This window comes from Leisingera sp. CC-HEC093, from assembly GCF_059429195.1.
Genome location: NZ_JCAIJR010000001.1, coordinates 613,946 through 835,073, shown reverse-complemented (window position 1 = coordinate 835,073; position 221,128 = coordinate 613,946). Strand labels below are relative to the sequence as shown.

Sequence of the window (221,128 nt, the reverse complement as noted above, 5' to 3'; positions counted from 1 at the left end):
GCTGAGGCCCGCGGGCAGGCCCATGCCGCCGCCAAGACCGGGGAGGCCGCCGGGCAGGCCGCCTTTGCCGCCCATTGCCTTGGCCGCGGCTTCCAGTGCCTTGGGATCCATCTGGCTGGGGTCCATGCCGCCCATGTCCGGCATGCCGCCCTTGCCGAACATGCCCTTCATCGCCTGTTTCAGCATCTTGCCTTTGCCCATCTTGCCCATCTTCTTCATCACATCGGCCATCTGCCGGTGCATTTTCAGAAGCTTGTTGAGGTCGGAGACCTCCATGCCGGAGCCGGCCGCGATGCGTTTCTTGCGGGAGGCCTGCAGCAGGGCGGGGTTGGCGCGTTCTTTCTTGGTCATCGACTGGATCATGGCGATCTGGCGCTTCAGCACCTTGTCGTCCATGCCGGCGTCTTGCACCTGCTTGGCCATTTTGCCCATGCCGGGCATCATCTGCATCATGCCCTCCATGCCGCCCATTTGGAGCATTTGTTCAAGCTGCATCTTCAGGTCGTTCATGTTGAACTGACCCTTCATCATGCGCTTCATCATCTTTTCGGCCTGTTCGGCCTCGATGGTTTCCTGGGCCTTTTCGACCAGTGCGACGATGTCGCCCATGCCCAGGATGCGGCCGGCGATCCGGTCCGCCTCGAAGGTTTCGAGCGCGTCCATCTTCTCGCCCAGGCCGACAAAGCGGATCGGCTTGCCGGTGACAGCGCGCATCGACAGGGCCGCACCGCCGCGGCCATCGCCGTCCATTCGGGTCAGCACCACGCCGGAGATGCCGATCTTGGCGTCGAATTCTTCCGCAACTTCAACGGCGACCTGGCCGGTCAGACCGTCGACGACCAGCAGGGTCTCGCGCGGGGAGACCACGTTGCGGACGTCCTCGACCTCCTGCATCAGGGTTTCGTCGATGTGCAGGCGGCCGGCGGTGTCCAGCATATAGACGTCATAGCCGCCCAATGTCGCCTGCTGTTTGGCGCGTTTGGCGATGTTGACGGGTTTCTGGCCGGGCACGATCGGCAGGGTGTCGACGCCGATCTGGGTTCCGAGGACGGCCAGCTGGTCCATCGCCGCCGGGCGGTAGACGTCGAGCGAGGCCATCAGGACCTTCTTGCCCTCTTTCTCCTTGAGCCGTTTCGCCAGCTTGCCGGTGGTGGTGGTCTTACCGGAGCCCTGCAGACCGACCATCAGCACCGGGGCAGGCGGGTTGTCGACCTTGAGCCTGCCGGGGTCCTCGTCGCCGCGCAGCACGTCGACCAGCGCGTCGTGTACGATCTTCACCACCTGCTGGCCCGGGGTCACCGATTTGGTCACCGCCTGGCCGGTGGCCTGTTCCTGCACCTTCTTGACGAAGTCGCGGGCAACCGGCAGCGAAACGTCGGCTTCCAGCAGGGCGACGCGGACTTCGCGCAGGGCGGATTTGACGTCTTCTTCGTTGAGGGCGCCCTGTTTGGTCAGCCGGTCAAAGACGCCGGAAAGGCGTTCGGATAGATTTTCAAACATGCCTGCGGCCTCCTGATGCCGGTTTCATTGTGTGGCGCCCCCGTATGTAGGGGACATGCGGTCCATGCGCAAATGCCCGCCTGTCCTGGTGTCTGTCGCGGGGGCAAACCAAACGCGTTTGCCCCCACGGGCGTAACACGCTGGTGGGGGGCGATCCCTGGCACGGGCAGGGACCGGAAGACTCGGGTTCTTCCGGATGCTGGGCAGGCGTTACGCGGAATGGGGGGCGGAGTCAACCTTTGCGGGGTCTGCGGCTGGCAGCCATGCATTGATTGCATCTGCCAGCCGTTGCGGGCCGCGGCCATTGGTGTAGGCCTCGACCACCGGGTGGCGGCCTGCGCTCATGCCGTTGTCCAGCACCAGCACGGGGCGGTAGAGCGTGCGGGTGCGGCCCTCGCTGCGGCTGGTGGTGCTTTCCGCCTCGGCGTGGGAGAGGTCGGCGAGGCGGTGCTCCGCCTGCCTGTAGCCGAACACGGACTGGCGCCGGATCACGATGCTGCCGCCCGGCCGGTCGAGGATCACCTGCACCCGGCGCACGAAAAGGCAGAAGGCGGCAAAGCCCATACCGCCGCCCGCGAGGGCAAAGAAGATGCCGAACCAGAGGTTCGCGCCGCCCGTGCTGGCCGCGCCAAGACCTGCGCCAACAAAGACTAGGATAAACAGGGTAAGGGCGATGCCAATGAACCAAGGGTTATCGGCCAGGATCAGCTGTTCAGGCGTGTTGCGGGTGATTTTCATGTCGTCAGCTTACCCTAGGGAATGCCGGAGGAGAGGGGAAATCGGCGCGGATTGCATCAAATCCGTGCGCAGGAGGGGCGCCGCTACACCCTCTGTGCGCTTGACTCGGGGGCGGGTGGTTGGCCAACATCACACGGTGGCCCCATACCGATCACTCAGCGGACGGGCTGCTCAAAAGAGCATCGAGGCAGATCTTCAGCGCAGGCAGGCAGCGCGAACCTCAGGGTCCGCGGACCTTGGCGGGCAGCCGCATCAGCTAAGGGAGGATCTGGGAACATGCGCGTTTTCACTATTCTGGGACCGTCGCAGTCCGGCAAATCAACGCTGGCCTCGGCGCTGGCCAATCTGGACGGCGCTGCGGGCAAGCGGCAGGAGGTTGCAGGCGTCGCCGCTTTGCAGCCTTTTTCATTCATGGGGGAGGACTGGGCCGCGATCGATATCGCGGGCGGCGCCGATAATCTGGCGCAGGCGGGGCCGGCCTTGGCTGCCAGCGATGCTGCCGTCCTCTGCGTACCGGCGGATGCCGGCGCTGCGGTGCTGAGCGCGCCGTATCTGCGCAAGCTGGAGGAGGCGGGGGTTCCCGCCTTTATTTTTGTCAACCGGATGGACCAGGCGGCGGACCGGGTGGCGGAAATCGTTGCCGCGCTTCAGGCCTATTGCAGCCACAACATCATCCTGCGGCAGGTGCCGATCCGCGAGGAAGGACAGGTTGTGGGTGCTGTGGATCTGATCTCCGAGCGCGCCTGGCAGTATCAGGAGGGCAAGCCCTCGGCGCTGATCGAGCTGCCGGTTGCTATGTACGCGCGCGAGCAGGAGGCGCGGACCGAACTGCTGGAGGCGCTGGCGGATTTCGATGACACGCTGCTGGAAGAGCTGATCGAGGACCAGAAGGTGATGCCGGATGAGGTCTATGACGTGGCCACCAAGGTGCTGCAGCACAACGACCTGATCCCGGCGCTGATGGGATCGGCGGAGCACAAGAACGGGATTATGCGGCTGATGAAGTCGCTGCGCCACGAGGCACCGGATGTGGGGGCGGCGCTGGAGCGGCTGTCGCAGGGCGGCAAGGTGGTCGCGGTCGGCTGCATGGCCGATCTGGTCAAGCATCTGGGCAAAACGGTGATGGTTAGGGCCTTGGACGGCAATGTTGCCAATGGCGTCCCGGTGGGCGGTGCCGCGGTTGGCTCGCTGACCGGTGTCGGGTCGCAGGCGAACACCAGGCTGACGCCCGGCGACCTGGGGCAGGCGGTGAAGTCGGACCATCTGAACCTTGGCTATGCCTACCGGCCGGACGGTGCGGCGCCGCTGCCGGACTGGGCGCAGCCGCGGCCCTCGACCTTCCGGCGGGTGATCACGCCAGTGAATGAGCGCGACGATGCCCGGCTGTCGGGGGCGCTGGAGCGGCTGGCGGAGATCGATCCGGGGCTGGAGGTGGGGCAGGATGAGGCCAGCGGCCATGTGCTCTTGAACCTGCAGGGGCCGCAGCATATGCGCCGGATCAAGCAGACCCTGAAGGATGAGTTCGGGGTCGAGGTGGACGAGGCGCCGGTGCCGCCGGCCCTGCGCGAGACCATAAAGAAATCCGTGCAGGTGCATCACCGCCACCGCAAGCAGTCCGGCGGTGCCGGACAGTTCGCCGATGTGGTGATCGGGGTGAAGCCGCTGCCGCGCGGCAGCGGTTTTGTGTTCGAGGAAACCGTGAAGGGCGGCGCAGTGCCCAAGAACTACATCCCCTCGGTCGAGGCTGGCGCGCGCGAGGCGCTGGCGCAGGGGCCGAACGGCCACCCTGTGGTGGATGTCTGCGTGACCCTGAAGGACGGCAAGCACCATTCGGTGGACAGTTCCGACTATGCCTTCCGGACCGCGGGGAAAAACGCGGTGAAGGAGGCGCTGGGCGAGGCCGGGCTGACCCTGCTGCAGCCGATCATGCGGGTGCATATCCATGTGCCGTCGGTGTTCACTGGCGGGCTGGTGCCGGTGGTGAGCGGCATGAAGGGGCAGATCCTGGGCTTTGAGGCCGAGGAGGGGGCCGCGGGCTGGGACGTGTTCGAGACTTTGCTGCCGATGTCGGCGCAGGATGAGCTGTGCAGCACGCTGGCAAGCCACACCCGCGGCACCGGCTGGTTCAGCACCGATTTCGACCACTACGAGGAGGCGCGGCGGGCGGACTTTGCCGAGGCGTGATATGGCCGGGGGCGGGCCTTAAGGTCCGCCCTGCGGTGCTATGGCGCAAAACGGGGCGCAGGGGGCGGAACAGCTCTTGCGCCCCGCTGCTGTTTGGCGTGATCTGCGCAGCAAACCGGAACCGCTTGCGGAGAAAGATCATGGATGCGTCATCGGCCTATCAGGACAGCCTGCCCATTTCCTCGGATGCGCTGCTGAAGCAGCTGGATGAATGGGGCATTGCCTACCGGCTGTACAGCCATGTTCCGCTGCGCACGGTGGAGGACTCCAAGGCGGTTGAGGAACAGTTCATGGTGCCGGGCGAAAACGCGCTGCGGCTGAAGAACCTGTACCTGCGCGACAAGAAGAAGCGAAACTATCTGGTGACGCTGCAGCAGGACCGCGAGATCGACCTGAAGGCGCTGGGCGCGGAGATCGGCGCGGGCAACCTGTCATTCGGCTCGGCCGACCGGCTGTTGGAGAACCTCGGCATCCGCCCCGGCGCGGTCAGTCCGCTGGCGATGATCACCGGCGCGGAAAAGGGCGTCACATTCTTCATGGATGCGCAGGCGCAAGAGGCCGGCGTGATTTATATGCACCCGCTGGTCAATGACCGCACGGTGGCGATGAAGCGCGATGATGTGATGGCGTTCTTTGAGAAGGCCGGCGTTGAGGTGCGCTGGGTCTAACCCGTCTTTTCCTCAGCCAGCGCCAGGTCCAGCACGGCGGCCACATGGGCGGCTGAGGGGTTCACGAACAAAAAGCCGCCGGCCTCAAAGCTGACGTCGTCGATATGATCCGGGAAGGCTAGCGGCAGCTCGGTGCAGGCCAGTAGGATGGCGGTGCCGGGCTGCGCGTGTTTCTTGCAAAACCGCAGCAGGCGGTCCTGGGCTGCGGCCGAGGCGCCGCCGTAGAAATCCTCATCGATCATTGCCTGCATTTCGGCAATCTCGTCCTGCGGCAAGGGTTCATTTGCTTTGACGCCCTGTGCGGCAAGCAAGTTGGCATAGTTGCGGGCCTGCATGGTGACCGCGGTGCCCAGCACCAGTGCGCGGGCGGCGCCGGTTGCCGCGGTGGCTTTTGCGGTGGCGTCGAAGATACTGAGGATCGGCATCATCACGCCTTCGCGGATCGCGTGCAGGCGGGCGTGCGGGGTGTTGGAGGCAATAATTGCAAAATCGCACCCCGCGCGCTCCAGCGTCAGCATCGCCTCGCGGAAGACGGCATCAAAAGCGGCCCAGCTGGCCTCATCCCCCGGGCGGCCGCGCAAGGCGCGGGTCTGCGCCTGCACCACGGATTCGATGGTGATGGGCGGCACCGGCAGCGGCGAGCCCGCGCCGCGGTCTGCGAAGAAGCGGCCGGCGCCCTCGCAGATGGCGCGGTAGTAGTCGAGGGTGGAGGCCCAGCCGACGCCGCCGAGAATGCCGATTTTCTTCATGGGGATGCTCGCATCTGGATAACCAATGTAGGCAGAGTGGCACAGGCCTGGCGGTGCTGCCAAACGTTAAAAGGCCGCCAGCCGGGTAGGGCTGACGGCAGGTGCGCGGGGCGGTGCTGGGGATCAGGCCGCCAGCGCTTGGATCTGGGTCCGGGCCTTGGCCAGCGCGCCCTCTGCGTCGATCGACATGGCGTCGGCGGCCACGATCTCGACATCAGTGATGCCGATAAAGCCCAGCACATGGCGCAGGTAGGTGGTGGCAAAGTCGATGTCGGACCCGGCCTGGGTGCCGCCGGAGGCCACCGCGATAATGGCGCGCTTACCTTCCAAAAGGCCGATGGGGCCGGTGTCCGTATAGCGGAAGGTGACGCCGGCGCGGGCCACCAGGTCGATCCAGGCCTTGAGCGTGGAGGGCACCGAGAAGTTGTAGATCGGGGTGCCGATCACGATGGTATCGGCCTTTTTCAGCTCCTCCACCAGCGCGTCGGAGAGGGCGAGCAGCTGCTTGTCTTCCTCGCTGCGCTGGTCTGCGGGGGTGAAGTTGGCCCCGATCCAGGCGCCGTCCAGCAGCGGCAGCGGCGCGGCGAGGTCGCGGCGGATCACATTGCCAGCGGCAAGGCGGCTGACGATCTGCGCGGAGAGGTCCCGGGTTACCGAACCTTCGGTGCGGGCGGAGGAGTCGAGGTGCAGAACGGTGCGGGTCATTTTGGTATTCCTGTGCTTGTTGCTGACAGGAATCTGGGTTATTGCATTTTCGAACGCAACGCCGCAAAATTCACATCAGTTGTGCGCATGTGCGCATAGAGCGCGGATTGGCAAGGAGGCAGCCATGGACAACTGGGATGAGGTTCGCACCGCCTATCAGGTCGCCCGGATGGGCACGGTCAGCGGTGCTGCTGAGGTTCTGGGCGTGCACCATGCGACGGTGATCCGCCATATCGACGCGATCGAGGCGCGGCTGGGGGTGAAGCTGTTTCAGCGCCATGCCCGCGGCTACACCCCGACGGAGGCCGGCCAGGACCTGTTGCGGGTGGCGCAGGCCACCGATGACCAGTTCAGCCAGCTGGTCGGGCGGCTGAAGGGGCACGGCGACGATGTCTCGGGAGAGCTGGTGGTGACCTCGCTGGCGTCATTCGCGCCAATGCTGGTGCCGGCGCTGAAAGAGTTTCAGGACATGCATCCCGGGCTGATCATCCGCTATCTGACCGGCGACCGGCTGTTCCGGCTGGAATACGGCGAGGCGCATGTGGCGGTGCGGGCCGGCAATGCGCCGGATCAGCCGGACAACGTGGTGCAGCCGTTTATGAAGCAGCAGGTGGGGCTCTATGCCGCCAAATCCTATGTCGAGAAATACGGCGTGCTGCAGGGGGTCGAGGACATGGCCAATCACCGGTTCATCGGTAATGACGATGAAAGCAGCCGCGCGCCGTTTTCGCGCTGGCTGCGGGCCAATGCGCCGGCCGAGGCGATTTCCTTCCGCTGCTCCAACGGTTTCACCATGCAAAACGCGGTGCGCAGCGGCGCGGGCATCGGCTTCATGGCGGCCTGGGAGGCGCGGCAGCAGCCGGATATGGTGGAAATGATGGCGCCTCAGGAGGAGTGGGAGGGCACCCTGTGGCTGGTGACCCATGTGGACCTGCATCGCACCACCAAGGTGCAGACCTTCCTGAAATTCCTGAAGGATCAGGCCAAGGACTGGCAGCTGTGAGCGAGGCTCTGCGCGGGCATCTGGCGATGCTGCTGTTTTCGGCGCTAGTGGCGGGATCGTTCTCGCTGGGTGTGATGGTAGCCAATGAAATTGCGCCGGCGGCGCTGAACGCGGCCCGGTTCGGCATTGCCGCGGTGGTGATCGGCGTGGCCGCTCTGGCGACCACCGGGATGCAGCGCGTGCATTTTCAGGCGCCCTGGCGGTTTGCAGTGCTGGGCGGGTTGTTCGGCGGCTATTTCGTGCTGATGTTCTATGGGCTGCAGACGGCAGAAGCGGTCAGCGCGGCGGCGGTGTTCACGCTGGTGCCGGTAATGAGCGCAGGCTTTGGCTGGCTGCTGCTGCGGCAGGTGACCACCCGCTGGATGGCGCTGGCGCTGTCAATCGGCGCTGCCGGCGCGGTCTGGGTGATCGTGCGCGGCGATCCGGGCGCCCTGGCGGTGTTCCAGGTCGGCCAGGGGGAGATCATATATTTCTGGGGCTGCGTGCTGCACGCCATCTATACCCCGATGGTGCGCAAGCTTAACCGCGGCGAGCCTGCGGTGGTGTTCACCTTCGGGATGCTGCTGGCGGGGGGCGCGCTGCTGGCGGCATTCGGCTGGCAGGACATTCTGGCCACCGATTGGGCGCAGCTGCCGGGCATTGTCTGGATCGGCCTGCTTTACCTTGCGGTCTTTGCCAGTTCCGCCACCTTTGTGCTGCTGCAGTATGCGACCCTGCGACTGCCGTCGGCCAAGGTGATGGCCTATACCTACCTGACTCCCAGCTGGGTGATCCTGTGGGAGATCGCGCTGGGCCGCGGCGCACCGCCGGGCATGGTGCTGATCGGGGTGGTGATGTCGGTGGCCGCGCTGGTGATGCTGCTGGAAGGGGATGCCAAGCCGGTGCGCGCCTGAACGCGCTTGCGGCAGGTCAACTATAGACCCTTGTTTTCCTGTATACTGGTCCTGAGCGAGGGACGCGTTAGGAAAGGGAGGGAAGAATGTTCAAACATATCATGGTGCCCGTCGACCTGCACATGCCCCCGGCGGTTGAGAAGGCCCTGGAGGTGGCGGCGGATTTCGCCAGGAACCACGGCGCGCGCGTGACGCTGGTTCATGTGACGGATCAGCAGGTCAAGGGCGCGCATACTGTGGGCTCATCCGGTGATGAACTGGCAGAACTTACCAGCAGGGTTGCCGAGAGCAGCGGCGCAAGGGTCGAGGGGCTGCCGATCCATTCCGTCGATGTCGGGTCAGAGATCGACTCCATTTTGACCCGGACCGCGAAAGAACTGGAGGTGGATCTGATCGTGGTCGCGACGCATATGCCAGGAATCCTGGACTATGTGTTCTCCTCCCACGCCAGCCATCTGGTGCTGCATTCCGAAATTTCGGTGTTCGTCGTCCGCTAGGAGCCAATGGCTCCAGGGTCATGACCCTAATTGCCGGTCTGGCTGTCCTCAGACAGGTGCTCTGCCACCAGGAAGCGTTCGAAGGCATCCAGGTTCACCGGCTCGAACTGGCCGAAGCCCTGCATCCAGACAGAGGCGGCCCGCATTGCGTCGGGCTGCAGCTTGCACCATTTGACCCGGCCGCGCTTCTCCTGCGCGATCAGCCCGGCGCGGGTCAGGATGGTCAGGTGCTTGGAGATTGCCGCCAGCGACATCTCAAACGGCTCTGCCACATCGGTGACTGCCATGTCATCTTCCAGAAGCATGGTCAGGATGGCCCGGCGGGTGGGGTCGGCCAAGGCTGCAAAGACGGTGTCGAGGGTGTCGCTCATGGCTGATACTCCTAAAGGGCAAGAACCGGGTCGACAATCCTGCAAAAACTGCAATGGATGGGCGCGGGATATCTTGAAGGGGCAGCAGATATGGCATTGCGGTATTGGGCAGTGATTTTCATTCTCGGCATCGGCTGGGGCATGTCGTTCATGTTCAATGCCATTCTGCTGCGCGAGCTGGGGCCGCTGTCGGTATCTATGGGCCGTGTGGGCTTTGGCGCGCTGGGCTGCTGGATCTACGTGCTGGCAGCGAGGAAAAAGGTGCCAGCGGACGCCCGGCGCTGGCTGGCGCTGTTTGGGTTCGGCGTGCTCAGCTATGCCGCGCCCTTTGCGTTTTATGCGCTGGGACAGCAGCATATCGCCAGCGGTGTGGCGGGGATTGTCAATGCGACCACTCCGGCGCTGGCGGTTGTGGTGTCGCATTTCTGGCCCGGCGGCGAGCGGGCGACGGTGCTCAAATCCCTGGGGGTTCTGTGCGGCTTCCTGGGCATTGTGCTGTTGTCGCTGCCAATTCTGGAGGGCGGTCAGTCCTCGGAAGCATGGGCGGTTCTGATCACCCTCTGCGCGCCGCTGTGCTATGCCTTTTCCGTCAATATCGCGCGCGGTTTCCGGGACATGGAGCCGGTCGTTCTGGTGGCGATAGCGCTGACCGGAGCAACCGCGGCGATTGCACCGCTGGCGATCTGGAGCGAGGGGGTGCCGGTGATCACGCGGATGGAAACCTGGGCGTCGCTCTTGATGATCGGCTTTGTGCTGACCTCTGCCGCTTTCATTGCCTTTTACTGGGTGCTGCCCAAAGTGGGGCCGACCAACATAACCATGCCGACGCTGATTGCGCCGGTTTCGGCGCTGTTCCTGGGCACCTGGATCCTGGGGGAAACGCTGCTGGCAGAGCATCTGTGGGGCATGGCGGCAATCCTGGCGGGGCTGCTGCTGATTGACGGGCGGATCGTGCGCCGGCGGCTGGCAAAACAGCCGCTCGGCTAAAATCAACCTTTCGGTTGAATATGGAATCTGGGGCGGTTTGGCGTTAACGGCGGCTGCGGCAGTGTGGCGCGGTGCGCGGTGCCGGTGTAAATATATCTTGAAAACAAAGCGTTACGTATATCTTGAATCTTCAATCCTTGTAATTGACTCCTAAGCCCCGTGGCCTTAGCACCCTGCATAGAAATTCGCGTGAGGATGGCGCCCGTGACCGACGACGACCAAAAGCAGCGCATGGCGCAGCTGGAGGAGAAGCTGGCAGCGGCGCGTAAGGCCCAAGAGCCCAAGCCGCGCGCGGATGAGCACTATTCTCTGGCCAATCAGGCTTGGCGGATGGTGATCGAATTGGTTGCCGGTCTCGCGATCGGCTTTGGCATCGGATACGGGCTGGACCATCTGTTTGGAACCCTGCCCATCTTCATGGTGCTGTTCATAATGCTGGGCCTGGCGGCTGGGGTGAAAACGATGCTTCGCACCGCGCAAGAGATCCAGAAAGAGAAACTGGCCGAAGAGGCCGAAAAAAATGCGCAAGACCGGGACTGATCCGACGGGATCAAACACCGGCGACAGGAGAAGCGGACCGATGGGCAAAATTTTCTTTTACGTGGCGTTGGCGCTGGTACTGGTCTCCGGCCTGATCTTTGCGCCGGAGAAGGCTGAGCTGGCAATCCACCCGATGGACCAGTTCAACGTCTCGGCGCTGTTTGGCGATCATATCTCCTGGTACACCCCGACCAACGTCACCCTGTGGATGGCTCTGGCCGTTGCCGCCGTGTTCGCGCTGCTGGTGCTGGGCTCCTCGCGCCGGGCCATCGTGCCGGGCCGCGCGCAGTCGGTCGCGGAGCTGGCCTACGGCTTCATCTACAAGATGGTTGAGGACGTGGCCGGCAAGGACGGCGTCAAGTTCTTCCCCTACATCATGACCCTGTTCATGTTCATTGTGATGGCCAACTTCCTGGGCCTGATCCCCGGTTCGTTCACCACCACCTCGCACATCGCGGTGACCGCAGTTCTGGCGGCGCTGGTGTTCCTTACCGTGACCATCGTTGGATTCGTCAAGAACGGCGCCGGTTTCCTGGGCCTGTTCTGGGTGTCGAGCGCGCCGCTGGCGCTCCGCCCGATCCTGGCCATCATCGAACTGATTTCCTACTTCGTGCGCCCTGTCAGCCACTCCATCCGTCTTGCCGGTAATGTGATGGCGGGCCACGCGGTTCTGAAAGTGTTCGCAGGCTTTGCCGCAGCACTGGGCATGTTCAGCTTTCTGCCGATCTTTGCCATCACCGCGGTTTACGCACTCGAAGTTCTGGTGGCCTTTATCCAGGCCTACGTGTTCACCATCCTGACCTGCGTGTACCTGAAGGATGCGCTGCACCCGAGCCACTAAGGCCAGGATCTGAAAGTTTACCGGGCGGCGCCATGACCGGCCCCGCCCAACCTAGAAATCACCACATTCCATCGTAAGGAGAGAAATCATGGAAGGCGATATCGCACAACTCGGTCAGTTCGTCGGCGCAGGCCTGGCAGCAATCGGTTCCGGCGCAGCCGCAATCGGTGTGGGCCACGTGGCTGGCAACTTCCTGGCAGGCGCTCTGCGCAACCCGTCGGCAGCCGCCGGCCAGACCGCAACCCTGTTCATCGGCATCGCGTTTGCAGAAGCACTGGGCATCTTCTCGTTCCTGGTCGCTCTGCTGCTGATGTTCGCCGTCTAAGACCTTAGGAACCTATTTCCTTACGGCCGGGCAGTGCGGCTTAATCCTGCACTGCCCGGTGTAACGGCAAGTTCCCAAGGAGGACGACATGGCATCTAATACGCAAGACGCAGCACACGGCGCCGCAGACGCAGCGCACGGGTCTGCTCCGGGCATGCCGCAGCTGGACTTCTCGACCTTCGGGAACCAGATTTTCTGGCTCGTGGTCGCCCTGGTCGTGATCTACCTCATTCTGTCGCGCGTCGCGCTGCCCCGCATCGCTGCGGTGCTGGCGGAGCGTCAGGGGACCATCACCAATGACCTCGCCGCGGCTGAAGACCTGAAAGCCAAGGCTGTCGAGGCCGAAAACGCATACAACAAAGCTCTGGCGGATGCCCGTGCGGAAGCGCAGCGCATCGCTGCCGAGACCCGCGCAGAAATTCAGGCCGGGCTGGACGAGGCAATTGCCAAAGCAGACGAACAGATCTCTGCCAAGGCTGCTGAGTCCGAAAAGGCTATCGCCGAGATCAAGGCCGGCGCGCTGGAAAGCGTGAAGGCAGTTGCAACCGATACCGCAGAGGCGCTGGTCGCAGCACTGGGCGGTTCGGCAGACAAAGACGCAATTGCCGCGGCAGTTGCCCAGCGGACGAAAGGATAAGGACATGCGCAATATTCTCGCTCTTGCCCTGACCTTTGGTGCAGCTTCGCCTGCATTTGCAGCTGGCGGCGGCTGGACCGTGGCCAACACCAATCTGGTTGTGGGTCTCGGCTTTGTGCTGTTCATCGGCATTCTGCTGTTTGCCAAGGTGCCGTCGCTGCTGGCTGGCCAGTTGGACAACCGCGCCGAAGGCATCCAGAAGGAACTGGACGAAGCCCGTGCCCTGCGTGAAGAGGCCCAGACCGTTCTGGCGTCCTATGAGCGCAAGCAGCAGGAAGTTCAGACCCAGGCAGACCAGATCGTGGCTGCTGCCCGGGACGAAGCTGCCCGCGCAGCTGAGCAGGCCAAGGCGGATCTGCAAACCTCCATCGCCCGCCGTCTGGCGGCCGCTGAGGATCAGATCGCTTCGGCAGAAGCTTCGGCTGTGAAAGAAGTGCGCGATCAGGCGATCACCATCGCTGTGGCCGCTGCGGATCAGGTGATCTCCAAGCAGATGACCGCCGCCGAGGCCAACAAGCTGATCGACGCTGCGATCGCGGATGTGGACGCCAAGCTGCACTAAGCTCTGGCTGATACAGACAAGTTAAAAGAACCCGGTCCTGAGCGGCCGGGTTTTTTGTCGCTGCGCCTTTCTTGGATCCGGTCTGCGGGTGCAGCGGAATGCAGGTATTTGTTTTGGAAACAGACTGGCACCCCGGTTGTTCTGACTGGCAGGCTTTCGCCTTAACGGTTATTGAAGGGCATAGTTTGCGGCCTGGCCGGATATGCAGAGCGCGGCCGGGATTTTATTGGAGACATTAGTAAATGAATACAAACACCACCGGTTTTGTGTTTCGCGGCAACGCGAAAGAATGGTTCGGGATCTGGATTGTAAATCTTCTGCTGAGCATCGTGACGCTGGGCATTTATTCGGCCTGGGCCAAAGTGCGGCGCCACAAGTATTTCTACAACAATACCTCTCTCGAAGGACGCAACTTCGACTATCACGCGACAGGCGGCCAGATCTTTGTCGGGAGGCTAATCGTTGTCGGGGCCTTCTTTGTCTACAATCTGATTCTGACGATGGTGCCTGCCCTGGCACCTGTCCTGCTGCTGGGCTTGGTCTTTATCTTTCCCTGGCTGATCATCCGGGCGATGATGTTCAATGCGCGGATGACAAGCTTTTCCAACGTCCGCTTCGGTTTCTCGGCCGGGTACGGGCAGGCACTGCTCGTTTACCTGATTTACCCGATCCTGACCGCTCTTACGGCCTATCTGACCTTCCCGCTGCTGGACCGGGCGGTCAGGCGGTTCGGCATTGAAAACCACCGCCTGGGCACGGCTGGATTTAAATTCGAAGCGCCGCTGGGGCCGTTCTACAAAGCGTTCCTGGCTGCGTTTGCGTGGGTCGCAGCAGTGGGTGCAGCGGTCTATTCCGTGCTGGGTTCGGCATTGCTCCTCTCATTCCAGGATGCGTTTGCATCACAGAACCCGGATCCGAGTGCGGTGCTGCTGTTCATGGGGGGCTTTTACGCTGTCTTCTTCCTCGCGTTCCTGCCGGCGGTGCTGCTGTATCAGGCGCTGACCTGGAACGTTGTGTTCAACAGCACAACTTTGGAAGGCGGCCACCAGTTCCGGTCTGAGATTTCTGCAGGACGGTATCTGTGGATTGCAATCTCGAACATGGTGGTTGTTGTCTGCAGCCTGGGTTTGTTTCTGCCGTGGGCGCAGATCCGCATGGTGCGCTATCTGACCGGGTGTACCGGGGTTGTGCTGGGAACGTCGCTGGACAGCTTCGTCGATGTTCAGAGCAGCCGTGCCTCTGCTGTGGGCGATGCCTATGCCGATTTCGAAGGCATTGACGTGGGGCTGCCGGTCTAAATGGCGGCGAATTACCCTTTGCCAGGAAAAATCGAAGGGCGCGCCTATGCGCGCCTTTCTTCGCGCCTGCAACGGGCGGAATTGGTTTTGCACCGCGACGCACAGGGCAGCGCGGTGATGAGAGTGGAGGTCGTCGATCCGGATGGAAAGACGCTTGGCAGTGCGCCCTGGGGCGAAATCACGCTGGACCCGCCGCTGGGACGCCAGCCGCGCCGCCTGACCCTGCCGGACGGCACATTATTCGAAACTGACGATCATGAGGCCGTGCTGGCATTGACCGGTCGCACGCGCGGCACCTGGCTGCACACACTTGAACAGTTCCGGCCGCGCCTGGCAGTATTCACGGTCATGGCGGTGTGTGCGGCATTTCTGGTTTGTAAGTATGGTCTGGACATACTGGCTTCGGCTGCTGCAGCGGTGACCCCGCCTGTCGTCCTGGAGCAGATGGATCGCGGCACAATCGAAGCCATCGATTTTGCGCTGATGGAGCCTTCGGAACTGGAGGCAAAGGATAAAGAGCGCGCCCGCAAGGTGTTTCAACGGCTGCTGAGCCAAGCAGGGGACGCCCCCAGGGGTGTCAGCTTCCAGCTGCTGTTCCGCGAGATGCCTGGAATGGGCCCCAATGCCATGGCTTTGCCCGGCGGAACGGTTATTGTGTCAGACGACTTGATGAACCGGTTCCCGGAGGAGGACGTTCTGGCCGGGGTTCTGGGGCATGAAATCGGCCATGTTGTCGAGCAGCACGGGCTGCGCCAGGTGTACCGGTCGCTCGGGCTGTATGCCGTTGTCGCATTTGTGGCCGGGGATACTGGTCCTTTGCTTGAGGATATTCTGCTGGAGGGCAATGTGCTGCTGTCGCTGCAGTACGGCAGGGAGCAGGAGGCATTGGCGGATGAATTCGGTGTGCAGCTTGCGTCGCGCGCTGGTTTTGCACCTGGCGGGCTGATCAGCTTCTTCGAAACGGTCCAATCCGAATTGGCAGGGCCGCCGGAATGGATGTCATCGCATCCGAACTCCGAGACCCGTATTCAGGCTATAGAAAACACAATCCGGGGGCTGGAGCGCTGACAGTCAGCCTTTCCCGGTTTCATGCTCCAGCCGCTGTCTGGCCACCTCGGCGTTGCGTTCGGCGCGCTGGTGGTCGGTGAGGGCCTGTTTCACATAGTCCAGATGCGCCTCGACTGCGGTGCGGGCGGCCTGCGGGTCGCGGGCTTGCAGGGCGGTGTTGATGGCGCGGTGCTGCTCCAGCAGCGCCTCATAGGTGGTGTGCTGCTGGAACATGATGCGGCGGTTGTAGAACACGCCCTCTCGCAGGAGGTCGAACATTGACCGCATCATGTGCAGCATGATCACGTTGTGGCTGGCGTCCATGATGGCGGAATGGAACTGTGCGTCAAGCTGTGCCGCTTCCTCGGATACGGCGGGGTTGCCGGCTGCCTCCATCTTGTCAAAGATCGCCTGGATCACCTGCAGGTCATAGTCCGACCCGAACCGGGCTGCGCGTTCCGCGGCCAGCCCCTCCATGTCGCGGCGGAATGAGAGGTAGTCGAACACCGCCTCATCATGGGTGGCAAAAAGCTGGATCAGGGCAGGGGAGAAGGCGGAGCCCAGAACATCCGCCACAAACACGCCTGACCCGGCCTTGGAGGCCAGCAGGCCGCGTGCCTGCAATTCGCTTATGGCGTCGCGCAGAGACGGGCGGGAGACGCCGAGGCGCTCGGCCAGCTCCCGTTCGGCGGGCAGCCGTTCGCCGGGCGAAAGGATACCGCGCAAGATCAGCTGCTCGATCTGCTTAACAACGGAGGCGGAGAGTTTCTCGGGCTGGACTTTCTGAAAGGGCATCTTGTCGCTCTGGCGGATTGGTCAATTTATATGACCACGCGGTAGCGCCAGCCGCAAGGGCTGGCGGTATCACGAAGGCTGTAACAACAGGTCAGCATTGTTGACTTTAATTTGCGCCCGCCTACCGTGATCCTGGATCACAAGCCAGATGAGCCAGACAAGCCAAAGAGCCAGGAGACAGGCATGCAGTTGGACCAGATCTTTGCCACCCGCAACAGCCGGATGAAGGCGTCGGAAATCCGCGAATTGCTGAAGCTGCTGGACCAGCCGGACATCATCTCCTTTGCCGGCGGGATACCGGATCCGGCGCTGTTCCCGGCCGATGAATTTGCCGAAGCCTTTAGGAACGCACTGACACCGGAGCGGCAGGCGCAGGCGCTGCAGTATTCCGTCAGTGAGGGCTATCTGCCGCTGCGGCAGTGGATTGTGGCGGAGATGGTGAAGATAGGCATCGTTTGTGAGACGGAAAACGTGCTGATCACCTCCGGCTCTCAGCAGGCGCTGGATTACCTGGGCAAACTGTTTCTCTCGCCGGGCGACACCGCGCTGGTGGGCTGGCCCACGTATCTGGGGGCGCTGGCGGCCTTCAACGCCTATGAACCGCGCTATGACCGGCTGTCGCTGCGGGGCAACCGCACGGCAGAGAGCTATGCCGAAGCAGCGGCAGAGGCAGGCAGTGCAGTAAAATTTGCCTATCTCTCGCCGGACTTTGCCAACCCGACCGGAGAGACGCTGGACCGTGCCGGGCGGCTGCGGCTGCTGGATGTCGCTGAGGCGCTGGACTGTGCCATAATAGAAGACGCGGCCTATCAGTCGCTGCGCTATGATGGGGAACCGGTGCCGCCTGTGCTGGCGCTGGAACTGGAACAGAAGGGGTCGATCGAGGATTGCCGGACTGTCTACTGCGGCACCTTCAGCAAGACGCTGGCACCGGGGGTGCGGATCGGCTGGGCGGTGGCGGCCACGCCGGTGATCTCGCAGATGGTGCTGCTGAAACAGGCGGCGGATTTGCATACTTCGTCGATCAACCAGATGGCGGTGCACGGCGTTGCGGAGGCCTGTTTCGACGAACACGCCGGCCAATTGCGCGCGGTCTATCAGCGCCGCCGCGACGTGATGCTGGCGGCCATGGCGGAGCATATGCCGGAAGGCGTGGAGTGGACCCGGCCCGAGGGCGGCATGTTCATCTGGGTAACCCTGCCGGAGGGTATGGAAGGCGCGCAGCTGCTGGCCCGTTCGTTGGAGACGGAGCGGGTGGCCTTTGTCCCCGGCCAAGCGTTCTTTGCTGATGGCAGCGGTCAGAACACGATCCGGCTGAGTTTTTCCAACTCCAACCACACGGCCATTGAGGAAGGAATTGCGCGGCTGGGGCGGCTGTTGCGGTCAGCCTGACGCCCATTGTCCCGCAGCTTGGCAAAAGATTGCCGGATCCTGCGGGTTATCCACAAGATATGGTGTGAATTGAGCCCAGTTCGCCCCGATTTGGGGGTGCGGAGCGTTGACTCACAGGATAGGAACCGCTGAACTTTCTCGATACGGAATCACGAAGGGGCAGCTTTGCGGTTTTCCAAGCTCAGGCTGAACGGCTTCAAAAGCTTTGTTGATCCTACCGAACTGGTCATTGCCGATGGGCTGACAGGGGTTGTGGGGCCAAATGGCTGCGGCAAATCCAATCTTCTGGAGGCATTGCGTTGGGTGATGGGGGAAACCCGCGCCAAGGCAATGCGCGGCGGCGGCATGGAGGATGTCATCTTTGCCGGCACCTCGTCGCGGCCTGCGCGCAACTTTGCCGAGGTGAGCCTCAATATCGACAACTCAGAACGGCTGGCGCCCTCGGGCTTCAACGATGCCGACGGTTTGGAGATCGTGCGCCGCATCACCCGGGATGTGGGCAGCGCCTATAAATCCAACGGCAAGGACGTGCGGGCGCGCGATGTGCAGATGCTGTTTGCCGATGCCTCCACCGGCGCGCATTCGCCGGCGCTGGTGCGGCAGGGGCAGATCGCTGAGCTGATCAATGCCAAGCCCAAGGCGCGGCGGCGCATTCTGGAAGAGGCGGCAGGGATCTCCGGCCTTTATCAGCGCCGTCATGAGGCAGAGCTGAAGCTGAAGAACACCGAGGCCAACCTGCTCCGCGTCGATGACGTGATTGAGCAACTGGCAGGGCAACTGGCGCAGCTGGCCAAACAAGCGCGGCAGGCGCAGCGCTACCGCGAGATCGGCGAGAAGCTGCGGCTGTCCGAAGGGATGCTGCTGTACCGCCGCTGGCGCGAGGCGGATGAGGCGCGGCTGGCCTCAGAGGATGAGCTGCGGGTGCGGGTCGAGCAGGCCGCCAAAGCGGAGGCGCTGGTGCGTGCCGCAGCGGCGCAGCGCGGCACCTTTGAGGAAAAGCTGCCCCCCTTGCGCGAGGAGGAAGCGATTGCCGCTGCCATCCTGCAGCGGCTTGTGGTGCAGCGCGACTCGCTGAGCGACCAGGAGGCGCAGGCGCGCCAGAGCATCGAGCGGCTGAGCAGCCGGATCCTGCAGTTGGGCAATGACATCGAGCGTGAGACTGGCCTGAACAAGGACGCGGGCGAAACCATCGAGCGGCTGGAATGGGAGCAGCGCGAGCTGTCCAAGGCCGGTGACGGGCATGACGGCAAACTGACGGAGGCGGCGGAGCTGGCACGCGATGCAGGCTCGATCCTGCAGGCGCGCGAGGATCACCTCGCACAGGTGACTGAGGATGTGGCCCGTCTGGCCGCCCGCCACCAGTCGGCGCGGCGCGCCGTCGAGGATTGCCAGCGCGCTTTGGGCCGGTCTGAGGGCGAGGCAGAGAAAGCCCGCGCTGCCCAGAGCGAGGCGCAGGACGCGCTGGAGCTGGCGGCAGAGAAATTCGAAACCGCGGTGACCGCAGAAGAAGAGGCCCGTGAGGCCTCTGAGATGGCGGAAGAGGCGCTGGAAGCCGCAGACGAGGCGCGGACCGAGACCCAGAGCCGCGAGGCGGAGGCGCGTTCGCAGCGCTCTGAAGCTGAGGGTGAGCTGGGTGCGCTGCGCGCCGAAGTGACGGCACTGGCCAAGCTGGTGGAGCGTGACACTGCCGAGGGCGGCCAGGTTCTGGATGAGCTGACCGTTTCGCCGGGCTATGAGAAAGCTCTGGGCGCAGCGCTGGCGGATGATCTGCGCGCGCCGCTGGCGGATGCGGACGGGCCGACCGGCTGGGTCGCTTTGCCGGGCTATGACCGTGATGCGGCGCTGCCGGAGGGCGTGCAGCCCTTGGCGCTGTTTGTCTCCGGCCCTGAGGCACTTGCCCGCCGGGTGGCGCAGATCGGCCTGGTGGACGGCGATGCGGCAGCAGCCCTGCAGGCGCAGCTTTTGCCGGGCCAGCGGCTGGTCACGGTCGAGGGCGACCTGTGGCGCTGGGACGGCTACCGCGCCTGGGCCGAGGACGCGCCGAGCGCCGCGGCCCTGCGGCTGGAGCAGCTGAACAAGCTGGAAGCGCTGAAGCAGGAAATGGAGCGCGTCAGCGCCACCGCGGACGGTGCCCGCGCCGCGCATGAGATGCTGTTGCAAAAACTGGAAGAGGTGACGCTGGCCGACCAGAACGCCCGCCAGGCGCGGCGGGTGGCGGATCAGCGGGTGGCCGATGCCGCCCGTGCCCTCAGCCGGGCAGAGGCCGATCGCAACCTGGCGGAGGCCAAGCTGGAAACCCTGGGCATCGCGGTGTCGCGCCATGCGGAAGACGCGCTGAACGCAGGCCTGCAGCTGAAAGAGGCGGAGAAGGCGCTGGGGGAACTGGGCGACCTGGATCAGGCCCGCAGCGCGGTCGAGGACATCAAACAGTCGGTTGAGGCGGCGCGGATTACCATGCTGACGCACCGTTCCAGCCACGATGAGCTGCGCCGCGAGGGTGAGGCCCGCACCAAGCGCGCGCAGGAAGTGACCAAGGAATTGTCTGGCTGGCGCCACCGCCTGGAAAGCGCCGAGGCGCGGATAGAGGAGCTGGCCGAGCGCCGCGAAGCCTCGCAGGAGGAGCTGGAAGAGGCCAACGCGGTTCCGGCAGAGATTGCCGAGAAGCGTGAGGAGCTGAACGAAGCGATTTCTGATGCCGAAGCGCGCAAATCCGCTGCCACTGAGGCGCTGATTGCGGCTGAGGCCGAGCTGCGCGAGGCGGTTCACAAGGAACGCGAATGCGAGCGGCTGGCCTCCGAGGCGCGGGAGGCACGGGCCCGTTCCGAGGCGCGCAGCGATGCCGCCAAAGAGGCGGTGACCCAGGCCGCGGGCCGCATCATCGAGGCGCAGCAGATCACCCCGCAGGCGCTGTTGGAGAAGCTGGGCGTATCGCCGGATGAGATGCCGGCCTCGGATGATCTGGAACACGACGTGGACCGCTGCAAGCGGCAGCGCGATGCCCTGGGCGCGGTCAACCTGCGCGCGGAGGAAGATGCCCGCGGCGTGCAGAACGAGCATGACACGCTGGTGGCCGAGAAGCTGGACCTGGAGGGCGCGGTGAAGACCCTGCGCGACGGTATTGCCAGCCTCAACCGTGAGGGCCGGGAGCGGCTGCTGACCGCGTTTGAGCAGGTGAACAACAGCTTTGCGATGCTGTTCACCCATCTGTTCGGCGGCGGCGAGGCCAATCTGGTTATGGTCGAGAGCGACGATCCGCTGGATGCGGGCCTGGAGATCATGTGCCAGCCGCCGGGCAAAAAGCTGTCGACCCTGTCGCTGCTGTCGGGCGGCGAGCAGACGCTGACCGCGATGGCGCTGATCTTTGCGGTGTTCCTGTCGAACCCGGCCCCGATCTGTGTGCTGGACGAGGTCGACGCGCCGCTGGATGACGCCAACGTCACCCGTTTTTGCGACCTGCTGGACGAGATGTGCCGCCAGACCGACACCCGCTTCCTGATCATTACTCACCACGCGGTGACAATGGCGCGTATGGACCGGCTTTTCGGCGTCACCATGCAGGAAAAGGGTGTCAGCCAGCTGGTTTCGGTTGACCTCAAGAAGGCAGAGGCGATGGTGGCCTGAGGCCCGGTGCAGGGGGGGATCTGCGCCGGCCTCCTTTTGCAACGGCGAAGTTTTGTGGAGTTAAAAATGAATATGCTGAAAGCAATTGCCGCATCAGCGGTACTGATGGTGCCGGCTGCCGCGATGGCTGAAAATGTGGTGGCAAAAGACGGTAACAGCGTCGCCAATTTCTTTAAGGACGAAGGCGCAGAGGTTGAAGTAACCACCGACAGCGTCGGCGATCCGAACCTCAAGGTTGAATACTACGGTAACGATTTTTCGGTCTACTATTACGGCTGCGAAAACAATATCGACTGTGACGCGATCCAGTTCTTCTCTGGCTATCAGACCGACGGCAGTGTGCGCCTGTCCAAGATCAATGAGTGGAATACCGAAAACCGGTTTGCCCGTGCATATGTCTCTGATGAAGGCTCTGCGCGGATTGAGATGGACGTTTTGCTGGGTGACAAAGGCATGAGCGCAGATGACTTCGCCCAGACCGTGGGCATATGGAACCGCGCTGTGCAGGATTTCGAGGAATTCATCGACTGGTGATTCTGCCTGTCACCGGATCGTGACAACAGGCTGCAGGATCAAACGCTAAGGTGGGGCATGAGATGGATCATGCCCCTTTTCTTTTGTCTGATGGCAGGCAGTGCCCTGGCCGGCGAGTGGGACTTGCGCACTGGCGACATACCCTTTGCCCAGGAGGAACTGGAGGCGCTGCCGGGGCGCTCTTTCCGCTTCTATGACGGCGGCGAGTCGCAATACGGCAACAGCGGCGCCTATGCCTATACCTATTCCGCGGAAAACGGCGGCGGCACCGCCTGGGGAACTTTCCGGATTGCCGGGGACGGCAGCGTTTGCGTGGATTTCGCTAATGGGTTCGCACGCTGCGACCTCTATGTCCGCAACGGCCGCCGGGTCATCCTGATCACCGAAAAGGGCGATCGCTTCCCGGTGCGTTAGAGCTCTGTGTTAGAGCCTTTTCAGCAGCGCAGGTGTCGGCCAGGCATCGGCGGGCAGGCCGAGACGGGCTTGTTCCTTTTGCACGGCGACACGGGTGCGGGCGCCGAGGATGCCGTCGATGTCACCCACATTGTGGCCGCGGGCCTGCAGTTTCTGCTGCAGCTGTCTCATCTGAGTGCCGGTCAGACCATTGTCGGGTGCGCCGGCTTCATAGATATCCGCCCCTTGCAGCCGGTTGGCAAAATAGGCGGCGGTCAGCACATAGGTGAAGCTCTGGTTCCACTCGAAAAAGACATCGAAATTCGGATAGGCGAGGAATGCAGGCCCCTTGTGGCCCTGCGGCAGAAGCAGCGAGGCGCGCATCGACGGCTCCGGCAAAGCGCCGTCCCGCGCGGCCACGCCCAGCGTGCGCCACTGGGCCACAGATTTCTTATGCGCGGTGCCGCTGAGCGACAGGTCGAGGTCTTCGGGGAGGGTGACCTCTTGCAGCCAGGGCTGACCCGGCTGCCAGCCCATGTGCGACAGCATCCGCGCACCTGACATCAGCGCATCCGGGGCAGAGGTTTTCAGGCTGACTTTGCCGTCGCCATCGGCATCGACACCATGCTGCAGGATATCGCCCGGCAGCATCTGCACCATGCCGATTTCGCCTGCCCAGGCACCGGTGCTGCGTTCCGGGTCAAAGTTGCCCTGTTTGTACAACTCCAGAGCTGCAAACACCTGCGGCCGGAACAGCTCAGGGCGGCGGCAGTCATGCGCCAGGGTGACCAGCGCGTTGCGGGTGCTGAAATCGCCCTGATAGCCGCCGTAGTCTGTCTCAAACGCCCAGAAGGCCAGCAGCACGCCGCGGTCGATGCCGTAGGTGCTTTCGATCCGCTGGAAGGTGGAATCGTGCTTCTGCGCCATCTGACGGCCGCGCTGGAGCCGCTGCTGCGAAATCAGGCGGCGGGAGAAGTCGATAAAGGGTTTCTGGAAGACACCCTGGCCGCGGTCGGCCTGAAGCACGCGGGAATCCTGGCGGGCGCCGGCAAAGAAGGTATTGACCGTGGCGTTGTCATACCCGGCCTGGATGGCCTCGTCCTTCATCAGGTTCACAAAGTTCTGAAAACCGCCGCCGCATTGGGCTGATACCGCAGCAGGCAGCAGGGCCGCTGCGAGGACAAAGGGCATTAGGCGCATGATTCTGGCGCTCCTTGGTCTTACCGCTCCCACTGGGTCTATGTGCTAGAAAATCGCGGCAATGGCAACAGTCAGCACCAGCGCGAGGCCCCATGCCTGCCAAAGCAGCGTAACGGAACGGCCAATGGTTTCGGCGCTGGCGCTTTTGGCACCAGTGACATGAACCCAGGGAAAGTCGCGCATCTGCCCGTCATAGGAACGCGGTCCGGCCAGGGAGGTGTTCAGTGCCCGCGCCATTGCGGCCTCGGGCCAGCCGGCGTTGGGGGAGCGGTGCTTGCGTGCATCCTCTGCAATGGCACGCCAGGAGCGCAGCTGGCCGCTGGCAGCAGCGATCAACAGTCCGGTCAGCCGCGCCGGGATCAGGTTCAGCAGGTCATCCAGCCGGGCAGAGGCCCATCCGAATTCCTGATACCGCTGGTTGCGGTAGCCGATCATGCTGTCGGCGGTGTTGACCATCTTGTAGACGAGCAGCCCCGGCAGCCCTGCGATCAGGAACCAGAAAGCCGGGGCTATGACGCCGTCCGACATGTTCTCGGCGCCGCTTTCAATGGCAGAGCGCGCGGCCTGGGGGGCGGTCATGCTGGCGGTGTCGCGGCTGACGATCATCGCCACCGCCTTGCGCCCTTCATCAAGGCCGCTGCGCAGGCCTTGGGCCACGGCTGCAACATGGTCGGTCAGGGACCGCTGGGCGATCAGAATGGCCGCCACCAGAATTTCTGCCAGCGTGCCGGGCAGGGCCAGCAGATTGCCAGCAATCAAGCCTGCCAGAATCAGGGCCGCCGCTGCCGCCACGCCCTTGGCGCGGCGATTGGGGCCGGTGTTGAGTCTGCGGTCGAGGAAGCCGACCAGCCTGCCCATGAGCACCGCCGGGTGGGTCAGGCGCGACCAAAGCCATTTCGGCTCGCCAAAGATCGCATCAAGCAGCATGGCAACGGCGAGCATTCCGGCGGTGGTCATAGCGCGGCCTCCAGCCGGTCCCAGCCATCCGCGGGCGGCAGGCCGAGGCGCAGGAAGGTCCTAGAGTAGGGGAAGATGCGGCTCCAGATATGGGCACGGGCAAGCTTCTCCTGCCAGGCGGCTGCATTATCCACATTGTAAAGCCGGAACAGATCGGTGCCGCCTGCCAGACTGGCGCCCTTGGCAAGCACCAGTTCGTCCAGCCGCGCGGCGTCCTGATGCAACCGGGCACGGGTGGCATTTGCCCAGGCGTGATCCTGCAAGGCCAGCGCACCGGTGCGCAACGCCGGGCCGGACACTGCCCAGGGGCCTTGCCAAGTGGCCAGCTGCGCAATCAGCCTGGGGTCGCCGATGGCGAAACCCAGCCGCAGGCCGGCAAGCCCCCAGAATTTGCCAAAGCTTTTCAGCACGATCACGCCGGGGCGGGCGGCCAAGCGGATCAGGCTCTGGTCCGGGCAGATGTCGCAGAAACTCTCATCGATGATCGTCATCGGGGCTGTCAGCTCATCTTCGTGCCACAGGCGTCCGTCGGGATTGTTGGGATGCACCGCAACCCTGGCTTCGGCCGGCCCGTGGACCCTGACGATCCAGCCGCGGGCCTCAAAGGCGGCGGCGTGTTCGTTATAGGTGGGTTTGCTGATCTGCACCCAGCGCGGTTCAGCCAGGGCTGGCAGCGCCGCGATCAGGGCAGAGGCACCGGGCGCGGCCAGAACCGCCGCCCCCTCAGGAATGTTCCAGAAGGCGCGGGCGGCCCGTTCCAGATCCGCGAGCGCATCCGCATCGGGCAGGGCGCCCCAGTCACCCGCGGTGAAATCCGGCAGCGGGTAGGGGTGCGGGTTGATACCGGTGGAAAGGTCGATCCAGCCGCTGCGGCTGCCGCCGAACGCGGCGATGGCGGCGCTCAGATTGCCGCCGTGGTCGCGGGGCTGGGGGGCCGGGTCGTGAGAGGAAACATGCATCGCGGTCGCCACCGGTGAGAGTTCGCTCCGGCCAAGGCCGGCTGCCATGTGAGGCACTGCGCGTATTACCCTAAGCGGCGCGGTGCGTGAACTCCCTATTTACGCGGGGAGGGCGGAACAGCCCGGTGTCAGCCGCGCCGGTGCGGCTCCTGCCAGTTGATCTCGGGATTGATCGGAATGATCCGGTGCGGATTGATGGTGTCGTGGCTGTAATGATAGTGGCGCACGATATGCTGCATTCCCACCGTCTCAGCAACCCCCGGCCACTGGTACAGCTCGCGGGTGTAGGCCCAGAGGTTCGGGTAGTCCATCAGCCGCTTGCGATTGCATTTGAAATGCGTGTGGTACACGGGGTCAAAGCGCAGCAGGGTGGTGAACAGCCGCCAGTCGGCCTCAGTGATGCGCTCGCCCAGCAGGTAGCGGTGCTGGGACAGCAGGTCCTCCAGCCAGTCGAGGCTTTCGAACAGCGGTGCTACGGCGTTGCCGTAGGCCTCCTGCGACGTGGCAAAGCCGCATTTGTAGACGCCGTTGTTTATGGTGCTGTAAACACGGGCGTTCACCGCTTCGATCGGCTCGCGCAGCTCCTCCGGCCAGTAGTCATCGCTGTTGCCGGTGAGGCGGTCGAAGGCCGCATTGAACATGCGGATGATCTCGGCGCTTTCGTTGGAGACGATGGTGGCTTGCGCCTTGTCCCACAGCACCGGCACTGTCACCCGCCCGGTGTATTCCGCGTCCGCGCGGGTATAGACCTGATGCAGGTGGGAGCTGCCGAAAAGGGCGTCGCCGGTGGCGCCGTGTGCGTCCGTCTCGAAGGTCCAGCCTTCGTCCAGCATGTCGGGATGCACGGCAGAGACGGCGATGTGGTCCTCCAGTCCCTTCAGCTTGCGGAAAATCAGCGTGCGATGCGCCCATGGGCAGGCCAGCGAAACATAAAGGTGGTATCGTCCGCTTTCGGCTTTGAAGCCGCCTTTGCCTGAGGGGCCGGCACTGCCGTCGGCGGTGATCCAGTTGCGGAACTGCGATTCGCTGCGCTTGAAGGCGCCGCCGGTGGATTTGGTGTCATACCACTGGTCGTGCCATTTCCCGTCGATCAATAGGCCCATCGCATCTGCTCCTGCTGCTGTGCTTGGCAAACATATGCAGGCAAGGCGCGCACGCCTATGCAAGCCAGCGCGCAGGCCGTCTGCACCCCTGCACAGGAGCAACAAAATTGCGCGGCCGTCAAATTTTCGAAAATGTTCACTTGATTTTATATATTTGTGACGCACCGTTGAAAGAAGGGGTTCGTGTAAACCCACGCATTTGGAAGGCCGCTGCTATGAATACCTATGTACCCAAAGCTGTGCAGGAAGCGCTGGACACCGCACGCCTGCAGGGGATGCGGCGCAAGAGCCGCCTGCGGGTGATGGCGGACAATGAGCTCTATCCGGTGCTGCGGCTGTGGAAGACTGGATTTGCTGTCGAGGCAGAAACCGCCCCGATGCTGCGCGGTCTAGTCGATATCTATGACGGTGCCAGGCACGTGTCGCAATGCCTGATCGTGGCCGGCGAGGAAGAGGGCGGCGAGATGCGCTATGAATTCAAGCGCTCCACCCCTGCTGCGGACAAGGCGCCCCTGGATTTCTACAAATCTCCGGACGGGCCGGCGGGGCTGATTCCCTTTGACCAGTCGCAGGGCAAAGTCTGAACCGCTAAATCAGGGGCGGATTTCGACCTCGGTGCCGATCTCTGCCAGTCGCCACAGCGTTTCCATCTGCTGATTGCTGACAGCGATGCAGCCGGCGGTCCAGTCACCGGGCAGGGTGATCAGATTGCCCACCGCGTTCGGCTGCCCGTGAATGAAGATATCGCCGCCCGGGCTGACACCCGCGGCCTGCGCGCGGGCGCGGTCCTGGGGCTGCGGATAGTCGATCCCCAGCGACAGATGATAGGCGCTGTTCGGATTGCGCCGGTCGATGCGGAAAATGCCTTCGGGGGTCTTGCCGTCGCCTTCCTGCTGTTTGCCGCCCGCGGGCGCAAAGCCAAGTGCGATGGGGAATTCCAGCACGGTCTCGCCATTCCGGCTGGCGGTGAGGCGGCGGGCAGATTTTTCGATCAGGATGCGGTCGACCCGGTCCACCGCCACGGATTGCGGCGGCGGCACGGGGGGCGGGGCGAAGGCCTGCCATGCCATCCAGGCGGCTACGGCCAGAACAACCAGCGCCAGCAGACGCAGCAGGCGCTTCATGTTTACTGCAGGTCTGAAAATGCTGCGGTGAGGCGGCGGCAGGCTTCCTCCACCCGCGACCGCTGGGTGGCGAGGTTGAAGCGCTCCATGAACTCGCCGCCGGAGCCGAAACCGTCGCCGGGAGACGTGGCGATTTTGGCGTCTTCGCGCAGGCGCTTGATAAATTCCTCGCGGCTCATGCCCGTCCCGGAGAAATCAACCCAAGCCAGGTAGGTTGACGCCAGCGGAAGGGATCTGAGACCGGGCAGCGCATTGACAGTCTCGTCAAACAGCTTCCGGTTGCCTTCCAGATGCGCAATCTGGGCATCGACCCAGTCCGCCCCTTCGGGCGAATAGGCGGCGGTGATCATCGCCACGCCAAGGGCGCTCGGGTCATAGTCCAGCGTGGCCTGGCGATGCCGCATCGCCGCCCGCAGATCCGGGTCTGGAATGATCATGTTGCCGGTGCGCTGGCCTGCGATGTTGAAGGTCTTGGAGGGCGCGGTGAGGGTGACAGTCCAAGGGCCCGCATCGGGTGCGGCCACGTCCATCGGCACGAAGGTGCTGCCCGGGTAGACCAGATCATGGTGGATTTCATCCGACACCAGGATCAGCCCGTTGCGTTTGGCGAACTCAGCCACCGCACGCAGTTCTTCCGGTGTCCAGACCCGGCCTGAGGGGTTCTGCGGCGAACACCACAAGAGCAGCTTCTCTGTCCCGTTCAGTCGCGACTGGGCATCGTCGAGGTCCAGATTGTAGGTATCGCCGTCCCGCGCCAGCGGGCATTCGGTTACCTTGCGGCCCGCCTTGTTCACCTTGTGGGCAAACTCATGATAGACGGGCGAGAAGATGACCACTCCGTCGCCGGGCTGGCTCCAGACATCGAGGCACAGGGCGATGGCGTTCCCCAGACCTTGCGATGTCAGGATCCAATCGGTCTCGACCTCCCAGCTGTGCCGGTTTTTCATCCACCATTGAACCGCCTGCAGATACTCCGGGTGCTGCCAGGAATAGCCGAACACGCCGTGCTCGGCCGCCTTCCTGACAGCCTCGATCACGCAGGGCGCGGTTTCATAGTCGGAGTCCGCCGTCCACATCGCCAAACCGTCCTCCGGGGAGACGCCGAACAGCTTCTCCATCTTGTCCCATTTCGAGCTGTGGGTGCCGCGGCGGTCGGTGGGTTTGTCAAAATTCATGTGGTGGATTCCCGTGTCGTTGCCCGTAACTTCGCATGCGAAGCTAATCGCTGCAGCGGCATGCGCAAGGGGGCGTTGCGATGGGGCGGCTGATCGCATACATGAAACGCATGAAACGACCGATCCTGATCCATCCCGATCCCCGCCTGAAAAAGGTCTGCGTGCCCGTGCCGGACCTGAGCGATGACTTGCGCGTGCTGGCGGATGACATGCTGGAAACCATGTACGCGGCCCCCGGCATCGGCTTGGCGGCGCCGCAGATCGGCATTCTGCAGCGGCTGATCGTGCTGGATTGCGTCAAGGAAGAGGACGGCGAGCCGCGCCCGCTGGTGATGTTCAACCCTGAAGTCATCTCTTCCTCTGACGATACCAGCGTATATGAGGAAGGCTGCCTGTCTATCCCGGATCAGTATGCCGAGGTGACCCGCCCCAAGGTGGTGGAAGTCGAATGGATGGACCGCGACGGCACTGCGCGGCGCGAGACCTTTGATGGTTTGTGGGCCACCTGCGTGCAGCATGAAATCGACCACTTGAACGGCAAGCTGTTCATCGATTACCTGAAGCCGCTGAAGCGCCAGATGATCACGCGCAAGATGCAGAAGCTGAAGCGCGAACGCGCCCGCGCCTGAGGGAACACCAGATATGACCGTCCGCACCTGCCTGCCCTGGCCCGACAAGCGCCTGCGCACCAAGGCTGATGAGGTGACAGAGATCACCGACGAGATCCGCGAAATCTGGAACGACATGGTCGACACGATGGAGGCGATGCCGGGTGTCGGCTTGGCCGCCAACCAGATCGGCGTGATGCTGCGGCTGGCGGTGGTGGATGGCTCGACTGAGCGCGGCCGCGCTGTGAAGCTGGCGAACCCGGAGATCCTGCATTCCTCTGTTGAGCTGCGCGAGCATGACGAGGCCAGCCCGAACCTGCCCGGGGTTTCGGCCAAGATCAAACGCCCGCGCGCAGTCACCGTCCGGTTCATCAACGAGCAGGGCGCGGTGGATCGCAAGGATTTCGTCGGGATTGAGGCGACCTCGGTTCAGCACCAGATCGACCACCTGAACGGCAAGTTGTATTTCGATCGCCTGAGCAAGGTGAAGCGCGACATGCTGATCCGCAAGGCAAAGAAGCTGACCGGCTGAGGCCGGATTTTGAGCTCCCGGGCCGGCAGCGGCCTGGTTCGCGCCCGGCTGCGAACAGCCAAGCACCCGGGCAGGGAATGGCGGGCAGATTGCCCGCCCTACGGAGGCATTGATGCGTATCATCTTCATGGGAACGCCTGATTTCTCGGTGCCGGTGCTGGATACGCTGGTGGAAGCCGGGCACGAGATTGCCGCCGTCTACTGCCAGCCGCCGCGGCCTGCGGGCCGCGGCAAGAAGGACCGTCCGACACCTGTCCACGCCCGCGCCGCGGCCTTGGGGCTGGAGGTGCGCCACCCGGTTTCGCTGAAAAGCGCGGAGGAGCAGGAGGCCTTTGCCGCGCTGAAGGCGGATGCGGCTGTGGTGGTCGCATACGGTCTGATCCTGCCGCAGGCCATTCTGGATGCGCCCCGGCACGGTTGCCTGAATATCCACGCCAGTCTGCTGCCGCGCTGGCGCGGTGCGGCGCCGATCCACCGGGCGATCATGGCGGGCGATGCAGAAACCGGTGTCTGCATCATGCAGATGGAGGCGGGACTGGACACCGGCCCGGTTCTGCTGCGTGACGCCACTGCGATCGGGGCCGAGGAAACCACCGTCCAATTGCATGACCGGCTGTCGGAGATGGGTGCCAAGCTGATCGTTAAAGCCTTGTGCCGTCTGCCGGAGCTGACGGCGGAGGTGCAGCCCGATGAGGGCGTCACCTACGCTGCCAAGATCGACAAGGCAGAGGCGCAGGTCGACTGGTCGCGCCCGGCGGCTGAGGTGGACCGTAAGATCCGCGGGTTGTCGCCCTTCCCGGGTGCCTGGTGCGAGGTCGAAGGCCAGCGGGTCAAATTGCTGGCGTCCCGGCTGGCAGAGGGGCAGGGTGCGCCCGGGGAAGTTCTGGACGAGAGCCTGACCGTAGCTTGCGGCGAGGGCGCGGTGCAGCTCTTGCGCTTGCAACGGGCGGGCAAAAGCGCGCAGGATCCCGATATATTCCTGCGCGGCTTCCCGGTTCCCAAGGGCAGCCGCCTTTAACCGGAGGGTCTGATGCCCATCATTGCCCTGATCATCATCGGCGCCGCGGCAGGCTTTCTGGCAACCCGGCTGATGAAACTGGAAACCGATATCATCACCACGGTCTGCATCGGCATGGCCGGGGCGCTGGTGGGCGGTTTGGTGCTGCGCGCGCTGCTGGCGGTGATGGGGTTCATGGCAGGCTTCGCCGGGGCGGTTCTGGGTGCCCTGGTGCTGATCTGGATCTGGCAGCGGTACAGCAGGAAATAAACTCTCTGCGGCGCCGGCGCCACAGCCAGCGGCGGAGTGTGCAATTTCTGCTGCGCTGGGATGCTGGATGGTTAAGGTGGCTTAACTGCGCCACAAAAAGGCGAAAACCGAGGCAGAGAGCATTTGCAGATGACACAGGACAGCGGCCCGGCCGGCACGCCAAAGGTGGTGGTTGTCACCACCATGAAGGACGAGGGCGCCTATATCCTCGATTGGGTCAGCCATTACAAATCCATTGGCGTCAGCGATTTCGTCATCTTCACCAACGACTGCTCTGATCCCACCGACCACATCCTGCGCTGCCTGCACCGGATGGGGGTGGTCGAGCACCGTTTCAGCCGGGTGATGCGGCGCGGGCCGCATAAGAGCGCGCTGATGTGGGCGGAATACGAGCCCAAGGTGGCGGAGGCCGATTGGGTTCTGGTGGTCGATGTCGATGAATTCCTGCAGATCAACTCCGGCGACGGTACTTTGCCGGGTCTGCTGGCCGCGCGGCCGGATGCTGATGCGGTCTCCTTTGTCTGGCGGATTTTCGGCAATGCCGGCGTGGAAATCGTGGATCACCCCCCGGTGCCGCAGGCCTTTGTCCGGGCGGAACCGGCGGAGGGACGCCCGGACGAGCACCGCTTTTTCAAGACCGCCTTCCGCAACAACGGCAAGTTCGACCGCATGGGGGTGCACCGGCCATTCCTGGCGGTGCCGCCGGCGGAAGTAAACTGGCAGCTGGCCGATGGCACACTTCTGCCAGAGCAGGAGCTGGAGGGCGCCCTGCATGTGCGCGGCAGCTACGGTTATTCCGCGGCGCAGCTCAATCACTATGCCTTGCGTTCGCGTGACGGCTTTCTGAACAAGAAGGCCCGCGGCCGGGCGAACCATTTCACCTCCTCAATCGAGCCGGGCTACTGGCTGAAGTTCGACAAGAATGAGGAAGAAGACCGGTGCCTTGCCGACTGTTTCTCAGCGGCGCTGCAGATCAAGGAGGAGCTGCTGCAGGACGCCAAGCTGCGGGCGTATCATGAACAGGCATTGCTCTGGCACCGGAAGAGGGGACGCAAGGCCAGGATCAGCGCCGAGGGGCAGGCCTTTCTCCGGTTTCTGGAAAGCACCCGCAGCACCGCCTAGGCCGCGTTGCGCAGCTGCTGCCTAGCTGCGTGGCGGGCGGCTTTTGTAGACGGGCAGATGCCAGCCCAACAGGATGGAGCCGGCCCGCAGCCCCCAGCAGACCCCGGCGCAGGCCAGCAGGGCAAACTTCAGCTCAAATCCCAGCCAGATGGCTGCAACAGCGGTGATGGCGCCGGCCATGGCACAGGTGATGTAAAGCTCACCCTGTTTCAGCACCAGCGGCACCTCGTTGCAGACCACGTCGCGCATCAACCCGCCCATGGTGCCGGTTGCCATGCCCATCAGCACCACGATCACCGGCGGGCTGTCCAGCGAAATTGCCGCTCCGGTTCCGGCGGACACGGCAACCGCCAGGGCAAAGCTGTCGAGCCAGACAATCCAGCGCAGGCGGCTTTCCAGAAGATGCGCGGTGAAGAACACCGCTACCGCAGCCAGTGCGGCCAGCAGGATGTAATTGGGGTTGCCGATCCAGAACACCGGATTGCGGTCCAGAAGCAGATCGCGCAGGGTGCCGCCGCCAAGCGCGGTCAGGCAGGCGACAAAGGCAAATCCGACAATGTCCAGCTGCGCCCGGCTGGCGACCAGCGCACCGGAAAGGGCAAAGACCAGCACCGAGGCATAGTCCAGCAGCGCCAGAAAGGTCATGCGCGGCCCACGCGCATCATGCTTTTTTCTTCTTGAAGGGGGCCATGCCCGCCCGCGCCAGCTCATCCGCGCGTTCGTTCTCGGGGTGGCCTGCATGGCCCTTGACCCATTCCCATGTCACCTTGTGGCGGGCTTGCGCCTCGTCCAAGCGCTGCCACAGCTCCACGTTTTTCACCGGCTTCTTGCTGGATGTTTTCCAGCCGTTCTTCTTCCAGCCGAAGATCCAGCCGGTGACGCCGTTCTTCACATAGGCGGAATCAGTGACCACGGTAATCGTAGAGGGCCGCGCCAGGCTTTCCAGTGCGTTGATCGCGGCCAGCAGCTCCATCCGGTTGTTGGTGGTGTCACCCTCGCCGCCGCTCAGTTCTTTTTCTTTGACGATGGCGTCACCGTCCATGGCGCGCAGCAGAACGCCCCAGCCGCCGGGGCCGGGATTTCCCGAACAGGCGCCGTCGGTATAAGCAAACAATTCAGGCATGGGCGGTCAGGATCACGTAGGTTTCCACACCGCCGGCCAGGCCCTGGCCATTGCCGCGGCGGGTCCGGGTTACGGTGAAGCCCGCGTTTTGAAGCAGATTTTTCAATTCATCCTCGCTGTAGTAGGCATAGAAACGTCCCAGCTTGTCACGTCCCTCGCCGTCTCCGAGCTTCATGCCAATATGGAAGATGCCGCCGGGGTTCAAGGCGCGATGAATACAGGTCAGATGACCGGGAAGATCAGTCCGCGGGGCATGCAGCAGACTGAAATTTGCCCAGATGCCATCGTAGCCCCCTTTGTGCTCCAACACTTCGAAGGCAGCGACTTCCACCTCTATCCCGAAATCGGATTTCGCCAGCCCGGCCATTTCAGGTGAGGCGTCCATAGCAGAAACGGTGAAGCCCTTTTCTTTGAACCGGGCTGCCCAATGGCCCGGTCCGCAGCCCAGGTCGAGAATTCGGGCGCCGGCCGGCAGCCGCGATATGAAGGCTGCGAAGTCCGGATCGTGAAAACTGTCATCAGCGCGGGCAAAGCCATCCGCATAGGCCTGCGCTGCTTCGGCGTAGACCTCCAGTGTTTGCCGGTCGCTCATGTCTGACCTCTTTCCTGCAAATGGCGGCTCAGGCGCGTTCCGCTGCCAGCCGGGCTGCGAGGCCTGCGAAGACGGCGGCAAAGCCGCGGCTCATCCACTTCAGCGCGCGCTCGCTGTTCAACAGGTATGTGCGGGCCTGGGCGGCAAACAGCCCGTACAGCACGAAAATGGCAAAGGTCATCGCCATGAACACCAGCCCCAGGACGGACATCTCCAGTGTGGCGTTTGCAGGATTGCCGCTCAGGAACGGCGGCAGCAGCGCCAGGAAGAATACCGAGAGCTTGGGATTCAGGATATTGATCAGCGCGCCGCGCCAGGCGATTTTCCATGCCGGCTGGCTGGTCCGCTTGGAATCCACCGACAGCGCGCCGCCGCTGCGCAATGCTTGCCAGGCGAGGTACAGCAGATAGGCAACGCCTGCGGCCTTTACGATCTGGAACAGCAGGGCAGAGCTGTACAGCACGGCGGCCAGCCCCAGCGTGGCTGCTGCCAGATGCGGTACGATGCCGAAGGTGCAGCCGATTGCAGCCCAGATGGAGGCCCGCCAGCCTTGGCCAAGACCCAGCGCGAGCGTGTAGATGACACCCGTGCCGGGCGCGAGGACAACAACAAAGGCGGTGATCAGAAAATGCAGCGTGATCATGAAAGCGGCTCCAGAAATAAAGCTGTTGGAGTAATGCCTAGCACGATTAGTTCTTGGCGGCAGCGTTTTCTGTAACCTGGATTGCATCCGGTGGAATTATGCAGGCTGCCGCAGCACGCGGGGCACCTTGAACTCCACGGTTTCCACCGCGGTTTCCACGATCTCCACAGTCACCTCGTAACGCGCCCGGAACGCGTCGATGACTTCGTTAACCAGCAGTTCGGGGGCCGAAGCGCCGGCAGTGATCGCGACTGAGCGGATGCCGTCCAGCGCGCGCCAGTCAATGTTTCCGGCGCGCTGCACCAGCTGGGCGTAGCTGCAGCCGTTCTTGGCACCGACCTCAACCAGGCGGCGGGAGTTCGAGGAGTTCGGCGCGCCGACCACCAAGAGGGCATCCGCCTTGGGCGCCACCGACTTCACCGCCTCTTGACGGTTGGTGGTGGCATAGCAGATGTCTTCCTTGTGCGGACCGATGATGTTCGGGAAGCGGTCTTCCAGCGCGGCAACAATGCCCTTGGTGTCATCCACCGAAAGGGTGGTCTGGGTGACATAGGCCAGCCGGTCCGGGTCGCGCACCTCAACCGTTGCCACGTCCGCCGCGGTCTCCACCAGCAGCACCTCGCCCTCGGGCAGCTGGCCCATGGTGCCGATGGTCTCCGGATGGCCCTTGTGGCCGATCATGATCATTTGCAGACCTGCTTCGGCGTGGCGCTGGGCCTCGATATGAACCTTGGAGACCAGCGGGCAGGTGGCATCGACATAGATCATCTCGCGCGCCTCAGCCGCGGTGGGCACCGATTTCGGCACCCCGTGGGCGGAGAAGATCACTGGCCGGTCATCAGGGCATTCGTCCAGCTCCTCGACAAACACTGCCCCCTTCTCGCGCAAGCTGTCGACCACGAACTTGTTATGCACAATCTCGTGGCGCACATAGACCGGCGCGCCCCATTTGCCGATCGCCATTTCGACGATCTTGATGGCGCGGTCAACGCCGGCGCAGAAGCCGCGCGGCGCGGCGAGGTAGAGGGTCAGGGCTGGCTTGGTCATGGGCGTCTCCTTGCGCGCCAGAGGTAAGCGCTTCAGACCGCAAGGTCCAGTGCTGCGGGCCGCTCACGTGGATGTGATAGGAGCCTCCTGCGGCAGAAGGCGGCAGAGAGGTGCCCGGATGGCACCAGGTGCAAAGACAGAACGAAGCGGGTGTTTGCTGCAATGGACGCAGGGCTGGCGGGGGTATCCTTAGCTGGCCGGAGGGGATACTGCTCAACCGGGATCCGCGGGAGGTTACTGCCGGGCAGGAAGTCTATCTGGAGCATCGCGTCAGTTGCCTTGGCGCGGATCTGTCGGGGGGGCAGGCTGGCAGGTGCGGGACCGCAAGGGATATGTGCCGGCACTGCCGTGGAACGCAAGCGGCCATACCTGGCGTCAGCCCGATTCACTGCTGCAGGAAATTTTCAGGCATGGCGCAGTTCGTCGGCAATCGCTACCGCAGCCGGAGCAGGCACCACCCCATCTGGAGCCTGGTCCGGTCCAATATGCCAAGCGGCCCGGGATCAGCCGTGTGCGGCCGTGGCGGAACGCGGTTCGCTCTGTTCGCGCGGAGGACGGCCGATCACGTCGCGCAGTTCTTCCAGCTCAATGAAATTGTCGGCCTGCCGGCGCAGGTCGTCAGAGATCATCGGCGGCTGGCTGCGGATGGTTGACACCACCGAAACCCGCACGCCCTGGCGCTGCAGGCTGGCAATCAGCGGGCGGAAGTCCCCATCGCCCGAAAACAGCACGATATGGTCCACCCGCGGCGCCAGCTCCATGGCATCGACAGTCAGCTCGATATCCATGTTGCCTTTGACTTTGCGGCGGCCCATGCTGTCGGTGTATTCCTTGGCCGGTTTGGTGACCATGGTGAACCCGTTGTAGTGCAGCCAGTCAACCAGCGGCCGGATCGGCGAATACTCGTCATTCTCGAGCAGAGCTGTGTAATAAAAGGCCCGCAGAAGCTTGCCGCGGCGCATGAATTCCTGCCGCAGAAGCTTATAGTCGATGTCAAACCCAAGCGCCTTGGCCGCGGCGTACAGGTTTGACCCGTCTATGAACAGCGCGAGCCGTTCGTCCTTGTAAAACATAAAATTTTCCTTCCGGTATAACCGTCTCGTCCGGGGGTTCCGTGAGTGAGTATTTGAAAACGGCGAAACGGGTAGACTTAATGTAAGTTATTTGTCATTTGCCGCAAGTATACTGTCCCGTTGATATAGGGTGAAACATGGCCGCAAACAGGAAAACGGCGCTGATTGCGCTAGGCGGCAACCTGCCGGCCGACGCGGATGCGCCCCATGTGACGGTGGCAAAAGCGGTCCGCGCGCTGCAGTCGGAAGCAATCGCTTTGCGCAGCGTGTCCCGCTTCTTTCAGACCCCCTGTTTCCCGGCGGGCGCGGGGCCTGACTATGTGAATGCCGCGGTGGCGGTGGAAACCACCCTGTCCGCCAAAGATCTGCTAGCGCGGCTGCACACAGTTGAGGCGCAGTTCGCCCGGGTGCGCGAGCAGCGCTGGGGGATGCGGACGCTGGATCTGGATCTGGTGGATTATGACGGCGTGGTGCTGCCGGACGCAGCAGGGTACGCCCGCTGGCAGGGACTGCCCTTGGAAAACCAGATGCAGGAAGCGCCGGGGCAGCTGATCCTGCCGCATCCGCGCATTCAGGACCGCGCTTTTGTTCTGGTGCCGCTGGCCGATATCGCGCCCCGCTGGCGCCACCCGGTACTGCAGAAAACCGTGACAGAAATGCTGGCGGGGCTGCCAGAGCAGGACGTGGCTGAAGTGACCCCGTTCTGAGCCGCGCAATGCGTTGTTTTCCGCCCTTGTCAAGAGAAAGATATGGGCGTAAATGTCTGCCTTCTGGACCAGGAATGATATGGAGAGTCGCTGATGGCCCGCGTGACGGTTGAAGATTGCGTCGATAAAGTGCCCAACCGCTTTGAGCTGGTGATGCTGGCTGCGCATCGTGCCCGCGAGATCTCGGCTGGTGCCCCGATCACCGTTGAGCGCGACAACGACAAAAATCCGGTCGTGTCTCTGCGTGAAATCGCCGACGAGACCCAAAGCGCCGATGATCTGCGCGAGCGCCTGATCGAAAGCAACCAGACCCAGATCGAGGTTGACGAGCCGGAAGAAGATTCCATGGCTCTCTTGATGGGCGCGGACAACGACAAGCCGGCCGACGATGACATGTCGGAAGAGAAACTGCTGCGCGCACTGATGGAGGCCCAGGGCCAGGGCTGAGGCGCGCGTCTGGACTATTGAGGCTGCGGACCGGACATGATTTCCCCTGATGACCTGATTGCTCTGGTCCGCAACTACAATCCCAAGACAAACGCGGACAGGATCGCCGAAGCTTATGACTTTGGCGAGCAGATGCATAACGGGCAGTTCCGCCACTCGGGCGAGCCCTATTTCACGCATCCGGTGGCCGTGGCCGCCATCCTGACTGAGCAGCGCCTGGATGATGCAACCATCATCACCGCGCTGTTGCATGACACTATCGAAGACACCAAGGCAAACTACGAAGAGGTCGCCCGCCGTTTTGGCAACGAGGTGGCGATGCTGGTCGATGGTGTGACCAAACTGACCAACCTGCAGCTCAGCAGCCGCGAGACCAAGCAGGCAGAGAACTTCCGCAAGCTGTTCATGGCGATGTCCAAGGACCTGCGGGTGATCCTGGTCAAACTCGCCGACCGCCTGCACAACATGCGCACGATCAAGGCGATGCGCCCGGAAAAGCAGGCCCAGAAAGCGCGCGAGACGATGGATATCTATGCGCCGCTGGCAGGCCGCATGGGGATGCAGTGGATGCGCGAGGAGCTGGAGGATCTGGCCTTCCGCGTGCTTAATCCGGAAGGGCGCCAATCGATCATCCGCCGTTTTGTGACCCTTCAGCGCGAAACCGGCGACGTGATCCACCGGATCACCGGCGACATGCGGCTGGAACTGGAAAAGGCCGGGATCGAGGCTGAGGTCTTTGGCCGTGCCAAGAAACCCTATTCGATCTGGCGCAAGATGCAGGCCAAAGACCAGGGTTTCTCGCGGCTCTCCGATATCTACGGTTTCCGGGTGATCACCCTGTCCGAAGAGGACGCCTACCGCGCGCTGGGCGCCATCCACCAGCGCTGGCGGGCGGTGCCGGGCCGGTTCAAGGATTACATCAGCCAGCCGAAATCAAACGGCTACCGGTCGATCCACACCACTGTGTCGGGCCGCGACGGCAAACGGGTGGAGGTGCAGATCCGCACCCGCCAGATGCATGACGTGGCAGAAACAGGGGTGGCGGCGCATTGGTCCTACCGGGACGGGGTGCGCACCGAAAACCCCTTTGCCGTCGACCCGGCCAAGTGGATCGCCTCGCTGACAGAGCAGTTCGACGCTGAGGACGATCACGACGAATTCCTCGAAGCCGTGAAGCTCGAGATGTATTCGGACCAGGTGTTCTGCTTCACCCCCAAGGGTGACGTGATCAAGCTGCCCAAGGGGGCCACGCCGATCGACTTTGCCTACGCCATCCACACCCGTATCGGCCATGCCTGTGTCGGCGCCAAGGTGGACGGCATCCGGGTGCCGTTGTGGACCCGGCTTCGCAACGGCCAGTCGGTGGATGTGATCACCGCCGAAGGCCAGACCCCGCAGGTGAGCTGGCTGGAGATTGCCACCACCGGCAAGGCCCGCACCGCAATCCGCCGCGCCCTGCGCGAGGCGGACCGGGCGCGGTTCGTCAAGCTGGGCCACGAACTGGCGCGCTCGGCGTTTGAGCATGTCGGCAAGAAGGCCACCGACAAGGCGCTGGAAACTGCGGCCCGCGCGCTGCGCGCCAGCGGCGTGAATGAGCTGCTGGCACGGCTGGGCGCGGCCGAGATCACAGCCCATGATGTGGTGCAATCTGTCTATCCGGAACTGACCACCGGCGACGGTGACGAAATCTCTCCGCGCCGGGCGGTGATCGGCCTGGAGCCGGGGCAGAGCTTCGAGCGCGCGCCTTGCTGCCAGCCGCTGCCGGGGGAGCGCATCATCGGCATCACCTACCGCGGCCGCGGGGTGGTGGTGCATTCGGCTGATTGCGACACGCTGGGCGAGTTCGAGGACCAGCCGGAACGCTGGATGGACGTGCAATGGCACAGCGGCACCCACCCGGCAGCCTATGGCACCACGCTGGAACTGACCATCGGCAATGACGCCGGTGTGCTGGGGCGCATTTGCACATTGATCGGCGAGAAAAAGGCCAATATCTCGGATCTGGAATTTGTAGACAGGAAACCAGACTTTTACCGGCTTATGATCAATGTGGAACTGCGGGATGTGGAACAGCTGCACTCGCTGATGCTGACGCTCGAAGCGGAAAGCGATGTTGCCGCAGTGGCGCGGTTCCGGAATAAACCGGAAGAGCGCCGTTTTCCGGGATAAGCCGCCGAAACTCTGAGCCGGGAACTGGGAAGGACGGACAGCTTTGGTATTCAGGCGCCGGGACAGACGTCCGCCCCTCCGGGCGCTGGCGGACTTCCTCTGGCCGCGCGGCGGCTGGGGGCGGGCGTTCCTGTATGTAAAGCACCGGGTGCGGCGGCTGCCTGATTCGCCCGAACGCATCGCCCGCGGCATCTGGGCCGGGGTCTTCACCACATTCACGCCATTTTACGGCCTGCATTTCTTCATTGCGGCTTTCATTGCGCGGACGATGAACGGCAATATCCTGGCTTCGCTCAGCGCCACCTTCTTCGGCAATCCGCTGACCTATGTCCCGATTGGCGTTGCCTCGCTGCAAACCGGGCATTGGCTGCTGGGCACGGAATTCGATCAGGAGGTCGACAAATCCCTGGTGGGCAAGTTCCTGGCCGCCGGCGGTGATTTGCGGGACAACCTGATTGCGCTGTTCATGGACCGGCCCGCCGACTGGCAGGGCCTGCAGCTGTTCTATGACGAGGTGTTCTTTCCCTATATGATCGGCGGCATCATCCCCGGCATCATTTCGGCGACCGTCTGCTATATACTCAGCCTGCCAGTGATCCGGGTCTACCAGCAGCGCCGCCGGGCCAAGATTAAGGCCAAGTTCGAGGCGATCAAGAAACGCGCCGAAGTGGACAGCGGCGCCTGAACTGCCTGCTGGATTGTACCATTATCGCCTGCAGGCTTGCTCTTGCTGCCCGTCTGTCTGATCTTTGCGGCGCGGCTATGGCATCAGACGGATGAGGCATCTCTCATGACAGCAAATCAACTGCGGCTGGGCGTCAACATCGACCACGTGGCGACCGTGCGCAATGCCCGCGGCGGCACCAGCCCGGATCCGGTCCGGGCCGCAAAAATGGCAGAGGAGGCCGGTGCCGACGGTATCACAGCGCATCTGCGCGAGGACCGCCGCCACATCACCGACACCGACATCGATGCGCTGATGGAGGCGCTGAGCGTGCCGCTGAATTTTGAGATGGCGGCGACAGAGGAAATGCAAAAGATCGCCCTCCGCCACAAGCCGCATGCGGTCTGCATCGTGCCCGAAAAGCGCGAGGAACGCACCACCGAAGGCGGGCTGGAAGTGGCACGCGAGGAAAACCGGCTGGCTCATTTCATCGCGCCTTTGCGGGATGCCGGCTGCCGGGTGTCGATCTTCATTGCAGCTGACCGGAAGCAGATCGACGCGGCCCACCGGATCGGCGCCGAGGTGATCGAACTGCATACCGGCGCCTATTGCGACTATCACGCCGATGGCCGGTTTGCGGACCGCGACCGCGAGCTGGAGGCGCTGCGCGGCATGTCCGCCTATGCGCACGCGCTGGGGTTGGAAGTGCACGCAGGCCACGGGCTCACCTATGACACTGTGCAGCCGGTTGCAGCCTTCCCGGACGTGCGCGAACTGAACATCGGCCACTTCTTAGTCGGCGAAGCCATCTTTTGCGGACTCACCCCGGCGGTACAGGAAATGCGCCGCCTGATGGACGCGGCGCGGGGCTGACACGCGCCTGATGGCAATGGGCCAGGGCAAGGCAATAACCGCTGCCCCGGCCGCCCTGCTGCCCGCGCAGGTTGGCGGCTATTGCAGCTTGCCGGGCAGGCTCAGGTCGCCCGATGCGATGTCGAACACATCAGTCACGCACAGCAGCGGCGCATGAATGTTCGCATTGACCTGCAACCCTGCCGTCACCCCGTCAAACGCCAGCGCCTGTTCTGCCAGCGGCACCGTCAGGCTGACCTCCTTGCCATTCAGGACCGGAGAATACCCGGGGCTATCAATATAGAGCGGCAGACCCGGCCAGGTCTGTGGCAGCTCCGGGGCCGCGCCCTCAGGAATGTCCTTGACCGACAACATGCCCTCGCCGCAGCCGTCGTTGGGGGTCAGCACCACCCAATGGCTGTGCCAGCCGGCGCCGTCATTGGTCAGGTCGCCATCCCCGTTCTCGTCGAACAGCGGCGTGTCGTCAAAGTCCGGATGCGCGGTCGCCACCAGCGCCAGCGTGCCGCTGCCAGCCTCAAAGCCCGCTGCTGACGGATCCAGCGACAGCGGCCAGACATAGGCCTGCACCCCGGCACCTCCCAGCGCGCCGGTGGCGGCCGGCACGGTGCTGCCGGCATCGCCGCCGGTTTCCATCCGGAACGTGACGTGCCCGCCTTTGCGGCTGGCCTGCACGCTGTGGATATCGGTATCCGGCGCAATCCCTTCCTTGGCCCCGGACAGCAGCGGCTCCGCATGGGTGGCGGCGTGGCTGCCGCCCGCCTGTGCCGTTTGCCCGGCCGTCAGAGCTGCAATCGCCGCCGCAAAATATACGCGCTTCATTTCGACCTCCTCGGTTTCGACTCGATGTCACTTGATAGTAGCGAGTCGATAATATTGCAATGATAATTTTGACTCGCTATCAAGCTTGCATGACAGCGGCATATGAAATCTCCAGCCTGCTTGACCGGCTCTCGCGCCTGCATGGCACCGGGCGCCGGGCCGGCGGGCTGAACCCGGCGCAGGCCTCGGCGCTGGACTACCTGGCGCGGGCCAACCGGTTCTCCCGGACGCCGTCGGCGGTGGCTGATTACCTGTCTGCCACTCGCGGCACGGTGTCCCAGACGCTCAAGTCGCTGGCTGCCAAGGGGCTGGCCGAGGAAGGGCCGGGCGGCAGCGACCGGCGCTCGCGCCGCTACGATTTGACAGCGCAAGGCCAGGCGGCAGCCGAAGCCTTGGCCGCGTCACAGCCTGTGGATCTGCCCGACCGCCAGATGGAGAATGTGCGGGACGCGCTGCGGCTGCTGGCCAAGGGCATGATCGAGGCCCGCGGCGGGCGCAGTTTCGGCCTCTGCCGCAGCTGCCGCCATCACCGCGCTTCTGCGCAGGGTGCCTATTGCATGCTGCTGGATCTGCCGCTGCTTGACGAAGAAACAACAATGATCTGCCAAGAGCATGAGCCGGGCGGCGCGGAAAATACGCAGGCTAATGGCCGCAATGCGGGGGGAGGATAAATATGCAAGTCAATCTGATCCGTTACGGGATGTGGTGGATGGGGGCCTCTGTCGCGATGCTGCTTCTGGGTCTTCTGCTGGGGCAGTTCGGGGTCGCCATGCCCGCAGGGCTGGCGACGGTGCTGCCGCCTATGGTTGCCTCAGTTGTCGAAGGCATGCGCATCGCGCAGACCACGCGCGCGCCCCTGCCGGGCAGTGATGCCTGGACCTGCGCCGCGGCAATGACCGGTGTCGTGGCGGTGCTGACCATCATCCAGCTGCCGCTCTACTGGAACAGCCCGATGGTGACAGAGGCGCGGCAGACAATTCCCTTTATCTACCTGGCCGGAATATTCTTGCTTCTGCTGGCCGTCATCCTGATGGTCAACCGCCTGTTCCTGGGCCATGGCATCAAACTGGGTCTGAGGCGGCTGGAAGAATGATCTTGGGCATCGGAACCGATCTCGCCAATATCGAGCGCATCCAGCGCACCCTGGACCGCTTCGGCGACCGCTTCCGCAACCGCGTGTTCACCGAGATTGAGCAGCGCAAGGCCGAGCGCCGCCGCGACGTGGCCGGCACCTATGCCAAGCGCTGGGCCGCCAAGGAGGCATGTTCCAAGGCGCTGGGCACCGGCCTGCGCATGGGCATCGCCTGGAAGGACATGGCGGTCACCAACCTGCGCACTGGCCAGCCGGTAATGCATGTGACCGGCTGGGCCGAGGAGCGCCTGCGCGAAATGACACCGCCCGGCCACGAGGCGGTGATTCACGTGACATTGACCGATGACCACCCCTGGGCGCAGGCCTTTGTGCTGATCGAAGCGCGTCCCATCGCCGTGAACCCGGCGGAATTGCCCTCCGGAACTTGACTTGCCCCCTTCAGGCCCGCATGTAGCCCCGGACCCTGTTTCCAATCCGGAGAACCTGATGACGGCCAAAGCTAAGACCGGCAGTTCGATCATCGAGACGGTGAAAACCATTGTCTATGCACTGCTGATCGCCGGTGTCTTCCGCACCCTGTTCTTCCAGCCCTTCTGGATTCCGTCCGGATCGATGAAGGAAACCCTGCTGATCGGGGATTTCCTTTTCGTGAACAAGATGGCCTATGGCTATTCCTATGCGTCCTGTCCCAGCATCCGTTTCCCTGCGGTCGGGCTGAACATTGACGCCAAGAACATCTGCGGCTTCCTGGACGGCGACAACACCCGTCTTATGGGCGGCGAGCCGGAGCGCGGCGATGTCGCGGTGTTCCGCCATCCGGTGAACGGCAATGACTTTATCAAGCGGCTGATCGGCCTGCCGGGCGACAAGATCCAGATGAAGAACGGTGTGCTGTTCATCAATGGCGAAGCGGTAAAGCTGCAGGATGCCGGCGAGTTCGAGGAAGTGATGGAGCGCCAGGGGCCGCAAGGCTCAATGCCGCGCTGCGAAAACGCGCCGGTGGGCCAGGGCGCCATCTGCAAGAAGTCGCGCCAGGTCGAAACCCTCCCCGGCGGCAGCGAGCATGTGATCCTGAACATCACCAACCAGGGCATGGACCACACCAGCGTCTACCAGGTGCCCGAGGGGCATTACTTCTTCATGGGCGACAACCGCGACAATTCATCGGACAGCCGCCTGCCGCAGTCCGCCGGCGGTGTGGGTTTCGTGCCGTTTGAAAACCTGATCGGCCGCGCCGACAGGATCATGTTCTCCTCCGCCGGGCGTTCAATGCTCTACTTCTGGACCTGGCGGAGCGACCGTTTCTTCAAGGGGATCCAGTGAAGCTGTCCAAGGAACTGCGCGCGTTCGAAGAGCGGATCGGGCACAGGTTTGCCCGTCCCGACCTGCTGCAGCGCGCCGTGACCCATGCCTCCGTTTCTTCCTCCACCCGCAAGGATAACCAGCGGCTGGAGTTTCTCGGCGACCGGGTGCTCGGGCTGGTGATGGCCACCGCACTGCTGGAGCACGATAAAACCGCCACCGAGGGCCAGCTGGCGCCGCGCTTCAACGCGCTGGTGCGCAAGGAGGCCTGCGCCGATGTTGCCCTTGAGATCGACCTGGGCGCGGTTCTGAAACTCGGCCGCTCAGAAATGATGTCCGGCGGGCGGCGCAAACAGGCGCTGCTGGGGGACGCGATGGAGGCGGTGATCGCAGCGGTCTACAAGGACGCAGGTTTCGATGCCGCGGCCGAAATGATTCTGCGCCTCTGGGGCAGCCGCGTCCACCAGGTCGAAAGCGATGCGCGCGACGCCAAGACATCCTTGCAGGAATGGGCGCAGGCGCGCGGGCAGAAGCCGCCGGCCTATGTCGAGGTTACTCGCAGCGGACCGGACCACGCGCCGGTGTTCACCATCGCCGCGCGGCTGCAGGACGGGACCGAGGCGCAGGCGACCGCAGGCTCCAAGCGGCAGGCCGAACAGGCCGCCGCCAAGGCGCTGCTGGAGCAGCTTGGCTAGGGTCAGATCACGCGGATATAGCCCGCAAGCCCGGTCTTCTGGTGCTCGATCACATGGCAATGGAAAGCCCAGTCGCCCGGGTTGTCGGCGACCAGGGCAATCTCGGCCACCTCGTCCTTCAGTAGCAGCATTGTGTCCGTCACCAGCGGCGGCAGGCTGCGCAGGTTGGAGCTGATCGGGACAAACGCCAGCCCGTGCAAGTGGATCGGGTGCAGGTTCGGCGATTCGTTCCGCAGCCGCAGCACATAGCTTTTGCCACGCTCCAGCGTGGCCAGCGGCCCGACCCCCTTGGCAGCGTCCCCGGCCCAGGGCGTGCGGTTGATCGACCAGAAACTGTAGCCCATGGATCCGCAATAGCCGTCGTTCGGCGGCCCGCCTTCCGGTGTCCAGCCAAAGACGAAATCATGCACCTCAGCGTTTGACAGATCCGGCCGGGAAACCGGATTGGCGGGCAGCGGCCTCAGTTCCCGCAGATCCCGCGCCAGGTCTGCGCCAACGGACCGCAGCCGCGCCATGGTGCGGGTTGGCCGCCCCGGCAGCTCTGCCAGCAGATCCGCCGTCTGCCCCTCGCCGCCGGGCATCTGCACCGCAAAATCCACCCGCTGGCCGGGACCGACCAGCAAGGGTTCCCCGGCGGAGGGCAGAGGGATATCTATATCCACCGGATGCCCGTCCCAGGCCATGATCCGCGCCTGATCCGTATTCAGGTGCAGCTTGTATATCCGCGTGGTGTCCGAGTTCACCACCCGAAGCCGCACCAGCCCGCCCGCCGGATGGTCATAGACCGGCGCCTGCAGCCAGTTGGCGGTCAGCACGTTGCCATGCGTCCCGCCCCGCGCTGCTCCGCGCGCGGTGTAGTAAGGCAGGAACGCGCCCGCATCATCCAGCCTGAAATCCCGCAGATTGATCACCTGGTCAGCGTCAAAGCCGGGATCTTCCGCCTCCTTGATCACCATAACCCCGGTCAGGCCATGCGCCATCTGCGCCATGGTCATGCAATGCGGGTGGTACCAGTAGGTGCCGGCATCCGGCGGGGTGAATTCATAGTCGAACACCTCCCCGCCCGCGATCGGCATCTGGGTCAGATAGGGCACCCCGTCCATTTCATTGTTGATCCGCAGCCCGTGCCAGTGCATCGCTGTATAATCTTCGGTGCCATTCTCCACCCGCAGGTGCATGGGTTTGCCCTGGGTGCCATACAGGACCGGGGGCGGCGCATCCGGCGACAGGCTCACAAGCCCCTCAGTCGGAGTTTCACGGAATACGAAACGTGCAGGCTGGATGGCCAGCCGCTGCGCCGTGGGCGCGCCCGCCATTCCCCACCCGCCTGCGCCGAGCGCCCCGGCGGATGCAGCAGTCCCCAGCAGAAAGTCCCGGCGGTTCATCAGGCAGGCCCCTTTATGTGCATTCGAAGAAAGGCCTGGCTCGCGGACTGGCTCGGCGTTGCGGTTCTCCCATGGGATCTGCCACAGGTCTTTGACATAAGGCAAGCTTGCCGCAAAGCTGGGGTTGAGCCCTTTAAAAACGCCTCTGGCCCCTGTGGGTAAAATCCTGTAGGGGATCGGCTCTGCAAACAGGACCAGTACAGATGACCACACGCGCCGGATTCGTTGCCCTGATCGGAGAGCCCAACGCGGGCAAATCGACCCTTCTGAACCGTATGGTCGGGGCCAAGGTCTCGATCGTGACCCACAAGGTGCAAACCACCCGGGCCCGCATCCGCGGCGTGGCGATGGAGGGCGACGCGCAGCTGGTGTTTGTCGACACTCCGGGCCTGTTCAAACCGCGCCGCCGCCTGGACCGGGCGATGGTCGCCGCCGCCTGGGGCGGTGCCGCGGATGCAGATGTCGTCGTGCTGATGGTCGAGGCCCACCGCGGCATCACCGAGGGCGTCGAAACCATTCTCGAGGGCCTTGCCGAGATCGGCGAGGGCCGCACCGTGGCGCTGGCGATCAACAAGATCGACCGTGTTGCGGCGGAAAAGCTGCTGAGCCTCACTCAGGACCTGAACAGCCGCTACGCATTTGCTGAAACCTTCATGATCTCCGCCGAGCGCGGCCATGGCGTTGACGACCTGCGCCAGTGGCTGGCAGGCAAACTGCCGGAAAGCCCCTGGCTCTACCCCGAGGATCAGATCGCCGACCTGCCGATGCGGATGATCGCGGCGGAAATGACCCGCGAAAAGCTGACCCTGCGCCTGCATCAGGAACTGCCTTACCAGCTGACGGTCGAGACCGAGAAATGGGAAGAGCGCAAGGACGGCTCCGCCCGGGTTGATCAGCTGATCTATGTGATGCGCGACGGCCACAAGGGCATCGTGCTGGGCAAGCGTGGCGAGACCATCAAGTCAGTCTCCCAGGCTGCCCGCGCTGAGCTGGAGGAATTCCTGGGCCGCAAGGTGCATCTGTTCCTGCAGGTCAAGGTGCGTCCGAACTGGCTGGAAGAGGCAGAGCGTTACTCGGAAATGGGCCTCGACTTTAAAGACGGCAATTGACGCCGCCCATGCGCTTCACCTTTTTGCAAATACTCCCGCCGGAGGCTCCCGCACTATCGGAAGGCTTTGACGCAAACAGGGGTGCAGCATGACCCGCCTCACTGCGCGGTTCTGGGTTGATGCCTATTTGGCCCGCCTGCGGTTTCAGGACATACCGGCCTTCATCACCGCGCATGGCGACGACACCGCCGGCGCGGTGCTGGTCAAACTCAACACGCTCGACGGCCAGGCCTGCGCCTTTCACCGCACCTATGATCTGATGACCGGCAACCGCAAATGGGATGAGCTGGCCGAGGGGGCGGAGGCGGACGTGGATGCTTCCATAAACCGGCAGCGGAGCTTCGACCCGGACCTCTGGGTGATCGAGGTCGAGGATCGGCAGGGCCGCCACCTGCTGGACGAACCCGGGCTGGAATGACCCAGCCGCTTGCAGCCTGCCCGGCAATGCGCTCTGGTAAGGCGGACCGCAGGACAGGGAGGCTCGGTGTTGGAGTGGCGTGATCACGGCATATTGCTTTCGGTGCGCTGCCACGGTGAAAGCTCCGCTATCATCGATGTCTTCACCGAAGAGCACGGCCGCCACGCCGGAATGGTCCGCGGCGGTGCCAGCCGCCGAATGGCCCCCATCCTGCAGCCTGGCGCTCAGCTGGACGTGACCTGGCGCGCGCGTCTGGAGGATCACTTGGGCAGCTATCATGCCGAACCGCTGCGCAGCCGGGCGGCAGCGGCGCTTTCCGGGCGTCTGTCCCTGGCCGGGCTTAATGCGGTCACGGCGCTTTTGTCCTTTTGCCTGCCAGAGCGCGAGCCGCATCCGGATCTTTACACCCGCAGCGAACGGCTGCTGGACCTCTTGGGGAACGACGCGCTCTGGCCGCTCGCCTACCTGCGCTGGGAGATGGCACTGCTGGAGGAAATGGGCTTTGGCCTTGACCTCTCGGCCTGCGCCGCGACCGGCAGCCGCTTCGGGCTGGCCTATGTCTCGCCGAAAACGGGGAGGGCTGTTTCACGTGAAGGCGCCGGGGACTGGGCGGACCGGCTGCTGCCGCTGCCGCCGGTGATGCTGGGCCAGGGCGATGCAGAAGACGCTGAAATCGTGCTGGCGCTGCGCACCACCGGTCACTTCCTGGAGGCGCATCTGGCGCCGTCGCTGGGCAACCAGCCGCCGCCAGAGGCACGCGGACGGCTGCTGGACCAGCTTAGCCGCCGGCTCTGAACAGCATCTCGCGCCCCGCTTCATTGCTGAGGATCAGCACATTGCCCGCGACCTCTGCCAGGGTCATTTCCTGCAGCGCTTGCAGGAATGCGGCCTCAGCCTCCAGCTCCGGACAGGCCGCCCGCGTCACTGCCAGCGGGCCGGGGTCAAACCAAGGATAGGGAGCGCTCTGGCGGCCATGGAACCGGTTGCACGGCCCGCGCCCGGCGATTTTGCCGGCTTTTGGAAAGCTAATATGCGCGGAGGCAGAAAAGTGGGCGCCATCTATGCTCTGCAGCCGCCATTCCTTGCCGGCAGCACCATAGGCCGACAGCGTCTCATCTGCCATGCACGCGCTGGTCAGAAGCAGGGAACCGATCAAGGCGGCATTCCGCATCAAGACCCCTCCAAAGGTTGTTGCCCAAGCACTTTGAAATGCAGCCGCGTTCGGTGCAAGGCCAACCGGCCGCAAACGCTGCCGCACCGTGCGCAGCAAGGGGGCGGGAGAACGCCCTGTCAGTTGTCCCGTATGATGCCGGCGACCTTGCGGCCGATTTCGCTGCTGGCCTTGACCGACGGGTGGATCATGTCGAGCGCATGGTAGGAGCGGTCGCCAAAGGGCACCATGTCCTTGTTCGACAGGAAGAAGATGCCCTCATCCTGTGCCGCCATCCTGCCAATGCGCGCTTCCAGCTCGTTGCCCTCGTCCCGGCAATGCTCAATCATCGACCCCACGCCGGGGCTGCGCAGGTAGCCTACATAGATCACCCTGGCACCGGACGCGCGCAGCTCTGACAGCATGGACGGAATCGCCCCGCCGCGCCCGTCAGCCGCTATCAGCTTGTCCATCTTCCGGTCGCAAGCCATGCAGCCGCAGCCGAGCCACAGGTCGTTGCCGCCGCCATTAACGATCACCCAGTCCCATTCCCCGGGTGTGTACTGCTTGCGGATATTCATCCCGGCTGCACCCGAAATCGGCAGCTTGTAAATGATCCGCGCGGCAGAGACCGAGCGGTCCACCACCGGTTCCTGCAGCTCTTGCGCCACCGTGTCCGAAATGGATTTTCCTGCCAGGCTGTGCCACGCCAGGAGCGAATCCCCCATGGCCAGAATGCGCGAAGGCCGGTCCGCTGGCACCGCGTCTCCGCAGGCCGTCAGCAGCAACAGGAATGGAAGAAGGAGGCAGCGCACAAGGGTCATGGTTAACTCTTAGGCAAGAAATCTTAAGGATTGAATAACCAATATTGGAAACAGCCTCTTTCCTGTCCGGCATTGCAACGGTCGGATTCCCGGCTGCACTGAGTCAAGGAAAACCCGGCGCGGACGCCGGGCGATGTTAAGTGTTCTGCACGCGCATTCCGCAGCGGGTCAGCCCAGCAAACGCCGCGCAATGACCTGTGCCTGGATCTCGGCAGCGCCCTCAAAGATGTTGAGGATGCGGGCATCGCACAGCACGCGGGAGATCTTGTATTCCATCGCAAAACCATTGCCGCCGTGGATCTGCAGCCCGTTGTCTGCCGCCGCCCAGGCTACCCGCGCGCCCAAAAGCTTGGCCATGCCAGCCTCCAGGTCGCAGCGGTGGCCGTGGTCCTTTTCCCAGGCCGAGAAATAGGTCAGCTGGCGGGCAATCATGATCTCCACCGCCATCATCGCCAGCTTGCCGGAAACGCGCGGGAAATTGATAAGCGACTTGCCGAACTGCTTGCGCTCCTGCGCGTACTGCATGGCAATATCCAGCGCCGACTGTGCCACGCCGATGGCGCGGGCCGCGGTCTGGATGCGGGCCGACTCAAAGGTCTCCATCAGTTGCTTGAAGCCCCTGTTTTCCTCGCCGCCCAGCAGGTTTTCCTGCTTCACGTGGAAATTGTCGAAGCCCAGCTCGTATTCCTTCATGCCGCGGTAGCCCAGCACCTCGATCTCGCCACCGGTCATGCCAGGGGTGGGGAAGGGGGCCTCGTCGGTGCCCGGGGTCTTCTCCGCCAGGAACATCGACAGCCCGCGGTGGTCGGTGGTGTCCGGATCGGTGCGCGCCAGCAGGGTCATCACATGGGTGCGCGCGGCGTGTGTGATCCATGTCTTGTTGCCGGTGATCTTATAATCGCCATTCTCGTCCTTCACTGCACGGGTGCGCAAGGAGCCGAGGTCGGAGCCGGTGTTCGGCTCAGTGAAGACGGCAGTGGGCAGGATTTCAGCACTGGCCAGCTTCGGCAGCCAGTTGGCCTTTTGCTCCTCAGTGCCGCCGCACAGGATCAGCTCCGCTGCAATCTCAGACCGGGTGCCCAGGCTGCCAACACCAATATAGCCGCGTGACAGCTCCTCGGAGACCACCACCATTGAGGCCTTGGACAGGCCGAACCCGCCGTATTCCTCCGGAATGGTCAGGCCAAAGACGCCCATCTCCGCCAGTTCCTCTATGACTTCCATCGGGATCAGCTCATCCTTCAGGTGCCAGTCATGGGCGTTCGGCTCGACCTTCTCCACTGCATAGCGGCGGAACTGGTCGCGGATCATCTCCAGCTCCTCCTCCAGGCCGGAGGCACCGAACATGGTGGAACCGGCCTGTTCCTCCATCAGCTCCACCAATCGGGTTCGGGCGGTCTGGCTGTTGCCCTGCTCGCACAGCGTCATCACAGCAGGCACCATCAGCGCACGCTGGGCGTCCTGGCTCAGACCCAAATCCTGCAGGCGAATGATCTCGCCCTGGTTCATCTGGATGCCGCCATAGACCTGCCACAGATACTCGCCAAAGCCGATCTGGTGAAGCAGTTGCTCCATCTCGCCGAACTTGCCCTCACCCTGCAGCTTCTCGGCCCATTTCTGCATCTGCCGCAGCGAATAGACATAAGTGGCAAGCCAAGACAGCCCGTGCGCGGCGACTTGGTTTTCCTCGATCAGCTTGCCTGAAACGCGACCATCGCTGCTCACCATGCCCTTGACGGAGGCGCGTGCGGCCTCAAGCAACTGGTCCAGCGGTTCCAGCGCGGCGCCGGTCAGCGCCAGCAGGTCGGGAATGAGAGTCGGTTTCATATGCAAGTCCTGTCCGTCGTGGGCCATGAATCAGATCCTTATTCGGTCGCCCGGTGGTAAATCATTTTGCAGGTGCAGCGCAACAAAAATACTCACGGGTGCGTCGTTTGGATCAAATCTTGCGTGTTGATTTTGCCCGTGCAGCACGCTGCGGATGTGGTAGAGCGGAAGGATGACCGCATTGTTTTCGCTTCTTTCCCCGGCAGAGCTGGCAGCGGCCTTTGGCATTGCGCTGCTGGCCGGCACGGTCAAGGGCCTGGTCGGCTTTGCCATGCCGATGATCCTCATTTCCGGCCTCAGCATATTTCTGGCACCGGATCTGGCGCTGGCCGGGCTGATCCTGCCGACCCTGATCACCAACGGGATGCAGGCGCTGCGGCAAGGGCCGGGCGCAGCTATGGCCTCAATCCGCAAGTTCCGGGTGTTTCTGCTGATTGGCCTTGTCTGCCTGCTGCTCAGCGCTCAGATGGTGCGGCTGCTGCCGCAACAGGCGCTGCTGCTGGTTATTGGCCTGCCGGTCACGGTCTTCGCCTGTATCCAGCTGATGGGCAAGACATTCACCATCACCAACCCCTCCCGCCGCAGCGAGGCGCTGGTGGGCGGCATTGCGGGCCTGATCGGCGGTGTGTCCGGCGTCTGGGGCCCGCCGACCGTGGCCTATCTCACCGCCTTGAATACCGAGAGGACAGAGCAGATCCGGGTGCAGGGGGTGATTTACGGCCTCGGCGCCGTGGCGTTGCTGGTGGCGCACATCGGATCCGGTGTTATGCGGGCTGAAACCGCGCCTTTCTCGCTGGCGCTGATCGTGCCTGCAGTTGCGGGCATGTGGATCGGCGGGCAGTTGCACGACCGCATCGACCAGGTGCTGTTCCGGCGGGTGACACTGATGGTGCTGCTGATCGCCGGTCTGAACCTGCTGCGCCGCGGCGTGCTGATGTAGCACGGGGGCGAGGCACCATGCATCAACGGCTTAGCGCAGAACAGCTGGCAACTGGTTCCATCCTCATTGCCTTGGCGGTGATGGGGCTGAAGGTCGCGGCCTGGACAATGACTGGCTCCGTGGCGCTCTTGTCGGACGCGCTGGAATCGCTGGTGAACATCGGCGGGGCGGTGATGGCCTGGTTTGCGGTGCGCTATGCCCAGCGGCCCCCGGACGCAGACCACCCCTACGGCCACCATAAGGCCGAATATTTCTCGGCGGTGATCGAAGGCATTCTGATCGTGATCGCTGCCCTGGTGATCCTGCATGAGGCGACCAGCGCGCTGACCCGCGCGAATGATGCCGATTGGGGCGCTGCCGGCATGGTTGTGAACGCGCTGGCGATGATGGTGAACCTCGCCTGGGCACGGGTGCTGCTGCGCGCGGGCGCGCGGTTGAAATCCCCGGCGCTGTCGGCCGGCGGCCGCCATTTGATGAGCGACGTCTGGACTTCTGCCGGGGTGCTGGCGGGGCTGGGGCTGGCGCTTGCCACCGGCTGGGCGGTGCTGGACCCGCTGCTGGCGCTGCTGGTCGGCGTCAACATCCTGCGCGAGGGCTGGCTGGTGATTGCCGCCTCCGTCGGCGGCCTGATGGACACCGCCGCCCCGGCGGAGGAGCGCGCCCGGATTGAGGACATCATCCACCGCACCGCCAATGGCGCGATGCAGGTCCATGGCCTCAAAACCCGCCGCGCCGGCCGCGCGCTGTTTGTCGAGTTTCACATGGTGGTCGACGGCGCCATGACCGTGCGCGCCGCCCACGGCATCTGCGACCGCGTCGAAGCCGCCCTGCGCGCCGCCATTCCCGGCGTGCAGGTGGTGAGCCATGTGGAGCCGGAGCATAAGCTGGAACCCGCCGGGATCGCGCCGCGCTGAAGCGTTTGCATTTCCCTGCCGCCTCCCGTTTAACCGCACACAAACAGGCAAAGGAGCAGGCACATGGCAATGGAGTGGAACAGGCTGCTGAACCCGGGGCGGCTCTGCCGGCCGGGGTTCGAGGAACTGCCGGGACGTCCGGCCTACCTGCAGGATTACGACCGCATCCTGTTCTCGGAACCGTTCCGGCGGCTGGCGCAAAAGACCCAAGTGCATCCGCTGTATGAGCACGACCATGTGCATCACCGGATGATCCACAGCCTTGAAACCGCAAGCGTCGGCCGCTCTCTGGGCACGCTGGCCGGGCAGGCCATGCTGAAAGAAGGCTTCATCACGGAGCAGCAGCGCGACGCGATTGCCGGCACTATCCAATCCGCCTGCCTGCTGCACGACATCGGCAACCCGCCTTTCGGGCACTCCGGCGAAGATAGCATCGGCGCGTGGTTCGCGGCTCAATTCAGGGCCGGCACAGGCGCTGCCGGATCAGTGCCCCGGGCACAGCAGGCAGAGTTCACCGCGTTCGAAGGCAACGCTCAGGGGTTCCGCATCGCCAGCCGCCTTGAAATGGCGCGGCGGGACGGGGGCATGCGGCTGTCCTACGCAACGCTTGGGGCGTTTATGAAATACCCCTGTACAGCCGAGGCGCGCCAATTGGCCGACGGCGGCTATGTGGGGCTCAAGAAGTTCGGGGTGTTCGGCACCGAGGCTGGCCATTTTGCTGAGGTCGCCGAAGCGCTGGGGCTGCGCGCAGAAGGCAGCGGTGCGGCGCGCCACTGGCGCCGCCATCCGCTGGCCTTCCTGGTCGAAGCGGCGGACGATATCTGCTACCGCATTCTGGACCTGGAGGATGCCGCGACAGTCGGCGACCTGGACAGCCGGCTGGTGATTAATTGCCTGGAGAAGATTGCAGGCAAACCCAACCGGGCAGATGACCCGCTCGCCACCACCCGCGATATCGTTGCCTTCCGCCGGGCCAGTGCCATCACCAAGGCAATCGAGGCCGCGGTTGAGGCCTTCATGGCGCACTACGACGCCATTATGGCCGGACATTTCAACGAGGGGCTGATGGAAATCTCCTCCAAGCAGGAAGCCTTCGATGAAATGAAGGAGATATCCAACGCACGGATCTTTACTGCACTGCGCAAGACCGAGCTGGAGATCAAGGGCCGCCAAGTCCTCTACGCGGTTCTGGATCACTTCCATGAGCTTTTTACCGAGCTTGGCGGTTGCGGCTGGGACGCAGAAGAGCTGAAAGCCAGGAACGGCTATTGGGCCAAGCTGATCCGCGCTGTGGACCTGGACCTGCGCGGAGTGGAGGACGCCTATACCGCGATGCACTCTCTGGCCGATTTCGTCTCCGGCATGACCGATCGCTACGCAGTCAAGGTGCGGGATATGGTGGCGGGCAGCCTGACCGTTTGATCTCTTCAAGGCACCCAAACAAAAAACCCGGCCGCTGGCCGGGTTTCTTATTTCACAGCAGCGGAAAGCCTCAGCCGATGGCGGCGGCCTTCACGTCCTCGTCGATGAACGGCAGGTACTGCTCAAAGTTGTCAGAGAACATCTGCACCAGTTTGGCGGCCTGGGTGTCATAGGCGGACTTGTCGTCCCAGGTGCGGCGCGGGTCCAGCAGCAATTCCGGCACGCCCGGCACGTTGACCGGCACGTCAAATCCGAAATTCGCGTCCTTGCGGAACTCCGCATCCGCCAGCGAGCCGTCCAGCGCCGCGGTCAGCAGCGCGCGGGTGGCCTTGATCGGCATCCGGCTGCCGGTGCCATAGGCGCCGCCGGTCCAGCCGGTGTTCACCAGCCAGCAGGTGGCGCCGTGCTGGGCAATCTTCTCGCGCAGCAGGTTGCCGTAAACCTCCGGGCGGCGCGGCATGAAGGGCGCACCAAAGCAGGTGGAGAAGGTCGGCTCCGGCTCGGTCACGCCACGCTCGGTCCCAGCCACCTTGGAGGTGAAGCCGGACAGGAAGTGGTACATCGCCTGCGCCGGGGTCAGCCGCGCGATCGGAGGCAGCACGCCGAAGGCATCGCAGGTCAGCATGATGATGTTCTTCGGATGGCCGCCGCGGGCGCTGGACGATGCATTGGAGATGTAATGCAGCGGGTAGGCACAGCGCATGTTGGCGGTCAGGCTGTCGTCATTGAAATCCAGCTCTTTGGTTTCCGGATCGAACACCATGTTTTCGATCACGGTGCCGAACTTGGAGGTAGTGGCGTAGATTTCCGGCTCAGCCTCGGCATTCAGGTTGATGGTCTTGGCATAGCAGCCGCCTTCAAAGTTGAAGGTGCCGTTGTCGGCCCAGCCGTGCTCGTCGTCGCCGATCAGCACCCGGTCCGGGTCGGCGGACAGGGTGGTCTTGCCGGTGCCCGAGAGGCCAAAGAATACGGCGGTGTCGACCGGGTTGCCCTTGGCGTGGTTGGCGGAGCAGTGCATCGGCATGATGCCTTTTTCCGGCAGCAGATAGTTCAGCAGGGTGAACACGGATTTCTTGTTCTCGCCTGCGTATTCGGTGCCGCCGATCAGGATCATCTTGCGGTCAAAGTTCATCGCGATGATCGTCTCGCTGCGGCAGTCGTGCCGCTTGGGGGCGGCCTGGAAACTGGGGCAATTGATGACGGTGAAATCGGCGATGAAGTCATCCAGGTCTTCGCGGTCCGGACGGCGCAGCATGGTGCGGATGAACAGGTTGTGCCAGGCCAGTTCTGTGACCATGCGGACGTTGATTGCATGCGCCGGGTCGGCGCCGCCCACCAGGTCCTGGACGTAGTAGTCCTTGCCCTTCATGTGCTCCAGCATGTCGGCATAAAGCGCGTCAAAGCCCTCAGCGCTCATCGCTGCGTTGTTATCCCACCAGATGGTGTCGCGCACGCTGTCGGTTTTGACAACATGCTTGTCCTTGGGGGAACGGCCGGTGAATTTGCCGGTGGTGACCAGGAAGGCGCCGCCATTGCCCAGCGTGCCTTCGCCGCGCTGCAACGCAGCTTCGATCAGCGCCGGCTCCATGAAGTTGTAATAGACATTGCCCAGACCCTCGATGCCCTGATCTTCGAGGCGGAATTGCGGGTTAACCCGTCCAGATGTCATGCGTTTTTTCTCCTGTGGCGGCGCGGGCGGCACGCAGGCTGCGCGGCTGCGCCATTGGGGCAATAGAAACGGCATCGCTGCCGGTGCGAAGGTCTTAACATGGCGTTTTGGGCGGTGAACAGGCCGGTTTCATCTAGTTAGCGCCACCAAGCCAATGTTTAGCGCAACCATCGGTTTCGCCGCAGGCAGCTGCCTGAATGTTTGTCTCTGTTCAGCAGGCGCTAAGGTATTTTTGCCCTAATCGGGTCCAAAGATTGCCCCGATTCTTCAAATGGGATTGATTCGGCGCACTAGAACGGCGATGAAAGTGGTAAAAACAAACCAGAACAGAGCAGATTAGGGGCAATTCCGATGTCGAAGATTGCTTTGGTTGACGATGACAGGAACATCCTGACGTCGGTTTCCATGACGCTTGAGGCCGAAGGCTTTGAGGTCGAAACATATAATGACGGCCAGGCCGCGCTGGATGCCTTCAACAAGAAGCTTCCGGATATGGCCGTGCTGGACATCAAGATGCCGCGCATGGACGGTATGGACCTGTTGCAGCGGCTGCGGCAGAAAACCCAGATGCCGGTGATCTTCCTCACCTCCAAGGATGATGAGATCGACGAGGTGCTGGGCCTGCGCATGGGCGCGGATGACTACGTCAAGAAACCGTTCTCGCAGCGCCTGCTGGTGGAACGGATCCGGGCGCTGTTGCGCCGCCAGGAGGCGATCAGCAGCGATGCCGCCGGCACCGCCTCGCCCGAGACCAAGGTGATGGAGCGCGGCAACCTGCGGATGGATCCGCTGCGCCACGCGGTTAGCTGGAAGGGCAAGGACGTATCGCTGACGGTGACCGAATTTCTGCTGCTGCAGGCACTGGCCCAGCGGCCCGGTTTCGTAAAAAGCCGCGACCAGCTGATGGATGTGGCCTATGATGACCAGGTCTATGTGGACGACCGCACCATCGACAGCCATATCAAGCGCCTGCGCAAGAAGATGCGCAGCGCAGATTCTGATTTTGCGGCGATCGAAACTCTCTATGGTATCGGTTACCGTTATAATGAAGAATAAGCGGCACATCTAAGCGGGGCTCTGTGCCCCCGGCCAGGGGAGTGGCGCGGATGCGCGATACCAGTGTAATGCAACGCCAGCAGGACGGTGATGTGGTTCTGGGGGAGGACTGGGTCACCCCCAACCAATCTGTCACGCGGGAAATGCAGGACAAGCGCGCGCGCCGTGGGCTGCTGTCGCTTAAAGGCTCGCCGCTGACCCGCAAGATCATCACCTTCAACCTGATTGCTCTGATCATCCTGGTTGCGGGCATCCTTTACCTGAACTCGTCGCGGCAAAGCCTGGTGCAGCAGCGCGCAGGCGCGCTGGTGTCGGAGGCGATGCTGGCCGCAGATGTGTTTGAGGCTGAAATGCCGGCCGCTGGCGCCGTCAGCTTTGCCGCCGGCGACGGCATCCAAGTAGAGGACACGCTGGCCCGGCTCAGCCTGCGCGGCGGGGTCGAGGCCTTTGTGTTCGATACCACTGGCAATCTGATTGCCAGCGTTAAGGGCCTGGACCGCAGCGACGCCCTGAACGTGCTCAACGACAGCGGCAAGCGCCCGACGCTGATCAGCGATGCCCTGACGGGCCTGTGGGGGATCGCCGGCGGCGGCGCGCAGGACGCCGAGACCGCCGCTGTCGGCCTGTCGCTGGAGACCCGGCTCAGCGGGCTGGTGGACCGGGCGATGAACAATGGCACCGGTGTGGAAACCGTAGTGGACACCAGCGGCAGCCGGGTGATTTCCGCCGCCACCCCGATCATGCATAACGGAGCTGCGGTCGGGGTGATCGCGCTGGCCTCGCCCACCGGTGAAGTGGACGCGCTGGTGCGCGGCGAGCAGGAGCGTGTGCTGCAGATGTTTGTGGTGGCGCTCTTGGTCTCTGTCGGCCTCAGCCTGGTGCTGGCCTCCACCATCGCCAACCCGCTCGCCGACCTCGCAGAGGCGGCGGAGCTGGGCCGGGAGCGCGGCAGCCGCAAATCCAACCCCGGCCGCATCCGGATCCCGGACCTGTCGGCCCGCCCCGATGAAATCGGCCGTCTCAGCCGTGCCCTGCGCGGCATGGTCAAGGCGCTGTATTCCCGGATCGACAGCAACGAACAGTTCGCGGCCGATGTCGCGCATGAGATTAAGAACCCGCTGGCGAGCCTGCAGTCGGCGGTCGGCACCCTGCGCATGGTCCGCCGCGACGATCAGCGCGAAAAACTGATGGACGTGATTGAACACGACGTGCGCCGCCTTGATCGGCTGGTCAGCGACATTTCCAACGCCTCGCGGCTCGACGCCGAGCTGGTGAAGGAGGAGGAAGAGGATTTCGACCTGCTGGCGATGCTGGGCAACCTGAACCAGTACCTGGGCGAAGACGCCCGCGGCAAGGGGATCGACTACATCACCGATCTTCCCACCCAGCCGATCCTGCTGCAGGGGCTGGAGGCGCGCCTGGCGCAGGTCTTTGTCAACCTGATCACCAACGCCATTTCCTTCTGCGAGGAAGGCGATGCGATTCGCGTCTGGGCGCGCCGCCGCGCCAACCGGGTGCTTGTGGTGGTCGAGGACACCGGCCCCGGCATCCCCGATCAGGCGCTCTCCAAGATCTTCAAACGTTTCTACTCGCAGCGCCCGGTGGAGCATTTCGGCAATAACTCAGGCCTCGGCCTCGCAATCTCTAAGCAGATTGTAGAGGCGCATGGCGGCGTAATCTGGGCAGAGAACATCCGCCCGACCGAGGCTGACGTCACCTCTGAGCCGCTGGGCGCGCGGTTTGTGGTTGGTCTGCCGGTGTAAACAATGCCTGAACCTGAAAGCCTCATCCTGCATGCCTCCTGCGTCGCGCTGGAGGGGCGGGGGCTTTTGATCACCGGCACCTCCGGCCAGGGCAAATCCGCTTTGTCGCTGCAGCTGATGGCCTTCGGCGCCCAGCTGGTGGCCGACGACCGGGTGCTGGTCCAAGTCCTGGACGGGCATCTTGTTGCCAGTGCTCCGGAACCGATCCGGGGTTTGATTGAGGCCCGCTATATGGGCCTTCTTCAGGCGCAGATCCGCAGCCCGGTGCCGGTGACGGCGCTGGTGGACCTGGACGAGGCAGAGACTGAACGCCTGCCGGTGCGCCATACCACCCGGTTGCTGGGGCGGGAGGTGGCCCGTGTGAAAAGGGTGGACGGCGCGCATTTCGCCCCCGCCCTGATGCAATTCCTCAGATGCGGAGCGCTGGACCCGGATGCCTGAACAGCAGAACACTGCCGTTCCGGCGGTTCTGGTCACTGGCCCCTCTGGCGCCGGCCGGACCACCGCGATCAACGTGCTGGAGGATCTCGGGTTTGAGGCGATCGACAACCTGCCGCTGCGTCTGCTGCCCGGCTTGTTCGACGCCGCCGCCGCGCCCCGGCCGATGGCGCTGGGGCTGGACAGCCGCAACCGGGATTTCTCGCCGCGCGCGCTTTTGGATGTGATCGACATGCTGTCCGGCCGCCGTGAGCTGGAGCTGACCGTTCTCTACCTCGATTCGCACCCGGACGTGCTGCTGCGCCGCTACTCTGAAACCCGCCGCCGCCACCCGCTGGCACCCGCCGAATCCCCGTCCGAAGGGGTGCGGCGCGAACTGGATCTCATGGCGCCGATCCGCGACCGCGCCGACATCCTGCTGGACACTTCTGACATGAACGTCCACCAGCTGAAGGCGGAGATCGAGCGCTGGTTCGCCCCCGGCGGCCGCATCCTGGCGCTGTCTGTGCAAAGCTTCTCCTACAAGCGCGGCATGCCGCATGGCATCGACATGGTGTTTGATTGCAGGTTCCTGGCCAATCCCTACTGGAAGCCGGAGCTTCGCCAGCGCGACGGCACCGACACCGCGGTGCAGGACTACGTCAGGGCGGATGCCCGTTTTGCCCCCTTCTTTGACCGGGTTCTGGATCTTACCCGCCTGCTGCTGCCGGCCTACCGCGAGGAAGGCAAATCGCATTTCTCCATTGCCTTTGGCTGTACCGGCGGCCAGCACAGATCGGTGACAATGGCGGAATCCCTGGCCAAGGCCCTTGCGGAGGACGGCCTGCAAGTGTCAATTAGACACCGCGAGCTGCAAGGCCAGCAAAAGAAGTGAGAGGCCGGGTTGATCGGGATTGTGATTGTAGCGCATGGCGGACTGGCTAGGGAGTACCTCGCCGCGGTGGAACACGTCGTGGGTCCGCAGCCCAGCCTGATGGCCATCGCCATTGGACCGGACGACGACCGGTCCGGCAAACAGGACGAGATTTGCTCCGCAGCCAACAAGGTCGATACAGGCGGCGGCGTTGTGGTGGTGACCGACCTGTTCGGCGGGTCGCCCTCCAACCTCAGCCTCAAGGCCTGCGCACCCGCGGACCGCCGCATTCTCTATGGCGCCAATCTTCCCATGCTGATCAAACTGGCGAAATCCCGCCATCTGCCGGTTGCCGATGCAGTGCGGCAGGCGATGGAGGCCGGGCGCAAGTATATCAACGCCCAGAACGTAAACCCAGATGGGGAGCAGGCACACTAAATGGCTCTGAAGACGCTGAAAATCATCAATGAAAAGGGGCTGCACGCCCGTGCCTCCGCCAAGCTGGTGGAGGTGGTGGAAGCGTTTGACGCCACGGCAGAGGTGCTGAAGGACGGAATGTCCGCATCCGGCGACAGCATTATGGGCCTTTTGATGTTGGCAGCCTCAAAAGGAACGACTATTGACGTCGAGACTTCGGGGCCCGATGCTGATGCGCTGGCGCATGCGCTGGAGACCCTGGTGGCCGATAAGTTCGGCGAGGGCTACTAGGCCGCGCCGGCAGCGGAACGGGATAAGGCACATTGGCGGAAACCGCACACGACAGGAATACCGGCGTCGCGCCGGAGACTGCTGATCAGACGGGCGAGGTTTATGACCGGCGCACGCTGACCTATGCCAATTCTTTCGACGACCGCTGGACGTCGCTGGCGATCAAGACCATCGAATGGCTGACCGGCAAGCTGAAGATTCTGCGCATGGTCAACAAGTTCGAGAAGCGCAACGCCGAGTACCGCGGCCAGAAATTCTGGCGCGGCGCGCTCAACACCATGGGCATCGACCTGCAGACCCCGCAGGAGCAGATCGAAAACATCCCCGCGGACGGCCCGGTGGTGATCGTCGCCAACCACCCGCACGGGATGGTCGACGGCATGATCTTTGCCGACCTGATTGGCCGCCGCCGTACCGATTACCGCATCCTGACCCGCTCGGTGCTGACCGGTCTGGATGAGGCCGCGACCTCCTTCATGATCCCGGTGCCCTTCCCGCATGACCCGGAAGCGCAGCGCAAGATGGTCGACATGCGCGCCAAGACCATGGCCTTCCTCAAGGAAGGCGGCGCTGTGGCGCTGTTTCCCTCGGGCGTGGTGATGTCGTCCGACAGCTGGTTCGGCCCCGCGATTGAGCGTGAGTGGAACGTTTTTACCGCCCAGCTGATCCGCCGCTCCGGCGCCCGGGTTGTGCCGATCTTTTACCCCGGCTCGAACTCGCGCTGGTACCAGATCGCCTGTCAGGTCTCGCCGATCCTGCGCCAGGGCCTGTTGCTGCATGAAATCGTGCGCTCCTGCAACAAACCGCAGGCGCCTGTGGTGGGCAAGCCGCTGACCGATGAGCAGATGGCGCAGCTGCAAACCGACCCGCGCGGTTTCATGGCCTGGCTGCGCGAGCACACGCTGAGCCTCGGCAAACAGGGCTGAACCCGCAGAAACACTCAAACGCCGGAAACGAAAAAGCGCCCCGCAGGGCGCTTCTTTGTTCTGTCCGGGACGCCGTCACCGGGTCGGCACCGGAACCTCGCCGCGGTAATCATAGAACCCGCGCTGGGTCTTGCGGCCGAGCCAGCCGGCCTCGACGTATTTGGTCAAGAGCGGACAGGGGCGGTACTTGGTATCCGCCAAACCATCGTGCAGCACGTTCATGATCGCCAGGCAGGTGTCCAGGCCGATGAAATCCGCCAGTTCCAGCGGTCCCATCGGATGGTTGGCACCCAGCTTCATCGATTCGTCGATCGACTTCACCGACCCCACGCCCTCATAGAGCGTGTAAACCGCCTCGTTGATCATCGGCATAAGGATGCGGTTGACGATGAAGGCGGGAAAATCCTCAGCGCTGGCAGAGGTCTTGCCGAGCCGCGCCACCACGTCCTGGCAGGCCTTGAAGGTCGGCTCGTCCGTTGCGATGCCGCGGATCAGCTCCACCAGCTGCATCACCGGCACCGGGTTCATGAAATGGAACCCCATGAAACGTTCCGGCCGGTCGGTGCGGCTGGCCAGCCGGGTGATAGAGATCGAGGAGGTGTTCGAAGTCAGGATCGTATGCGGCTGCAGATGCGGATGCAGGTCTTCGAAAATGGCCTGCTTCACGGTCTCGCGCTCGGTCGCCGCCTCAATCACCAGATCGGTTGCGCCCACGTCAGCCAGCTTCAGCGAGGGCACGATGCGCGCCAGCGCCGCCTTCACGTCGTCCTCGGAAATCCTGCCCTTGCTGGCCTGGCGCTCCATGTTCTTGTGGATCAGGCTCAGCGCTCCGTCCAGCGCCTGCTGGTTGACGTCGTTCAGCACAACATCATACCCGGCCAGCGCCATGACGTGGGCAATGCCATTGCCCATCTGCCCGGCCCCGATCACTCCAACCTTCTGAATTTCCATGCCTCAGGCTCCTGAAATAGCTGCGGCAACCTTACTGGCCGGGGAAGGGCGGACACAAGGGCGGCTGGCCCGGATTTGAGGCAAATTCTCACTTTAGGGAAATTGCAATGCTTGCCCGCCAGAGTGAGTCTCGGGTGAAAAATTGGTGGTACTATGAGCTATGAACTCAAAAGCGCGGGGGCGCTTGCGGGGGAGCCAGTCAGGTATGGGCAATCCAGACTGCTGGTGCGGGGGCCGCAAAAGCCCTTGGAAGATCCCTACGTTGCCTTCCTTGGCGGAACAGAAGTCTACGGGCGATTCGTTGAATTTCCGTTTGTCGACTCGCTGCAGGCCCGGCTGGGCGTGGATTGCGTCAACCTGGGCAGCGTGAATGCGGGCCTGGACAGTTTCGCGCAGGATGAAACCCTGATCGAGGTGGCCGGCAGGGCCCGCCTGACCGTGGTGCAGATGCTGGGCGCGCAGAATATTTCTAATCCCTATTACCGGGTGCATCCGCGCCGCAACGACCGGTTTCTGCAGGCCCATCCGGCGCTCAAAGCGCTGTACCCTGAGGTCGATTTCACCGAATTCCACTTCAATAAGCACCTGCTGTGCACCCTGCGCGACATTTCCAGCCAGCGGTTCGAACGGGTCCGCGACCAGCTGCAGCACAGCTGGGTGGAGCGGATGACGGCGCTGATCGGCCAGCTGGACGGCCGCGTCCTGCTGTTGTGGCTCCGCTATGATCTGGACGCCGATGCCGGTTTCCCGGCGGAACCGGTGCTGGTTGACCGCGCCATGGCTGAGGCGCTGCGCCCAAAGGTGCAGGGCATCCTTGAGATCAAGGCCGCCTCCGCCGCCGCGGCGCAGGACATTTCCGGCATGATCTTCGGCCCGATGGAGCTGCCGGCCGCGCGCCACATGATCGGTCCCAAAGAACACCTGAGAATCGCTGAGGCGCTGGCCTGCGAATTGGACCCGCTGCTGCGCAGGTAAAGCTGCCCCGCCGCAAAATGGAAAAAGGCCCGCGAAACGGCGGGCCTTCCAATTTGCCGGCAGACCGGTTGGGCTCAGCCCAGTTTCGCGGTCAGGGCCGGGACGGCGTCGAACAGGTCGGCAACCAGGCCAAAGTCCGCAACCTGGAAGATCGGTGCTTCTTCGTCCTTGTTGATCGCTACGATGACCTTGGAGTCCTTCATGCCGGCCAGGTGCTGGATCGCGCCGGAGATGCCGATGGCGACATAAAGATCCGGAGCAACAACCTTGCCGGTCTGACCCACCTGCCAGTCGTTCGGGGCATAGCCCGAGTCGACGGCGGCACGGGATGCGCCAACCGCGGCACCCAGTTTGTCAGCCAGGTTTTCGATCAGTTTGAAATCTTCCTCAGAGCCAACGCCACGGCCGCCGGAGACAACGATGCCGGCCGAGGTCAGCTCGGGACGGTCGCTTGCGGCAACCTTGTCTTCGACCCACTCGGACAGGCCCGGGTTGTCAGCAGCCGAGATGGTTTCCACGGATGCCGAGCCGCCTTCGCCAGCTGCGTCAAAGGACGCGGTGCGGATCGAGACGACTTTCTTGGCGTCGTTCGATTTCACGGTCTGGATCGCGTTGCCGGCATAGATCGGACGCTCGAAGGTGTTGCCGTCGACAACGCCGGACACGTCCGAAATCACCATCACGTCCAGCAGCGCGGCCACGCGCGGCAAAACGTTTTTGGCGTCGGTGGTGGCGGGCGCAACGATGTGCTCAAAATCGGACGCCAGGCCAGCGATCAGCGCTGCGGTCGGCTCCGCCAGGCGGTGGCCCAGCGATGCGTCCTCGGCGACCAGCACTTTGGCAACGCCTGCGATCTTGGCGGCTTCTTCGCCAGCCGCAGCAGCAGAGGCGCCAGCGGCCAGAACGGTCACGTCGCCCAGCGGTGCGGCAGCGACAACGGCTTTTGCGGTTGCGTCCAGCGCCAGCGCGCCGTCGGTCACTTCAGCAAGGAGAAGAACAGCCATTACACAGCCCCCGCTTCTTTGAGTTTTTCAACCAGCTCGTCAACCGAACCGACCACGATGCCTGCGGCGCGTGCCGGCGGCTCTTCGGTCTTGACGATTTCCAGGCGCGGGGAGACGTCGACGCCGTAGTCGGCGGCGGTTTTCTCGTCCAACGGCTTCTTCTTAGCCTTCATGATGTTCGGCAGCGACGCGTAACGCGGCTCGTTCAGACGCAGGTCCACGGTGACGATGGCGGGCATCTTCACAGAGATGGTCTGCAGGCCGCCGTCGACCTCACGGGTGACCTTGGCGGTGTCGCCTTCGATGTCCAGTTCAGAGGCAAAGGTGCCCTGGGACCAGCCCAGCAGCGCCGACAGCATCTGGCCGGTTGCGTTCATGTCGTTGTCGATCGCCTGCTTGCCGCAGAGCACGACGCCCGGCTGCTCTTCCTCGACCACTTTGGCCAGGATCTTGGCAACGGCCAGCGGCTCGATGTCGGTGTGCACGTCGTCGGCAGCAATCACCAGGATGGCGCGGTCTGCGCCCATCGCCAGGGCGGTGCGCAGGGTTTCCTGGGCCTGCTTCACGCCGATCGAAACCGCTACCACCTCGTCAGCCTTGCCGGCTTCTTTCAGGCGGATGGCTTCTTCGACAGCGATTTCGTCGAAGGGGTTCATCGACATTTTCACGTTGGCGAGATCGACACCGCTGCCGTCCGCTTTGACGCGGACTTTCACGTTGTAGTCAATCACGCGTTTGACAGGCACAAGTACCTTCATTTTGCGTTCTCTCCTTAACAAACGGCAAGCCGCCCCAGGGCGACTCCCCCTCTATGCTCTCGCAGCGTTGATACCGGCTGGTGCGGGCTCGCAACAGGGCAAAATCGTCACGTTAGAGCACGGCGACGTCGCGTTTGCGCATTTGGAACATCATTTCCGCAAGAATGTTTCCGGTGGGAAATCTGCCTGCCGCAACGGCAGGGCAATGCGGCCGCGGATGACGTGTTTGGCGCCGGATTCGCAAAAATCCGGCGCCTCAGGGCGAATCACACCGGGATCAAACCGGCATCAGATTGGGGCAGGGGCCTTAGCGGTTGGCGCCCGGAACCCACAGAACGTCGTCCTTGCCGCCGTTGTTAGCGGTGCGGGCGGCGACAAAGAACCAGTCGGACAGACGGTTCAGGTATTTCACCGTCGCCGGGTTCACGTCCTCAGCGGTGCTGAGGTCGGTGGCCAGCCGTTCGGCGCGGCGCGCCACGGTGCGGCAGACATGCAGATGGGCCGCCAGCTTGGATCCGCCCGGCAGTATGAAGCTGCGCAGCGCCTCCAGATCCTTGTTCATGACGTCGATCTCGGCTTCCAGCCGCTCGACCTGTGCCACGACGACCCGCAGCGGCGGGTATTCCGCCTCGGCATCCTTTGCCATTTCCGGCCGGCACAGATCAGCGCCCAGGTCGAACAGATCGTTCTGAATGCGCGCCAGCGCCGCATCCATTTCGCCCTCGGCCTCCAGCCGCGCCACGCCGACAAAGGAGTTCAGCTCATCCGAGGTGCCATAGGCATTGACCCGCGCGGAATGCTTGGCAACCCGCTCGCCGTTCCCCAGGGCGGTTTCGCCCTTGTCGCCGGTGCGGGTGTAAATCTTGTTCAAAACGACCATCGCCGCTTATCCTCCCTGGTTGCGCAGATAGACGTAGGCCAGCACCAGCACCACCGCAATGAACTGAAACAGGATGCGCAGCCGCATCATCTTGTTTGCGTTGCGGCGGTTGAATTCACCGCCCTTGCCAAAGCCGCCAATGCCGATGACCAGCGCCACAACCACAGCCGCCACGGCTGCCAGTGCCAGATAATACAGCGGATCGAACATCTTGTCCCCCAAGCGCGTTTTTTACGTTGCCACCCATCTACCCCGCCGGGGCGCAGATGGCGACCCTATCCCAGCTTGACAAGGATGCGGTCAATTGCCCGGGTCGGCAGGATGCGGCGCAGGAAGCCTGCGATATGGGTCGGGGTGGTCACGTAATAACGCGGCCGCGGGCGGCGGGATTCGCAGGCATGGGCCAGCTTGGCTGTCACGGCAGAGGCCGGCAGCTCGAACCGGTCCGGTCCGCTGCTTTCGTACAGCCGTTTCAGCAGCCGGGATTCGTAGAGATCGCGCAGCGGCGACGCTTTCCAGTCGATGAAGCGCTCGAAATGCGGAATCGACTTCTCGCGGATCTTCGATGTGACAGGCCCCGGCTCGATCAGCACCAAATGGATGCCGGTGCCCCGCAGCTCCACCCGCAGGGTATCGGTCAGCCCTTCCAGCGCGTATTTCGTCGCCACATAGGCGCCGCGCCAGGGAAAGGTCACCAACCCCAGGATGGAGGAATTCTGCACAATCCGCCCGTGGCCCTGCCTGCGCATCACCGGAATCACCTGCCGGGTCAGCTCATGCCAGCCAAAGAAGTTGGCCTCGAAAATCGTGCGCAGGCCGTCCGTCGGCAGATCCTCCACAGCGCCGGGCAGCCCATGCGCGCCGTTGTTGAACAGCGCATCCAGGGTGCCGCCGGTCGCCTCCAGCACCTCAGCCAGGCCAGCGGTGATGCTTTCGGGGTCGGTGTAATCAATGCGAGGGCTCTCAAAACCCTCGGCCCGCATCCGGTCGCAGTCGCGCTGCTGACGGCAGGAGGCAAACACCCGCCAGCCGCGCTCCCGCATGCCGCGGGCCGCATCCAGGCCGATCCCGGAGGAGCAACCTGTGATCAGGATGGATTTTTTCATTCAGAACGCCTCTTGCCCGGATTTCTCCGGTGCAGTTATGGGCGTTTCTTGCTCACCAGGGAAGCGGCAATCCAGCCCACCTTGCCCTTGCCGGGTGCCCGCAGGTGCAGCCAGCCGGTGCCGCTGTCCTCGAACACGATCACCTCGTCACCGCCCAGCAAGCGGGTAATCACCGGATAGTTGGTTCCCGGCCCCTGGCGCATGTTCACGCGTGAGGCGCGGATCCGGCGGATGTCCTGTTCCGGCTCTGCCTGGGGTTCGACGGCCGGGGCGGCCTCAGCGGCGGCCGGCTCAGGCTCCAGTGTTTCAGGCAATTGCGCGCCAGAAGCTGTCTGAAGGCCGGCCAGCCCGCCGTCCAAAGACGCCAGCTGCACCTGGGCGCCTTGCTGCGCGACGGCTGGGAATACGGTGGTGCTGTCACCAAGGGCAAGGCGCGCCTGGGAAATCTGACGCAGCGCAACCCGCGACCGCAGCTCAGGGTCGGCGGCGGGGCGCTCCGGGGTGTCTGCAGCCTGTGCGTCAACTGCCGGGCGGAAGGTAACGTTGCGGACCAAAGTTCTGGCGTTTTCGCTGGCCCGTTCGCTGGCCCGTTCGCTGGCCCGGCGCGCCTGGTTTGAGCCTTCAGAACCGGAAAATGCGGCCTTGGCCACCTGAAGGGCGGCAGACGGCTCCTTGCGGGGTTCGAATCCCCCGCCTCCGCTCAGCTCGTAAAAGCCCCAGCCCAGAAAAGCGAAAGAGACAAAAATAAAACGCGACATAACCGGTCCCCCTAGTACCACCACACGGGCAGCTGCACGAAATTGCATTGGTTTGGAAAGATAACGCGCGGCGCTGCTGCCTGGTTCCCTACTATCTAGGGCAGGTTAACGCCGGGGAAATAGGGGAGAGTCTGACTTCTTCTCCCCGGCAATGCGTTGGCGCCGTGCAGCACCGTGCGAATTTCGCGCGCGCCCGCTTTACCAATTCCGACGGCGGCAGTATCACGAATTCATGACCGACTTGGTAGAAGATCCCGACATGCCGTCTGCCCCCGAACAGGGTGAAATCCTGGAACCGCTGCGCCGCGCCATTGGCGAGCGCTATCTGACCTATGCGCTCAGCACCATCATGCACCGGGCGCTGCCCGACGCGCGCGACGGGCTGAAACCGGTGCATAGGCGCATTCTCTATGCCATGAACCGCCTGCGGCTCAGCTCCACCGGCGGCTTCCTGAAGTCGGCCAAGATTTCCGGCGACACCATGGGTGACTTCCACCCTCACGGCGACGCCGCGATCTATGACGCGATGGCGCGCCTGGCGCAGGACTTTAACGTCCGCTACCCGCTGGTCGACGGCCAGGGCAACTTCGGCAACATCGACGGCGACAACCCGGCTGCCTCCCGCTACACCGAGGCGCGGATGACATTCGTCGCAGAGGCGATGCTGGAGGGCCTCAACGAGGATTCGGTTGATTTCCGCGATAACTACGACGGCCGTCTGACTGAACCGGCGGTGCTGCCCGCGACCTTCCCGAACATCCTGGCCAATGGTGCTGCCGGGATCGCGGTGGGCATGGCCACCAATATCCCGCCCCACAATATTGCCGAACTGATCGACGCCTGCCTGCACCTGATCAAAATCCCGGATGCCCGCGACGACACGCTGCTGAACTATGTGCCGGGCCCGGATTTCCCCACCGGCGGAATCATCGTCGAGCCCAAGGAAAACATCGCCAAGGCCTACAGCACCGGCCGCGGCTCCTTCCGCCTGCGCTGCAAGCATGAGGTCGAGGATCTGGGCCGCGGCCAGTGGCAGGTGGTCATCACCGAGATCCCCTATCAGGTCCAAAAGTCCAAGCTGATCGAGAAGATCGCCGAGCTGATCCAGACCAAGAAGGTACCGATCCTCGCCGACGTGCGCGACGAATCGGCGGACGACATCCGCATCATCCTGGAACCCAAGTCCAAAAACGTGGACCCCGAGGTTCTGATGAACATGATGTTCCGCAACTCGGACCTGGAAATCCGCTTCAGCCTCAACATGAACGTGCTGATTGATGGTGTGACCCCCAAGGTCTGCTCGATGAAGGAAGTGCTGCGCGCCTTCCTCGACCACCGCCGCGACGTGCTGCAGCGCCGCTCGCGCCACCGGATGGAAAAGATCGACCACCGGCTGGAGGTGCTGGAAGGCTTCATCATCGCTTTCCTGAACCTCGACCGGGTGATCGATATCATCCGCTATGACGAGGACCCCAAGGCAGCGCTGATCCGCGAGGACTGGAGCAAAGACCACCCCCGCGCCTTCAGCGAGGCTGAGTATGTCACTCCGGCCCCCGGCACCGGCGAGCTGACAGAGGTGCAGGCGGAGGCGATCCTCAACATGCGCCTGCGGTCCTTGCGCAAGCTGGAAGAAATCGAGCTGGTCCGCGAACGCGATGCCCTGCGCGAGGAGCGCGCCGGGCTGGTCGAACTGCTGGCCTCCGAGGACCTGCAATGGTCGCGCATTTCCGAGCAGCTGAAGGAAACCAAGAAGCAATTCGGCAAGGACTACGCCGGCGGCGCCCGCCGCACGCTGTTTGCCGAGGCGGGCGAAGTCGAAGACGTGCCGCTGGAAGCGATGATCGACCGCGAGCCGATCACCGTGGTCTGCTCCCAGATGGGCTGGATCCGGGCGATGACCGGCCACATCGACCTGAACCGCGAGCTGAAGTTCAAGGACGGCGACGGCCCGCGCTTCATTTTCCACGCCGAAACCACCGACCGCCTGCTGGTGTTCGGCTCCAACGGCCGTTTCTACACCCTGTCGGCGGCCAATCTGCCGGGCGGGCGCGGCATGGGCGAACCGCTGCGCCTGATGGTCGATCTGCCGAACGAGGCAGAGATCGTCGATCTGATGATCCACAACCCCGAAGGCCGCCTTCTGGTCGCGTCGGACGCGGGCAACGGCTTCATCTGCGCCGAAAAGGAAATCGTCGCCCAGACCCGCAGCGGCAAGCAGGTGCTGAACGTCAAGGATGACGAGCGCGCCAAGATCTGCATTCCGGTGGATGGCGACCACGTCGCCATCGTTTCGGAGAACGGCAAGTTCCTGGTGTTTGCAGTCGAGGAAATGCCCGAGCTGACCCGCGGCAAAGGCGTGCGCCTGCAGAAATACAACATGGCCCGCGGCAAGCAGGGCTCGCTGGAACTGGACGGCGGCCTTTCTGACATCACCACCTTCAACTGGGATGACGGCCTGCGCTGGGAAATGGGCGGCGGCAAGACCCGCCACGAGGCCGACCTCACCCAGTGGCTGGGCAAGCGCGCCGGTGTTGGCAAACGCCCGCCGCACGGCTTCCCGCGCAACTACAAGTTCAAGTAAGGCAGCAGAATCCTGCCGCCTGCCTGTGCCCCCCGCGCCACCCGCGCGGGGGTTGCTGTTTGTGCCCCTTTACCCTGCCTGCCGCCCCCGGCTATCTGGGCGGGACCGAATTTCTCTTGGGGGATTTCCATGATCCGCATTCTAACTATTCTGGCCGCGCTGACGCTGGTCACCGCCTGCGGTGAAACCCGCCTGGACGAAGCGCCGGAGGATCTGGGCGCCTTCCAGGCCCGCGTGACCCACGTCTACACGGAAAAGGCGCTGCAATGGCCGCTGTCGCGCGACGCCGAGCACAGCGAATGGACTGCCCCGATCGAAAACGCGCTGAACAGCCGCCTGCGCCGCTACGAGGGCGCGCAGGAATACGATGTCGCGGTGACGCTCGAAGGCTTCATGCTGGCGCCCGCCGGCGTGCCGGTGCTGCTTTCCCCCAAAAGCGTGGTGGTGGTGAACGTCTTTGTCTACGACGTGGCGGAAAAGAAATTTCTCGCCAAGAAGCACCAGATGGAAATCTTCGAAAGCACGACTGGCGAAAGCGCGCTCCTGGGCTCCGGCCATGCCCGCAGCAAGCAGGAGCAAATCCAGGGGCTGGCCGTCAATATCGCCGACAAGGTTGAGGAATGGATGGCCGAACAGCACAAGGCAGAGGGCTGGTTTTCCGCGCGCGCGGGGACCCGAACCGGCAGCGGCGCGGATGCGGGCGCTGCGGCAGCAGCACCGGCGGGCTGAAGCCTTCGAAAACCGCCCCTGTCAAGCAGGAACGGGTTGATTTTTGCCGGCAAACCAAATAATCCGCCGGCGCAGAGGAAACCGGGTCGACATCAGACCCCTCATTTCAAAAGGGCGCCTAAGCAATGGCTAAGGAAAAGTTTGAACGCAATAAACCGCACGTCAACATCGGCACCATCGGCCACGTTGACCACGGCAAGACCACTCTGACCGCGGCTATCACCAAATACTTCGGTGACTTCAAAGCCTACGACCAGATCGACGGCGCCCCGGAAGAAAAAGCCCGCGGCATCACCATCTCGACCGCGCACGTGGAATACGAGACCGACAACCGCCACTACGCGCACGTCGACTGCCCCGGCCACGCTGACTATGTGAAGAACATGATCACCGGTGCGGCGCAGATGGACGGCGCGATCCTGGTTGTGAACGCCGCTGACGGCCCGATGCCGCAGACCCGCGAGCACATCCTGCTGGGCCGCCAGGTTGGCATCCCGAAGATGGTCGTGTTCATGAACAAAGTGGACCAGGTCGACGACGAAGAGCTCCTGGAGCTGGTCGAAATGGAAATCCGCGAGCTGCTGTCCTCCTACGAGTACCCGGGCGACGATATCCCGATCATCGCAGGCTCCGCTCTGGCCGCAATGGAAGGCAACAAGCCGGAAATCGGCGAAGAGAAAATCAAAGAGCTGATGGCGGCTGTTGATGACTACATCGACACCCCCGAGCGCGCGGTTGACCAGCCGTTCCTGATGCCGATCGAAGACGTGTTCTCGATCTCCGGCCGCGGCACCGTTGTGACCGGCCGTGTCGAGCGCGGCGTGATCAACGTTGGCGACTCGATCGAAATCGTCGGCATCCGCGACACCACCACCACCACCTGCACCGGTGTGGAAATGTTCCGCAAGCTGCTGGACCGCGGTGAAGCCGGCGACAACATCGGCGCGCTGCTGCGCGGTGTCGACCGTGACGGCGTTGAGCGCGGCCAGGTTCTGTGTAAGCCGGGCTCCGTGAAGCCGCACACCAAGTTCGAAGCTGAGGCCTATATCCTCACCAAGGAAGAAGGCGGCCGCCACACCCCGTTCTTCGCGAACTACCGTCCGCAGTTCTACTTCCGCACCACCGACGTGACCGGCACCGTGACCCTGCCGGAAGGCACCGAGATGGTGATGCCGGGCGACAACCTGAAGTTCGACGTTGAGCTGATCGCGCCGATCGCGATGGAAAACGGCCTGCGCTTCGCCATCCGCGAAGGCGGCCGCACCGTCGGCGCCGGCGTCGTTTCCAAAATTACTGAGTAAGACGGCTTTGCCGTCTGGCGGGCGGCAGTTGGTTTTGCGCAGCAAAATCAATGAGAGCCCGCACCGGTGAGAAAATAGAAAGGGCCGCTCAATCGAGCGGCCCTTTTTCTATGCGTACCCGGAAACCGGCGCGGTTTCCGGCCATGAAAAATCGATTTTTCATGGCCGTTTTTTGCGTCAAAAAACGGCTGAGGCATCCAAACAGGGCAGGGCCCGGCCTGGGGCCCGAGGCCGTCTTGCAAAAGCTCCAGTGGAGCTTTTAAGGCCGCAGGGGGCGCCATCTCCGGTTGCGATGCTATCGCGCCTGCCCGTTTTTCCGGGGGCAAACTTCCAGATCGGCGCAGTCCGGGCGCGGCCCGAACGCGGGGCGTCCGGGCGGGTATAAAGCCGCGGTCTATTTGCCTCTTAAAGCACTAATGAAAATCAGCCTTGCAGGAATGTTCGTTAGGGAGTGGTTCGTGTTTTCCGGGGTTGCCTCTATCCGGTATCTTCCGATGGGCAGTTCGGCCGAAGCAACTTCCAGCCCGAATTCATCGTTAAGAATCATATGAAAACTTGGCAGCAGGTTCGATTGCTCAAAGACCAGCTCATCTTCGCCACTTCCCCATTCGTAGATCTTCACGGAAAAGGTGAGAAGGCCGGGATCATCCGATGTCTGATTGGGCGGGCCGACATCGTAACCATTCCGGGTAAGCTCCCAGTAAAGATCCGTGCTCTTCTGGAGCAGCAGATACAAGCCATACTCCTTTGGCCAGAGCACTTTTGTCTCTAAGGAAACCGTGTTGCGGGACCCAAGATCGATTTCCGCCTCCGCCCGGGCCTCGCCGCAGTTCAGGAAAGCGGCAGATATAGCAACGAATGCGGCGGCACGCAGAAGTTGGACGCTGATCGAATGCATTTTTGACCTGTAGAAGTTCAAACTGAAAAAATGAAAGCCGTGCCCCTCCAGAGTTCTGCATTCTGAGGTTGAGCGCAATCCGATACTTTTTTGAGCAGAGTGGAAAGCAAATCGACAGCCTTCGCAGCACTAGGGGGCCCGCAAAGCTGAAGGCCATTCTCCGATTGAGTGACCAGTCCGCCACTGGAAACCGCGTCGGAAAACGCCTGATCAACCCATCTGCGTCTTCGGACTCTCACCACCGCGCCCGGCCGCCGCATCCGCTGCGTTTGTAATGGCATCCAGCGATGCCTCCAGGCTTTGCCGCAGCATCTCCGCCTGCTCGTCGCTCGGCTTCTTCGGCACTTCATCCGTCCATTCCCGGCACATCAGCACGCCGCGGGAAAACGGCATTGGCAGCATCTGCTGGTCCCAGGTCGGCAGTTTCATCACCTTCTTCTCGGCAAAGGCCACGGTGAATACCCGGCAGCCGGTCATCCGGGCCCAGACCACCGGCACGGTTGAGGACACCCGCGCAGGCCCGCGCGGGCCGTCGGCGGCGATGCCGATGGAGCAGCCGTCTTTGGTGCGGCGCAGCACTTCGCGCGACAGCGCCACATGGCGCTTGTGGCTCGACATCGGGATGGTCTCAAAGCCCAGCCGCACCAGGATCTGCCCCGCCAGCCGCCCGGCACGGGCGGCGGAGGTCAGCGCGCAGATGCGGCCCAGCGAGGTGTCGAACAGATAGGGCGCCATGATCAGCCGCTGGTGCCACAAGACAAAGATCACCGGCTCGCCGCGGCGCACGCACGCGTCCATCTCCTCGAACCCCGTGCGGTTCCAGCGCGAGGTGCGGAAGGCGAATCGCACATAGGCGGCGAACAGCCCTTCGATGGTGCGGTTGACCCAGGGGCTGTCGGCGATTTTCTTTCTCAGACTCACGGTATCCGGCTCGCTCCTGCGGGTTTGCCAGGGCGCGCACCCCGGAATTTGCCCCCTCTTACTGCATGGGGCGGTCGGGGCAAAGCCTGCTGCCGGCAAAGCACCCGGGCAACGTAAGAAAATCCGCTTTTCCCTCTTGCCTATGATGCGCGGCTGCCGTAGGACATGCCGCACCACAGGGGTATAGCTCAGTTGGTAGAGCGACGGTCTCCAAAACCGTAGGTCGCGGGTTCGAACCCTGCTGCCCCTGCCATTTTCCGAACATTGCCGGTTCAGCGCTGCCCTTGCGGGCAGGCGCTTGTGTTTTTGCGTCTGCTCAGGCCTCGCCGAGATGGCCTGGCGGCAGGCCTTGCAGGCGGCGTTCGCAGGCGGCGTCAAAGGCATCCTCCACCTGACGGACCAGCCGCTTTGGGCTGAACAGCGCAGCGGTCTGCTGCTGGCGGCGGAGCTTTTCGCGCAGGCTTGCGGCAGCTTTGCTGTCTGCCGCGAGGCCGGCTGCCTTGGCCTCATAGTCCTCTGCGCTGGCGGCAATCAGCTCCGGCAGGCCGGCAGACTGCAACAGGCTGGCCGAGGTGCGGGCGGCCAGTTGCTGGCCGGGCAGGGTGAGCACCGGCAGGCCTGCGGCCAGAGCGCTGCGGGCGGCGGTGCTGGCGTTGACGGTAAAGGTGTCCAGGAACAGATCCGCCCGCGGCAGCCGGGCCAGATGCGCCTGCCGCGGGGCGGCGGGGGCAAAGACCAGGCGGTCCGGGTCAACTCCGCGGGCCGCCGCGCCGCGGCGCAGGTTGGAGACCGAATGGGCGCCATTGTCCAGCAGCCACAGGACGCTGTCCGGGGCGCCGGTCAGCAGCCGCATCCAGATATCGAATTCCTGCGGCGTGATCCGGCTGCCGGATGCGAAACTGCAGAACACGAAACCGTTGTCCGGCAGGCCGCAGGCGGCGCGGTCCGGGGGGGCGGAGGCCGCGGCGGGGGCGAGGGCCTGGCAGCCATCCGGCAGACGCAGGAGATGTTCATTGTGGTACCGCTCGCTGCCCGGCGGGCAGGCGGCGGCGTCGCAAATCAAATAATCATAGGCGGCGCTGCCCATGGTGCCGGGATAGCCGGGCCAGGCAAAGTGCAGCGGCGCAAGGCGGGCGGCGAACAGGTGCAGCGCATCGCCGCCGGAATAACCGGAGAGATCCACTGCGGCATCGAGCTGATCCGCCTTCACCGCGGCGGCCATCTGAGCGGGGGAGCTGCTGTCCAGAACCTTGAGCCCGCCAAACATCTGCGAGACGCTGCCGGGCAGGCCTGCGCCAATGGCGTAAATCCGGATCTCGAACCGCTCCGGGTCATGCGCGGCGATCATGGCGCCATGCTGATTCAGCACCTCCTCAGCGCTGCGGGCTGCAAAGAAATAGCCGATCCGCAAGCGTTCAGGGCGCTGTCCGGCGGGCGGGGCGGTGTGCAGTTCGGGGGCGGCAAACAGGCCGCTGGCATAGGACTGGGCGCGGGCGCGCAGAAGGTCGGGATTGTCCTCCATCAGCATCAGCGCGCTGGGGTCGCAGCCCGAGCCGCGCAGGCCCAGCTGACGGCGGTGGTCCGCATATTCCGGCAGCCAGCGCCAGTCATTGAGTTCCGCCAGAACATGCAGCCGCTGAGTGCGGGCGCGGTCATCGGACGGGTTGGTCTTCAGCACCTTGTCGAAACAGGGCAGGGCGGCTGCAAAGGCGCCTTCGGACTTCAGGATCAGGCCCAGCTGGTACTGCGCCTCTGTCAGGGCGGGGTTCAGGCGGGCGGCCTGGGCATAGTGCGCCTTGGCCTCAGTTGCGGCGCCCTGCTGATGCAGAAGGCCCGCCAGAGTGAAATGCAGCGCGGCGTCATTCGGGGCCAGTTTCACCGCCTTGCGCAGCATTATGGCAGCCTTTTGGCTCCGGCCCTGCTTGATCAGCACCTCTGCCTTGCCGTGCAGCGCCTGCAGGCACCCGGCGCTGAGCATCAGCGCCTTTTCAAACAGCGCCATGGCCCTTTCCAGATCGCCCCGCGCGGTCTGCACCCGGCCCATCGCGGCATAGGTGCCCGGGGCGCGGGCATTGAGGCCGATCGCCTTGTTCAAACAGGTGGCGGCATTGTCCAGATGTCCGGCTGACAGGTGGCAGCGGCCCAGGAAATCCCATAGGAAATGCGATTCCCGGAATGTCTTGAGCAGTGCGCCGCAGCTGTCCGCGGCCTCGAAATGGCGGCCCTCTGCCAGCGCGGCCTCCAGCCCGGCCTGATGCACCGGGGACGGGTCGCACTGGTTTGTCAGCTGCTTGCGCAGCCCCTCCAGCGCGGACTGGGCACGGCGGTTGCGGGGGTTGCGGGACAGAATGCCGGCATAGGCCATGGCGGCATCTTCAAGCTGGGCATCGCGTTCGAACTGTTCGGCCTGGGACAAGGAATATGCGGGCGTCATGGCATCCTATCTCAATTATTCACATGCTTTGGCCCCTGAGCGGCAGGCAAGGCCGCAGGGAACCGCTGGAGTCAATTTTGGCGGAAGTGGATTAAAATTGGATTGACCCTGCGTGCGCTGCTTGCGCAACGGGCGGGGCAGAGGCGGCGCAGGGCTTGAATTCGCGGACGCCACCGGTTACATCGCCCTGACTGCTAGCAGAGAGACACCCCCAGTATGGCGACTATTAACCCAGTACAGTTCATTCAGCAGGTCCGTGCCGAAGTGTCCAAGGTCGTTTGGCCGACCCGGCGCGAGGTGCTGCTGACCACCGTCATGGTGTTCATCATGGCGGCGCTGACGGCGCTGTTCTTTGCGCTGGTCGATCTGCTGATCCGCTATGGCCTGCAAGGGCTTCTGGGGATGTTCGGGTAAGCCCGCAGCGGTACTGAGGCTCCCTTCGCGGATGCTGCGCAGGCCTTGATCTTGGCGGCGATGGGCGGTAGGTGAACCGGAACTATTGAGGCGGGCGTGCGGCGATTCGGTTTGCACGCCGCTTTTTGTTGGAGAGCGCAGCCTTTGGGTTGCAGCGGGATGATCAAGCAGCGGCGCGGCACAGGCCCGCCCGGCAGAACAAGGACAACGGTTCATGGCGAAACGGTGGTATTCGGTCAGCGTTCTTTCGAACTTCGAAAAGAAAATCGCAGAGCAGATCCGCACCTCGGTCGCCGAACAGGGGCTTGAGGACGAGATCGACGAGGTTCTGGTCCCCACCGAAGAGGTGATCGAGATCCGCCGCGGCAAGAAGGTCTCGACCGAGCGCCGCTTTATGCCCGGCTACGTGCTGGTGCATATGGAAATGTCCGACCGCGGCTATCACCTGATTTCCTCGATCAACCGGGTCACCGGTTTCCTCGGCCCGCAGGGCCGCCCGATGCCGATGCGCGACGCAGAGGTGCAGGGCATCCTGGGCCGCGTCGAGGAAGGCGTCGAGGCGCCGCGCACCCTGATCCATTACGAGATCGGCGAGAAGGTCAAAGTCAACGACGGCCCGTTCGAGGATTTCGACGGCATGGTCGAAGAGGTCGACGAGGACAACCAGAAGCTCAAGGTCACCGTGTCCATCTTTGGCCGCGAGACCCCGGTGGAGCTGGATTTCACCCAGGTTACCAAGCAGGGGTGATAAGACCTCTCAGTGGAATTCGAGGCGCCGCGTTGGGTTCAACGCGGCGTTTTTCTTATTTGCGATTGGGGGGGGGCTTTGCGGGACAAAGCGACCGATTGATGAATCTCCGCTGCAAGAATCGCAAACCCGTGTTAGCTCTGGCGCATGGCAACGGCATCAACACACAGCAGACCAGCAATACCGTACGCGCTAGCGATTGCCGGTGTTCTGTTCGCATCAGTTTGTTTTGGATTGGTTCCCTACTTCAGCCGGGGGCTGACCGAGCAGGGCGTCGCACCATATGCCGTCGCATTCTATCGCTACATCGTAGCTGCAATTCTTCTGCTGCCTGTACTCTTCACGCACCGCCAAGCGTGGCGTGAGATTAGTTGGGGTCTTTCGGCTGGGGCGGTGATGGGGCTGGGGTGGATTGGCTATGTGACGGCTTTGGAGACACTGCCCGCGTCGACAGTGGGCGTGCTTTACATGACCTACCCGGTTTTCACGCTGGTCATTGCCTGGGCTTTCTTCTCCGATGCACCTACGAAGCGCGCTTTGACCGCCTCAGGTCTCATTACGGTAGCGGCCATTATAGCAGGCTCGCCTGCATCGGTGCCCTTGCAGCACATTCCTATGCTTTTGTTGTCGTTGGCAGCCCCATTCGGCTTTGGCTTCGGTATTTGTGTTTTGGTCCACAGGCTGTCCCGCATCCCGCCGCTTGCACGCATTGCCTCGGTTTCTCTGGGGTCGGTTCTTGGGCTCTTGCCGCTGATGGCGGGTGCGGACGTCGCAGAGTTGCTCCCGGAGGGGCGGTCCGACTGGGTTCTAATTGTCGGAATTGGATTGATCACGGCACTTGTGCCGCAGCTCGTATACACGATCTGTTCGCCCCTGATCGGCGCTTCCCAAACTGCGGTCGTCGGAAGCATTGAACTACCGACGATGTTTGCGGTTGGAGTTATTGCATTTGATGAAGTGATCACAACGCACCAAGCTGTAGCCTGTGTCTTGGTTTTGGGGGCGATAGCGATTACAAGAAGCCGGAAGACGCGTACCGTAACAACCGTTATTGCGCGGGAGCCCAAAAAGTAGGTTCGGGCTCGAAGCGGTTGTTCTAGGGCCCACTTGCTAACCCCGCCGTTCCCCTGTAAATGCCGCCCAATCGTCTTCGGGCGAGATTCTCTCGTGGGAGATGGTGGGATCGCGATCCCGGCATCCGACCACGCAACACTATCCGGGCAGGACGCGTCCTGTCCTCGTTGAAAGGAAAACCAAATGGCTAAGAAGCTTGTTGGTTCGATGAAGCTGCAGGTTCCTGCAGGTCAGGCAAACCCCTCTCCGCCCGTCGGCCCGGCCCTGGGTCAGCGCGGCATCAACATCATGGAATTCTGCAAGGCGTTCAACGCCAAGACCGCAGACATGGAGCCCGGCGCGCCGTGCCCGACCGTGATCACCTACTATCAGGACAAGTCCTTCACCATGGACATCAAGACGCCGCCCGCGTCTTACTACCTGAAGAAGGCGGCCAAGGTGAAATCCGGCGCGACCAACCCGTCGCGTGAAACCGTCGGCACCGTGACCGCGGCCCAGGTGAAAGAAATCGCCGAAGCCAAGATGAAAGATCTGAACGCCAACGACATCGACGCGGCAATGCAGATCATCCTGGGCTCTGCCCGCTCCATGGGCATCGAGGTGAAGTAAGATGGCAAAGCTCGGAAAACGCACCCGCGCCGCGCGCGAAGCTCTGGCTGGCAAAGACAATCTGTCGGTTGAAGAGGCTGTTGCCCTGATCAAGTCGAACGCCACTGCCAAGTTCGACGAGACCGTTGAAATCGCCATGAGCCTGGGCGTCGACACCCGCCACGCAGACCAGATGGTCCGCGGCGTGGTCGGCCTGCCGAACGGCACCGGCAAAGCCATGCGCGTTGCTGTGTTCGCCCGCGGCCCCAAGGCTGACGAGGCAACCGCAGCCGGTGCAGACATCGTCGGCGCCGAAGACCTGATGGAAGCGATTCAGGGCGGCAAGATCGACTTTGACCGCTGCATCGCAACCCCGGACATGATGCCCATCGTTGGCCGTCTGGGCAAGATCCTGGGCCCGCGCAACCTGATGCCGAACCCGAAGGTCGGCACGGTGACCATGGACGTGAAAGCGGCCGTGGAAGCAGCCAAGGGCGGCGAAGTGCAGTTCAAAGCGGAAAAAGGCGGCGTTGTGCATGCCGGCGTCGGCAAAGCGTCCTTTGACGAAGCCAAGCTGGTCGAGAACGTCCGTGCCTTCGTGTCGGCCGTGGCCAAAGCCAAGCCGACCGGCGCCAAGGGTGCCTACATGAAGAAAATCAACCTGTCCTCGACCATGGGTCCGGGCGTCACGGTTGATGTGGACAACGCTGTCACCGAGTAATACTTTGTGACCTTAGTCGCGTGAAACGAAAGGCGGAGCTGCAGCTCCGCCTTTCTTGTTTAGAAGCGCTATGAAATGAAGGCGCATTTTTAGGTGCCAACTTTATAAAGGCGGCAACGGCTCGCCTGCCTGCCATGGTGACAAGTCCCGGCCAGTCATGTCCGAAAGCCGGGCGATCTGTTCTTTGTAGATCGAATGAAGCTCTTGCCGCAATGATGCCGAGAGTTCCGGGCGGCCCTGCCACTCACCATCAATTCCAGCAAGCACGTGTTCCTTCCGTGCTTTCTTATCCGCATCGTTGATCCGGAACCGGAGTTGCTTGCGTTTTAGTTCCAAGTCTACGCCAAGGTAACGTCCTACGCGCCGCACGGTCTTGAGGGGGCGTGATTTGATGTCATCGTAGAAGATTACATGGATGTCCGGGAAAACACTGCGCCAATACGTCAATAGATCAGCATACATGCCGATCGACACCATGCGTTGCCGGTCGGAGAGTTCTTCCACCACGTGCACATAGGGAAAGCGGCCGCGCTGGATGTGGTGGGTGTAGGCCGATAGGTAGCGATCGACCGGGTTCCGCAGCGTTAGGATCAGTTTGGCATCGGGAATTGCAGTTTTGATGTTTTCGGCAACGTCGCGCTTGTCATTGGGGAGGCGGAAATAGTTTGGCGAACTTTCCAGGCGGATCGGGCGGTCCTCCCCATCAAAGTGGGCCGCGTACTCTTCCAGGGACGACAGGGCGTCTTCCCGGAGGAAGAAGTTGAGCTCTTTGCGCTTGGATGCGAGAACCATGGGCGATTTTTTGAGGCTGTGGTGGAGCCAGGTCGTGCCTGACTTCTGAGCGCCGAAAATGATGGTGTTGGCAAGCTTCACGGTGGTCCTCTTGGTTGGCGTCGGGGTGCGGCGTGTCTCTTTATGCACCAGTTGAGCTTCGCGCATAAATGTGTGCTCCGATGCAAGCAAGGGTACTCTCCGCTCGGGCTGTTGTCACGGAATGTGGCAAATATTCTGACCTGAAGAGCTTATGTATCTTTCTCGGTCTGCGCGTTGCTGTGTTCGCCCGCGGCCCCAAGGCTGACGAAGCGACCGCAGCCGGTGCAGACATCGTCGGCGCCGAAGACCTGATGGAAGCGATTCAGGGCGGCAAGATCGACTTTGACCGCTGCATTGCAACCCCGGACATGATGCCCATCGTCGGCCGTCTGGGCAAAATCCTGGGCCCGCGCAACCTGATGCCGAACCCGAAGGTCGGCACCGTGACCATGGACGTGAAAGCGGCCGTGGAAGCAGCCAAGGGCGGCGAAGTCCAGTTCAAAGCGGAAAAAGGCGGCGTTGTGCATGCCGGCGTCGGCAAAGCGTCCTTTGACGAAGCCAAGCTGGTCGAGAACGTCCGTGCCTTCGTGTCGGCCGTGGCCAAAGCCAAGCCGACCGGCGCCAAAGGTGCCTACATGAAGAAAATCAACCTGTCCTCGACCATGGGTCCGGGCGTCACGGTTGATGTGGACAACGCTGTCACCGAATAATCGGACGGCCTTGCCAGAAGTTGAAGCCCTGGGTGCCTGCGCGCCCGGGGCTTTTTCGTTGGGGGATTCCGGGTCCGCTGCAGGGCGTGGCTTTCCGGACGCTCTTGCGCTTCGGTTTTCCGCCGTCCGCAGCTGCGGGGCTACTCACGCGGATTTCATACGGTTAAACTTGGGTTTAATCTTTTGCGCGCCTCCCTGGAGGGTTATTTAAAGCATATGGCACTTCGCAGTTTCTTCGCTCAGGACAGTTCCAGCCTGGTTGTTGCATCGAGCTCCAGCGGCTCGATCGTTGGCAATCCGATCATCAACAATTCCGACACGCCGAACGGCACGGTCTTTACCTATTCCGGCGGAACCGGAACCACGGTGACGCTGGATGATACAGGCGGCCGGCGGAACCGGTTCGAAGATGACCGGGAGGATGGCCACGTCATCACGGACGGCGGCGGCATTGTTGCTGATGGCACAGAGGTGGAAGCCGAGTCCCATATCAGGGTGCGGCAGCTGGATAGTGGCGGCAATCCGACAGGCCCGGAAATCACCATCTATGTCTTTTCCCAGAACGGACAGACCTCCAACGTCTGGGGCTTTGCAACCAGCGCGCCGCTGGAAAGCGGCCTGTCTTATGTGAAGGTTGGCGGTAACAACACCGGCAGTGCCCGCTACAATAATTTTGTGACCTGTTTCGGGGGCGGGACCCTGATTGACACTGCCGGCGGCCCGGTTGCTGTCGAGGCGCTGAGCCTGGGGCAGCGTGTCTGGACACGGGATGGCGGATTGCAGCCTATCCGCTGGTTGTCATCTGCCGAGGTCAGAGGCGAGGGCGCGTTTGCGCCGGTGGTGTTTGCACCGGGCGCCATCGGAAACACCGGTGAGCTGGTGCTGTCGCAGCAGCACCGGGTGCATATCGAGCAGCCGGTGGCAGAGATGCTTTTCGGCGGGGCGGAGGTTCTGGTTGCCGCCAAGCACCTGTGCGGACTGCCGGGTGTCGCCATCCGCGAGCAGGAAACGGTCCGGTACCACCATTTCATGTTCGACCGCCATCACATCGTAAGGTCGAACGGCGTGCTGACTGAGAGTTTCTTCTTGTCGGCCGGCTCAGTCTCGGCCCTGGAGAGCGGCCCGCGCCGCGAATTGGCAGCGCTGTTTCCGGATCTTGCGCGCGCGGCTGACGCCTTTGGCGAAACGGCAGCCATGACGCTGACCTGCGCCGAAGCCCGGGTGTTCCTCGGCTCCCTGGGGCCGCAGGCGCTGGCTGCCGCGGTCTGAGGCCGCGGGAATTTGCCCGGCGGGGCGGTTTGCCCCTTGGAAATCCCCTCAAATACGACTAACTACGGCCTTGAGATAAAGCGTGCGATTCGTCGTGCGCTTTATTTCATTTCGTCCAAGATGGTGGGTGGCCTTTCGATCGGGCCTTAATTTCCCTCCTGAGACGGGTAAGACCAAGAAGATCGAGGGTTTTCATTCCCTCGGGCGGATTTGGCTCATCCCGTAAAACGGACCTGAACGCCGGGCCATCTGGTTCGGCAAATATGAGCCGGGATGCGCAAGCATCCCAAACTTGGAGAGAACTGTGGATAGAGCCCAGAAAGAGAAAGTGGTCGAGGAACTCGGCCAGATCTTCGAAAGCTCTGGCGTCGTAGTGGTTGCCCACTACGCCGGTCTGACAGTTGCCGAGATGCAGGATCTGCGCGCGCGTGCAAGCGACGCGAACAGCTCCGTGCGTGTTGCCAAAAACAGGCTCGCCAAAATCGCCCTCGAGGGAAAGCCGTGTGAAAGCATGTCTGACCTGCTGACAGGGATGACCGTTCTGACCTATTCCGAAGACCCCGTGTCCGCTGCAAAAGTGGCCGAGGGTTTCGCCAAGGATAACAAAAAGTTTGAGATCCTCGGCGGCGCAATGGGTGAGAATGCTCTGGACCGCGCAGGCGTCGAAGCCGTGTCGAAAATGCCGTCCCGCGACGAGCTTATTGCTCAGATCGCAAGCTGCATTGGCGCACCCGCTTCCAACATCGCCGGCGCAATTGGCGCACCTGCAAGCAACATCGCAAGCATCCTTTCGACCATCGAAGAGAAGGCGGAAGCTGCGTAAGCGGTTGGCACTGAATGACTGGCGTGGGGCAAAGCCTGCACGTTGGAACACACATACTGTAAACGGAAAGAGCTGATACAATGGCTGATCTGAAAGCACTCGCAGAAAGCATCGTGGGTCTGACCCTGCTGGAAGCACAAGAACTGAAAACCATCCTCAAAGACGAATATGGCATCGAGCCCGCAGCCGGCGGCGCAGTTGTCATGGCAGCTGGCGGCGACGCCGGTGGCGCAGCTGAGGAAGAAAAGACCGAATTCGACGTCGTTCTGAAGAACGCCGGCGCTTCCAAGATCAACGTGATCAAAGAAGTCCGCGGCATCACCGGTCTGGGCCTGAAAGAAGCCAAAGAACTGGTCGAAGCCGGCGGCAAGATCAAAGAAGGCGTGTCCAAGGACGAAGCCGAAGACGTCAAAGCCAAGCTGGAAGCAGCTGGCGCAGAAGTCGAGCTGGCCTAAGTCCTGCTCCTGGTGCATCTCCGATGCATCGGAAATTTGGCTGGGTCCGGAGTTTTCCGGGCCCAGCCGAACCTGTCTTAGAAAGGGCCTCATGAGAGGGGCGTTTTCTTAGGCGGTGTTCAAAGGATCGGGAGGCTGCCTTCGGGACGGTGGCCATGAATTGATCCGAACACGCTGTCTCGTATGGGCAAGGAGCCGGGGCCCGGCGGCTTCCTTGACCGGTGAGAACTCGAAAGGTGACATCTGACATGGCTCAATCGTTCCTTGGCCAGAAACGTCTACGTAAATATTACGGCAAAATCCGCGAAGTGCTGGAGATGCCGAACCTCATCGAGGTGCAGAAATCTTCTTATGACCTGTTCCTGCGCTCCGGCGATGCAGCTGAGCCGCTGGACGGCGAAGGCATCAAAGGTGTGTTCCAGTCGGTATTCCCGATCAAGGATTTCAACGAAACCTCCGTGCTGGAGTTCGTGAAGTATTCCTTCGAGAAGCCCAAGTACGACGTCGAAGAGTGCATGCAGCGCGACATGACCTATTCGGCGCCGCTGAAGGTCACCCTGCGCCTGATCGTGTTTGATGTCGATGAGGACACCGGCGCGAAGTCCGTGAAGGACATCAAGGAACAGGACGTCTTCATGGGCGACATGCCCCTGATGACCCCGAACGGCACCTTTATCGTGAACGGCACCGAGCGTGTGATCGTGTCCCAGATGCACCGTTCGCCGGGCGTGTTCTTCGACCACGACAAAGGCAAGACCCATTCCTCGGGCAAGCTGCTGTTTGCCTGCCGCATCATCCCGTACCGCGGCTCCTGGCTGGACTTCGAATTCGACGCCAAGGACATCGTCTTTGCCCGTATCGACCGCCGCCGCAAGCTGCCGGTGACCACCCTGCTGTACGCCCTGGGCCTGGACCAGGAAGGCATCATGGATGCCTATTACAACACTGTGCCGTTCAAGCTGGAGAAATCCCGCGGCTGGGTCACCCCGTTCTTCCCGGAACGCGTGCGCGGCACCCGTCCGACCTATGACCTGGTGGACGCTGGCACTGGCGAGATCATCTGCGAGGCCGGCAAGAAGGTCACCCCGCGCGCCGTCAAGAAGATGATCGAAGAGGGCACCATCACCGAACTGCTGGTTCCCTTTGACCACATCGTCGGCAAATATGTCTCCAAGGACATCATCAACGAAGACAACGGCGCGATCTATGTCGAGGCCGGTGATGAGCTGACCCTGGAATACGACAAGGACGGCGAACTGATCGGCGGTTCCCTGAAGGAGCTGCTGGACGCGGGCATCACCGACATTCCGGTGCTGGACATCGACAACGTCAACGTCGGCCCCTACATGCGCAACACCATGGCGCAAGACAAGAACATGGACCGCAACAGCGCGCTGATGGACATCTACCGCGTGATGCGCCCGGGCGAGCCGCCCACCGTCGAGGCAGCCTCGGCGCTGTTCGACACCCTGTTCTTCGATTCCGAGCGTTACGACCTGTCTGCCGTTGGCCGTGTGAAGATGAACATGCGCCTGGCGCTGGACGCCGAAGACACCCAGCGCACCCTGCGCAAGGAAGACATCGTCGCCTGTATCAAGGCGCTGGTCGACCTGCGGGACGGCCGCGGCGATGTCGACGACATCGACCACCTGGGCAACCGCCGCGTGCGGTCCGTCGGCGAGCTGATGGAAAACCAGTACCGTGTCGGCCTGCTGCGCATGGAACGCGCGATCAAGGAGCGGATGTCCTCTGTCGAGATCGACACCGTGATGCCGCAGGACCTGATCAACGCGAAACCGGCCGCAGCTGCGGTGCGTGAATTCTTCGGCTCCTCGCAGCTGTCGCAGTTCATGGACCAGACCAACCCGCTGTCGGAAGTCACCCACAAACGCCGCCTGTCGGCGCTTGGCCCGGGCGGTCTGACCCGCGAGCGCGCCGGCTTTGAGGTCCGCGACGTTCACCCGACCCACTATGGCCGGATGTGCCCGATTGAGACTCCGGAAGGCCCGAACATCGGCCTGATCAACTCGCTGGCGACCTTTGCGCGCGTCAACAAGTACGGTTTCATCGAAACACCGTACCGCGTGGTCAACGAAGGCCAGGTGAGCGACGAAGTGCATTACATGTCGGCCACCGAAGAGATGCGCCACACCGTTGCACAGGCGAACGCGACCCTGGATGAGAACGGCAAGTTCATCAACGATCTGGTCTCGACCCGCCAGTCCGGCGACTACACCCTGGCGCCGCGCGAAAGCGTGGATCTGATCGACGTGTCGCCGAAGCAGCTGGTCTCTGTCGCTGCCTCGCTGATCCCGTTCCTGGAAAACGACGACGCCAACCGCGCTCTGATGGGCTCGAACATGCAGCGTCAGGCGGTTCCGCTGCTGCGTGCAGAGGCCCCGCTGGTCGGTACCGGCATCGAGGAAAAGGTTGCGATCGACTCCGGCGCGGCCATCCAGGCCAAGCGTGCCGGCATCATCGACCAGGTTGATGCACAGCGTATCGTGATCCGTGCCACCTCCGATCTGGAGCTGGGCGACGCGGGCGTTGACATCTACCGTCTTCGCAAGTTCCAGCGTTCCAACCAGAACACCACCATCAACCAGAAGCCTCTGGTCAAGGTGGGCGACACCGTCGCCAAGGGCGAAGTGATTGCCGATGGCCCGTCGACCGATATGGGCGAACTGGCACTGGGCAAAAACGTGGTCGTCGCGTTCATGCCGTGGAACGGCTACAACTACGAAGACTCCATCCTGATCTCCGAGCGCATCGCGCGTGACGACGTCTTCACCTCGGTTCACATCGAGGAATTCGAAGTCGCCGCCCGTGACACCAAGCTTGGGCCGGAAGAAATCACCCGCGACATCCCCAACGTCGGCGAGGAAGCCCTGCGCAACCTCGACGAGGCGGGCATCGTCTACATCGGTGCCGATGTGGAGCCGGGCGACATTCTGGTCGGCAAGATCACTCCGAAGGGCGAAAGCCCGATGACCCCGGAAGAAAAGCTGCTGCGCGCCATCTTCGGCGAAAAAGCATCTGACGTGCGCGACACCTCGCTGCGCGTCAAGCCGGGCGATTACGGTACTGTGGTCGAAGTGCGTGTCTTCAACCGCCACGGTGTGGAAAAAGACGAGCGTGCGCTGCAGATCGAGCGTGAGGAAGTCGAACGTCTGGCCCGTGACCGGGACGACGAGCTGGCGATCCTGGACCGCAACATCTATGCCCGTCTGCGCGGCATGCTGCTGGGCAAAGTGGCTGTCAAAGGCCCGAAAGGCGTGCGTTCCGGCGCCCCGATCGACGAGGACATGCTGGACAGCCTGTCCCGCGGCCAGTGGTGGATGCTTGCCCTTGAGGATGAGCAGGACGCCCAGGTCGTCGAGGCCCTGAACGAGCAGTACGAGGCGCAGAAGCGCGCCCTGGATGCCCGTTTCGAAGACAAGGTCGAGAAGGTCCGCCGCGGCGACGACCTGCCGCCGGGTGTGATGAAGATGGTCAAAGTCTTCATCGCGGTGAAGCGCAAGCTGCAGCCGGGCGACAAGATGGCCGGCCGTCACGGCAACAAAGGTGTGATCTCGAAAGTGGTGCCGATGGAGGACATGCCGTTCCTCGCCGATGGTACCCCGGTCGACTTCTGCCTTAACCCGCTGGGCGTGCCGTCGCGTATGAACGTCGGTCAGATCCTGGAGACCCACATGGGCTGGGCCGCACGCGGCCTTGGCATCAAGGTGGATGACGCGCTGCAGGAATACCGCCGCTCGGGCGACCTGACCCCGGTCCGTGAAGCGATGCACCACGCCTATGGCGACGATGTCTATGACGAAGGCATCGCCAATATGGACGAGGCCGCGCTGGTCGAGGCCGCAGGCAACGTGACCCGCGGTGTGCCGATTGCGACCCCGGTCTTCGACGGCGCCAAGGAAGATGACGTCAACAACGCCCTGGTGCGTGCGGGCTTTGACCAGTCCGGCCAGTCGATCCTGTTCGACGGCCGCACCGGCGAGCAGTTCGCGCGTCCCGTGACCGTTGGCATCAAGTACCTGCTGAAGCTGCACCACCTGGTGGACGACAAGATCCACGCGCGTTCCACCGGTCCGTACAGCCTCGTCACCCAGCAGCCGCTGGGCGGTAAGGCGCAGTTCGGCGGTCAGCGCTTTGGTGAGATGGAAGTCTGGGCCCTGGAAGCCTATGGCGCCGCCTACACCCTGCAGGAGATGCTCACCGTGAAATCGGATGACGTCGCCGGCCGGACCAAGGTCTATGAGTCGATCGTCAAGGGCGAGGACAACTTTGAAGCGGGCGTTCCGGAATCGTTCAACGTTCTGGTTAAAGAAGTCCGCGGCCTCGGCCTGAACATGGAACTCCTGGATGCGGAAGAAGAGTAAGGGCCTTGGCCCTTACCCCCTGCTCCCTTCCGCACGAATTTGAGGTATCAAAATGAACCAGGAAATCACCAACAACCCGTTCAACCCGCTGACGCCGCCCAAGGTCTTTGATGAAATCAAAGTCTCGCTGGCGTCGCCGGAACGGATCCTGTCTTGGTCTTACGGCGAAATCAAAAAGCCTGAGACCATCAACTACCGGACCTTCAAACCGGAGCGCGACGGCCTGTTCTGCGCCCGGATCTTTGGCCCGATCAAGGACTACGAGTGCCTGTGCGGCAAATATAAGCGGATGAAATACCGCGGCGTCGTCTGTGAAAAATGCGGCGTCGAAGTTACCCTGCAGAAAGTGCGCCGCGAGCGCATGGGCCACATCGAACTGGCGGCACCTGTTGCGCACATCTGGTTCCTGAAGTCGCTGCCGTCCCGCATCGGCCTGATGCTGGACATGACCCTGCGCGATCTGGAACGGGTTCTGTACTTTGAAAACTACGTTGTCATCGAGCCGGGCCTGACCGACCTCAGCTACGGCCAGATGATGACCGAAGAAGAGTATATGGACGCCCAGGATGCCTATGGCATGGACGCCTTCACCGCCAACATCGGCGCTGAAGCAATCCGTGACATGCTGGCCCAGATCGACCTGGAATCGGAAGCCGAAACGCTGCGCGCCGAACTGGCCGAAGCGACCGGCGAACTGAAGCCCAAGAAGATCATCAAGCGTCTGAAAGTCGTGGAGAGCTTCCTGGAATCGGGCAACCGTCCGGAATGGATGATCATGACCGTGATCCCGGTCATCCCGCCGGAACTGCGCCCGCTGGTTCCGCTGGACGGCGGCCGCTTTGCGACCTCCGACCTCAATGACCTGTACCGCCGCGTGATCAACCGGAACAACCGCCTGAAGCGGCTGATCGAACTGCGCGCGCCGGACATCATCGTCCGCAACGAAAAGCGGATGCTGCAGGAATCCGTGGACGCGCTGTTTGACAACGGCCGCCGCGGCCGCGTCATCACCGGCGCCAACAAGCGTCCGCTGAAGTCGCTGTCCGACATGCTGAAAGGCAAGCAGGGCCGCTTCCGCCAGAACCTTCTGGGTAAGCGCGTCGACTTCTCCGGCCGTTCGGTGATTGTGACCGGTCCCGAGCTGAAGCTGCACCAGTGCGGCCTGCCCAAGAAGATGGCGCTGGAGCTGTTCAAGCCCTTCATCTACTCGCGTCTGGAGGCCAAAGGTCTTTCCAGCACCGTGAAGCAGGCGAAGAAGCTGGTCGAGAAAGAGCGTCCCGAAGTTTGGGATATTCTGGATGAGGTGATCCGCGAGCACCCGGTGATGCTGAACCGCGCACCGACGCTGCACCGTCTGGGTATCCAGGCGTTCGAACCCACGCTGATCGAAGGTAAAGCCATCCAGCTGCACCCGCTGGTCTGCTCGGCGTTCAACGCGGACTTTGACGGTGACCAGATGGCTGTGCACGTCCCGCTGAGCCTTGAGGCCCAGCTGGAAGCGCGCGTCCTGATGATGTCCACCAACAACGTTCTGTCGCCCGCCAACGGCGCGCCGATCATCGTTCCGTCGCAGGATATGATTCTGGGTCTCTACTATGTGACCCTGGAGCGCGAAGGCATGCCCGGCGAAGGCAAGATCTTTGGCACCATCGACGAGGTTCAGCACGCGCTGGACGCCGGCGAAGTGCACCTGCACACCAAGATCACCGCGCGGATCACCCAGATCGACGAGGAAGGCAACGAGGTTCTCCAGCGTTTTGAGACCACCCCGGGCCGTGTCCGTCTGGGCGCGCTGCTGCCGAAAAACGCCAAGGCGCCGTTTGAACTGGTCAACCGCCTGCTGCGGAAGAAAGAAGTGCAGCAGGTCATCGACACCGTCTACCGCTATTGCGGCCAGAAAGAGTCGGTTATCTTCTGCGACCAGATCATGACCATGGGCTTCCGCGAAGCGTTCAAGGCCGGCATCTCGTTCGGCAAGGACGACATGGTGATCCCGGACACCAAGTGGACCATCGTCGATGACACCCGCGACCAGGTTAAAGACTTCGAACAGCAGTACATGGACGGCCTGATCACCCAGGGCGAAAAGTACAACAAAGTTGTCGATGCCTGGTCGAAGTGTAACGACAAGGTCACTGACGCGATGATGGGCACTATCTCCGCTGACAAGCGGGACGAGAACGGCGCCGTGATGGAACCGAACTCGGTCTACATGATGGCCCACTCCGGTGCGCGTGGCTCGGTTACTCAGATGAAACAGCTGGGCGGCATGCGCGGCCTGATGGCCAAGCCGAACGGCGACATCATCGAGACCCCGATCATCTCGAACTTTAAAGAAGGCCTGACCGTTCTAGAGTACTTCAACTCGACCCACGGTGCCCGTAAGGGTCTGTCGGATACCGCGCTTAAGACGGCGAACTCGGGTTACCTGACCCGCCGTCTGGTGGACGTGGCGCAGGACTGCATCGTTCGCGAGATCGATTGCGGCACCGAGCGTGCGATCACCGCAGAAGCGGCTGTGAACGACGGTGAGGTGGTGGCCAGCTTGGGCGAGCGCATTCTGGGCCGTGTGGCTGCGGATGACATCAATCGCCCCGGCACCGAAGAGATCATCGTGGCCGCCGGCCAGCTGATCGACGAGCGCATGGCGGATGCAGTGGAAGAGGCCGGCGTGCAGTCGACCCGTATCCGCTCGCCGCTGACCTGTGAAAGCGAAGAGGGCGTCTGCGCCATGTGCTACGGCCGCGACCTGGCCCGCGGCACCCGCGTGAACACCGGCGAGGCCGTCGGCATCATCGCGGCGCAGTCGATCGGTGAACCCGGCACCCAGCTGACCATGCGGACCTTCCACATCGGCGGTGTTGCGCAGGGTGGCCAGCAGTCGTTCCAGGAAGCGTCGCAGGAAGGCAAGATCGTCTTCGAGAACCCCAACACCCTGGAGAACGCCAACGGCGAGACCCTGGTTGTGGGCCGCAACATGAAACTGATCATTCAGGACGAGCACGGCGAGGAACGCGCCAGCCACAAGCTGGGTTACGGTTCCAAACTGTTCGTCAAGGAAGGCCAGGACATTGCGCGCGGCGACAAGCTGTACGAATGGGACCCCTACACACTGCCGATTATCGCCGAGAAGCCGGGTACCGCGAAATACGTGGACCTGATCTCGGGGATCGCTGTGCGTGACGAGACCGACGAAGCCACCGGCATGACCCAGAAGATCGTGATCGACTGGCGTGCGGCTCCGAAGGGCTCTGACCTGAAGCCGGAAATCATTCTGGTGGACAGCGACGGCGAGCCGGTCCGCAACGACAACGGCAACCCGCTGACCTACCCGATGTCCGTGGACGCCATTCTGTCGGTCGAAGACGGCCAGCAGATCATGGCAGGCGACGTTGTTGCGCGTATCCCGCGTGAAGGCGCCAAGACCAAGGACATCACCGGGGGTCTGCCGCGTGTTGCGGAACTGTTCGAAGCCCGCCGTCCCAAGGACCACGCGATCATCGCCGAACTCGATGGCCACGTGCGTTTCGGCCGCGACTACAAGAACAAGCGCCGCATCGCGATTGATCCTGTGGACGAGTCGCTGGAGCCCGTCGAATACATGGTGCCCAAAGGCAAGCACATCCCGGTTGTGGAAGGTGACTTTGTCCAGAAGGGCGACTACATCATGGACGGCAACCCGGCGCCGCATGACATCCTGTCCATCATGGGTGTCGAGGCACTGGCGAACTACATGATCGACGAGGTTCAGGACGTCTACCGCCTGCAGGGTGTGAAGATCAACGACAAGCACATCGAGGTGATCGTCCGCCAGATGCTGCAGAAGTGGGAGATCTCCGACTCCGGCGAGACCACGCTGCTGAAAGGCGAACACGTGGACAAGCAGGAGTTTGACGCCGCCAATGAGAAGGCGCTGGCCCGCGGCAAGCGTCCGGCTCAGGGCGAACCGATCCTGCTCGGCATCACCAAGGCGTCGCTGCAGACCCGTTCCTTCATCTCGGCGGCCTCCTTCCAGGAGACCACCCGGGTTCTCACCGAGGCTTCGGTGCAGGGCAAGAAGGACAAGCTGGTCGGTCTCAAGGAGAACGTCATCGTGGGCCGCCTGATCCCGGCCGGCACCGGCGGCGCGACCCAGGCTGTGCGCAGCATTGCCCAAGGCCGCGACAACGTGGTTCTGGAAGCCCGCCGCGAAGAAGCCGAAGCCGCTGCAGCCCTGGCTGCGCCGGTGATGGACGAGGACGTGATGGGCGGCAGCGACCTGGACAACCTGGTCGAAACCCCGGAAAGCCGCGACTAAGCTGCGGCGCCTGACGAACAGTAAAAGCCCCCGCATGGTTGCATGCGGGGGCTTTTTCATTTCTGCGGCTGCGGCTATCTGTTGCCGGGCAGGGAGGGCGCAGTGATGGATGTCAGGCTGCAGATAATTACAGCGGGGCGGCGATGACCCCGAACCAGACCGGTGCGCTGCTGATGACCGGGGCGATGGCGGCCTATACGTTCAACGATGCGCTGGTAAAGCTGATCGGCGGCGCGCTGCCGCTGCCGCAGATCCTGACCATCCGGGGCATTGCGGCCAGTTTCCTGATCTATCTTCTGGCATTGCGGCTGGGCGGCCTGCGGGTCCGGCTGCCGGGCCGCGCCTGGGGGATGATCGCCCTGCGCTGTGCGGGCGAGGTGTCGGCCACCTATCTGTTCCTGACCGCGCTGATGCGCATGCCGATCGCCAATGTCACCGCGGTGCTGCAGGTGCTGCCGCTGGCGGTGACGCTGAGCGCGGCGCTGTTCCTGCAGGAGCCGGTGGGCTGGCGCCGGATGGCGGCGATTGCCGCGGGCTTCTGCGGCATGCTGCTGATCGTGCGGCCGGGGCCGGAGGGGTTCAGCGACGGTGCGCTTTATGCGCTGGCGGCGGTGGCCTGTATAACCGCCCGCGACCTGGTCACCCGCCGGATGCCGCCCGAGGTGTCGTCGATGACCGTGACCCTGGCGTCCTCAGTGTCGGTGCTGGTATTCGGGATCGCCGCTTCAGCGGTGGTGGACTGGCAGCCGGTGAGCGGCAGTGATCTTCTGATCCTGACGGGTGCGGCGCTGTTCATCTTCGGCGGCTACCTGTGCTCGGTTATGACCATGCGGGTGGGCGAGATCGCGGTGATCGCGCCGTTGCGCTATAGCGGGCTTTTGTGGGCGCTGCTGCTGGGCTGGCTGGTGTTCGGTGAATGGCCGGACGCGGTGACCCTGGCGGGGGCCGCCATAGTCGCGTGTGCAGGGATTTTCACCTTTTACCGCGAACGGCAGGTCAGCCGCAGGTCCCGCTCTGCTTTGCATTGAACGCTTCGCGGACCTTGCCGGCGCTGATGCCGAACAGGGTCGCAAACTCCCGTTCCTCCTTGACGGTCAGCGGCGCAACTTCCACTTCCTTGGCGCGCCGCTGCCGGGAATCGTTGTAGCCGTTGTGGCTGCGCACCCACATCGGCATATCGGTGATGGTGACCGTGGGCATGTGATGGTGGATGCGGTGGTGGGAGAAGTTCATGATTGAGCGGCGGGTGCCGCCGGCGGCATACATTCCCAGCGCCGGGGTGGCATAGGGGCTGATGGCGGGGGCGGCTGCAATGCCTTCGGGGCCGAATTGCGCGATATAGCCCCGGTTGAAGTCGATGGCAGCGGCGTGGGTCCTGGCAAACAGGGCAGCGCAGTCGCGCGCGGTTTCCCGCAGCCGCTCGACAAAATCGGTTGCCACCGCGTCGTCGTCGTCGGCCCGGAACTGCAGGCAAGGCTTGTCCCGGTCGGTGCGGGCGGCATTCAACAGGTTCTGCATGACTGAGCGGTGGCGGCCAGGCGGTTCAGCGCGGATCGTCACCTGGGGCATGCCGGCGGTCAGGTCGTGCAGCCGGTCCCGGTGCGCCCGGGGCAGGCTGTCGCCGATCACCAGGATGAAGTCGAAGTCCTGATCGGTTTGCTTCTGCAGGGCGGGCAGGGCGACGGTTTCAAACAGCCGGAACCGCTCTTGCATCCGTTCTTCGGCGTAGAGATAGGCGATCCGTTCCTCGATGGTTTCATGCTCGATCTGAAACCCGCCGAGCGCCGGGTAGGAAAACCGGCACAGCCCGATGACCTGCATAATGAAATCCGTTTGTTGCCAATGCCTGCAGCAGCGACTATGGCGGGCCGGGCGCCGCCTGGCAACTGCCGGAACACGGTAATCCGGCGGGCGCGCGGGCAGGGCGGCCCGGCTGCTGTTGACAACCTGCGCGACTCCCAATATATGCGCGCCTATCCGGCACCCGGAGTGTATTCTTCGAAAGCCGAATTCAAAATTGCAGTGGCTCAAGGTCCGGGCACTTTTACCACCCGGATCCTCTGTAAACACACCGCGTCGTCTCACCTCGGAATGGGAGCGATTGCGGTTTTTGCGCTTGTGGACGCACAGGTGCAGCGAAATCACCCGCACGCGCCGGCGTGCATGACAAGTTGCTAAACGGGGAATACCTGAATGCCAACGATCCAGCAGCTGATCCGCAAGCCGCGTCAGCCGAAGCGTAAAGTTTCGAAGTCCCAGCACCTCGAGCAGTGCCCGCAGAAGCGCGGCGTCTGCACCCGCGTGTACACCACCACTCCGAAGAAACCGAACTCCGCTATGCGGAAAGTTGCGAAGGTCCGCCTGACCAACGGTTACGAAGTGATCTCCTACATCCCCGGTGAAAGCCACAACCTTCAGGAACACTCTGTGGTTCTGATCCGCGGCGGCCGTGTAAAAGACCTTCCGGGTGTCCGTTACCACATCCTGCGCGGTGTTCTGGATACCCAGGGCGTCAAAGACCGTAAGCAGCGCCGCTCGAAGTACGGCGCGAAGCGTCCTAAGTAAGAAGGAGAGGCTGATATGTCACGTCGTCACGCCGCTGAAAAACGCGAAGTTCTGCCCGACGCCAAGTTCGGCGACCGCGTTCTGACCAAATTCATGAACAACCTGATGATCGACGGCAAGAAGTCGGTCGCAGAGCGTATCGTCTACAACGCGTTCGACCGCGTTGAGACCAAGATCAAGCGCGCTCCGGTTGAAGTCTTCCACGAAGCGCTGGACAACATCAAACCGTCCGTCGAGGTCCGCTCCCGCCGTGTTGGCGGTGCGACCTACCAGGTTCCGGTTGAAGTCCGCCCCGAGCGCCGCGAAGCGCTGGCCATCCGCTGGCTGATCACTGCCGCGCGCAACCGCAACGAAAACACCATGGAAGAGCGCCTTGCAGGCGAGCTGCTGGACGCTGTCCAGTCCCGTGGCACCGCGGTTAAGAAACGCGAAGACACCCACAAGATGGCAGAGGCCAACAAAGCCTTCTCCCATTACCGCTGGTAAGCTAGAGGACCTAGACCTATGGCACGCGAATATCCGCTCGAACTGTACCGTAACTTCGGTATCATGGCGCACATCGATGCAGGTAAAACCACCTGCTCCGAGCGCATCCTGTATTACACCGGCAAATCCCACAACATCGGTGAGGTGCACGACGGTGCAGCCACCATGGACTGGATGGAGCAGGAACAGGAACGCGGCATCACCATCACCTCGGCTGCGACCACCACCTTCTGGGAACGCACCGAGGACGGTCAGACCGCTGACTCGCCCAAGCACCGCCTGAACATCATCGACACCCCCGGCCACGTTGACTTCACCATCGAAGTCGAGCGTTCGCTGGCGGTTCTCGACGGTGCCGTCTGTGTTCTGGACGCCAACGCCGGTGTTGAGCCGCAGACCGAAACCGTGTGGCGTCAGGCTGACCGCTACAAGGTTCCGCGCATGGTGTTCGTCAACAAGATGGACAAGATCGGCGCCGACTTCTTCAACTGCGTTGAAATGATCGAAGACCGTACCGGCGCCCGCGCGGTTCCGGTTGGTGTGCCGATCGGCGCCGAGACCGAGCTGGAAGGCCTGGTTGACCTGGTCAACATGGAAGAATGGCTGTGGCAGGGCGAAGACCTTGGCGCGTCGTGGGTCAAAGCACCGATCCGCGAAAGCCTGCAGGACATGGCTGACGAATGGCGCGGCAAGATGATCGAAGCGGCCGTCGAAATGGACGACGACGCGATGGAAGCCTATCTGGAAGGCGAAGAGCCCGACGTGCCGACCCTGCGCAAACTGCTGCGCAAAGGCACCCTGGAACTGGCGTTTGTGCCGGTCCTGGGCGGTTCCGCGTTCAAGAACAAAGGCGTTCAGCCGCTGCTCAACGCTGTGATCGACTACCTGCCCAGCCCGCTGGACGTTGTTGATTACATGGGCTTCAAACCCGGCGACGAGACTGAAACCCGTGACATCGCCCGCCGCGCGGACGACGAAATGGCGTTCTCTGGTCTGGCGTTCAAGATCATGAACGACCCGTTTGTCGGCTCGCTGACCTTCACCCGCATCTACTCCGGCGTCCTGAACAAGGGCGACACGCTGCTGAACTCGACCAAAGGCCGTAAAGAGCGCGTTGGCCGGATGATGATGATGCACTCGAACAACCGTGAGGAAATCACGGAAGCGTTCGCGGGCGACATCATCGCGCTGGCAGGCCTGAAGGACACCACCACCGGTGACACCCTTTGCGCCGTCAACGACCCCGTCGTTCTGGAAACCATGACCTTCCCGGATCCGGTGATCGAGATCGCGGTTGAGCCGAAAACCAAGGCCGACCAGGAGAAAATGTCCCAGGGTCTGCAGCGTCTGGCTGCCGAAGACCCCTCCTTCCGCGTCGAGACCGACATTGAGTCCGGTCAGACCATCATGAAGGGCATGGGCGAACTTCACCTGGACATCCTGGTTGACCGTCTGAAGCGTGAATTCAAGGTTGAAGCCAACATCGGTGCGCCGCAGGTGGCCTACCGCGAGACCATCTCCAAAGAGGTCGAGCATTCCTACACCCACAAGAAACAGTCGGGTGGTTCGGGCCAGTTTGCCGAGGTGAAACTGATCATCTCGCCGACAGAAGCAGGCGAAGGCTACTCCTTCGAATCCCGTATCGTTGGCGGTGCGGTTCCGAAGGAATACATCCCGGGCGTCGAAAAAGGCATCCAGTCCGTCATGGACAGCGGCCCGCTGGCCGGCTTCCCCGTGATCGACTTCAAGGTTGCCCTGATCGACGGTAAGTTCCACGACGTGGACTCCTCGGTTCTGGCCTTTGAAATCGCCGCCCGCATGGGCATGCGTGAAGGCATGCGCAAGGCTGGTGCGAAACTGCTCGAGCCGGTGATGAAAGTCGAAGTGATCACCCCGGAAGAATACACCGGCGGCATCATCGGCGACCTGACATCCCGCCGCGGCCAGGTGTCCGGCCAGGAGAACCGCGGCAACGCAATCGCGATCGACGCGTTTGTGCCGCTGGCGAACATGTTCGGCTACATCAACACCCTGCGTTCGATGAGCTCGGGCCGCGCCCAGTTCACCATGCAGTTCGACCATTACGAACCGGTTCCGCAGAACATCTCGGAAGAGATCCAGGCGAAATTCGCGTAAGCGTCAGCAAATAAGGGGGTTCGCAAGTGTTGCGGACCCCTCTCGAAACAAAAGGAGGCCATCATGGCTAAGGAAAAGTTTGAACGCAATAAACCGCACGTCAACATCGGCACCATCGGCCACGTTGACCACGGCAAGACCACTCTGACCGCGGCTATCACCAAATACTTCGGTGACTTCAAAGCCTACGACCAGATCGACGGCGCCCCGGAAGAAAAAGCCCGCGGCATCACCATCTCGACCGCGCACGTGGAATACGAGACCGACAACCGCCACTACGCGCACGTCGACTGCCCCGGCCACGCCGACTATGTGAAGAACATGATCACCGGTGCGGCGCAGATGGACGGCGCGATCCTGGTTGTGAACGCTGCTGACGGCCCGATGCCGCAGACCCGCGAGCACATCCTGCTGGGCCGCCAGGTTGGCATCCCGAAGATGGTCGTGTTCATGAACAAAGTGGACCAGGTCGACGACGAAGAGCTCCTGGAGCTGGTCGAAATGGAAATCCGCGAGCTGCTGTCCTCCTACGAGTACCCGGGCGACGATATCCCGATCATCGCAGGCTCCGCTCTGGCCGCAATGGAAGGCAACAAGCCGGAAATCGGCGAAGAGAAAATCAAAGAGCTGATGGCGGCTGTTGATGACTACATCGACACCCCCGAGCGCGCGGTTGACCAGCCGTTCCTGATGCCGATCGAAGACGTGTTCTCGATCTCCGGCCGCGGCACCGTTGTTACGGGGCGTGTTGAGCGCGGCGTGATCAACGTTGGCGACTCGATCGAAATCGTCGGCATCCGCGACACCACCACCACCACCTGCACCGGTGTGGAAATGTTCCGCAAACTGCTGGACCGCGGTGAAGCCGGCGACAACATCGGCGCGCTGCTGCGCGGCGTCGACCGTGACGGCGTTGAGCGCGGCCAGGTTCTGTGTAAGCCGGGCTCCGTGAAGCCGCACACCAAGTTCGAAGCTGAAGCCTATATCCTCACCAAGGAAGAAGGCGGCCGCCACACCCCGTTCTTCGCGAACTACCGTCCGCAGTTCTACTTCCGCACCACCGACGTGACCGGCACCGTGACCCTGCCGGAAGGCACCGAGATGGTGATGCCGGGCGACAACCTGAAGTTCGACGTGGAACTGATCGCGCCGATCGCGATGGAAAACGGCCTGCGCTTCGCCATCCGCGAAGGCGGCCGCACCGTCGGCGCCGGCGTCGTTTCCAAAATTACTGAGTGATTTTGGAAACAGTGGCGGCAGGCGGTTTTCCGACGGAAAACCGCTGAGAGCCACTCGGTTCTGATCTAAGAAAGGGCCGCTCAATCGAGCGGCCCTTTTTCTATGCACCAACGCCAGGACATGACCGGGCGCGGCCCGAACGCGGGGCGTCCGGGCGGGGTAGTTCCATTCTCCAGTATTTGCATAAACCGGTTTGAATAGAGGGGCGCAGGACTATGGGTTGTGTTTTTTGCCCGAAGTTCTATTCATTTGATCTAGAAAGGTTAATTGAGCAGGTTGAGCTAGTGTCTAAAGAAAAAATCGAAGCACGCGAAAAATTGTTGAAGGACATGAAACGTACAAAAGGTGTCCGGTTCAACGCTGCTAAGCGTCTTGAGCGTAGTGAAAGGCGCTCAACTCGGAACATTGCCTATGCGTCTTCCTTGGTCGTTGTGATAACGTTGATGCCTAAGTTCATCGACATGGCTGCATACTTTGAGAGCTTCATTGCTTTGGTCACGGTAGGGCTATCGATTTTCATACTGTCGTCCTCCCTACTTCATTCCTCAAATTCAGGGATGGTGAAGGCCGATCAATTTCAAAGATGCGCCCTCGAGGTTAACTCGCTTCGGCGTGAACTCCTCGCAAAGGAAGAAGAAGACTTGGACTTGCCAGATTTCGCTCGAAGGTATGACGAGATCCTAGGTCGGTACAACATAAACCACGAAACCGTCGATTATGACCAATACCGGTTGGCGCACCCGGATGAGTTTCCTGATCTTAAGAATGAGGAAGTTCTGACAGCACGACTCAATGTCAAACGTACAAGCAAGTTTGAACGGGCCTTTCAGGATGCCGTTACAGCATCTGCGGTTATTCTTGTGGTTGGGACTGCTGTTCTGTCTTTTCTTGAGGTGGATTTTGTTCGTTCGTTCGTCGCTACGTTGGTTCAGGGAAAGCCGTGAAGCAATAGGATTGGAGACCTCGAGACTTGTGCTTCAAGTTGTTCATTTTGAAAGTGACGATAGGTAAACAAACCCCAAACGCACCGCCCGCCCCAAACGCAACGGTTTCGCCGCGAACCCCCTTGCCACTCGGGGCTGCAGGGCGTATAGGGCGCGAGTTCGCTGATGCGAATAGGGGCGGGATGATTCCCGCCTTTTGGGTTCGATGAGGGGTTGCGGTGGTCGCAGGCCCTCCTCTCAACCCCAACGCCTGAATAAAAGGCTGTACGATGCAAAGCCAAAACATCCGTATCCGGCTGAAGGCATTTGACTATCGCGTGCTGGATGCGTCCACGCAAGAGATCGTCAACACTGCCAAGCGGACCGGCGCGCAAGTGCGCGGCCCGATCCCGATGCCGAACAAGATCGAGAAATTCACTGTTCTGCGTGGCCCCCACGTGGACAAGAAATCCCGCGACCAGTTCGAGATCCGCACCCACAAGCGCCTTCTCGATATCGTCGACCCGACCCCGCAGACCGTGGACGCGCTGATGAAGCTCGACCTGGCTGCCGGCGTTGACGTCGAAATCAAGCTGCAGTCGTAAGATCGGAGGGTATAGATTATGCGTTCCGGTATTATCGCAAAGAAAGTCGGCATGACCCGGCTGTTCCTGGAAGACGGTAAGCAGATCCCTGTGACCGTTCTGTCCCTGGACGGCCTGCAGGTCGTTGCTCAGCGCACCGAAGACAAAGACGGCTACACCGCCGTTCAGCTGGGTGCAGGCTCCGCCAAGGCAAAGCGCACCAGCCAAGCCATGCGCGGTGTTTTCGCAGCTGCCAAGGTTGAACCCAAGCGCAAGCTGGTCGAATTCCGCGTTCCCGCGGACGGCCTGATCGAAGTCGGCGCCGAGATCTCGGCCGAACACTTCCTGGCTGGCCAGAAAGTGGACGTCACCGGCACCTCGATCGGTAAAGGTTTCGCGGGTGCCATGAAACGGCACAACTTCGGCGGCCTGCGCGCCTCGCACGGTGTGTCGATCTCGCACCGTTCGCACGGTTCGACCGGTCAGTGTCAGGACCCGGGCAAGGTCTTCAAAGGCAAGAAAATGGCCGGCCACATGGGCGCAGCCCGCGTGACCACCCAGAACCTGGAAGTGGTGAAAACCGACGCCGAGCGCGGCCTGGTCTTCATCAAGGGCGCCGTTCCGGGCCCGAAATCCGGCTGGGTTACCGTCAAGGATGCCGTGAAGAAGAAAGCCCCCGAGGGTCTGCCTTTCCCGGCCGCTCTGAAAACTGCGGAAGCTTCCGCGGAAGGTGGTGAAGCATGAAACTTGACGTGATCAAACTGGACGGCGGCAAAGCGGGCGACATCGAGTTGTCCGAAGACCTGTTCGGCCTGGAGCCGCGTGCGGACATCCTGCACCGTGTGGTCCGCTGGCAGCGCAACAATGCGCAGCAGGGCACCCACAAGGTGAAGACCCGCTCGGAGACCTCCTACTCGACCAAGAAGATCTACCGCCAGAAGGGCACCGGCGGCGCACGCCACGGTGACCGCAACGCGCCGATCTTCCGCAAGGGCGGTATCTACAAAGGCCCCGTTGTCCGTTCGCACGGCCACGAGCTGACCAAGAAGTTCCGCAAGCTGGGCCTGCGCCATGCGCTGTCCGCCAAAGCGAAAGCGGGCGAGCTGGTCATCATCGAGGACGCTGCTTCCGAAGGCAAGACCGCAGCTTTGGCCAAGCAGGTGAAAAACCTGGGCTGGAAGCGCGCGCTGATCATCGACGGCGCATCGGTCAACGAAGGCTTTCTGCAAGCGTCGCGCAACATCGAAGGTCTGGACATCCTGCCGACCATCGGTGCCAACGTCTATGACATCCTGAAGCGTGACACCCTGGTGCTCACCAAGGCGGGTGTCGAAGCACTGGAGGCTCGTCTGAAATGAGCGTGAAGGCAGAACACTACGACGTGATCCGCAAGCCGATCATCACCGAGAAATCCACCATGGCGTCCGAAAACGGCGCAGTGGTGTTCGAGGTGGCAATCGACTCCAACAAGCCGATGATCAAGGAAGCCGTCGAGGCTCTCTTTGGCGTCAAGGTGAAAGCGGTCAACACCACCGTCACCAAGGGTAAGGTCAAGCGTTTCCGCGGCCAGATGGGCAAGCGTAAAGACGTGAAAAAAGCCTATGTGACCCTGGAAGAAGGCAACACCATCGACGTGTCCACCGGACTCTGAGATCCCGTGTCTTTGACAAGATTGAGAGGCCCTCGCGCAAGCGGGGGCCTTTTTCGTCGGGGCTTGGGGCTTGCAGGCATGGCGGGGTCCTTGAGGAAGCGTTGCCTTAAGGTATAGCCGCTGCCGGTTAAGATCCGCGAAGCCCTGCGCACGGTAGGTGCGCAACGGCCATAAAAGCGCTGAGCTGTGATCTTGCTCTCGGCGCGGAACCAAGGGCGCGGTCCGCCGCGCCGTGATCCGAATGGCGGAGGTTAGGATTGGGCAGGTAGACCCAATTCCGGCCCAACCTTGTCTTTGACTGCCGTTCTTGCTTGGGCTGCGCCTGGGCTGGTTATTAGGACCCAGGTGGCGAAGGCAATTTTGCTATTTGCGTTAGCTGCAAGAAGTCGGTTTATGCTGACTTCCGCAATGGCTACCCACTGCAAGGCTTCACTCTTTGTGGGTCGACACGTGGGGTCATAGTCCACGCGCTTTCTGGCGTATTGCAGCTGTACAAAAATGTCTGCGAAGCCTTCAATCTCCTCTGGAAAGCCAATTGATTTGGCTTTCGAGCAGGCATCCTTACTGGACCCGTGTGACAAGCCTCTATAGACCTCGACCCAAGCTCGGTTGGGGCGACTAGCATGATCATCGCCAACTAGGCTGTCTGCTGACACCCGCGCCAACGCGTGAAAAGCCGCAAAGTAGGCAGTGCTAATTGCTCTCCTCAGATCTGCTTGTGAAATGTCAGCATGATCTTCGTCGAGTAGCTTCTTGGCAGTTTGAATGAGACTTTCAGGTAACTGAGAGTCAGGCATGCGCCTCATGCCCGATTGAAGGGGTAATAATGGGGAAAAACTTGCCCCACTTTTCACCTTCACGCGCGAGCGAACGGCGAACTTTACCCGTTAGGCCAAAATAACTTTCTGCAAACTGTGTAGGATCGACGCTTGTGCTCACCAACAGGGTGATGCGAATTTCTCCGGCATCTGCATCCGCGATGACTTCTTCTATTTTAATTTCGGTTACCAACTCTTCGGGAAAGGCTTTGAAGACGGCTGCCTCAAGGTGCTCCCGTACTTGCTCTGGAATATTCATTTTTTGTCTTCTCCCTGTACGTGTAGGTTGGCATGCCTGCGCCCGCACGCAAAGAAAAAAATGTCGTGACTCGTGCTGAGGGTTATGTAGTATCGTGCGCCGCCCTTAACAATAGCTTAGTTCAGCGCACGCATAGGCGGATTCTTGCTTGACGTGCCTAGCGGAAAAGTGTTGCTTGGATAGCGGATGCCCGTCGTCATCTCCATTCCTCAATGGCTTCTAAGGTGAAGACCTATGAGGGGTTTTCACGAGACGCAGACTTATCTCTGCATTCGTGAGAAGGAGAAATCCAATGGCGACATCATGTAGTTGGCCGAAACCGGTGCACGTTCGCGCGTACGTCCGGTTCCGGCATGGGCGCTGGGAACACGTTATTTCCCATTGCCGGAGTTATCCGTCATAAAGGCGCTGCAACGCCGATGAAATGACAAGTCACTGACAAGATGGCGGGCATCTACTAACAAAACCTTAGCGCGACAATAGAGGATAGCGTAAAAACTATTTTGTTAAAGTCACAAGTTGTTGCAGAGGCGCAGTCATAGCCCCCTAGACTCCCCTCTGCATCACTGCTAAACGCCACCCATCCTGCAGACCCCGGATTCGTTCCGGGGTCGTTACGTTTGTCAGGATGTTCGAACTTGGGGACCTTCGGGGCCCTATAACTCAGGCACCTACGGGGGCCTTAAACATAGCGGGTCCAAAGACAAGAACCTAAGGGCCTGCACGCTAAACGGAAGACAGAAAGCATGGCACTCAAGTCGTATAAGCCGACGACGCCGGGCCAGCGTGGGCTGGTTCTGATCGACCGTTCGGAGCTTTGGAAAGGGCGTCCGGTCAAATCTCTCACTGAGGGTCTGACCAAATCGGGCGGCCGGAACAACACCGGACGGATCACTGCACGCCGCCGTGGCGGCGGCGCAAAGCGCCTCTACCGGATCGTTGACTTCAAACGGAACAAATTTGATGTAGCGGCCACCGTTGAGCGGATCGAATACGACCCGAACCGGACCGCATTCATCGCGCTGATCAAATACGAAGACGGCGAACAAGCCTACATCCTGGCGCCGCAGCGTCTGGCTGTTGGCGACAAGGTCGTCGCGTCTGCCAAGGCAGACATCAAGCCGGGCAACGCAATGCCGTTCTCGGGCATGCCGATCGGTACCATCGTTCACAACATCGAAATGAAGCCCGGCAAAGGCGGCCAGATCGCCCGTGCAGCCGGTACTTATGCTCAGTTCGTTGGCCGTGACGGCGGTTACGCTCAGATCCGCCTGTCCTCGGGCGAACTGCGCCTGGTGCGTCAGGAATGCATGGCCACCGTCGGTGCCGTGTCGAACCCGGACAACTCGAACCAGAACTTCGGTAAAGCCGGCCGTATGCGCCACAAGGGCAAGCGTCCTTCTGTGCGTGGTGTCGTCATGAACCCGATCGACCACCCCCACGGCGGTGGTGAAGGCCGGACCTCCGGTGGCCGCCACCCGGTGACCCCCTGGGGCAAACCGACCAAGGGCAAACGGACCCGCAACAAAAACAAGGCGTCGCAGAAGCTCATCGTTCGCTCGCGCCACGCCAAGAAGAAAGGCCGCTAATCCATGGCACGTTCCGTATGGAAAGGCCCCTTCGTTGATGCTTACGTCCTGAAAAAGGCCGAAGCAGCGCGTGAATCGGGCCGCAATGAAGTGATCAAGATCTGGTCGCGCCGTTCCACCATCCTGCCGCAGTTCGTCGGCCTGACCTTTGGTGTCTACAACGGCAAAAAGCACATCCCAGTCAACGTCTCGGAAGACATGATCGGTCAGAAGTTCGGTGAGTACTCGCCGACCCGCACCTATTATGGCCATGCCGCTGACAAAAAAGCGAAGCGGAAGTAAGTCATGGGTAAGGAAAAGAATCCCCGCCGCGTGGCAGACAACGAAGCAATGGCAAAACTGCGCATGCTCCGTACCTCCCCGCAGAAACTGAACCTGGTGGCTCAGATGATCCGCGGCAAGAAAGTCGAGAAGGCCCTGACCGACCTGACTTTCTCCAACAAGCGGATCGCGCAGGACGTGAAGAAATGCCTTCAGTCCGCCATCGCGAATGCTGAAAACAACCACAACCTGGACGTCGATGAACTGATCGTCGCCGAGGCATGGGTTGGCAAGAACCTGACCATGAAGCGCGGCCGTCCGCGTGCCCGTGGCCGGTTCGGCAAAATCCTGAAGCCGTTCGCGGAGATCACCATCAAGGTGCGTCAAGTTGAGGAGCAAGCCTAATGGGTCAGAAAGTCAATCCGATCGGCATGCGCCTGCAGGTGAACCGCACCTGGGACAGCCGCTGGTACGCCGACACCAAAGACTACGGTGATCTGCTGCTCGAGGACCTGAAAATCCGCGAGTTCATCAAGGACGAATGCAAGCAGGCAGGCATTGCGCGCGTGATCATCGAGCGCCCGCACAAAAAATGCCGCGTGACCATTCACACCGCCCGTCCGGGCGTCATCATCGGCAAGAAAGGCGCGGACATCGAAGTCCTGCGCAAGAAGCTGGCCAAGATGACCGACTCCGAGCTGCACCTCAACATCGTTGAAGTGCGCAAGCCGGAACTGGACGCACAGCTGGTCGGCGAGTCCATCGCTCAGCAGCTGGAGCGCCGTGTGTCCTTCCGCCGTGCCATGAAACGGGCCGTGCAGAACGCCATGCGCATGGGCGCCCTGGGTATCCGGGTGAACGTCGCTGGCCGTCTGGGCGGAGCGGAAATCGCGCGTACCGAATGGTACCGTGAGGGCCGCGTGCCGCTGCACACCCTGCGTGCCGACATCGATTACGCACACTCCGAAGCGATGACTCCCTATGGGATCATCGGGATCAAGGTCTGGATCTTCAAAGGTGAGATCATGGAGCACGATCCTTCGGCGCGTGACCGTAAAGCACAAGAAATCCAGGACGGCCCTGCACCCCGTGGTGCTGGTGGCGGCCGTCGCTAAGGAGGATTTGAGATGCTTCAGCCAAAGCGCACTAAATTCCGCAAGATGCACAAGGGCCGGATTCACGGCCTGGCAAAAGGCGGCTCCGACCTGAACTTCGGCACCTATGGCCTGAAGGCGACCCAGCCTGAGCGTGTGACTGCACGCCAGATCGAGGCTGCCCGCCGCGCCATGACCCGCCACATGAAGCGTCAGGGCCGTGTTTGGATCCGTATCTTCCCGGACACTCCGGTGACCTCGAAGCCGACCGAAGTCCGTATGGGTAAAGGTAAAGGCTCCGTGGACTACTGGGCAGCCAAGGTTAAGCCTGGCCGCGTAATGTTCGAGATCGACGGCGTCACCGACGAAGTCGCACGCGAGGCCCTGCGCCTGGCCGCGATGAAGCTGCCGGTCAAGACCCGCGTCGTGGTCCGCGAAGACTGGTAAACGGCGGCTCAGCCGCCGCGTGCGCAGCAGCCGTTTTTGCCTGCAAAAGCGGTGAGAGCGCACCCGGTTCCAAAAATCAAAGCCCCCGCTGAGAGATCAGCGGGGGCTTTTTCGTGTTCTCTCTGATCGATGCTGGAATTCCTGTGCGGCACCGCAGCCCGGGGCACATGACTAATTGTCCGGCATTTTACTTGGCCATCCTTTGTTAACGGGATGTGCAGGTTTTGTTCTCATCATCAACCTCAGGCAGTGTGTGCCCCGGCCGCTTTCCCTGGAATGGCGAGCGGCGGGAATGGTTTGAGTAATAGTGAAAGGGGAAACCCGATGATGCGAATGATGCTATCAGCAGCCCTGTGTTTCGGCCTGCCGGCCTGCAGTGCGGTGGAAAATGATCCGAATGATCTGTCGAACATGTTCGGCCCGGCGACCAATTACCGAAACCCCGCGGCGCAGCGGGAGGCGGTGAACAGCTTTGTCTCCCAGGAAACCGTGTCGCGCAGCGGCGATGCCGCGCATTGGACATCGCCGGACAACTGTACCTATTCACGCACCCAGGCGCCGGGCCGCCCGCCTGTCTGGTATCTGGTGCAGAACCCGCACCATGTGGGGATGCCGAATGCGCACCGCGGCTGTGCGATGACCGTGGTGGACGGCTGACGCAGCGGCCGGGCAGCTGCGGGGCTGTGCCGCGCCAGCCCGGGGCAGGGCTGGTGCACTGGCGGTCTCTCCCTCAGCGCATACCTTATCCAGCAATACCCGCAGCTCTTAGTGGATCACGGCCAGCAGCAGCTTTGGCCGACGGGACCGGCTGTATGGCTTGCCGCAGCTTCGGGCCGCGGGGGTCTCGCGCTTGCCTGCTGGCTGCGCTAAGACGGCGCCATGGCCCAGATTGAATCGCTCTTCGTGACCCGCCTCTACCGCGCGCAACTGTCCGAATACGGACCATCGGTTGACGCGCAGGAAATGGAAAACTCCTGCCTTGTCATTGCGGGCGATGACGACGCCGGCCAGGACTGGTGCGAGGAGAACGGCTACCCCGGCTATACCTCCTATGCTTCGCTGACCGATCTGCCCTGGCGGTTCCCGATCTTTGCCGACCTGGTGAAATCGCTGGACCAGCACGTCGCCGCTTTTGCGAAGGATCTTGAGTTCGATCTGGACGGGCGCGAACTCAAGCTGGAAGACCTCTGGATCAACATCCTGCCAGAGGGCGGCACCCATTCCAGCCATCTGCACCCGCATTCGGTGATCTCCGGCACCACCTATGTGTCAATGCCCGACGGGGCGAGCGCACTCAAACTGGAGGACCCGCGCTCCGCCCGGATGATGGCGGCGCCGACCCGCACCAAACAGGCCCGGCGCGAGCTGCAGCCCTTTATCTACATGAAACCGGACGTGGGCGATGTGCTGCTGTGGGAAAGCTGGCTGCGCCACGAGGTGCCGATGAACATGGCCGAGGACGAGCGGATCAGCGTCAGCTTCAACTACCGCTGGGACTGAGCGCCGTCCTGAAAAGGGTCAAGGGTACCATATCAGGCGCAAACGGGCGGAGCCACGCCGCGCCGCAATTGTAAAAGCGCACAAGGTCGCTTAGCGTCCCGGAGCGGCACTGCGGGAGGTATTCATGGCGCGGCGTTCCCCTTTTGAAATCGGCGGCTTCCACATCCCGCCTGGCACCCGCCGCACCGTGGACTTGCCGGTGAGCGTGCTGTCGGACCACACGCCGGTCACCATGTCCGCCCATGTGATCCATGGCGCGGAGGCGGGGCCTGCGCTGTTCGTCTCTGCCGCCATCCATGGCGATGAGGTGATCGGGGTGGAAATCGCCCGCCGCCTGCTGCGCAGCCGCCAGTTCACGCGCCTGAAGGGCACCCTGATCGTGGTGCCGATCGTCAACACCTTCGGCTTCCTCAACCACTCCCGCTACCTGCCGGACCGGCGCGACCTGAACCGCTGCTTTCCCGGCAGCGAAGGCGGCTCGCTGGCCAGCCGCCTGGCGCATTTGTTCATGACAGAGGTGGTGGCGCGCTGCGATCTGGGCATCGACCTGCATTCCGCCGCCATACACCGCACCAACATGCCGCAGATCCGGGTGTCGCCCAAGTCGCAGGAGACGCTGGGTTATGCCGATGCTTTCGGCGCGCCGGTGGTGATCCGCTCCGCCCTGCGCGACGGCAGCTTGCGCAAGGAGGCGCAGAAGGCGGGCGTCGATATCCTGCTCTATGAGGCGGGGGAGGGGCTGCGGTTTGACGAGCAGTCAGCCCGCGCCGGCGTGGCCGGCATCCTGCGGGTGATGCACGCGCTTGGCATGATCCCCGAGGACGGCGTGCCGCTGGCGGAGGCGGTGCCGGTCAAGGCCAGCGACAGCAGCTGGGAGCGCGCGCCTGCAGGCGGGCTCTTGCGCGCCTACAAGTCGACGGGAGAGATGGTGGAGGAGGGCGACGTTCTGGGCATCGTCGCCGACCCCTTTGGCGAGGAGGAGATGGAGCTGACCGCCAGCCAGCCGGGCCTGATCATCGGCCGCGCCAACATGCCCATCGTCAACGAGGGCGATGCCCTGTTCCACATCGCCAAAGTGTCCGCGCCGGAGGAGGCCGAGGACCGCATCGAAAGCCTGAACGCGCAGCTGGACGGTGCGGCGATGTTCGATGAGGATGAGATCATCTGACAGCCCCCGGCGGCCGTCCAATCTTTCCCTTGCCCCTAACCCCCGTCTCCTCTATAGGGACCCATCGCTTGTCCCTAATCCGCTTTGGACCCGGGCCAAGTGATTCTTTTTTGCCGCGTCATCGGCGCGGTTGACATAACCCACCAGGTAACAAGGTGACCCGCTAGGGGCCTTCTGGTGCTTTGGACAAGGAACAAAGGCGATGAACGCCAATGATCTGCGCGAGAAGACCGTGGATGAACTCCGCGATATGCTCGCATCCCTGAAAAAAGAGAGCTTCAACCTGCGTTTTCAGCAGGCGACCGGTCAGTTGGAATCGACCTCCGGCATCAAAGCGGCCCGCCGCAATGCTGCACGCGTCAAGACCATCCTGAACGAAAAAGCTGCAGCAGCAGCTGAATAAGGAGCTACTCGAATGCCCAAACGTATCCTGTCTGGCGTCGTGACCTCCGACGCAAACGCTCAGACCGTAACCGTTTCCGTTGAGCGCCGCTTCACGCATCCGGTTCTGAAGAAAACCATCCGTAAGTCCAAGAAATACCGGGCTCACGATGAAAAGAACGCTTTCAAGGTCGGCGACTCTGTACGCATCATCGAATGCGCGCCGAAATCGAAAACGAAACGCTGGGAAGTTCTGGAAGCCTAAGAGTCTCATCCGAGACTCCTGGCGACTGGGCTGAAAAGCAAAGTCGAAACCCTGGGGGATCACGCCACGCATCGGCGCCCCATAGGTCGGGAGAAACCACATGATCCAGATGCAAACAAATCTGGATGTAGCTGACAACTCCGGCGCCCGCCGAGTTCAGTGCATCAAGGTTCTGGGTGGCTCCAAGCGTAAATACGCATCCGTAGGCGACATCATTGTCGTTTCGGTCAAGGAAGCCATCCCGCGCGGCCGCGTGAAAAAAGGCGACGTCCGTAAGGCCGTTGTCGTGCGCACCGCCAAAGAAGTCCGCCGCGAAGACGGCACTGCAATCCGGTTCGACCGGAACGCAGCCGTTATCCTGAACAACAACAACGAGCCGGTCGGTACCCGTATCTTTGGCCCGGTTGTTCGTGAACTGCGCGCGAAAAACTTCATGAAGATCATCTCGCTTGCTCCGGAGGTGCTGTAATCATGGCTGCTAAACTCCGCAAAGGCGACAAGGTCGTCGTGCTGGCCGGCAAGGACAAGGGCAAAGAAGGCACCATCGCCTCTGTTGACCCGAAAGCCGGCAAAGCCGTTGTCGAAGGCGTGAACATGGCGATCCGCCACACCCGCCAGTCGCAAAACGAACAGGGCGGCCGTCTGCCCAAAGCACTGCCGATCGACCTGTCGAACCTGGCACTGCTGGACAGCAACGGCAAAGCAACCCGCGTCGGCTTCCGCGAGGAAGAAGGCAAGAAGGTGCGCTTCGCCAAGACCACCGGGGAGACTGTCTGATGCTTGACGCTGCAACCTACACCCCGCGCCTGAAAACTCTCTACAAGGACACCATCCGTGGCGCCCTGAAAGAAGAGTTCGGCTACAAGAACGACATGATGCTCCCCAAGCTGGAGAAAATCGTTCTGAACATCGGCTGCGGCCGCGCTGCTGTCAAAGACAGCAAAAAAGCGAAATCCGCCCAGGCCGACCTGACCGCGATTGCGGGCCAGAAGGCTCTGACCACCGTGGCAAAGAACTCCATCGCCGGCTTCCGCGTTCGCGAAGGCATGCCGATGGGTGCCAAGGTGACCCTGCGCGGTGACCGGATGTACGAATTCCTCGACCGTCTGATCACCATCGCGATGCCCCGTATCCGCGACTTCCGCGGTGTTTCGGGCACCTCCTTCGACGGCCGCGGCAACTATGCCATGGGCCTGAAAGAGCACATCGTGTTCCCGGAAATCGACTTTGACAAGATCGATGAACCCTGGGGCATGGACATCGTGATCGCCACCACCGCGAATACCGACGCGGAAGCAAAGGCGCTGTTGAAAGCTTTCAACATGCCCTTCAACAGCTAAGCGCGGGAAGGATAGAGACCATGGCTAAGAAAAGCATGATCGAACGCGAGAAGAAGCGCGAGCGCCTGGTGGCTAAGTACGCCGCAAAGCGTGCCGAGCTGAAAGAAATTGCAAACGACGAATCCCGTCCGATGGAAGAGCGCTTCAAGGCGCGTCTGAAACTGGCGAAACTGCCGCGCAACTCGTCGGCAACCCGTTTGCACAACCGTTGCCAGCTGACCGGCCGTCCTCACGCTTACTACCGTAAGCTGAAGATCAGCCGTATCGCGCTGCGCGAGCTGGGTTCTGCTGGCCAGATCCCCGGCTTGGTGAAATCGAGCTGGTAAGGGAGAGACTGATATGAACGATCCTATCGGCGATATGCTCACCCGTATCCGTAACTCTCAGATGCGCGGCAAATCCACCGTCATGACTCCGGCTTCCAAGCTGCGGGCATGGGTGCTGGATGTGCTGGCGGACGAGGGCTACATCCGCGGTTATGAGAAGATGACTGGTGAAAATGGCCACCCGGCTATCGAAATCAGCCTCAAGTACTTCGACGGCGAACCTGTCATTCGCGAGCTCAAGCGGGTTTCCAAGCCCGGCCGCCGCGTTTACATGGGCGTCAATGACATCCCGTCGGTCCGCCAGGGCCTGGGCGTGTCGATTGTCTCCACCCCCAAGGGTGTGATGTCGGACGCGAACGCACGCGCAGCCAACGTTGGCGGCGAAGTGCTTTGCACCGTCTTCTAAGGAGGCCTCGCAATGTCCCGTATTGGTAAGAAACCGGTCGAACTGCCCAGCGGCGTGTCCGCTTCGGTATCCGGCCAGACCATCGAAGTGAAAGGCCCGAAAGGCGCCCGCACCTTCACCGCAACCGACGACGTCACCCTGTCCGTGAACGACAACGTTGTCACCATCGAGCCGCGCGGCAAGTCCAAGCGTGCCCGTCAGCAGTGGGGCATGTCCCGCACTCAGGTGGCCAACCTCGTGACCGGCGTGACCCAGGGCTTCAAGAAAGAACTGGAGATCCAGGGTGTGGGTTACCGGGCGCAGATGCAGGGCAACACCCTGAAGCTGAACCTGGGCTACAGCCACGACGTCGACTTCGTTGCGCCCGATGGCGTCACCATCACCGCACCGAAGCAGACTGAAATCGTTGTGGAAGGTATCGACCAGCAGCAGGTGGGCGAAGTAGCGGCGAAAATCCGCGACTGGCGCCGTCCCGAGCCGTACAAAGGCAAGGGCATCCGCTACAAGGGCGAATTCATCTTCCGCAAGGAAGGCAAGAAGAAGTAAGGACCAGCAAAATGGCAAACAGCAAACGTACCCTGTTTCTGAAGCGCCGGCTGCGCGTCCGGAACAAGCTTCGCAAAGTGAACGCGGGCCGTCCGCGTCTGTCCGTGCACCGTTCGAACAAGAACATCTCTGTTCAGTTGATCGACGACCTGCGCGGCGTGACAGTGGCCGCCGCTTCGACCCTGGAAAAAGATCTCGGTGTTGTCGGCAAGAACAACGTCGAAGCCGCGACCAAAGTGGGCGCAGCGATCGCCGAGCGCGCGAAAGCGGCCGGCGTGACCGAAGCTTACTTCGACCGCGGCGGCTTCCTGTTCCACGGCAAGGTGAAGGCTCTGGCCGACGCTGCGCGTGAAGGCGGCCTGAAGATCTAATCCCCTGCGGGCGGCCTTTCCCGGGCCGCCCCGATGATCCGGGAACCCGGACCCGTTCCGGGTTCACCAAGGATCGGAAAAAACAGGCGCCTAGCGCCCCATGAAAGGAATGCCTGATGGCAGAACGTGAAAACCGCCGCGGCCCCCGCCGCGAGCGTGAAGAGGCACCGGAATTTGCAGATCGCCTGGTTGCGATCAACCGCGTGTCGAAAACCGTAAAAGGCGGTAAGCGCTTTGGCTTCGCAGCCCTGGTTGTCGTTGGCGACCAGAAAGGCCGCGTGGGCTTTGGCAAGGGCAAGGCGAAAGAAGTGCCCGAGGCGATCCGCAAGGCGACCGAGCAGGCCAAGCGCCAGATGGTCCGCGTGCCGCTGAAAGAGGGCCGCACCCTGCACCACGACATGTCCGGCCGTCACGGCGCAGGCAAAGTTGTGATGCGGACCGCGCCTGAAGGTACCGGTATCATCGCAGGTGGTCCGATGCGTGCCGTGTTCGAGATGCTGGGCATCAAGGACGTGGTCTCCAAGTCGATCGGCTCGCAGAACCCCTACAACATGATCCGCGCCACCCTGAACGGCCTGTCCAAAGAGCAGAGCCCGCGTTCGGTGGCTCAGCGCCGCGGCAAAAAGGTCGCCGACATCCTGCCCAAGCGGGACGAAGCACCGGCAGCTGCCGAAGCTGAAGCGTAAGGAGTAGAGAGACATGGCAAAAACCATCGTCATCAAGCAGATCGGCTCGCCGATCCGCCGCCCCGCCAAACAGCGCGCAACCCTGGTTGGCCTGGGCCTGAACAAGATGCACAAGACCCGCGAGCTGGAGGACACCCCCTCCGTGCGCGGCATGGTCAACTCGATCCCGCATCTGGTTCAGATCATCGAAGAGCGCGGCTAAGCCTTCTTTTCGACCTGACTTTGGAAAACGCCTCCGGTCCGCCGGGGGCGTTTTTCGTTTCTGCAGGCCGTGGCTGTATGTCATGGCGGCCGCGCCCGGGGCGGTGCAGGAGTATTGTGCCGCAACCTGTGCGTGGTATGCCTGAGTGCAATCTACCAGAAGCCAGCAGGAAACCAGCAATGACCGATCCGGCCCGCGACCCCGTGAGAAGAAGCGCCAGACCGGCTGCATGTGCGCTTGCCGGCCTGTTCCTGCTGTGCGCCGGGGTCTTTGGCCTGTTCGGGCGCAGCGACTGGAACCCGCTTGTATCTGCGGCGGAGAGCACGGCAGAGGATATCGCGGCCTCCTCCGTCGCGGTTTATGTTTCGTTGCGTGCAATCAACGCCGCGCTGTCCACGGCGCAGGAAATCGAGGTGGGCGCGTCCGTCGTCGGGCAGGCGAGCCTGCAGCCGCTGAAGGTGCTGGAACCGGTTGACGACACGGTGGAGCGCGTTGCCGATGCAGTCTTTCTCGTCGCGGCAGGGGCCGCGTTGGCCACGGTTGGTTTGGCGCCCGTGGTTTCCGTTGGCCTGATTCTGCTGGGGGCCGGGCTGCTGGGCCGTGCTGCAGCGGGCCCGTATCCTGCTTTGGCCGGGGCGGTGACGCCGCTTTGCAACAGGGGGATTGCCCTGGGCTGTGCGGTTGGCCTTGCCATGCCGCTGGTCTTCGCCCTTGGTGTCTGGGCCGGAGAGCGGGCCACCGCTGCACAGATGAACGCTGCGATGGCAGAGTTGGACGCAATCGCGCAGCAGGCGAAAATTCTTATCGGAGCGGAGGAAAGTGCCGCTGCCGAAACCGCCGCGGATGTGGAGGGCGATGCCGGGGTGCTGGACTGGCTGAGCGGCCAGATCTCCGGTGTCAGCGAAGGTATAAGCGGGGTTTTCGAGCAGAGCGGCCGGTACCTTGAGGCAGCGCAGGTCTTTGTGGAGGAGGCGGACTCTATCCTGCGATCATCCCTGACGTTGATCGGCATCTTCACGCTCCGGATGCTCGTGCTGCCGGTCTTGATGCTCTGGGGCGCGCTGTCGCTGCTCCGGGCCGTTCAGCGCCCCGGCACCGGCGGCTGATACCCTGACCAGGCTGCGCAAGCGGAGAGGGCAGGGCCGCCAAGGCCCCTTGCAATGCCTGCATAGCGGGCAGTCCGATCCGGCAATTGTTATCGCCAACGGAGTTTCCTATTTCAGTGTCACAGCAAACGACCAAGCACGGACCGCCGGGAATAGGCCCGGCTGCACAGACAAGGAACGTTACCATGGCACATGTTATCAGCACCGCACACAGCTCCCACAGCCTCACCGCCCGCATCCGCGCGGCAGTTGACGGCGTGCTGGAGGCCTGGGCCCAGAACCGCGAATACAACCGCACCTTCAACGAGCTGAACAGCCTGAGCGACCATGAGCTCTCAGACATCGGCGTGCGCCGCAGCGACATCGCCGACATCGCGCGCCAGCACGTCTACGGCTAAGAATTCCCTTTTCCCGGGCGCTCCTCTCCTCCTCTCTTCATGCCCGGGCCAAAGCGCCTCTGCCCTGCCGGGCGGGGGCGTTTTCTTTTGGCAGGCATCAAGATCCCTCACGCAATCGTGCTATGCGTGCACCGCATAGCCGCCAGACCGAAGCGTGCGTTGTGCAGGTCCGGGGCCATCCTTATTTCCCTGTCACTTCAGACGAACAGATCAAGCGACGCGCCAGAGGCACGCTTTGGCAGCGCAGCAAGGAACAAGAACAATGGCTTATTCAACTCTCACCGCGCCGGTTTCCGCCGGCATCCCCGCCCGTCTGGCAGGCATTCTGTCCGGCCTTTACCGGAACTGGCAGCTGCGCCGCGAATACCGGCAGACCGTCCACGCCCTGCGTGCCCTGTCCCCCCGCGATCTGGCCGACATCGGGCTCAGCCGCTGCGCCATCCCTGGCGCCGCCCGCGAGCACGTCTACGGCAAGTGATCTCCCTGGCCGGCTGACGGATCCTCCTCCCTCTCCAACAGCCCGGCCCAAATGCGCCCCTGCCATCCCGGCGGGGGCGTTTTTGTTTCGTGAGCAAGAAAACACCGCCCGGCTGACAGGCCGGGCAGCGCCCGTCCCGCCCCCGTCAAACCGAAGGTTTGCCTCCGGCAAAACGGGGCGGGCGCTGCCCTTGAACATTGCCGAAGCCGGAGTGCCAGAATGGTTTCTGACTAGCCTGTTGCGCGCCTGCCGTATCCAGCGTACGCACCGCCTACGGGGCTTTAACCCGGCTCTGGCAATATCATCCCCGGTCATGATCACCCGCCGGACCTGACACCTCCGGCACCTGGAACTGGGCTCCGGACTGGCACCCGGAGCGCGCGATACGCGTATTCGCATGGGGGCACCCCCCATCCCATCTCCACCCCGGCGGCGCCGCCACCCTTTAACGGACGGCCCTTGACGGAACGGACACAGACAGGCAACGCGACACGCAACCGGCAGGGCAGGGGCCTTGGCGGCCCCGGTGCATGCCCAGTGGCCGGGCCTGGCCAATGGGCTTGATCCCGCTCCCCAACCCGTCTATAGGCACCCGGTGGCGTTCTGCGCCACGGAATCACCAATCAAGAAACGCCGCGTTTGGCCCATTCCGCTTCGGGGGCCACATCCGGCAAGGAGAAGCGACATGAAACTTCACGAACTGCGCGACAATCCCGGCGCCGCCAAGAAACGCACCCGTGTGGCCCGTGGCCCGGGTTCCGGCAAAGGCAAAATGGGCGGCCGCGGCATCAAAGGCCAGAAATCCCGTTCGGGTGTCTCGATCAACGGCTACGAAGGCGGCCAGATGCCGCTCTATCAGCGTCTGCCCAAGCGCGGCTTCAACAAGCCGAACCGCAAAGCATACGCCGTTGTGAACCTGGGCCTGATCCAGAAATTCATCGACGCAGGCAAGCTGGACGCAGCCTCCATCACCGAGGATTCGCTGGTTGAATCCGGCCTGGTGCGCCGCAAGCTGGACGGCGTCCGCGTCCTGGCCAAAGGCGAAATCACCGCCAAAGCAACCATCGCAGTCACCGGCGCATCCGCTGCTGCTGTTGACGCTGTTGCAAAAGCCGGCGGCACTCTGACTGTGGCAGCCCCCGCCGCCGCAGAGTAACGGCTTGTGAGCGGCGCAAATGCCGCTTACATAGTCCTCAGTTTTCCTAGAACGCCGCCCGAGCCGGAAAACGGTTCCGGGCGGCGTTTCGCTAAAGAAGAGACCTTTTCATGGTATCAGCAGCAGAACAAATGGCGGCAAACACCAGCTGGGCTGCCCTTGGCAAGGCTACGGATCTGCGCAACCGCATCCTGTTCACCATCGGCCTTTTGATTGTCTACCGCCTGGGCACCTTTATTCCGGTTCCCGGCATCGACGCAGCCGCCCTGCGCCAGTTCATGGAGCAGGCAGGCCAGGGCATCGGCGGCATGGTGTCGATGTTCACCGGCGGCGCGCTTGGCCGCATGGGGATCTTTGCCCTGGGCATCATGCCCTATATCTCCGCCTCCATTATCGTTCAGCTTCTGACCTCGATGGTGCCTTCGCTTGAGCAGCTCAAGAAAGAAGGCGAGCAGGGCCGCAAGAAGATCAACCAGTACACCCGCTACGGCACCGTGGCGCTGGCGACTGCACAGGCCTATGGCCTGGCCGTGTCGCTGGAGCAGGGCGACCTGGCGACCGATCCGGGCATGTATTTCCGCATGGCCTGCATGATCACCCTGGTCGGCGGCACCATGTTCCTGATGTGGCTGGGCGAGCAGATCACCCAGCGCGGCATCGGCAACGGCATCTCGCTGATCATTTTCGTCGGCATCATCGCCGAGGTTCCGGCCGCGATTGCCCAGTTCTTCGCCTCCGGCCGCTCCGGCGCGATCAGCCCCGCCGTGATCATCGGCGTGATCCTGATGGTGGTTGCGGTGATCATGTTCGTGGTCTTCATGGAACGCGCGCTGCGCAAGATCCACATCCAGTACCCGCGCCGCCAGGTCGGTATGAAGGTTTATGACGGCGGCTCCTCGCATCTGCCGGTCAAGGTGAACCCGGCGGGCGTGATCCCGGCGATCTTCGCCTCCTCGCTCTTGCTGCTGCCGACCACCATCTCGGCGTTCTCCTCGGGCGCGGCGACCGGTCCGGTGATGTCCTGGCTCCTGGCCAACTTCGGCCCCGGCCAGCCGCTGTACCTGTTGTTCTTCGTCGCGATGATCGTGTTCTTTGCCTATTTCTATACCTTCAACGTCTCCTTCAAACCGGATGACGTGGCAAACAACCTGAAGAACCAGAACGGCTTTGTCCCCGGCATCCGCCCGGGCAAGAAGACCGCTGAATACATCGAGTATGTGGTCAACCGCATCCTGGTTCTGGGCTCCGGCTATCTGGCCCTGGTCTGCCTCCTGCCGGAGGTCCTCCGCGGCCAATTCGCCATCCCCGTATATTTTGGCGGCACGTCCGTTCTGATTGTGGTATCCGTCACCATGGACACAATCCAGCAGGTGCAAAGCCACCTCCTCGCGCATCAGTATGAGGGCCTTATCGAGAAGAGCCAGCTGCGCGGGCGGAACAAGAAACGGACAAAACGGGGACCCTCTCGCCGATGACCAATATTATCCTCCTTGGCCCGCCTGGTGCGGGCAAAGGTACGCAAGCGCGTTACCTGGTTGAATCCCGCGGCATGGTGCAGCTCAGCACCGGCGACATGCTGCGGGAGGCCCAGACCTCCGGCACTGAAATGGGCAAGAAAGTTGCCGCCATCATGGCCGAGGGCAAGCTGGTCACCGACCAGATCGTGATCGGCCTGATCCGCGAGAAGCTGCAGGGCGGCGCCGAGGGCGGTTTCATCTTCGACGGATTCCCGCGCACCCTGGCCCAGGCCGACGCGCTGGCCAAGCTGCTGGATGAGATGGACCTCAAGCTCGACGCGGTGATCGAGATGCAGGTTGATGACGACGCGCTGGTCGCCCGCATCACCGGCCGCTCCACCTGCGGCGGCTGCGGCGAGGTCTACCACGATCAGACCAAGCCCTGGCCGGCGGACGGCAAATGCGCCAACTGCGGCAGCACCGACGTGCAGCGCCGGGCGGACGACAATGAGGACAGCCTCAAGACCCGCCTGATGGAATACTACAAAAAGACCTCGCCCCTGATCGGGTACTACTACGCCAAGGGCAACCTCCAGCGCCTGGACGGCCTCGCCTCGATCGGGGAAGTCCGCAAGAGCATGGCCTGGATCATGGGCGAATAAACCGCCCTGTTTACCGGATCTAAGTGCCCCGCGCTGCAAAGCTGCGGGGCATTTTCATTTCCGGAGGCCCCGATGCCCGCACGCCGACTGCAACTGACAACCACCTTTGCCGCAATAATTGCCCTGTCCGGCCCGCTGTCTGCACAGCAGCTTTACCTGGACGACGCCGCCGCCTGCGACCGGGTGCTGATCAGCGAGGACGGAATGCTGGATTATGCCGCCGAGGGCGGTTTGATTCTGGACAGCAGCGGCTTCAACTCGTTGGAGTATTTCTGCAGCTTCCAGCCGCCCATCCGGTTCGGCCAGCGCACGTACAGCGTAACCGACCATCAGGGCCGCTGCGAACTGCCCGGCCCGCAGTATTTTCCGCAGTTGTTCACGGTTGTTATGGATCCGGAGGACCCCGGCACGGTATCCATCTGGATGGGCGAGCCGGAGCCGCTGCGCTTCTTTGCCTGCAGCAGCTGACCGGGCACGGGGCAGGGGGGCGGGATTTCGCAGATCACGGGTTGACCCCCGCGGCAATTCCACATAGGCAACCCCATCCCTTCTGGGAATGATTCCCGGCGGATGGATTCGTCTGTCTGCCAAACCACCTCGAAATGCTGGACCCTCTGGCCACACTGCCACGGTCAAGTGTTGTGAAAAAAGGTTCCGGCGCTACGGAACCGCAACGAAAAGGAAAGTGACACGTGGCACGTATTGCCGGCGTTAACATCCCGACTGCAAAGCGGGTTCCCATCGCCCTCACCTATATCACCGGTATCGGCAACACCTCGGCGAAAGCAATCTGCGAAGCCGTTGGCATCGATCCGACCCGCCGTGTGAACGAACTGTCCGACGCTGAAGTCCTGGCCGTGCGCGAGCACATCGACGCCAACTTCACTGTCGAAGGCGACCTGCGCCGCGAAGTTCAGATGAACATCAAGCGCCTGATGGACCTCGGCTGCTACCGTGGCCTGCGCCACCGCCGCAACCTGCCGGTCCGCGGTCAGCGTACCCACACCAACGCCCGCACCCGCAAGGGCCCGGCAAAGCCGATCGCCGGCAAGAAGAAGTAAGGGAGGGTTCGATCAATGGCACGTGATAAGACTCGCGTTAAGCGCAAAGAACGCAAGAACATCGCCTCCGGCGTTGCTCATGTGAACTCTTCGTTCAACAACACCAAAATCCTGATCTCCGACGTGCAGGGCAACGCGATCTCCTGGTCGTCCGCCGGCACCATGGGCTTCAAAGGCTCGCGGAAATCCACTCCTTACGCGGCTCAGATGGCTGCTGAGGACGCGGGCAAGAAAGCCCAGGAACACGGTGTGAAGACCCTGGAAGTCGAAGTTCAGGGCCCCGGCTCTGGCCGTGAATCGGCTCTGCGCGCACTGGCTGCTGTCGGTTTCAACATCACCTCGATCCGTGATGTGACCCCGATCGCGCACAACGGCTGCCGCCCGCCGAAGCGCCGCCGCGTCTAATTCGAATTTTTTGCTGGGGCCCCGCTTGATTCGCAGGGCCCCAGTGCGTCATTTAAACCTCGGGCGTCCTTGGCCTTTTGGACATGGGGCAGGGACAGGAATGGAGGGAACGCATGATCCATAAGAACTGGGCAGAGCTGATCAAGCCGGCACAGCTGGAAGTGAAGCCGGGCAACGATCCTGCACGCCAGGCAACTGTCGTCGCAGAGCCGCTGGAACGCGGTTTCGGCCTGACCCTGGGCAACGCGCTGCGCCGCGTCCTGATGAGCTCGCTGCAAGGCGCCGCCATCACCAGCGTGCAGATCGACAACGTCCTGCACGAGTTTTCGTCTGTGGCCGGTGTCCGTGAAGACGTCACCGACATCATCCTGAACCTCAAGGGCGTGTCCCTGCGCATGGAAGTCGAAGGCCCCAAGCGCCTGTCGATCAATGCCAAGGGCCCGGCCGTTGTCACCGCTGGCGACATCGCCGAGACCGCCGGCATCGAGGTTCTGAACCGCGACCACGTGATCTGCCACCTGGACGACGGCGCCGACCTGTTCATGGAACTGACCGTGAACACCGGCAAAGGCTATGTCTCGGCAGACAAGAACAAGCCGGAAGACGCACCGATCGGCCTGATTCCGATCGACGCGATCTACTCGCCGGTCAAAAAGGTCTCCTATGACGTTCAGCCGACCCGTGAGGGCCAGGTTCTGGACTATGACAAGCTGACCATGAAGGTGGAAACCGACGGCTCCATCTCCCCTGACGATGCTGTGGCTTATGCCGCCCGCATCCTGCAGGACCAGCTGTCGATCTTCGTCAACTTCGACGAGCCGGAATCGGCCGGCCGCCAGGACGAAGACGATGGTCTGGAGTTCAACCCGCTTCTGCTCAAGAAAGTGGACGAGCTGGAACTGTCTGTCCGTTCGGCAAACTGCCTGAAGAACGACAACATCGTCTACATCGGCGATCTGATCCAGAAAACCGAAGCCGAGATGCTGCGCACCCCGAACTTCGGCCGCAAGTCGCTGAACGAGATCAAAGAGGTTCTGTCGGGCATGGGCCTGCACCTCGGCATGGACGTCGAGGACTGGCCGCCGGACAACATCGAAGATCTGGCCAAGAAGTTCGAAGACAGCTTCTAAGAGATTGGGCGGCCTTATGGGCCGCCCGAAATGCCCCGGCTGCGGGGGAAGTCCCGGGCATCTGCCCCAAGGAGAGCGGCTGACACGCATCAGCCGCCTGACAAAGCAAAACGCAAGATAAGGATTGAAACAATGCGTCACGCACGTGGTTACCGCCGCCTGAACCGTACTCATGAGCACCGCAAGGCCCTGTTCTCCAACATGGCCGGCTCGCTGATTGAGCACGAGCAAATCAAGACCACCCTGCCCAAAGCAAAAGAACTGCGCCCGATCATTGAAAAACTGATCACCCTGGCGAAACGCGGCGATCTGCACGCCCGCCGTCAGGCAGCTTCCAAGCTGAAAGAGGACAAGGACGTCGCGAAACTGTTCGAGGTTCTGGGCCCGCGCTACAAGGACCGTCAGGGCGGCTATGTCCGTGTCCTGAAGGCCGGCTTCCGCTATGGCGACATGGCTCCGATGGCCATCATCGAGTTCGTCGACCGCGACGTTTCCGCCAAGGGTGCTGCCGACAAGGCCCGCCTGGAAGCAGAAGAAGCAGCTGCTGAAGCAGACGAATAAGACGCACTGAACCTTTCGGGTTCACCTGTCTGGCCCCCGCTCCAACCAGAGCGGGGGTTTTTCTTTACGTGACGGCAGCACGGTGCGTTTCAGATTCACTTTCCAGGTGAAAGGGAATCGTAATTTTCTTCTGGCTTAACTTTGCCATCCGAAAACTCCGGGACAGATGTGATGGCAAAAAATCAGACTTCCGCGGCCAGGCGGTTCTCACTGGCAAACCTCAGCACCAAGGTGAAAATCGTCTCCGTTGCGGTGCTGCCGCTGTTTCTGGTGCTTGGGGTCGGGGTTCTGGCGGTCTTCAACCTGGGCCGGATGGATCAGTCCGCCAAAGCCGTGGACCACACCCAGGAAATCCTGACCGGTTCACAGTCCTTGGCAGAGGCTGCCTCGCAGATGGAGGCGGGGCTGCGCGGCTACCTTCTGGCGGGGCGCGAGGAGTATCTGGTCCCCTTTGAGGACGGCAAGGCCCGTGTTGCCGGAACCCTGGCCAGTCTTCGCAGCCTTGCCGGCGGCGATGCGGACATGCTTGCCACATTGGACGAGGCAGAGCAGATCCTGACCGGCTGGCAGGAAAACGTAGCCTCCGGCGCCATCGAATTGCGCCGGCAGATCGGCGACGCCATGAGCATGAACGACATGGCGGACGCGGTGAAGGAATCCAAGGGCCGGGTCCTGTTTGAGGAGTTTCGCGCCGAAGTCGGTAAAATCATTGAGGATGAGGAGGTGGAGCTCGCCAACCGCCGCAACATTTTCTCCTCGCTGGTGAATGCTGGCATTGCCGATCCCGACTATCTCAGCACCTCGCTGGGTGAAGTGGAACGCGCGCATGAGGTGATCAGCACCGCCAAGGACCTGCTAGCCGCCGCCGTTGATATGGAAACCGGCGTGCGCGGCTTTCTTCTGGCAGGCGACCGGGCGTTTCTCGATCCCTATATGGAGGGCAACGAACGCTTCAACGAGATTATGGCCGACCTGCGCGTGGCATTCACCGACAAGCTGATGCAAACCAACCGGCTGAATGCGGTGGCAGAGATTATCGGCAACTGGCGCAATGACGTGGTTGTGCCGATGCTGCAGCTGCGCCGGGTGATCGGCAGCGCGGCCACCATGGACGACATGGCGGACCTGGTGGCTGAGGGCCAGGGCAAGGCGTATTTCGACAGCTTCCGTGAAACCATGGCAGCCTTGCAGGCCGCAGGCACAACGGAAATGGCCGAGCGCCGCGCCGCGAATGAGGCGCTTGGCGCCCAAACCCGTACCATGATCCCTGCCGCCATCGGTGGCGCCATCCTGATCGGTGCGGTTATGGCCTTCCTGATCGCCACCGGCATCGCTTCCGGTATCCGCCGCATCGTGGTGTCGATGCGCGGCCTGGCAGAGGGCAACAACGCAGTGGAGATCCGCGGCCAGAACCGCGGCGACGAGGTCGGCGACATGGCCCGCGCGCTGGAGAAATTCCGTGATGAACTTGTGCGGATGCAGGAAGCCGAACAGCAAAAGGCGCAAAGCAAGGACGCTGAGCTGGCCGGCGTGGTCCAGCAGCTGAGCGAGCGGCTGTCGCGGCTGGCGCATGGTGATCTGACCGTCCGCATCGCCGAAGAATTCCCGGAAGAATACGAGCAGCTGCGCGCCGACTTCAACGGCTCGGTCGACAATCTGAACGCCACGGTGCAGCAGGTGATCACGGCCGCCGCCAGCATCCGCAGCGGCGCCGCCGAGATCAGCCAGGCCTCCGACGACCTGTCGCACCGCACCGAAAGCCAGGCTGCAACGCTGGAGGAAACCGCCGCGGCAATTGATGAGCTGACCGCCTCGGTGAAATCTGCGGCTGAGGGCGCGCGCAATGTGGAAAGCACTGTGCGCGAGGCCCGCCAGGAGGCTGAAAGCAGCGGTGAGGTTGTGCAGGAAGCAGTCTCCGCGATGAGCGGGATCGAGAACAGTTCCAACAAGATCTCCCAGATCATCAGCGTGATCGACGACATCGCCTTCCAGACCAACCTGCTAGCCCTGAACGCAGGCGTCGAGGCCGCGCGGGCGGGCGAGGCGGGCCGCGGCTTTGCGGTGGTCGCCTCTGAGGTCCGGGCGCTGGCGCAGCGGTCCTCCGATGCGGCGATGGAGATCAAGACGCTGATCTCCGACAGCTCCCGCCAGGTGGACCAAGGCGTCGACCTGGTCGGCCGGGCCGGCACCGCGCTGCAGTCCATTGTGGGCCGGGTCAGCCATATCTCGCAGCTGGTCTCGGATATCGCCGAAGGCGCAGAGGAGCAGTCCACCGGTCTGCATGAGATCAACACCGGCGTCACCCAGCTCGATCAGGTGACCCAGCAGAACGCCGCAATGGTGGAGGAAGCCACCGCCGCAGGGCATTTGCTGAACAGCGACGCGATGAAGCTCGCCGATCTGGTGGCGCGGTTCCAGGTCGACGGCAGCGCGGCTGCGCCTGCGGCCCCGGCAGCCCCCATGGCCCCGGCGGCGGCAGAGGCCCTGCCCACCGCCCACGGCGGCGAGGACTGGGAGGTCGAGGCCAGCCCGGTGTCAGTGGCAATGGCGCCGGCAGAGGGCAACGCCGCCCGCGATCTGTGGCAGGACTTCTGAGCCCCGCCCTCAGGATGATGCAAGAGGCCCTCCCGCGCGGAGGGCCTTTGTTTTTGGGGGCAGGGAATTCAGGGGTGACAGCTGGCCGAATCTCCGCTAGCGTCCGGCCCATGACCCGTAGCTATGCCGCATTCTGGTATTTCTTTTATCCGCGCCACATGGCGGACGGAGGGGTCAGCGCATTCCCGGGTTAGACAGACCGGAACGCACCAGGATACCACCAACCGCCCGCAGCCCGCAGGCGGTTTTTTTGTATCCGCCGCAGCGCCAAGGGCCTCCCGCCAAGGAAGCAGACCCATGACACCCCAGACCGAAAACCTCCGCATCACCGGCATGCAGGAACTGATCTCGCCCGAGGACCTCGCCGCGCAGCTGCCCAGCACCGCGGCGGCTACTGACACCGTGCTCGCCAGCCGCACCGCCATCCATGACGTGCTGCACGGCCGCGACGGGCGCGTGGTGGCCGTGGTCGGCCCCTGTTCGATCCACGACCCCAAGGCGGCGATGGAATACGCCGAACGGCTGGCACCGCTGCGCCAGAGGCTGGCAGGTGAGCTGGAGATTGTCATGCGGGTCTACTTCGAGAAGCCCCGCACCATCTCGGGTTGGAAGGGGCTGATCAACGATCCCGGCCTCGACAACTCCTTCCGCATCAACGAGGGGCTGGGGCTGGCGCGCCGCCTGTGCCTCGACATCAACGCGCTTGGCCTGCCGGTGGGGACCGAGTTCCTCGATACCGCGGTGCCGCAGTACATCTCTGATCTGGTAGCCTGGGCCGCCATCGGCGCCCGCACCACCGAAAGCCAGATCCACCGCGAGATGGCTTCCGGCCTCAGCTGCCCGGTGGGCTTCAAAAACGGCACCCGCGGCAATGTGCAGATCGCGGTGGACGCGGTACGCTCTGCCGCCCATCCGCATCATTTCATGGCGCTGGCCAAATCGGGCCGCGCGGCGATTGCGGCCACCAGCGGCAACCCGGACTGCCACCTGATCCTGCGCGGCGGCGGCGGCACCAACTATGACGCGGCATCAGTCGATGCGGCCTGCAAGCTGGCGGAAAAGGACGGCATCCGCGGCCATGTGATGATCGACGCCAGCCACGCCAACAGCGGCAAGGACCCCTTGCAGCAGCCCGCAGTGCTGCGCGATGTGGCGGCGCAAATCGCCGGCGGCGACAGCCGCATTACGGGTGTGATGGTGGAAAGCCATCTGGTGGCGGGCCGCCAGGACCTGGGCAAGGCAGATCTCACCTACGGCCAGTCGATCACCGACGGCTGCCTGGGCTGGGAGGACACCGTGGCAGAGCTGGAGCGTCTGGCCGCAGCGGTTGCCAAACGCCGCACGGTTGCGAAGCAGCCGGAGCTGGCGGAGGCCTGAGGCCGGCGCCGGGTCAGCGCTTCCGAGCGGAGGCGTTTGATCCTTTATTCTTCTGGCTGAAAATATCCCGGGGTGAATTGGCCGCCAGGCCAAGAGGGGCAGCGCCCCTCCGCCCCGCAGCGGTGAGGCTTGCCTCCAGCCTTGCAATCCGGGCGCGCCCTCCGCATATCCTTCGCACAGCAACAAACGGAGCCCGCATGATCCGCCCAGCCCTCACCGCCCTTGCCTTGTGTCTTGCCCTGCCTGCGGTGGCCTTGCCTGCCGCCGCCGAAACAAAGGTGCCGCAGAGCCAGGTGGAAATAGCGCTGGGATTTGCACCTCTGGTCAAGCAGGCCTCGCCGGCGGTGGTCAACATCTACGCCAAGGTGGTGCGCCAGGTGCGGCAGCGCCGCCGCTCTCCGTTCATGAACGATCCGTTTTTCGATGATTTCTTCCGCGGCTTTGCTGAGCCGCAGCCGCGGGTGGAAAACTCGCTGGGTTCCGGGGTGATCCTGTCGGGCGACGGCATCGTGGTCTCCAATTACCATGTCGTTGGCAGCGCCACTGAAATCCGCGTGGTGACCGCCGACCGGCGCGAATACAATGCGCGGGTGATCCTGGGCGACAAGGCCAGCGACTTGGCGATCCTGCAACTGGAGGAGGCCGAAGACCTGCCGTATCTGGACCTGCGCGACAGCGACGAGGTCGAGGTGGGCGAGCTGGCGCTGGCGATCGGCAACCCCTTTGGCGTCGGTCAGACCGTCAGCAGCGGCATAATCTCGGGCCTTGCGCGCACCGGCATGGGGGCGGGCGACGGCTTCGGTTACTACATCCAGACCGACGCGCCGATCAATCCGGGCAACTCCGGCGGGGCGCTGATCGACGTCAATGGCGGCCTCATTGGCATCAACACCCGCATTCTGTCCCGCTCCGGCGGTTCCAACGGCATCGGCTTTGCGATCCCCGCCAACCTGGTGCGGGAGTTTGTGCAGCAGGCGAAAACCGGCGCCGAGGAATTCCAGCGCCCCTGGGCCGGCATGGCCGGGCAGCCGGTGGACGCGGATCTTGCGGCCTCGATGGGGATGGAGCTGCCGGAGGGCATGGTGGTCTCTGACCTGCACCGGGAAAGCCCCTTTGCCAAGGCTGGCTTCAAGGTGGGCGACGTGATCACCCATGTGGACGGCGAGGTGGTGAATTCACCGTCTGAGATGGTGTTCCGCATGACGGTCTCGGGCCTGGGCGGCACTGCCGAGATCACCCGCCTGCGCGGGGCAGAGCGCGAGGTGATCGCGGTGCCGATGATCACCGCACCTGACCAGCCGCCCGCCAACCCGGTGCAGCTGGACGAGCGGACCGCGCTGCCCGGCCTGACCGTGGCGCAGATCAATCCGCAGGTGATTGCCCGTCTTGGCCTGCCGCTGGCGGCGGAGGGCGTGGTGGTGACGGATCCCGGTCCCTATGCCGGGCGCGGCGGGGTGCAGCCGGGCGATGCGCTCTTGGCGGTGAACGGCCAGCCCGTCACCGGGACAGGGGACGTCTATGACATTCTTGCCAACAGCGGCCGCTGGGTCCAGCTGGATCTGAACCGGCGCGGCCAGCGTGTCACACTGCGGTTCCGGACCTGATGGCGGACTTGTTCGGCAGCCCCGCGCCCGCGGACGGCGGTGCGCAGCAGGCCAGCAAGAACCGGCCGCTGGCCGACCGCTTGCGGCCGCAGTCGCTGGCGGACGTGATCGGCCAGCAACAGGTGCTGGGGCCGGAGGCGCCCTTGGGCGTGATGCTGGCCTCGGGCTCCTTGTCGTCGCTGATCTTCTGGGGGCCGCCCGGCGTGGGCAAGACCACCATCGCACGGCTGCTGGCGCAGGAGACCGACCTGCATTTCGTGCAAATCTCGGCGATCTTCACGGGCGTGCCGGAGCTCAGGAAGGTGTTTGAGGCCGCCAAGATCCGCCGCCAGAACGGCCAGGGGACGCTGCTGTTCGTGGATGAGATCCACCGCTTCAACAAGGCCCAGCAGGACGGCTTCCTGCCGCATATGGAGGATGGCACCATCCTTCTGGTGGGGGCAACCACCGAAAACCCCTCGTTCGAACTGAACGCCGCTGTTCTGTCGCGCAGCCAAGTGCTGGTGTTGGAGCGCCTGCAACTTGCTGATCTTGAGCGCCTGACCCAGCGCGCCGAAAAGGAGCTGGGCCGCGCCCTGCCGCTGAGCGGTGATGCCCGCGATGCGCTGCATGAGATGGCCGACGGCGACGGGCGGGCGCTCCTGAACCTTATTGAACAAGTCGCCGCCTGGAAGGTGGAGGCGCCCTTGGGGCGCGAGGCGCTGTCAAACCGGCTGATGCGGCGCGCGGCCAAGTTCGACAAGTCCGGCGACGAGCATTACAACCTGATTTCCGCGCTGCATAAATCGATCCGCGGCTCCGACCCGGATGCGGCGCTCTATTGGCTGGCGCGGATGCTGGAGGGCGGCGAGGACCCGCGGTTCCTGGCTCGCCGCCTGACCATGATGTCGACTGAGGACATCGGCATGGCCGACCCGCAGGCCAATACCGTCTGCCTGAACGCCTGGCAGACCTATGAGCGGCTTGGCAGCCCGGAGGGCGAGCTGGCGCTCGCGAATGCGGCGGTCTACCTGGCGCTGGCGCCGAAATCCAACGCGGTTTACGTCGGTATCAAGGCCGCCCGGCGGCTGGCCAAGCAGACCGGCAGCGCGCCGCCGCCCAAGCACATCCTGAACGCGCCGACCAAGCTGATGTCGGAGCAGGGATACGGCGACGGCTATGCCTATGACCACGACGCCGAGGACGGGTTTTCCGGCCAGAACTACTTCCCCGACGGGGTGAAGCGGCCGGTGCTCTATCAGCCGGTGGAGCGGGGTTTCGAGCGCGAGCTGAAGCGGCGCACGGATTATTTCGCGAACCTCAGGCTGAAGCGGAACAAGTAAAGCGGCTTTGCCGGCAAAGCCGCTGCCTCCGGCGGGAGTATTTGGGGAAAGATGAAGCGGAAGCTCTGCACCCCATGCAACACGGGCAAAACTTGACATCCCTGCCTGTGCCGGCGACAGGACGGGGATGATTTCTTCGGTTTCCATGGTGGCCCTTGGCGGCGCAATCGGGGCGGTGTGCCGTTACCTGGCCGGGCTGGGCATCATCCGGGTCATGGGGCATCACGACTTTCCGGTTGCGGTGATCACCGTCAACGTGATCGGCTCCTTTCTGATGGGGGTGTTTGTGGTCGCCGCCGCCATGCGCGGGCTGACCCACCTCAGCCCCTTGGTGATGACTGGGCTGCTGGGCGGGTTCACCACCTTCTCGGCGTTCTCGCTGGAGACCGCCAACCTGATCGAGCGCGGCGCCTTCGGGCAGGCGGCGCTTTATGTTGTTCTGTCCGTTGGATTGTCCGTGGGCGGTTTGTTTCTGGGCCTGATGGCCGCAAGGGGAGTGTTCGCATGAGCGGCGTTCAGATGATTACCGTCAGCGAAGACGACAGCGGCCAGCGCATTGACCGCTGGCTGCGGCGGCTGTTTCCGCATGTGAACCAGGGCCGCATCGAGAAGATGTGCCGCAAGGGCGAGCTGCGGCTGGATGGCGGCCGGGTCAAGGCCAATACCCGCGTTGAGGCGGGGCAGGTGGTGCGGGTGCCGCCGCTGGCGGACAGCGACCTGAAACCTGCCGCACCGCGCGAGATGAAGGTCTCGGACGCCGATGCAAAGATGATCCAGTCCTGTGTGATCTACCGCGACGATGACGTGATCGTGCTGAACAAGCCCGCAGGGCTGGCGGTGCAGGGCGGCTCCGGCACCACCAAGCATGTGGACGGGCTGGCTGAGGCGCTGAAGTTCGGGCTGGAGGACAAGCCCAAGCTGGTGCACCGGATCGACAAGGACACCTCTGGCGTGCTGGTGCTGGCGCGCAACCGCAAGGCGGCGCAGGGACTGACCGCCGCCTTCCGCCACAAGAACACCCGCAAGATTTACTGGGCGCTGGTCGCCGGTGTGCCGACACCGTACCTGGGCGAGATCAAGAACGGGTTGGTCAAGGCACCGGGCCACGGCAAGTCCGGCGAAGGCGAGAAGATGATCAACGTGCATCCGCACGATATTGACGGCACATACGGCGCCAAGCGGGCGCATACGCTTTATGCCACGCTCTACCGCGTCGCCAGCCGTGCCGCCTGGGTGGCGATGGAGCCCATTACAGGGCGCACCCACCAGCTGCGGGCGCATATGTCCGGCATGGGCCATCCGATTGCCGGTGACGGCAAATACGGCGGCTCCGGCCAGGAGAACCTGGGCGACGGTTGGGGCGCGCAGATCGGCGGGGTGATCTCCAAGAAGCTGCATCTGCACGCGCGCCGGATGGTGTTTGAACATCCGGTCACGCACAAGCAGGTTTCAGTGGTGGCGCCGCTGCCTGACCATATGAAGGAAAGCTGGGACACGTTCGGCTGGGCTGAGGATCTGGCGGCGGACGACCCGTTTGAGGATCTGAAGTGAACGCAGACCTGCGGCTGATCCTGTTTGACGTCGATGGCACCCTGGCCGACAGCCAGGGCGCGATCACCGGCGCTATGGCCGAGGCTTTTCAAGGGGTTGGCCTGGAAACACCGCCGCGCGAGAAGATCCTGTCCATCGTCGGCCTGTCGCTGCCGCTGGCTATGGCAGAGCTGGCACCGGAGCAGGATGCGGCAACTCTGGAGGCGCTGGTGGAAGGCTATAAATCCTCCTACATGCTGGCGCGTGAGGCGGCGGGTGCCGCGCATTCGCCGCTGTATCCCGGAACGCGGGAGATGCTGGCAGAGCTGAACGAGGTGCCGGAATACCTGCTGGGGGTTGCCACCGGCAAATCCCAGCGCGGTGTTGACGCGCTGATCGCGGCGCATGGGCTGAACTGTTTTGTGACCCGGCAGGTGGCGGATCACCATCCCTCGAAACCGCATCCGTCGATGGTTCTGACCGCGATGGCGGAAACCGGGGTGGAACGCGAAAACACCGTGATGATCGGCGACACGCGGTTTGACATTGAAATGGGGCGCGCTGCGGGGGTCACCACCATTGCCGTGCCCTGGGGCTATCACCCGGCAGAAACCTTGGGCGCCGATTATCTGATCCGCGATTTCGCGGAGCTGCGCTCGCTGCTGGCAGAAATCTGGAAGGGCTAAGGAATGAGCGGCTGGGCACAGAAACGGTTCTGGAAAGCGGTCACCGTGGCGGAGACCGCAGACGGGTTTGCGGTGGAGCTGGACAGCCGCCGGGTCAGGACGCCCGCCAAGGCGCCGCTGATGGTGCCGACCCGGGCGATGGGTGAGGCGATTGCCGCGGAGTGGGACGCCCAGGCCGAATCAGTAGACCCGAAAACCATGCCCTGCACCCGCTCTGCCAACGCTGCGATTGACAAGGTGACACATCAGCACAGCGAAGTGGCGGCGATGCTGGCCGAATACGGGGACACCGATCTTTTGTGTTACCGGGCGGAGTCCCCGGCCGAACTGGCCGCCCGGCAGGCCGCCGAATGGGACCCGCTGCTGGACTGGGCAGAGGCGGAACTGGGGGCACGGCTGCAGCCGCGCGCCGGGGTTCTGCACCAGCCGCAGGAGGCGGCGGCGCTGGCCGTTCTGGCAGAGAAGGTCCGCGCCATGTCACCCTTCCAGCTGGCCGCTTTTCACGACCTGGTAGGCATTTCAGGCTCTTTGATCCTTGGGTTTGCGGCGGCTTGCGGCTGCCGCAGCGCAGAGGAGATCTGGCAGCTGTCGCGCCTGGACGAGCGCTGGCAGGAGGAACTGTGGGGCGTGGACGAGGAAGCGCAGGCCGCCGCCGAAGTGAAACGGCTGGAGTTCCTGCACGCCAAGCGATTCTACGATTTTTCCTGAGCGGACAAGAAATTACTTTTCCACAGGGGGAAGCCGAAACAAAATTCCGTGCGCAGGCCCTGCGTGCGGAATTCGTACATCGAAATTCCTGATAGCGCCCTTGACGTTTGCTGATGAATGCGCCCAAACTCAGCCACGAATTAGGGGAGGACCCTTCTTCAGTCTCATATCCGGCGGGGGATCGCCGGAAAATAAGAACCGCCGAATGGCGGGCTATCAGGAAGAGGTAAATATGAAAAAATCCGTTATTTTGGGCGCAATGACCTTTGCCGGTCTTGCGGCTGGCGCTGTATCCGCCGGCACGCTGGACGACGTCAAGGCCCGCGGCAAGCTGAACTGCGGCGTCACCACCGGTCTGGTCGGTTTTGCGGCCCCGAATGCAAACGGGGAATGGGAAGGCTTTGACGTTGCCGTGTGCCGTGCTGTGGCTGCAGCCGTGCTGGGCGACTCGAGCGCCGTTGAATTCGTGCCGACCACCGGCAAGACCCGCTTTACCGCGCTGGCATCCGGCGAGATCGACGTGCTGGCCCGCAACACCACCTGGACCTTCAGCCGCGACGTCGACCTGAAGTTCGAATTCGTGGGCGTCAACTACTATGACGGCCAGGGCTTCATGGTCCCGAAAGAGCTGGGCGTGTCCTCGGCCAAGGAACTGGACGGCGCCACCGTCTGCATCCAGACCGGCACCACCACCGAGCTGAACCTGGCGGACTTCTTCCGCTCCAACAACATCTCGTATGAGCCGGTTCCGATCGAAACCAACGCCGAAGCGCAGCAGCAGTACCTGGCAGGCGCCTGTGACGTCTACACCACTGACGCCTCCGGCCTGGCCGCAACCCGCGCCACCTTCGACGATCCGGCCGGCCACGTGATCCTGCCGGAAATCATCTCCAAGGAGCCGCTGGGCCCGCTGGTCCGCCATGGCGACCACGAGTGGGGCGACGTTGTCCGCTGGAGCCTGATGGCGCTGATCGCGGCAGAAGAGCTGGGCGTGACCTCGGCCAACCTGAGCGAGATGGCAGCCGGCACCGAGAACCCGGAAATCAACCGCCTGCTGGGCACCGAAGGCACCCTGGGCGAAATGCTGGGCCTGCCGGCTGACTGGGCCAAGAACGCAATCGCATCGGAAGGCAACTACGGCGAGATCTTTGCCAAGAACATCGGTGAAGACACTCCGGTCGGCCTGGCCCGCGGCCTGAACGCCCAGTGGACCGAAGGCGGCCTGCTGTACGCTCCGCCGTTCCGCTAAACACACCACCGGGAGGGGCGCAGGAATTTCCTGCGCCCTTTTCCTATCATGAAAAAAGCTCCGGCCAGCTGCGGAGCGGGGACAACCCCGCCAGGATCACGACGCCGGAGTCAGGGGATCACAATATATGTCAACGTTGACTGACCCGCCGAACCAAAGCTTTCGGCTGTCTATGCTCATCAACGATACCCGCTACCGTTCACTGACGTTTCAGGTGATCGCGGCTATCGTTCTTGCCTTGTGCATCTGGTATCTCGGAAACAACCTTATCCAGAACCTTCGCGCTGCCGGGCTCAATATTTCCTACACCTTCCTGGGCGATCCGTCCGGCTATGACATCAACCAGCGCCTGGTTGAATACGACAGCCAGTCGAGCCACGCCAAAGCGGCACTGGTCGGGCTCTTGAACACGCTGCTGGTGGCCTTCCTGGCCTGTATCACCGCCACCGTGTTCGGGGTGGTCGCCGGGGTTCTGCGGTTGTCCAACAACTGGCTCGTGTCCAAGCTGATGGCGGTCTACGTTGAGATCTTCCGCAACATTCCGGTACTGATCTGGATCATCATCATCTTCACCATCATGACGGCGGTGCTGCCGGGGCCGCGGGCCTTCCGCGGCGACAATGCCACCTCCAGCATGCTGTTTGACGCCTTTGCCTTCACCAACCGCGGCATTTACACTCCGATGCCCTGGTTTGAGAACGGCATTTTCGCCAGCACGGCAATGAACTGGCTGCTGGTGCTGGCCGGATTTGCAGGCTCCTGGATTGCGGCGCATCAGATCAACGTCTGGGCCAACAACAAACAGGAAGCGACCGGTGTGCGGCCCAAGACCACGGCGCTGATCCTCGCGGCCTGGCTGGTGCCGTTCCTGGCGCTGATGCTGATCATGGGGCTGACCTGGGAATACCCTGAGCTGAAGGGCTTCAACTTCAGCGGCGGCATCAAGATCGGCGGCCCGCTGATCGCGCTGTGGTTCGCCCTGTCGATCTATACCGGTGCCTTCATCGCGGAGAACGTCCGGGCCGGTATCCAGGCGGTGTCCAAAGGCCAGACCGAGGCCGCATCGGCGCTGGGCCTGCGTCCGCGCCGGGTGATGAACCTGGTGGTTCTGCCGCAGGCGCTGCGGGTGATCATCCCGCCGCTCATCTCCAACTTCCTCAACATCACCAAGAACTCCTCGCTGGCGATTGCCGTGGGCTATGCGGATATCACCGCGACTCTGGGCGGGATCACCCTGAACCAGACCGGCCGCGCCATTGAATGTGTTCTGCTCTTGATGCTGTTCTACCTGACCGCTTCGCTGACAATCTCGATGGTCATGAACGTCTACAACGCATCGGTAAAGTTGAAGGAGCGCTGAGACATGAGTGATACACATGCACAAACCATCGCCTTTGTCCGCGAAACCGAGATCCCGCCGGCCCCGCCGCCGGCAGGGGAAACCGGCGCAGTCAAATGGCTGCGGGAGAACCTGTTTTCCAACGCGGTGAACTCTATCCTGACCATTGCGTCTTTGCTGGTCATCTATGTTCTGCTCAGCAAGACCCTGCCATGGCTGTTGAACGGGGTGTGGACCACCAGTTCGCTGGCGGAATGCCGCGAAGTGCTGGAGGGCAGGACCGGCGCCTGTTTTTCGGTCCTGACCGAGCGCTGGAACCAGCTTCTCTATGGTTTCAAATACCCGTCGGATCAGTACTGGCGGCCGAACCTGGCCCTGGTGCTGCTGCTGGTTGCGATCGCGCCGGTGCTGTTTTTTGACCTGCCGCGCAAGCTGCTGGCCTTCACCGCGATCTACCCGTTTCTGGCCTTCTGGCTGATCTGGGGCGGCACCATCCTTGCGCCGGTGGTGGCGATGGTGGGCTTTGCCGCGGGCGCGCTGGTGTTCCAGACCTATGGCAAGAGCAGCTTTGCAGCCGGTTTCTTCGGGGCGATTGCCGCGGCCTTTGCGGTGTGGTTCCTGGGCGGCTGGATGATCCCCGACGGGGCGTCTGACAACGCCATGCTGCAAGCGGTGCCTTCGCGCGATCTGGGCGGCTTCATGCTGAACCTGATGCTGGGCGTGACCTGTGTGTCGCTGTCGCTGCCGCTGGGCATCGCGCTGGCGCTGGGCCGCCAGTCGGACATGCCGCTGATCAAGTGGATGTGCGTCGTGTTCATCGAGTTCGTCCGTGGCGTGCCGCTGATCACGCTGCTGTTCGTGGCCTCGGTGATGCTGGCCTACTTCTTCCCGCCGGAAAGCACCGTCGACCTGTTCCTGCGCGTGGTGATCATGATCACCATGTTCTCGGCAGCCTATATCGCCGAGGTGATCCGCGGCGGTCTCGCGGCCTTGCCGAAGGGACAGTATGAGGCAGCAGACAGCCTTGGCCTGGATTACCCCCAGGCGATGCGGCTGATCATCCTGCCGCAGGCGCTGAAGATCTCCATCCCGGGCATCGTGAACGTGGCCGTCGGCCTGTTCAAGGACACCACCCTGGTTTCGGTCATTTCGATGTTCGACCTGGTGGGCATGATCCGCGGCCCGATCCTCGCCTCCACTGAGTGGAACGGGGTCTATTGGGAGCTTCTGGGCTTTGCTGCCTTGCTGTTCTTCGTCGTCTGCTACGGCATTTCTCAATACTCACAGTGGCTCGAGCGCCGTCTCGCCACCGACCACCGTTAAGGAGTTCAACATATGTCTGAACTTATGTCCGACCGTCAAATCGACCGCTCCAAGATGCAGGTGAGCGACGAAGTCGCCATCGAAATCAACAGCATGAACAAGTGGTACGGTTCGTTCCACGTGCTGCGCGACATCAATCTGACCGTCAACCAGGGCGAGCGGATCGTGATCGCGGGCCCGTCTGGCTCCGGCAAATCCACCCTGATCCGCTGCCTCAACGCGCTGGAAGAGCACCAGCAGGGCAAGATCGTGGTGGATGGCACCGAACTGTCCAACGACCTCAAGAACATCGATAAGATCCGTTCCGAGGTCGGCATGGTGTTCCAGCACTTCAACCTGTTCCCGCATCTGACCATCCTGGAGAACTGCACCCTGGCGCCGATCTGGGTCCGCAAAACGCCCAAGAAAGAGGCCGAAGAGCGGGCGATGCACTTCCTGGAGAAGGTGAAGATCCCGGAGCAGGCCCACAAGTACCCGGGCATGCTGTCGGGCGGCCAGCAGCAGCGTGTGGCCATCGCGCGCTCGCTTTGCATGATGCCGCGCATCATGCTGTTCGATGAACCGACATCGGCGCTGGACCCGGAAATGATCAAGGAGGTGCTCGACACCATGATCGAGCTCGCCGAGGAAGGCATGACCATGCTTTGCGTGACTCACGAGATGGGCTTTGCCCGTCAGGTGGCGAACCGGGTGATCTTCATGGACGCAGGCCAGATCGTCGAACAGAACGAGCCGGAAGAGTTCTTCAACAACCCGAAGAGCGACCGCACCAAGCTGTTCCTCAGCCAGATCCTGGGCCACTGAGGCGCCAGTACCGTGAAACAGAAAGGCCGGGCGTTTGCCCGGCCTTTTTCGTTCAGGGTTCTTTGGTCAGGAGTGGCTTGCGAACACCTCTGCCGTGCCATCCGCCAGGATCAACAGGGTATCGAACGCCTCCCGCTCATCGCCCATTTCCATCCCGGGCGAGCCGATCGGCATCCCCGGCACGGTCAGCCCCAGCGCTGCAGGCTGTTCCGCCAGCAGCCGCTGGATGTCTGCTGCGGGGACATGGCCCTCAATCACATAAGGCCCGGCCATCGCGGTGTGGCAGGAGGATAGATCGCCGCTGACGCCCAGCCGCTCCTTCATCGCCCACAGATCCTCGTCCGGCATATTGCGCACTTCGGTCTGGAAACCGGCGGCAGCCAGATGATCGGCCCAGGCGGTGCAGCAGCCGCAAGCCGGGGATTTCATGATGCGGATGGTCTCCGCCGCTGCGGCAAGGCCCGGCAGGGCGGCAAAGGGGAGGGCGGCTGCGGCCAGCAGCAGGGAACGGCGGTGCATGTCGGTCTCCAGTCCGGCAAATGTCTGTCCAGCTGACAATCTAGGCATGGCAGGGCGCGGGCGCCAGAGGCCTCCCGCGCAGGATGCGCTGCCTTGCCGCAGGGCTTACTCGCCCAGCAGCTCCCGCGGCACTGCGAAATCGATCACCCTGCCGCTGCTCCAGGCCAGGTCCTTCCAGCTGCCGATATCGAACTCCACCACCAGCGTGGCACCAGTCGGATAATCGTCAAATCGCGAATGATCCGGCGGGCTGGACACGATGGTGTGGGCAAAGGCGGCGATGCCGGGATTGTGGCCGATCAGCAGGACCCGCTTCTGCTCCGCCTCGCTCAGCACCTTGAAGATGATCTCGGAATTGGCGTGGTACAGCCGCTCCGTGAACCGGGCGGGCACCCCCAGTTCCATCAGCTCGCAGGTTTCGCGGGTGCGCTGGGCAGAGGAGGAGATCACCTGATCCGGCAGGTAGCCGTTGTCGCGCAGCCAGGCGGCGATGGCAGGGGCCGAGCGGCGGCCGCGTTTGTTCAGCGGGCGGGCGTGGTCGCTGGGCACATTGGTGTCCCAGGCGGATTTGGCGTGGCGGGTCAGGATCAGGGTACAGGTCATTGCGGGTGAAAATACCTCATGTGATGTGCGGTTTGGTCCGGGGGCCGGCGGGCGGTGCGGCTCAGCGGGCAGGCCCGCCGGGAAAGACAGCCGCCGGTCATGCAGCCGGCACCTGCGCTTGTGTCGAGATAGCCGTGGCAAGCCTCAAGATCGTAGGGGGCTCCGTCCGACAGCGCCGAAACCGGGCAGGCGGCAAGGCAGGGACGGGAAGGGCAGCTGTGGCAGGGTGAGTCTGCCAAAGGCGGAGGGGGAATGTCAAATTCCTGTTCAAAATGAATGGCCCCCCGCAAGGAAATCATCATGCCGGCCTGATCATGCACCATCATCTGTGACGGCGATGTGAAAAACCGCCCCGACGCCAGCGCCCAGTTGATGAAGGGGGTATAGGGCGGACCGCCGAACGGAAAATACGCGGTGCCGCCCAGAGTTTCTGCCAGTGCCCCGACCACCCGCGCGGACCAGCGGTCGACAGGGTCCGGGGCGCCATCCCGGTATTCCGGGCTGGTCGTCAGCAGCGGCCAGAAGGCGCTGTCCGTGCCCAGGAGCAGCAGGGTGCCGCTCTTCAGCGCCTGGACCGGCTGGCGGGCGGGGTGCAGCGCACCCTGGATAGCCAGCCCGGACTCGGCCGCGGCGGTTTCCGCAGCGGCATAAGACGGGGCGCCGCGGCGGCGGGGGGCGGTTGTGCCGGTCAGGCTCATCTCGGGGCTCCGGGGCTGGCGGGTTTGCTGCAGCCTAACAGCGGCGCAGGGGCGGTGCAGGGCAAAAACGCCGGGCTCTGGCCTGCCGGCGTCTTCCTGCCGCCGGATTTCAGCAGCGGCAGAATGGCCAGAGCAGGCTCCAGCCGGTTGCTCCAGCACCGCCTCCAACCAGCCGGGCGGCTGCAGGCGGGCCAGGCTTGCTCATATGCCGGAAGCGCGATCCGTGGTATGATCGGTGCGGGGCATGCAGGCCGGGCTATCCGGCATCTTGCCTGCGGCCGGCCTGCATCTTCCGCCCCAGGGAGAGACTGAATGCCAAGATTTATCGTGACCGGGAACTACACGTCTTCTGCGATGAAGGCGATGATCGACAGCCCCAGCGACCGCGAGGCTGCGGCCCGTGCCCTTGTCGAGGCAGCGGGCGGCACGCTGGAGAGCTTCTATATGACCACGGGGGACCATGATTTCGCGATCAAGGTTACGATTGACGATGTGTCGAGCCTGCTGGCGGGCCTGCTGGTAACAGGCGCCAGCGGCGCGGTCAGCAACCTCAAGACCGTCCGCGCCTTCACCACTGATGAATTTACGGAAATCCAAAAGAAAGCGGGGGCCCTTGCAGGGACCTATAAGGCGCCGGGAGGCTGACGGCCGGATTCCCTGTTCTTCTGGCTGAAAATATCCCGGGGTGAATTGGCCCGGGAGGGCCAAGAGGGGCAGCGCCCCTGCTGGCCTGATTGCACCGCGCTGTCAGGCCCGGATCATTGAGCCTGCGCCGTGGTCGGTATACAGCTCCAGCAGCACCGCGTTCTGCACCCGCCCGTCGACGATGATGCAGGCGCGCACGCCGCCCCGGACTGCGTCCAGCGCGGTTTCGGTCTTGGGAATCATGCCGCCGGCGATGACGCCGCTGGCGGTCATCTCCTCGACGTCCGCCGCCTTCAGCTCCGTCACCACTTCGCCCCCGGCATTTTTGACGCCGGCCACATCCGTGAGCAGCAGCAGCCGGTCGGCCGCAAGCGCCTTGGCGATGGCGCCGGCGGCAGTGTCGCCGTTGATATTGTAGGTTTCACCATTGCGGCCGCCGCCGATGGGGGCGATCACCGGGATCATGTTCTTCTCAAACAGCCCGTGCAGAACCTCGGGGTCCATTTCCGCAGGCGCGCCGACGAAGCCAAGGTCCGGGTCGGCCTGATCGCAGGTGATCAGGCTGGCATCCTTGCCCGACAGGCCGACGGCGCGGCCGCCCTGGCGGTTGATTGCCTGCACGATGCGTTTGTTGACGACGCCGGACAGCACCATCTCCACCACTTCCATGGTGGCGGCATCGGTTACCCGCTTGCCGTTCACGAACTCGGATTGGATCTGCAGCTTTTCCAGCATTGCATTGATCATCGGTCCGCCGCCATGCACGATCACCGGGTTCACCCCGACCTGGCGCATCAGCACGATGTCGCGGGCAAAGGTCTCCATCGCCTCGTCGCTGCCCATGGCGTGGCCGCCCAGCTTGATCACAACAATCGCCCCGGCAAAGCGCTGGAAATACGGCAGCGCGCTGGAGAGGGTTTCGGCGGTGGCAATCCAATCGCGGTTCATATCTTGTTTCTTCATTGCTGCATCATCCCTTGGCAGGGGAGTGTTACGAGGTTCCGGCGCGTCTGCCAAGGGGAGGCTTTGGCGCACCCCGTTGCAGATGGCGGCGCGGATGCTAGGCTCGGGCCAGATTCTCTCATCAGGAGGGCGCCATGCGCCAGAAGACATTACTGCTGACGGGCGCCAGCCGCGGTATCGGCCATGCCACAGTGCGCCGTTTCAATGCCGAGGGATGGCGGGTGATCACCTGCTCGCGCCAACCCTTTCCGCAGGAATGCCCCTGGGGCGGCGGCCAGGAGAACCATGTGCAGCTGGACCTGTCGGACCCATCGGACACCATCAACGCGGTGGGCCGGATCCAGGAGCTGCTGGATGGCCGCCTGGATGCCTTGGTCAACAACGCGGGCATCTCGCCCAAGGGGCCGGAGGGCGAGCGGCTCAGCACGCTCAACACCGACCTGATGGACTGGGGCAAGGTGTTTCACGTGAATTTCTTTGCCTCTGTGGTGCTGGCCCGCGGCCTGAAGGACGAGCTGGCGGCGGCCAAGGGATCGGTGGTCAACGTGACCTCGATCGCGGGCAGCCGGGTGCATCCCTTTGCCGGCGCTGCCTATGCCACCTCCAAGGCGGCGCTGGCGGCGCTGACGCGGGAGATGGCGCATGACTTCGGGCCGCTGGGGGTGCGGGTGAATGCGATTGCGCCGGGAGAGGTGGAGACCGCGATCCTGTCGCCCGGCACCGACAAAATTGTCGAGAAGCTGCCGATGCAGCGGCTGGGCCAGCCTGAGGAGGTGGCCTCGGCGATCTATTTCCTGTGCTCTGAGGGGAGTTCCTATATCTCCGGCGCCGAGATCGAGGTGAACGGCGCGCAGCACGTTTGATGGCGGGCATGCCACCCGGCCCAAAGGCCGGGCGGCGCTCTGTCAGCTTACCGCGCGTTTCAGTACCGGCAGGTTGCCGAGCAGCAGCACGTCAAAGGCCAGCACAGCCAGCAGCGCCAGGCCGGTGAGCGGAAAGGCCAGTGAGACGATGACGGCGATCAGTGCAGCACCCTTCCAGAACGGCATCTCTGCCGGTTCTGGCGGCGCAGCGAGGCGGGTAGCGCCCGCAGGGCGTCGCTTGACCCACATCACCAGGCCGGAGACGCAGACAAAGATCACCGCGAGGCAGAACACCACGTTCAGAAGGAAGCTCCATGTGCCCATCAGCCCCATGTGGAAGGGGATGCTGACGGCCATCGCCTTGCCAGCCCAGGAATAGTCGTCGTATTTCACGTCTGCCAGGATCTTGCCGCTGTACTGGTCCACATGCACGGTGCGGTCGATGAAGGGGCTGTCGCCGTCGCCGCTCATGCTGTCGCGGTTGAGGGTCCAGACGCCGGTCTCGCCGCCGGGATAGGCGAGGCGGAAGCGGCCCTCCATGCCCAGTTCCCGTCCCAAAGCAATCAGGCTGGCAGAATCCACCGCCGCGCCTTCGGCGACGCCGGTGATGCCTGCGCCCGAGCCGGAGGCGGGCATCGGGGTCTGTTCCAGCGCCCAGGGCACATCGTTGGTATGCCCGTGGTTCATGCTGGCGTGGATGTCATCGGATAAGGGTACTTTGTCCCATTTCGCCGCCGGGAAGGTGGACCACGCCTGCATCATTTGGCCGCCCCAGATCCCGGTCCACGACAGACCGGAGATCAGGAATATCACCAAGAGCGCCGACATCCAGAAACCGGAAACGGCGTGCAGGTTCTTCCACAAAGCGCGGCCGCGCGCGCGGACGTTGGGGACAAAGGCGCTGATGGCATTGCCGCGCGGCCACCACAGGTAAAGCCCGGTCAGCACCAGCACGATGCCCAAACCGGCGGCGATCTCAATCAGCCGGTCGCCGGTGTCGCCGATCAGAAGGGTGGAGTGGATATTGTCGGCCAGATCGTACCAGCCAGCGCGCCGGTCCCAGACCTCAATCACCTCGCCGGTGTATTGATCCAGCGCGACGAGGCGCTGGCCGTCATCGGTTTTCACCCGGAAGACGGCGGCCAGATCCGGAGCCTTGGGGCCGATCCATTCGGCGATGGTGCCGGGCTGGGCGGCCAGAACAGCGGCCTCCTGCGCGGGGATGCTCAGCTCAGCCGCGCCTTGGGCGACGGTGATCTTCTCGCCGTCGCGGCCGTCGAATTGGGTGATGAACATCATCATCAGGCCTGTGACGGCCAGCATGATCAGAAAGGGGATCACAAACAGGCCGGCATAGAAGTGCCAGCGCCAGACAGCGAAGTAGAATTTTTCAGTAAGCGGACGTGATTGGTCTGCGGATTGCGGTTGGCTTGGTGCCATGGTGTCTCTCCATACCGGAACGGGGCCGGGCGCGCGGGACGCCGGCTGAAATGTCAGAATTGTTCAGAAAATCAGGAGAGTGCGGGCGGGCCGCGGGCGTCATAGCGCCAGTGGAAGCCGGCGGTGTGATGGGTGAAAGCCTCGCGCGACCAGCGGTCGCTGAGAGGTGCGGCCAGGTTCAGGCCGATCAGACCGTCCGGCAGCAGCGCCACCGCGCCAAGACCGGCGAAAGGACAGCTGCGGTCCTCCATCTGCTCGGCCGGGGCATGGGATTCGCCGCCGTCGAGGTCAACCCAGGTTTCCACCGAGCCGGTGCCGGTACAGATAACCAAAAGCACCTTGCCGTCCTGTGCTGAGGCCGGCATCCAGCCGGAAGGGATCAGCCCGGCCACGGCCAGGGCGATTACAACCAGCAGCGAGGGCAGGCGGCTCAGCACGTTTGTTACAGCCCGGCGATGATGGAGCGCAGGGTGGCGATGCCATCGCCCTTCTCGGAGGATGTCAGCACGATCTCAGGGTAAGCGGCGGGGTGTTTCGCCAGCGCCCCCTTGACCTGCTCCAGCACCTTGGCGCGGTCCTTTTCCTTGACCTTGTCGGCCTTGGTCATCACGCACTGAAACGTGACGGCGGAGCTGTCCAGGAGCTTCATGATCTCGTCATCCACCGCCTTCACCCCGTGGCGGCTGTCGATCAGCACAAAGGCGCGGCGCAGGTTCTGGCGGCCGGACAGATAGCGTTTCAACAGCTTTTGCCATTGCTCCACCACCTTGAGCGGCGCGTTGGCATAGCCATAGCCGGGCAGGTCGACCAGATACAGCTCCGGCCCTTGGGTGAAGAAGTTGATCTCTTGCGTGCGGCCCGGGGTGTTGGAGGCGCGTGCGATGCCCTTGGTGCCGGTCAGCGCGTTGATCAGGCTCGACTTGCCGACGTTGGAGCGGCCGGCAAAGCAGACTTCCAGCCGGTCGGCATCGGGCAGGCCGTTCATCGCCACCACGCCCTTCAGGAATTCGGTCTCGCCTGCAAACAGCTTGCGGCCCGTCTCAGTGGAAATCTCGTCCGGCGCTTCGGCCAGGGAAAACTGCATCTGCATCACAGCACCTTAACCGCGTCGCCCAGGCGGATCTCGCCGCCGCGCACCACCTCGGCGTAAACCGAGAAATCCTGGTGGCCCCAATTGTTCTTGAGGGTCTTGAGCGTATCGGCGTCGCGTTCGCCGGTTTCGGGGTTGGCGGTGGTCGCCAGGCAGCGCACCACCCGCTCACGCACCGCAAAGACGGCTTCGCCGATCTGAACTTCGCGGCCGAGCCAGTCGTTTTCGGCCCAAGGATCATCCAGGTCGAACCAGATGTTGCCGCGCCAGCGCAGGGGCGAGAGGCCGTGGCCGATGGCCTGCTCCACCGCGCGGTGAGACGCCCGGTTGCACAGGGTGATCGATGGGAAATCCGTATCGGTCATGCCGCGCCCCGGCACCCGGACAATATGGGAGGATCCGGCCCGGTTCGCGGGCAAGAGCGGCTTTTCCCAGTCGAGGAAGCGCTGCAGATCCGCCGGGTTTTCCGGGTCGAAGGTCAGATCGGGGCGGGCCGGGTGGCTCAGCGTCAGCTGGCCGGTGGCATCGTCGAGCCGGGCATTGATCGCCATCAGCCCCGGCGCCTTGGCGCCGCGGGTGAAATTGGCACAGGGCACCCATTCGGAGCCATCCGCTGTGGAGGCCTCATGCGCGACCGCCCAAACGCGGTCGCCGGGCATGGTCTGCCCGGCGCTCACGGTGACGTCTTCCAGTGCCTCCCGCCCATGGGATTTGAGCGGGTGGCGCCAGATGTCTGTAACGGTATGCATCATTCCTTCTCAGCCTTGGGCTTCTTCTTGAAGCCCGACTTGATGTTGCCGAACACGTCCGGCGTATAGCCGTGGCTGCGCATGATCAGATACTGCTGGGTGAAGGTGATCGTGTTGTTGGCGATCCAGTAGACCACCAGGCCGGAGGCGAAGCCGCCGAGCATGAACATGAACACCCAGGGCATCCAGGCAAAGATCATCTGCTGGGTCGGGTCGGTGGGTGCCGGGTTCAGCTTTTGCTGCAGCCACATCGAGATGCCGAGCAGGATCGGCAGAATGCCGATGAAGACCAGCGCCAGCACGCTTTCCGGCGCCGGGGAGGCAAAGGGCAGCAGGCCGAACAGGTTCATGATCGAGGTCGGGTCGGGCGCGCTGAGGTCCTGGAACGGGCCGAAGAAGGGGGCGTGGCGCAGTTCCAGGGTGACGAAGATCACCTTGTAGAGCGAGAAGAAGATCGGGATCTGGATCAGGATCGGCAAACAGCCCGCGGCGGGGTTCACCTTCTCCTTTTTATACAGCTCCATCATCTCCTTTTGCATCTTCTGGCGGTCGTCGCCGGCGCGTTCCTTGAGCTTCTCCATTTCTGGCTGCAGCTCTTTCATCTTCGCCATGGAGGCATAGGATTTATAGGCCAGCGGGAACACCAGGATCTTGATCACCACCGTGAGGCCGATGATCGCCCAGCCCATGTTGCCGATCAGGACGTTCAAGTTATGCAGCAGCCAGAACATCGGCTTGGTCAGGAAGAAGAACCAGCCCCAGTCGATGACGTCCAGGAAGCCCGCGATGCCTGCCTTTTCGTAGCCGCGGATGGCTTCCCATTCCTTGGCGCCGGCAAACAGCTGGGTGGTGACTTCGGACGACTGGCCCTCTGCCACGGTGACGGTCGGCAGCACGATGTCGGTCTGGTAGATCTCGCGGCGCTCGTCGAACTTGGCGATGGAGCGGAAGCCCTGGCCCGGAGCGGGCACCAGGGTGGACATCCAGTAGTGGTCGGTGAAGCCGATCCAGCCGTCGGCCTCGACCTGCTTGATGCTGGATTTGGAGCCGTCGCGCGGGTCGGGATCAAAGTCGGCCATGTCGTCATAGTCGGTCTCGGCCAGTTCGCCGTCGGTCATGCCGACCAGGCCCTCGTGCAGGATGAAGAAGTTCTTCAGATCCGCAGGCTGGCCGTGGCGGGCCAGGGTGCCGTAGGGCGCCAGCGAGACGGTGCTGCCGGAGGCGTTGGCAACGGACTGGGTGACCGAGAACATGTAGTCCTCATCCACCGCGATGGTGCGCGAGAAGGTCAGGCCCTTGCCGTTGTCCCAGGTGAGCGTCACCGGGCTGTCCGGGGACAGGGTGGCGCCGTCCGGGGCAGACCAGACGGTGTTGGCGCCCGGCACATCGCTGAGCGTGAGGCCTGCACCCGGGGCCCAGCCATAAAGCGCGTAATAAGCGCCGGCCTCGCCCACCGGTTTCAGCAGTTTGACGATCGGGGAGTCTTCGTCCAGCGTCTCGCGGTAGTCCTTCAGCGACAGGTCGTCGATCCGGCCGCCCTGCAGCGAGATGCTGCCGGTGACGCGGGGCGTGTCGATGGCAACGCGCGGTGCATCCGGGGCGGCGGCTTCTTCCGGGGCGGTATCTGCGACCGCATCGGCCCCCGCGGCGCTGGGTGCGGCGGCGGTATCGCCTGCCGGGGCGGTCTCACTGATCGCGGTTTCCGGTGCCTGTTCCGGTTCCGGCGGCGGGAAAAAGGTATACCACCCCAGGATCACCAGAAAGCTGAGTACGGTTGCGAGAATAAGATTTTTGTTCTGATCGTCCATTGGGGACTGCCACCTCGTGTAGGGAAGGACACGTGGGGTTCAACAGAGGTGGGCCGCAAAGGTCAAGCAGAATCGGGCCGCACCGGGGCGTCAACAGGTCCCGATGCGGCAGAAAGTCAAAGGAATTGAGCCTTCAGGGTGTCTGGCGGCCGATCGCCGGCGCATCCTGCAGTTTGGCCTCGTGGGCGGTGATCCAGTCCAGTGTCTGGTCAAAGGGCATCGGGCGTCCGATGCCGAAGCCCTGCACATGGCCGCAGCCCAGCTGCGCCAGCAGCGCGTGTTCGCCCGCGGTTTCCACCCCCTCGGCCAGGGTGTCGAGGTCCAGCCGCTCTGCCATTGTCAGGATGGCAGAGATCAGTTTCTGCTGTTCCGGGTCCTGGTCCGCCTTCATCACGAATGTGCGGTCGATCTTGATGCGGGAGATATTAAAGCGGCGCACGGCGGAGATCGAAGCATGGCCGGTGCCGAAATCGTCCAGGTCGATCGGGCAGCCCAGCTCGCTGAGGGCGAGGATGTTGCGGGTGACCACATCGTCGGGCTGGTCGGTCATCACGGTTTCCAGGATTTCGACGCAGAGGCGGTCGGCAGGCAGGCCGAAGCGCTCCAGCTCCCACTTGATGCGGCCTGCAAGCCCTGGGTTGCGCAGCTCCTGGGTGGCAAAGTTGACGCCGACGCAAGGAACATTCACTCCGGCATCATCCCAGGCCTTGATGGCGACCAGCGCGTTGTAGAGCATTACCTGGCTCAGCCGGTCCATCAGGTTGGCTTCCTCCAGCGCGGGCAGGAAGGTGGAGGGCGGGATCAGCCCCTGCACCGGGTGCAGCCAGCGCGCCAGCGCCTCAAACCCCGAGACCCTGCCGGTATCGGTGCAGATCTGCGGCTGGAACCAGGCCTGAATCTGGCCGGTTTCCAGCGCCGCCGCGGCTTCCTCGCGCAGGCTGGAGCGGCTGCTGCCGCGGGCCGGCATATCGCTGGAGTAGGCACGGATGCCGCCGGGGCCGTTGCCGTGCGCCTCCGACAGGGCGGAAACGGCGGCGGCAATCCAGTCTGCGCTGGTGCTGCCCGGCGCGCGGCCGTGCTGGCAGAAACCGACCGAGGCAGTGATGTAAACGGTGGCGCCATCCAGCGCCAGCGGCTCCTCCGCCGCGCTTTGCAGGCGCCCGGCGAGCTGAATGCACAGTTCCAGGTCGAGCTGCAGGGTGGGCGCCAGGCAGATGGCAAACCGGTTGTCGCCGATGCGGGCGACGGTGTCATTCTGGCGCAGGATGGAGACAATCTGCGCGCCGCAATGCTGCATGATGCGGTCGCCTGCCTCCTGGCCGTGGCGGTCGGTCAGTTCCTTGTATTCGTCAAGTTCCAGCACAAACACGGCCGAGCGCAGGCTTGCGTCGGTGCAGTCCTGATAAAGGCGGGCGGTTTCCTGTTCGAACCCGTCACGCAGCATCATGCCTGTGACGGAATCGCGCGGCACGCCGTCGCCGCGCTTGGAGAATCCGCCAGCTGCGGCAAACAGCACCGGCAGGCCAAGGGCCACAGCCAGCAGCGCCGTTTCGCCGCCGAGCCAGAAGGTCGCGAGGGTCAAGGCTGGCAGAAAGGCAAGCATCGGCGGCCCGACAAGTGCCGTGGCAAGGAAATTCCGGAGCCGTTCCGGAAAGCCTGAACCCGTAATCTTCATTCTCAGACCTTTCGTCTGCAGCCGTCCATTCGGGGCTGAGACTAAGGTGCTGATCTAACCCGGGAGTTAACGCAGCTTGGGAATTGCGGAAATTTCCGGCCCGGAATCCTCATTCTTCAGCTCCAGACCCGCGAAATCGAATAATTTGGGGTCCAGAAGGTGCGACGGGCGCGCATTCATCAGCGCCCGGAACATCACCTGGCGGCGGCCCGGCGAATTTGATTCCCACTGGTCCAGGATCTGTTTCACCTGCTGGCGTTGCAGCCCGTCCTGGCTGCCGCAGAGATCGCAGGGGATGATCGGATAGTTCATCGCGCGCGCAAACTTCTCGCAATCGGCCTCTGCCACGTGGGCCAGCGGGCGGAACACGAACAGGTCGCCTTCCTCATTGACCAGCTTGGGCGGCATGGTCGCGAGGCGGCCGCCGTGAAAGAGGTTCATGAAGAAGGTTTCCAGGATGTCGTCGCGGTGATGGCCCAGCACCACCGCCGAGCAGCCCTCCTCGCGCGCGATGCGGTAGAGGTTGCCGCGGCGCAGGCGCGAGCACAGGGCGCAATAGGTGCGCCCCTGCGGCACCTTGTCGACGACAATGGAATAAGTGTCCTGATATTCGATCCGGTGCGGCACGCCCATCTTTTCCAGAAACTCCGGCAGCACCGTAGCCGGAAAGCCGGGCTGGCCCTGATCCAGGTTGCAAGCCAAGAGATCCACCGGCAACAGGCCGCGCCATTTCAACTCGTAGAGCACCGCCAGCAGGGTGTAGCTGTCCTTGCCGCCTGACAGGCACACCAGCCACTTGGGCGTGCTGCCGTCCTCGCGGCGTTCCACCATGCCATATTGCTCAATCGCCTCGCGGGCATAGCGCACGATGCGTTTCCTGAGCTTCTTGAACTCAGTGGTCGAGGGAGCGCCGGCAAACAGCGGGTGGATTTCGTCCAGATCATCATCAAGCATGGCCGCGCCCTAGCCGAGGCGCGCGCTTTTGCCAAGGAAAAAAGGCGTGCGGGCGCTAGTCGTGTTTGTCCGGCACCGGGTCATAGCCGTCGCCGCCAAAGGGGTGGCAGCGGCCGATACGGCGGGCGGTCAGCCAAGCGCCCTTGATGGCGCCGTGCTTGTGCAGTGCTTCAAGAGCGTAGGCGGAGCAGGTGGGCTGGTAACGGCAGTTGAAGCCGACCCAGGGGCTGAACAGCAGCCTGTAGGCGCGCACAGGCAGGGCAAAGAGATGGGCTAGCGGGGTCATGGCAGATAGATAGGGGCAGGGCGGCTGACAGGCAATGCGGCGAAAAGCCGGGGCATTTACTGCCCGTGGATCTTTTTCAGCGCGTAGATCAGGTCGCGCTTCAGCTCCTCGAACGGGCGCTGGGCGGTCTCAATGGCGCGGCCGATCAGGACGTAATCCCAGCCGGGGCGGCCGTGGGTTGGCAGAATCATCCGCGCGGCCTCGCGCAGGCGGCGCTTGGCGCGGTTGCGGGCCACGGCATTGCCGACCTTCTTGGAACAGGTAAAACCCATGCGGATGCCGCCGTCATCGCAGCGGTTCCGGCCCTGCACCATCATGCCCTTGGTGCCCTGCTTGCGGGCAGGCGGGCGGGCACAGGCGAGGAAATCACGGCGCTTGGCCATGACCTCGATCTGTTGCGCAGGAGATGCGCAAACGGACACCGCCGGAGGCGTGTCCCCGCGGGCAGCGTTGCCGTCCTTGGGGGCCTCCGGCGGTGTCATGTCCGTCAGAACAGGAACTGAGCTTATGCGCTCAGTTCTTTGCGGCCGCGTGCGCGGCGTGCGTTCAGGATCTTGCGGCCTGCCTTGGTGGCCATGCGCGCACGGAAGCCGTGGCGGCGTTTGCGAACCAGGTTCGAAGGCTGATAGGTGCGTTTCATCGCTCCGGTCTCCACATTTTTTTCGTCGGGTGCGCGGAATCGCCCGCCCGGGGTCTATCTCGAAGCCCGGTCTTTAGGAGGGAATGGCGGGTAAGTCAAACCCTGTGGGGCGGGAAATCACCTTTTGGGGTGAAAAATCATACCCAATTATGACCGCGCCGCAGTTTCAAGTGCAACATTTCTGCCAGAAACTGGCCCCGGACGGCCTGCCAGGACGCAGCGGACGTAACATGGGGCGGCTGATTCTGCCATAAACCTCACGGAATCCGCTGTTGCGATCAAGCGCCTGTGAGGCGGGCGGAACCTCCCTCGCGGAAGCGCCATTTAACACGTAGCAACAGACAAAGCGCAATTGAAACGGACCGGATGGGCGGCATGACAGAAACACCGGAAACAGAATCCGAATCCAAGGAGCAGGACAGCGCCAAGCCGGGCCTGGCGCGGCATCTGCCGCTGATGGCGGTGGTGGCAGTTGCGCTGATCGGCGCGGTGCTGCTGAAGGATTACCTGACCTTCGACACCCTGCGCGACAACCGCGAGGCGCTGATGGCGTTCCGGGACCAGAATTACCTTGGCCTGGTGGCGCTGTTCATGGGCATCTACATCGTGATCGTGGTGTTTTCGCTGCCGGGTGCGGCGGTGGCCTCGGTTACGGGCGGTTTCCTGTTCGGGCTAGCGGCGGGCGCCGCGTTCAACGTAATCTCTGCCACCATCGGCGCGGCGGGCATCTTTCTGGCGGCGCGTATGGGGCTGGGTGCCTGGCTCACGGCCAAGATAGAGGCGGCGGAGGGCCGGGTGCAGATGCTGAAACAGGCCCTGCGGAAAAACGAGATCGAGGTGCTGCTGCTGCTGCGGCTGGTGCCGGCGGTGCCGTTCTTTGTGGCGAACCTGCTGCCGGCGCTGGTGGGGGTGAAGTTCCGCAACTTTCTGTGGACCACCGCGTTGGGGATTATCCCGGGCGCTATCGTCTTTACCTGGATCGGTGTGGGGGTCGGCTCGGTCTTTGACCGCGGCGGCGATCCCGACCTGAGCCTGCTGTGGGAGCCGCATGTGATCGGCCCGATTCTGGGGCTGTGCGTGCTGGCAGCGATGCCGATCCTGGTGAAAGCGGTGCGCGGCAACCTGCGCGGCCAAGCAAAGAAGGACAGCTAACATGAGCCGTATCACATGTGATCTTCTGGTCATCGGGGCCGGTTCCGGCGGGCTGTCGGTGGCTGCCGGGGCCAGCCAGATGGGGGCTGACGTGGTGCTGCTGGAAGGCCACAAGATGGGCGGCGACTGCCTGAACTACGGTTGCGTGCCGTCCAAGGCGCTGCTGGCCAGCGGCAAGGCGGCCTATGGCCAGGCGCATACCGCGGATTTCGGCGTGGCGGATCAGGTGCCGCAACCGGATTACGCGGCGGCCAAGGAGCATGTGCGGCAAGTGATCGAAACCATCGCCCCGGTGGACAGCCAGGAGCGGTTCGAGGGCTTCGGCGTGCGGGTGATCCGCGAATTCGGGCATTTTGTCTCGGAAACCGAAGTTGCTGCGGGCGAGTACCGCATCACAGCCCGGCGGGTGGTGATTGCCACCGGATCGTCGCCGCTGGTGCCACCGGTCCCGGGGCTGGACAGGGTTCCCTTTGAGACCAACGAGACTTTGTTCGACCTGCGCGAGAAACCAGAGCATTTGCTGATCATCGGCGGCGGCCCGATCGGAATGGAAATGGCACAGACGCATGTGCGGCTGGGCTGCAAGGTCACGGTGATCGAAGGCCTGCGGGCGCTGGGCAAGGACGACCCGGAGGCCGCAGCGCTGGTGCTGGACGCCTTGCGCGCGGAAGGCGTCGAGATCGCTGAGGGCGCCATGGTCGCGCGTGTTTCCGGGCAGACGGGTGCCATCGAGGTCGAAACCAAGGACGGCAGCACCTTCCGCGGTTCGCATCTGCTGATGGCGGTGGGGCGTAAGGCGAATGTGGAGCGGCTGAACCTCGCCGCTGCCGGGATCGAAACGCAAGGCAATGGCATCAAGGTGGACGAGAGCCTGCTGACCACCAACCGCCGCGTCTATGCCATCGGCGATGTGGCAGGGGGTATGCAGTTCACCCATGTGGCGGGCTACCACGCCAGCGTCATCATCCGCTCTGCCCTGTTCGGCCTGCCGTCAAAGGCGAAGACCAGCCATATCCCCTGGGCCACCTACACCGATCCGGAGCTGGCGCAGGTGGGGCTGACCGAGATGCAGGCCCGCGACCGCTTTGGCGTCAAGCTGGAAGTGGTGCGGTTTGATTACCATCACAACGACCGTGCCATTGCCGAACGCAAGACTACAGGCTTCATCAAGGTGATGGTGGTCAAAGGCCGCCCCGTAGGCGCCACCATTGCGGGCCATCAGGCGGGCGAACTAATCGGGCTGTGGTCAATGGCCATCGCCAGCAACCTGAAAATGAGCCAAGTTGCTGCAATGGTTGCGCCTTACCCCACGATCAGCGAGATTAACAAACGGGCGGCGGGGGCCTATTTTTCTCCGCGGCTGTTTGAAAGCAGTCTTGTTAAACGCGCCGTGCGCTTTGTTCAGCGCAGGATTTCATGAACTGAAGGCCGCTTCATGCTCAACACGCTCTCGGGCAGATTCCTGATCCTGACCACGGTCTTTGTGATGCTGGCCGAGGTGCTGATCTTTGTGCCGTCGATTGCGCGGTTCCGCGAGGATTACCTGGCTGACCGGCTGGAACGGGCGCAGATCGCGTCGCTGGCGCTGCTGGCAGACGACATGCTCGAGACCGAGCTGGAAGCGGAGCTGTTGGAAAACGCGGGCGTCTACAATGTGGTGCTGCGCCGCGACGAAATCCGCCAGCTGATGCTGGCTTCACCGATCCCGGGGCAGATCACCGCCACCTATGACCTGCGCATGGCCGGTGCGATGACGCTGATCCGCGATGCGATGATGCGGCTGGCGACGCCCGGGAATGAGATTATCCGGGTGATCGGCGCGCCGGTGCGCGGGGCTGGCCTGCTGATCGAGGTTACCATGGAAACCGGACCGCTGCGCGCGGCGATGATCGACTACGGGGTGCGGATTTTAATCCTTTCGGCAGTGATTTCGGTCATCACCGCGGTGCTGCTGTTCGGGGCGGTGCGGATCGTGCTGGTGAAGCCGATCAAAGGCGTGGTGGGGTACATGCAGCGCTATGCGGCGGCCCCGGAGGATGCGCGCGGCATCATCCACCCCAGTTCCAGCGTGGTGGAGCTGCGCGAGGCAGAAGAAGCGCTGATGCAGCTGCAGACTGAGCTGACTCAGGCGCTGAAGCAGCGCGAGCGGCTGGCGCAGCTGGGCGGGGCAGTGGCCAAGGTGAGCCACGATCTGCGCAACATCCTGACCTCGGCGCAGCTGTTCACCGACCGCATCGAGATGAGCGAGGACCCGCTGGTGCGCCGCCTGGCGCCGAAGCTGGTCAATTCAATCACCCGCGCGGTGTCCTTGTGCGAGGGCACCCTGGCGTTCGGCCGGGCAGAGGAGCCGTCGCCAACCTTCGGTGTGGTCTGCCTGCATGAAATCACCGCCGATATCGCCGAGAGCGAGCAGCTGGCGGCGGACAGCGCGGCGGTGGAAATCATCAATGCGGTGCCCAAGCCAATGAGGATGCGCGCCGATCCGGAACAGCTGTTCCGCATCGTCCTGAACCTGGTGCGCAATGCCCGTCAGGCCATCGCCACCGCCGGCAGGCCGGGGCAGGTCAGGGTCGACGCGCGCGAGGAGGAGGAGGCCTGGTACATCACCGTTGCCGACACCGGTCCGGGGCTGCCGAAACGCGCGCAGGACAACCTGTTCACCCCCTTTCAGGGCGGTGCCCGGAAGGGCGGCACCGGACTGGGACTGGCCATCGCGGACGAACTGGCCCGCGGCCACGGCGGCACCGTTAAGCTGCAGCAAACCGGCCCCGAGGGCACCGTGTTCGAGATATGCCTGCCCAAAGGCGATGGCACGCTGTGACCCCGCTGGGGAGGCGCGCGCCGGAAAGTTGCAGGGCAGGGCGGTATTTTGGTTTTTTGGGGTTGCGCCCGTGCGGTGCTATGATTAAACCCCGCCGCAGTGGACCGATAGCTCAGCTGGATAGAGTACTTGACTACGAATCAAGGGGTCGGGGGTTCGAATCCTCCTCGGTCCGCCACTTCCCAAATGTAGAATGCCAAGCAAGGCCGACCTTCTTGTCAGGTTTCTGACCCAAACCCAGAAAACGAACGTTCATGCGGTAGGCAGCGAAGATGCCAAAAGAGTCCATCGTGGCTGATGCCGCATCGCAATAGCCGGATCATGAATTCCCCCTTTACAGCCTTCTGCTCCTGTGGCTGGCTCAGCTTAAAGTTGGAAAGGTGTTTTCATGGATTTTCAAATTTGGCTGGCTTTCGTCGCGGCTTCCACAGCACTCTTGCTCATTCCTGGACCAACAGTCCTACTCGTCCTCAGCTACGCAATCAGCCAAGGCAAAAGAGTCGCCATTGCGACCGTGGGCGGCGTTGCTCTGGGTGACTTCATCGCCATGTCCGCGTCGCTCGCTGGGTTGGGGGCTTTGGTCCTTGCGTCAGCGACTCTGTTTACTGCCCTGAAGTGGATTGGTGCAGCATATCTCGTTTTTCTTGGGATCAAACTTTTCCGAAGTGCATCAACAGCTTCGTTGGGCGATTTGGAAAGGGTATCGCAAACCAGCGCGTCGAGCGTGTTCGGCGATGCTGCCGCTGTAACGGCTCTCAATCCGAAATCTATCGTGTTTTTTATCGCGTTCGTTCCTCAATTTGTTGTCTTGGACACACCGCTGCTGCCTCAGTTTGCAATTCTCGTAGTAACGTTTGTCGGACTGGCCGCCGTCAACGCGCTCGCCTACGCGCTTTTGGCCGACAACTTGCGAGCAAGAATTGCCCGCCCTTCGGTTTTGGCTTGGTTCTCACGTTCGGGCGGCTGCGCCTTAGGGTCAGGACCCATTGATTTCCGGTGGGTGGCGTGATTCACAGTTCGAAAAATGAGCGGTGATATGTCTGATCTTTTCTGGCTGACGGACGCGCAGATGGCCCGTCTTGAGCCTTATTTTCCGAAGTCCCACGGTAAGCCGCGTGTTGATGACCGGCGTGTTCTGAGCGGAATTATCTTCATCAATCGCAATGGTTTGCGCTGGCGTGATGCGCCCAAAAATTACGGCCCGCACAAGACCTTGTACAATCGTTGGAAGCGGTGGAGCGACAAAGGCATCTTTGCCCAGATGATGGCCGGTCTGGCTGTTGATCACGGTGAGGAAAAGACTGTGATGATCGACGCAACTTACCTGAAAGCACACCGTACGGCCTCCAGTCTTGGGGTTAAAAAGGGGGGCGTGGGCGCCTGATCGGGCGCACTAAGGGCGGCATGAACACTAAGCTGCACGCAATCTGTGACAGCCAGGGGCGTCCACTGAACCTGTTCGTGACTGCCGGACAGGTCAGTGATTACACCGGTGCAAAGGCGCTGCTGAGTGGCCTGCCTGACGTCCAATGGCTTCTCGGAGATCGCGGGTATGATGCCGATTGGTTTAGAGAAGCTTTGAAAGACAAAGGGATACGCGCCTGCATCCCCGGTCGAAAGCAGCGCAAGAAAGCCATCAGATACGACAAACGCCGATATAAGCGGCGCAACCGCATTGAGATTATGTTCGGCAGGCTGAAGGACTGGCGGCGGGTTGCGACACGATACGACAGATGCCCAAAAGTCTTCCTGTCAGCAATCGCGCTTGCAGCCCTCGTTATCTACTGGCTTTGAAACTCAATGAGTCCAGAGCCTAAAGCCCGAGCCGGAAGCAGTGTGGGCGCAGCCCGTCGATGCCCTGCCACGACTCCTGGGATATGCAATCCGCGCGCGCCGCGCTGATTTCTATTGTCTCTTGCTGAAGGCACAGCTGCCCAAGTCAAACAGTCCAGTCCGGCTCCCCCAAAAGGGATCGTCACCCTCAGGGGCGGAAACTGGGCAGCGCATGCGACTTGTGGCCGCGGTGGAAAGTGGCTCGGAACGAGACGCGTTCCGCCGCTCCCGGGCCGCAGGGAGTTTGAGCTACCCAGTTCCGTCCGGATGCCGATGCAGTCGGCATCCGGATAGAGCCCGGTCACGAGCTGAAAGCTCGGGATTTGCCCATCCAAGAACGGGCGTTCAAGACGAGCACAGAAAAGGCCCGGATCCAGTCCGAAGCGGCCCCGCGCCTGGTGACAAGTCAGGTGGGCCGGCACATGCGAGTCGCAAGATCCCGCCGGGGCTTTGATGATTGAGAGGCAGGGCAGGTATCAAGCGCCCGCCATCTCGCGTTTTTCCACGCCCCGGAAGAAGATCAGGTAGAAAACCGGGGCCGCTACCAGCGTCAGCACGGTGGCAAAGGCCAGCCCGCCCATGATGGTGATTGCCATCGATACGAAGAAAGCATCGGTCAGCAGCGGCGCCATGCCGAGAATGGTTGTTACCGCCGCCAGCATCACCGGGCGCAGACGCGAAACCGAGGCTTCTACAATGGCTTCGCGCAGTGGTTTGCCGGTTTCGCGCACCAGGTCAATCTCCTCGACCAGAACAATACCGTTCTTGATCAGCATCCCCGAAAGGCTGAGGAGACCCAGCAGGGCGGTGAAGGTGAAGGGAAAGCCCGTACCCAGCAGCCCGATCACCACACCGTTCACCGACATCGGCACCAGCAGCCAGATAATGACCGGCTGGCGGATCGCGTTGAACAGCAGCACAGAAATCAGCACCATGATCAGAAGGGTCACCGGCAGCTGCTTGCCAAGGCTTTCATTGGCGTCGCCCGAGCTTTCATGCTCACCGCCCCATTCCATCACGTAGCCGGGCGGTATCTCGATCGCTTCGATCGTGTCTCGTATCTCGGCAAAAACGGTGGCGGCGGTCATGTCCGGCGGGATGTCCGCGCCGACAGTCAGCGTCGGCAGCCGGTCCCGGCGGTGTACCAGTGTATTTTCCACCTCGACATCAATGCCGTCGATCGTCTGCTCCAGCGGCAGAAATTTTCCGGCAGAGGAGGAGAACACTACTTGATCATAGATATTGTAGGATTCTTCCGGTGCGCGGCGCACCACAATGGGGATCAGCCGGTCGCGTTCCCGGAAGACACCCATTTGCAGGCCGTCAGTGGAAAACTGCAGCGCGTCGGCGATGTTATCCCGGGTGACACCAGCGGTCTGAGCCCGGTCAGTGGCATAGACAGGTTTCAGCACCGGCTCTTGCTCGCGCCAGTTGTGACGCGGGAGCAGGATATTGGCGGAGGCTGCTTCCAGACGCCGGATGGCTTCTTCGCCGAGGCTGCGCAGAACGCGCGGGTCGGGACCGGAGAAGCGCACCTGGACCGGATCGCCGCCGCCCGGGCCGAACACCAGCCGCTTAGTGCGGAACTCGCCCTCAGGGAAGCGGGATTGGCCAAACGCCTCCAGCTCAGCCTGCAGCGGCGGGATGGCGTCCAGGTTTGCGGTACGGATGATCAGGTGGCCGTAGCTGGGGTTCGGCTTTTCGGCAGAATAGGTCAGCATGAAGCGGGTTGCCCCCTGACCCGTGAAGGACGCCACCGAAACCACATCTTCGCGTGCGCCAAGCCAGTCTTCGAACACTTGCAGATGCTCGGATGTGGTCTGTATCGAAGTGCCCTGCGGCAGTTTGTAATGGACGAAGAACAACGGGGTGTTGGAATCCGGGAAGAATTGCTGCCGCACCTGTCCGAAACCGATAAAGCAGACCACGGTGACGGTAATCAGCCCAGCGACGACCATCCAGCGCAGCTTCAGAGATGCCCGCAGGATCGCGCCGTAGGTGCGGAACAGGACACCATCATAGGCATCACTGTCCCCCTCCTTGCCCTGCTTGAAGAAGTAGTGGCCCAGCAGCGGGGTGGCCGTCAGAGCCAGGAACCAGCTAAGCAGCAACGAAATAGCAATTACCGCAAACAGCGAGAACAGGAACTCGCCAGTCGCATCCGGGCTGAGACCGATACCGGCAAAGGCCATGATGCCGATCACCGTAGCGCCAAGAAGCGGGATCTGGGTTTTCGAGGCCGCATCATGCGCCGCCTCGCGGGAAGTCTTGCCGCGCAGCATGGAGATTTGCATTCCCTCCGCCACGACAATGGCATTGTCGACCAGCATCCCCATGGCAATGATCAGCGCACCAAGCGAAATCCGCTCCATCTCGATCGAGAACATGTTCATGAAGAACAGCGTGCCCACCACGGTCAGCAGAAGGGTGGAGCCCACCACAACAGCGGCGCGCCAGCCCATGAACAGCGCCAGCACGACCACCACGATGGAAACCGACATGGCAAGGTTTACCAGAAAGTCGTTGGAGGCTTGCTCGACCACAACATGCTGCTGGTAGATCGGCTTTAAATCAACACCATAGGGGATTTGGCTGTCCAGTGCAGCCAGCTTGGTGTCAACGTTCTTGCCCACTTCGACGATGTTTTCGGTGGCAAGGCCCGCAATCCCGAGGGTGAAGGCCTCAACCCCGTCAAAGCGGATGATCAGATCCGGGTTGTCGATACGGCCGCGGTGCACGTCGGCCATATCGATCACGTTGACCACTTCGCCCTGCCAGCCGATCGCAAGCCCCTGGATTTCGGAGACCGAGTCCGAGCCTTCCGGCGCACGCATCAGGGTTTCGGCAGGACCGGCGTCCAGACTGCCTGCAGAGCGGACCGAGTTGGAAGTGGCCAGCGCGTTGCTAATCGCGTCAATCGGAACATTCTGATTGACCGAGACCGCCAGCGTGGGTTCGACAAAGATCGCCTCCTGCGGCAGCCCGGCGATTTCAACATCGGCCACCCCGTCCACCGTCAACAACTCGCGCCGCAAGTAGGTTGCCAGATCATGCTTTTCGGCGTCCGTGTAGCCTTCTGCCGTCACCGCATAGAATAGGCCGAACACATCGCCAAAACCGTCGTTCACAACTGGCTGACTGACGCCCTCCGGCAAAGCGCGGGCAGCATCGCGGACTTCTGCACGCAGCTTGGTCCAGATGGCAGGCAGTTCGGTGCCGTCGTACGTATCCTGCATCTCCACTTCGATCAGGGAGAAGCCGGGCTGGTTGACAGAAGTGATCAGCTTGACCTCGCCCATCTTTTGGATCGCGGATTCCAGAGGCTCGGAAACTTCGCGCGCAACCTGTTCGCTGTTGGCACCGGGGTATTGCGTCGCGATAACCGCGGATTTGATGGTGAAGGCCGGATCTTCGAGCCGGCCCAAGTTCAGAAACCCCCAGATGCCGCCAAGCAGCGCAGCCAGCATGATGATCCAGGTATAGAGCGGCCGGTTGATCGACCCGCGTGCAATGTCCATCTGCCTGCCCTCAGTTCCCGAAGCCAGTAAAGCGTCTGACTCTCTGGCCGTCTTTCAGCGCGCCGCCCCCGGTCAGCACCACCTCTTCGTTTGCGGCCAGGCCGTCCACCACGCGGAGATCACCGTTCTGAGTGGCTTCAACCTTCACTTTGGTCCATGCAACGGTGCCTTCCTCAGCGCCTGCTGGGGAATAGACCATCACCCCGGTGCTGCCATCAGTTGCTGTCACCAAGGCAGTGGCGGGGACCCTGATGCCTGCGTCGCCGGTGTTGACCCGTACTTTCACAGTTGCGGATGCGCCCGGCAGGATCTGGCGGTCTTCAGGCGGGGTCAGGCGGAATGTTACCTGGTAGGTCTGGCCGACGCTGCTGGCCTCGGCGTCATATTCCAGGATCTCCAGCGGATACTCGGTATCCTGTCCGGGGAAATTTGCGGAGATCGTCAGCACGTCGCTTTCCTCGGCCCTTTGGAACAGGATTTCCGGCACATCAACCTTGATGTACAGTTCAGACATATCGTGCAGCCGCACGATGGGAGCTCCTGAGCTGACGGTAGTGAACTGCTCCACCTCGCGGCTGGAAACCAGCGCATCAAAGGGCGCCTCCAAGGTAGCGTGCTCGAATTCATACTCTGCATCGCGCAGCGCTACGCGTGCCAGCCCCGCCTCGGTCTCGGCGTCGTCGATCGAAACCTGGCTGACGGTGCCGGACAGATTTTTCAGGCGTGCCACGGTGCGGTCAGCCTGTTCCTTACGCAGCTGCGCCTGCTCGAGCTTCAGCGCGAAGGGTTCCAGGTCGAGCTCGGCAATCAGCCCCCCTTTTGCCACTGCACTGCCTTCGGTGACCGGGAACTTCAAGATTTGCCCCGAGACCTGAAATGCAAGGTCCACCGTCTGCTTGGCCGCCACCTGGCCGAAGAACTGCCGTTCCAGAAACAGGGCTTCGGAAGAGGTCTGCAGCAGCTTGACTGGTTTCAGCCCTCCTTGGGCAAGGGAAGCAGCGGGCAAGGCCGCAAGCCCGGCAGCAAAGGCTGCAGCAAATGCGAGTGAATGAGGCAAGCGCATGCTTATGACTCCTTTTGGGGCAGTTTCTTTGCTGTTCGCGTTGCGCAGCAGTTTCAGGCGGCGCAGCCATCGATGCAACACAAGATGCCGGGACCGGTGCGGCATAGTCCGGTTGCCGCGGCTTGCCTGTGAACAAGGTCACAAATAGCAGGAAATCTGCGGGGTGATCAGGCAAAAAGGTTTCGGCTGCCGGTGCCGGCTTCGAAGCACCCTTTGGGTTTTCACATTCTCGCAATCACAGCGCGGTGTTTAGTAAGAATCCTGCCTGCATTCGAAGATAAACGGCCGCTTCAGCCTCATCTGAACTCAAACGCCTCGACGTGGATGCGTTTGCGAGGAGCGCCTTCCCGTTTGAGATCCTTCATCAAGCCATCGGCCATGGGTTTAGGGCCACAGATGAAGTACGCGTAATCCGTGAGTTGTCCGGGCAGCCGTTCCCTGGCCTTGTCAACACGGGCAAAGTTACTGTCTTTGCCAACTGAACATGAAAGCCAGAGGCCCAGGCTTGGGTGGCGTTTTGCAGAACTATCGTTGTGAGGGATTCACTTCGCGAATCCATGCCGTTAGACGCGCTGCGTGAGCAAGCCACTTCCCACCCGCTATCGCACGACGAACTGGCCCAGCTACAACGGATCGCTCAGGAAGCGGGGATCGCTGCTGATCTGGGTCGACAAGGAGATGACCTGGCTTGCGCCGCCTGACGGGCGGCCTGGACGGCCAGCGGTGTTTTCCGATGGAGCCATTCAGTTTTGCCATCGGCGCACGGGTGCCAATCGCCCGTTTACGGCCACCGCGCTTGCGCACCGTCAGGCCCTCTTCGCGGTAGATCCGGTAGAGTTTCTTCCGGTTCACTTTCCAGCCCTCCCGGTTCAGAAGAATATGCAGGCGCCGATAACCGAACCGCCTGCGTTCTCCGGACAACTCTTTCAACCGCTGACGCAGCCCCTGGTCCTCCGGCCTGCTTGACCTTCGCCGATAGACACGCGGATCAAGCCCGGCCAAGGCACACGCCCGCCGCTGGTTATAGTTCTTCTCTGTCATGGCCCAGTCCACGGCACGTTTCCGAGCACCGGGCTTCAGAAGTTTCTTCCCAGCATTTCCTTGAGTGTGGCGACGTCGAGCATGTGCTCCGCAAGCATCTTCTTAAGCTTGGCGTTCTCGGCCTCCAGGGCCTTCAGCCTCTTGGCCTCGGACAATTCCATACCGCCATACTTCGAGCGCCATTTGTAGAAGGTGCCATCGCTAATGCCGTGCTTGCGGCACAGTTCCTTGGCACCTATCCCGGCCTGGTGCTCCTTCAAGATGCCAATGATCTGCTCTTCGCTGAATCGGCTTTTCCGCATTGTCTGTCTCCTCGTGTGGAGAACAGGCTAACTTCAAAACGCGGACATTTCAGGGGAGCACGTCACCCGGTGCCCGACAAAAAGGTCCCGTGCCCCCTCTCGCACATGCGTGGCATGTGCTGCCGGGCAGTGGATGGACAAGGTGAACCGGCAGTTCCGTGTGCTCGCGCCCAACATGCTCTGGGTCAGCGATTTCACCTATGTCGCCACCTGGAAAAGGTTCGTCTACGTCGCCTTCGTCATTGACGCCTATGCCCGCAAGATTGTCGGCCCCCTCTCGGCAGATTTGGCTTTGCCAAACCGCCTGCCGGTCAATGGGTCGTGTCAGCACTTCGGCGCATGCCGGGTTCGTTCTCGACGCCCTGGAACAGGCTGTTCATGAGCGGCGGCCGACAAAGGCGATGGGGCTTGTTCACCACTCCGACCGCGGCAGCCAATACCTTTCGATCAAATACACAGAACGGTTGGGCGAAGCTGGCATCGAACCTTCCGTCGGCAGCGTTGGGGACAGCTATGACCACGCGCTGGCTGAAACGATCAATGGCCTTTTCAAGGTTGAGGTTATTCACCGCCGCGGCCCATGGCGCAACTTCGAAGCCGTGAAATACGCAACGCTTGAATGGGGGGATTGGTTCAACAACCGCCGCCTGCTTGAACCATTGGGAACATCCCGCCGGCAGAAGCAGAGGCCAATTTCTATGCGGCTATGGAAACTGAGGAACGAGCCGCGTAACTAACTGCAATCAGCCTCCGGCAAACTCGGTGCGGTTCACTCTAGTTGCCTCCTTGGATCGTTACATCGGATTGGGTCACGCTCCCGCAGCGCGAGACTTTTGCCTGAGCGGCAAACTTCCCGTTTGCAGTCATTCGGGTTCGCGTAAACCGGCGGAGTTCAAATCGTCAATTCGTTGCAGTTAAGGCGGACAAACGGGCCGCCGGACTTTCCCAAACCGCATGACTGCGGTGAATGTATGTGCAGAAACTCCAGAACCATGTTTGCGCCCGCATCAGCAGCTCTTGGGGGCAGCGGCTTCCTTCGGGGGGGGCATTGATATCCAGGCTGATCCGTTTTCAATTTGCAATGGGGTGTTAGCGATTGTCGCTTTTTAGTTCGGTTCCACGGACGAATGTATCTACGGCCTGCTTTACTGTCGCTGTAATGAGATGTTTTGATGGTTGCCGGACGCCGAGTGCCGCGGCGAGGTGTACATCTCCCCGTACGGCACCAAGGAATTGTTCCGCCGCAATCTGCGGGTCATTGACGTCGACGACCCCCTTGGCTTTCTGTTCGCGAAAAAAACTGGCCAGGTGCCGGCTTCCTCGGTTTGGACCATTATCGAAAAAGGCGCGGGCGAGATCTTGGAAATGGGGCGCTTCGGAAATCATAGCGCGATACAGCGCAAGGCCTTCGGGCGATAATAGAATAGTCAGATATCCAGTACCCATCTTAAGCAGCGCGCTCGACAGGTCATCCTCCTCCAGGGGCGGTTTCAGCGCGGCGAGGGCGCGGTCCGAGACATCGTTGATAATTGCCTCAAACAGCGCCTCTTTGTTGCGAAAGTGGTTGTAGAGCGTGCGCTTGGACCCGCCGATCTTTGCATGCACCTGATCCATGCTGGCGCGGCCATAGCCCTCTGAAAGAAAGATACCTGTCGCGGCGGCCAGTATTTCATCACGCTTGTCTGCCCTTCGGCGTGGTCTGTGTTCACCAAGTTCAGACGCCATTTCCTATCTCCCCATTGCCACTTCCAAGGTTAGCACTTGACAAATACGATGTAGTGTCCAAAATGTAAACGGTACGGTACCGTACCTTAAGTAAGGCAGGAGCCCCCCATGTCCAAATCCCTCCCGAGCCAAGGCCTCGAGCTGGTTAATCTCACCCTTGGGGCTGCCCTAATGGTCATGCCGTTCTTAGTCGGCCCGAGTGCGGCCTGGAATTCTCATATGACCGGCGTCCTAATCATCGCCTGTTCAGTCTTCGCTCTCTGGAAATATGGCGACTGGTCCGAATGGGCGAATACTGCCATCGGCTCTTGGACCGTCATCGCGCCCTTCGTTCTAGGATTTGCCGCCTCGACTGCAGCCTTGTGGGCGCATGTCCTGATCGGCGGCTCTGTCGCCACGATCTCCGGGGTGCAGCTCTGCATGTCAAAAGAACAACCCGCCGGTAATTTCGAAGGTTGAACAGGATGAATACCCGGCGGTGCTGCGCCCCCACAGCCCGCCAGCGAAGGAACGCGCTTGCCACTTGCCTCTTCCGTCCAGAACTGAGTGAGCCAGCGCGTTCCTGCCAGATTAACCGTTCAGCAAGGAAGCGAATTATGAAGAAGCATATATTCAAGCTGGCCACGCTCCTTTTCATCGCTGTTCCGGCCATTGCTCTTGGTGCGTATTACGGTCTCACCTACTGGACACACGGTCGCTTCTTGGAGAGAACAGACAACGCCTACGTCCGCGGCGATATAGTTGCTGTCGCGCCCAATGTTGCAGGACATGTGGTTGAGGTCGATGTTTTCGATAATGAACACGTGGCACGCGGTGACATTCTGTTCCGTATCAATCCGGAAAGTTATAAAGCACAGCTCGCCGCGGCTGGCGCCGCCCTGCGCGCTGCTCAGGCAGCCCGAGCCAGCCTGGACGAGGAACGGACCCTCCAGAAGGCCTTGATTGGACAAGCTGAGGCTGGTCTGGTCGCGGCTAATGCTGAAGCAATTCGCGCTAGCCGCGATCGCAATCGGGCTGAGAGCCTTATGAGTGAAGGTTGGGCATCTCATCAGCGCCTGGATACTGCCGTGGCCAGCGAGACGGGTGCTCGTGCCAGCGTACAGCAGGCAGAGGCCGCACTCACGGCGCAGCGCCAAAAACTCAATGTCCTCGACACAGAAGCGTCCCGCCTTGATGCGGCGATCGAACAGGCGTCAGCCCGAAAACGTCTTGCTGAAATCGCACTTGCGGACACCGTTGTCCGTGCGCCCGCCGACGGGATCATCGGTAACCGCCACGTGGAAGTCGGGCATTACGCACGCCCTGGCGTTCCGCTTCTCTCAATCGTTCCTCGTGAAGAAGTATGGATCGTTGCCAACTTCAAGGAAACTCAGCTCGCGCGATTGGCTCCAGGCCAGACTGTGCAGATAGCAATCGACAGTTTCGGAAGGCAAAATCTGTCTGGTTACGTGGACAGTGTCGCTCCCGCGAGTGGTGCGGAATTCAGCCTGCTGCCTCCCGACAACGCCACGGGAAATTTTGTTCGGGTTGTCCAGCGTGTCCCCGTAAAAATTATCCTTGCACATAGTGAGGTGGAAAACCTGATGGCGCTCAAGCCCGGCATGTCGGCAACAGTTCGAGTCGACACCCGGCACCATAAGGGCCGGCCGGTAGAGCCGCCGGGATTCGCACATGGCTTTGCGACCCGGCCGGCTATTGCCTTTGCGCTGGAACGAGAGGGAAAGCAATGAGCGCCCTTGATTGTCGAGCACCACCTCCAAACCTCCCGCGGGCTTCTCTACCGGGGCGGCATTTGACGCACCTGCCGTCGTCGGACAGAAGCAGTGTTCAACCCGCAGCAATGCATGCAGCCGCCCGGTGGGTGATCGCCATCGGTATGACGGCAGCAGTTCTGATGGATGCGGTGAACGGGACCATCTTCATGATCGCACGGCCTCAGATCATGGGCGACGCCCACGCGACGCCAGATGAGGTGTCGTGGGTAAACCTAGGCTATCTCATGGCGAAGGTAGTTTGTTTGCCGGCCGCAGCCTGGGTTGTCGGCCGCTTCGGTGAGGCTTGGACGTTTTTCTGGTCCATGGCACTGGTTGCCGCTGCTTCAGTCATTTGCGCTCTCACAATTGAGTTCATTCCCTTCGTTGCTGCACGTGCTGTGCAGGGATCTGCTGGCGCGGCGCTGCTTGTTTCAGCCCAGACAATACTCTTCAGGCTTTTTCCCAATTCCAAGCAGGGGCAGGTTCAGGCGCTCTATGCGCTCGGTGTTGTTATGGCGCCGACGACCCTCGCGCCTGCCGTTCAGGGCTGGATCACCAACGACTTCTCCTGGGCGTGGGTCTTCTGGCTCAATCCCGGGTTGACGCTCATTGTCTTGTTGTGCGTTGTGCCGTTCAAGGGCCTGTTGCCGGACACGCGCGCCGCCAAGCACCCCTTCGACTGGATTGGATTCGGCTTGTTCACCGTTGCCATGGCAGCGCTCATTTATGCATTGCTCGAAGGCTCTCGTTGGAACTGGTTTCATGATGGCCACATCACGGCCTTGGCTGTAATCGGCGTAGCGGCATTCGCTGTGGCTGTCAGCAGGCTGATCCTCGGCAAGGGCCGTCCAAGCTATTTTGACAGGTCAATTTTCACTGACCCGCGATTCGCCTTTGGTTTTTTGGTCAGTTTCGTTGCCGGTTTCGCCCTGTTTGGCAGCGCATTCCTAATTCCTGTCTTCGCACTCAACGTTCTCGCGATGCCGCCGATAGACGCTGGGCTGTTGCTCTTACCCTCAAGCCTTGCGGTGGGCACTGGCCTCTTGATAGCCGGGGCGCTCATTTCCGCGAAGAACCTCAATCCGCTCAAATTCGTACCGTTCGGCATCGCGCTATTTATCACAGCGATGTGGATGCTCGCCGGGTCGAACCTCGAAAGCGGCGGGCATGATCTGTGGATCGGTTTGCTCGTGCGCGGCCTAGGTCTCGGCTTCCTCTTTCTCGCCGTCACGCTCATTACTTTGAATGATCTGAAACCAGCCCATGTCGCGTCCGGTGTCGGCCTGTTCAATTTCGGCCGCCAAATGGGAGGGATCATCGGGATTTCGTTTCTGACCACCTATATCGACCGGCAGATCGCGCTCAACCGCCGTATCCTGATTGAAAACATCACCCCCTCCAGTCTGCCGTTCCAGGAGCGGCAATCAGCGCTTGTCACGGCGCTCACTGATCGCGGTCTCGATCCGGGGGTCGCCAATGAAGGCGCGGCTGTGCTTATCCAGAACAGCATCCAGGCCCAGGTTGCGGTGCTCTCGTTCAATCAGGCTTTCTTCTCGCTTGTGATGCTGTTTGTCATCGCCGTGCCGCTGATCCTGACATTTAAGCTGGCTCAGAAATTCACTGGCTGGAGCCATTAGCGGGCAGCAGCAGATCGAAGACCTTCGGGGCCGAAATCTGGAGCAGTCAACAAATTTGGGAGGTATGACCACACATGACGGAGCTGATGGCGATGATCGCTGGACCGTACCTTTTAATCACGGGGGCTGGATTTCTAGTTTCCGGCGGTTTTTAAAAGCGTATGGTTGCCGCCCAAGAATGCGCCGACCCGATCTTGATCAATTTGTCCGGCGCATCGCATTTCGTTGTTGGCATGACGGTTCTTGTGTATCATTTCCTTTGGGCAAGCCCCGCCGAGGTCGCCGTGTCTTTCGTAGGTTTTGCCGCCGCCCTGAAAGGTACAGGCCTCATCCTGATCCCGGAACGTATAAAAAAGTTGTCGAAGATGAAAACCCCTTCGCTGATCGCAAACGCTGCCGGGTTCATTCTGATAGGCTCCTTTCTAACATATGTTGGGTTCATCTGAGGTTGGGCGTCCAGGGAGCTTTCAATTTGAAAATTGGACAGAGGTACCCTAAACGCCCGCATTTCCTTCTGCCATGCAGCGGGTAGTTTCAGCAGCGCAGCTGGCCATCGTGCTGTGAGCGCGTGCCGCAAAATTCAGCACTTCCGTTGCGCGCTCACTACCGTCATGCAGCGGTGCAGCGGGCTGATCAACGGCTTGGACGGCTGCCGTTGCTGTTGCAGGTGACCGCACGCAGGAAACCGCTTTGGAAGGGCGCAGCCGCAGTATTGCGAATGCTGCAACTTGCATGAATGTCGCGAAAGGGCTGCCTGCGGTCACCTGCGGAGGTGCCGGCAGCCATCTAGACCGCCGATCAGCGCGCCGCGGCGCCGGAAGTCGGCTGATGGGATGTACCGGCTGCTTCACCCAGCAGGTTAGGCTTTGCCTATTTCTGCGAGAAGGAGAAGTAGCATGACGAAGAAGGCATTTGATGAACTGATGTCGATTGGCATCGGTATCGGCAAAGACACGCTTCCATATCGTGGCATTCGACCCTGACGGGCGGCTGGTGATGCGCAAACAGATCAAGCGTTTGGCGCTGGTTTCTGCGTTTGAGAAACTGCCCCGGTGCGTCGTTGGCATGGAGGCGTGCTTGAGTGCGCATTTTGTCAGCAGAACGCTTCGCGAGATGGGCTTCGAGCCGCGGGTCATTCCCGCGATCTACGTGAAGCCTTTCATCAAGGGGCAGAAGAACGACTGCAACGACGCGGAGGCGATCGCCGAGGCGGCATTGAGACCTCACTTGCCGACAGTCCCCGAGAAGAGCCAGGAGCTGCTGGACCTGCAAGCGTTGCACCGCGTTCGGTCACGGCTGGTGTCGCGCCGGACAGCGACGATCAATCAGATCCGTGCCTTTCTAATCGAACAGGGCATTACGGTGCGCAAAGGTCTGCGGGCTCTGAAGAACTCTTTTGAGACGATCCTGGAGGAGTGCAAGGACGAGATATCGCCGCGCATGCGGACAATCCTGATTGGTCTCTTTGGGGATTGGCTCTGGCTGGGTGACCGGATCGATACCGTCTCGAAAGAGATTGAACAAATCAGTCGCATCGAAGAGACGTTGCGTCAACGTCATGACGATCCCTGGCATTGGCCCGATGATCTCGACGGCCATGGTTGCTGCCATTGGCGCAGGAGAGGCCTTTGGTCGAGGGCGTGACTTTGCGGCCTGGGCGGGATTGGTCCCCCGTCAATACAGCGGGGACGGGCGAACGGTCCTTGGGCGCATCACCAAGCGAGGAAGCCGATACCTTCGAATGCTCTTCGTTCAAGCAGCCAAGGTCATTCTGATGCGGCCAAACAGATGGCCAGACTTCAGCTTTGGCGGGTGGCTGACTAAAGCAGCAGAGCGGATGAACAACAACAAGCTTCCAGTCGCGCTGGCCAATAAGCCGGCACGAATGGCTTGGAGTGTTTTGAGACACAAAACGACCTTTGATGCGTCAAAAGATGAGGTCGCCGCCGGCATCAGAGCCGACACGGCCCGAAGGAGTTCGCGACTAATCGAAAGCATGGAACGGAACAACTACGCACCCAAAATCTGAGGGCTCACTCGGTCAGAAATGACCTCGCGGCTGATGAGAACACGGCGCGTGCGTAACCCCTACAAGGCCACGGCCCGCGTGCCGATCAACAGGCCGGATACACGTGAGTGACTTCCGAGACCATGCAAAAAAATCACTTGCGAACAGCAGCCGGTACATACAAGTCAGCCCAACCTGTACCTTGGATGTTTTCGCTGCGCGCGCTTGCAGCAGCAAAATCGCCGCGACTGCATCATTTTCGGCCCCGCTGCGCGGCGTGAAAACCAGCCGTTCAAGCATGCTGCAGCAAGATCTGTCACCCGAATTCACAGGTCGCGGACAAAGTGGCCGCTGATGAAACTCCGCTACAAGAATCGCAAGCCCGTGTTAGCTCTTGGGAATGGTAACGGCATCAACACAAAGCAGCACGGCTTCGACGGTAGGTATATTTTCTCGGAACAAAAGTAATCTTCAGAATGTTCAGTCTGTGAAGCAAACAGAAAAGGAACATCACATGTCTCGCCTTGCCTCTATTGCCCTTATCGCTAGCATGGCCGCGGCGCCGGCCGTTGCGGAAACCCTGATGGATACCGAAAACCTGATCCGGACACGCGACATCACCGGTGGTGATATCTACACGCTGAATGGTCCCATGGACGAAGATACCTGGGGAAACTGGGAAGCTGATGGTGTCGGCCCGGACTGGAATGACATCGGCGAAATCGAAGATGTGATCCTTGATCGCGGTGGCAAAATGATTGGTATTGTGGCCGAAGTCGGCGGCTTTCTCGACATTGGCGACAAGCACGTGCTGATCCCCGTTGAAGACATTCGGCTCACGCCGGTGGATGACAAGAGCTATGTCATCGTAACCCGCAAAACCGAAAAGCAGCTCGAAGAGATGGAATCTGTGGATGAAGGCTGGTGGGACTGATCCGGTCCTTATAACGGCATATCAAGCGAAGGGGCTTTCAAGAGCCCCTTTGACCGTATTCACTGGGTCTCACTCCTCAGGAGTTGTTACCCTGGCGCGATCAGGCGGTGATCCGACATGAATGACGAGACAAAATCTCCGAAGTTAGAGAATGCCCCCACGCTGATGATAGTGCTTGGTTGGTATGCGATTATTGGCTGTCTTGTGTTTTCCGCCGCCATCATTGCGGCTGACTTTATTGTCCCTGATCACGATTGGATCGCTGATACGATCAGCGACCTGGGCGCAGGCAAATACGAGTTCATTGTCGATATCGGCATATACGCTTTCTCCGGCTCTCTTATTTCCGTTGCGCTGCTGGCTGCGCATGTTCACATGGGGGGATGGGGCTGGAGTTGCGGGATCATCGGCCTCGCCCTGCTGGGGCTCATCGTCTTTCTTGTCGGGGCACGGAATGAATATGGCGACAATGACAGTGACGGCGTGGTGATCCATATCTATCTTGTCTACGCGCTGGGTCTGCTCATGGCGATCATTCCCTGGCTGATGTCCCAAGGGGCCGCCCGTGCAGGGCGCTACTATGGTCAGGTGCTCGTCGGGATTTCAATCGTCTGGGCGATCTCTGCACCGGTCTTCTTTTTCCTGCCTGACGAAATTGATGGCATTTATGAACGCTATCTCGGGCTCATAGCCTTCGCATTTGTTTTTGTGCTTGCCAGGCTCTTCATCAGGCGCGGGCGAAAGCTCAAAGGGTAACGCCATTGCCAAGATGCGGCGCCGATTTCGTTTGCGGCGCTCATTAGGCGAAAGGACAGATTATGCTGTACGATCTCTTAGAGATACTTTTCCGCGCGGCCGTATGTGTCGCCACGGTTGTCGCACTCACCCGGCTGAACGGCCTGAGATCCTTCTCGAAGATGTCCAGCTATGATTTTGCGGTCACGGTTGCCTGCGGATCGGTCATTGCCAGTTCAATAATCTCGCCAAAGGAAAATTTGCTTCTCGGGGTTGGGGCGCTTGTTGCGCTGTTCGTCGTGCAAAGCCTGATCTCCTTCGTTCGGACGGCGTCTCCGAAGGTCCGCAAGAGTATTGAGAACGATCCAGTGCTCGTCATGGAAAACGGCGAGATTCTGCATCAGAACCTCCGCGATACGCGTATGACAGAAGCTGATCTGTTCGGAAAACTGCGGGAGGCGAACGCATTCGATCTGCGCCGCGTTCATGCGGTCATCCTTGAGCCGACCGGTGATGTCAGCGTTTTACACGGCTCTGGCGACGAGGATGAGGAAGTGAGCGCGCGGGTGCTGGAAGGCGTGCGAAGGTAGGCCCTTGGCAATTCTCGGGCCGAGAGCGAACCTTACGAAGGTAATGCCCTAGCCCGTGCCTGGATGAATGTACGCAATTGATGGATTGGCTAGCAAGCCTCGCACCCGCAGCATCCAGCACCGCGTGCCTCATTCGCATGTCCGGTTCGGGCCGGTCCGGCCTTGTTGCACAAATGGGGGTCTGACCCCAGTTCCCGTTTCCCCGGACGGATTTACCCCACAGTCACTGTGACGGGTATCAGCAAGTTCAGCGGGCCGCTGCTGCCTCGATAGGGCAGGCTCAAATTCAGCGTGTCTGACGGCGGCACAGTGTACTGTAGCCGGGCACTGCCCAGTCCAGTCCGGCGAGCCGTAGCAAACTTTCCACGAACCCGGTTCGCCAGTGGGCTCGAACCAGTGGCGCCTTCACTGGCTCACTCTGCCGCAGCGGCATCCCGAACAGCACCTTCAAAGTCAGACAGGCCTGGATCGCCGCATCGCTGAATTGGCACTGGCGACCACGCATGCCTGTTGGTGGCGGCGTCCAGATCATCTCGGGATCAAACCATATCGACAACGATCGGCGCTGCTTCAACGCTGCATTGTACAAAGGCCAGTTCGTGGTCTTGTACTTCGTAGGGGCCCAACTGCTCATGACCCTCCAGCTATCACGCTGGATTCATACAGTGAATCCCTCGCACGATTTGTGCAACAAAGCCCGTGGAAGTCACAACAAAAGGTTGCCGTTTTTTGCAATCATTCCACCCCGGTAAGGTGCCGCAGTTTTGAGTCTCTGGCTTCCTCAATAATGTGCGTCTCTAGCCCTGAACGGGCGGCTTTGACGCTTGCTCCTCGTCCTCGCAGGCGGTCAACACCGGCAATCCCGGGACGATCCCAGCGAAGCGGCCGCAGAAAAGCTGGTGCGAACGTGCGCCAGCCCCCGCCGGCCTAGGCCAAGGAGGCGCTGCTTGCTGGCCTCTTGCCTGATGCCCCGCCCCGGATTGCCGGCGGCGGCTCTTCTCAGCCCTGGGTAAACAGCTGATAACCGGGGTGGGCGACGGCGCAGAGGCTGGTAATCGGAGCGTCGCCGATCCAGGTGGTGCGTTCCATCACGAACAGGGCGTCACCGGGCTCGCTCTGGAGGGATTCGCTATCGCTGGGAGTGCCGGGGCGGGCGTAGAGCCGCAGGTCGCAGCGGCTGTATGGACGGTTGCGAACCAGCCATTCGTTTGCGCTTTCGCGGGTCAGGTCCACCGACTGTATTTCCGGCACAGTTTCCAGGCAGATCCAACGGTCCTCGAAAATGTAGGGCCGGCTGTCGGCCAGGTGCAGGGCCTCGACCCGCAGCATGGGGCGGGGTTCGGGCAGGCCGAAATTGGCCATGATGGCCGGGCTGGATGGCTGCACGGACTGCCGGATCAACTGGTAACCATAGGTGCTGCCCTTTTGCTCGACCTCGAGCCGGGTGATCGGGATGTTGAGTGTTGCGCGGGTCACCGGATCGCGCCGCACCGTGGTGCCGCCCTTGCGGCGCCGTTCTACCAGCCCGCTTTGGGCCAGCTCGCGCATTGCCCGGTGCACAGTAGAACGGGCGCAGCCGAACCGTGCAGCGAACTCCGCATCCCGCGGCAGTTTGTCCCCCGGTCCGTAGGTGGAGTTCAGGATCATCTCCCGGATGCTGTCCCGGATCGTCACCCAGGAATGCCGTTGCTTGTCCGTCATCGTCCTCCTCAGGTCAAACCGGGAAAATGTGTTCTGCCGCTCCATATTGCATTCTGCGCGGAAAGGCGAAACTGAGCCGCGCACCCGTGATTGACAATAATATGTAGCTACATATTAATGTAAAGAACGTACAATAAATCAAGATCTGCGCTGCCGCCAGCGGCCCGCTGCAGATGACCGACAGACGGAGGACTGGAGACATGGAAAGACGCGCATTCTTAAAGGCTGGCGCAATGGGCGCGGCGGCGGCCACGCTGTCAAGCCCGGCCATTGCCCAGGGCACGATGCAGTGGAAGATGGTCACGGCATGGCCCAAGAACCTGCCCGGGCCGGGTGTGGCGGCGCAGATGCTGGCCGACCGGATCACCACCCTGTCGGGCGGCCGGATCGAGGTGAAGCTGTTTGCCGCGGGTGAGCTGGTGCCGGGCCGCGGCGTGTTCGATGCAGTGTCTGAAGGCACCGCCGAACTGTACCACGCAGTGCCGGCCTATTGGGGGTCCAAGTCCAAGGGCATCCTGTTGTTCGGCTCGCAGCCGTTCGGTCTGCGTGCGGACGAGCAGTTCGGCTGGCTGTACCACGGCGGCGGTCAGGCCCTTTATGATGAGATGTACGGCCGCTTCGGCATCAAGCCGTTCCTGTGCGGCAACTCCGGCCCGCAGTGGGGCGGCTGGTTCAAGACTGAGATCAACTCTGCCGAAGACCTGAAGGGGCTGAAGTTCCGTACCACCGGCCTCGCCTCGGAAATGGCCTCGAAACTGGGCATGGCGGCAGAGGCCACCAGCGGTCCGGCGATGTTCCAGGGCCTGCAGACCGGAGCGCTGGACGCAGGTGAATTCATCGGCCCTTGGACCGACAGCGCGCTTGGCTATTACCAAGTGGCCAAGAACTACTACTGGCCCGGCGTGGGCGAGCCGTCCTCAGCCGAGGAATGCGGCGTCAACGCAAATGCCTTTGCCGAGCTGCCCGATGACTTGAAACAGGTCGTGTCGCTGGCCTGCGAGAGCCTCTACAACCCGGTTTGGACCGAATACACCACCAAACATGCGCTGGCTCTGAAGAAGATGGTGGACGAGGATGGCGTGCAGGTCAAAATGTTCCCCGAGGACGTGATCGCCGCGATGGGCGCCGCGGCCAAGGAAGTGATCGCCGAACTGCAGGACGACGAGGATGAGCTGGTGCGCCGCATCACCGAAAGCTTCCTAGCCTACCGTGACAGCATTGGCGGCTACATGACCTATGCCGACAACGGCCAGATGAATGCCCGTGCCACGGTGATGGGCTACTAAGGCTGCAAGGACTGCCGGTGCCCGCAGCCGCGGGCGCCGGTTTTTGATTGGGAGAGCAGAATGCAACGGGTTGCTGATGCGCTGGACGGTGTAAACCGCAGCCTGGCGCATGTGGTGCGCTGGCTGGCGCTGATCATGGTTCTGGCACAATTTGCCATTGTGGTCGGGCGCTATGTGTTCGGTGTGAACTCCATCGCGGCGCAGGAAAGCGTTCTCTACATGCACGCCACTCTTTTCATGCTGGCCGCGGGCTACACGCTGCTGGTCGACAAGCACGTGCGGGTGGATGTGTTCTTTGCCGGCCTCAGCCGCCAGGCACAGCGCCGAATTGACATCTTCGGCCACCTGTTTCTGCTGCTGCCGTCGATGGCGGCGCTGCTTTACTGGTCCTGGCCGTCGGTGCGCAATTCCTGGTCCATTCTCGAAGGCCCTATCGCTGTTGGCGGTCTTGAGGCCGTGTTTCTACTGAAATCGCTGATCCCGGCATTCTGCGTACTGGTGATGCTGCAGTCCCTGGCGCTGCTGATCCGCCTCCTTGCCGAAAGCGACGCCTGATGACCGCCTATCTTGACCTGATTATGTTCGCAGCTCTGATGGCTGCGATCCTCATGGGATTTCCGGTCGCCTTCTCCATTGCCGGTGTTGCGATAAGCTTTGCCTATCTCGGCTGGGTGCTGGGGGTGATGGATATTTCGCTGTTGGGCGCGCTGGGTCAGCGGGCATTCGGCCTCCTCAGCAATGAGGTACTGATCGCCATTCCGCTGTTCGTGCTGATGGGCGCGATCCTGGAAAAAAGCCGCATCGCGGAAGAGCTGCTGGACACAATGGGCCGGCTGTTCGGCCAGTTGAAGGGCGGCCTGGGCATTTCGGTCGTGCTAGTGGGGGCACTGCTGGCGGCCTCGACCGGCATTGTAGGCGCCACCGTTGTGGCGATGGGTATGATTGCCCTGCCGGCCATGCTGCGTGCCGGCTATGATCCGCGGGTGGCGTCGGGCATTGTCTGCACTGCGGGCACGCTGGGCCAGATCATCCCGCCCTCGACGCTTCTGATCATTCTCGCCGACGTTATGTCGAATGCCTATCAGCAGGCCCAGTACGAGCAGGGCAAGTTCTCGGTCGAGGCCTTGTCGGTGGGGCAGTTCTTTGCCGCCGCGCTGGTGCCGGGGCTGGCGCTGGTGGTGCTGTATCTTCTGTATATCCTGGCCCGGGGCCTGCTGCGGCCGCAGGACATGCCATCAGCGCCGGCCGGGAAGGCCCGTCCGAACGGCGGCGAAGTAGTGCGTGCGGTGGTGCCGCCGATCCTGCTGATCTTTGCCGTGCTCGGTGCCATCCTGGGGGGTGTCGCCACCCCGACCGAGGCAGCATCGGTGGGCGGCGTCGGCGCCCTGCTGATGGCGGGGGCGCGGGCAGGGGGCCCGGCCCGGCTGATCCTGTTCGGAGCGGCGGCGCTGATCCTGCTGGGGATCCTGTCCGGCGTCCATCCGGTCCGCTTGCAGCGCAGCGACCTGAGCAGCGGCGACCTGGCGGCGGGCGTGTTCTATGCGCTGCTGGCCGGGGCAGGGGGCATTGCAATACTCGCGGCCCTGCGAAGCGGTTTGCAAAAGCGTATCCTGCATGAGGCGGTGACCTCGACCACCACGATGACGGCGATGATCTTCGCCACCATCCTGGCGGCGGGCATGTTCTCGTTGGTGTTCATCGGCCTGGGCGGCGAGGAGCGGGTGGCGCATTTCCTGGCCAGCATGCCCGGCGGGCCGACCGGCGCCCTGCTGTTCTGCATGCTGTTCATCTTTGTGCTGGGTTTCTTCCTCGACTTTGTGGAGATCTCGGTCATCGTGCTGCCGCTGGTGACACCGGCGCTGATCCTGATGGGGCACGATCCGATCTGGCTGGGCATCCTGATCGCGATCAACCTGCAGACCAGTTTCTTGACGCCGCCGTTCGGCTTTTCGCTGTTCTACCTGCGCGGTGCGGCACCGAAGGAGGTCACCACACGCCAGATCTACCAGGGGGTGGTGCCGTTTATCGGTCTGCAGGCGCTGGGCGTTCTTCTGGTCTGGCTGATCCCCGGCCTTGCCACCTGGCTGCCTGCTGCAATTTTCTGACAGGTGGTACCCTTTGTTAGGACTGCTGTGCCGTGGCCTTACAATCTGCGGCGTACAGGGCGGCGGTGCGTGCCAGCAGGGCTGCGATTTCGGAGTAGCAAGAGCCGCAAGTTGTGCCTGCCTTGCAGGGCGCCACCAATCGCTGCAACACTCAGCAGGCCACCTGTTTCGATGATTCTGGCCAGGGCATACGGCGGGGCCAAACTGTCACGCCCGGGGCTGAAGGTGGATGCCATTGGGGCAGCGGCCTGCTGAGACGTGTTTCCCATCTGCATTGATCAGCCGTGCGGCAGGCGCGTCCGCGGCCGCTGAGAGGGGCCGGCGTGCCCGCCTAAGCACGGGCGGGCGTTCTATAGGGACAGGGAAACCTGCCGGACAAGTTCTGCCAGCGCCAGCGCCAGCGCCTCAGCGGTGGCAGACGGCCCCGTGCCGGTGACGGGCGTGCCGATATCAAACCGCTTCACAAATTCCCGCACGGTGCCCTCAGGCGAAGAGACCGCGAACTGGCCGGACAGCTCAAAGATGCCATCGGCGCGGGCATAGACCTGATCCACCCGCACATCAAGCCGTGCGTCCGGGCCGGTGTTCAGCGGCCAGGGTTCGATGGCTGCGGCGGCACCGGTACGTTCGTTCAGGCCGCGGGCCAGAGCGGCGGTCATGCCGCGGGACGGGTCATCCGCCCATTGCGCCCCCTCCAGTGACAACAGCGCGCCGCCTTCGCCCTCGGCGACGATGTCCGATGCGGCAGCATAGGAGGGCAGGGAGATCAGCCGTACTTCGATCGTGCGCGAGCGCAAGTTGGCCACGGTCCCGCCGGGGGCGGAGGAAATCAGATACCGCGGATCATTGGCTGTGCCGCAGGCGGCAAGCAAGGCCAAGGGAAGCAGCAGGCAAAGGTTTTTTTTCATATCACTTACCAAACAGCAGGGAATTCGGATTGCGTTCAATCTTGCGGGCGAGTTGAGAGACCGAGCGGGCGGCTGCCTTAACCTCGCGCAAAGCATCCAGCGTCTCAGAGTTGAAGCTGGAGCGGCCTCCGTAGGAGGCGACCAGCGCTTCGGACTGGGCGACAAGGCGTTCCAACCGGGCCGAGAGCGCGGGCAGCCCCTCCGCTGCGGCGGCCACGGCATCGGCGGCACCGCGGGCAGACGCCATAGTGGCGTTCGCGTTGTCTACCAGCCCGCCCTCGCGCAGCGCAGCGAGAGTGGCTTGCATTTCCCCGAGCGCAGAGGTCAGTGCCGGGGGCAAGGCACGGGCACCATCGGTGCCGATCACAGCATCGGCGCTGTTCAACAGCTGGCTGGCGGAACGGATCAGTTCTTCGGCCTCCAGCGAATTTGCCTTGGCCGCCAAGGCGCGGAAATCGGCCACCAGCGCGGGCAGGTCTTCGGAGGCGGCGGCCAAACTGGCGGCGGCCTGGCTGCCCTGATCCAGGGCCGCGGCCAGTTTGGCCGCCGCCTTACCCTGCTGCAGCTCCGTCAGCAGTGCGCGCAGGTCGGTGACGGCAGCATGCAATTCGCCGGGCAGGGCACGGGTGCCGGGGTCGGTCACCAGGGCGCGCGCGTCTTCCAGCAAGGCAACTGCCGCCACAGGGGTCTGGCGGGTGCTTTCGGCAGAGGCCAAGCCTTCAATGCTCGCCAGCGTCGCGATGACCTGTGCCATCAGCTCTTCGACCGGCAGCGCGTTGATGCGTTCCAGCATGCCTTCGGCGGTTGCGGTGAAATCCGGCAGGTTCGAGGGCGCGCTGGGCAGCTGCGGGAACGGCTCGGTGTTACGGGCAAACTGCGCAGGCTCCACCTCTTCCAGCGTCACCAGCTCGACGATCAGCTCTGAGCTGAACAAACTGGCGGAGGCCAGCCGCGCGCGCAGGCCGCTTTCAACCGCCTGCTCCAGAAAATCCAGGGCTTCTGCCTCGCCCGCACCGGGCGGCAGGCCCATCAGCGCAGGTTCAAGCAGCAGTTTGGCAATCAGCCGCACCTCGGCCTCATTGCTGTCGCTTTGGATGGCGGCGTTGAGGCTGCTGACCTCGCCGACCTTAACGCCGCGCAGTTGGACCACCGCACCGCTGGCAAGACCAGCCACCGACTCGTCAAAGGCGACCGAGACCGCAATCCCGCCGGACAGGGTGCGGGCAAAAGCAGTACGGCGGGCGGCGGCTTCATCGGCATGGATGTCGAAGACCGTGCCCGGCCCGGCCGGCTCTCCGCCGTCGAACACGGAATCGAATTCGATGCCTCCGGCCACAAGCGAGGCAATGCTGTCCACATCCAGCGACAATCCGCTGGGCCCGATCGAAACCGAGAAGCCGGAGCTGTCCCAGAACCGGGTGGCGGAGTTGATGCGCCGGTCGTGGGGGGCGTCGATAAAGGCATCGACGACGATGCTGTCGCCGCTGACCGTCAGACGCGGTTCTTCCAGACGGCCGACCTCTATACCGCGGAACAGAACCGGTGCGCCTTCGGAGATCATCCGGCCGTCATCGGTGCGCAATGTAATCCGCCGCCCGCCCCGGCCAGGCTGCGACAACGGCGGGCGGTCGGTGCCCTGGAAATCGGTCTGCGTGGTGCCGAGCTGCTGGTCCCAGCTGCCTTCGATATAGACACCTGACAGCACCGTGCTGAGCCCCGAAATGCCGCGCGCGGACACTTCCGGGCGCACCACCCAGAATGTAGCATCTGCATCCAGATAGGGGGCGATTTCCTTGTCGATGCGGGCTTGGACGGACACTTGGCTCAGGTCGCCGGCAAAGCCGACTTTCTCCACCTGGCCAATTACCACGTCACGGTAGCGCACAGTGGTTTCGTTGGCGGCGATACCGGAGGCGTTTTCAAAGTGGATGGTGATCAGCACGCCGCGGTCGGAATAGGCTTTCCAGGCAACGCCGAGGGAAACCGCCAGCGCCACCAGCGGTACCAGCCAGATCAGCGACAGGTTGCGCCAGGGCGAAGGGCGCTGGGCCGAGATTTTCATCGGTGCGGGATCAGGCGTAGTCATTTAAACGCTCGCTTTCCGCGTTCCAGATCAGGCGCGGATCAAAACTTTGGGCTGCCAGCATGGTGAAGGCAACCGACAATGCAAAACTGACCGCCGCAGCGCCAGGGGCCACAGCGGCGGCAAAATCAAGCTGGACGAGGGCGGTCAGGATTGCCACCACAAACACATCTATCATCGACCACCGCCCGATAAATTCGACCACTTCATAAAGCATCAGGCGGCCATGGCTGCCAAGGGCTGCCGGTCTGCGGACAGAAACCGCCAGATAGGCTATGGCCAGGAACTTGGCCACTGGGATCACGATGCTGGCGAAGAAAACAATCAGGGCGACGCCATAGGAACCGTGGCTGAACAACTCGGCAATGCCGCCGATCAGTGTATTTTCTGAGCTGCGGCCGAAGGTGGTGGTGCGCAGCATCGGGTAAGTATTGGCAGGCACATAGGCGATCAGGCCCGCCGCCAGCCAGGCCCACACGCGCTGCAGGCTGGCAGGGCTAGCGGGCTCCAGCGGGCCGCCGCAGCACGTGCAGGCCCGGCTGCCGCCCGGGTTGGCGGTTCCGCAGGCGCGGCAGCCGGTCAGCCCGGCACTGGCAGCAGTCAGGAGCGGCTGCGGGACTTCAGGGTTTTCCATACGGTCAGCCTGCAAATGGAATTGTCGGTCAGGATGGTAACTACCAGAAGCGCGGCAAAGGCCCAGAAGGCCGGACCCAGCCCGACCTGGGCCAGGCCTGAAACTTTGACCAAAGCCACGGCCACGCCAATAATGAAGATTTCCGCCATTGCCCAGGGCCTCAGCCGTTCTGCCCAGCGGTAAGCTGCAGCTGCGTGCGGTGCCGGGTGCCAGCCAAGAGCCATAGGCGCCAGAGTGTAGATCAGCGCGCAGTAGCGCGCCGCGGGCAGCAGTACGATCAGCAGGCCGGTTGCCAGCGATAGTGGCGCCATCGGCCCGCGTGAAAACGCCAGCACCGCATCCAGCACAGAGGCCTGATGCGACAGCCCCTGTGCCGTCAACTCAAGAAAAGGAAATCCTGCCGCCGCAGCCAACAGGATCAGCGCGGTCAGCGACAGCGTCGCGATTCGGGTCATGGCGCCGGATTTTGGTGCCGCCAGCACCGTGCCGCAGCGGGCGCAACGGGCAACTGTGTGCGCCTTTACCTCCTGGTCGCGGTTCAGCGCGTCGCAGGTCGGGCAGGCAATGAGCTGTTCTGGGTCCATGTCTCCGGTGTCCGCCTTCGCCGCTTGTCCAGCCGCCGCGCGCGGGCGCAGCGGCTGGCGCTCATGATCACGAAAATGCGGACCATATCAATCGGAACATGGCGCCCTCTGCCGCGGCGCAGGCGAATGGCACCCTAGCAAGGGTGCCGGCACAGGCTCAGGCGGCCTTGGCTTCTGCAAGCTGCGGCGGGCAGGAAATAAGCGCCTCGTGCAGAGCCTTAACCGCAGTTTCGGCGGACTTTCGCGGAACCGCGAATTGCACATCGACGTTGCGCGGCGCCTGATGGGCGGCGATCACACCGATACCAGCCCGGTCCAAGGCCTCCAGTCCACGGCGCAAAGCGCTGAGCCCGGACAGGTCCCGCCCGATAACGGCGACGATGGACAGCGCACGGGTGCTTACCTTGGCCGAGGGGTAGGCGCTTTCCAGATCGTTGATTACCCGGCGCACGGTTTTTAAAGAGCCCTCGACATAATGGGTGATGGTGTTTGCGTTCGAATTTTTGGAGATTATCCGGACGCGATGGCGCCGCAGCGCTTCGAGCACCGTGGTGTCGTACCCCTTGACGCCGACCATATCCTGCTCGAATAGCTCCAGCGCCACCGCGTCGATGCTGGTCACAATTTCCGCACCCGGGGCCTCGGCGGGCTGGCTGTCGATCAAAGTGCCGGGATCGGAGGGTTCAAAGGCGTTTGTCACCCGCAGGGCAACATCCGATTGGCGCAGGATTTTGGCTGCATTGGGGTGAATGGCCTCCATTCCCATGTTCGATAGCTGGTCGGCCACGTCGTAGTTGGTGTGTCCGAGCTTGCGCACAGCACGGGTTCCAACCAGCATCGGGTCGGCGGAGGACAGGTGGAACTCCTTGTGGATAATGGCTTCTCTGGCCTTGGTCAGGGCGGCAATGCTGGAGAATGTCACCTCGGAATAGCCGCGGTCGTATTCGCGCATCAGTCCCTCGCTGCACTGGGCGTAGCCGGTGACGATGGGCATTTCCGACGTGAGGTCGAAATCGCGAAGCCCGCTGGTGATCCGCTGCTCCAGTGAGCATTCGCTTTCATCGCGCCAGCCGCTGAGATCGGCACAGCGGGCGTTTACCCCGGCGCGCTGCAGCATCAAGGTCGTAACAAAGGCAGAATGTGCTTCGCCCAAACCGGAGAGCAATTCGCGCACCAGCAGCATCTGGCTCGACAGTCGGAAGTGGCCGTAGGAGCAGAGGCGGCGCAGGTCGATCAGGCAACTGCGGGCGCCTTCGATACGGTCTCGCACGAACTCCTCTGCCCGGGCACGGTCGGCCGGATTTTCCAGCACGCTGTTGTGAGCCTCGGCCATGGCGCCGCCCACGCGGCTCAGCGCGTCGAGCCAGCCGTGGCCGGTATCGTCATTGGCAAACAGCGCATAGACGCCGGGCTCGCCGGTCTTCTTGTGTTCCAGCAGCAGGTTGGTGATCCCGCCGAAGGCGGAGACCACATAGATGCGGTGGTAGAGCGCGGCACCGGTGCGGCCGCCGATCAGCAGCGTGTCGCGCAGCTCGCGGATACGGCTCATTGAGGTGCCGCCGATTTTCTCGACGGTGTGGTCAGGGAAATTCAATGTGTTCCACCCGGCCTCTGCCGGGGCCTCCTCAGGTGGTTTCCAGCGCGTAGGAGCCGTCTTCACGGTGCACTTCGGTGCCGGTCACCGGCGGGTTGAAAACGCAGGCCATGACCAGCTCTTCCTCGGCCCGCAGGATATGCCGGTCGTGCTTGTCCAGCGCGTACATGACACCAGGCCGGATCAGATGGGTTTCGCCAGTGGCCAGGTCAGTGATCGAGCCGGAACCCTGCATGCAGTAGACGCTCTCGAAGTGGTTCTTGTATTCGAACGTGTGTTCGGATTCGGCTTCGAGGAAGGTGATGTGGAAGGAGAAACCCATCCCATCGTCGGCCAGCAGCATACGGACCGAAGACCATTGGGCGTCAGACACCACGCGGCTGCGGTCGCTTTTGATAATGTCGTTGTAGTCGCGAACAATCATGTCTTACTCCGCTGCAAATTTGCTTGAATCAGTCACACCGCGGATCGCGCCACGCAGGATTTTGAGGCCCTTTACAAACGTGTCCTCAGGCGTGGTCAGCGGTGCCAGCACCTTGACCACCTGATCCTCATTGCCGGAGGTCTCGATGATCAGGCCGTTGTCAAAGGCATGGGCGCAGATGCTGGAGGCCAGCTCGCCGGAGCCGACATCAAGTCCCTGCATCATGCCGCGGCCCTTGAGATAGGAGCCGGGGATCAGTTCGGACATCTCCTGCAGCGCAGCGGTCAGCAGGCGGGCCTTGGCGGCGACGCTCTGCTGGAAGCCTTCATCTGACCAGAATTTTCGGATTGCCACGCTGGCGGTGATGAAGGCGTGGGCATTGCCGCGGAAGGTTCCGTTGTGCTCTGCCGGGCCAAAGACGTCATGTTGCGGGCGGGCCAGCATCAGCGCCATCGGCAAGCCGAAGCCTGAAACCGATTTTGCCAGCGTCACGATGTCGGGAGTTATCCCCATCTCCTCGAACGAGAAGAAGCCGCCGGTGCGGCCGCAGCCGGCCTGAATGTCGTCGATGATCAGCAGTGCACCGTGTGCCTCGGCAAGCGCAGCGATGCGCTGCACCCATTCGGGGCTGGCGTCGTTCAGGCCGCCTTCGCCCTGCACGGTCTCCAGCAGGATCGCGGCCGGGGCGTCGACGCCGCTGGAGGCATCGTTCAGCATCGTCTCAAGATAGGCGGCTGTATCAACATCTGCACCGAAGTAGCCGTCATACGGCAGCCGGGTGACGCCGTTCAGCGGCGTGCCGGCGCCGCCGCGGTGGTAGCTGTTGCCGGTCGCCGCCAAAGCGCCCAGGGTGACGCCGTGAAACCCGTTGGTGAAAGCGATGACATTGGTGCGCCCGGTCACCTTGCGGGCCAGCTTCAGCGCAGCCTCAACCGCGTTGGCACCGGTCGGGCCGGTGAACATGACCTTGTGGTCCATGCTGCGCGGCCGCAGGATGTGTTGGTCGAACGCCTCCAGAAAGTCTGCCTTGGCGCTGGTGTGAAAATCCAACCCGTGCGCCAGCCCGTCGGCGGAGATGTGGTCAAGCAACGCAGCCTTCATGTCCGGGTCATTGTGGCCGTAGTTCAGCGAGGAACAGCCGGCCAGAAAATCGATGTAGGTGCGGCCTTGGCGGTCGGTCAGTTCCGAGCCCTTGGCCTTGGTGAAAACCGTGTCGAAGCTGCGGCAATAGCTGCGGGCCTCGGATTCACGGCGTTTGAAAATAGAAATCTTGGCAGACGTATCAGTCGGCATCATATGTCCTTTGGGAATTGTACAAATCAGAGCGGGGGTGCGCCACATGGGATCAGGCGGCCTCAGGCTGCCCAGCTGGGCGCCTCGGAGAAATCGATCGTGACCATGTGTTCGGTGCTCTGCCGGTCCCGGAAGTGCTGGCCCTGGGTGTAGTGGGGCTGGCTGTTCAGAGGCGCGCTCCGGTTGGCTGCAAATTTGTGAAACAGTGCCCAGGAGGCCCTGTTTTCCTGCGTGATAGTTGTTTGCAGACGCTTGATCCGATTACAGGCCTTGCGGCGCAGCAGGCCGGTTAGCATCAACGAGCCGAGACCAGTTCCGCGTGCTTTCTCCGACACTGCTACTTGCCAGACAAACAGGGTTTCCGGGTCGCTAGGCAGGATATAGGCGGAAACCCAGCCGGTGGTCTCTCCGTCGGTCTCGGCAACCACGCAAGTTTCGCGGAAGTGGTCGCATTGGATCAGATTGCAGTACATTGAGTTTTCGTCGAGCGGCTTGCAGGCTTGCACCAGCTCCCAGATTTTGGGCCCGTCGTCTGCTGTGGGTTCGCGCAGCGAAGGGGCGGCCTTCTGGAATAGTTCCAATGCGTGTCGCATCTGTCCTGTTGTCTCCATTTTTTGCTTTGCTAAGCTAAGTATATTGCGGAGGAAAATTTTTCAAGTGTGTAGAAGGATCCTGCGGCATTGCGTCCTTTACGTTGATTTCACGTAGCTTTTCAGCGGCGATTGTTTGGTTTTGTATTTAGGCAATCAAACTAATGCCGGTGCGGGCGTTCTTGATTGTCCCGTTGCACTCTGCCAGAAGCGGGCTATGGACCGCATTGATGCCAGCCTGATCGCCCTGCGCCGTATTCTGCGTGCAACCGACCTGTTCGGACGGGAGCTGGCGCAGTCTGTCGAATTGACTGCAGCGCAGTTCCGGGTGCTTCAGATCATCGCGGGCAGCGAAAACTGCACTGCCAAGATGATCTCGCAGCGGATGCGGATTTCCCAGGCGACGGTGACTTCGCTGGTCGACAAGCTGGTCCGCAAGGAGATGGCGGTTCGGGAGAAGTCGCTGGCCGACCGGCGCCAGACGAATATCCTGGTCACGGAAAAAGGGCGCCGCGCGATCGCCGACGCGCCGGATCCGCTGCAGCAACGGTTCGTGCGCAAGTTTACGGCTATGGAAGACTGGGAGCAGGCGGCGCTGATTGCGGCGCTGGAGCGGGTCGCGGCTATGCTTGATGCGGAGGATATCGACGCAGCGCCGGTCCTGGATACCGGCGAGTCCCTCACATCCCCCTGAAGGCCGACCGCGCTGCTTGGGCGGTGTCGGCAGCGGGGCGGAAAAAATTGCGCGCAGCCGTGGCACGGCTGCGCGGCAGGGGCGGGTTCAGAACCGCAGCGACAAGCAGGACATGCCGCCGTCCAGTTTAGCGCAATCGGTATTGTCGATCTCGACGATCTCGTATCCGGCCTTGTCCAGCATTTCCGCCGTGCGAGGGAAGCCTGCGGCCATCAGCACCAGGTTGTTGAAGCGGATGGCGTTGGCTGCGGCTTCCTCGCCATCGGCTACGTGCAGGACCTTGTAACCTTCGAAACAGCCGGAGGCATCAAGGCGCTTGGTTGACAAGATTGTATCGGCGTCCACCAGCGAGCAGTCGGTTTTGAAGTGCAGCACGCCCTCGGGGGTGAATACCTCTCGCAAAGCATGGCCCCATTCTGCGGCTATCTCCGCCAGTTCGGCCACGCCTTCGGCGTCGGTGCGGTCGGAGCGGCCGACCAGAATTTCCTTGCCGGTCACCAGAATGTCGCCGCCTTCGATATGGCCGGGGCCGGAGATTTCGCGCACGTCATCGTAGCAGGTGCGCAGAGTGGGGGCCATTTCGGCCACCTCACCCAGCCGCGACGGCGCGCCGGGGCGCATCAGGATGGCGCCCTGCGGCAGGCATAGGGCGGTGTCCTCGACGAACTGGGCGTCGGGGAAGGCCTCCAGCGAGTCTAGCTCGATCACTTCGGCGCCGGTGCTGCGCAGAGCGGCGACATAGGCAGCGTGGGCGGCCAGCATGCTGTCAATGCTGGGGTTGCCAATGTCCTCCGCGCGCAGACCTTGGGCAATTGTTGAAGCTGGGCGGCGGGTAATGGCGCGGGTGAATTCAAAGGTAGGGTTTCGCACGTGTTACTCCTGGGCTGGAACGGATTCGGTGACATTGATTTCTAGAATGGAAGGGGTGCTGTGTTTGCTGGCCTTCAGGAGTGCGTCGGCAACTGCCTGCGGTTCCGCGGATGAGCGGGTATAGGGGATGCCGAAAGAGGCAGCGGCGGGGCCGAACTCCGGCGGCGTGGGGTCGCAGCCGACCACGGGGACGTCCACGGCCGCCATCGAGGTGGCGATCTCGCCGTAGCCGCGGTTGTTCCAGATCACGAAGGTAATGGGTAAATTCTCATCCACTGCGGCCATGACCTCCGGCAGGGAGAACTGGGCGCCGCCGTCGCCGGCAATGCAGACCACATGCGCGGACGGGTCGGCAATTGCGGCGCCGATGGCGGCGGGAATGCCGAAACCGAGCGCACCGTAGCCAGTGGCGGCATTGAACCAGCCGCCGGGGCGGTCGTGGTCATAATAGAGGTTGCCAGCATAGATCGGCTGCGTCGAGTCTCCCACCATCAAGGCGTTCGGCACCGCTTCGCGCATGGCGTTCAGCACCTCGACCTGCTGGCGGTAATCCGGGCCGATCTCCTCGTACGCGGTGGTGCGGGTCTGGTCCGCCCGTTCGGTGCCCCGGCTTTCCTTGGGCGCTGAGGGAAGTGCTGTGAGCAGTGCTGCTGCAGAGTCACCGGCGCGGGCGTGAATGGCGATGTCTGTCCCGTGGCGGGCCAGCTGGTCAGCGCAGACGTCCACCCGGATTAGCCCGGCCATCCGGGCCATGCTGCCGGTGGCATACATGTCATAATCGGTCGGCCCAAGCTCGGTTCCCAGCGCCAGGACGCAATCGGCGTCTTCGATCAGCGAACGCACAGCTTGCAGGCTGGGACTTGCGGGAACGGTCAGCGGATGGCCATGCATCAGCCCACGGGCATTAACGGTTTGCACCACGGGGGCGTCGAGGCGTTCGGCCAAGGCTTGCACTTCCGCAGCTGCGGACTTGGCGCCGCCGCCTGCAAGGATCACAACGTTGTTTGCGGCGGTCAGGCGTTTTGCGGCTTCGGCAATTTTTTTCTGGTCAGGCGCCTGCTGATCGGGTGCGGTTCCGGATGCGCCGCCCTGTGCTGCCGCTCCTGCCGCATCCAGCGGGACCTGGATGTGAGTGGGGCCGGGGCGACCGTTGGCGAAAGGGGAAAAGGCACGGTCAAGCGCGGCCTCCAGATCGCTGGGCCTGGCGACATGCTCGGAGGTCAGCGCCACCGTGCTGGCCAGCGCGTGCTGGTCCGGAAGCTCGTGCAGATGGCCGTGGCCCTTGCCCAGGGTTGCAGTGGCGTTGACGCCGGATACCACCAGCACCGGCACCGAATCTGCGCGGGCCTGCGCCATGGGCGTGAGTGTATTTGTGAGGCCGGGACCGGTGATCACAAAGGCCACGCCCGGTTGTCCGGAGATCCGCGCGTAACCGTCTGCCATGAACCCCGCGCCTTGTTCGTGGCGGGGGGTGATATGACGGATACCGGAGGCGGCCAGGCCGCGGTACAGTTCCACAGTGTGGACGCCGGGAATGCCGAACACGCAAGTGACACCGCGTGCCTTCAGGCCGTCAACCAGGGCTTCACCAACTGTTTTCGTGGTCATGCGGCGCCTCTTGCATTGCGGTTTGCGTGGGCAGCGATCCTGTCGATCGCGGTGGCAAAACTGATGTCATCAATGGTGAGGGCGACCCGTACCCAGTTGCGCAATCCGTCGCCGAAAGCAGAACCGGGCATCACGGCGACGCCGCTGTCCAGGAGGTCCCAAGCATAGGTGTCGCCGTCCATCCCAGTGGCTGAGACGTCGATCAGCGCGAACATGCCAGCCTCGGGCCGGTGGACGCGCAAGCAGGAATCTGCGTGCAGGCGCTGTTCCAGCAGCGCGGCGCGGGCGGCAAACCGGGACGCCATGCCTGCGGCCACGGAAGATCCCTCGCGCACCGCCCTTTCGGTCATGTCGGCGATGAAGGGCTGATTGCCGAACAGCATGGTTTCCGAGACCGGCAGCAGAGCTGCACAAAACGCGGCTGGTCCAACGCACCAGCCGCTGCGAAAACCTGGCGCAGCATGCGATTTGGAGATCGAGGAAACAGCGATGACCCGTTCCGCCAGTGCCGGATCGGAGAGGGGGGAGGAGAACTTTGCGCCTTCGAACACGAGGTGCTCATAGACCTCGTCGGAAATGATCCAAAGATCGTGTTTCACCGCCAGTTCGCCGATTTCGCGCAGGTCCTGCGGTGTCAGGATGGCGCCTGTCGGGTTGTGCGGGGTGGTGAGTAGAATCGCGCGGCTGCGCGGGGTGATGCGGGCGGCAATGTCGCTGGCCTGCATCCGGAAACTGGCTTCGGGCTGAAGCGGCACCGGCACCATGGCGGCGCCGGACGCGCGGATCACGCCTTCATAAGTGGCATACATCGGGTCGCCTACCAGCACCTCGGTGCCGGGTTCTGCCACACCTTGCAGCACCGCAAAAAGCGCGGTCTGGGTGCCGGGAAAGCAGAGGATGTTTTCCGGCCCGAAGTACCGTCCGCGGCTGAGGGAATATGCCTCAGCCAGCGCTGCGCGCAGTTGCGCCTCGCCTCTGCCGTCGGAATAGCCGGTGCGGCCCGCGTGCATGGATTGCGCAGCGGCCTCGATCAGTTCCGGCGGCGTCGGCACATCGGGCTCGCCGATGGTCATCTCTACCAGGTCGGTGCCGGCTGCAGCCATTTGCCGTGCCTTCAAGTGAACTTCCCATTTGCCGCCGCCCAATCCAGCCAGCCGTTCGGTGATCGCAGTAAGCCTCATGGTGTTTCAGCCCCTTGTTCCAAGCTTAGTCCGGTCATGGCAGCAACCGATTGCCGCCCGATTTCTGCCAGCTCCCCCGGTGCGAAGGCATCAGGAAGGGCGCCGCCTTCCAGCCACAACCCGTCAATCAGCGCGTTGCAGGCAATCGCCAGCTGTCGTAACCGCGCGGGCGGGGCCGGTTGGCCCGCTTCTTCCAGCGCGGCGGTGATCAGCGCCTCCAACTGGTCGCGGAAATAGGCATAGGTGCGTTCGTGTGTCGCTTTCATGTGGGGGTCCTGCTGCACCTTGTTGAGAAAGCTGGCCCAAAGCGCGATGGATCGCGGATCCACGACTGGCGGGGTGAGTGAGGCATTCACAAAGGCAATAAGCCGGGTCAGTGCGGATCCCTCAACAGCCGATGCCGGGGCGAACGTCTGGTCGGTCATGAAGGTCATGTGGTGTTCATAGGCCGCGGTTATCAGCTCTTCCTTGGAGCTGAAATAGTGCCGAATCAGCCCTTGTGTCACATCGGCGCGCTCCGCGATTCCCCGCACCGTTGCCCCGCGCACGCCGTTTTCGGCCACCAGCTCTAGCGTGGCTAGAATCAGCGCCTCCTTCCTGGATGCTGCGGATTCACGTTTGAATTTACGGCGCTCGTCGCTCACCTCAGCTCCCATTTTTATCGCCCAGATAAATTATACGCTTGCATAATTGCGCGAGTCGCGGCTTACTGCAATCGGAAAATTCGGGAAGGCGTAAAGATGGATACAGCCGCTGCGGCCGCATCAGCTCCGGAGACAGATACGCGCCGTGAGGCGATCCGGGTCGAGGATCTGCACAAGTCCTTTGGTAATCTGGAAGTGCTGAAAGGCGTCGATCTGACCGCGCATCAGGGCGATGTTGTGGCGATCATCGGCGGCTCCGGTTCCGGCAAGTCCACGATGCTGCGCTGCATCAATTTCCTGGAAACACCAACCTCCGGCAAGATATTGATCGGCGGCGAAGAAGTGGCAATGCGAGGTGATGGCAGCCCGGCCAATCAGAAGCAGATCGAACGCATCCGGACCAAGCTGGCAATGGTGTTCCAGCAGTTCAACCTTTGGAGCCACCGTACCCTTCTGGAAAACGTGATCGAAGTGCCGGTGCATGTGCTTAAAGTGCCCAAGGCCGAGGCCATCGAGCGGGCACACGAGCTGCTGAACCGTGTGGGGCTTGGCGGCAAGGAAGACACCTATCCCGCCTATCTGTCAGGTGGCCAGCAGCAGCGGGCGGCTATTGCCCGTGCGCTGGCTGTAGATCCGTCCGCAATGCTGTTCGACGAGCCGACCTCAGCGCTGGACCCGGAGCTGGTGGGCGAGGTGTTGACGGTGATCCGCGGTCTGGCTGCCGAAGGGCGCACCATGCTGCTGGTGACTCATGAGATGAAATTCGCGCGCGAAGTCGCAAACCACGTTGTCTATCTGTACCAGGGCCGCATCGAAGAGCAGGGGCCGCCTGCCGAGGTCTTTGGCAATCCGCAATCAGGCCGTCTGAAGCAATTTTTGAGCTCGGTCGCCTGACGCAAAACTGTCTCAAGAAAATCAACAGGGAGAGACCATATGAAACTGAAAGCATTGCTTGCCGCTGCAACGGCAGCTGCCGCACTGACTGCCGGTGCCGCTGCTGCAGAACAGGTGAAGATCGGCATCGCCGCAGAACCCTATCCGCCGTTCGCCTCGCTCGACAGCTCTGGCAACTGGGTCGGCTGGGAGGTCGAGGTGATTGGCGCGGTCTGCGCTGCCGCTGAACTGGACTGCGTGATTACGCCAGTGGCCTGGGATGGCATCATTCCGTCGCTGACCGGCCAGCAGGTCGACGCCATTATGGCGTCCATGTCGATCACTGAGGAGCGGATGAAGACCATTGATTTCTCCGACCCCTACTACAACACGCCGGCGGTGATCGTGGCGGACAAGTCGATGGATATAGAGGCGACTCCGGAATCGCTGGCAGGCAAGATCGTTGGCATTCAGGCTTCGACCATCCATCAGGCCTATGCGCAGGAATACTTCAAAGATGCGGAACTGAAGGTCTACCAAACACAGGATGAGGCCAACCAGGACTTGTTTGCGGGCCGCATCGACGCGACTCAGGCGGACAGCATTGCGATGGCTGATTTCGTGGGTTCGGACACTGGCAGCTGCTGTGAAATCAAGGGTGCGGTGGCCGACGACCCGGCGATCCTGGGCCGCGGCGTCGGCGCAGGTGTACGCAAGGGCGACGACGCGCTGCGCGAGGCGCTGAACAAGGGTATCGCGGCAATCCTGGCCGACGGCACCCACGAGCAGATCACCGCCAAGTATTTCACGACCAGCATCTACTAAGGTGCTGACGTGACCGGACTGTTTGATTTTCTGGGCCTCGGCGCCAGCGCGGAGCTGCTGTCGCTTTCGGGCTGGGGCGGCAACCTGCTGCGCGGGCTTGCCAACTCCCTGCAGATCGCCTTTGGCGCTTTTGGGTTGGGGCTGGTTATCGGGCTGTTCGGGGCCTACGGAAAACTCTACGGCGGGAAGGTCACGCGTGATCTTCTCGCCATTTACACCACGGTGATCCGGGCGGTGCCGGAACTGGTGCTGATCCTGATCCTCTACTACGTCGGCAGCGATATCATAAATAAGATCTCCGAAGCCATGGGCGGCGGCCGGATTGAGATCAACGGCGTCGCGGCCGGCATCTGGGTGCTCGGCGTGGTGCAAGGGGCCTATGCCACCGAAGTGCTGCGCGGCGCTATCCAGGCGGTCCCCGTCGGCCAGATCGAGGCGGCGAAATCCTATGGCATGCCTGCCTTTATGATCATGCGCCGGGTGACGATTCCGGCGATGATGAGCTTCGCGGTGCCGGGGCTGGCAAACTTGTGGCTGATCGCCACCAAGGACACTGCCCTGCTGGCCGTGGTCGGTTTCAATGAGCTGACGCTGGAGACCCGCCAGGCGGCAAGCAGCACGCGGGCCTATTTCACCTTCTTCCTGGCCGCTGGGTTCCTGTACCTGATGGTGACGCTGTGCTCCGGTGCGGTTTTTGCCCGGATTGAGAAATGGGCGCGGCGCGGGCAGCCTTCACTGAAGGGGGGCACGTCATGACTGGTTTAAAGGAACTGATGCAGCCGCACCGTATCGTCATGATGCTGATCTTTGCGGCGCTGGTGATCTGGTGCGCGGTTTCGCTGCGCTGGGACTGGCTTCCGAAATATGCGCCACTGGCGCTGGAAGGGTTGTGGACGACGATCTGGATCTTGGCGGTATCCCTTGTCATCGGGTTCCTGCTGGCAGTGCCGCTGGGGTTGGCCCAGGCCGTGGGGCCTTGGTATCTGTCCATTCCGGCCCGCACATTCTGCACCATCATCCGCGGCACGCCTTTGCTGTTGCAGATCTGGCTGCTGTATTACGGGCTGGGTTCACTGTTTCCGCAGTTTCCCTGGATCCGCTCGTCCGAACTGTGGCCGTACCTGCGCCAGGCCTGGCCTTATGCGGTGCTGGCGCTGTCTCTGTCTTATGCGGGCTATGAAGGCGAAGTGATGCGGGGCGCATTCTCGGGGGTAGCCAAGGGGCAGCTTGAGGCCGCGAAGTCCTTTGGCATGCCGAGGTTCACCATGTTCCGCCGGATCTGGTTGCCGCAGGCGATCCGCAATGTGCTGCCGACTTTGGGCGGAGAAACCATCCTGCAGCTGAAGGCAACGCCGCTGGTGGCGACGATCACGGTGATGGAAATCTATGCGGTCTCCTCGCGCGTGCGGGCTGATACATTTATCGTCTATGAGCCGCTTTTGCTGTTGGCGCTGGTCTATATGGCGATTGCCGGCGTGATTGCCCTAGCCTTCCGGAGGTTGGAGAAAGGCTGAAATGACGGGTGTTTAGCCCATATTCCGAGTCGGAGAAATTTGGCCCGGAATTTCTGATTTATCTGACATACATCAAATAACGGCGCTGAAGTTCCCTCTAGTGTCGGCGGCAAATGCAGCAAGAGAATCTTGTAACAGATGCCGCGCACCCTTTTTATACCCTCTGCTTGCCGCGCCGGCCTGTTCCGGCGGCTGGCGGGGCTGTGCGCGGTATTCATGCTGGTGCTGCAGGTGGCCTTTCCCGGTGCGGGGCAGGCTGCTGCCGGCGGTGAATGGATCGAGATCTGCGGTGAGTTTGGCATAGTGGAAATCCAGGTCTCCGATGGAGGCAGTGGAGAGAGGCAGGACTGCCCGAAATGCAGTGCCTGCGCGCTGTGTGCGGCTGAAACCGGGGCCGGTTCTGCCACCTTCCTGCACTCCGGCATCCGCCAGGCGGCAGATTTCGCCGTGCTTTTGCCAGTTGGCACGGCGCTGCAGCCAAACCCGGCGCAATACTGGCACGAGGGCCGCGGGCCTCCGCTAGTCACAAAAATATCCGAACGCGCATTCTGCGCGTCCGTGGCAGCCACTCAAGATAAAGGAGAGGCGCCATGGTCCTGACACGCGCCTTCCAGGGCTGGCTGACAGCCCTTGTGATGACAATCGCCGCCCTTTTTGCTGCGGCGGCAGAGGCAGACAGCCTCGACTCTTTCCTGACAGAACTAACACCTGCAGACCTGGTTCCCGGCGCCGAGGCGTTTGGTCCGGTGCGCAGCGATGTGCCAGTGGCGCCGGTGCTGAAGGCGGGTGAGACGGTTGCCTATGCTTTCCTAACCTCCGATTTCGTCGGCACCACCGGTTACAGCGGCAAGCCGATCCATGTGGTGGCTGCAATTGACACCGATGCGGTTCTGACAGGCGTTAAGCTGGTCAAGCACTCCGAACCGATTGTGCTGATCGGCATCCCGAACTCCAAGATGGTCAAGCTAACCGAAAGCTATGCCGGGTTGGATCTGAAGGCTGAGGCAGCAGCGGGCGGTGATGCTCATGACCTCGACATCATCTCAGGCGCGACGGTGACGATTATGGTGATCGACGACAGCCTGGTGCGGGCAGGCATCAAGGTGGCTCGCGCGCTGGGTCTGGGCGGTCTGTCACCGGTACAGGCGGACGGGCCGACACGCGAGGTCGACATGGCGCGCGAAGAAGTTTCCGACTGGACCACCCTGGCAGGTGACGGTTCGGTGCGGCGGATGACGCTGGACGTGGGCCAGATCAACGCGGCCTTTGAGGCCACCGGCGATCAGCGTGCGATCAAGCGGCCGGAGCCGGGCGCGCCGGACGACACCTTCATTGACATGCATATGGCGCTGGTTTCCGTGCCCTCCATCGGCAAGTCGCTGCTGGGCGAGGCGGAGTACCAGAACCTGCAATCCTGGCTGAAGGAAGGCGAGCACGCCATTCTGGTGCTGGGTCGCGGCAGCTACAGCTTCAAGGGGTCGGGCTATGTGCGGGGTGGCATCTTCGACCGGATCCAGTTGATTCAGGGCGATGCCTCAGTGCGGTTCTTTGACAAACAGCACAAGCGGCTGGGGGAACTGGCGACTGCTGACAGCCCCAGCTTTGCAGAGCTGGACCTGTTCAAGATACCGGCAGATGCGGAGTTCGACCCCGCTGAGCCGTTCCGTCTGCAACTGCTGGTGCAGCGGTCCGTGGGGGCGCTTGAGCGGACGTTCCTGACGTTTGATCTGGGTTACAATCTGCCTGAACAGTTTCTGCTGCCTGCCGCGCCTGCGCCCAAGGTTGTAGAAGACGACACTGGCGAGGCGGCCGCGAAAGCCGCGCTGTGGCAGCGGATCTGGAAAGACCGCACGCTCGAGATCGGTGTGCTGGGCGTGATGCTGCTGGTGCTGACGGGGGTGTTCTTCTTCCAGTTCCAAGCGACCGCGAATGCGCGCACTTTCTACTGGTTCCGGATCGGATACCTGACTGTCACCTTGGTGTTCCTGGGCTGGTATGCCAATGCACAGCTGAGCGTGGTGAACCTGATGGCGCTGGCGGGGTCTTTGCGCAGCGGTTTCTCCTGGGATGCCTTCCTGCTGGACCCGCTGGTCTTCATCCAGTGGTTTGCGGTGGCAGCGGCGCTGTTGTTCTGGGGCCGGGGCGCATATTGCGGCTGGTTGTGTCCATTCGGCGCGCTGCAGGAACTGACCAACAAGATCGCCCGCGCCCTTAAGGTGCCGCAGATCACCCTGCCGTGGGGCCTGCATGAGCGTCTGTGGCCTGCGAAGTACATGATCTTTCTTGGTCTGTTTGGCATCTCGATGGTGTCGATCCCGCTGGCCGAAACCTATGCTGAGGTGGAGCCGTTCAAGACCGCGATCATCCTGAAGTTCGTCCGCGACTGGCCGTTTGTGGTTTTTGCCTTGGCGCTGCTGTTGGCTGGGCTGTTCATTGAACGCTTCTATTGCCGCTATCTGTGCCCGCTGGGCGCGGCGCTGGCGATCCCGGCGCGGGTTCGCATGTTCGACTGGCTGCGTCGCTACAAAGAATGCGGCAGCCCCTGCCAGACCTGTGCCAATGAGTGCCCCGTTCAGGCCATCCACCCGACCGGTGAGATCAACCCGAACGAATGTGTGAACTGCCTGCATTGCCAGGTTCTGTACCAATCCGAAACCAAATGCCCGGTTGTCATCAAGCAACTGAAACGCCGGGCCAAGACCGGCAACCCGGCACCAGACGTCTCTCTGGGCCGTCCGCCTGCCAATCACCCCAACGCGAACAGGACAAAAGTTTCCTGAAGGAGGACATCATGTCTGAAGACCTGAAAAACAAACTGCCCGTCACCCGCCGCGGCCTCTTGGGGGCCACCGCCTCCGGTGCCGTTCTGGCGGCCACTGGCGCCGGCTCCGCACTGCTGGGGGCGAAGCCTGCCCAGGCCGGGGGCGTCAATTTGGAGCCGGGCGAGCTGGATGAGTACTACGGTTTCTGGTCCTCGGGCCAGACCGGCGAACTGCGCATTCTGGGCGTGCCGTCAATGCGGGAATTTATGCGGATCCCGGTGTTCAACCGCTGCTCTGCCACCGGCTGGGGCCAGACCAATGAATCGCTGAAGATCCTGACCGAAGGCCTTCTGCCGGAGACCAAGGAATTCCTCGCCGCCAACGGCAAGGTCACCTATGACAACGGCGACCTGCACCACCCGCATATGTCGTTCACCGACGGCACCTATGACGGCCGTTTCATTTTCATGAACGACAAGGCCAATACCCGCGTGGCCCGGGTGCGCTGCGATGTGATGAAGTGCGACAAGATCATCGAGATCCCGAACGCCAAGGACATCCACGGCCTGCGCCCGCAGAAGTTCCCGCGCACTGGTTATGTCTTTGCCAATGGTGAGCACGAAGCACCGCTGGTCAATGACGGCCAGATCCTGGATGATCCGTCGCAATACGTGAACATCTTCTCCGCCATCGATGGTGACACCATGGAAGTCGCCTGGCAGGTGATCGTCTCGGGCAACCTGGACAACACCGACTGCGACTATCAGGGCAAATACGCGTACTCGACCTCTTACAACTCGGAAATGGGCATGACCCTGGCCGAGATGACCGAGAACGAACTGGACCACGTGGTTGTCTTTAACATCGCAGCCATCGAAGCCGCCATCGAGGCCGGCGAGTATCAGGAGCTGAACGGTGCCAAAGTAGTTGACGGCCGCAAGGACGCGCCGGGCAAGCTGACCCGCTATATCCCGATCCCGAACTCGCCGCACGGCATCAACACTGCACCGGACAAGAAACACGTCTGCGTCAACGGCAAGCTGTCGCCGACCGTTTCGGTGATCGACGTTGAGAAGCTGGACGCGCTGTTTGACACCGATGCCGAACCGCGTTCCGCAATCGTGGCGGAACCGCAGCTGGGCCTTGGCCCGCTTCACACCGCCTTCGACAACCGCGGCTATGCCTACACCACCCTGTTCCTGGACAGTCAGGTGGTGAAATGGGACATCGCCAAGGCGATCGAGGCTTATGCCGGCGCCGATGTGGACCCGATCATGGACAAGGTCGATGTGCAGTACCAGCCGGGCCACAACTCCACCTCCATGGGCGAAACCGCCGAGGCGGACGGCAAGTGGCTGATCTCGATGAACAAGTTCTCCAAGGACCGGTTCCTGAACGTGGGTCCCTTGAAGCCCGAGAACGAGCAGCTGATCGATATCTCCGGCGACAAGATGAAGGTGGTGCACGACGGCCCGACCTTTGCCGAGCCGCACGACTCGATCATTGTCCACCGTTCCAAGGTGAACCCTGTCAGCATCTGGGACCGCAACGACCCGATGTGGAGTGAGGCACGCAAGCAGGCAGAGGCGGATGGCGTCGATCTGGACGACTGGCAGGACACCATCATCCGCGACGGCGACAAGGTGCGCGTCTACATGACCAGCCAGGCACCGAACTTCAGCATCGAGAAGTTCACCGTCAAGCAGGGCGACGAGGTCACCGTTTATGTCACCAACCTGGACGACATCGACGACCTGACCCACGGCTTCTGCCTGTCGAACTTCGGCGTTGCGATGGAGGTCGGGCCGCAGGCAACCGCTTCCGTGACCTTTAAAGCGGAACGCCCGGGCGTGCATTGGTACTACTGCCAGTGGTTCTGCCATGCGCTGCACATGGAAATGCGCGGCCGGATGCTGGTCGAGCCGCGGAGCGCGTAACCCATGAAACGGCTCCTGCTCATATCTCTGGTTGCGGCCCTTGCCGGCCTGGCGCCCGCGTGGGCGGCGGATTGGGATGTGCCCAACCGGGCAGGGGCCATCGCTGAAACACTTGCGCAGGCGGCGGATGGCGACACCCTCCGCCTCGCTCCCGGCGAATATGCCGAAACTCTGGTGCTGGACCGGCCTGTCATTCTGGACGGGCAGGGCCAGGCCGCTTTGGACGGGCAGGGCAAGGGATCGGTGATCACCGTGACCGGCCCCGGCGTGACCGTGCAGAATTTGACGGTTGTCGGCTCCGGCTCCTCGCATCAGGAGATCGACAGCGGCATCAAGCTGACCAAGACCGCAAAGGCGCCGCGGATCCTGAACAATGTGCTGCTGGGCAACCTTTACGGCGTGGATATTCATGGCGCCCGGGACAGCCTTGTGCAGGGCAACCGGATCGAGGGGCGCCTGGACCGGCACATGAATGCCCGTGGCAACGGGGTCTACGTCTGGAACGCGCCGGGCGCGGTGGTGGACGGCAACGACATCCGCTTTGGCCGCGATGGGGTCTTTGTGAACAGTTCCAAGAAGAACAGGTTCACCAACAACACCTTCCGCGACCTGCGTTTTGCGGTGCATTACATGTACGCCGACAATTCCGAGGTGTCGGGTAACGTCTCGATCGGCAATCACCTGGGTTATGCGGTGATGTTTTCGAAACGGGTCAAGGTGACCGGAAATGTTTCGCTGAATGACCGCGATCACGGGGTGATGCTGAACTATGCCAACCAGGGCGAGGTGCGCGGAAACTACGTGAAGGGCGCCAAGAACAAATGCACCTTCCTTTATAACGCGCACAAGAATGATTTCTCCGGCAACTGGTTCGAGGGCTGCGGCATCGGCATCCATTTTACGGCAGGCAGCGACGGCAACCGGATGGTTGGGAACGCCTTTGTCGGCAATCGGCATCAGGTGAAGTTTGTCTCCACCAAATGGGTGGAATGGAGCGAGGCGGGCCAGGGTAATTACTGGTCCGACTTCGCAGGCTTTGATGTGGACGGGGATGGCATTGCCGACGCGCCCTATCGACCGAACGACAGCATGGACCATGTGCTGTGGACACAGCCGGCGGCGAAACTGCTGATGGGTTCGCCCGCGGTGCAGCTGGTGAAGTGGTCGCAATCGGCCTTCCCGGCGCTGCTGCCCGGCGGGGTGATCGACAGCCACCCGTTGATGCGGCCGGAACGGCCCGATGCTGCCAGAAAGGTTGAACAAGATGGATAATGCAAACAGCCCGCTGCAGATCAGCGCGCTAGACAAGTTCCGCGGCAAAACACAGGTGCTGCATGGCATCGATCTGGACATTGCTCCGGGGGAGCGGCTGGCGCTTTTAGGTCACAACGGCGCGGGCAAATCGACGCTGATCAAGGCGGTGCTGGGCCTGATCCGGCATGAGGGCGGCAGCATCCGCATCTGCGGTGCAGCCCCCGGCAGTGCCGCGGCGCGCGCCGCTACAGCCTTTCTGCCGGAGGCGGTCAGCTTTCACCCGGCTCTGACCGGGCATGAGCAGCTGTCGCTGTTTGCCCGCCTTGCTGGCGAACGCGCGGACATTGGGGGCCTCTTGGCGCGGGTTGGCCTGGGTGAGGCGATGCACCGCCGTATCGGCGCTTATTCCAAGGGGATGCGGCAGCGGCTGGGGCTGGCGCAGGTGCTGTTGGGCCGCCCGAAACTGGCACTGCTGGACGAACCCACCAGCGGGCTGGACCCGATCTCGCGCCAGGATCTATACGCCATCATAAACGAGCTGGCAAAGCAGGGCGCGGCGGTGCTGATTGCCTCCCATGCGCTGACAGAGGTGGAGGCGCGCACCGACCGGATCGCCATCCTGCGCAAGGGGGTGAAGGTGGCAGACGACACGCTGGCGGGCCTGTCGGCACAGGCAGGGCTGCCGGTCAGGCTGCGGGTGCAGGCCAGCGGCGCGCACGCTGAGCGGATCGCAACAGAAACAGGCGGGCGGCGGATCAACGGCGCCTCGGTCGAGGTCCTGTGTTCGCCGCAGGACAAGATGGCCGAGCTGCGCAAGATTGCCGCCATGGGCGATGCGGTGGCGGATATCGACATGGTGCCGCCGCGTCTGGAGGATCTTTATCGCCATTACTCCGGGGAGGACCGCAAATGAGACGTGCCTTTGCTATTGCCCGCGCCGAAATGCTGATCCTGCGCCGCAACCGCTGGCTGTTCATGGCGACGCTGATCATGCTGGCCTTTTCGCTGGCGCTGTCCTTCGCCGGGTCGGCGCCGACGGGGACGCTGGGGGTGGACATGCTGACAGTCTCCGTAGCCTCGATGACGACCTTGTCCGTCTACCTCGCGCCGCTCTTGGCGCTGATGATGGGGTTTGATGCGGTAGCAGGCGACCGTGACCGGGGCAGCCTCGCCTTGCTCTTGGCCTATCCCGCGGGACGGGCTGAGATTCTCTTGGGTAAGCTGATGGCACATCTGGCGGCCTTGGCGGTTGCCATGTGCATCGGCTTTGGCGCGGCAGGTGCCGTTGCTGCCTGGTTCGGTGGCGCCGGTGCAGATAGCCTGATGGCGTTGGGGCGCCTAGTGCTGACATCGATTTTGCTGGGGGCCGTGTTCTTGGTCCTGGGCTATGCGCTGTCGGCGCTTAGCAGCGGGGCAACAGCCGCCGCCGGCATGTCAGCGGGCGTCTGGCTGGTGTTTGTAGTGCTTTATGACCTCGGCCTGCTGGGGGCTGTGGTGATGGACAGCGGCGGGGTCTTTACCCAGAAGATCTTCCCGTGGGTGATGGTCGCCAACCCGGCGGATGCGTTTCGGCTGTGGAATGTCGCGGCCTCAGAAAGCGTGGCCTTGTCCAGTGGTATGGCAGGCGCTGCCAGCGCCTTGCCCGGCTGGGCCGCACCGTTGTCTCTCTTGCTGTGGCCCGCGCTGGGCTTCCTGTTGGCCTGCGCTGCATTCCGGAGGGTGGAGCCATGAAACGCCTGATCTTTGCGGCTGCGCTGGTCTTGTCCGCCTGCCAGGAGGAGGAGGCTATGCCGCCGCCTGCGCCGGTGGAACTGACCGAAGCGGCGCTTAGCTTTTTCTGCCAGATGAATGTTGCTGAACACGGCGGGCCAAAGGGGCAAATCCATTTGGACGGCTTTCCAGCGCCACTGTTTTTCGCGCAGGTGCGCGATCTTGCGGCCTATGTGAAAAGCCCGGAACGGGATGCGGAGATCACTGCCATCTATGTGAGCGACATGGGCGCGGCAGCAAGCTGGGAACTCCCCGGCAGGAACAACTGGATTGATGCCAAGGGTGCGCATTTCGTGGTGGGCTCCAATGTGGCGGGCGGTATGGGGGCACCGGAGGTTGTGCCTTTTGCGTCGCCGGAGGACGCGGCGCAGTTTGCCGAACGCTATGGCGGTACTGTCGCAGATTTCGGCAACATTCCTGACGAAGCCGTGCTGGGGCCAGTCGATCTGGACCAGCAGTTGGAGACGCCGTCCTGAAAGCGTTAAACGTTCTCGGTCAGCAACCGCAATTCAGCGGCAATGGCGTGGCCCTCCATCCCTTCTGTGCGGCTGATACGGGCCGTGCGCTCGGCCAGCTCACGCGAGGCAGCGGTGTTGCAGCGCTGCCAGGTGACGGTTTTAGTGAACTTGTGTACCGACAGCCCGCCAGTATAACGCGCGGCGCCGCTGGTCGGCAGCACGTGATTGGGGCCTGAGATCTTGTCGCCAAAGGGAACCGTGGTTTCCTTGCCCAGGAACAGCGAGCCATAGGCGGTGAGGCGGTCCAGCCACCAATCAAGGTCCTCGGCCTGCACCTGCAGATGCTCGGGCGCGTAGCGGTCGGCCACCTGCGCGGCCTCTTCGCGGCTGCCGCACAGGATAACTTCGGCGCGTTCGTGCCACGCGCGATGGGCGGCGGAGAGGTTGGGCTCGGGCAGCTTGTCAATCAGCGCCTGAGCGCGGCCGATGACGCCTTTGGCGAGCGGCTCGCTGGTGGTGACCAGCCAGACCGGGCTGTCAGCGCCGTGTTCGGCCTGGCTGACCAAATCCCAGGCGACGGTTTCTACATCAGCAGTGTGATCGGCGATCACAAGCGAGTCGGTTGGGCCTGCAAACATGTCGATGCCGACCGGGCCGAACAGCATCCGCTTGGCTTGTGCTACATAGGAGTTGCCTGGCCCAACAAGGATGTCGGCGGGCTGCGACCCGAACAGGCCCTGCGCCATGGCCGCGATGCCCTGCACCCCGCCCAGGTTCAGGATCAGGTCGGCACCGCACAGGTCCATGGCATAGATGATCGCATCCGGAATGCCGCTGCCCGGGCGCGGCGGCGAAACCGCGGTGATGTGCGGGACCCCTGCAACCTTGGCGGTTGTGATCGTCATCAGCGCGCTGGCGATATGGCTGTAGCGCCCGCCTGGCACATAGCAGCCGGCACTGGACACTGGGATCTGCTTCTGCCCTGCGATCAGGCCAGGGATCACTTCCACCTCGCATTCGCCCATCGTGGCCTTCTGTGCCTCGGCAAAGCGGCGGATATTGGTGTGGGCGAACCGGATGTCCTCCTTGAGCTGATCGGGAACCCTGTTGCAGGCGGCGCGGCGCTGGGCGTCGCTCACCACAACCGGGCCGGTCCAGCCGTCGAGTTGTTTCGCGTAGCGTCGCGCTGCCTCCTCACCCTCACGCTTGATATTGGCAAGCATGACGGCGACGGTATCGCGGATATCGCTGTCTTCAGTGGCAGGGCGCGCATGGGCCTGTTTCAAATAGGTTATTGCCATGTGGATCAGCTACTTTCCGTTTGCGGGCCGCCAGATTTGCCGCAAAGGCAGGGCGCGGGATGCGCTTAAGACAGCGCCGACGCAGCCAAACCGTCAAGCTGTGCCTGCTTGGTTTCGAAAAACACGGATGTTTGTTTCTAATTGCCGCAGGGCCTAGGCGTCTTCGGCGGGCAGCGTCCGGAACTCTTCTGCCAGCCAGGGGAAGCGTTGGCTGATTGGGTCGGTGAAGTGCAGGCGCAGTGACTTCTGCAGTGCCTCATGAATAAGCTGAGAAGTGGCGGCGGGGTAGACGCTGGTAGTGAACAGCGAGACTGTTCTGGCAAAGCTTTTACCCTGAAAACGAACCACTTTAATCTTGTCATGGAACCGCTGGGCGCGGTGGTAGCTGGCTGCAGTGGTAACGGCCCAACCGCTGCCCTCAGACACCAGGCCGATGATCGACTGATTGCACTCCAGCTCAAACCGGTTGGGCAGCGCAATTTTGAGCCGGCTCAGCTGGGTTTCGATCTGTTTGCCGATGGTATGCTCGCGCGAATAGCGCAGGAAAGGCAGGGTGGCATCCGCCTTGGCCAGCTCTTCGATGCCGCCGGTGTAGCCTGCGGGCACCACTAGGATGAACGGGTCGCGCATCAGCGGGTATTCGATCAGATCGGACAGCGGCCCGGACGGGCGGGTGGCAACGCCTGCGTCCAGCTTTTGGGCCTGCAGTTTCTCGATGATCTCGTGGCTGGGGCGGGTGTAGTGCCGGAAACTGCACCGCGGCAGCGCGGTGGAGAGGAATTGGAACAGTTCCGGCCCGACCTCATTGTCAAAATCATCAAGGAGCGCCATCCGCAGATCGGTGGCATGCTGCCAGCTGCCAGAGCGAATTTCAGCCTCGCCTCGCCGCAGCGTCATCAGCCCGTCGTAGACATAGCGGGCAAACACCACACCGGCCGGTGTCAGCCCCATCGGGCGGCGGGTATGGTCCACCAGTCCTACGCCAAGGGCGCTTTCCAGACTGCGCAAGTGATTTGACACGGTGCTGATCGACAGGCCGGTTTCCGCGGCGGCCTTCTGGATTGATCCCGATTTGGAGATCAGCTGGAACACTTCCAGCCAGCGCAGACTCAGCGTCTTTTGCATGTGCTGTCCTCCCTAAGCTTTGCATACGCTATCTGCTGTCATACGCGAATGTATCCGTAAAAAACGAAACTAAGTTTTAGATTAACCGCAAGGGTAATTTTATTCTCCTGCCAAATTGCTTCCCGGATATGGTTTGCCGTGCAAAATTCAAGCTTGAAGGCCCGCAGAGAACGGGCCCGGTGTATCAACTGGGAGAACCATTAATATGATCAAAAAACATCTACTTTCAACAGCCTGTGCGGCCGCGGCCGCAATGTGGGCGACCCAGGCTTCGGCACTTGATGAAATTACCGTGGCTTACTTCCTGGAGTGGCCAATGCCGTTCCAGTTTGCCAAGGCCAATGGCACCTATGAAGAAGAGATGGGCGTCAAGATCAACTGGGTTTCCTTTGATACAGGTACCGCGATGTCGGCGGCGATGGCCTCCGGCGACGTGCAGATCGCCGTCAGCCAGGGCGTGCCGCCGTTCGTGGTCGCGACCTCTGCCGGGCAGGACATTCAGGCAGTGGATGTGGCGGTCAGCTATGCGGACAACGATAATTGCGTTGTTGCGGAGGCGCTGGAGATCGACAAGACCAACGCTGGCGAGCTGAACAGCAAGAAGGTAGGCGTGCCGATCGGTACCGCCGCGCATTATGGCTTCTTGTCACAGATGGCGCATTTCGGAGTTGATACCGGGTCGATGGAAATCGTCGATATGGCGCCGGCCGACGGCGCGGCAGCCTTTGCCCAGGGCAATCTGGACATGGTTTGCGGTTGGGGCGGTGCGCTGCGGCGGATGCTGGAGCATGGCAATGTTCTGCTGACCGGCGCTGAGAAGGAAGAACTGGGCATTCTGGTGTTTGACGTGACCAGCGCACCGGCAGGCTTCATCGCGGACGAGGGGGCGCTTTTGAGCAAGTTCCTGAAGGTTACCGCAGATGCCAACGCAATGTGGAATGCAGGCGGCAGCAAGGACGAAATGCTTCCGGTGATTGCCAAGGATGCAGGTATGGATCTGGCTGATGCCGAGGCCACCATCGCAACCTTCAGGTTCCCTTCGGCTGAGGATCAGCTGTCAGAGAAATGGCTGGGCGGCGGTGCCCAGAGCTTCATGAAAGGCGTGGCGGATGTGTTCGTGAATGCAGGCAGCATCGAGGCTGCGCTGGATTCCTATGACGGTGCCGTTGACGGAGCGCCATTGGAAGCCGCTCTGAACTGAGCTGGAACGAACCGGCCACACCGGACGGCCCGGCTGCCGGGCCGTCCGCTCCAGCGGTTGCAGCGCGGCTGCCAACTGGCGCTAATAGGAAGGGGGAAGGATGTCGGGACTGGACATCAAGAGTGTCTCCATGCGTTTTGACCTGCCCAACGGCAGTTCAGTTCAGGCGCTGAAAGACGTTTCATTGAACTTGCAGGCAGGGGAGCTGCTGTCGGTGCTGGGCCCGTCAGGCTGCGGCAAGACCACGCTGCTGAACATCCTGGCCGGGTTCCTGGCCCCTACTGAAGGCACGGTGGAACTGAACGGCCATGTGGTGACCGGCCCCGATGCCGAACGCGGCATGGTGTTCCAGAAGGGCGCGCTGTTCGAATGGATGAACGTTCGTGACAACGTGGAATTCGGCCCCCGGATGAAGGGGATGGGTAGGGCAGAACGGGAGAAAATCTCAAACCACCTGCTGGAAATCGTCGGGTTGCAAGACTTCAAGGAGAAGGCGGTTTATGAACTGTCGGGCGGTATGCAGCAGCGTGTGGCGCTGGCGCGCTGCCTGGCGAATGAGCCGGACGTGATCTTAATGGACGAGCCGCTGGGTGCGCTGGACGCACTAACGCGGGAGAAGATGCAAGGCCTTGTGCTGAAGTTGTGGAAGGAGACGGGCAAAACCATCATCCTGATCACCCACTCGGTGGAGGAGGCGCTACTGCTGGGGGAACGGCTGATCGTGATGGCACCGCGCCCCGGCCGCATTCACCGCGAATACCAGCTGCCCTTTGCTGAGCGCGGTGTGAATGCCGATCTGCGCGACGTCAAGAAGTCCGATGGCTTTGCCGAGACCCGCGACGAGATCCTCTCGATGATCTGGGAGATGGAAGAGGAGATCATGGGCCGGACGGAGCAAGTGGCATGACAGCACTTCTGTTTTACATCGCGCTGTTTGCGGGCGCTTTCTTCCTGGTGCAGCTTCTCCGCAAAGGGATGCAGTCGCGGCAGGACTTCACCAGCCTAAAAACTGTGACGTTCGGCGACGAAAGTGCAGTCACGCCGGACCGGGCGGCCTCGATCATCTCGGTTCTGGTGATCTTCGTGATCTGGGCAGCCTTCACCGGCTCCAAGCTGTTCCCGATCCACGTTCCGGGACCGTTCACTGGCGAAACGGTCTTTACCTACACGCTGGAAAATGCCGATGGCGCCACGGATGATGCCGACGTCACCGTGCGCGTCTTTGGATTTGGGGAGGACGTCGAGAAGTTCGAGGTGGAGGGTGGCGGCGGCTTTGCCGCGAATGACGCTCTGGCGGCGCAAGCGGGACGTTCGAACACGCTGCTGTTTGATAAGAACGACGAGGCCAAGCGCAGGGACGGCGCAAAGATCGTGGCGATCAACGGCGAGCCGATTGCGATTGGCGGTGCGATTGACACCGGTGACGGCACCGTAACGCTGACCGCAAAAGGCGCGATCAGCTTTACGCCGGACAGCGGCATGCAGATGAATCCGATTTGGCTTCCGGCCCCGGAAACCGTGGTCTCGCGTTTCTTTGAGATTGCCAATGAGGGCTATCAGAACTTCTCACTGTGGCAGCATCTTGGCTGGTCGCTCTTACGGGTCGTGGCTGGCTTCGTCACCGGCGCCATCGTCGGCATCCCGCTCGGCTACGCCATGGGCCTTTCCGGCTGGTTCCGCGGCTGGTTCGACCCGATTGTCGAATTCATGCGTCCGGTGCCGCCCTTGGCGCTGATCCCTTTGGTGATCATCTGGTTCGGTATCTGGGAAACCGGCAAAATCGTTCTTTTGTTCCTGGCGGCACTGTGGATCATGACCATCGCGGCGCGGGCCGGGGTGTCTGGCGTCAACATCTCGAAAATCCACGCTGCCTATTCGCTGGGCGCCTCCAAGTGGCAGATCATGCGCCATGTGATCGTGCCGAACTCGCTGCCGGAGATATTCACAGGTGCTAGGGTGGCGATGGGGGTCTGCTGGGGCACGGTGGTGGCAGCAGAACTGGTAGCCGCGCAAAAGGGGGCAGGCATGATGATCATCGCCGCGTCCAAGTTCCAGCTGACCGATATCGTGATCATGGGCATCGTGCTGATCGGTATCATCGGCTATGGCATCGACATCCTGATGCGTAAGGCGGAGAACTGGCTGGTGCCCTGGAAAGGCCGCAGCTGAGCTGAGGCATTGCAAGGAAGTGAAAGCGCCCGGGGATGTCCCGGGCGCTTTGCTGTTTGGGAAAGGGCTCAGCCGCGGATGCGGCCGAAGCCGGGATCATAGGTAGAGGGAGCGATGACTGTCGCCGCGACCAGATCTCCGCAAAGGTCGAGCTGCATGGTGCTGCCCTCTGCCGCCAGCTCCGGCTCGACAAAGGCATAGGCCAGGTTCATCCCCACCCGGTGGCCCCAGTCGCCAGAAGTCACCGTGCCCACGACTTTGTCGCCCTGCATCAGTGAGGCGCCGCCATGGGCCGGGGCGTGGGTGGTATCGATCTGCAGCGTGACCAGCTTCTTGCGGGCGCCTTCGGACTGGCGTACCAGCAAGGCGTTGCGGCCGATGAAATCACCCTTCTCCAGCTTCACGAACCGGTCCAGCCTGGTTTCGAACGGGTCGAATTCGGTAATCAGGTCGGCTTTCCAGTGCAGGAAGCCTTTTTCCATCCGCATAGACTCGACCGCGCGGGCGCCAAACAGCTTTAGCCCGTAGCCTTCCCCTGCCTTTCGCAGTGCCAGATAGGCGGCATAGAGCGACGCGTTGGGGACGTGGATTTCATAAGCCAACTCGCCGGAGAAGCTGACGCTCATCACCGTGGCGGGCGCAAAGCCGATGAAGCATTCGCGCACCGACAGCCAGGGAAAGGCCTCCTTGGACCAGTCGCCGCGGGCGCAGCCGGAGAGCACATCACGCGCGCGCGGGCCGGCAAGGATCAGGATGGTCAGGTCGTTGGTAAGAGAGCGGAGCTGCACGTCCTCGCCTGGCCGGATGTGCTGGGCAAGCCAGTCCATGTCGTAGGACTCGCTGGCTGCGGCAGAGCCGTACCAGATCCGTTCCTGTCCGCGGTCGGAAGCGGGCAAGTTGGCCACTGTGGCCTCGCTTTTGATCATGCCGTGGTGATTCAGCAGATAGCCCAGAGCAACCCGGCCACCACGTTTGGGGATCGTGCCGCAGAACATCCGGTCAAGGAAGCTGTGGCGGTCTTTACCGGTGATCTCGATCCGGTTGAAACCGTTGACCTCACAAAGACCCACGTCGTTCTGAACGTTCTTTACTTCCGCCGCAACAATGTCGAAGGCCTCGTCGAAATTGAAGGTGAGCGGCGGGTGAAAATCCTGCGCGGGTTTGATGTAGTCTACCCGCTCCCAGCCGTTGACTACTGTGAATTCTGCGCCTTCGGCGGCCAAAATCGGTGTCAGCGGTGTCGTTTTGGCAGGACGGCCTGCAGGTCGATGCTCGTGCGGGAAACGGAAGCGGAATTCGTTCTGGTAGTCCTCGACAGCCTTCAACGCGGTCAGCTCTACGTTCGCGTGACCCGTGAAGCGGCGCGGGTCGAGGCACCAGGTGTCATAGCAAGCCTCGCCATGCACGATCATCTGCGCCAAGAGCCAGCCGTGGCCGCCGCCTTCGCCGAGGCCTGCGCGCAGACCAATGGCGCAGAAGGCGTTGCGCTTGCCCGGGATGGGGCCGATCAGCGGTGCGCCGTCGATGGTATAGGTTATAGGGCCATTCACGATGGCGCGGATGCCGGTTTCACGCAACGCGGGCATCCTCTCGAACGCGCCCTCCAGCACGTCCATCACCCGTTCCAAGTCGTCGGGGCACAGGGCGTTGGTGAAATTCGGGTCGATCCCGTCCATGCCCCATGTCTTGCAGTCCTGCTCGTAGAAGCCGATCAGCAAGCCATTCTTTTCCTGGCGACAGTAATAGTCGGAGATCGGGCAGCGGATCAGCGGCATCCGGCGGCCGGCCTCTATGATGCCGGGGATGTCTTCGGTCAGGAAATATTGATGCTCCATCGAGGCGACCGGGTGGTGCACCCCCATCATCGCTCCTACCTCGTTCACCCGGTAGCCGCAGGCGTTCACCACCATATCGCAGTCGATGTCGCCGTGTTCCGTATGCACGGTCCAGGTGTCATCCTTGTGCTGTGTAAGAGCGGTGACCGGCGTGTTGCGGCAGACCTCGGCTCCGGCTTTTCGTGCGTGATAGGCCAGCGCCTGGCACAGCTGCGCCGGGTCGATGTCGCCGTCCAACGGATCCCACAACCCGCCGGTCAGGTTGTCTGTTGAAATCAGAGGATGGCGGCGGGCGCATTCCTGGGCGTCAATCACCTCGAAATGAACATCCATGCCGCGAGCCATGGAGGCGAAGTGGCGGTAGCCCTGCATCTGTGCCACTGTGTTGGCGAGTCTTATTCCCCCGTCGCCGTGATGGTAGTTGATCGGATACTCCGGATCGTCGGCCAGTTGCTTGTACAGTGCGATGGAGTGGCTCTTCAGTCCGATCATAGTCTGGTTCGTGCCAAAGTTTGTGACCTGCGCCGCAGAGTGCCACGTTGTGCCGCTGGTCAACTCGTTGCGTTCGACCAAAACAACGTCGCTCCAGCCCTCCTGGGTGAGGTGATAGAGCGTGGAGCAGCCGGCAATGCCGCCGCCAATCACCACAACCTTGGTGCGCGATTTCATGGGTGGGTCCTCCCGCATAGATCCATAATAACTAAGCGGTGCGGTGGCCGTGGCGGCAAGACGCTGGGGCGACTATTGCAGAAAAAAGAAAACAAGCTTGAGCGATTTGCGGAAATGGTGCCAGAAGGCACAGGCTTAAGGTGTTGGAGGAGGGAACAACGCTGCCGCAAGCCGGGATGCAGCGCGTCGTGAGCATTTCTGACGAACGTCGGCGGCAGCGGCTAAAATCTCAAGCAGCCCCTTCTGCCCGGCATCGTTCTTGGATGCTCCAAGGGGCGGCAGCGACCCGCCTTCTTGTGTCCTTTCTGGCAGAGCGTTGGCACTGCCGGGCAGCGTTCAGCCGACGGTGCTTTTGGTTAACTCCTAGCTGCGTCACGATGTTTTTACAGGCCTGTTTGATACAGGTTTCTGCGGGGAGAAGCCGCAGGAGCGTTGACGCCTTGCACTGCACCGCGCAAACTGCGGGCGCAGAGACGGTCTATGGAGTAACCGCAGATGTCGCGGGGGGCCTGAAATTGTGCTGAAACTGGCACCATGTGAACTGGGTTGGCAAGTAAACTGGTCTTATCAATATCCAAAACTGTCACTGTCGAAGGCCCGCAAGCCTTTGCAAGGTTTCACAGCTGAAACAACAAGAATAATCAACAGTCCAATGGGAGAAGTTTTGTAATGACTGGAAAGAATACGGTTACCCGCCGCACTTTGCTGAAAAGCGCAGGCGCTGCAGCCTTGGCGGCACCGCTTTATTCGAAAAGCGCGCTGGCCTCTTCGGGCGAAATCAACATTCTGATGTGGTCGGATTACCTGCCGCCGGAATTCATTTCGGGCTTTGAAGCCGCTACCGGCATCAAGGTGAACTACACCGGCATCGGCTCCAATGAAGAAATCATCAACAAAATGAAGGCCACCAAAGGCCAGGGCTTCGACATTGTGTCGCCGACCAACAATCGTTCACTGCAGTGGGGGCCGCTGGAACTGCTGCGGCCCTTCGACATGAACAAAGTCAACATCGATGCGGTGAACCCGGCGATGGCCAAGATTGGCACCGACGCCTGGAACTTTGGCGGTGAAGGCGTGCATTGGCTGCCGCACATCTGGGGCACTGAGGGGATCGCCTACCGCACCGACCTGTGGCTGCCGGAAGGTGACGCACCCTCTTATGGCGACGTCTGGTCGGAAGAAAACGCCGGCAAGACCATGGGGCGGGCGCATTCGATGATGCTGGGTGCAGGTCTTTATATGGAAGCTTCGGGTGAGATGGAGCCAGGTTCTATCTGGGCGGCCTATGACGACGAGGAAACCATGCGCAAGGTCTGGGGCCAGGTCACCGACTGGTGTGTGGCGCGCAAGGACCGGATTAAGCTGATCTGGAACGATGCTGACACCCAGAAAAACGGCCTCCTGAACGAGGGCGTGGTCGTTGGCCAGACCTGGGACGGCCCGCCGCTGGCACTGAAGTCCGCCGGTGAGCCGGTGCATTACCAGGCGCCTGTCGAAGGCGCGATGGCCTGGGTTGACGGCATCTCTATGCCGGTCGGCGCGCAGAACGAAGAGCAGGTCTATGCCTTCATCGACTATGCCTACAATCAGGAACCGGCAGGTAAGGCGATTGACAGCCACGGCTACAACTCGCCGGTTCTCGGCGCTGACAGCTTCTCGGGCGATGTCTACAAAAAGAACTTTGCCGAGGCCTATCCGGGCGACTCGCTGGCTAACCTGAACCCCTGGCCGGCCGAAGCGCCGTGGTATGCGGACGTGCGCACTGAGTTCGTCAACAAGTTCAAGAGCGCCTAAGCCGCGCGCTTGAAAAACCTGGCCCCCGGTCACGTCCGGGGGCCAGCCGCACATCTTGCGGCACCATCACATACGAACAGATACGGATAGCAGGTCTTGCGGGGCCGGTGGCGTGCCACCGGAATGGAGGTCTGCATCCTAGGGAGAAGCCAAATGAGTGCAGGGGTCGGTGTTGATCTCGAGAACCTTTGGATCCGCTTCGGTGACTTTGTTGCCGTGCGCGATGCCAATGTGAACATCAATGGGGGGGATTTCTTTTCCTTCCTAGGGCCCTCGGGCTGCGGCAAAACCACCATTCTACGCGCGGTCTCGGGCTTTCTGGAGCCCAGCGACGGAAAGGTGCTGATCGGCGGCAACAACATGAAGGGAATTGGGCCGAACAAGCGCCCGACCGCGCTGATCTTTCAGAACCTGGCGCTGTTTCCGCTGATGAAAGTCTGGGAGAACATCACCTTCTCGATGGAGATAAAGGGCGCCTCTGCCAAGGAGCGCAGGAAGCGCGCAGATGAGCTTCTGGACATGATCGCCCTGCCCGGGCAGGGCGACAAGCTTCCCTCCGAGCTTTCGGGCGGCCAGCGCCAGCGGGTGGCAATCGCGCGCGCCTTGTGCGCGGAACCGGACGTGCTCCTGCTTGACGAGCCGCTGTCGGCGCTGGACCTCAAGCTTCGCCAGCACATGCGCACCGAGCTGCGAGAGATTCAGCAGCGCGTTGGTATCACCTTCATCTACATCACGCATGACCAGGGCGAGGCGTTGACCATGTCCGACAACATTGCCGTGATGAAGGCGGGAGTGATCGACCAGATCGGCGACGGTAAAACCATCTACAATGACCCGTCCACCGCGTTTGCAGCCTCCTTCGTGGGCGAAAACAATGTCTTCCGTGGCAAGATCAAGCGCATCATAGGCAATGAGGCGCTGATACAGACCAACCGCTCCGGTGAACTGGTGGCGCGGATTTCCACTGCCAATCAGGGCAGGATGAAGGAAGGCGACGCCGCCATGATGTTCATCCGCCCCGAAGCCTTTGCACTGGCACCCAAGGGAGCCTCAGGCGATCATTTCGTGACGGCCAAGGTCAATCACGAGGAGTTCGAGGGCAATGCCTTCAACATCTTCATGGAAGGCGATGGCGGCAAGGAGCTGAAAGTTTCGATCCCCAACCTCGGCCAATCGTTCGACGACCACACCGGCCAGAACATCACCCTGGAATACGAGACGAAGAACGCCGTCATCGTGCCCTCGGGTGAGCTGGCCGCAGAATAAGGAGGCAAAGCGATGCCAAGCTTCCTGAGGGAGTTTTTCAAACGCAACGGCACCGGTATGGGCAGCCTGATGCTGGGCCTGGTCCTTTTCTGGACCATTGGCCTCATCATCCTGCCGCAGCTGTCCATGCTCGACTTTTCATTCAGGCCAAACCTGCCGCCGCCGGAGATCGGCGGGCCCAAGGACGTCTACACGCTGGAAAACTACAAGTACCTGATCTACGGCCCAGAAGGCGGTAGCCAGGATTATAACGCGGTCGACCTCAAGGTGTTCTTTCGCACCCTGGTGGCCGCGGTCTGCGTTACCGTCTTCAACCTGATCCTGTGCTACCCGATCGCCTATTACCTGGCCCAAACCAAAGGCAATCACATCCGCATCTTCGCGCTGATGCTGATCATCCCCTACTGGATCAATGAAATTCTGCGCGCCTTTGCGCTGCGCATCATCTTCGGCGAGACCGGAGTGCTGAACAACTTGTTGGTGGGTTTGGGGGTTTTCGACACGCCCTTCGACTTCATCCGTAACGACATCGCGCTCTATGCCGGCCTGGGATACGCATACATTCTGCTGATGATCTTCCCGATCTATAACGTGATCGAAAGCCTGGACCGCAATCAGATCGAGGCGGCGCGGGATATGGGCGCGAGCTGGACAAAGATCCACCGCCGCGTGGTCATCCCCTATGCTAAGCCGGGTATCTCCTCGGGCTGTACCATGGTGTTCATGCTGTCGGCCGGTGCCCTGGCGGCCCCGCAGATCCTGGGCGGGCCCTCGTCCTTGTGGTTCACGCAGCTGATCTACCAGCAGTTCAATGACAACTCAGACTGGCCGCAGGGGGCCGCCTATGCGGTGGTGCTGCTGGTCACCTGTATCCTGCTTGTTCTGGCAATCATGCGCCTGTTCAAGGTGAACATGGGGGATATCGGCAAATGAAGAACTTCACCTTTATGCGCCTGAGCCTTTGGGTCTACCTGGCGATCTTCTTTGCCTATCTGCTTGGTCCATTGGTTATCATGTCGGCGACGGCCTTTAATTCGCCGTCCTTCCCGCGGATGACCCCTTGGGAGTGCCTGACGTTCGAGTGGTTTTCGGCCCTGTTCCAGGACGATCGGATTTTGAACGGCATCTGGAACTCGATCCTGGTGGGGGCGGGCACGGTGGTGCTGTCGGTGGCAATGGGCCTAGCGGGGGCGCTGATGCTCACCCAGATCTGGCCCAAGCTGCGGGCGACCTACTACACCGTCATCATCGCGCCGATCCTGATCCCTGGCGTGGTACTCGGTATCTCGACCCTGGTGTTCTGGGACCGGATCAACCGGATGCTGGGGCTGGGCGCTGACAGCTTCTTGTCAAACGGGCTGTTCCTGACCATCATCGGCCAGTCCACCTTTATCGCCAGCTACTGCATGCTGGTGCTGGTGGCGCGCCTGCAACGCTATGACATCGCGCTGACAGAGGCGGCGCTGGATCTGGGCGCGACCCATGCCCAGGCCTTCCGCAAGGTGCTGTTGCCGTTCATGCGTCCGGCCATTGCCAGCGCCGCAGTGCTGGCTTTCCTGGCGTCTTTTGAGAACTACAACACCACCACCTTTACCTTTGGCGAGTACCCGACATTGACTATCGAGCTGGCGCAGAAGGTGCGCTATGGCATCACCCCGGCGATCTCGGCCCTGGCCTTTATTATCGTGGTACTGACGGTTTTTGCGGCACTGTTTAACGAGGCCAGCATCCGCCGCAGGCAACTGGTGGCCGAGGCACGCAAGAAAGCCACGGTGGAAGAGCTGGAAAGCGGCAAGCTGCGGCTGCCGGGCTTCCTCAGCTCAAACGTGGCGGCTGTGGCTCTGGTGGTTGTGGCCTGTGCGACGGTGGCGGTGGTTGGCACCGCGACGGTCTACAGCCCGGCACAGTGCATTGCTGACGTGCAGGAGCAGAAGCGCCTGGAGACCCAGGAGCGCATCCAGGAACTGCGCCGCCAGCGCGAACTGCGCCGCCAGCAGCAGCAGGAAGAGCAGGGGGAGGCCGCCCCGGCCCAAACCGCGCCCTCGACTGGTTCCGGAAGCAACTCCGGCTTCGGTGGCGTGTTTGCTCCGGGCAGCCTGTCTGGCGACGGCGAGGCGGAGCCTGAAGCAGAGCAGGACCCGCAGAGCAACAGCTCCGGGTTCGGCAATGTCTTCAACCCTAACGCCCTGTCCGGTGACGGCGAGGACAGCGATTCCGGAAACTGAGCGCTCCGCCCTGACACAACAAAGGCGGCCCGAAAGGGCCGCCTTTTGCATTGGCGGGTTTGACTGAGTCAGGCCAGGGAGCCTGCTGGATGGCGGTCCGCATAGTATTGCTTACGGAAGGCCTGCGGACTGGTCTTGTACTCGCGCTTGAACCATTCCGTCAGGCTGCTGCGGGAGCCGAAGCCGGTGGCGGCGACGATCTCAGCCAATGGCAGGGTGGTATGCTGCAATAACTGGCGCGCTTTTTCGATCCGCAGCTTGCGGTAGGCCGTCAGCGGGCTGGTCAGGGCTTTTTGCTGGAACCGGCGCTCCAGCTTGCGCGGCGATACCCCAGCCTGCTGAGCTATGTCGCGGATCAACAACGGCTCTTCCAGGTTCTGCTGCATCAGGTCGAGGATTTTTACCACTAGCGCATCGCCGCCGGCGGTTTGGCGCAGCTGCAAAGAGACCTTGGATTGTTCAGAGGCCGGGCCAAAGGCAAGGCCCAGGTAATCGCAAACCGCGTCTGCAATAAAGGCGCCGCGGTCAGCGCGCAGAAAGGCAATGAGCACACGCAGAGCGGCGAAGCTGCTGACAGCAGTGCTGATGCGGCCTGACGTCGTGGTCAGCGTGCCAGCCGGGGCGCAGATCATTTGCTCCTCTTCCGCCGCCGCTGCAAAATTCGTGTGCACCGCGATCTCGACCGCGGCGTTCAAGCCGGTTTCCGGCAACAGGAAAATGGCGCTGCCGGCAAACAGGCAGCGCTGCGCCTGCCGGCAGATCCGCTGCAAGCTGGCTTTCTCGCCGGAATTCAGTGGCCAGCGGCTGGAAATGCCGCCGAGAAAGACGACGGTCTGCGGCTTCCATCCGTCTGGCACGGTGCGCATCTGCGACGCCAGGTTTCGCACGGCGGTGCGATAGCCGCTGTCGGGGAACAGATCGTTGGCGGCGCGGAAAACTTCGCAGATCATCTGGGCCGCGGCAGGTGAATCCGGCTGAGGCAGAATGATTTCGACATCGTGGAAGCGGGCCTGTGCCGCGCTGTCAGCGGTTTGCCGGGACGCTGGCACGGTCAGCGGTTCGAGACGGGACATCATTCTCTCCTCTGAGCGGGACATGCAGGGATGCAGCGGTATAGAAGGGGCTGCGGGGGCGCCCCGCCGGACGGGCCGGCGGGGCAGCAAGCCAGGAAGTCCTGGGCTTACTCTTCTTCGTACTCCGACATCGGCGGGCAGGTGCAGATCAGGTGACGGTCGCCATAGGCATTGTCCACCCGGTTCACCACTGGCCAGTACTTGTCGACGCCGAGGTTGCCCGGCGGGAAGCAGGCCTGCTCGCGGCTGTAGGGACGGTCCCATTCGCCGACCAGGTCGCGCACCGTGTGCGGCGCGTGCTTGAGCGGGTTGTTCTGCGCGTCGATCTTGCCGTCGATGATGTCCTGCGCCTCCTGACGGATCGACAGCATGGCATCGCAGAAGCGATCCAGTTCGTCTTTGGGCTCGGACTCGGTCGGCTCCACCATCAGCGTGCCCGCCACCGGCCAGGACATGGTCGGAGCGTGGAAGCCCGAGTCGACCAAGCGCTTGGCAACGTCGTCCACGGTCACGTGGCCTTCATCGTTCAGCGGGCGGGTGTCCAGAATGCACTCATGCGCAACTCGGCCGGTCTCGGAGGTGTAGAGGATCGCATAGGCGTCCTTGAGGCGTGCAGCGATGTAGTTGGCGTTCAGGATCGCCACCTTGGTTGCCTGGGTCAGACCTTCGCCGCCCATCAGCAGGCAGTAGGCCCAGGAAACAGGCAGGATCGAGGGCGAGCCGAATGGCGCCGCCGAGACCGGCCCCACGGCGGTGCCGTATTCCGGGTGGCCGGGCAGGTGTTCTTCAAGGTGCGCCTTTACGCCGATCGGACCCATGCCGGGGCCGCCGCCGCCATGCGGAATGCAGAAGGTCTTGTGCAGGTTCAGGTGCGAAACGTCGCCGCCGATTTTGCCCGGCTGCGCCAGACCCACCATCGCGTTCATGTTGGCGCCGTCGATATAGACCTGACCGCCATGCTCATGAGTGATGTCGCAGACTTCCTGAACGGTTTCCTCGAACACGCCGTGCGTGGACGGGTAGGTGATCATGCACCCTGCAAGGTGGTCAGAGTGCTTCTCTGCCTTCTCGCGGAAGTCCGCCAGGTCGATGTTGCCGTTGTCGTCCGCCTTGATCGGAACCACCTTCCAGCCAACCATCTGTGCCGACGCCGGGTTGGTGCCGTGTGCCGAAGTCGGGATCAGGCACACATTTCGGTGACCTTCACCGCGCGACGTGTGGTAGTTGCGGATGGTCAGCAGACCCGCGTATTCGCCCTGCGCACCGGAGTTCGGCTGCTGGGAAATCGCGTCATAGCCGGTGATCTGGCAGAGCTTGTCGTTCAGATCGGCGATCATCTGGTGGTAGCCCTGCGCCTGGTCTTCCGGGCAGAAGGGGTGCAGGTTGCCGAATTCCGGCCAGGTGACCGGGATCATCTCGATGGTCGCGTTCAGCTTCATGGTGCAGGACCCCAGCGGGATCATCGCACGGTCCAGCGCCAGGTCGCGGTCTGCCAGGCGGCGCATGTAGCGGGTGATCTCTGCCTCGGCCCGGTTCTTGTGGAAGATCGGGTGGGTCAGATACTCGCTTTCACGCAGCGCATAGTCCGGCAGGCGGTAGGCTCGGTTCTTGACGCTGTCGTCTTTCTTGTCGATGCCAAAGGCACCCCAGACCGCTTCGATGGTTTCCGGGCGGGTCTGCTCGTCCAGCGAGATGCCGACGTGGGCGTCGCCGATTTTGCGCAGGTTCACACCGCGGGCAACCGCTGCTTCCATGACGGTTTTCTGCAGCGGGCCCACTTCAACAGTCAGAGTGTCAAAGAAGACTTCCGGCTCAACTTTGTAACCGTGCTCTTCCAGTCCTGCAGCCAGGCGCGAGGTTTTGCGGTGCACCGACTGTGCGATGGCCTTGATGCCGTCGGGGCCGTGATAGACCGCATACATCGACGCGATCACCGCCAGCAGCGCCTGTGCGGTACAAACGTTGGAGTTGGCCTTTTCGCGGCGGATGTGCTGTTCGCGGGTCTGCAGCGCCAGGCGGTAGGCCTTGTTGCCGCGGGCGTCGACGGACACACCGATGATACGGCCGGGCATGGCGCGCTTCAGTTTGTCAGTGGTTGCCATATAGGCAGCGTGCGGGCCGCCATAGCCCATCGGAACGCCAAAGCGCTGGGTGGAGCCGATGGCAATGTCAGCCCCCATCTCGCCGGGCGACTTCAGAAGCGCCAGTGCCAAGATGTCGGCAGCGACAACGGCGATGCCCTTGTGCTCGTGAATGGCTTCGATTTCTTTAGTGAAATCGCGCACATGGCCGTAGGTGCCCGGGTATTGGAAGATCGCGCCGAATACCGCGCCCGGGTCCAGCTCGTCCGGATCGGCAACCACCACGTCGATGCCCAAGGGCTCGGCGCGGGTCTGGATCACAGCAACCGTCTGCGGGTGGCAGTTCTTGTCGACGAAGAAGGCGGCGTTGTTCGCTTTGGAGCGCGAGCCGCGGTGCGCCATCGCCATGGCTTCGGCAGCGGCGGTGGCTTCATCGAGCAGCGAGGCGTTAGCGATATCCAGGCCAGTCAGGTCGCTGACCATGGTCTGGAAGTTCAGCAGCGCTTCAAGACGGCCCTGGGAGATCTCCGGCTGATAGGGGGTATAGGCGGTGTACCAGGCCGGGTTTTCCAGGATGTTACGCAGGATCGGCGCCGGGGTGGTGGTGCCATAGTAGCCCTGGCCGATCAGCGAGGTCAGCACTTTGTTCTTGGAGGCCACCTGCTTCATGTGGAAGAGGGCGTCGCGTTCGGTCATCGCCGGGCCCCAGTCCAGCGCCTCTTTCTGGCGGATGGCGGGCGGCACGGTGGCGTCGATCAGCTCGTCCAGGGTTTTGAAGCCGATCACCTGCAGCATATCCCGCATCTCGGTCGGAGACGGGCCGATATGGCGCCGGTTGGCGAAGTCATAGGCTTCGTAATCGGTAAGTTTGAAGGCCATTACAGAGGTCCTTGTCTGGGGCAATGGACCCCGCCGGACGTTCCGGCGGGGAGGGGGTGCTTAGCCGATCAGGGCTTTGTAGCCGTCCAGATCCATCAGATCGTCCAGCTGGGACTTGTCCGACAGCTTGATCTTATAGATCCAGGCATCGCCTTCCGGGCTTTCATTCAGGGCGCCGGGGTTGTCGGCCAGGGTTTCGTTCACCTCGATCACTTCACCGTCCAGCGGCGCGTAGATTTCGGAAGCCGCTTTCACCGACTCGATGACGCCGATCTCGCCGCCTTTTTCGAATTCTTCACCCGCTTCGCGCTGTTCGACGAAAACAACTTCGCCCAGCTGATCGGCGGCGTGCTTGGTAATGCCCAGAGTTGCAGTGTCGCCTTCAACGGTGATCCACTCGTGGTCTTCGGAATAATAGGTGGCCATGTTGACTCTCCTGATGATGTCTTAGCGTTTGTAGTTCTGAGTAACGAAGGGCAGGGCGACGATTTCAGCCGGCTGCGCCTTGCCGCGGATGATGAGGTTCACCTTGGTGCCTGCGGCGCTATGATCCGCCGCAACATAGCCCATGGCGACCGGGCCGCCGACGGTGGGGCCGAAGCTGCCAGAGCTGATGGCACCCAAAGTATCGCCGCTTTCGCTTTGGATTTCCACGCCCTGGCGGGCAGGGGCACGGCCTTCGGGCTTGATGCCCACCAGCTTCTTGGCGGTACCTTCGGCCAGTTCCTTCTGGATGCGGGCGGCACCGGGGAATCCGCCTTCTTCCTTGCGGCGCTTCTGGATTGCCCAGGACAGCGACGCCTCGATCGGCGAGGTCGACTGGTCAATGTCGTTGCCATAGAGGCAAAGGCCGGCCTCCAGGCGCAGGCTGTCGCGGGCGCCAAGGCCTGCGGGTTCGCAGTCGTCATGGGCCAAGAACAGTTTGGACACGCGGATCGCGTCCGCTTCCGGGATCGAGATTTCGTAGCCGTCCTCGCCGGTGTAACCCAGGCGCGAGATGCGGCATTCGACACCGCCGATCTCGGCGATGGTGGTTTCCATGAACTTCAGCTCACGGGCGGCGGGGCACAGTTCGCCGACAACGTCCTCGGCCTTGGGGCCTTGCACGGCAA

At 62.3% G+C, this 221,128-nt stretch carries 223 protein-coding genes, 2 tRNA genes and 6 pseudogenes (2 of these 231 cut by a window edge); 154 read left to right on the top strand and 77 right to left on the bottom strand.

The features are described from left to right. Together ffh and AC5STB_RS04130 are read right to left on the bottom strand one after the other, a co-directional pair. Nucleotides 1–1,500: the 5' portion of a signal recognition particle protein gene (gene ffh, locus AC5STB_RS04135; RefSeq protein ID WP_495441715.1), read on the bottom strand. It extends 21 nt beyond the left edge of the window; the window shows 1,500 of its 1,521 coding nt (coding positions 1–1,500); the start codon lies at nt 1,498–1,500; the stop codon falls past the left edge of the window. Between the two features lie 210 nt (nt 1,501–1,710). Next, nucleotides 1,711–2,238: a hypothetical protein gene (locus AC5STB_RS04130; RefSeq protein ID WP_495441713.1), complete on the bottom strand. Its 528-nt coding sequence runs from the start codon at nt 2,236–2,238 to the stop codon at nt 1,711–1,713. A gap of 276 nt (nt 2,239–2,514) precedes the next feature. Between AC5STB_RS04130 and AC5STB_RS04125 the strand changes: the two genes are divergently transcribed. Further along, entirely contained in the window at nt 2,515–4,422 is a 1,908-nt protein-coding gene (locus AC5STB_RS04125; protein ID WP_495441712.1) for an elongation factor G, read from the top strand. Between the two features lie 140 nt (nt 4,423–4,562). Beyond that, nucleotides 4,563–5,090: a prolyl-tRNA synthetase associated domain-containing protein gene (locus AC5STB_RS04120; protein WP_495441711.1), complete on the top strand. Its 528-nt coding sequence runs from the start codon at nt 4,563–4,565 to the stop codon at nt 5,088–5,090. On the opposite strand, the gene AC5STB_RS04115 is transcribed toward AC5STB_RS04120, so the two are convergent. Both AC5STB_RS04115 and AC5STB_RS04110 read right to left on the bottom strand, forming a co-directional pair. Continuing rightward, nucleotides 5,087–5,839: an aspartate/glutamate racemase family protein gene (locus tag AC5STB_RS04115; RefSeq protein WP_495441710.1), complete on the bottom strand. Its 753-nt coding sequence runs from the start codon at nt 5,837–5,839 to the stop codon at nt 5,087–5,089. The genes AC5STB_RS04120 and AC5STB_RS04115 overlap by 4 nt on opposite strands. 123 nt (nt 5,840–5,962) lie before the next feature. After that, on the bottom strand, nt 5,963–6,544 hold the full coding sequence (locus AC5STB_RS04110) for an FMN-dependent NADH-azoreductase (RefSeq protein WP_495441708.1): 582 nt from the start codon (nt 6,542–6,544) through the stop codon (nt 5,963–5,965). 124 nt (nt 6,545–6,668) lie between these two features. Here AC5STB_RS04110 and AC5STB_RS04105 point away from each other — a divergent pair, with 124 nt between their 5' ends. The 3 genes from AC5STB_RS04105 to AC5STB_RS04095 all read left to right on the top strand — a co-directional run bounded on the left by AC5STB_RS04105 (nt 6,669) and on the right by AC5STB_RS04095 (nt 8,937). After that, nucleotides 6,669–7,547: a LysR family transcriptional regulator gene (locus AC5STB_RS04105; RefSeq protein WP_495441707.1), complete on the top strand. Its 879-nt coding sequence runs from the start codon at nt 6,669–6,671 to the stop codon at nt 7,545–7,547. Beyond that, nucleotides 7,544–8,440, top strand: coding sequence for a DMT family transporter (locus AC5STB_RS04100; RefSeq protein ID WP_495441706.1), 897 nt, complete (start codon nt 7,544–7,546; stop codon nt 8,438–8,440). Before AC5STB_RS04105 ends, AC5STB_RS04100 begins: the two co-directional genes overlap by 4 nt. A gap of 86 nt (nt 8,441–8,526) precedes the next feature. Beyond that, nucleotides 8,527–8,937, top strand: a complete 411-nt coding sequence (locus AC5STB_RS04095; protein WP_495441705.1) for a universal stress protein — start codon at nt 8,527–8,529, stop codon at nt 8,935–8,937. A gap of 26 nt (nt 8,938–8,963) precedes the next feature. Here the strand turns inward: AC5STB_RS04095 and AC5STB_RS04090 are convergent, their stop codons facing one another. Continuing rightward, nucleotides 8,964–9,308: an ArsR/SmtB family transcription factor gene (locus tag AC5STB_RS04090; RefSeq protein WP_495441703.1), complete on the bottom strand. Its 345-nt coding sequence runs from the start codon at nt 9,306–9,308 to the stop codon at nt 8,964–8,966. A 90-nt stretch (nt 9,309–9,398) separates the two neighbouring features. Between AC5STB_RS04090 and AC5STB_RS04085 the strand changes: the two genes are divergently transcribed. From AC5STB_RS04085 to AC5STB_RS04050, 8 genes are all read left to right on the top strand, one after another. Next, nucleotides 9,399–10,295, top strand: coding sequence for a DMT family transporter (locus AC5STB_RS04085; protein ID WP_495441702.1), 897 nt, complete (start codon nt 9,399–9,401; stop codon nt 10,293–10,295). A gap of 195 nt (nt 10,296–10,490) precedes the next feature. Beyond that, on the top strand, nt 10,491–10,835 hold the full coding sequence (locus AC5STB_RS04080) for an AtpZ/AtpI family protein (RefSeq protein WP_495441701.1): 345 nt from the start codon (nt 10,491–10,493) through the stop codon (nt 10,833–10,835). Nucleotides 10,836–10,875: 40 nt separating this feature from the next. Continuing rightward, nucleotides 10,876–11,676 carry a F0F1 ATP synthase subunit A gene (locus tag AC5STB_RS04075; RefSeq protein WP_495441700.1) on the top strand — a complete coding sequence of 267 codons (801 nt, stop codon included), beginning with the start codon at nt 10,876–10,878 and terminating at the stop codon, nt 11,674–11,676. Between the two features lie 88 nt (nt 11,677–11,764). Beyond that, entirely contained in the window at nt 11,765–12,001 is a 237-nt protein-coding gene (locus AC5STB_RS04070) for a F0F1 ATP synthase subunit C (RefSeq protein WP_008553903.1), read from the top strand. Between the two features lie 88 nt (nt 12,002–12,089). Continuing rightward, nucleotides 12,090–12,638 (top strand): F0F1 ATP synthase subunit B', encoded by a 549-nt coding sequence (locus tag AC5STB_RS04065; protein ID WP_495441699.1) that lies wholly within the window; start codon nt 12,090–12,092, stop codon nt 12,636–12,638. 4 nt (nt 12,639–12,642) lie between these two features. Then, a complete protein-coding gene (locus AC5STB_RS04060; RefSeq protein ID WP_495441698.1) occupies nt 12,643–13,200 on the top strand; it encodes a F0F1 ATP synthase subunit B in 558 nt (185 codons plus the stop codon). Between the two features lie 242 nt (nt 13,201–13,442). Then, on the top strand, nt 13,443–14,498 hold the full coding sequence (locus AC5STB_RS04055; RefSeq protein ID WP_495441697.1) for a YjgN family protein: 1,056 nt from the start codon (nt 13,443–13,445) through the stop codon (nt 14,496–14,498). Continuing rightward, complete coding sequence (locus AC5STB_RS04050; protein ID WP_495441696.1) at nt 14,499–15,566, top strand: M48 family metallopeptidase; 1,068 nt, start codon at nt 14,499–14,501, stop codon at nt 15,564–15,566. 3 nt (nt 15,567–15,569) lie between these two features. Here the strand turns inward: AC5STB_RS04050 and AC5STB_RS04045 are convergent, their stop codons facing one another. Continuing rightward, nucleotides 15,570–16,340, bottom strand: coding sequence for a FadR/GntR family transcriptional regulator (locus AC5STB_RS04045; protein WP_495441695.1), 771 nt, complete (start codon nt 16,338–16,340; stop codon nt 15,570–15,572). A 183-nt stretch (nt 16,341–16,523) separates the two neighbouring features. Between AC5STB_RS04045 and AC5STB_RS04040 the strand changes: the two genes are divergently transcribed. From AC5STB_RS04040 to AC5STB_RS04025, 4 genes are all read left to right on the top strand, one after another. Next, nucleotides 16,524–17,732: an aminotransferase-like domain-containing protein gene (locus AC5STB_RS04040; protein ID WP_495441694.1), complete on the top strand. Its 1,209-nt coding sequence runs from the start codon at nt 16,524–16,526 to the stop codon at nt 17,730–17,732. Nucleotides 17,733–17,897: 165 nt separating this feature from the next. Further along, nucleotides 17,898–21,353 (top strand): chromosome segregation SMC family protein, encoded by a 3,456-nt coding sequence (locus tag AC5STB_RS04035; RefSeq protein ID WP_495441693.1) that lies wholly within the window; start codon nt 17,898–17,900, stop codon nt 21,351–21,353. Nucleotides 21,354–21,419: 66 nt separating this feature from the next. After that, nucleotides 21,420–21,887 carry a YbjN domain-containing protein gene (locus AC5STB_RS04030; RefSeq protein ID WP_495441692.1) on the top strand — a complete coding sequence of 156 codons (468 nt, stop codon included), beginning with the start codon at nt 21,420–21,422 and terminating at the stop codon, nt 21,885–21,887. A gap of 69 nt (nt 21,888–21,956) precedes the next feature. After that, on the top strand, nt 21,957–22,301 hold the full coding sequence (locus AC5STB_RS04025) for a hypothetical protein (RefSeq protein WP_495441691.1): 345 nt from the start codon (nt 21,957–21,959) through the stop codon (nt 22,299–22,301). A 9-nt stretch (nt 22,302–22,310) separates the two neighbouring features. Here the strand turns inward: AC5STB_RS04025 and AC5STB_RS04020 are convergent, their stop codons facing one another. The 4 genes from AC5STB_RS04020 to AC5STB_RS04005 form a co-directional block, all read right to left on the bottom strand. Further along, nucleotides 22,311–23,480: a lytic murein transglycosylase gene (locus AC5STB_RS04020; RefSeq protein ID WP_495441690.1), complete on the bottom strand. Its 1,170-nt coding sequence runs from the start codon at nt 23,478–23,480 to the stop codon at nt 22,311–22,313. 45 nt (nt 23,481–23,525) lie between these two features. After that, nucleotides 23,526–24,437, bottom strand: a complete 912-nt coding sequence (gene cbiB / locus AC5STB_RS04015; RefSeq protein WP_495441688.1) for an adenosylcobinamide-phosphate synthase CbiB — start codon at nt 24,435–24,437, stop codon at nt 23,526–23,528. Then, nucleotides 24,434–25,396, bottom strand: coding sequence for a threonine-phosphate decarboxylase (locus tag AC5STB_RS04010; RefSeq protein ID WP_495444555.1), 963 nt, complete (start codon nt 25,394–25,396; stop codon nt 24,434–24,436). The genes cbiB and AC5STB_RS04010 overlap by 4 nt, the downstream gene beginning before the upstream one ends. Nucleotides 25,397–25,524: 128 nt before the next feature. Then, nucleotides 25,525–26,499, bottom strand: coding sequence for a glutathione S-transferase family protein (locus AC5STB_RS04005; protein ID WP_495441687.1), 975 nt, complete (start codon nt 26,497–26,499; stop codon nt 25,525–25,527). A 215-nt stretch (nt 26,500–26,714) separates the two neighbouring features. On the opposite strand from AC5STB_RS04005, the gene AC5STB_RS04000 reads away from it, so the two are divergent. Continuing rightward, nucleotides 26,715–27,083: a hypothetical protein gene (locus AC5STB_RS04000; protein ID WP_495441686.1), complete on the top strand. Its 369-nt coding sequence runs from the start codon at nt 26,715–26,717 to the stop codon at nt 27,081–27,083. Nucleotides 27,084–27,092: 9 nt separating this feature from the next. Here AC5STB_RS04000 and AC5STB_RS03995 read toward each other — a convergent pair whose 3' ends face one another. Then, nucleotides 27,093–27,623, bottom strand: coding sequence for a L,D-transpeptidase family protein (locus AC5STB_RS03995; RefSeq protein ID WP_495441685.1), 531 nt, complete (start codon nt 27,621–27,623; stop codon nt 27,093–27,095). A gap of 2 nt (nt 27,624–27,625) precedes the next feature. Next, nucleotides 27,626–28,798, bottom strand: a complete 1,173-nt coding sequence (locus AC5STB_RS03990; RefSeq protein ID WP_495441684.1) for a MalY/PatB family protein — start codon at nt 28,796–28,798, stop codon at nt 27,626–27,628. Nucleotides 28,799–28,908: 110 nt separating this feature from the next. Here AC5STB_RS03990 and def (AC5STB_RS03985) point away from each other — a divergent pair, with 110 nt between their 5' ends. The 5 genes from def (AC5STB_RS03985) to AC5STB_RS03965 all read left to right on the top strand — a co-directional run bounded on the left by def (AC5STB_RS03985) (nt 28,909) and on the right by AC5STB_RS03965 (nt 32,327). Next, nucleotides 28,909–29,427, top strand: coding sequence for a peptide deformylase (gene def / locus AC5STB_RS03985; RefSeq protein WP_495441683.1), 519 nt, complete (start codon nt 28,909–28,911; stop codon nt 29,425–29,427). Between the two features lie 13 nt (nt 29,428–29,440). Further along, complete coding sequence (gene def, locus AC5STB_RS03980; protein WP_495441682.1) at nt 29,441–29,938, top strand: peptide deformylase; 498 nt, start codon at nt 29,441–29,443, stop codon at nt 29,936–29,938. A 112-nt stretch (nt 29,939–30,050) separates the two neighbouring features. Further along, the gene (fmt, locus tag AC5STB_RS03975; protein ID WP_495441681.1) at nt 30,051–30,956 is read left to right on the top strand and encodes a methionyl-tRNA formyltransferase; all 906 of its coding nucleotides are present in this window, start codon (nt 30,051–30,053) and stop codon (nt 30,954–30,956) included. A 12-nt stretch (nt 30,957–30,968) separates the two neighbouring features. After that, nucleotides 30,969–31,205 carry a GlsB/YeaQ/YmgE family stress response membrane protein gene (locus AC5STB_RS03970; protein ID WP_495441680.1) on the top strand — a complete coding sequence of 79 codons (237 nt, stop codon included), beginning with the start codon at nt 30,969–30,971 and terminating at the stop codon, nt 31,203–31,205. Nucleotides 31,206–31,334: 129 nt separating this feature from the next. Then, on the top strand, nt 31,335–32,327 hold the full coding sequence (locus AC5STB_RS03965) for a glycosyltransferase family 2 protein (RefSeq protein WP_495441679.1): 993 nt from the start codon (nt 31,335–31,337) through the stop codon (nt 32,325–32,327). A gap of 21 nt (nt 32,328–32,348) precedes the next feature. Here AC5STB_RS03965 and AC5STB_RS03960 read toward each other — a convergent pair whose 3' ends face one another. The 6 genes from AC5STB_RS03960 to AC5STB_RS03935 all read right to left on the bottom strand — a co-directional run bounded on the left by AC5STB_RS03960 (nt 32,349) and on the right by AC5STB_RS03935 (nt 36,805). Next, nucleotides 32,349–32,972, bottom strand: coding sequence for a trimeric intracellular cation channel family protein (locus tag AC5STB_RS03960; RefSeq protein ID WP_495441678.1), 624 nt, complete (start codon nt 32,970–32,972; stop codon nt 32,349–32,351). 16 nt (nt 32,973–32,988) lie between these two features. After that, nucleotides 32,989–33,450 (bottom strand): ribonuclease HI, encoded by a 462-nt coding sequence (gene rnhA / locus AC5STB_RS03955; protein WP_495441677.1) that lies wholly within the window; start codon nt 33,448–33,450, stop codon nt 32,989–32,991. Next, nucleotides 33,443–34,042, bottom strand: coding sequence for a class I SAM-dependent DNA methyltransferase (locus tag AC5STB_RS03950; protein ID WP_495441675.1), 600 nt, complete (start codon nt 34,040–34,042; stop codon nt 33,443–33,445). Before AC5STB_RS03950 ends, rnhA begins: the two co-directional genes overlap by 8 nt. 28 nt (nt 34,043–34,070) lie before the next feature. After that, nucleotides 34,071–34,685, bottom strand: a complete 615-nt coding sequence (locus AC5STB_RS03945; RefSeq protein WP_495441674.1) for a LysE family translocator — start codon at nt 34,683–34,685, stop codon at nt 34,071–34,073. Nucleotides 34,686–34,781: 96 nt separating this feature from the next. After that, a complete protein-coding gene (gene ispH / locus AC5STB_RS03940; RefSeq protein ID WP_495441673.1) occupies nt 34,782–35,732 on the bottom strand; it encodes a 4-hydroxy-3-methylbut-2-enyl diphosphate reductase in 951 nt (316 codons plus the stop codon). 503 nt (nt 35,733–36,235) lie between these two features. Continuing rightward, nucleotides 36,236–36,805 (bottom strand): LabA-like NYN domain-containing protein, encoded by a 570-nt coding sequence (locus tag AC5STB_RS03935; protein WP_019296609.1) that lies wholly within the window; start codon nt 36,803–36,805, stop codon nt 36,236–36,238. A 137-nt stretch (nt 36,806–36,942) separates the two neighbouring features. Between AC5STB_RS03935 and folK the strand changes: the two genes are divergently transcribed. The 5 genes from folK to AC5STB_RS03910 all read left to right on the top strand — a co-directional run bounded on the left by folK (nt 36,943) and on the right by AC5STB_RS03910 (nt 41,665). Continuing rightward, nucleotides 36,943–37,512, top strand: a complete 570-nt coding sequence (folK, locus tag AC5STB_RS03930) for a 2-amino-4-hydroxy-6-hydroxymethyldihydropteridine diphosphokinase (protein ID WP_495441672.1) — start codon at nt 36,943–36,945, stop codon at nt 37,510–37,512. 93 nt (nt 37,513–37,605) lie between these two features. Beyond that, nucleotides 37,606–37,959 (top strand): DNA-directed RNA polymerase subunit omega, encoded by a 354-nt coding sequence (gene rpoZ, locus AC5STB_RS03925; protein ID WP_019296607.1) that lies wholly within the window; start codon nt 37,606–37,608, stop codon nt 37,957–37,959. A 36-nt stretch (nt 37,960–37,995) separates the two neighbouring features. Beyond that, a complete protein-coding gene (locus tag AC5STB_RS03920) occupies nt 37,996–40,128 on the top strand; it encodes a RelA/SpoT family protein (RefSeq protein ID WP_495441671.1) in 2,133 nt (710 codons plus the stop codon). 43 nt (nt 40,129–40,171) lie between these two features. Beyond that, nucleotides 40,172–40,813, top strand: coding sequence for a DUF2062 domain-containing protein (locus tag AC5STB_RS03915; protein WP_495441669.1), 642 nt, complete (start codon nt 40,172–40,174; stop codon nt 40,811–40,813). Between the two features lie 105 nt (nt 40,814–40,918). Continuing rightward, nucleotides 40,919–41,665 carry a pyridoxine 5'-phosphate synthase gene (locus AC5STB_RS03910; protein WP_495441668.1) on the top strand — a complete coding sequence of 249 codons (747 nt, stop codon included), beginning with the start codon at nt 40,919–40,921 and terminating at the stop codon, nt 41,663–41,665. Nucleotides 41,666–41,743: 78 nt separating this feature from the next. On the opposite strand, the gene AC5STB_RS03905 is transcribed toward AC5STB_RS03910, so the two are convergent. Next, nucleotides 41,744–42,484 (bottom strand): hypothetical protein, encoded by a 741-nt coding sequence (locus AC5STB_RS03905; protein WP_495441667.1) that lies wholly within the window; start codon nt 42,482–42,484, stop codon nt 41,744–41,746. 89 nt (nt 42,485–42,573) lie between these two features. Here AC5STB_RS03905 and AC5STB_RS03900 point away from each other — a divergent pair, with 89 nt between their 5' ends. From AC5STB_RS03900 to rnc, 5 genes are read left to right on the top strand one after another with little or no spacing between them, the layout of a single operon-like run. Then, entirely contained in the window at nt 42,574–43,155 is a 582-nt protein-coding gene (locus AC5STB_RS03900) for a MarR family winged helix-turn-helix transcriptional regulator (RefSeq protein WP_495441666.1), read from the top strand. 2 nt (nt 43,156–43,157) lie between these two features. Beyond that, on the top strand, nt 43,158–43,577 hold the full coding sequence (locus AC5STB_RS03895) for an ABZJ_00895 family protein (protein ID WP_495441665.1): 420 nt from the start codon (nt 43,158–43,160) through the stop codon (nt 43,575–43,577). After that, entirely contained in the window at nt 43,574–44,005 is a 432-nt protein-coding gene (gene acpS, locus AC5STB_RS03890) for a holo-ACP synthase (RefSeq protein WP_495441664.1), read from the top strand. The genes AC5STB_RS03895 and acpS overlap by 4 nt, the downstream gene beginning before the upstream one ends. 58 nt (nt 44,006–44,063) lie before the next feature. Continuing rightward, nucleotides 44,064–44,900, top strand: a complete 837-nt coding sequence (lepB, locus tag AC5STB_RS03885) for a signal peptidase I (RefSeq protein WP_495441663.1) — start codon at nt 44,064–44,066, stop codon at nt 44,898–44,900. Beyond that, entirely contained in the window at nt 44,897–45,574 is a 678-nt protein-coding gene (rnc, locus tag AC5STB_RS03880) for a ribonuclease III (RefSeq protein WP_495441662.1), read from the top strand. The genes lepB and rnc overlap by 4 nt, the downstream gene beginning before the upstream one ends. A gap of 2 nt (nt 45,575–45,576) precedes the next feature. On the opposite strand, the gene AC5STB_RS03875 is transcribed toward rnc, so the two are convergent. Further along, nucleotides 45,577–46,959 carry a multicopper oxidase family protein gene (locus AC5STB_RS03875; RefSeq protein ID WP_495441661.1) on the bottom strand — a complete coding sequence of 461 codons (1,383 nt, stop codon included), beginning with the start codon at nt 46,957–46,959 and terminating at the stop codon, nt 45,577–45,579. Between the two features lie 203 nt (nt 46,960–47,162). On the opposite strand from AC5STB_RS03875, the gene era reads away from it, so the two are divergent. The 3 genes from era (at nt 47,163) to recO (ending at nt 49,281) form a co-directional block, all read left to right on the top strand. Continuing rightward, nucleotides 47,163–48,068 (top strand): GTPase Era, encoded by a 906-nt coding sequence (gene era, locus AC5STB_RS03870; RefSeq protein ID WP_495441660.1) that lies wholly within the window; start codon nt 47,163–47,165, stop codon nt 48,066–48,068. Between the two features lie 88 nt (nt 48,069–48,156). Next, the gene (locus tag AC5STB_RS03865) at nt 48,157–48,486 is read left to right on the top strand and encodes a DUF1491 family protein (protein WP_495441659.1); all 330 of its coding nucleotides are present in this window, start codon (nt 48,157–48,159) and stop codon (nt 48,484–48,486) included. Nucleotides 48,487–48,555: 69 nt separating this feature from the next. After that, nucleotides 48,556–49,281 (top strand): DNA repair protein RecO, encoded by a 726-nt coding sequence (gene recO / locus AC5STB_RS03860; RefSeq protein ID WP_495441658.1) that lies wholly within the window; start codon nt 48,556–48,558, stop codon nt 49,279–49,281. Here the strand turns inward: recO and AC5STB_RS03855 are convergent. The 3 genes from AC5STB_RS03855 to AC5STB_RS03845 form a co-directional block, all read right to left on the bottom strand. After that, nucleotides 49,265–49,657 carry an META domain-containing protein gene (locus tag AC5STB_RS03855; protein ID WP_495441657.1) on the bottom strand — a complete coding sequence of 131 codons (393 nt, stop codon included), beginning with the start codon at nt 49,655–49,657 and terminating at the stop codon, nt 49,265–49,267. The two genes, recO and AC5STB_RS03855, sit on opposite strands and share 17 nt — an antisense overlap. Nucleotides 49,658–49,776: 119 nt before the next feature. After that, nucleotides 49,777–50,460, bottom strand: a complete 684-nt coding sequence (locus AC5STB_RS03850; protein WP_495441656.1) for an SGNH/GDSL hydrolase family protein — start codon at nt 50,458–50,460, stop codon at nt 49,777–49,779. Between the two features lie 168 nt (nt 50,461–50,628). Beyond that, on the bottom strand, nt 50,629–52,314 hold the full coding sequence (locus AC5STB_RS03845; protein ID WP_495441655.1) for an acyl-CoA dehydrogenase family protein: 1,686 nt from the start codon (nt 52,312–52,314) through the stop codon (nt 50,629–50,631). Between the two features lie 145 nt (nt 52,315–52,459). Here AC5STB_RS03845 and AC5STB_RS03840 point away from each other — a divergent pair, with 145 nt between their 5' ends. The 3 genes from AC5STB_RS03840 (at nt 52,460) to dgt (ending at nt 55,563) form a co-directional block, all read left to right on the top strand. Further along, nucleotides 52,460–53,227, top strand: a complete 768-nt coding sequence (locus AC5STB_RS03840) for a sulfite exporter TauE/SafE family protein (protein ID WP_495441654.1) — start codon at nt 52,460–52,462, stop codon at nt 53,225–53,227. A 17-nt stretch (nt 53,228–53,244) separates the two neighbouring features. Then, on the top strand, nt 53,245–54,141 hold the full coding sequence (locus AC5STB_RS03835; RefSeq protein WP_495441653.1) for a cation diffusion facilitator family transporter: 897 nt from the start codon (nt 53,245–53,247) through the stop codon (nt 54,139–54,141). A gap of 69 nt (nt 54,142–54,210) precedes the next feature. Next, the gene (gene dgt / locus AC5STB_RS03830; protein ID WP_495444554.1) at nt 54,211–55,563 is read left to right on the top strand and encodes a dGTP triphosphohydrolase; all 1,353 of its coding nucleotides are present in this window, start codon (nt 54,211–54,213) and stop codon (nt 55,561–55,563) included. 70 nt (nt 55,564–55,633) lie between these two features. On the opposite strand, the gene AC5STB_RS03825 is transcribed toward dgt, so the two are convergent. Then, complete coding sequence (locus AC5STB_RS03825) at nt 55,634–57,232, bottom strand: phosphoenolpyruvate carboxykinase (protein ID WP_495441652.1); 1,599 nt, start codon at nt 57,230–57,232, stop codon at nt 55,634–55,636. Between the two features lie 351 nt (nt 57,233–57,583). On the opposite strand from AC5STB_RS03825, the gene AC5STB_RS03820 reads away from it, so the two are divergent. Genes AC5STB_RS03820 through AC5STB_RS03790 form a run of 7 tightly spaced genes read left to right on the top strand, consistent with a single transcriptional unit; the run spans nt 57,584 to nt 62,976 of the window. Then, nucleotides 57,584–58,288, top strand: coding sequence for a response regulator transcription factor (locus AC5STB_RS03820; protein ID WP_495441651.1), 705 nt, complete (start codon nt 57,584–57,586; stop codon nt 58,286–58,288). A gap of 50 nt (nt 58,289–58,338) precedes the next feature. Beyond that, nucleotides 58,339–60,051: a sensor histidine kinase gene (locus AC5STB_RS03815; RefSeq protein ID WP_495441650.1), complete on the top strand. Its 1,713-nt coding sequence runs from the start codon at nt 58,339–58,341 to the stop codon at nt 60,049–60,051. A 3-nt stretch (nt 60,052–60,054) separates the two neighbouring features. Next, nucleotides 60,055–60,492, top strand: a complete 438-nt coding sequence (locus AC5STB_RS03810) for an HPr kinase/phosphorylase (protein WP_495441649.1) — start codon at nt 60,055–60,057, stop codon at nt 60,490–60,492. After that, complete coding sequence (gene rapZ / locus AC5STB_RS03805) at nt 60,485–61,363, top strand: RNase adapter RapZ (RefSeq protein ID WP_495441648.1); 879 nt, start codon at nt 60,485–60,487, stop codon at nt 61,361–61,363. The genes AC5STB_RS03810 and rapZ overlap by 8 nt, the downstream gene beginning before the upstream one ends. Before the next feature lie 9 nt (nt 61,364–61,372). Continuing rightward, entirely contained in the window at nt 61,373–61,780 is a 408-nt protein-coding gene (locus AC5STB_RS03800) for a PTS sugar transporter subunit IIA (protein WP_495441647.1), read from the top strand. Beyond that, nucleotides 61,781–62,050 (top strand): HPr family phosphocarrier protein, encoded by a 270-nt coding sequence (locus AC5STB_RS03795; protein ID WP_495441646.1) that lies wholly within the window; start codon nt 61,781–61,783, stop codon nt 62,048–62,050. Nucleotides 62,051–62,082: 32 nt separating this feature from the next. Further along, the gene (locus AC5STB_RS03790; protein ID WP_495441645.1) at nt 62,083–62,976 is read left to right on the top strand and encodes a lysophospholipid acyltransferase family protein; all 894 of its coding nucleotides are present in this window, start codon (nt 62,083–62,085) and stop codon (nt 62,974–62,976) included. Nucleotides 62,977–63,051: 75 nt separating this feature from the next. On the opposite strand, the gene AC5STB_RS03785 is transcribed toward AC5STB_RS03790, so the two are convergent. Then, a complete protein-coding gene (locus tag AC5STB_RS03785; protein WP_495441644.1) occupies nt 63,052–63,927 on the bottom strand; it encodes a 3-hydroxybutyryl-CoA dehydrogenase in 876 nt (291 codons plus the stop codon). Nucleotides 63,928–64,080: 153 nt separating this feature from the next. Here AC5STB_RS03785 and AC5STB_RS03780 point away from each other — a divergent pair, with 153 nt between their 5' ends. Further along, on the top strand, nt 64,081–64,902 hold the full coding sequence (locus AC5STB_RS03780; protein ID WP_495441643.1) for a DUF6473 family protein: 822 nt from the start codon (nt 64,081–64,083) through the stop codon (nt 64,900–64,902). Between the two features lie 74 nt (nt 64,903–64,976). Here AC5STB_RS03780 and AC5STB_RS03775 read toward each other — a convergent pair whose 3' ends face one another. From AC5STB_RS03775 to AC5STB_RS03750, 6 genes are all read right to left on the bottom strand, one after another. Then, nucleotides 64,977–65,906 (bottom strand): electron transfer flavoprotein subunit alpha/FixB family protein, encoded by a 930-nt coding sequence (locus AC5STB_RS03775; RefSeq protein ID WP_495441642.1) that lies wholly within the window; start codon nt 65,904–65,906, stop codon nt 64,977–64,979. Further along, entirely contained in the window at nt 65,906–66,664 is a 759-nt protein-coding gene (locus AC5STB_RS03770) for an electron transfer flavoprotein subunit beta/FixA family protein (protein WP_495441641.1), read from the bottom strand. Before AC5STB_RS03770 ends, AC5STB_RS03775 begins: the two co-directional genes overlap by 1 nt. Before the next feature lie 307 nt (nt 66,665–66,971). Then, complete coding sequence (locus AC5STB_RS03765; protein ID WP_495441640.1) at nt 66,972–67,544, bottom strand: cob(I)yrinic acid a,c-diamide adenosyltransferase; 573 nt, start codon at nt 67,542–67,544, stop codon at nt 66,972–66,974. 6 nt (nt 67,545–67,550) lie between these two features. Then, nucleotides 67,551–67,754, bottom strand: coding sequence for a twin transmembrane helix small protein (locus tag AC5STB_RS03760; protein WP_495441639.1), 204 nt, complete (start codon nt 67,752–67,754; stop codon nt 67,551–67,553). 65 nt (nt 67,755–67,819) lie between these two features. Further along, nucleotides 67,820–68,650 (bottom strand): SDR family NAD(P)-dependent oxidoreductase, encoded by an 831-nt coding sequence (locus AC5STB_RS03755; RefSeq protein ID WP_495441638.1) that lies wholly within the window; start codon nt 68,648–68,650, stop codon nt 67,820–67,822. Between the two features lie 35 nt (nt 68,651–68,685). Continuing rightward, entirely contained in the window at nt 68,686–69,408 is a 723-nt protein-coding gene (locus AC5STB_RS03750) for an SH3 domain-containing protein (RefSeq protein ID WP_495441637.1), read from the bottom strand. Between the two features lie 232 nt (nt 69,409–69,640). Between AC5STB_RS03750 and AC5STB_RS03745 the strand changes: the two genes are divergently transcribed. The 3 genes from AC5STB_RS03745 (at nt 69,641) to tuf (AC5STB_RS03735) (ending at nt 74,019) form a co-directional block, all read left to right on the top strand. After that, the gene (locus tag AC5STB_RS03745; protein WP_495441636.1) at nt 69,641–71,989 is read left to right on the top strand and encodes a DNA topoisomerase IV subunit A; all 2,349 of its coding nucleotides are present in this window, start codon (nt 69,641–69,643) and stop codon (nt 71,987–71,989) included. A 129-nt stretch (nt 71,990–72,118) separates the two neighbouring features. Next, entirely contained in the window at nt 72,119–72,718 is a 600-nt protein-coding gene (locus tag AC5STB_RS03740) for a hypothetical protein (protein WP_495441635.1), read from the top strand. A 125-nt stretch (nt 72,719–72,843) separates the two neighbouring features. Continuing rightward, a complete protein-coding gene (gene tuf / locus AC5STB_RS03735; RefSeq protein WP_495441619.1) occupies nt 72,844–74,019 on the top strand; it encodes an elongation factor Tu in 1,176 nt (391 codons plus the stop codon). Nucleotides 74,020–74,413: 394 nt separating this feature from the next. Here the strand turns inward: tuf (AC5STB_RS03735) and AC5STB_RS03730 are convergent, their stop codons facing one another. Further along, nucleotides 74,414–74,917: a hypothetical protein gene (locus tag AC5STB_RS03730; RefSeq protein ID WP_495441634.1), complete on the bottom strand. Its 504-nt coding sequence runs from the start codon at nt 74,915–74,917 to the stop codon at nt 74,414–74,416. 210 nt (nt 74,918–75,127) lie between these two features. Further along, entirely contained in the window at nt 75,128–75,838 is a 711-nt protein-coding gene (locus AC5STB_RS03725; RefSeq protein ID WP_495441633.1) for a lysophospholipid acyltransferase family protein, read from the bottom strand. A 177-nt stretch (nt 75,839–76,015) separates the two neighbouring features. Here AC5STB_RS03725 and AC5STB_RS03720 point away from each other — a divergent pair. After that, nucleotides 76,016–76,091: transfer RNA gene (locus AC5STB_RS03720), tRNA-Trp, on the top strand. A 63-nt stretch (nt 76,092–76,154) separates the two neighbouring features. Here the strand turns inward: AC5STB_RS03720 and AC5STB_RS03715 are convergent. After that, the gene (locus AC5STB_RS03715; protein WP_495441632.1) at nt 76,155–78,272 is read right to left on the bottom strand and encodes an O-linked N-acetylglucosamine transferase, SPINDLY family protein; all 2,118 of its coding nucleotides are present in this window, start codon (nt 78,270–78,272) and stop codon (nt 76,155–76,157) included. Between the two features lie 216 nt (nt 78,273–78,488). Here AC5STB_RS03715 and secE point away from each other — a divergent pair, with 216 nt between their 5' ends. The 5 genes from secE (at nt 78,489) to rplA (AC5STB_RS03690) (ending at nt 81,817) form a co-directional block, all read left to right on the top strand. Further along, on the top strand, nt 78,489–78,686 hold the full coding sequence (gene secE, locus AC5STB_RS03710) for a preprotein translocase subunit SecE (RefSeq protein ID WP_008554326.1): 198 nt from the start codon (nt 78,489–78,491) through the stop codon (nt 78,684–78,686). Nucleotides 78,687–78,900: 214 nt separating this feature from the next. Then, nucleotides 78,901–79,434: a transcription termination/antitermination protein NusG gene (gene nusG, locus AC5STB_RS03705; protein ID WP_260016263.1), complete on the top strand. Its 534-nt coding sequence runs from the start codon at nt 78,901–78,903 to the stop codon at nt 79,432–79,434. A gap of 147 nt (nt 79,435–79,581) precedes the next feature. Beyond that, the gene (locus AC5STB_RS03700) at nt 79,582–80,508 is read left to right on the top strand and encodes a DMT family transporter (RefSeq protein WP_495441631.1); all 927 of its coding nucleotides are present in this window, start codon (nt 79,582–79,584) and stop codon (nt 80,506–80,508) included. Nucleotides 80,509–80,691: 183 nt separating this feature from the next. Further along, nucleotides 80,692–81,117, top strand: a complete 426-nt coding sequence (gene rplK / locus AC5STB_RS03695) for a 50S ribosomal protein L11 (protein ID WP_495441629.1) — start codon at nt 80,692–80,694, stop codon at nt 81,115–81,117. Nucleotide 81,118: 1 nt separating this feature from the next. After that, entirely contained in the window at nt 81,119–81,817 is a 699-nt protein-coding gene (rplA, locus tag AC5STB_RS03690; RefSeq protein ID WP_495441628.1) for a 50S ribosomal protein L1, read from the top strand. A gap of 102 nt (nt 81,818–81,919) precedes the next feature. Here rplA (AC5STB_RS03690) and AC5STB_RS03685 read toward each other — a convergent pair whose 3' ends face one another. Then, entirely contained in the window at nt 81,920–82,756 is an 837-nt protein-coding gene (locus tag AC5STB_RS03685; RefSeq protein ID WP_495441627.1) for a sulfotransferase domain-containing protein, read from the bottom strand. 101 nt (nt 82,757–82,857) lie between these two features. Here AC5STB_RS03685 and rplA (AC5STB_RS03680) point away from each other — a divergent pair. The 7 genes and pseudogenes from rplA (AC5STB_RS03680) to AC5STB_RS03650 all read left to right on the top strand — a co-directional run. Further along, nucleotides 82,858–83,340: pseudogene (gene rplA / locus AC5STB_RS03680) on the top strand (50S ribosomal protein L1); the annotation flags it as partial. A 216-nt stretch (nt 83,341–83,556) separates the two neighbouring features. Then, the gene (locus tag AC5STB_RS03675; protein WP_495441626.1) at nt 83,557–84,609 is read left to right on the top strand and encodes a Hint domain-containing protein; all 1,053 of its coding nucleotides are present in this window, start codon (nt 83,557–83,559) and stop codon (nt 84,607–84,609) included. 304 nt (nt 84,610–84,913) lie between these two features. Then, nucleotides 84,914–85,432, top strand: a complete 519-nt coding sequence (gene rplJ, locus AC5STB_RS03670) for a 50S ribosomal protein L10 (RefSeq protein WP_129372972.1) — start codon at nt 84,914–84,916, stop codon at nt 85,430–85,432. An 80-nt stretch (nt 85,433–85,512) separates the two neighbouring features. Beyond that, nucleotides 85,513–85,887 (top strand): 50S ribosomal protein L7/L12, encoded by a 375-nt coding sequence (gene rplL, locus AC5STB_RS03665; protein ID WP_259967561.1) that lies wholly within the window; start codon nt 85,513–85,515, stop codon nt 85,885–85,887. Between the two features lie 248 nt (nt 85,888–86,135). Continuing rightward, on the top strand, nt 86,136–90,269 hold the full coding sequence (rpoB, locus tag AC5STB_RS03660; RefSeq protein WP_495441625.1) for a DNA-directed RNA polymerase subunit beta: 4,134 nt from the start codon (nt 86,136–86,138) through the stop codon (nt 90,267–90,269). A 52-nt stretch (nt 90,270–90,321) separates the two neighbouring features. Further along, a complete protein-coding gene (gene rpoC, locus AC5STB_RS03655; RefSeq protein WP_495441624.1) occupies nt 90,322–94,566 on the top strand; it encodes a DNA-directed RNA polymerase subunit beta' in 4,245 nt (1,414 codons plus the stop codon). A 143-nt stretch (nt 94,567–94,709) separates the two neighbouring features. Continuing rightward, nucleotides 94,710–95,594 (top strand): DMT family transporter, encoded by an 885-nt coding sequence (locus AC5STB_RS03650; RefSeq protein WP_495441623.1) that lies wholly within the window; start codon nt 94,710–94,712, stop codon nt 95,592–95,594. Here the strand turns inward: AC5STB_RS03650 and AC5STB_RS03645 are convergent. Further along, nucleotides 95,563–96,387, bottom strand: coding sequence for a putative rhamnosyl transferase (locus AC5STB_RS03645; RefSeq protein WP_495441622.1), 825 nt, complete (start codon nt 96,385–96,387; stop codon nt 95,563–95,565). The genes AC5STB_RS03650 and AC5STB_RS03645 overlap by 32 nt on opposite strands. A 372-nt stretch (nt 96,388–96,759) precedes the next feature. Here AC5STB_RS03645 and rpsL point away from each other — a divergent pair, with 372 nt between their 5' ends. From rpsL to AC5STB_RS03600, 9 genes are all read left to right on the top strand, one after another. After that, nucleotides 96,760–97,131, top strand: a complete 372-nt coding sequence (gene rpsL / locus AC5STB_RS03640) for a 30S ribosomal protein S12 (protein WP_019298617.1) — start codon at nt 96,760–96,762, stop codon at nt 97,129–97,131. Between the two features lie 15 nt (nt 97,132–97,146). Continuing rightward, the gene (rpsG, locus tag AC5STB_RS03635) at nt 97,147–97,617 is read left to right on the top strand and encodes a 30S ribosomal protein S7 (RefSeq protein WP_495441621.1); all 471 of its coding nucleotides are present in this window, start codon (nt 97,147–97,149) and stop codon (nt 97,615–97,617) included. 18 nt (nt 97,618–97,635) lie between these two features. Continuing rightward, the gene (gene fusA, locus AC5STB_RS03630; protein WP_495441620.1) at nt 97,636–99,753 is read left to right on the top strand and encodes an elongation factor G; all 2,118 of its coding nucleotides are present in this window, start codon (nt 97,636–97,638) and stop codon (nt 99,751–99,753) included. A gap of 63 nt (nt 99,754–99,816) precedes the next feature. Beyond that, nucleotides 99,817–100,992 carry an elongation factor Tu gene (tuf, locus tag AC5STB_RS03625; RefSeq protein ID WP_495441619.1) on the top strand — a complete coding sequence of 392 codons (1,176 nt, stop codon included), beginning with the start codon at nt 99,817–99,819 and terminating at the stop codon, nt 100,990–100,992. 284 nt (nt 100,993–101,276) lie between these two features. Beyond that, nucleotides 101,277–101,936: an SLATT domain-containing protein gene (locus AC5STB_RS03620; RefSeq protein ID WP_495441618.1), complete on the top strand. Its 660-nt coding sequence runs from the start codon at nt 101,277–101,279 to the stop codon at nt 101,934–101,936. Nucleotides 101,937–102,205: 269 nt separating this feature from the next. Continuing rightward, nucleotides 102,206–102,520, top strand: coding sequence for a 30S ribosomal protein S10 (gene rpsJ / locus AC5STB_RS03615; protein ID WP_019298501.1), 315 nt, complete (start codon nt 102,206–102,208; stop codon nt 102,518–102,520). Between the two features lie 18 nt (nt 102,521–102,538). Further along, complete coding sequence (gene rplC, locus AC5STB_RS03610) at nt 102,539–103,243, top strand: 50S ribosomal protein L3 (protein WP_495441617.1); 705 nt, start codon at nt 102,539–102,541, stop codon at nt 103,241–103,243. Next, the gene (gene rplD, locus AC5STB_RS03605) at nt 103,240–103,857 is read left to right on the top strand and encodes a 50S ribosomal protein L4 (protein WP_495441616.1); all 618 of its coding nucleotides are present in this window, start codon (nt 103,240–103,242) and stop codon (nt 103,855–103,857) included. Before rplC ends, rplD begins: the two co-directional genes overlap by 4 nt. After that, entirely contained in the window at nt 103,854–104,150 is a 297-nt protein-coding gene (locus AC5STB_RS03600) for a 50S ribosomal protein L23 (RefSeq protein ID WP_039188990.1), read from the top strand. Before rplD ends, AC5STB_RS03600 begins: the two co-directional genes overlap by 4 nt. Nucleotides 104,151–104,401: 251 nt before the next feature. On the opposite strand, the gene AC5STB_RS03595 is transcribed toward AC5STB_RS03600, so the two are convergent. After that, nucleotides 104,402–104,947, bottom strand: a complete 546-nt coding sequence (locus AC5STB_RS03595; protein WP_259964740.1) for a hypothetical protein — start codon at nt 104,945–104,947, stop codon at nt 104,402–104,404. Then, nucleotides 104,940–105,227, bottom strand: coding sequence for a hypothetical protein (locus AC5STB_RS03590; protein WP_495441615.1), 288 nt, complete (start codon nt 105,225–105,227; stop codon nt 104,940–104,942). The genes AC5STB_RS03595 and AC5STB_RS03590 overlap by 8 nt, the downstream gene beginning before the upstream one ends. Nucleotides 105,228–105,973: 746 nt before the next feature. Between AC5STB_RS03590 and rplB the strand changes: the two genes are divergently transcribed. The 42 genes from rplB to AC5STB_RS03380 all read left to right on the top strand — a co-directional run bounded on the left by rplB (nt 105,974) and on the right by AC5STB_RS03380 (nt 138,760). Beyond that, nucleotides 105,974–106,816 (top strand): 50S ribosomal protein L2, encoded by an 843-nt coding sequence (gene rplB, locus AC5STB_RS03585; RefSeq protein ID WP_019297986.1) that lies wholly within the window; start codon nt 105,974–105,976, stop codon nt 106,814–106,816. A 3-nt stretch (nt 106,817–106,819) separates the two neighbouring features. Further along, nucleotides 106,820–107,098 (top strand): 30S ribosomal protein S19, encoded by a 279-nt coding sequence (gene rpsS / locus AC5STB_RS03580; protein WP_024088539.1) that lies wholly within the window; start codon nt 106,820–106,822, stop codon nt 107,096–107,098. Nucleotides 107,099–107,101: 3 nt separating this feature from the next. Next, on the top strand, nt 107,102–107,482 hold the full coding sequence (rplV, locus tag AC5STB_RS03575; protein WP_008557868.1) for a 50S ribosomal protein L22: 381 nt from the start codon (nt 107,102–107,104) through the stop codon (nt 107,480–107,482). Further along, nucleotides 107,482–108,192 (top strand): 30S ribosomal protein S3, encoded by a 711-nt coding sequence (gene rpsC, locus AC5STB_RS03570; protein ID WP_495441613.1) that lies wholly within the window; start codon nt 107,482–107,484, stop codon nt 108,190–108,192. The genes rplV and rpsC overlap by 1 nt, the downstream gene beginning before the upstream one ends. A gap of 12 nt (nt 108,193–108,204) precedes the next feature. Further along, complete coding sequence (gene rplP / locus AC5STB_RS03565) at nt 108,205–108,618, top strand: 50S ribosomal protein L16 (RefSeq protein ID WP_495441612.1); 414 nt, start codon at nt 108,205–108,207, stop codon at nt 108,616–108,618. 333 nt (nt 108,619–108,951) lie between these two features. Then, on the top strand, nt 108,952–109,275 hold the full coding sequence (locus AC5STB_RS03560) for a hypothetical protein (protein WP_495441611.1): 324 nt from the start codon (nt 108,952–108,954) through the stop codon (nt 109,273–109,275). 222 nt (nt 109,276–109,497) lie between these two features. After that, nucleotides 109,498–110,118: a 2OG-Fe(II) oxygenase family protein gene (locus AC5STB_RS03555; protein ID WP_495441610.1), complete on the top strand. Its 621-nt coding sequence runs from the start codon at nt 109,498–109,500 to the stop codon at nt 110,116–110,118. Nucleotides 110,119–110,242: 124 nt separating this feature from the next. Then, nucleotides 110,243–111,286, top strand: a complete 1,044-nt coding sequence (locus AC5STB_RS03550) for a succinylglutamate desuccinylase/aspartoacylase family protein (RefSeq protein WP_495441609.1) — start codon at nt 110,243–110,245, stop codon at nt 111,284–111,286. Between the two features lie 202 nt (nt 111,287–111,488). Then, nucleotides 111,489–111,689 (top strand): 50S ribosomal protein L29, encoded by a 201-nt coding sequence (gene rpmC / locus AC5STB_RS03545; protein WP_019297994.1) that lies wholly within the window; start codon nt 111,489–111,491, stop codon nt 111,687–111,689. Nucleotides 111,690–111,701: 12 nt separating this feature from the next. Then, nucleotides 111,702–111,932: a 30S ribosomal protein S17 gene (gene rpsQ, locus AC5STB_RS03540; protein WP_058289472.1), complete on the top strand. Its 231-nt coding sequence runs from the start codon at nt 111,702–111,704 to the stop codon at nt 111,930–111,932. Nucleotides 111,933–112,032: 100 nt separating this feature from the next. Continuing rightward, nucleotides 112,033–112,401: a 50S ribosomal protein L14 gene (rplN, locus tag AC5STB_RS03535; RefSeq protein WP_005621870.1), complete on the top strand. Its 369-nt coding sequence runs from the start codon at nt 112,033–112,035 to the stop codon at nt 112,399–112,401. Nucleotides 112,402–112,403: 2 nt separating this feature from the next. Continuing rightward, nucleotides 112,404–112,709, top strand: coding sequence for a 50S ribosomal protein L24 (gene rplX / locus AC5STB_RS03530; RefSeq protein WP_495441608.1), 306 nt, complete (start codon nt 112,404–112,406; stop codon nt 112,707–112,709). Next, on the top strand, nt 112,709–113,272 hold the full coding sequence (gene rplE / locus AC5STB_RS03525) for a 50S ribosomal protein L5 (RefSeq protein ID WP_495441607.1): 564 nt from the start codon (nt 112,709–112,711) through the stop codon (nt 113,270–113,272). The genes rplX and rplE overlap by 1 nt, the downstream gene beginning before the upstream one ends. Nucleotides 113,273–113,292: 20 nt before the next feature. Then, on the top strand, nt 113,293–113,598 hold the full coding sequence (gene rpsN / locus AC5STB_RS03520) for a 30S ribosomal protein S14 (protein ID WP_222480476.1): 306 nt from the start codon (nt 113,293–113,295) through the stop codon (nt 113,596–113,598). A 13-nt stretch (nt 113,599–113,611) separates the two neighbouring features. After that, entirely contained in the window at nt 113,612–114,004 is a 393-nt protein-coding gene (rpsH, locus tag AC5STB_RS03515) for a 30S ribosomal protein S8 (protein ID WP_019297998.1), read from the top strand. A 12-nt stretch (nt 114,005–114,016) separates the two neighbouring features. Further along, nucleotides 114,017–114,550, top strand: coding sequence for a 50S ribosomal protein L6 (gene rplF / locus AC5STB_RS03510; protein ID WP_495441606.1), 534 nt, complete (start codon nt 114,017–114,019; stop codon nt 114,548–114,550). Nucleotides 114,551–114,561: 11 nt separating this feature from the next. Beyond that, nucleotides 114,562–114,921 carry a 50S ribosomal protein L18 gene (gene rplR / locus AC5STB_RS03505; protein WP_495441605.1) on the top strand — a complete coding sequence of 120 codons (360 nt, stop codon included), beginning with the start codon at nt 114,562–114,564 and terminating at the stop codon, nt 114,919–114,921. A gap of 116 nt (nt 114,922–115,037) precedes the next feature. After that, a complete protein-coding gene (gene rpsE / locus AC5STB_RS03500) occupies nt 115,038–115,607 on the top strand; it encodes a 30S ribosomal protein S5 (protein ID WP_495441604.1) in 570 nt (189 codons plus the stop codon). A 13-nt stretch (nt 115,608–115,620) separates the two neighbouring features. Further along, the gene (gene rpmD / locus AC5STB_RS03495) at nt 115,621–115,809 is read left to right on the top strand and encodes a 50S ribosomal protein L30 (protein WP_495441603.1); all 189 of its coding nucleotides are present in this window, start codon (nt 115,621–115,623) and stop codon (nt 115,807–115,809) included. A 179-nt stretch (nt 115,810–115,988) separates the two neighbouring features. Then, the gene (locus AC5STB_RS03490) at nt 115,989–116,915 is read left to right on the top strand and encodes a hypothetical protein (protein ID WP_495441602.1); all 927 of its coding nucleotides are present in this window, start codon (nt 115,989–115,991) and stop codon (nt 116,913–116,915) included. 185 nt (nt 116,916–117,100) lie between these two features. After that, a complete protein-coding gene (locus AC5STB_RS03485; protein WP_495441600.1) occupies nt 117,101–117,313 on the top strand; it encodes a DUF1127 domain-containing protein in 213 nt (70 codons plus the stop codon). A 262-nt stretch (nt 117,314–117,575) separates the two neighbouring features. Next, complete coding sequence (locus tag AC5STB_RS03480) at nt 117,576–117,791, top strand: DUF1127 domain-containing protein (protein WP_495441599.1); 216 nt, start codon at nt 117,576–117,578, stop codon at nt 117,789–117,791. Between the two features lie 685 nt (nt 117,792–118,476). Then, nucleotides 118,477–118,947: a 50S ribosomal protein L15 gene (gene rplO / locus AC5STB_RS03475; RefSeq protein ID WP_495441598.1), complete on the top strand. Its 471-nt coding sequence runs from the start codon at nt 118,477–118,479 to the stop codon at nt 118,945–118,947. A gap of 110 nt (nt 118,948–119,057) precedes the next feature. Continuing rightward, a complete protein-coding gene (gene secY, locus AC5STB_RS03470) occupies nt 119,058–120,422 on the top strand; it encodes a preprotein translocase subunit SecY (RefSeq protein WP_260017153.1) in 1,365 nt (454 codons plus the stop codon). Further along, nucleotides 120,419–121,066: an adenylate kinase gene (locus AC5STB_RS03465; protein WP_495441597.1), complete on the top strand. Its 648-nt coding sequence runs from the start codon at nt 120,419–120,421 to the stop codon at nt 121,064–121,066. The genes secY and AC5STB_RS03465 overlap by 4 nt, the downstream gene beginning before the upstream one ends. Before the next feature lie 72 nt (nt 121,067–121,138). After that, entirely contained in the window at nt 121,139–121,534 is a 396-nt protein-coding gene (locus tag AC5STB_RS03460) for a hypothetical protein (protein ID WP_495441596.1), read from the top strand. A gap of 224 nt (nt 121,535–121,758) precedes the next feature. Then, nucleotides 121,759–122,127, top strand: coding sequence for a 30S ribosomal protein S13 (gene rpsM / locus AC5STB_RS03455; protein ID WP_495441595.1), 369 nt, complete (start codon nt 121,759–121,761; stop codon nt 122,125–122,127). A 15-nt stretch (nt 122,128–122,142) separates the two neighbouring features. Further along, entirely contained in the window at nt 122,143–122,532 is a 390-nt protein-coding gene (gene rpsK, locus AC5STB_RS03450; RefSeq protein ID WP_264212196.1) for a 30S ribosomal protein S11, read from the top strand. A gap of 113 nt (nt 122,533–122,645) precedes the next feature. Then, nucleotides 122,646–123,662, top strand: a complete 1,017-nt coding sequence (locus AC5STB_RS03445) for a DNA-directed RNA polymerase subunit alpha (protein WP_019298014.1) — start codon at nt 122,646–122,648, stop codon at nt 123,660–123,662. A gap of 132 nt (nt 123,663–123,794) precedes the next feature. Next, complete coding sequence (rplQ, locus tag AC5STB_RS03440; protein ID WP_019298015.1) at nt 123,795–124,223, top strand: 50S ribosomal protein L17; 429 nt, start codon at nt 123,795–123,797, stop codon at nt 124,221–124,223. 171 nt (nt 124,224–124,394) lie between these two features. After that, the gene (locus tag AC5STB_RS03435) at nt 124,395–126,818 is read left to right on the top strand and encodes a CHASE3 domain-containing protein (protein ID WP_495441594.1); all 2,424 of its coding nucleotides are present in this window, start codon (nt 124,395–124,397) and stop codon (nt 126,816–126,818) included. Between the two features lie 297 nt (nt 126,819–127,115). Then, nucleotides 127,116–128,195 (top strand): 3-deoxy-7-phosphoheptulonate synthase, encoded by a 1,080-nt coding sequence (locus AC5STB_RS03430; protein WP_495441593.1) that lies wholly within the window; start codon nt 127,116–127,118, stop codon nt 128,193–128,195. A gap of 197 nt (nt 128,196–128,392) precedes the next feature. After that, nucleotides 128,393–129,799 carry a trypsin-like peptidase domain-containing protein gene (locus tag AC5STB_RS03425; RefSeq protein ID WP_495441592.1) on the top strand — a complete coding sequence of 469 codons (1,407 nt, stop codon included), beginning with the start codon at nt 128,393–128,395 and terminating at the stop codon, nt 129,797–129,799. Further along, complete coding sequence (locus AC5STB_RS03420) at nt 129,799–131,121, top strand: replication-associated recombination protein A (protein ID WP_495441591.1); 1,323 nt, start codon at nt 129,799–129,801, stop codon at nt 131,119–131,121. Before AC5STB_RS03425 ends, AC5STB_RS03420 begins: the two co-directional genes overlap by 1 nt. 127 nt (nt 131,122–131,248) lie before the next feature. Beyond that, nucleotides 131,249–131,629: a fluoride efflux transporter CrcB gene (crcB, locus tag AC5STB_RS03415; RefSeq protein ID WP_495441590.1), complete on the top strand. Its 381-nt coding sequence runs from the start codon at nt 131,249–131,251 to the stop codon at nt 131,627–131,629. Next, on the top strand, nt 131,626–132,672 hold the full coding sequence (locus tag AC5STB_RS03410) for an RluA family pseudouridine synthase (protein ID WP_495441589.1): 1,047 nt from the start codon (nt 131,626–131,628) through the stop codon (nt 132,670–132,672). The genes crcB and AC5STB_RS03410 overlap by 4 nt, the downstream gene beginning before the upstream one ends. Next, entirely contained in the window at nt 132,669–133,337 is a 669-nt protein-coding gene (locus AC5STB_RS03405) for an HAD family hydrolase (RefSeq protein WP_495441588.1), read from the top strand. Before AC5STB_RS03410 ends, AC5STB_RS03405 begins: the two co-directional genes overlap by 4 nt. Nucleotides 133,338–133,340: 3 nt before the next feature. After that, complete coding sequence (locus AC5STB_RS03400) at nt 133,341–134,045, top strand: ATP12 family chaperone protein (RefSeq protein WP_495441587.1); 705 nt, start codon at nt 133,341–133,343, stop codon at nt 134,043–134,045. 232 nt (nt 134,046–134,277) lie between these two features. Beyond that, on the top strand, nt 134,278–135,294 hold the full coding sequence (locus AC5STB_RS03395; RefSeq protein WP_495441586.1) for an amino acid ABC transporter substrate-binding protein: 1,017 nt from the start codon (nt 134,278–134,280) through the stop codon (nt 135,292–135,294). A 127-nt stretch (nt 135,295–135,421) separates the two neighbouring features. Next, nucleotides 135,422–136,654, top strand: coding sequence for an amino acid ABC transporter permease (locus AC5STB_RS03390; protein ID WP_495441585.1), 1,233 nt, complete (start codon nt 135,422–135,424; stop codon nt 136,652–136,654). Nucleotides 136,655–136,657: 3 nt separating this feature from the next. Then, complete coding sequence (locus AC5STB_RS03385; protein ID WP_495441584.1) at nt 136,658–137,956, top strand: amino acid ABC transporter permease; 1,299 nt, start codon at nt 136,658–136,660, stop codon at nt 137,954–137,956. A 12-nt stretch (nt 137,957–137,968) separates the two neighbouring features. After that, nucleotides 137,969–138,760, top strand: a complete 792-nt coding sequence (locus AC5STB_RS03380) for an amino acid ABC transporter ATP-binding protein (RefSeq protein WP_495441582.1) — start codon at nt 137,969–137,971, stop codon at nt 138,758–138,760. A gap of 66 nt (nt 138,761–138,826) precedes the next feature. Here AC5STB_RS03380 and AC5STB_RS03375 read toward each other — a convergent pair whose 3' ends face one another. The 3 genes from AC5STB_RS03375 to AC5STB_RS03365 all read right to left on the bottom strand — a co-directional run bounded on the left by AC5STB_RS03375 (nt 138,827) and on the right by AC5STB_RS03365 (nt 140,580). Beyond that, nucleotides 138,827–139,279, bottom strand: coding sequence for a DUF411 domain-containing protein (locus AC5STB_RS03375; protein WP_495441581.1), 453 nt, complete (start codon nt 139,277–139,279; stop codon nt 138,827–138,829). A 105-nt stretch (nt 139,280–139,384) separates the two neighbouring features. Then, a complete protein-coding gene (locus AC5STB_RS03370; protein WP_495441580.1) occupies nt 139,385–139,882 on the bottom strand; it encodes a SixA phosphatase family protein in 498 nt (165 codons plus the stop codon). Next, a complete protein-coding gene (locus AC5STB_RS03365) occupies nt 139,879–140,580 on the bottom strand; it encodes a ferredoxin (RefSeq protein ID WP_495441579.1) in 702 nt (233 codons plus the stop codon). The genes AC5STB_RS03370 and AC5STB_RS03365 overlap by 4 nt, the downstream gene beginning before the upstream one ends. A gap of 312 nt (nt 140,581–140,892) precedes the next feature. On the opposite strand from AC5STB_RS03365, the gene AC5STB_RS03360 reads away from it, so the two are divergent. Then, nucleotides 140,893–141,225 carry a GYD domain-containing protein gene (locus tag AC5STB_RS03360; RefSeq protein WP_495441578.1) on the top strand — a complete coding sequence of 111 codons (333 nt, stop codon included), beginning with the start codon at nt 140,893–140,895 and terminating at the stop codon, nt 141,223–141,225. Between the two features lie 102 nt (nt 141,226–141,327). Here AC5STB_RS03360 and argB read toward each other — a convergent pair whose 3' ends face one another. Further along, complete coding sequence (gene argB, locus AC5STB_RS03355; protein WP_495441577.1) at nt 141,328–142,188, bottom strand: acetylglutamate kinase; 861 nt, start codon at nt 142,186–142,188, stop codon at nt 141,328–141,330. Nucleotides 142,189–142,322: 134 nt separating this feature from the next. Between argB and AC5STB_RS03350 the strand changes: the two genes are divergently transcribed. Next, nucleotides 142,323–143,051, top strand: coding sequence for an SDR family NAD(P)-dependent oxidoreductase (locus AC5STB_RS03350; protein ID WP_495441576.1), 729 nt, complete (start codon nt 142,323–142,325; stop codon nt 143,049–143,051). Between the two features lie 42 nt (nt 143,052–143,093). On the opposite strand, the gene AC5STB_RS03345 is transcribed toward AC5STB_RS03350, so the two are convergent. From AC5STB_RS03345 to rpmH, 10 genes are all read right to left on the bottom strand, one after another. After that, nucleotides 143,094–144,491, bottom strand: coding sequence for a PepSY-associated TM helix domain-containing protein (locus AC5STB_RS03345; RefSeq protein ID WP_495441575.1), 1,398 nt, complete (start codon nt 144,489–144,491; stop codon nt 143,094–143,096). A gap of 71 nt (nt 144,492–144,562) precedes the next feature. Continuing rightward, entirely contained in the window at nt 144,563–144,928 is a 366-nt protein-coding gene (locus tag AC5STB_RS03340) for a DUF2946 family protein (RefSeq protein WP_495441574.1), read from the bottom strand. A gap of 5 nt (nt 144,929–144,933) precedes the next feature. Beyond that, on the bottom strand, nt 144,934–145,581 hold the full coding sequence (yihA, locus tag AC5STB_RS03335; RefSeq protein WP_495441573.1) for a ribosome biogenesis GTP-binding protein YihA/YsxC: 648 nt from the start codon (nt 145,579–145,581) through the stop codon (nt 144,934–144,936). After that, on the bottom strand, nt 145,581–146,333 hold the full coding sequence (locus AC5STB_RS03330) for an MOSC domain-containing protein (RefSeq protein WP_495441572.1): 753 nt from the start codon (nt 146,331–146,333) through the stop codon (nt 145,581–145,583). Before AC5STB_RS03330 ends, yihA begins: the two co-directional genes overlap by 1 nt. Beyond that, complete coding sequence (gene yidC, locus AC5STB_RS03325; RefSeq protein WP_495441570.1) at nt 146,330–148,138, bottom strand: membrane protein insertase YidC; 1,809 nt, start codon at nt 148,136–148,138, stop codon at nt 146,330–146,332. The genes AC5STB_RS03330 and yidC overlap by 4 nt, the downstream gene beginning before the upstream one ends. 133 nt (nt 148,139–148,271) lie before the next feature. Then, the gene (locus tag AC5STB_RS03320; RefSeq protein ID WP_495441569.1) at nt 148,272–149,813 is read right to left on the bottom strand and encodes a putative bifunctional diguanylate cyclase/phosphodiesterase; all 1,542 of its coding nucleotides are present in this window, start codon (nt 149,811–149,813) and stop codon (nt 148,272–148,274) included. 66 nt (nt 149,814–149,879) lie between these two features. After that, the gene (ttcA, locus tag AC5STB_RS03315; protein WP_495441568.1) at nt 149,880–150,767 is read right to left on the bottom strand and encodes a tRNA 2-thiocytidine(32) synthetase TtcA; all 888 of its coding nucleotides are present in this window, start codon (nt 150,765–150,767) and stop codon (nt 149,880–149,882) included. A gap of 55 nt (nt 150,768–150,822) precedes the next feature. Next, on the bottom strand, nt 150,823–151,053 hold the full coding sequence (gene yidD / locus AC5STB_RS03310) for a membrane protein insertion efficiency factor YidD (protein WP_495441566.1): 231 nt from the start codon (nt 151,051–151,053) through the stop codon (nt 150,823–150,825). 56 nt (nt 151,054–151,109) lie between these two features. Further along, complete coding sequence (gene rnpA, locus AC5STB_RS03305; protein WP_495441565.1) at nt 151,110–151,535, bottom strand: ribonuclease P protein component; 426 nt, start codon at nt 151,533–151,535, stop codon at nt 151,110–151,112. A gap of 23 nt (nt 151,536–151,558) precedes the next feature. Continuing rightward, nucleotides 151,559–151,693 carry a 50S ribosomal protein L34 gene (gene rpmH, locus AC5STB_RS03300; RefSeq protein WP_008554144.1) on the bottom strand — a complete coding sequence of 45 codons (135 nt, stop codon included), beginning with the start codon at nt 151,691–151,693 and terminating at the stop codon, nt 151,559–151,561. Nucleotides 151,694–152,059: 366 nt separating this feature from the next. Between rpmH and AC5STB_RS03295 the strand changes: the two genes are divergently transcribed. From AC5STB_RS03295 to AC5STB_RS03270, 6 genes are all read left to right on the top strand, one after another. Continuing rightward, nucleotides 152,060–152,845 carry a TVP38/TMEM64 family protein gene (locus AC5STB_RS03295; protein WP_495441564.1) on the top strand — a complete coding sequence of 262 codons (786 nt, stop codon included), beginning with the start codon at nt 152,060–152,062 and terminating at the stop codon, nt 152,843–152,845. Nucleotide 152,846: 1 nt separating this feature from the next. Further along, the gene (locus tag AC5STB_RS03290) at nt 152,847–154,265 is read left to right on the top strand and encodes a dihydrolipoyl dehydrogenase family protein (protein WP_495441563.1); all 1,419 of its coding nucleotides are present in this window, start codon (nt 152,847–152,849) and stop codon (nt 154,263–154,265) included. 15 nt (nt 154,266–154,280) lie between these two features. Further along, nucleotides 154,281–155,666 carry a sensor histidine kinase gene (locus tag AC5STB_RS03285; RefSeq protein ID WP_495441562.1) on the top strand — a complete coding sequence of 462 codons (1,386 nt, stop codon included), beginning with the start codon at nt 154,281–154,283 and terminating at the stop codon, nt 155,664–155,666. 101 nt (nt 155,667–155,767) lie between these two features. After that, nucleotides 155,768–155,844, top strand: a tRNA-Arg gene (locus AC5STB_RS03280). 210 nt (nt 155,845–156,054) lie between these two features. Next, nucleotides 156,055–156,675 carry a LysE family translocator gene (locus AC5STB_RS03275; protein WP_495441561.1) on the top strand — a complete coding sequence of 207 codons (621 nt, stop codon included), beginning with the start codon at nt 156,055–156,057 and terminating at the stop codon, nt 156,673–156,675. Between the two features lie 27 nt (nt 156,676–156,702). Further along, nucleotides 156,703–157,460, top strand: a protein-coding gene (locus AC5STB_RS03270; protein WP_495441560.1) for an IS5 family transposase whose coding sequence is annotated in 2 segments (ribosomal slippage) — nt 156,703–157,027 and nt 157,027–157,460 — 759 coding nt in all. Because the reading frame shifts where the segments join, the coding sequence is not laid out codon by codon here. 515 nt (nt 157,461–157,975) lie between these two features. Here AC5STB_RS03270 and AC5STB_RS03265 read toward each other — a convergent pair. After that, nucleotides 157,976–161,017: an efflux RND transporter permease subunit gene (locus AC5STB_RS03265; protein WP_495441559.1), complete on the bottom strand. Its 3,042-nt coding sequence runs from the start codon at nt 161,015–161,017 to the stop codon at nt 157,976–157,978. Between the two features lie 10 nt (nt 161,018–161,027). After that, complete coding sequence (locus AC5STB_RS03260; protein WP_495441558.1) at nt 161,028–162,080, bottom strand: efflux RND transporter periplasmic adaptor subunit; 1,053 nt, start codon at nt 162,078–162,080, stop codon at nt 161,028–161,030. Nucleotides 162,081–162,656: 576 nt separating this feature from the next. Here AC5STB_RS03260 and AC5STB_RS03255 point away from each other — a divergent pair. Continuing rightward, nucleotides 162,657–162,833 (top strand): annotated as a pseudogene (locus AC5STB_RS03255) (transposase); the annotation flags it as partial. On the opposite strand, the pseudogene AC5STB_RS03250 reads toward AC5STB_RS03255, so the two are convergent. Further along, a pseudogene (locus AC5STB_RS03250) lies at nt 162,798–163,423 on the bottom strand (transposase); the annotation flags it as partial. The pseudogenes AC5STB_RS03255 and AC5STB_RS03250 overlap by 36 nt on opposite strands. A gap of 133 nt (nt 163,424–163,556) precedes the next feature. Between AC5STB_RS03250 and AC5STB_RS03245 the strand changes: the two are divergent. Next, a pseudogene (locus AC5STB_RS03245) lies at nt 163,557–164,156 on the top strand (IS3 family transposase); the annotation flags it as partial. 356 nt (nt 164,157–164,512) lie between these two features. On the opposite strand, the gene AC5STB_RS03240 reads toward AC5STB_RS03245, so the two are convergent. Further along, nucleotides 164,513–165,148: a TetR/AcrR family transcriptional regulator gene (locus AC5STB_RS03240; protein WP_495441557.1), complete on the bottom strand. Its 636-nt coding sequence runs from the start codon at nt 165,146–165,148 to the stop codon at nt 164,513–164,515. Nucleotides 165,149–165,256: 108 nt separating this feature from the next. On the opposite strand from AC5STB_RS03240, the gene AC5STB_RS03235 reads away from it, so the two are divergent. From AC5STB_RS03235 to AC5STB_RS03200, 8 genes and pseudogenes are all read left to right on the top strand, one after another. Beyond that, nucleotides 165,257–165,607, top strand: a complete 351-nt coding sequence (locus AC5STB_RS03235) for an SPW repeat protein (protein WP_495441556.1) — start codon at nt 165,257–165,259, stop codon at nt 165,605–165,607. A 137-nt stretch (nt 165,608–165,744) separates the two neighbouring features. Continuing rightward, nucleotides 165,745–166,878 carry an HlyD family secretion protein gene (locus AC5STB_RS03230; protein WP_495441555.1) on the top strand — a complete coding sequence of 378 codons (1,134 nt, stop codon included), beginning with the start codon at nt 165,745–165,747 and terminating at the stop codon, nt 166,876–166,878. A 131-nt stretch (nt 166,879–167,009) separates the two neighbouring features. After that, on the top strand, nt 167,010–168,539 hold the full coding sequence (locus AC5STB_RS03225) for a DHA2 family efflux MFS transporter permease subunit (protein WP_495441554.1): 1,530 nt from the start codon (nt 167,010–167,012) through the stop codon (nt 168,537–168,539). Between the two features lie 161 nt (nt 168,540–168,700). Further along, nucleotides 168,701–168,985 carry a hypothetical protein gene (locus tag AC5STB_RS03220; protein WP_495441553.1) on the top strand — a complete coding sequence of 95 codons (285 nt, stop codon included), beginning with the start codon at nt 168,701–168,703 and terminating at the stop codon, nt 168,983–168,985. A gap of 450 nt (nt 168,986–169,435) precedes the next feature. Beyond that, nucleotides 169,436–170,496: pseudogene (locus AC5STB_RS03215) on the top strand (IS110 family RNA-guided transposase); the annotation flags it as partial. Nucleotides 170,497–171,061: 565 nt separating this feature from the next. Next, nucleotides 171,062–171,481 carry a PRC-barrel domain-containing protein gene (locus tag AC5STB_RS03210; RefSeq protein ID WP_495441552.1) on the top strand — a complete coding sequence of 140 codons (420 nt, stop codon included), beginning with the start codon at nt 171,062–171,064 and terminating at the stop codon, nt 171,479–171,481. Nucleotides 171,482–171,598: 117 nt separating this feature from the next. Continuing rightward, nucleotides 171,599–172,237, top strand: coding sequence for a DUF998 domain-containing protein (locus tag AC5STB_RS03205; RefSeq protein ID WP_495441551.1), 639 nt, complete (start codon nt 171,599–171,601; stop codon nt 172,235–172,237). 62 nt (nt 172,238–172,299) lie between these two features. Further along, on the top strand, nt 172,300–172,806 hold the full coding sequence (locus AC5STB_RS03200) for a DUF421 domain-containing protein (protein WP_495441550.1): 507 nt from the start codon (nt 172,300–172,302) through the stop codon (nt 172,804–172,806). Nucleotides 172,807–173,033: 227 nt separating this feature from the next. On the opposite strand, the pseudogene AC5STB_RS03195 reads toward AC5STB_RS03200, so the two are convergent. Both AC5STB_RS03195 and AC5STB_RS03190 read right to left on the bottom strand, forming a co-directional pair. Further along, nucleotides 173,034–173,440, bottom strand: a pseudogene (locus AC5STB_RS03195) (transposase); the annotation flags it as partial. Nucleotides 173,441–173,805: 365 nt separating this feature from the next. Beyond that, nucleotides 173,806–174,507: a GntR family transcriptional regulator gene (locus AC5STB_RS03190; RefSeq protein WP_495441549.1), complete on the bottom strand. Its 702-nt coding sequence runs from the start codon at nt 174,505–174,507 to the stop codon at nt 173,806–173,808. Between the two features lie 200 nt (nt 174,508–174,707). On the opposite strand from AC5STB_RS03190, the gene AC5STB_RS03185 reads away from it, so the two are divergent. The 3 genes from AC5STB_RS03185 to AC5STB_RS03175 are packed head-to-tail and all read left to right on the top strand — an operon-like array spanning nt 174,708 to nt 177,898. Then, nucleotides 174,708–175,793: a TRAP transporter substrate-binding protein gene (locus tag AC5STB_RS03185; protein WP_495441548.1), complete on the top strand. Its 1,086-nt coding sequence runs from the start codon at nt 174,708–174,710 to the stop codon at nt 175,791–175,793. A 60-nt stretch (nt 175,794–175,853) separates the two neighbouring features. Further along, nucleotides 175,854–176,348 carry a TRAP transporter small permease subunit gene (locus AC5STB_RS03180; protein ID WP_495441547.1) on the top strand — a complete coding sequence of 165 codons (495 nt, stop codon included), beginning with the start codon at nt 175,854–175,856 and terminating at the stop codon, nt 176,346–176,348. Continuing rightward, complete coding sequence (locus AC5STB_RS03175) at nt 176,348–177,898, top strand: TRAP transporter large permease (protein ID WP_495441545.1); 1,551 nt, start codon at nt 176,348–176,350, stop codon at nt 177,896–177,898. Before AC5STB_RS03180 ends, AC5STB_RS03175 begins: the two co-directional genes overlap by 1 nt. 350 nt (nt 177,899–178,248) lie before the next feature. On the opposite strand, the gene AC5STB_RS03170 is transcribed toward AC5STB_RS03175, so the two are convergent. From AC5STB_RS03170 to ectA, 8 genes are all read right to left on the bottom strand, one after another. Beyond that, nucleotides 178,249–178,776 (bottom strand): PqiC family protein, encoded by a 528-nt coding sequence (locus AC5STB_RS03170; protein WP_495441544.1) that lies wholly within the window; start codon nt 178,774–178,776, stop codon nt 178,249–178,251. 31 nt (nt 178,777–178,807) lie between these two features. Then, entirely contained in the window at nt 178,808–180,892 is a 2,085-nt protein-coding gene (locus tag AC5STB_RS03165) for an MlaD family protein (protein ID WP_495441543.1), read from the bottom strand. Beyond that, complete coding sequence (locus AC5STB_RS03160) at nt 180,879–181,523, bottom strand: paraquat-inducible protein A (RefSeq protein WP_495441542.1); 645 nt, start codon at nt 181,521–181,523, stop codon at nt 180,879–180,881. The genes AC5STB_RS03165 and AC5STB_RS03160 overlap by 14 nt, the downstream gene beginning before the upstream one ends. After that, the gene (locus tag AC5STB_RS03155) at nt 181,490–182,107 is read right to left on the bottom strand and encodes a paraquat-inducible protein A (RefSeq protein WP_495441541.1); all 618 of its coding nucleotides are present in this window, start codon (nt 182,105–182,107) and stop codon (nt 181,490–181,492) included. Before AC5STB_RS03155 ends, AC5STB_RS03160 begins: the two co-directional genes overlap by 34 nt. Before the next feature lie 157 nt (nt 182,108–182,264). Beyond that, nucleotides 182,265–183,701, bottom strand: coding sequence for an aspartate kinase (locus AC5STB_RS03150; RefSeq protein WP_495441540.1), 1,437 nt, complete (start codon nt 183,699–183,701; stop codon nt 182,265–182,267). A 31-nt stretch (nt 183,702–183,732) separates the two neighbouring features. After that, nucleotides 183,733–184,125 (bottom strand): ectoine synthase, encoded by a 393-nt coding sequence (locus AC5STB_RS03145; RefSeq protein WP_495441539.1) that lies wholly within the window; start codon nt 184,123–184,125, stop codon nt 183,733–183,735. Between the two features lie 3 nt (nt 184,126–184,128). After that, the gene (gene ectB, locus AC5STB_RS03140) at nt 184,129–185,418 is read right to left on the bottom strand and encodes a diaminobutyrate--2-oxoglutarate transaminase (protein ID WP_495441538.1); all 1,290 of its coding nucleotides are present in this window, start codon (nt 185,416–185,418) and stop codon (nt 184,129–184,131) included. Between the two features lie 62 nt (nt 185,419–185,480). Then, nucleotides 185,481–186,011: a diaminobutyrate acetyltransferase gene (gene ectA / locus AC5STB_RS03135; protein ID WP_495441537.1), complete on the bottom strand. Its 531-nt coding sequence runs from the start codon at nt 186,009–186,011 to the stop codon at nt 185,481–185,483. Nucleotides 186,012–186,225: 214 nt separating this feature from the next. Here ectA and AC5STB_RS03130 point away from each other — a divergent pair, with 214 nt between their 5' ends. Beyond that, the gene (locus tag AC5STB_RS03130) at nt 186,226–186,702 is read left to right on the top strand and encodes a MarR family winged helix-turn-helix transcriptional regulator (protein ID WP_495441536.1); all 477 of its coding nucleotides are present in this window, start codon (nt 186,226–186,228) and stop codon (nt 186,700–186,702) included. A gap of 87 nt (nt 186,703–186,789) precedes the next feature. Here the strand turns inward: AC5STB_RS03130 and AC5STB_RS03125 are convergent, their stop codons facing one another. Genes AC5STB_RS03125 through AC5STB_RS03110 form a run of 4 tightly spaced genes read right to left on the bottom strand, consistent with a single transcriptional unit; the run spans nt 186,790 to nt 191,005 of the window. Further along, nucleotides 186,790–187,572: an arginine deiminase family protein gene (locus AC5STB_RS03125; RefSeq protein WP_495441534.1), complete on the bottom strand. Its 783-nt coding sequence runs from the start codon at nt 187,570–187,572 to the stop codon at nt 186,790–186,792. Between the two features lie 3 nt (nt 187,573–187,575). Next, nucleotides 187,576–189,180, bottom strand: coding sequence for a 5-guanidino-2-oxopentanoate decarboxylase (locus AC5STB_RS03120; RefSeq protein WP_495441533.1), 1,605 nt, complete (start codon nt 189,178–189,180; stop codon nt 187,576–187,578). After that, on the bottom strand, nt 189,177–190,361 hold the full coding sequence (locus AC5STB_RS03115; protein ID WP_495441532.1) for a pyridoxal phosphate-dependent aminotransferase: 1,185 nt from the start codon (nt 190,359–190,361) through the stop codon (nt 189,177–189,179). The genes AC5STB_RS03120 and AC5STB_RS03115 overlap by 4 nt, the downstream gene beginning before the upstream one ends. Further along, entirely contained in the window at nt 190,358–191,005 is a 648-nt protein-coding gene (locus AC5STB_RS03110) for a TetR/AcrR family transcriptional regulator (RefSeq protein WP_495441531.1), read from the bottom strand. The genes AC5STB_RS03115 and AC5STB_RS03110 overlap by 4 nt, the downstream gene beginning before the upstream one ends. A 96-nt stretch (nt 191,006–191,101) precedes the next feature. Here AC5STB_RS03110 and AC5STB_RS03105 point away from each other — a divergent pair, with 96 nt between their 5' ends. The 11 genes from AC5STB_RS03105 to AC5STB_RS03055 all read left to right on the top strand — a co-directional run bounded on the left by AC5STB_RS03105 (nt 191,102) and on the right by AC5STB_RS03055 (nt 202,416). Beyond that, a complete protein-coding gene (locus AC5STB_RS03105) occupies nt 191,102–191,899 on the top strand; it encodes an ABC transporter ATP-binding protein (protein ID WP_495441530.1) in 798 nt (265 codons plus the stop codon). A 39-nt stretch (nt 191,900–191,938) separates the two neighbouring features. After that, nucleotides 191,939–192,703 carry a transporter substrate-binding domain-containing protein gene (locus tag AC5STB_RS03100; protein WP_495441529.1) on the top strand — a complete coding sequence of 255 codons (765 nt, stop codon included), beginning with the start codon at nt 191,939–191,941 and terminating at the stop codon, nt 192,701–192,703. 9 nt (nt 192,704–192,712) lie between these two features. Continuing rightward, a complete protein-coding gene (locus AC5STB_RS03095; RefSeq protein WP_495441528.1) occupies nt 192,713–193,459 on the top strand; it encodes an ABC transporter permease in 747 nt (248 codons plus the stop codon). Next, nucleotides 193,456–194,217, top strand: a complete 762-nt coding sequence (locus AC5STB_RS03090) for an ABC transporter permease (protein WP_495441527.1) — start codon at nt 193,456–193,458, stop codon at nt 194,215–194,217. Before AC5STB_RS03095 ends, AC5STB_RS03090 begins: the two co-directional genes overlap by 4 nt. A 138-nt stretch (nt 194,218–194,355) precedes the next feature. After that, entirely contained in the window at nt 194,356–194,817 is a 462-nt protein-coding gene (locus AC5STB_RS03085; protein ID WP_495441526.1) for a hypothetical protein, read from the top strand. Next, nucleotides 194,808–196,997, top strand: coding sequence for a 4Fe-4S binding protein (locus tag AC5STB_RS03080; protein WP_495441525.1), 2,190 nt, complete (start codon nt 194,808–194,810; stop codon nt 196,995–196,997). The genes AC5STB_RS03085 and AC5STB_RS03080 overlap by 10 nt, the downstream gene beginning before the upstream one ends. Nucleotides 196,998–197,008: 11 nt before the next feature. Then, nucleotides 197,009–198,916: a TAT-dependent nitrous-oxide reductase gene (nosZ, locus tag AC5STB_RS03075; RefSeq protein ID WP_495441524.1), complete on the top strand. Its 1,908-nt coding sequence runs from the start codon at nt 197,009–197,011 to the stop codon at nt 198,914–198,916. A gap of 3 nt (nt 198,917–198,919) precedes the next feature. After that, nucleotides 198,920–200,188 (top strand): nitrous oxide reductase family maturation protein NosD, encoded by a 1,269-nt coding sequence (locus AC5STB_RS03070; RefSeq protein ID WP_495441523.1) that lies wholly within the window; start codon nt 198,920–198,922, stop codon nt 200,186–200,188. After that, nucleotides 200,181–201,083 carry an ABC transporter ATP-binding protein gene (locus AC5STB_RS03065; protein ID WP_495441522.1) on the top strand — a complete coding sequence of 301 codons (903 nt, stop codon included), beginning with the start codon at nt 200,181–200,183 and terminating at the stop codon, nt 201,081–201,083. The genes AC5STB_RS03070 and AC5STB_RS03065 overlap by 8 nt, the downstream gene beginning before the upstream one ends. Next, a complete protein-coding gene (locus AC5STB_RS03060) occupies nt 201,080–201,901 on the top strand; it encodes an ABC transporter permease (protein WP_495441520.1) in 822 nt (273 codons plus the stop codon). The genes AC5STB_RS03065 and AC5STB_RS03060 overlap by 4 nt, the downstream gene beginning before the upstream one ends. Then, on the top strand, nt 201,898–202,416 hold the full coding sequence (locus AC5STB_RS03055) for a nitrous oxide reductase accessory protein NosL (protein ID WP_495441518.1): 519 nt from the start codon (nt 201,898–201,900) through the stop codon (nt 202,414–202,416). Before AC5STB_RS03060 ends, AC5STB_RS03055 begins: the two co-directional genes overlap by 4 nt. A 5-nt stretch (nt 202,417–202,421) precedes the next feature. On the opposite strand, the gene hisD is transcribed toward AC5STB_RS03055, so the two are convergent. Together hisD and AC5STB_RS03045 are read right to left on the bottom strand one after the other, a co-directional pair. Next, entirely contained in the window at nt 202,422–203,699 is a 1,278-nt protein-coding gene (gene hisD / locus AC5STB_RS03050) for a histidinol dehydrogenase (protein WP_495441517.1), read from the bottom strand. A gap of 153 nt (nt 203,700–203,852) precedes the next feature. Then, the gene (locus AC5STB_RS03045) at nt 203,853–204,824 is read right to left on the bottom strand and encodes a LysR family transcriptional regulator (RefSeq protein ID WP_495441516.1); all 972 of its coding nucleotides are present in this window, start codon (nt 204,822–204,824) and stop codon (nt 203,853–203,855) included. Nucleotides 204,825–205,029: 205 nt separating this feature from the next. Between AC5STB_RS03045 and AC5STB_RS03040 the strand changes: the two genes are divergently transcribed. The 3 genes from AC5STB_RS03040 to AC5STB_RS03030 all read left to right on the top strand — a co-directional run bounded on the left by AC5STB_RS03040 (nt 205,030) and on the right by AC5STB_RS03030 (nt 208,194). After that, complete coding sequence (locus AC5STB_RS03040) at nt 205,030–206,025, top strand: taurine ABC transporter substrate-binding protein (protein ID WP_495441515.1); 996 nt, start codon at nt 205,030–205,032, stop codon at nt 206,023–206,025. Nucleotides 206,026–206,125: 100 nt separating this feature from the next. Continuing rightward, the gene (locus tag AC5STB_RS03035; RefSeq protein WP_495441513.1) at nt 206,126–206,932 is read left to right on the top strand and encodes a taurine ABC transporter ATP-binding protein; all 807 of its coding nucleotides are present in this window, start codon (nt 206,126–206,128) and stop codon (nt 206,930–206,932) included. After that, nucleotides 206,929–208,194 carry an ABC transporter permease gene (locus tag AC5STB_RS03030; RefSeq protein WP_495441512.1) on the top strand — a complete coding sequence of 422 codons (1,266 nt, stop codon included), beginning with the start codon at nt 206,929–206,931 and terminating at the stop codon, nt 208,192–208,194. Before AC5STB_RS03035 ends, AC5STB_RS03030 begins: the two co-directional genes overlap by 4 nt. 68 nt (nt 208,195–208,262) lie before the next feature. Here AC5STB_RS03030 and AC5STB_RS03025 read toward each other — a convergent pair whose 3' ends face one another. Further along, on the bottom strand, nt 208,263–210,698 hold the full coding sequence (locus tag AC5STB_RS03025; protein WP_495441511.1) for a GcvT family protein: 2,436 nt from the start codon (nt 210,696–210,698) through the stop codon (nt 208,263–208,265). 669 nt (nt 210,699–211,367) lie between these two features. Here AC5STB_RS03025 and AC5STB_RS03020 point away from each other — a divergent pair. The 4 genes from AC5STB_RS03020 to AC5STB_RS03005 all read left to right on the top strand — a co-directional run bounded on the left by AC5STB_RS03020 (nt 211,368) and on the right by AC5STB_RS03005 (nt 215,983). Then, nucleotides 211,368–212,492, top strand: coding sequence for an extracellular solute-binding protein (locus tag AC5STB_RS03020; RefSeq protein ID WP_495441510.1), 1,125 nt, complete (start codon nt 211,368–211,370; stop codon nt 212,490–212,492). A 153-nt stretch (nt 212,493–212,645) separates the two neighbouring features. After that, nucleotides 212,646–213,758, top strand: coding sequence for an ABC transporter ATP-binding protein (locus AC5STB_RS03015; protein WP_495441509.1), 1,113 nt, complete (start codon nt 212,646–212,648; stop codon nt 213,756–213,758). Nucleotides 213,759–213,770: 12 nt separating this feature from the next. Further along, nucleotides 213,771–214,691, top strand: coding sequence for an ABC transporter permease (locus AC5STB_RS03010; protein WP_495441507.1), 921 nt, complete (start codon nt 213,771–213,773; stop codon nt 214,689–214,691). Continuing rightward, nucleotides 214,688–215,983, top strand: coding sequence for an ABC transporter permease (locus AC5STB_RS03005; protein WP_495441505.1), 1,296 nt, complete (start codon nt 214,688–214,690; stop codon nt 215,981–215,983). The genes AC5STB_RS03010 and AC5STB_RS03005 overlap by 4 nt, the downstream gene beginning before the upstream one ends. Before the next feature lie 68 nt (nt 215,984–216,051). Here AC5STB_RS03005 and AC5STB_RS03000 read toward each other — a convergent pair whose 3' ends face one another. The 4 genes from AC5STB_RS03000 to gcvT form a co-directional block, all read right to left on the bottom strand. Next, nucleotides 216,052–217,056, bottom strand: a complete 1,005-nt coding sequence (locus tag AC5STB_RS03000) for a helix-turn-helix domain-containing protein (RefSeq protein WP_495441504.1) — start codon at nt 217,054–217,056, stop codon at nt 216,052–216,054. 107 nt (nt 217,057–217,163) lie between these two features. Further along, nucleotides 217,164–220,016, bottom strand: a complete 2,853-nt coding sequence (gcvP, locus tag AC5STB_RS02995) for an aminomethyl-transferring glycine dehydrogenase (protein ID WP_495441503.1) — start codon at nt 220,014–220,016, stop codon at nt 217,164–217,166. Nucleotides 220,017–220,076: 60 nt separating this feature from the next. Next, entirely contained in the window at nt 220,077–220,442 is a 366-nt protein-coding gene (gcvH, locus tag AC5STB_RS02990) for a glycine cleavage system protein GcvH (protein ID WP_495441501.1), read from the bottom strand. A 21-nt stretch (nt 220,443–220,463) separates the two neighbouring features. Next, nucleotides 220,464–221,128: the 3' portion of a glycine cleavage system aminomethyltransferase GcvT gene (gene gcvT / locus AC5STB_RS02985; RefSeq protein ID WP_495441500.1), read on the bottom strand. It continues 433 nt past the right edge of the window; 665 of the gene's 1,098 nt are visible here — the last part of the coding sequence; its start codon lies off the right edge, out of view; the stop codon is at nt 220,464–220,466.

What these genes read in the sequence shown, in the direction of transcription:
- AC5STB_RS04060 (WP_495441698.1), top strand. Translation starts at nt 12,643, where the DNA reads ATGCGCAATATTCTCGCTCTTGCCCTGACCTTTGGTGCAGCTTCGCCT.
- AC5STB_RS03485 (WP_495441600.1), top strand. Translation starts at nt 117,101, where the DNA reads ATGGCACATGTTATCAGCACCGCACACAGCTCCCACAGCCTCACCGCC.
- AC5STB_RS03020 (WP_495441510.1), top strand. Translation starts at nt 211,368, where the DNA reads ATGACTGGAAAGAATACGGTTACCCGCCGCACTTTGCTGAAAAGCGCA.
- rpoC (WP_495441624.1), top strand. Translation starts at nt 90,322, where the DNA reads ATGAACCAGGAAATCACCAACAACCCGTTCAACCCGCTGACGCCGCCC.
- AC5STB_RS03015 (WP_495441509.1), top strand. Translation starts at nt 212,646, where the DNA reads ATGAGTGCAGGGGTCGGTGTTGATCTCGAGAACCTTTGGATCCGCTTC.
- rpsK (WP_264212196.1), top strand. Translation starts at nt 122,143, where the DNA reads ATGGCACGTGATAAGACTCGCGTTAAGCGCAAAGAACGCAAGAACATC.
- rplO (WP_495441598.1), top strand. Translation starts at nt 118,477, where the DNA reads ATGAAACTTCACGAACTGCGCGACAATCCCGGCGCCGCCAAGAAACGC.
- rplX (WP_495441608.1), top strand. Translation starts at nt 112,404, where the DNA reads ATGGCTGCTAAACTCCGCAAAGGCGACAAGGTCGTCGTGCTGGCCGGC.
- rplK (WP_495441629.1), top strand. Translation starts at nt 80,692, where the DNA reads ATGGCTAAGAAGCTTGTTGGTTCGATGAAGCTGCAGGTTCCTGCAGGT.
- AC5STB_RS03115 (WP_495441532.1), bottom strand. Translation starts at nt 190,361, where the DNA reads ATGAGGCTTACTGCGATCACCGAACGGCTGGCTGGATTGGGCGGCGGC.
- AC5STB_RS04125 (WP_495441712.1), top strand. Translation starts at nt 2,515, where the DNA reads ATGCGCGTTTTCACTATTCTGGGACCGTCGCAGTCCGGCAAATCAACG.
- rplB (WP_019297986.1), top strand. Translation starts at nt 105,974, where the DNA reads ATGGCACTCAAGTCGTATAAGCCGACGACGCCGGGCCAGCGTGGGCTG.
- AC5STB_RS03820 (WP_495441651.1), top strand. Translation starts at nt 57,584, where the DNA reads ATGTCGAAGATTGCTTTGGTTGACGATGACAGGAACATCCTGACGTCG.
- yihA (WP_495441573.1), bottom strand. Translation starts at nt 145,581, where the DNA reads ATGCAGATGCAGTTTTCCCTGGCCGAAGCGCCGGACGAGATTTCCACT.
- AC5STB_RS04050 (WP_495441696.1), top strand. Translation starts at nt 14,499, where the DNA reads ATGGCGGCGAATTACCCTTTGCCAGGAAAAATCGAAGGGCGCGCCTAT.
- AC5STB_RS04075 (WP_495441700.1), top strand. Translation starts at nt 10,876, where the DNA reads ATGGGCAAAATTTTCTTTTACGTGGCGTTGGCGCTGGTACTGGTCTCC.
- rpsE (WP_495441604.1), top strand. Translation starts at nt 115,038, where the DNA reads ATGGCAGAACGTGAAAACCGCCGCGGCCCCCGCCGCGAGCGTGAAGAG.
- crcB (WP_495441590.1), top strand. Translation starts at nt 131,249, where the DNA reads ATGATTTCTTCGGTTTCCATGGTGGCCCTTGGCGGCGCAATCGGGGCG.
- rplF (WP_495441606.1), top strand. Translation starts at nt 114,017, where the DNA reads ATGTCCCGTATTGGTAAGAAACCGGTCGAACTGCCCAGCGGCGTGTCC.
- AC5STB_RS04030 (WP_495441692.1), top strand. Translation starts at nt 21,420, where the DNA reads ATGAATATGCTGAAAGCAATTGCCGCATCAGCGGTACTGATGGTGCCG.
- ttcA (WP_495441568.1), bottom strand. Translation starts at nt 150,767, where the DNA reads ATGCTTGATGATGATCTGGACGAAATCCACCCGCTGTTTGCCGGCGCT.
- AC5STB_RS03260 (WP_495441558.1), bottom strand. Translation starts at nt 162,080, where the DNA reads ATGCGCTTGCCTCATTCACTCGCATTTGCTGCAGCCTTTGCTGCCGGG.
- AC5STB_RS03320 (WP_495441569.1), bottom strand. Translation starts at nt 149,813, where the DNA reads ATGAAGATTACGGGTTCAGGCTTTCCGGAACGGCTCCGGAATTTCCTT.
- AC5STB_RS03845 (WP_495441655.1), bottom strand. Translation starts at nt 52,314, where the DNA reads ATGGCCCACGACGGACAGGACTTGCATATGAAACCGACTCTCATTCCC.
- rpsH (WP_019297998.1), top strand. Translation starts at nt 113,612, where the DNA reads ATGAACGATCCTATCGGCGATATGCTCACCCGTATCCGTAACTCTCAG.
- AC5STB_RS03330 (WP_495441572.1), bottom strand. Translation starts at nt 146,333, where the DNA reads ATGATGCATACCGTTACAGACATCTGGCGCCACCCGCTCAAATCCCAT.
- rplE (WP_495441607.1), top strand. Translation starts at nt 112,709, where the DNA reads ATGCTTGACGCTGCAACCTACACCCCGCGCCTGAAAACTCTCTACAAG.
- AC5STB_RS03040 (WP_495441515.1), top strand. Translation starts at nt 205,030, where the DNA reads ATGATCAAAAAACATCTACTTTCAACAGCCTGTGCGGCCGCGGCCGCA.
- AC5STB_RS04105 (WP_495441707.1), top strand. Translation starts at nt 6,669, where the DNA reads ATGGACAACTGGGATGAGGTTCGCACCGCCTATCAGGTCGCCCGGATG.
- AC5STB_RS03560 (WP_495441611.1), top strand. Translation starts at nt 108,952, where the DNA reads ATGATGCTATCAGCAGCCCTGTGTTTCGGCCTGCCGGCCTGCAGTGCG.
- AC5STB_RS03675 (WP_495441626.1), top strand. Translation starts at nt 83,557, where the DNA reads ATGGCACTTCGCAGTTTCTTCGCTCAGGACAGTTCCAGCCTGGTTGTT.
- AC5STB_RS03785 (WP_495441644.1), bottom strand. Translation starts at nt 63,927, where the DNA reads ATGGAAATTCAGAAGGTTGGAGTGATCGGGGCCGGGCAGATGGGCAAT.
- era (WP_495441660.1), top strand. Translation starts at nt 47,163, where the DNA reads ATGACCACACGCGCCGGATTCGTTGCCCTGATCGGAGAGCCCAACGCG.
- AC5STB_RS03030 (WP_495441512.1), top strand. Translation starts at nt 206,929, where the DNA reads ATGACAGCACTTCTGTTTTACATCGCGCTGTTTGCGGGCGCTTTCTTC.
- rpoB (WP_495441625.1), top strand. Translation starts at nt 86,136, where the DNA reads ATGGCTCAATCGTTCCTTGGCCAGAAACGTCTACGTAAATATTACGGC.
- AC5STB_RS03175 (WP_495441545.1), top strand. Translation starts at nt 176,348, where the DNA reads ATGACCGCCTATCTTGACCTGATTATGTTCGCAGCTCTGATGGCTGCG.
- AC5STB_RS03265 (WP_495441559.1), bottom strand. Translation starts at nt 161,017, where the DNA reads ATGGACATTGCACGCGGGTCGATCAACCGGCCGCTCTATACCTGGATC.
- AC5STB_RS03370 (WP_495441580.1), bottom strand. Translation starts at nt 139,882, where the DNA reads ATGACCTGTACCCTGATCCTGACCCGCCACGCCAAATCCGCCTGGGAC.
- AC5STB_RS03935 (WP_019296609.1), bottom strand. Translation starts at nt 36,805, where the DNA reads ATGTTTTACAAGGACGAACGGCTCGCGCTGTTCATAGACGGGTCAAAC.
- fusA (WP_495441620.1), top strand. Translation starts at nt 97,636, where the DNA reads ATGGCACGCGAATATCCGCTCGAACTGTACCGTAACTTCGGTATCATG.
- AC5STB_RS03295 (WP_495441564.1), top strand. Translation starts at nt 152,060, where the DNA reads ATGGGCGGCATGACAGAAACACCGGAAACAGAATCCGAATCCAAGGAG.
- AC5STB_RS04020 (WP_495441690.1), bottom strand. Translation starts at nt 23,480, where the DNA reads ATGCGCCTAATGCCCTTTGTCCTCGCAGCGGCCCTGCTGCCTGCTGCG.
- rplL (WP_259967561.1), top strand. Translation starts at nt 85,513, where the DNA reads ATGGCTGATCTGAAAGCACTCGCAGAAAGCATCGTGGGTCTGACCCTG.
- def (WP_495441682.1), top strand. Translation starts at nt 29,441, where the DNA reads ATGACCGTCCGCACCTGCCTGCCCTGGCCCGACAAGCGCCTGCGCACC.
- def (WP_495441683.1), top strand. Translation starts at nt 28,909, where the DNA reads ATGAAACGACCGATCCTGATCCATCCCGATCCCCGCCTGAAAAAGGTC.
- AC5STB_RS04000 (WP_495441686.1), top strand. Translation starts at nt 26,715, where the DNA reads ATGAATACCTATGTACCCAAAGCTGTGCAGGAAGCGCTGGACACCGCA.
- AC5STB_RS03850 (WP_495441656.1), bottom strand. Translation starts at nt 50,460, where the DNA reads ATGACCCTTGTGCGCTGCCTCCTTCTTCCATTCCTGTTGCTGCTGACG.
- AC5STB_RS03875 (WP_495441661.1), bottom strand. Translation starts at nt 46,959, where the DNA reads ATGAACCGCCGGGACTTTCTGCTGGGGACTGCTGCATCCGCCGGGGCG.
- rplN (WP_005621870.1), top strand. Translation starts at nt 112,033, where the DNA reads ATGATCCAGATGCAAACAAATCTGGATGTAGCTGACAACTCCGGCGCC.
- rpmH (WP_008554144.1), bottom strand. Translation starts at nt 151,693, where the DNA reads ATGAAACGCACCTATCAGCCTTCGAACCTGGTTCGCAAACGCCGCCAC.
- AC5STB_RS03235 (WP_495441556.1), top strand. Translation starts at nt 165,257, where the DNA reads ATGTCCAAATCCCTCCCGAGCCAAGGCCTCGAGCTGGTTAATCTCACC.
- AC5STB_RS03065 (WP_495441522.1), top strand. Translation starts at nt 200,181, where the DNA reads ATGGATAATGCAAACAGCCCGCTGCAGATCAGCGCGCTAGACAAGTTC.
- secY (WP_260017153.1), top strand. Translation starts at nt 119,058, where the DNA reads ATGGTATCAGCAGCAGAACAAATGGCGGCAAACACCAGCTGGGCTGCC.
- AC5STB_RS03380 (WP_495441582.1), top strand. Translation starts at nt 137,969, where the DNA reads ATGTCTGAACTTATGTCCGACCGTCAAATCGACCGCTCCAAGATGCAG.
- rpmC (WP_019297994.1), top strand. Translation starts at nt 111,489, where the DNA reads ATGAACGCCAATGATCTGCGCGAGAAGACCGTGGATGAACTCCGCGAT.
- AC5STB_RS03190 (WP_495441549.1), bottom strand. Translation starts at nt 174,507, where the DNA reads ATGACGGACAAGCAACGGCATTCCTGGGTGACGATCCGGGACAGCATC.
- AC5STB_RS03910 (WP_495441668.1), top strand. Translation starts at nt 40,919, where the DNA reads ATGACAGCAAATCAACTGCGGCTGGGCGTCAACATCGACCACGTGGCG.
- AC5STB_RS03555 (WP_495441610.1), top strand. Translation starts at nt 109,498, where the DNA reads ATGGCCCAGATTGAATCGCTCTTCGTGACCCGCCTCTACCGCGCGCAA.
- AC5STB_RS03210 (WP_495441552.1), top strand. Translation starts at nt 171,062, where the DNA reads ATGTCTCGCCTTGCCTCTATTGCCCTTATCGCTAGCATGGCCGCGGCG.
- yidC (WP_495441570.1), bottom strand. Translation starts at nt 148,138, where the DNA reads ATGGACGATCAGAACAAAAATCTTATTCTCGCAACCGTACTCAGCTTT.
- rplD (WP_495441616.1), top strand. Translation starts at nt 103,240, where the DNA reads ATGAAACTTGACGTGATCAAACTGGACGGCGGCAAAGCGGGCGACATC.
- AC5STB_RS03285 (WP_495441562.1), top strand. Translation starts at nt 154,281, where the DNA reads ATGCTCAACACGCTCTCGGGCAGATTCCTGATCCTGACCACGGTCTTT.
- AC5STB_RS03550 (WP_495441609.1), top strand. Translation starts at nt 110,243, where the DNA reads ATGGCGCGGCGTTCCCCTTTTGAAATCGGCGGCTTCCACATCCCGCCT.
- rpoZ (WP_019296607.1), top strand. Translation starts at nt 37,606, where the DNA reads ATGGCCCGCGTGACGGTTGAAGATTGCGTCGATAAAGTGCCCAACCGC.
- AC5STB_RS03420 (WP_495441591.1), top strand. Translation starts at nt 129,799, where the DNA reads ATGGCGGACTTGTTCGGCAGCCCCGCGCCCGCGGACGGCGGTGCGCAG.
- acpS (WP_495441664.1), top strand. Translation starts at nt 43,574, where the DNA reads ATGATCTTGGGCATCGGAACCGATCTCGCCAATATCGAGCGCATCCAG.
- AC5STB_RS03840 (WP_495441654.1), top strand. Translation starts at nt 52,460, where the DNA reads ATGACCGCATTGTTTTCGCTTCTTTCCCCGGCAGAGCTGGCAGCGGCC.
- AC5STB_RS03715 (WP_495441632.1), bottom strand. Translation starts at nt 78,272, where the DNA reads ATGACGCCCGCATATTCCTTGTCCCAGGCCGAACAGTTCGAACGCGAT.
- AC5STB_RS03010 (WP_495441507.1), top strand. Translation starts at nt 213,771, where the DNA reads ATGCCAAGCTTCCTGAGGGAGTTTTTCAAACGCAACGGCACCGGTATG.
- AC5STB_RS04025 (WP_495441691.1), top strand. Translation starts at nt 21,957, where the DNA reads ATGCCCCTTTTCTTTTGTCTGATGGCAGGCAGTGCCCTGGCCGGCGAG.
- AC5STB_RS03995 (WP_495441685.1), bottom strand. Translation starts at nt 27,623, where the DNA reads ATGAAGCGCCTGCTGCGTCTGCTGGCGCTGGTTGTTCTGGCCGTAGCC.
- AC5STB_RS03895 (WP_495441665.1), top strand. Translation starts at nt 43,158, where the DNA reads ATGCAAGTCAATCTGATCCGTTACGGGATGTGGTGGATGGGGGCCTCT.
- rnpA (WP_495441565.1), bottom strand. Translation starts at nt 151,535, where the DNA reads ATGACACCGCCGGAGGCCCCCAAGGACGGCAACGCTGCCCGCGGGGAC.
- AC5STB_RS03375 (WP_495441581.1), bottom strand. Translation starts at nt 139,279, where the DNA reads ATGCACCGCCGTTCCCTGCTGCTGGCCGCAGCCGCCCTCCCCTTTGCC.
- AC5STB_RS03200 (WP_495441550.1), top strand. Translation starts at nt 172,300, where the DNA reads ATGCTGTACGATCTCTTAGAGATACTTTTCCGCGCGGCCGTATGTGTC.
- AC5STB_RS03810 (WP_495441649.1), top strand. Translation starts at nt 60,055, where the DNA reads ATGCCTGAACCTGAAAGCCTCATCCTGCATGCCTCCTGCGTCGCGCTG.
- AC5STB_RS03410 (WP_495441589.1), top strand. Translation starts at nt 131,626, where the DNA reads ATGAGCGGCGTTCAGATGATTACCGTCAGCGAAGACGACAGCGGCCAG.
- AC5STB_RS03400 (WP_495441587.1), top strand. Translation starts at nt 133,341, where the DNA reads ATGAGCGGCTGGGCACAGAAACGGTTCTGGAAAGCGGTCACCGTGGCG.
- rpmD (WP_495441603.1), top strand. Translation starts at nt 115,621, where the DNA reads ATGGCAAAAACCATCGTCATCAAGCAGATCGGCTCGCCGATCCGCCGC.
- AC5STB_RS03835 (WP_495441653.1), top strand. Translation starts at nt 53,245, where the DNA reads ATGCATCAACGGCTTAGCGCAGAACAGCTGGCAACTGGTTCCATCCTC.
- AC5STB_RS03080 (WP_495441525.1), top strand. Translation starts at nt 194,808, where the DNA reads ATGGTCCTGACACGCGCCTTCCAGGGCTGGCTGACAGCCCTTGTGATG.
- AC5STB_RS03240 (WP_495441557.1), bottom strand. Translation starts at nt 165,148, where the DNA reads ATGGCGTCTGAACTTGGTGAACACAGACCACGCCGAAGGGCAGACAAG.
- AC5STB_RS03390 (WP_495441585.1), top strand. Translation starts at nt 135,422, where the DNA reads ATGTCAACGTTGACTGACCCGCCGAACCAAAGCTTTCGGCTGTCTATG.
- gcvP (WP_495441503.1), bottom strand. Translation starts at nt 220,016, where the DNA reads ATGGCCTTCAAACTTACCGATTACGAAGCCTATGACTTCGCCAACCGG.
- AC5STB_RS03145 (WP_495441539.1), bottom strand. Translation starts at nt 184,125, where the DNA reads ATGATTGTTCGCGACTACAACGACATTATCAAAAGCGACCGCAGCCGC.
- secE (WP_008554326.1), top strand. Translation starts at nt 78,489, where the DNA reads ATGGCGACTATTAACCCAGTACAGTTCATTCAGCAGGTCCGTGCCGAA.
- rplV (WP_008557868.1), top strand. Translation starts at nt 107,102, where the DNA reads ATGGGTAAGGAAAAGAATCCCCGCCGCGTGGCAGACAACGAAGCAATG.
- ectB (WP_495441538.1), bottom strand. Translation starts at nt 185,418, where the DNA reads ATGCCGACTGATACGTCTGCCAAGATTTCTATTTTCAAACGCCGTGAA.
- AC5STB_RS04005 (WP_495441687.1), bottom strand. Translation starts at nt 26,499, where the DNA reads ATGGGCCTATTGATCGACGGGAAATGGCACGACCAGTGGTATGACACC.
- AC5STB_RS03345 (WP_495441575.1), bottom strand. Translation starts at nt 144,491, where the DNA reads ATGGCACCAAGCCAACCGCAATCCGCAGACCAATCACGTCCGCTTACT.
- AC5STB_RS03920 (WP_495441671.1), top strand. Translation starts at nt 37,996, where the DNA reads ATGATTTCCCCTGATGACCTGATTGCTCTGGTCCGCAACTACAATCCC.
- AC5STB_RS03960 (WP_495441678.1), bottom strand. Translation starts at nt 32,972, where the DNA reads ATGACCTTTCTGGCGCTGCTGGACTATGCCTCGGTGCTGGTCTTTGCC.
- folK (WP_495441672.1), top strand. Translation starts at nt 36,943, where the DNA reads ATGGCCGCAAACAGGAAAACGGCGCTGATTGCGCTAGGCGGCAACCTG.
- AC5STB_RS03070 (WP_495441523.1), top strand. Translation starts at nt 198,920, where the DNA reads ATGAAACGGCTCCTGCTCATATCTCTGGTTGCGGCCCTTGCCGGCCTG.
- AC5STB_RS03445 (WP_019298014.1), top strand. Translation starts at nt 122,646, where the DNA reads ATGATCCATAAGAACTGGGCAGAGCTGATCAAGCCGGCACAGCTGGAA.
- AC5STB_RS03205 (WP_495441551.1), top strand. Translation starts at nt 171,599, where the DNA reads ATGAATGACGAGACAAAATCTCCGAAGTTAGAGAATGCCCCCACGCTG.
- AC5STB_RS04110 (WP_495441708.1), bottom strand. Translation starts at nt 6,544, where the DNA reads ATGACCCGCACCGTTCTGCACCTCGACTCCTCCGCCCGCACCGAAGGT.
- gcvH (WP_495441501.1), bottom strand. Translation starts at nt 220,442, where the DNA reads ATGGCCACCTATTATTCCGAAGACCACGAGTGGATCACCGTTGAAGGC.
- AC5STB_RS04070 (WP_008553903.1), top strand. Translation starts at nt 11,765, where the DNA reads ATGGAAGGCGATATCGCACAACTCGGTCAGTTCGTCGGCGCAGGCCTG.
- AC5STB_RS03775 (WP_495441642.1), bottom strand. Translation starts at nt 65,906, where the DNA reads ATGGCTGTTCTTCTCCTTGCTGAAGTGACCGACGGCGCGCTGGCGCTG.
- rnhA (WP_495441677.1), bottom strand. Translation starts at nt 33,450, where the DNA reads ATGCCTGAATTGTTTGCTTATACCGACGGCGCCTGTTCGGGAAATCCC.
- AC5STB_RS04085 (WP_495441702.1), top strand. Translation starts at nt 9,399, where the DNA reads ATGGCATTGCGGTATTGGGCAGTGATTTTCATTCTCGGCATCGGCTGG.
- AC5STB_RS04095 (WP_495441705.1), top strand. Translation starts at nt 8,527, where the DNA reads ATGTTCAAACATATCATGGTGCCCGTCGACCTGCACATGCCCCCGGCG.
- AC5STB_RS03645 (WP_495441622.1), bottom strand. Translation starts at nt 96,387, where the DNA reads ATGCAGGTCATCGGGCTGTGCCGGTTTTCCTACCCGGCGCTCGGCGGG.
- AC5STB_RS04055 (WP_495441697.1), top strand. Translation starts at nt 13,443, where the DNA reads ATGAATACAAACACCACCGGTTTTGTGTTTCGCGGCAACGCGAAAGAA.
- AC5STB_RS03035 (WP_495441513.1), top strand. Translation starts at nt 206,126, where the DNA reads ATGTCGGGACTGGACATCAAGAGTGTCTCCATGCGTTTTGACCTGCCC.
- AC5STB_RS03425 (WP_495441592.1), top strand. Translation starts at nt 128,393, where the DNA reads ATGATCCGCCCAGCCCTCACCGCCCTTGCCTTGTGTCTTGCCCTGCCT.
- rpsN (WP_222480476.1), top strand. Translation starts at nt 113,293, where the DNA reads ATGGCTAAGAAAAGCATGATCGAACGCGAGAAGAAGCGCGAGCGCCTG.
- tuf (WP_495441619.1), top strand. Translation starts at nt 99,817, where the DNA reads ATGGCTAAGGAAAAGTTTGAACGCAATAAACCGCACGTCAACATCGGC.
- AC5STB_RS03905 (WP_495441667.1), bottom strand. Translation starts at nt 42,484, where the DNA reads ATGAAGCGCGTATATTTTGCGGCGGCGATTGCAGCTCTGACGGCCGGG.
- AC5STB_RS03965 (WP_495441679.1), top strand. Translation starts at nt 31,335, where the DNA reads ATGACACAGGACAGCGGCCCGGCCGGCACGCCAAAGGTGGTGGTTGTC.
- AC5STB_RS04130 (WP_495441713.1), bottom strand. Translation starts at nt 2,238, where the DNA reads ATGAAAATCACCCGCAACACGCCTGAACAGCTGATCCTGGCCGATAAC.
- AC5STB_RS03815 (WP_495441650.1), top strand. Translation starts at nt 58,339, where the DNA reads ATGCGCGATACCAGTGTAATGCAACGCCAGCAGGACGGTGATGTGGTT.
- AC5STB_RS03185 (WP_495441548.1), top strand. Translation starts at nt 174,708, where the DNA reads ATGGAAAGACGCGCATTCTTAAAGGCTGGCGCAATGGGCGCGGCGGCG.
- AC5STB_RS03465 (WP_495441597.1), top strand. Translation starts at nt 120,419, where the DNA reads ATGACCAATATTATCCTCCTTGGCCCGCCTGGTGCGGGCAAAGGTACG.
- AC5STB_RS03650 (WP_495441623.1), top strand. Translation starts at nt 94,710, where the DNA reads ATGACCCCGAACCAGACCGGTGCGCTGCTGATGACCGGGGCGATGGCG.
- AC5STB_RS03230 (WP_495441555.1), top strand. Translation starts at nt 165,745, where the DNA reads ATGAAGAAGCATATATTCAAGCTGGCCACGCTCCTTTTCATCGCTGTT.
- AC5STB_RS03430 (WP_495441593.1), top strand. Translation starts at nt 127,116, where the DNA reads ATGACACCCCAGACCGAAAACCTCCGCATCACCGGCATGCAGGAACTG.
- AC5STB_RS03760 (WP_495441639.1), bottom strand. Translation starts at nt 67,754, where the DNA reads ATGTTCGATCCGCTGTATTATCTGGCACTGGCAGCCGTGGCGGCTGTG.
- fmt (WP_495441681.1), top strand. Translation starts at nt 30,051, where the DNA reads ATGCGTATCATCTTCATGGGAACGCCTGATTTCTCGGTGCCGGTGCTG.
- AC5STB_RS03865 (WP_495441659.1), top strand. Translation starts at nt 48,157, where the DNA reads ATGACCCGCCTCACTGCGCGGTTCTGGGTTGATGCCTATTTGGCCCGC.
- AC5STB_RS04115 (WP_495441710.1), bottom strand. Translation starts at nt 5,839, where the DNA reads ATGAAGAAAATCGGCATTCTCGGCGGCGTCGGCTGGGCCTCCACCCTC.
- AC5STB_RS03740 (WP_495441635.1), top strand. Translation starts at nt 72,119, where the DNA reads ATGATCCGCATTCTAACTATTCTGGCCGCGCTGACGCTGGTCACCGCC.
- AC5STB_RS03460 (WP_495441596.1), top strand. Translation starts at nt 121,139, where the DNA reads ATGCCCGCACGCCGACTGCAACTGACAACCACCTTTGCCGCAATAATT.
- rplP (WP_495441612.1), top strand. Translation starts at nt 108,205, where the DNA reads ATGCTTCAGCCAAAGCGCACTAAATTCCGCAAGATGCACAAGGGCCGG.
- AC5STB_RS03365 (WP_495441579.1), bottom strand. Translation starts at nt 140,580, where the DNA reads ATGAGCCTGACCGGCACAACCGCCCCCCGCCGCCGCGGCGCCCCGTCT.
- rpsC (WP_495441613.1), top strand. Translation starts at nt 107,482, where the DNA reads ATGGGTCAGAAAGTCAATCCGATCGGCATGCGCCTGCAGGTGAACCGC.
- AC5STB_RS03795 (WP_495441646.1), top strand. Translation starts at nt 61,781, where the DNA reads ATGGCTCTGAAGACGCTGAAAATCATCAATGAAAAGGGGCTGCACGCC.
- AC5STB_RS03480 (WP_495441599.1), top strand. Translation starts at nt 117,576, where the DNA reads ATGGCTTATTCAACTCTCACCGCGCCGGTTTCCGCCGGCATCCCCGCC.
- AC5STB_RS03435 (WP_495441594.1), top strand. Translation starts at nt 124,395, where the DNA reads ATGGCAAAAAATCAGACTTCCGCGGCCAGGCGGTTCTCACTGGCAAAC.
- AC5STB_RS04120 (WP_495441711.1), top strand. Translation starts at nt 4,563, where the DNA reads ATGGATGCGTCATCGGCCTATCAGGACAGCCTGCCCATTTCCTCGGAT.
- cbiB (WP_495441688.1), bottom strand. Translation starts at nt 24,437, where the DNA reads ATGACCACCGCCGGAATGCTCGCCGTTGCCATGCTGCTTGATGCGATC.
- rpsQ (WP_058289472.1), top strand. Translation starts at nt 111,702, where the DNA reads ATGCCCAAACGTATCCTGTCTGGCGTCGTGACCTCCGACGCAAACGCT.
- rplQ (WP_019298015.1), top strand. Translation starts at nt 123,795, where the DNA reads ATGCGTCACGCACGTGGTTACCGCCGCCTGAACCGTACTCATGAGCAC.
- AC5STB_RS03395 (WP_495441586.1), top strand. Translation starts at nt 134,278, where the DNA reads ATGAAAAAATCCGTTATTTTGGGCGCAATGACCTTTGCCGGTCTTGCG.
- AC5STB_RS03155 (WP_495441541.1), bottom strand. Translation starts at nt 182,107, where the DNA reads ATGGACCCAGAACAGCTCATTGCCTGCCCGACCTGCGACGCGCTGAAC.
- hisD (WP_495441517.1), bottom strand. Translation starts at nt 203,699, where the DNA reads ATGGCAATAACCTATTTGAAACAGGCCCATGCGCGCCCTGCCACTGAA.
- AC5STB_RS03290 (WP_495441563.1), top strand. Translation starts at nt 152,847, where the DNA reads ATGAGCCGTATCACATGTGATCTTCTGGTCATCGGGGCCGGTTCCGGC.
- AC5STB_RS03160 (WP_495441542.1), bottom strand. Translation starts at nt 181,523, where the DNA reads ATGGAAAACCCTGAAGTCCCGCAGCCGCTCCTGACTGCTGCCAGTGCC.
- AC5STB_RS03855 (WP_495441657.1), bottom strand. Translation starts at nt 49,657, where the DNA reads ATGCGGAATGCCGCCTTGATCGGTTCCCTGCTTCTGACCAGCGCGTGC.
- AC5STB_RS03105 (WP_495441530.1), top strand. Translation starts at nt 191,102, where the DNA reads ATGGATACAGCCGCTGCGGCCGCATCAGCTCCGGAGACAGATACGCGC.
- lepB (WP_495441663.1), top strand. Translation starts at nt 44,064, where the DNA reads ATGACGGCCAAAGCTAAGACCGGCAGTTCGATCATCGAGACGGTGAAA.
- AC5STB_RS03165 (WP_495441543.1), bottom strand. Translation starts at nt 180,892, where the DNA reads ATGACTACGCCTGATCCCGCACCGATGAAAATCTCGGCCCAGCGCCCT.
- AC5STB_RS03745 (WP_495441636.1), top strand. Translation starts at nt 69,641, where the DNA reads ATGACCGACTTGGTAGAAGATCCCGACATGCCGTCTGCCCCCGAACAG.
- AC5STB_RS03005 (WP_495441505.1), top strand. Translation starts at nt 214,688, where the DNA reads ATGAAGAACTTCACCTTTATGCGCCTGAGCCTTTGGGTCTACCTGGCG.
- AC5STB_RS03045 (WP_495441516.1), bottom strand. Translation starts at nt 204,824, where the DNA reads ATGCAAAAGACGCTGAGTCTGCGCTGGCTGGAAGTGTTCCAGCTGATC.
- AC5STB_RS03275 (WP_495441561.1), top strand. Translation starts at nt 156,055, where the DNA reads ATGGATTTTCAAATTTGGCTGGCTTTCGTCGCGGCTTCCACAGCACTC.
- AC5STB_RS04090 (WP_495441703.1), bottom strand. Translation starts at nt 9,308, where the DNA reads ATGAGCGACACCCTCGACACCGTCTTTGCAGCCTTGGCCGACCCCACC.
- rpsS (WP_024088539.1), top strand. Translation starts at nt 106,820, where the DNA reads ATGGCACGTTCCGTATGGAAAGGCCCCTTCGTTGATGCTTACGTCCTG.
- rpsJ (WP_019298501.1), top strand. Translation starts at nt 102,206, where the DNA reads ATGCAAAGCCAAAACATCCGTATCCGGCTGAAGGCATTTGACTATCGC.
- tuf (WP_495441619.1), top strand. Translation starts at nt 72,844, where the DNA reads ATGGCTAAGGAAAAGTTTGAACGCAATAAACCGCACGTCAACATCGGC.
- rpsL (WP_019298617.1), top strand. Translation starts at nt 96,760, where the DNA reads ATGCCAACGATCCAGCAGCTGATCCGCAAGCCGCGTCAGCCGAAGCGT.
- AC5STB_RS03130 (WP_495441536.1), top strand. Translation starts at nt 186,226, where the DNA reads ATGGACCGCATTGATGCCAGCCTGATCGCCCTGCGCCGTATTCTGCGT.
- AC5STB_RS04065 (WP_495441699.1), top strand. Translation starts at nt 12,090, where the DNA reads ATGGCATCTAATACGCAAGACGCAGCACACGGCGCCGCAGACGCAGCG.
- AC5STB_RS03360 (WP_495441578.1), top strand. Translation starts at nt 140,893, where the DNA reads ATGCCAAGATTTATCGTGACCGGGAACTACACGTCTTCTGCGATGAAG.
- rplA (WP_495441628.1), top strand. Translation starts at nt 81,119, where the DNA reads ATGGCAAAGCTCGGAAAACGCACCCGCGCCGCGCGCGAAGCTCTGGCT.
- AC5STB_RS03090 (WP_495441527.1), top strand. Translation starts at nt 193,456, where the DNA reads ATGACTGGTTTAAAGGAACTGATGCAGCCGCACCGTATCGTCATGATG.
- rplR (WP_495441605.1), top strand. Translation starts at nt 114,562, where the DNA reads ATGGCAAACAGCAAACGTACCCTGTTTCTGAAGCGCCGGCTGCGCGTC.
- AC5STB_RS03180 (WP_495441547.1), top strand. Translation starts at nt 175,854, where the DNA reads ATGCAACGGGTTGCTGATGCGCTGGACGGTGTAAACCGCAGCCTGGCG.
- AC5STB_RS03100 (WP_495441529.1), top strand. Translation starts at nt 191,939, where the DNA reads ATGAAACTGAAAGCATTGCTTGCCGCTGCAACGGCAGCTGCCGCACTG.
- AC5STB_RS03350 (WP_495441576.1), top strand. Translation starts at nt 142,323, where the DNA reads ATGCGCCAGAAGACATTACTGCTGACGGGCGCCAGCCGCGGTATCGGC.
- AC5STB_RS03765 (WP_495441640.1), bottom strand. Translation starts at nt 67,544, where the DNA reads ATGGTCGTTTTGAACAAGATTTACACCCGCACCGGCGACAAGGGCGAA.
- AC5STB_RS03600 (WP_039188990.1), top strand. Translation starts at nt 103,854, where the DNA reads ATGAGCGTGAAGGCAGAACACTACGACGTGATCCGCAAGCCGATCATC.
- ectA (WP_495441537.1), bottom strand. Translation starts at nt 186,011, where the DNA reads ATGCGACACGCATTGGAACTATTCCAGAAGGCCGCCCCTTCGCTGCGC.
- AC5STB_RS03085 (WP_495441526.1), top strand. Translation starts at nt 194,356, where the DNA reads ATGCCGCGCACCCTTTTTATACCCTCTGCTTGCCGCGCCGGCCTGTTC.
- AC5STB_RS04080 (WP_495441701.1), top strand. Translation starts at nt 10,491, where the DNA reads ATGGCGCCCGTGACCGACGACGACCAAAAGCAGCGCATGGCGCAGCTG.
- ispH (WP_495441673.1), bottom strand. Translation starts at nt 35,732, where the DNA reads ATGACCAAGCCAGCCCTGACCCTCTACCTCGCCGCGCCGCGCGGCTTC.
- AC5STB_RS03060 (WP_495441520.1), top strand. Translation starts at nt 201,080, where the DNA reads ATGAGACGTGCCTTTGCTATTGCCCGCGCCGAAATGCTGATCCTGCGC.
- AC5STB_RS03770 (WP_495441641.1), bottom strand. Translation starts at nt 66,664, where the DNA reads ATGAAGGTACTTGTGCCTGTCAAACGCGTGATTGACTACAACGTGAAA.
- AC5STB_RS03685 (WP_495441627.1), bottom strand. Translation starts at nt 82,756, where the DNA reads ATGCGCGAAGCTCAACTGGTGCATAAAGAGACACGCCGCACCCCGACG.
- AC5STB_RS03120 (WP_495441533.1), bottom strand. Translation starts at nt 189,180, where the DNA reads ATGACCACGAAAACAGTTGGTGAAGCCCTGGTTGACGGCCTGAAGGCA.
- AC5STB_RS03590 (WP_495441615.1), bottom strand. Translation starts at nt 105,227, where the DNA reads ATGAATATTCCAGAGCAAGTACGGGAGCACCTTGAGGCAGCCGTCTTC.
- argB (WP_495441577.1), bottom strand. Translation starts at nt 142,188, where the DNA reads ATGAAGAAACAAGATATGAACCGCGATTGGATTGCCACCGCCGAAACC.
- rpsG (WP_495441621.1), top strand. Translation starts at nt 97,147, where the DNA reads ATGTCACGTCGTCACGCCGCTGAAAAACGCGAAGTTCTGCCCGACGCC.
- rapZ (WP_495441648.1), top strand. Translation starts at nt 60,485, where the DNA reads ATGCCTGAACAGCAGAACACTGCCGTTCCGGCGGTTCTGGTCACTGGC.
- AC5STB_RS03990 (WP_495441684.1), bottom strand. Translation starts at nt 28,798, where the DNA reads ATGAATTTTGACAAACCCACCGACCGCCGCGGCACCCACAGCTCGAAA.
- AC5STB_RS04045 (WP_495441695.1), bottom strand. Translation starts at nt 16,340, where the DNA reads ATGCCCTTTCAGAAAGTCCAGCCCGAGAAACTCTCCGCCTCCGTTGTT.
- AC5STB_RS03055 (WP_495441518.1), top strand. Translation starts at nt 201,898, where the DNA reads ATGAAACGCCTGATCTTTGCGGCTGCGCTGGTCTTGTCCGCCTGCCAG.
- AC5STB_RS03970 (WP_495441680.1), top strand. Translation starts at nt 30,969, where the DNA reads ATGCCCATCATTGCCCTGATCATCATCGGCGCCGCGGCAGGCTTTCTG.
- AC5STB_RS03825 (WP_495441652.1), bottom strand. Translation starts at nt 57,232, where the DNA reads ATGACATCTGGACGGGTTAACCCGCAATTCCGCCTCGAAGATCAGGGC.
- AC5STB_RS03730 (WP_495441634.1), bottom strand. Translation starts at nt 74,917, where the DNA reads ATGCATTCGATCAGCGTCCAACTTCTGCGTGCCGCCGCATTCGTTGCT.
- AC5STB_RS03595 (WP_259964740.1), bottom strand. Translation starts at nt 104,947, where the DNA reads ATGCCTGACTCTCAGTTACCTGAAAGTCTCATTCAAACTGCCAAGAAG.
- AC5STB_RS03780 (WP_495441643.1), top strand. Translation starts at nt 64,081, where the DNA reads ATGAGCTATGAACTCAAAAGCGCGGGGGCGCTTGCGGGGGAGCCAGTC.
- AC5STB_RS04010 (WP_495444555.1), bottom strand. Translation starts at nt 25,396, where the DNA reads ATGCATGTTTCCTCTCACGACCCGGCCCCCCAGCCCCGCGACCACGGC.
- AC5STB_RS03700 (WP_495441631.1), top strand. Translation starts at nt 79,582, where the DNA reads ATGGCAACGGCATCAACACACAGCAGACCAGCAATACCGTACGCGCTA.
- AC5STB_RS03755 (WP_495441638.1), bottom strand. Translation starts at nt 68,650, where the DNA reads ATGAAAAAATCCATCCTGATCACAGGTTGCTCCTCCGGGATCGGCCTG.
- AC5STB_RS03950 (WP_495441675.1), bottom strand. Translation starts at nt 34,042, where the DNA reads ATGAGCGACCGGCAAACACTGGAGGTCTACGCCGAAGCAGCGCAGGCC.
- nosZ (WP_495441524.1), top strand. Translation starts at nt 197,009, where the DNA reads ATGTCTGAAGACCTGAAAAACAAACTGCCCGTCACCCGCCGCGGCCTC.
- yidD (WP_495441566.1), bottom strand. Translation starts at nt 151,053, where the DNA reads ATGACCCCGCTAGCCCATCTCTTTGCCCTGCCTGTGCGCGCCTACAGG.
- nusG (WP_260016263.1), top strand. Translation starts at nt 78,901, where the DNA reads ATGGCGAAACGGTGGTATTCGGTCAGCGTTCTTTCGAACTTCGAAAAG.
- AC5STB_RS03220 (WP_495441553.1), top strand. Translation starts at nt 168,701, where the DNA reads ATGGTTGCCGCCCAAGAATGCGCCGACCCGATCTTGATCAATTTGTCC.
- AC5STB_RS03750 (WP_495441637.1), bottom strand. Translation starts at nt 69,408, where the DNA reads ATGTCGCGTTTTATTTTTGTCTCTTTCGCTTTTCTGGGCTGGGGCTTT.
- rplC (WP_495441617.1), top strand. Translation starts at nt 102,539, where the DNA reads ATGCGTTCCGGTATTATCGCAAAGAAAGTCGGCATGACCCGGCTGTTC.
- AC5STB_RS03490 (WP_495441602.1), top strand. Translation starts at nt 115,989, where the DNA reads ATGACCGATCCGGCCCGCGACCCCGTGAGAAGAAGCGCCAGACCGGCT.
- AC5STB_RS03945 (WP_495441674.1), bottom strand. Translation starts at nt 34,685, where the DNA reads ATGATCACGCTGCATTTTCTGATCACCGCCTTTGTTGTTGTCCTCGCG.
- AC5STB_RS03025 (WP_495441511.1), bottom strand. Translation starts at nt 210,698, where the DNA reads ATGAAATCGCGCACCAAGGTTGTGGTGATTGGCGGCGGCATTGCCGGC.
- AC5STB_RS03900 (WP_495441666.1), top strand. Translation starts at nt 42,574, where the DNA reads ATGACAGCGGCATATGAAATCTCCAGCCTGCTTGACCGGCTCTCGCGC.
- AC5STB_RS03000 (WP_495441504.1), bottom strand. Translation starts at nt 217,056, where the DNA reads ATGTCCCGTCTCGAACCGCTGACCGTGCCAGCGTCCCGGCAAACCGCT.
- AC5STB_RS03385 (WP_495441584.1), top strand. Translation starts at nt 136,658, where the DNA reads ATGAGTGATACACATGCACAAACCATCGCCTTTGTCCGCGAAACCGAG.
- AC5STB_RS04040 (WP_495441694.1), top strand. Translation starts at nt 16,524, where the DNA reads ATGCAGTTGGACCAGATCTTTGCCACCCGCAACAGCCGGATGAAGGCG.
- dgt (WP_495444554.1), top strand. Translation starts at nt 54,211, where the DNA reads ATGGAGTGGAACAGGCTGCTGAACCCGGGGCGGCTCTGCCGGCCGGGG.